Consider the following 230,686-nt stretch of genomic DNA (forward strand, 5'->3'; position numbering starts at 1 on the left):
GTGCCTCAGGGTGACGGTAGACAACTTGACAACCCGACAACAATGACAACGCGAAGCAGACAACAATTAAAACAACTACAACCATTACAACCAAAAAATCCCCCTCCCCGCCAATGCATTCCAAAGTGTACCTAAAGAAAGGAGGAAATAAATCGCTGCAAAAATATTCACTCTCCTGACATTGTCCCTTGCAAAATACCAGGCAAAAAGAGGAACTGCCTGCAACGCATGTAGCCCCAAAAAGTGAAATATCCGGAGATCACCATAGGTTTTTGCCCAATTGAAAAAGAAAATCCCTTCCTGCCCATCAGGTGCTCCGACCGTATGACTCAAGTTTGCGGCCATCAAGTACCCCTCCAAACTAGCCACCACGAAAATCAACATGCCCAACTGAATGCCTCTTTTATAGCCTGTAAATAGGGATTCTACAACTGAAAATAATCGATACGCCCAAAAAACCATGATCGTATTGATCAGAATGGCAATGCCCATGATTTGGAATAAGACAGCATTGCCTATCGAACTGACATTAAAATGTGACATTTCACCCCTCGATGCCTGATAGATGATGATCACCTGCTCGATCAACATAGCCGTGATGATGGTCAGTTTGATCTTTTGGACTTTCCTGATCTGGGGAAGATAAAATAGATACCAAGCCATTGTCCATGAAAAAATCCCGATCGAGACCGCAAACTTCATCGGCTTCATCCAGACATTGACTCCCATCAAAGTCCTGTCATCAAAAAAGGAAATTCCTAACATGATGAAAAATGCAATGAAATTGAGAAGGCCAAACTGCGCCAGCGATTTGCTTCTCTTAAATATTTTTTTAAAAAAAATCATGGGTGATAAGGACTCTGATTGAGTTTTTTGATTTTGAACGCCCTAACCAAAAAGTATAGCAACAACCCGACAGGACCCATCATAAAGGTCAAAATCAGACAGGGCAATACCAACCATCGGCTGATGTCCTTTTCCCAGGCATCCCGGGTAATCCACATTCCGACAAACAAATCAAAAGCGAGGTAATGGATCCATCCTGCCAGAAGTGCTTCGTCAGAATTAAACAATAACCTTACCTCTGACAATGTACTGAATCCCCCTTCCCCTCCACTAAACAAGGCTGGAATGATGTAGAAAGCATAAGTCAGTGCCATCAAAATGAAAACCCCCGAAAAGAGGGTCTGATAGATCCATTTGTGGGGGTAGAAGATAAACAGTGCAATCCATGAGAAAAAGGCCAAGGTGCTGGCCATGCCAAAAACAGCTTCTAGTGTCATGGGAATCGGATGTTTGGTTAATTTAAATTTAGGGAAAATTATCCCGGAAAGGCGCAAAGGCACAAAGAAAAATTTGGAAAATGTAATTATTGACCTCAAAAGGACAAGAAAACAAGAATCGCTGATTCGAAAAAAAACAGGTTAATTCAAATGAATACCATCATTTTCCAACCCTAATTTATTTTCCTCTTGATCTTGGCAATATAAAAACCATCATAACCGCTTTCCTGCGCCAACACTTTTTGGTCTTCTACCAATTCAAAGTTCTTCCCGTTTGGAGAAGCAAGGAATTTTTCTACCTGCATCTGGTTTTCAGTCGGTAGGATACTACAGGTCGCATAGACCAATAATCCGCCCGGTTTTACCATGCCGGCATAGTTTTGAAGGATTTCCTGTTGGATGGATTGTACCTTTTTTATTGACTCTGGAGTCAGTTTCCACTTGGTATCCGGATTGCGTTTCAATACTCCTAATCCCGAGCAGGGCACATCCAACAACACACGGTCAGCAGACTCTTTCAGCCTTTTGATGGTCTTGTTGCCCTCGATTACCTTGGGTTCGATGATGCTGATTCCGTTTCTTCTCGCCCTCAGTTTGGTATTCTTCAGCTTCCATTCTTCCACATCCATGGAGAGGATCCTGCCTTTATTTTGCATGAGTGCGGCAAGATGAAGGGATTTCCCACCCGAACCGGCACAGGCATCGATCACCCGCATGCCAGGTTCCACTTCCAAAGCTGCTGCCACGAGTTGGGACGAGGCATCCTGAATCTCAAAAAGTCCTTCTTTGAAAGCGGGGTTTTTGAAAATATTCTGCCTTTTGGCAAGTACCAAGGCATCTTTGTAGCCTTTAGGCGCATAGGATTCGACGCCATCGTCAGCAAGCCTTTTCATCAGTTGCTCACGGGTGACTTTGAGTGTGTTAACCCTGAGGACGACATCTGCTTCTTGGTTGAGGGTTTCGATTTCTTTCTCCCACTTTTCCCCAAGCTGCTCAGCCCCCATGTCATCCAACCAATCCGGAATCGACTGAAGGATTGCCCTTTCTCTGATCCTATCGTATTTTGCAAGAATGAATTTTGGATCCATGCCTTTGAATTCTCTCCAATCGGGAAGCTCATTTCCCTGAAGCACCCAATAAGTACCAAAAAGGTGGTACAAATCATCCGATGGACTTACCTCATTGAGCAATCTCCACCAGCGCACCATTTCGTAAGCTGACTCAGCGATAAACCCCCTGTCTCTTGCACCCCATTTTGGATTGGATTTCAGAATTCTTTCAATCACCTTGTCAGCATACCTGTTTCGGTTAAAAATTTCATCGATGGCTTCAATGACTGCACTGACGGTATTGGTGAAGAGTTTCATGGCAATTTTTTGTTTGAGGTCACAAAGATAACAGGATTCCGATGCCCGATAGCCAAAGGTTTAAAATCCCAAAACCGATATTTTTGTTAATTTTGCACCCGCTCAACAATTATTGATTTATGCTTGACAAACTCCAAGCGCTGAAAGAAAGATTTATAGAAGTAGGTCAGCTCATCATACAGCCGGACTCCATGTCCGACATGTCCAAATACACCAAACTCAACAAAGAATACAGAGACCTCGAAAAAGTGGTAAACCTGTATGATGAATATAAGTTGGTCAAAGAGAATATCAGCAGTACCAAAGAAATCCTGGAAAAAGAAAAAGATCCGGATTTCCGGGAAATGGCCAAAATAGAATTGGACGAACTGAAACAAAGAGAGGAAGAACTAGAAGAGGCTTTGCGTCAGCAATTGATCCCCAAAGACCCCAATGATTCCAAAGACTGTATCCTGGAAATCCGCGGTGGAACCGGAGGGGATGAGGCGGCGATTTTTGCAGGTGATCTGTTCAGGATGTACCAGCGTTTTTGCGAAAAAAAGGGATGGAAACTGACTGTCCTCGACCTTACTTTTGGCTCCTCAGGAGGATACAAGGAAATCATCAGCACCATCACCGGCGAGGATGTGTATGGGATGATGAAATATGAATCCGGCGTGCACCGCGTGCAGCGGGTACCTGCCACAGAAACTCAAGGCCGTGTCCACACTTCCGCCGCCACCGTGGCAGTCCTACCCGAGATGGATGAAGTCGAAGTCAACATCAACATGAATGAAATCCGAAAGGATACTTATTGCTCCTCGGGCCCGGGTGGACAATCGGTCAACACAACCTATTCTGCAGTACGATTGACGCATATCCCCTCAGGACTTGTGGTGACCTGTCAGGATGAAAAATCCCAGATCAAAAACTTTGAAAAGGCATTGAAAGTATTGCGGTCGAGGTTGTATGAAATTGAGCTTGCCAAGCACAACGATGCCGTCGGTGCCCAGAGAAGGACGATGGTAGGAAGCGGCGACCGCTCTGACAAAATCCGGACTTACAATTATCCCCAAAGCCGTGTCACTGACCACCGGATCAACAAAACAGTCTACAACCTCCCCGATGTGATGGAAGGCAATATTGAGGATTTCATTTCTGCGCTGCGTCTTGCCGAAAACCTTGATAGGATGAATCCTTCAGAAATGGAAGATTAAATGAATAATGGATATACGCTTCTTTGCCAGTAGCCCTTAATTCTTCTTCAGTCGGGACAGAAGACCGAAGTCGGAAGACAGATGCAACGGGCAATTAAGTTTCCAGAAAAGAATTATTATAGATTTCCTAGCTATTGTCATCATTGCCTACATAATAAATAAACTTCCAAAAGTCGACGGTTCATAATCCACAGCAGGTGAAATTGAACTTTCAACCATATTATTAATAGTTTTGGTTTGGGTCGAATCAAATGATCATTCTTTTGAAATGTTTACGATATTTTAAAAGAAAGCTGACGGGAAGGTAAAAAGGGAATGATGATTGTCATGAATAAAAAGTAACCAAGACAAAACCAATTTTATCATTTTGGTTCATCAAAAAAAACACATTCTTTTCAGTAAACTCAAAAAACTCCGTTATCTTAAGGAGCTTTAACCAGCCATAAAATGAAGATTCAAGGAAAGGGAAATGTAAGCTTGGTGACTTGGCATGATGGCCATTATCACAGCTTATATCCTATAGCCAACAACCCAAATATTGCCAGAAACCTAAGAGATAGTTTTCCTTCTCCCTATACCATCCATGATGCCCGGCATTGGATCGAGCATAACCAGAAATTCAATCCCGCTCAGAATTTTGCAATTGAATATGATGGCAAATTGGTGGGTTCTGTCGGCTGTGAAATCGGCAAAGATGAACTCCGTACCAATATGGAAATCGGGTTTTGGGTAGGTGAACCCTTTTGGGGAAAAGGAATCGCCACAGAAGCTGTGCAGTTGTTTACAGAATATGCCTTGGAAAAATTCCCTGCCATCAAGCGGATTTATGCCCAAGTCTTTGATTTCAATGTGCCTTCCATGAAAATTCTGGAAAATTCAGGTTACGAACCGGAAGCTATTTTGAGACATGCCTATATCAAAAATGGCAAAGTCGGCGACTTGTTTCAGTACGTCATCATCCGCGAAGAGGTGGAAAAATTTATGGATTAAGGTTTTAAAAAACATTCCTTACTTTTGGGGCTGATGAAAACAGCCCCTTTTTTATTTTTTATATTTTCCATGTCTTTTTCCTTTGCTTCCGCTCAGGAAGCAAACGATACGGTTCCCAAATCCGGCGTAATAGACAGGGTTTTTGATTTTGGAGATCAGGTTATCGATCTCATTTCCGGTGAAAAGTGGGCCTTCATTCCTGCAGTGACTTATTCCCCTGAAACCAAATTGGGACTTGGCGTCCGGGCGATTCGGGTTTTCAAATACAAAGGAGATACGAATCCCAACCTTCGCCCTTCCTCCATTCCGATCACGATTCTATATACACTCAACAACCAGACGATATTTACCACGGAGCTTGATTTTTGGGCAAATGAAAACAAGGAATACCTCAATGCCCGACTCGAGCTTTCAAATTTTCCTTTCAAATTTTATGGAATCGGCAATGACCCTGTCACAGACGAAGGTGAATCCTACACGACCCGATTTGCCTATTTTCACCTGAATTACCAGCGACAGATTATCCCGGGAATCTTCTTTGGTCCAAGGTATGAATTCAGGGTAGATGACATCTATAGGCGTGTTCCGGGAGGAATATTGGAAACCAGCCAAGTTGCGGGATACGATGGGCAAAGACTTTCCGGTTTGGGATTAAATCTTAATCAAGACACGAGAGACAACATCTTTCAGCCCACCAAAGGATGGAACAACAGATTCAGTTGGATGGGATTTGCTTCTTTTTTGGGGAGCAACTTCAGCTTCAACCAATACACAGCGGATTTTAGAAAATACATCAAAACTACAGATACCCACGTCCTCGCTCTGCAGTCTTGGTGGAGTTTCACCACCGGCAATCCTCCCTTCCAACATATTTCATTGATTGGAGGAAGCGACCGAATGCGGGGGTTTTTTGAAGGGAGATTTCGGGATAACCATGCCATGGTCCATCAGGCAGAATACCGCTTGCCTGTTTACCGAAATCTTGGAATGGTTCTTTTTGGGCATGCGGGACAAGTAGCACCGAAGGTGGGTGATTTTGGATGGAAAAGATTCCGATATGGGGCAGGTTTTGGATTCAGGTACAAACTCAATGAGGAAGGTCTCAATATCCGTTTGGACATTGCATTTGGAGATCAAAGCGCATTCTACTTCGGTTTGAATGAAGTGATTTGAGTGCAATAATTTATCAAACTATTTTTTTATCTTTTCGTTAATTTCTTAAGTTTATAAGAACCTTTTTGCACCAATGAAAAAAAGCCTTTCCCTGTTTCTCTGCTTTGGTCTGATTAACTTTTTGAACTTCAGTCTTTCTGCCCAATCATCTATAGAAAAACTGACCGCATCCTTCAAAGAATATAACAATACTTTCCCTTGGGAAAAAGTCTACCTCCACACAGATAAGCCTCATTATGTCCTTAATGACACCATTTGGATCAAAGCCTACGGCATGATTGAAAACGGCGGTGAGGCTCCGGAAGCGACCAAATCCGTTCCTCTCTATGTGGACCTGTTCGATGCCAAATTTGAAAGGTACATTGACCGCATCATCATCAAGCTGGAGGATGGCAAAGGTCAGGGAGACATCGTACTGCCCAAAGACTTAGAGCCGGGAGCGTATTCTTTAAGGGCATACACCCAATGGATGAGGAACTTTGGTGATGCAGCTTTTTTTCATAAAGACATTTGGGTAGGGGAACTGGGTGAAGGTTGGGAATATGCAGGGTCAGATTCCAAACTGAATCTCGGCTTTTTCCCCGAAGGAGGCGATCTAGTAGAAGGCCTAAAAAGTAAAATCGGCTTCAAAGCCACCGATGCCTACGGACGCAGTACGGATGTTATTGGTTATATCTTGAATACCAGATCAGATACCATCCTTCGCTTCCAATCAGAGCATCTTGGTATGGGAAGCTTCGGATTCACCCCAAAAGAGAATGAATTTTATGAGGTTCATGCCAAATCTCCAGAGCAGGACTGGTCAAAATTTGCATTGAGCCGAATCCAAAAACAAGGTTATGTCCTCGATTTTGATCCGCTCTATTCGGAAGAAGAAATCAAAGTAGAGATCAGACATAATCTTGCGACAGCCAATGATGGCAAGAAACTCTTCCTTGTCGGACTGTCCAAAGGTCAAAAAGTATATGAAAAGGAATTTGACGGAAAACAGGCAATCAATACGACATTAATTTCCAAAGAAGGTTTTTATCCGGGCTTGGTCACATTCACGCTGATGGATGAGGAAACGACACTTTTGGCAGAAAGACTGGTCTATCTTTTTCCTTTTTCCAAAGGAAACGCAACCTTCAAAACAGCAAAAGCCGAATACATTTCCAAGGAGCGTGTTCAGATGGAAATCAACATAATGGACGAATTCCAAAGGGCTGTAGAAGGAAACTTCTCGGTATCAGTGACGGATGCCTATCAGGTCTTGCAGCCTGAAAATGCAGAAAACATCCATTCCTTTTTTCAGCTCAGTTCGGAGGTCAAAGGGGAAATAGAGCAGCCTGATTATTACTTCAATCCTGAAAACCCAAATGCTGAAAAATACCTGGACAACCTCCTTTTGACCCAAGGCTGGAGAAGATTCTCTTGGGAACATTTGGCAAAATTAAGCAGCCCGCCGACATACGGTTTTGAGGAAGGGCTGACCTTGACGGGAAAAGTATATAAAGTGAATGAAAAACCGATTGAAGAACCACATGCATTGCGGATGATGGTAACCCACAGATTTGGAATGCCTATCCTCTATGAAGGCGAAACCAATGAAATTGGTGAGTTCTCATTTCTCGGAATGGATTACCAGGATTCAGTAGGAATTTACATGCAGGCATACATCGAAAAGGAAAAAAATAGCGGAAAAACCACAGAGGTCAAAAGAAATGAGGTAGTGATGTCAATTCCAAAGGCTCCCAAATTCCAGGAGAGAAACAAAGCCCTGCTTCCCTCGGGAGACAAGTTTCAGGATTTTGATGACTATCTCGTCTCTGTAAAGGAGGCGAAAAACTTGATGGAACAATTCAGACTGAGTCAGGAAATCGAATTGGGAGAAGTTACGGTGACAGGGAAAAGAAGCTTAAAACCTGATAACCGGGCCATCCAGTACAACAATACGCCCGACAGGGGCATGTTTGTGACCAAAGAATTTTATTATTTTCAAAATGTTTTCCAGGTGCTTAGGGGAAGATTCCCGGGTGTCAATGTGATAGGAGATGTATTCAGCCTTTACCCAACTCCGGTTGTTATCATCAGAGGCGGCGGAGGCTCTATCATGAATTCCGGAGGTGCCACTTTTCTTATTGATGGCATGAGGGTGATGCCATCAATGGTGGGTATGTTGCCCGTCGCTGAAATAGAAAGAATAGACATACTGATGGGCCTGAGCAAAGGAGCTGTTTACGGTGCTGACGGGGCAGGAGGAGTCATCAATGTATTGACCAAAGCCGGAAACCCTAACTACAAATGGGAGGATGAACCTGTTATTGGTAATACAACCATCAAAGCCAAAGGGTATGTACCCATCCGGGAATTCTACTCGCCTTCTGGATTGTATGATATAAATGCCCCGATTGCAATAGACTACCGGTCTACAATCTATTGGAATCCCAATGTGGACACAGACAATACGGGAAAGGCGCAGATTGAATTTCTCCTGACCGAAAGCAAGCCTGAGGTCTTTGTCAATCTCCAGGGTATTTCCAAATCCGGAGAACCCATCCACGCCACCTACAGATTCAAAGTGAAATAATTTCAAATCTTGAAAATTATTCTCAGCACTTCCTTTTGGACATAGGATTGAGATTTTGGTATATGCTTATTGACCAAATAATCGACATCCCCATAACCATTGCAACCAAAGACAAGATCTCTTTTATTTCAGCTCAAATGCAGTGATTGAATGCAATAATTTATCAAACTATTTTTTTATCCTTTCGTTAATTTCTTAAGTTTAAAAACGGTTTTGAAGCTTATGAAAACATCCCCCTCCCAATTTCTCTGCTTAGGTTTTATAACCATTTTCAGCACCAATCTTTTTGCCCAATCATCCATAGAAAAACTGACCGCCTCCTTCAAAGAATATAACAATACTTTTCCTTGGGAAAAAGTCTACCTACATACCGATAAGCCTCATTATGTCCTGAATGACACCATTTGGATCAAAGCCTACGGCATGATTGAAAACGGCGCTGAGACTCCGGAAGCGACCAAATCTGTTCCGCTCTATGTGGACCTGTACGACGCCAAATTCGAAAGGTACATTGACCGCATCATCATCAAGCTGGAGGATGGCAAGGGTCAGGGGGATATTGTCCTGCCCAAAGACTTAGAGCCAGGAGCGTACTCCCTTCGGGCTTATACCCAATGGATGAGGAACTTTGGTGATGCAGCTTATTTCCATAAAGACATTTGGGTAGGTGAACTGGGAGAAGGATGGGAATATACAGGGTCAGATTCCAAATTGACTCTTGGCTTTTTCCCCGAAGGAGGCGATCTAGTAGAAGGGATAAAAAGTAAAATCGGCTTCAAAGCCACCGATGCCTACGGACGCAGTACGGATGTCATCGGCTATATTTTGAACAGCAAGTCGGATACAATCATGCGCTTCCAATCCGAGCATCTTGGCATGGGAAGCTTCGGATTTACCCCAAAAGAAAATGAATCTTATGAAGTCTACACCAAATCTCCAGAGCAGGACTGGATAAAATTCGGCTTCAGCAACATTCAAAAACAGGGTTATGTCCTGGATTTTGATCCGCTCTATTCGGAAGAAGAAATCAAAGTAGAAATCAGACACAATCTCGCTACAGCCAATGAGGGCAAGAAACTTTTCCTTGTCGGACTGTCCAAAGGTCAAAAAGTATATGAAAAGGAATTTGACGGAAAACGGGCAATGAATACGACATTGATAGCCAAAGAAGATTTTTATCCGGGCTTGGTCACCTTCACGCTGATGGATGAAGAAACGACACTTTTGGCAGAAAGGCTGGTCTATCTTTTTCCTTTTTCCAAAGGAAACGCAACCTTTAAAACAGCAAAAGCCGAATACATTTCCAAGGAACGTGTTCAGATGGAAATCAAAGTGTTGGATGAATTCAAAAGTGCGGTAGAAGGAAACTTCTCGGTATCGGTGACGGATGCCTATCAGGTCTTGCATCCTGAAAATGCAGAAAACATCCATTCCTACTTTCTGCTGAGCTCAGAGGTCAAAGGAGAAATAGAGCAACCGGATTATTATTTCAATCCTGAAAACCCAAATGCTGAAAAATACCTGGACAACCTCCTTTTGACCCAAGGTTGGAGAAGATTCTCTTGGGAACATTTGGCAAAATTAAGCAGCCCCCCGACGTACGATTTTGAGGAAGGGCTGACCTTGACGGGAAAAGTTTCTACGCTTTACGACAAGCCAATCAAAGAACCACATGCATTGCGCATGCTGGTAAACCACCGCTTTGGAATGCCGATCCTATATGAAGGCGAGACCAACGAAACCGGAGATTTCACATTCCTTGGTATGGATTATCAGGATTCAGTAGGGATTTATCTGCAGGCATTTATTGAAAGGGAAAAAGACAACGGAAAAACATCCGAGGTGAAAAGAAATGAAGTAGCCCTGTCCATTCCTGAAATTCCCAAATTCCAAGAGAGAAACATGGCATTGCTTCCTTCAGGAGATAAATTTCAGGATTTTGATGACTATCTCGTCTCTGTCAAAGAAGCCAAGAACATGCTTGAACAATTCAGACTCAGCCAGGAAATCGAATTGGGAGAAGTTACGGTAACAGGGAAAAGAAGCTTAAAACCTGATAACCGGGCCATTCAGTACAACAATTCACCTGATAATGGCTTGTTGGTAACCAAAGAATTTTATTATTTCCAGAATATATTCCAATTGCTTAGGGGAAGGTTTGCAGGAGTCAATGTAGTAGGAGATGTATTCAGCCTCAATCCACTACCAAGTGTAATTATCCGGGGAGGTGGAGGCTCAATCATGAATCAGGGTGGAGCAACCTTTTTAATTGATGGGGTTTTGGCATTACCCGGAACAGTAGCCGTTTTGCCGGTGGCCCAGATAGAAAGGATTGATATTCTCAGGGGCCTTAGCAAGGGTGTCGTTTATGGTAATGACGGTGCCGGGGGAGTTATTAATGTACTCACCAAATCAGGTAACCCAAATTGGAACCCCGCTGATGAACCCATTACCGGAAATGCGACTATCAAAGCCAAAGGATATGCGCCTGTCAGGGAGTTTTATTCCCCAACGGGAGTCTATGACATCAGTGCGCCGATTGCGATAGACTTCAGGTCCACGATCTATTGGAATCCCAATGTGGACACAGATGCTTCGGGCAAAGCGCAGATTGAATTTCTCCTGACCGAAAGCAAGCCTGAGGTCTTTGTCAATCTCCAAGGCATATCCAAATCCGGTGAACCCATCCACGCCACCTACAGATTCAAAGTGAAATAAAAATCAGATGTTGAAAGTCAATCCCAATACCCTAATAAGGATTTCTCTGACTCTTTTGTTGTCTTTTTGGCTGTTTGGCCTGAATGCTTTTGGACAATACAGTCTCAAAGGAAGGGTATTGGATGCGGAGACTTTGGAGCCTTTGCTTTTCGCCACGGTTTTTATTAGCAATTCCAGCATCGGAACTTCCACCAATAAGAAAGGGGAATTTGATTTGTCCATCCCTGAAGGCAACCATGAACTGGTTATCAGCTATATTGGGTTTCAACCTTTCAGCTATACCATTTCGACCAAGGTTTTGAGAAGTTTTTATGAATTCAGGATTTTGCCTGAAACCATAGAATTGGAAGGAAGTGAAGTGAAAGAAAAAAGAGACAAAACCTGGTACGACAATCTTGAAGTTTTCAAGAAATATTTTTTGGGCAGCAGTGCCAATGCCGCAAATTGCAACATCCTCAATCCTGAAGTACTGATCCTCGATGGGGAAACAGAACCAAACTCACTGAAAGTGCGTGCCAAGGATATTCTCGAAATCGAAAACCCCAATCTCGGTTACCAAATCAAATACGTCCTTACCGGCTTTGAATACAACAAAGCCAAAAATGAGGTGGTCTATGCAGGCTATCCATACTTTGTGGAAGAAAAACTGCCAAAAAGAAGGGTCAAAAAAGTGACCGAAAGCCGGGAAAAAGCCTATTTGGGAAGTATGATGCATTTTATGCGGAGTTTGTATACAGGAAACGCGGAAAATTCAGGGTACAGGGTTTTCGCTACACAAAGAGTCCCCAAAATAACGCCCGTCGTCAATCTGGACATTAATCCGAATGAAGATACAAGGGAAAATGCAAAATTGGATATGGGTGAAAAAAAACCGGAAATGTCCTCCATCGATTCCATTGACGTCCCATATAATGAACCGATTGCAGCGGCAACTCTGACACAGTCTACCCAAGACGGGAAGGTATTTATCATCTACAATAAGCCTGTCTATATCCTGTACCTGCATGAGGAGGAAGAGTCTGGGTTTTTTCTTTATAGTCTTCGCAATATTAATTTTTCAATCAAAAACCTCGGATTGGCTGAAAGCAAAGAATCAGGCGTCAAACTGGCACAGCTCAGCAAAATGGAGATGCGTTCCAAGGCCGTTCAGGTTTTTGATAATGGCAGTTACTTTCATCCTTTTGACATTTTTGTACAGGGATACATGGGCTGGGAAAAAATCGGTGACCTGATGCCGCTGGATTATGGTATGGAAGTGAAATGATATTTTAAGTATCAAATCAAAGGAAGCCCCATAAATCAAACCAAAATTAGACCTTCATTTTTTTGCCAATTTCTGCGAAAGTTTGCTTCAAAATTGCCTTTTGCTATGCGCTTAGGATAATTATTGGTTATTTTTAGTTCATCTTCCATAAATCCCATCCCAATGAAAAAGGCTACCAAAATCCTCTCCTTATTTTTTATGCTTCAGGTATTTTTATACCCCTTTTCGCAAGCCCAAAATCTGGAATCCCTGGTATCGAAAACCAAACAATACCAAGTGGCCTATCCATTTGAAAAAGTCTTTCTTCATACTGATAAGCCACATTATTTTTTTAATGATACCATTTGGATCAAAGCTTATGGCACCTTGCAAAAGGATGATCAGTTCATCTACAATACACCCACTGTACCTGTTTATGTAGAATTGATCGACAACCTTAGCAAAAAAAAAGTCAGCAAGCTCATTCTCAAAATGGAAAAAGGAATCGGAAGAGGTGATATCACCTTGCCTTCCGGTCTTTCTGCAGGCATGTATACGCTTAGGGCTTATTCCACTTGGATGAGGAATTTTGAGCCCGAGGTGTTTTTTCACCAGGCTATTTATATCGGCGAATTGGGGAAAGTCAGCTCCGTAGCCACACCACCCCAAAATGACTTTGAATTGAGGCTGTTTCCGGAAGGTGGGGATTTGGTGGATGGGATTTCGACCTCAATAGGCTTTAAGGCAATCGGCCAAAACGGGAAAGGAATCCAAGTCAGGGGACATATTATTGATTCAAACCAAGACACTTTGGGCAATTTTTCTTCCTCCCATCTTGGAATTGGGAGTTTTACTTTTATCCCCCGAAAAAGTGAGAAGTATGAGGTCGTTGCCACTGCCGGTGGAAATCAAAAAAGAATTGGGTTTCCGGAAATCAAAGAAAAAGGCTATGTCCTCAATGTCAATTCATCCTTTACTGCCGAGCAACTTGAAATCTACATCAAAAGCAACATTACTGAAAAGGAAACACTTCACCTGATGGCTCTTTCCAAAGGGGCAATTTTATTTACCCAAACCTTTGAAGGAGGTGCTGCGATGAAAAAATTCACCCTCAACAAAGCGGATTTCAAATCGGGTATCATCCAGTTTTCTTTGTTGGACGGTTCGGGAAATCCATTGGCTGAGCGGTTGGTTTTCCTAAAGCCCGAAGAGAAATCCCTTGCCAAATTCGTTTCTTCCAAAACCAGCTACGCTCCCAATGAAACCGTAAGGATGGAAATCCAGGTCAAAGATGCCTTTGGCAAACCTGTTCAGGGCAATTTTTCCCTTTCGGCTACTGATGGAATTCAGGTACATTATCCTTCCCATGCCCAAAACATCAGCACGTATATGGACTTGTCTTCCGAACTGAAGGGAGAAATTGAACAACCGGCTTTTTACTTTGACGCTACCAATCCAACTGCTGCCAAAGACCTTGACAATCTCTTATTGACCCAAGGCTGGAGGAGATTCGATTGGTCGCATCTTGACAAACTGGAAAAAGAAAGGGAACATTTCTTTGACTTTGGTATCAACTTGGCAGGTCGGGTCTTGCCGGAAGGACGAAGGGGAATCACCGAACCAAAATTCCTGACTTTGATTGTGAACCAAGAAGACCATCCTTTGGTATATGACGGTCAGACCGACGAAAAAGGATATTTTTCATTCCAAGGATTGGATTTTGAAGATTCTACATCGATTTACATCCAGGTATTTACGGTCAACAAAAACAGGAAAAACAATCCCATCCAGGCCAAGCCCAACGAAGTGGAATTTTTTGAAAAAAACAGACCGGATATTACCTTGAAAAACTCTGATCTGTTGACAGTCGATGGCTCAGAATACGAATTCAAGGAGTATTGGATGGAGGTCAAACAGGCAGACCTGATGATGCAGCAATTTCTCAAAAACCAAATGGTAGAATTGGAAGAGGTTACCGTCCAAAGCAGTCAGATCCAGCGCAAGTCCGATATCCGTGCCATCCAATATGCCGACAATCCTGATTTTACTCTAATTGTCACTCCCCAGGAATGGGTTTTCCAAAATGTCTTCCAGCTGATACGGGGGCGATTCCCGGGAGTCACCGTGAGCGGAGATGTTTTCAGCATCAATCCTCCACCCACTGTCACGATCCGGGGCGGTGCTCCGGGAGGATCCCAAAACAGGGGCGCTTTGTTTCTCTTGGACGGAATGCCGGTGCAGACTTCCATGGCGGCTGTGATCATGGTTCCTGATATTGAGCGGATCGACCTTTTGCGAAGCATGTCCAAGGCCATGATCTTTGGACCCGACGGTGCCGGCGGTGTGATCAATATCTTTACAAAGAGAGGAAATCCACAAGTGGACCAACTTTCCAAAACCCCAACAATGGACAGCAATGCCACCTTGAACAAAACAGGATTTGCACCCGTGCGGCAGTTTTATACTCCTCCCAAATACATTGAAAATGTTGGCCCAAGGATACCGGATTATCGCTCCACGATCTATTGGAATCCTGAAATCACCACTGACAAAAATGGAAAAGCAGTGGTGGAGTTCCCGCTGACTGATGGCAAAACCCAAGTGGAAATCAGGCTTGAAGGGCTTTCTACAGAGGGAAAACCTGTTTCAGGAACTTATTCATTCAAGGTACAATAAGTACCCAAAACCAAAATCCCTGTCCATTCGAACAGGGATTTTGGTTTTAAACAAACCTAACTTTTTTGAAGAACAATCCGCTTTTTAAGCGCCCATTTCATGAGTGGCCCACTAGTCATGCTGGTAACCAAAGCCATCACCACCAAAGCCACAAAGAGTTTTTCATTGATCAAACCTACATCCAAAGCAATCAATCCAAGGATGATTTCCATCGCGCCACGGGCATTCATCCCAAATCCTATGGCCATAGATTCCCATTTATCCAAGCCGCCTCGAAGTGCCCCAAATCCGCAGCCGATTACTTTGCCCGCATAGGCCACCAAAATAACCACAAGGACCAGTAAAGGGTCAAAATTGGTAAAGAAATTGACTTTGAGTCCAATCGAAACAAAAAAGACTGGTGCAAATATGTTGTTGACAAATTGATGGATAATTTCTTTTGCCTTTTCGGACATATGTTCTGAATCACCCAAAGCCACACCAAGCAAAAACGCACCAAAAATCGCATGGATTCCAATAAATTCAGTGAACGCTGCAGACAGAAAGCAGGCAGCCAATGACAAAGACAACAATCCTCCCGGCCATGATAACCGCTTGTTGATCCAAGGTAGGACTTGATTGATCAATCGCTTTCCAACAGTGATCATAAAAGCGGCAAAACCAATGGTAAGAAAAATGGTATATCCAAGACCCATAGTACTGGCTTCTTTGCCCATAAAACTCAAAATGATCGAAAATATCATCCAACCGATAAGGTCATCAACCATGGCTGCAGACACGATCATCATCCCCATCCGACTTTTGAACAAATCAAGATCCATGAGTGTCCGCACGATCACAGGCAAGGCACTGATTGCCATGGCTGTCCCCATAAAAAGTGAAAACAAAAGTTTGCTCCCATCTTCAAAACCGAAAAACTCAGCAAAGAAAAATGGCGCTGTAAATCCAAATGCAAAAGGAATGGCCAAACCAAAAAAACTGATGTTTAAGGCTTTTTTCCCCTGAGAAATAACCAGATTCAGTTCCACTTCCAAACCAGCAATAAACAGCAAAAGGATGACGGAAATCTGAATGTATCCATCCAAGGCGATATTGCTCATCGGATTTGCTTTGAACAAAAATTCAAAAACCTCAGGGAAAATCCCTCCCATTATCGTCGGACCAAGGAGAATCCCCGCAAGTATTTCACCCACCACTGCCGGCTGTTTGAATTTCCTGGCAATTTCTGCAAAAATCCTAGCCAAAATAAGCATCGTGGCCAGTTGCAAAAGAAGATTAATAACCTCACTATGTGTCAGTTTTTCCATCCGGTCAGGTTATTTTTTTAGTATCAATAAGTTGCAAGGAAGGTTGTTTAGGATTTCTTCCAGATCATGGGGAAAAAGCCGGTCCAAAAACCCGAGTTTGCCTTCATCACCCACTATTAGAAGGTCAGCTTTGACATCTTCGGAAAACTTTGCAAGCTCTATCGCCCATCTGCCACAGGTGACTTTGACATTGACTTTGAGGTCTCCTTTGTCAAGGTCCTTCAAAATATCATTGACATAAGCGACTTCATCTGCGACAAGCTTTCTCCGTATAGAGGCTATTTCCTCTTCGTTTCCTTCCCCTGCAGTTGCCATTTTCAGGCCATACATCTTAATCTCATTGACCACAAAGACCTGCCTTGCGCCATCCAATTTGCACCATTCGAGTCCTTTTTGAATCACTAAGGGTGTCTGATCCTGCTCCGTGCCGTTGATTACCACCTTGTCAAAAGGTGTCGGTTTGACCAGAGGTTCTATCAAAGTCAGCACCGAACACTTGGAATTCCGGATGATCTTTCTGGCTATCGAGCCAATATAATAATTCAGGAAACTTTCACTCTTGAGTGCCCCGGCTACCAAAAGATCAACATTTTCGGCCTCACAGGTTTGAAGGATTCTTTTGGCAGGCTTGCCTTCCGCCCAAATGGTCTTTACTCCGCTATCCAAAAGACCGTGTTTGAGAAGCACCTCATGGAGCTTTTCTTCAAGGACTACTGTTTTTTCGCCCACATGGATGAGCAGCAGTTCTGCATGAAAGAGGTCTTTCAATCTTTTTGATTCAGCAATCAGGGCCTCCATTCTTGGAGAGAAGGCAATGGCAAGGGCAATTTTACTAAACATACCTAGGGAATAGTGTTTGTCGAAAAATACCATTTTTTTCGCCCAGGAAATAACTTTTTATGCTTTGTTTTTTAAGTGGACTAAAATTAGATTCCGCTTATCCAAACTTGAAACCTTTCAAAACCATGCAAACCAATAGGACGAATCGGCTTTTATTTAACGGTTTTAATTTTGTAACATAGCGCGGGAAAAGACACTTTGAGTGTCTTTTTTCATTAAAGAACTAAACCTGATATACTTTATGAAGAAAATGTATCTATCGTTGGTTTTAGGAGCGGGATTCCTTTTTTCCGTTCACTCGACCACGCTGGCGCAAGGGGATTATCCCACTCTTGGCCAGATTACCCAAAGGCTGCAAGCCATATCCGGCAGCGGAAGTGCAGCCAAACTCAGTTCGCTTACCAAAACCGAAGGCGGGAAAGACATCTGGGTATTGAAAATCGGAACCGGTGACATGGACAACAAGCCAGCCATTGCAGTCGTGGGCGGGGCAGAAGGCTTTCATGTCCTCAGTGTCGAATTGGCTCTGCAGTTTGCCGAAAGATTGGTCAAAAACCATGCATCGGCCCTAGAAAAAAACACTTTCTACATTTTCCCAAACATGTCTCCTGATGCTTATGAGCAGTACCATGCTTCCCTGAAGTATGAAAGAAGAGGCAATGCAGCCAAAGTCGATCACGACCGTGACGGACAGGTTTCAGAGGATGTCTATGAGGACCTCAACAAAGATGGACTTATCACAATGATGCGCGTCGAAAGCCCCATGGGCGAGTACATGGCCAATGAAAAGGACAGCAGGTTGATGGCAAAAGCAGACAGGTCCAAAGGCCAAAAAGGCAACTACCTGATGATGCCTGAGAGTATGGACAAGGATAAAGACGGAAGCTTTGGAGAGGATTTGGCAGAAGGCATTGCCTTTAACAAAAACCAGACTTACAAATTCCCGATCTTCCAGCCGTTAGCAGGGGATTTTGCGGTATCGCAGGTCGAAAGCCGCGCCTTGTTGGATTACCTTTTCAATCAATGGAACATCTTTGCTTTTGTGACTTTCAGTCCTGCAAACAACCTCTCCGCTCCCCTAAAATACAATGCGGGTGATGCCAAGAAAAGGATAATCGCTTCCATGCTGGAAAAAGATGTAGCCATCAACGGCATGGTTTCAGGAATTTACAATGAAACCATTACCCAAAAAGCATTCAACCAAACCAATCAGGGTACTGACGGGGACTTTTTCCAATGGGCTTATTTCCACTTTGGAAGACTCAGCTTCAGCACACCGGGATGGTGGATTCCTGAGGTCAAAGGAGAAGACGGCAAATCCAACAGCAATGCCGAGGCAAACTTCATGGCCTGGGCCGCAAAAGAAAATCTCAGCAATGTACACGTGCCTTGGGCGCCGGTGACGCATCAGGATTTCCCAGGTCAGAAAGTAGAAGTGGGTGGCATCAGACCTTTTGTGATGCACAATCCTCCTTTTGCCAAAGTGGATTCTATAGCCATGGAGCATACCGCATTCATCCTGAAGCTGGCAGCAATGAGTCCCAAGCTGGAGTTTCACAATGTGAAATCAGAAAAACTTGGCAACGGACTGACAAGAATCACCGCAGACCTTTTCAACAATTCTTCTTTGCCGACACATTCTGAAATGGGTGAAAAATCCCGTTGGTTGAGGAATATCAGGGTAGACATCAGCAAAGATGCCGCTGACTTAGTTTCCGGTGAAAAAATCAAGCTGATCAATAAGCTTGATGCTTATGGCAAAATTACGCTGTCATGGGTCGTCAAAGGAACCGGCTCAGTGGATATCAAAGCCGGTGCAGCACATACCGGTATCGCCACACTCAATGTGAAACTCTAAAGCGACAAAAAAATGAAATTCAAAAACTGGATATATACAACTGCCTTAGGACTGGCAATCGGTTTTGCAGGCATTCAGGAGACCAACGCACAGGAAAAATATTTCCGCGCCATCGGTACTCCGCACAATCCCAAAGTTCCCGTTTCCTGGAACAGGTATCATACTAACCTTGCTTTGGAGGAAATCATGAAGGACATGGCCAAAAAGCATCCCGATCTGGTGAAGCTCGAAAGCATCGGCAAGTCTTTCCAAGGAAATGACATTTGGGTGCTGATCGTCACCGACTTCAAAGCCGGCAAAGCTGAGGACAAGCCGGGCATGTGGATCGATGGCAACATCCACTCCAACGAGATACAGGGAACTGAATTTACCCTTTACACCGCTTGGTACCTTTCTGAAATGTACGGCGAACTGGAATTCATCACCCAATTGCTCAAAGACAAAACATTCTACATCGCGCCTACCATCAATCCGGATGCGCACGATAACTTTATCAAGGAACCAAACACGCTGAATTCTCCGCGATCAGGCATGATGAATATGGATGATGACGGCGACGGGGTGATCGGTGAGGATCCTTTTGACGACATCAACAAAGACGGTCATATCACGATGATGATCAGAAAATCACCTACCGGACGATTTGTAAAAGATCAAATGGATCCGAGAAAACTCATCATGGTCGCTCCTGATCAAAAAGGAGAATATGAAATGTTGGGTTTTGAAGGCATAGACAATGATGGTGACGGTGAAATCAACGACGATGCCATCGGGTATTATGACCCTAACCGTGATTGGGGATGGAACTGGCAGCCTGATTATGTACAGCGAGGTGCATGGAAATACCCGTTCAGCGTGCCTGAAAACAAAGCCGTGATGGAATATGTGATGAAGCATCCCAACATTGCAGCAGCGCAAAGCTACCACAACTATGGTGGCATGATCCTCAGAGGTCCGGGTGCGGAAGAAGACTTGGGAACATACAACCAAACTGACATTCGCATCTATGATGCTATTGCCAAAAAAGGAGAGGAATTCATGCCGGGTTACAAATACCTGGTGGTGTACAAAGACCTTTACTCCGTATTTGGCGGTCAGTTGGACTGGTTCTATGGCGGAAGGGGAATTTTCACCTATTCCAATGAATTGATGACATCTTATCTCTATGTGCACAAAAATGCAGGAAGAGGCAATCAAGATGAGCAAATGATGGTAGACACTTACCTGACATTCGGGGATGCATTTGTCAACTGGGCAGAATATGACCACCCTCAATATGGCAAAATCGAAGTCGGTGGATTCAAGAAAAACTTTGGCCGTCTGCACCCGGGATTCCTGTTGGAGCAGGATGCCCATAGAAATGCCGCCTTCACCATCCTCCACGGCTACCACACTCCAAAACTCAGCGTGATGGATGTCAAAGAAGAAGACCTTGGAGGAGGATTAAAAGCAGTTACAGCGACGATTTACAACGAAAGGTTGATCCCAACCCACTCCAGCCAAGATCTGAAATACAAAATCGAAAGGCCTGATTATGTGAGCATCACCGGCGCCAAAGTAGTGGCGGGATTTGTGGTGGACAATGAGGACTTCAACAGACTTTCCGAGCAAAAGACAAATCCTGAAAAAATCTCTGTCGACAATATTCCGGGAATGGGTGCGGTAAAAGTGAGATGGATCGTCTCCGGCAACAGCAGCTACAGCATCAACGTGGACTCTGCAAAAGGCGGAAAAGCAAGCTGGAAGAAGTGATAATTGTCCACAGTCCATAGTCGACAGTCCACTGTGGATAGTCATAAAATTGAAATAGCTACCTGAGAGATCGGGTAGCTATTTTTTTTATAAAATCTCTTGGGAATATTGATTTAGATAGAAATTGAATAGGTGGGAAACTTTTATAACTCAAAAACCAGCCTTTTATGAGTTATAAATCTGATTTTTATAACTCATGGGAAATCATTGATCCAAAACAAGTACCTGAAAATACATTTTGGAAGATTGAAATCAGATCCGAAGCATCCCGCGGAATGCCCGTACACCATAATAAGATTGGGCTCCATTATGATAGGTAAAGACATGGTTGTAGCGACGGTCGCAAAAAAGAGCTCCCCCAAGTTTCCGGATGGCATCGGGTGTTTGGATCCAACTTGAGGTTTTGGTATCGAATTCTCCCAATTGTTGCAATTCCCGGTATTCGGATTCAGTCAGGATGTCAATACCCATTTCAGCAGCCATGTCGACGGCATTGTTTGCAGGGGGGAAATCTTTCCTTGACTCAAGGCCTTCCCGGTCAAAGCAAATACTTCTGCGGCCTTTTGGGCTTTCTGCCGAACAGTCATAAAAAATAAATTCTCCGGTGTTGTCATCGAAGCCGACCACATCAGGTTCTCCGCCTGTGATTTCCATTTGGTACAGTGACCAAAGCTTTTCTAGGCTTCCTTTGCCATTGAGATGGAATTCCAATTTGGCCTGGACCGAAGCCCATTCCAAGCCTTGGTGACGGTTTTTGTTTTTCTCAAACCTGGATTTCAACGTTCTGAAAAGTACTTCGCACTGATCGCTTGACAATTCCATTTTAGTATCCATGGCTCTTCCTACTAAACTATTGGAGTAAAAATATCAATCCTTTTTCCCAGATCTCTAGCTAAATGGTGAATTGTCAGGATATCTATCCTTGATTCATCAACAATTCTATAAATTATTAAATAATTTCCTTCAACAAGCTGTCTAATTTCTTTCTTGCCGAAGAATTCTAAAATCTGACCAGAATATGAGTTTGTCTTAAGGATTTGCGTTCTATTCTTAATTCTTTGGATTTGAAGCGAGGCATACTTTTTTGAGTCTTTGCTTATATATTCCGCAATTTCCTTCAAATCAATAACCGCTTGTGCGGTCCAATTTATTCGAACCATTTGTCGATTTCCTTTTCGAGTTCTTCTTCAGAAATAAATCTTCCCTCATTGGAGTCCAACAAGCCTTTTTCAACTTTTTGGATCAAAATCAATTGTCCTACCAATTCATCCAAAGAAAACTCTTCAGGCAGTTTTTCCAATTGCTTTTTAACTATAGTTTTTGTCAACATACCTCTTCGATTTAATCAAATATAAAAAAAATGTGTTTTCAATAACAGAATACCTCGAATCGAACTCTTCATTTTTCACATTTCACAAAATCAATTTTAAAAAGTCATTAAGACGATCCGCATCTTTCCATATTAATTATCTCCAAAACTTCGATCCTCCTGCCTTTCACCTCAAACCTTCAACTTCTTACCCAATTCCCAACTTTGAAACTTTTTCAACATTGAAACCTTCAAACCAAATCAATCCTCCTTCCCCGACCCTTTGAAGTAATCCTCCTTATCGGCAAAGAGTACATTGAAAGTGGTCAGTGAACCGTAGGCGCGCGTAATGTATTGCTGCAGGGCAATTCTGTCCTGATCGTCGAGCTTCTCGTGGTTATTGATATTTTGCTCAAGGACGCGGAGTCGCTCCCTGACCATGACGATCTTGTGAAAAAATGTCGCAATCGGAACTTCCTTGTTGCTCAGTTCGGGATTGTAGGGATTGAGAATCATGTTGCCTTTGAGCCACTTTTGGGCCATGCTGACTTTTGGCAAAGTTTCCACAGGCGGGATTTTTTTGATGGCGTTTTCTACTGCCCTTTCGATATCCGCAAGGCTAAACGCGATCGGTTCTGCTTCTTTCTTTTCGATGAGTTCAAAATGCTGAAAGTCCCTTGCGATGGTTTTGACCTCCGCGATAAAGTTAAAATAAATCTTGTAATAGGAGGCGTCTGCCTCCACGACCACGCCTTTTCCAAATTTTGGATGTCTGACTTGACTCCCGATTCCCAATTCCATTGCTGACATAAAATAATTGGTTTTGCTACCTAATGTTTCGGTCAATATAAAAGCTATTTTTATATTTTCACAAAAACTTTCCACCAAGCCTATGAATTCTTTGGACCGCCTCCGATTGCTTTTTGAAGAACAGATCAATGTCATGCCCATTGCAGAAAACCTGCTGGTTTTTGACCAAAACAGTTACAGGGAAGAAATGGAAAAACGGAATTTCCAATCGGCCGTGGTGGATGTCGGTGGGATATTGATGAAATTCGATATCGGTGATGCATCTCCGGTTCCAATCCCTGAGGAAGACATCATGCCATCTGAAACTCCGCTGTTGATTGCCTTCAGAATGCTGATCGACAAAAGGCGGTATTTCATTGAAGAAGATGGAAGGATCGCGCACATCGTCACCCGGACTGACCTCGACAAGATTCCGCTCAGGATCGGGTTTTTTGGAATGATCAGCCTGTTGGAAACCCACCTGAAAGAACTGATCCGCAAATACCTGCCGCATTGGGAGCAAAGCATTTCCGAAAACCGGCTCAATAGCGCCCGATCACTCTATGATTGGAAAAAAGGACGGAAAGAAGAAATTGATTTGGTGCAATGTCTGCAGTTTGGTGACTTGGGTTCTATCTTTTCCAAAAATCAGCGCTTCAAAAAATTTGATCCGGAGTATAGCAGAGACCGCTTTGTCAAGATGATGAATGACATCGGTCAGTTGCGCGATGCACTTGCCCACTCACAGGGAAATCTTGGTTTTTCATGGGAGGAATTAGACACTATCATCCGGTTTATCAGGATTATTATCGATGCAGAAGATCAGGTTTTTGAGGCGTAGATTAAGTGGTTATCCGATTCTTATCTCTTTTTTCGAAAGATATAGTGGGGCGTAGCCCCCAAATCTTCGTAGCAAATTGAAATGGCATAAGGACGAAAGGGGCGTAGCCTGATATCTATCATTCATACCATTCAAACAAATATTTATGGTCAAAATCTATTTCAAATTTCTTTAGAAGCAACAGGTACTCTTCTCGGAAAGATTGCTTTTTATGGCGTTCGGGTTGGTTCAAAACATATTTCACAACGTTATCGATATGCGATTTGGAATACGTAAAAGCCCCAAAACCATCTTGCCATGAAAATTTGGATGGTACATATTTCTTTTCATTTAGCCATTTGGATGAACCCGATTTGACTTCCTCCATCAACTTAGAGGGTGAAACTGTCGGATGCATCCCGACAAAAATATGTGTATGGTCAGGATTGGCATAAATAGCATAAGCTTTGCATTTGTGATTGGTAACAATCCCACACATCACTTTTTCTAATTCATCTCTGAAATGTTCTTTGATGAAGTTATGGCGACCCTGAACTGAAAAAACGAATTGAATATATAATTGGGTGTATGTATTTGCCATAGGTTTTTCAGATTTCAGGGCTACGCCCCTGTTGGGTAAGCTGTTGGTGTTGGTTATTACGAAGATTAGAGGGCTACGCCCCCTTTGTCAATCTTAAATGATCTGATTTAAAATTCATTGGGATATTAATCAAATGGGAAGATCGAAGCGCAGTTATCCCGATTCTTTTAAAGGGGCGTAGCCCCCAAATCTTCGTAGCTAATTGATATGATATGTGAACGAAAGGGGCGTAGCCCTGAGATCTATCATTCATTCGTATTTGCTTTAGGCTTTAAGATTTCAGGGCTACGCCCCTCTTGGGTCCTTTATTGATATTGTTTATTACGAAGATTAGAGGGCTACGCCCTCTTTGTCAATCAGAATTGTTTTTGATTTGAAATCCATAGGGATATCCATCAAATGGGAAAATTGAAGAGCAATATCTCAGTTGTTTTCAAGGGCGTAGCCCCCAAATCTTCGTAAACATCCCTTTCTCCCTTTAGTCTTAATCTCACGCCACCCGCAGCTGGCATAAGAAAAATATTGGCAGCTGATTTTTATTCGCGAATCTTCAAATGATTCACTCTCAAATAATGAAAGAGTCGCTCAAACTCAGTCAAGTCGTCTTTGTCTGATAAGTTAATTTATCACTGTCTCTAGTCTTTAAAATCAATTTTCTGTTCACTTGTCCGTGGAAATAGAAGTTGTTTTCAGTCCAACTCTGTAGCTGTCCTAAGTTCAATTTTCTCTCGGGTCTTAACATTTGTCGAATAATTAAATTGTCTCCCGTTAGTTTAAAGTCTTTATGTTTCCTAATGATTTCAAAAATCATCACTATTCCAAAGAGTCCTGTTAACGCGTAGATGAGTCCGAGTTCTTGATTTGCCCCATGGTAAAATTTAATTGATAGGAATATGTTTATCCCTGCAAAAAGAATCCAAAATGGAAGTAATTTCTTGTTCATCCTTTTTCCCAAAAAACTTTCTACCAACAATTGTATATCAACAAGACTTATTAATATCTACCCAAATCGGGCTGGTCTCAACAATATTGTTGTTATTTTTTTAATACCTAAACTTAAACTCTTTTAGTTAATGATCCAATCCACACATAGGCTTGAGCTCAAAACCTATCCACCTTAAACCCTGCCAATTCCATACTTGGGGATTTTTGGGCATGGAGTTCTGCGAGGATTTTTCCTGTCGCGGGTGCCAAGCTGATTCCCATCATGGAATGACCGCTGCCGACAAGGACATTCTTCCAATTTGGCGCAAAACCGATATAAGGCAAACCATCTGGTGAACAGGGTCTCAAGCCCTTCCAGATCTCATCGGTTTCGGGAAATTTGGATTGGAAATCCGGATAATACCGGTTGATGGATTCGAAGATTCCCTTGACCCGGTTGATGTTGATGGATTCGTCTGTGCCGGCGATTTCCATCGTGCCACCAAATCGGATCTGTTTGCCATAGGGGCTGACGGCAACTTTCATCTCTGTCAAAATGCTCGCCTGTTTGATTTCAGGCTTGTTGTCCTGGATAAAACTGTATCCTTTTCCGCCCATCATGGGAAGTGAAAAAGCCAACATCTTAGCCAATTCGGAAGACCAAGCGCCTCCGCAAAGCACAAACTTATCCCCTTCGATTTTTCCCTCCGAAGTCAATACGCCGATGACTTTGTCGGATTTTGTTTCAAATCCGGTGACTGTCACTTGGTTTTTGAACTGCACACCATTTTCTTCCAAATGTTTTTTCAAAAAACCATACAAAGCAGCAGGAGAAAGGTGGGCATCACCGGGAAATAAAACTGCCCCGCGGGCTTTTACCTCAAGGTTGGGTTCGATATTACGGATATCCTTGGGGCTGAGGATTTCTGCCGCCAAACCATGTTTCTGCGCCAAATGGGCAAATTCAATCTCTTCCTTTTCTACCTCGGCAGTTTGATAAAGCATCATCAAACCCTTTTCTACCAAGCCCAAGTTTGACTCGATGTGCTCAGCCTTGAACTGTTGGTACAGCGCTTTGCTCATCAGACTGAGATTTTTCAGGTAGGGGATACTTTTCTCAACATGGGATTTGTTGGCGGATTGGTAAAACAACCAAGACCATTGCAAGAGCTTCCGGTCAAATCTAGGATGGATATAGAAAGGACTTTTGGATGAAAACATCCAGGAAATCCCCTTGCTGATCATGCCCGGAGCGGCTAACGGAATGATGTGGCTCGGCACGATCATCCCGGCATTGCCGGTGGAGCAGTTGACCTGCATGTCACCTTTGTCGATGATGATGACTTCTGTACCTGATTTTTGAAGGAAATACGCAGTAAACAGTCCGACGATCCCGCCGCCGATGATGATGGTTGGTTTCATTTTTTAAGACGTGAGAGGGGAGACTTGAGACATGAGACTGAATTCTGGTTGGGTATGGGAGAATTGGAAAATTGAAAGATTGGAAAATTTCAAAATTGTAAAGATGGGCTTTTATGTTCTTAATACTTTGTTCTTGGTACTTGATACTTTGTACTCTCTCTCGCTTCCCCTAAATTACCTGAAATCCATGCACGTAAGGGTCTTCGTCGTCCAGGAAAATGGTATTATAGCCTGTCACCACTGCCCAACCTTCGATGCTGGGAACGATGGCCGGAAAGTCCCCGACGGAAGTCTCCTCTTCTATCCTGCCTGTAAATTTGGAACCGATAAAACTCTCATGGATAAATTCATCCCCTTTTTTCAACAAACCTTTGGCATGCCACTGTGCCATCCTAGCCGAAGTGCCTGTCCCGCAGGGTGAGCGGTCGATGGCTTTGTCGCCGTAGAAAACGGCATTTCTGGCAGTGGATGTCGGATCTATAGGTTCGCCCGTCCAAAGCAAATGCGAAAGCCCACGGATAGATGGATGCTCAGGGTGTACAAATTGGTGGGAAGCGTTGATCTTTTTGCGGATTTCCCGGCTCCACATGATGAGTTGCTCGGCACGGTAATTTTGGATTCCTGAGAAATTTTCCTGTGGATCGACAATGGCGTAGAAATTCCCCCCATAAGCCACATCTACTTTGAGCGTACCCAAGTCATCACAATTCACCTCAATGTCTGTGGCGGCAAGGTAAGAAGCAATGTTGGTCAGTTTGACAGATTTGACTTTTTTGCCTTCCTTCACATAGCTCACCCTTACCAATCCTGCAGGCGCTTCGATTCTCAGTTGGCCGGGAATTTTCGGCGTGATCAATCCTTCTTCTATCGCAATGGTCACAGTTCCGATGGTGCCGTGACCGCACATGGGCAGGCAACCGCTTGTTTCGATAAATAAAACCGCGACGTCATTGGCAGGATCATGGGGTGGAAAAAGCATCGAGCCCGACATCATATCATGTCCCCTCGGCTCAAACATCAGCCCTTTGCGGATCCAATCAAGATGGTCAAGAAAATACTGCCGCTTTTCGACCATGTTTTTCCCTTCCAAAAAAGGTACTCCGCCGGAAACAAGTCTGACAGGATTGCCACAGGTATGGGCGTCGATGCAGGAGAAGGTACTTCTAGAGGACATAAGAAATTGAAAGATTGGAAGATTGGGAAAATTGGAAAATTAAGGGTTGAAATGTTGAAAGGTTTTGAAAGTTAGAAAGTTATAAAACCACCTTATTTCTAAATATATGCCTATCTGTGGACTATGGACTGTTGACTGTTGACAAAAACAATTTTCTGCCTACTTTATAAATTCTCCGTCTATTGTTCTCCAAATCCCCAATGGATTGCTTTCTCTCAGTGCATCAGGCAATAAAATATCCGGCATGTCTTGGAAAGCTATCGGTCTTGCAAATCTCTTGATCGCGTAGACACCGACGGAAGTACTCCTGCTGTCAGAGGTGGACGGATAAGGACCTCCATGTTGCATGGCATATCCCACTTCCACTCCGGTCGGAACGCCTTTGTACAGCATTCTGCCGCATTTCTCCTCAAGAAGATTGATCAGAAAAAGTTTATCGCTGAGTTCTTCTTCTTCAGCCCAAATGGTGATGGTCAACTGTCCGTGGAGTTTTTCGGCTATGGCAAGCAAATCATCCTCTCCTTCATACACCACCATCAACGCAAATGCCCCGAAAACTTCCTGCTGGAATTTGTCATCACTCAACCAATCCTTGGCTTTGATTTTTGCCAAGGCAGGATGGCCTTTGATCAAGTCTTTGGCTGCAGCTACTTTCACCCATTCCAATTCTTCCCTGCCCTGCAGGTATTGCAGTGCATTGTAATAAGCATCCGCAATGCCTTCATGCAGCATGGGTGCTGCGGCTATGTCCTCGATTTCGGATTTTATTGCTGCCGCAAATTCCTTTTGCAGACTTTTTGGGACAAAGATCAAACCCGGATTGGTACAGAACTGCCCCACTCCAAGGGTCAAAGAGGAGATAAATGCTTTGGCACTTCCTGCGATGTCTTTGGAAAGTTTTTGCTCGAAGGTAAAAATCGGATTCACAGAACCCATTTCGGCATAAACAGGAATCGGTTCGTTCCTTTGGCTTGCTGTCTTGAACAATGCCATGCCACCATAATGTGAACCGGTAAATGCGATGGCTTTTGCAATCGGATGGACTGCCAAGGCTTGTCCTTCTTTGGCGCCACCTTCCACATGCTGAAATATTCCATCTGGCAAAGCCGAATCTATAACCGCTCTATGAATGACCTGGGCTACAAGCTTGGAAGTCTCAGGATGGGCGGGGTGTGCTTTGTATATCACCGGACAACCCGCCGCCAAGGCAGAAACGGTATCCCCTCCTGCTGTAGAAAATGCCAAGGGAAAATTACTTGCTCCAAATACGACGACCGGACCTAGTGGTGTCAAAAACCTTCGAATATCCGGTTTTGGTGCCGGAGTGCGGTTTGGATCTGCGTGGTCGATGGTTGCTTCCACCCAACTTCCTTCCTCCACCAACTTTGCAAACAAGCGGATCTGACCTGTGGTCCTTCCAAGTTCACCGGTAATCCTTCCTTCGGGAAGGTTTGATTCTTTGGATGCCAAAGGGATAATGGTGGCTTTTTCACCCTCCAATCCATCTGCGATTTTTCGGAGAAAAGCCGCTTTCTCTTTTCCTGGAAGGTTTTTAAAAAACAAAAATGCTTCCTGTGCTTTGGCAAAAATCTGGTCGTAGGTCATGGAGTTTGGTTAATGGTTAATTGGTTAATTGGTTGTAATTGTTGTAATGGTTCTAATTGTTGTTGGGTCATCAGGTTGTCTTGTTGTCCTATTTCCAAAGTCTTGTTCATTTCAAAAAGAAAGTCAAGAAACCAAATAAACTTCACCTTGTCACTTCGAACGTAGAGAGGGGTCTTTTCAAAGTTGAATTTCATAAATGTAGCTCTCATTGGTCAATGTGTCTATGAAATATCTTGATCCTTGGTCAAATTTATCTCCGCTACCATAGATGATCATACCTTTAGACGGTTTAAACCAATTAGGTGCATTAATCGGTTTAGTCCAACTTTCATCCTTAATTTTTAATTTATTTTGATATGTAAATTCATCCCACCATTTTTCAGTTGGTCTAAATTTCAAATAAACTATATATTCTTTTGTCCAGTGAGCGGATTGCCAATATTGACCCTTTAATAATTCAAGCTCTTTTAGGTTTTTTGAACCTGACCAATATTTGTAAACCTCGGCTGGGTCGTTTGTCTGAATTTCAGAGCAACTTGAAAGAAAAAAGAACGTCAAAAGTACTGCTGTTAGTATTCTCATACTTATTCCCGATTTACCACATCTTTTTGATCTAAATCACCTAGATTCTTAAATTTCTAGCCGTGTTTTAGTATGTCATAAGAATACTTATTTTAACCCCATTTACTTCGTACTTGGTACATCGTACTTCGTACCCAGATCACAACTTCGGTCTGTGTTCCAAACCCCTCTTGATGATGTTCTCGATTTTTACCCTTTCTTCCCCGATCAAAGTCAGTCTTGGAGCGCGAACCCATTCTGTCCCGATACCGGCCATCTGCTCAGCGAGCTTGATGTACTGCACCAACTTCGGATGGATATCGAGTTCTAATAAAGGTAAGAACCAACGGTAGATTTTTAAAGCCTCTTCTGTCTTTCCGGCCTTCACGAGGTTATAAACGGCAACAGTCTCCTTTGGAAAAGCACATACCAACCCGGCAACCCATCCATCAGCACTCATCAGCAATTCTTCCATTGCCAAAGTATCAACTCCGCAGAGGATTTTGAACCTGTCACCAAATAGGTTTCTCATCCTTGTCACATTGGAGATATCTCTTGTAGATTCTTTGACGGCTTGGATATTTGGGCAATCGGTCAATTCCTCAAACATGGCCAAGGTCACCAAAGTCTTGTAATCCACGGGATTGTTATAAATCATAATCGGCAAATCTGTACTGTTGGCCACCGCCTTGAAGTACGCGACGGTCTCTCTTGCGTCAGAACCATACCGCATCGGAGGCAAAAGCATCAAACCTGAAGCTCCCATTTCCTTTGCCTTGTGTGCCCAAAATATAGCATCTCGCGTGGCTCCTTCTGCGATATTTAGGATCACAGGAACTTTGCCATTGACATACTTTACCGTTTCGGTTGTCAACTGGATTTTTTCCTCCAAGCTAAGTACAGAGGATTCACCCAACGTGCCTCCGAGGATGATACCGTGTACGCCGGCTTCGAGCTGCGCATCGAGGTTTTTGAAAAACATGTCCATGTCCAAGCTTCCATCCTGATGGAATTTGGTCGTCACTGCCGGAAATACACCTTGCCAATTCATATTCTTTTCTTTTTTTAACCAAAGGTAAAGCGATTAATGGCTTGATACTTACACTTGATTAGTCAATAGTAATACCATATTGATTTTGAATTAGATATTTTGGTAAAAATAAATTAATATCATATTGAAAATTAATTAGTCCATAGTCCAAGGTCGACAGTCGATACTTGTCCGCCGTGGCGGAGCCACTATAATCGATTTTCAATCCTGGGTTTATATGGTTTTGTGGAAAAAAAGCATCCATATTGGAAAGTCCATGATTTTACAATTCCCTTGCAATCTAGGCAGAGAAAAAAATCAGCTTCAAATTGTCACTTCGAACGTAGAGAGAAGTCTTTCTTATAAATGGGAATATGGATTTCTCAGTTCCCGAAGAATTCGGGACAGGCTGTTCCTCCTTCGAAAAGACAAGGAAAGGTTGGTGAAGAATTCAAATGTAAATTCATAAAAAAGAAAGCTGACAAAGAATAAGCTAACAGGGTATGTCCAAAGTTATCCCCTTCAAAATCCCCAAATCACAAAAGGAATTTGTCCGCTTCCAAGTGGATGAAGGGAGCCACTTTTATGACAAACTCCACCAACACCCGGAGTGGCAACTTACCCTCATCCTGGAGGGAAAAGGCCAACTTATGGTTGGGGATTACCTTGGGAGGTTTGAACCGGGGGATATCTACCTGCTTGGTTCAAATGTGCCGCATGTCTTCCGATCTGATGAGGAGTACTTCCAAAAAACCAATTCCATCAAATCCGTTAGCAACACGATCTTCTTTGATTTTGAGGCGCTCGGTAAAGGAATCTGGGAAGTAGAAGAATTTCTGGAACTCAGACAATGGGTCAACGCCATCAAAGGTTGCTACGTGGTCAGGTGCGAAAATCAGGAATTCCTTAAAAACAGCATCCGGACATTTGCCTTAAAAACAGGGATGGAAAAAGTCCTGGCAGCCTTGGAAATGATCCGGTACTTGCAGCAACCCCATGCAATGCTACCACTTAACCGACTGCTCCCTATCAGGGATTATTCTGAACTTGAAGGCAAGCGCATGGGCAATGTCATGGCTTTTATCCTTGCTGAGAACCACCGCAACATCAGCCTCAAAGAAGTAGCAGAAACCGCAAACATGAGCAAGGAAGCATTTTGCCGGTTTTTCAAAGAGCGGACAGGTAAGACCTATACCGAATTCCTGAATGAACTCCGCATCCACAAATCCTGTCACCTCCTTCAAGAAACCGACCTGTCAATTTCCCAGATAGCCTATCAAACCGGATTCCAAAATCTTTCTTACTTTAATAGGGCTTTTAAAAAATATATACTGACCACCCCGAAATCATTCCGCAAACAAATCCATTTTCAAAACCTATGAAAAAACTGCTCCTTATTTCAATCATATTCCTGATGTTCTGGAAGGTATCCGCCTCCGAACTCTACCCCGCCATCATGAGCTATCAGGCTGACCGGACTGCCCTCAACAGAAAATATAACAATCCACTTTCGGATGAATATTTTGAAAGGATCGGCCGCCTGTATCTTGATTGGCTGAAAGCCCTCGAGAATATGCCTTATGATTCTTATTCGGCAGATGGCAAACTGGACTACCAGATTTTCAAAAATTACCTTGAAAAGGAAAGCTACTTTCATTCTGCTGCCTTCGAAGAATTTAAAGCCGTAAAAAATGTGGTGGATTTTGCGGCCCCACTGGAAAAATTCTACCAGGCAAGAAGGATGGCCATCAAACCCAATGCACAGGAATTGGCGGCTACTTTTACCCAAGTCGAAATGGCAATGAAAAACAAATGGGAGCAAAGCAAAAAAAGCAAGCCTTACGACAGTTGGCAAAAAGCGGAACTTGCCTCCCAAGTGGTAGAGGCGATGAGAAAGAGTACAGAAGAAGGTTACAAGTTTTACTTTGATTATGACCCGGAATTCACATGGTGGATGAAAGAACCCATGGCTAGTATGGACAAAAGCTTAAAAGCCTATGGCGAATTTTTGAAAAACCATTTTGAAAATACCGTGGTAAAGGATGACGGATCAGGAATCATCGGCAAAGTGGTGGGAAAAATAGCCATTGAAAAGGAACTGGCTTACAACATGATCCCCTATACAGCAGAAGAACTTTTGGCAGAAGGTGAAAAGCAATATGCCTGGTGTGAGCGCGAAATGTTAAAAGCCTCGCAGGAATTGGGATTTGGAAATGACTGGAAAGCCGCTTTGGAGAAAGTCAAAAATACCTACGTTCCTGCCGGAGAATGGCCGCAGATGGTCACCGAAATGGCAGAGGAAGCGATCACTTTTCTAGAAGAAAGAGACCTGATGACCATTCCGGAGATGGCCAAAGAAACCTGGAGGACATCTATGATGTCGGCAGAAAGGCAAAAAGTCAGTCCCTTCTTTTTGGGTGGGGAAACGATTATCATCTCCTATCCCACCTCCGAAATGTCGCATGCCGACAAAATGATGAGCATGCGGGGAAACAATCCCCATTTCTCCAGGGCAACAGTACAGCATGAACTGATCCCCGGACACCACATGCAGCAATACATGAATCAGCGTCATTTCCCGCACCGAAGGATGTTCAATACGCCATTTTGGGTAGAGGGATGGACTTTGTATTGGGAGTTTAACCTTTGGGACAAAAATTTCCCAAGAAATGCCGAAGACAAAGTGGGCATGTTGTTTTGGAGAATGCACCGGGCGGCAAGGATCGTCTTTTCGCTCAATTACCACCTTGGCAAATGGACACCACAGCAATGTATCGACTTCCTAGTAGACAAGGTCGGTCATGAGCGGGCCAATGCCGAAGCAGAAGTCAGGAGGTCATTTGAAGGAAGTTATGGACCGCTGTACCAGTTGGCGTATATGATCGGGGGATTGCAGGTGTATGCTTTGAAAAACGAGATGTTGGCATCGGGAAAAATGACCGAAAAGCAATTCCATGATTTCTTTATCAGCCAAAACTACATGCCGATCGAACTGCTGCGTGCAAGGATGAAGGAAGAAAATCTGCCAAGGAATTTCAAAAGTAATTGGAGGTTTCTTAACCCTTGAGGTGGGGAAATCAACCCTCCAAGGGTTTCGAACCCTTGGAGGGATAACCCTACTCCTCCAGTTTCTATTTTTTCAGAGTAATAATGATTGCTCCGTTTTTGGCTTTTTCCCCAAATCTTATGGTTGCTGATTCACCCTTCAGGACTTCAATGCTTTGAATATCATCGGGTTTGATTTTATCAAAATCAAAAAATTCTTCTAATCCATTATTTGTTTTAAGGTAGAAAATCGGGTTATCCCCTTTAGATTTTGGATCCATTTGGAGATAAATCTTAGACTTTGGATCTGAGTTGATAACCCATGAATCTGAGGCGTCAGGTGTGACAGTTACACCTTTGACCTGACCTTGGATAGAGGAACCTGGTGTTGGTCCTGTACCAACTCTAATCTGCGGACTTGTATTTTGAAATGTAGACGGGATCTTTGCTGGAGAAGCATATAACATCCAATTTTTGGATCCATTCAAAGAAGCTTGTTGGTTTTCTGTCAGCTCATTTTTTATGGCAACCAATGTACTGAGCTGCTTTTTCTTCAAGCGATTTTCTATGTCCAAAACAACATCCATCTGCTTGGAAACAGCTACCGCATCAGGTTTGGATTCTGCCAGAAGTTTTTTCAGCTTTTCAGTGGCCGCATCCAGATCCCATTTGAGCGTACTGAAGTCCGCGGCGTTGGTACTGTGGATTTTTTTGATTTTCTCAGCTTGGGCATCAGAAAGGGAGATTTTATCTCTGTTTTTCATGACGACATCGGCAGAGTAAAGGTATTCCTGAAACATGTCTTGGGCATTGCCCAAGCTTGCGGTGAGGAATAGGAGGATGAAAAGGGAATTCTTTAGCATGGTCAGAAAGATTTATTGTTGGTTTAGTATTCGGTCAAAAGGGAGGAAGTGGGAGATTCCCATGTTTCTAGGTATGTCTTTTCTTCGATCAGGATTTGTTGGTTGTCATTTTCATCTTTTTCAAGCGTGATAATGATTACCTCGGCCGGAGGATTGAAATCCTGTTTTTGCTGGGGCCAAAGGAAATACCCCAAAGCCAAAGAAGCAGCTATCCCAAACGGAATCCACCAATTGATGCCACTTGGTTTTGTTGGTTCTGGGAAAACTGGAATATCTATCTTCAGGTCCTTCTCCTTTAATTGATCAAAGAAGCTTTGAATTTCTCTATCGGATTCGTTTCTCATCACTTTTCGATTCTTGTTTTTTCAATCCACTCTTTCAATTTTTTCTTTCCCCTGTCATAATGGGTCCGCACCGTGCCGATATGCAACTGCATCACCTCGGCACATTGCTCCAAAGTCATGTTGTGGTAGAATACCATCAGCAACACTTCCTTTTGCCGTTCCGGAAGCGCCTGAAGCAAAGCCTCATGGGAATCATTTTCCGGATGATCATCCTCATAAGCCATGTCGGCTAGGTGGTCCAATGAGGTGTTTTTACCTTCCTTTCTCAATTCCTCGTAGGCCGTAAACCTGATCACTGAAAACAGCCAGGTTTTGACTTGGGACTTTTCCTTATAGACAGCTTTGCCTTCCAATATTTTCAGATACACAAGCTGCAGGACATCCTTGGCCCGATCATCATCAAATGAGCAACACTGCCGCGACCAATGGTAAGCTTCGGAATGAAGTTCTTTGAGTATGGTTTCGAGCCAGTGTTTTTTCATTTGTACTCCTTTGTTTCAAAAAGTTAAGATTATATGACAAGCCGCTCAGGTTATTTTTGAAAGTTGAGAAAAAAAGATGGATATGCGCTTCTTTGCCCGCGGCCCCATATTCTTCTTCAATCGGGACGGAAGACGGAAGTAGGAAGACGGATGTACAGGGCATTTAAGCCGGCAGACACTAATTAAAATGGATATTCAATCTACAGGTATCATTGCGTACATGGATAAAAAAAGGAAATAGGAAGCATAAATCCTATCAAGAAAGAATAATGTTATTTCTCAAATTTTTCAAACCAATAAAACCCTGTTTACCTTTGGCCCACTATGAAAAACCTGATCAACAAAGTCCACCATATTGCCATCATCTGTTCGGATTACAGGAAATCAAAAGCGTTTTATACAGAAGTTTTGGGCTTTGAAATCACCCGCGAAGTTTACCGTGAGGAGCGTGATTCTTACAAGCTAGACCTTTCTTTGAATGGGCAATATATTATCGAATTGTTTTCATTTCCGGATCCGCCGAAGCGGATTTCGAGACCGGAAGCTACGGGATTGAGACACTTGGCCTTTGAAGTGGGGGATTTGGAGGCGGTTTTGAAAAAGTTGAATGACTCAGGAATTTACTTTGAACCTGCCAGAACAGATGAATTTACAGGCAAAAGATTCACCTTCATTACCGATCCGGATGGATTGCCGATAGAGTTTTATGAAAAGTAAAAGTGCCCAATAAATGATTGGTTCTATGGGTATAGGGTTTCATGCATTTCCAAAAAAATTAGGTATTTTTCAGCCACCTTTATAAGCCCACCTCATGAAACCTAATCCCAAAACCAAGGAATTGGCCTCCAAAAGAAATAAAATCATCCTGTTTTTTGCCCTGATTATAGTTCTGACTTCCGCATTTGCCGTCAAGAAATTATTTTTCACAGATTCTGCTTTTGACAAACAGTTGGCGTTGCTCTCCACAGAAATCAACAAAACCACACCCATTTTGGTGGATCAAAATACCCGTCTTGACCGGACAGAAACCAAACGTGGCGAAGTATTTCTTTACCATTACACCCTTGTCAACATGGAAAAAGGGAATTTTGAGGAAGACGAGCTAAAAGAATTTCTCCGGGCACAGATCTTGGACAATATCAAAAACAATCCCGATCTGCAGTATTTCAGGGCACATGGCGCTGCCATGACTTATACCTACAAAGACAAAAATAACGCCCACCTTTTTGACCTCACCTTCACCTCCGATGATTATCGATAAATCGGTAACATTCCCTGAATTTGAAAAACATATGCTTTAAGCAAGATTTTGTTACCTGCTTTTTTCTTAAATTTTGGGTAAAATTAACCCCAATTCTATGAAGCTATTTTTCACGATGGCATTTATCATTGCCGCATGCTCCAACAATCCTTCAGAAACTGTGGAGAGCATGCCGGTGGAGTTCAATGAAATCATAGAAGCGCCTCCCACTGGACAAGCTGACGCATCGTCAGAAAAGCTACTTCTTTCACAGGATATCAGCCAAAAATTGGTCCGGTCAGGAGGAATTAATTTCCAATCCGAGGATATAGAAAAGGATTATGCCAAGATCAAAAGCATGCTTGGGGGATTCAATGCCTACCTGGAAAATGAAAATCAAAACAACGACAACTACCGAAAAAGCTATAATCTCAGCATCCGCGTTCCTTCTGAAAGGTATGACAGTTTGTTGAATTCCATTTCCGGAATTGCTTTTAAAGTAGAAAGCAAATATTCGAATGTCGATGATGTCACCGAAAGGTACTATGACCTCCAAAACCGCATCCAAAACAAAAAGGAACTTGAAATCAGGTACAGGGAAATATTGTCCAAAGCCAATCAGGTCAAAGACATCCTCGAAATCGAGCGAAACCTCAACGAAGTCCGGACCGATATCGAGATGATGGAAGGGCAGTTCAATTTCCTCAGCAAGCAGATCCAATTCAGTTCATTGCAGGTGCAGTTTTACGAGGAATTGCCTTATGAACTCAATTCTCCCAAAAAGAAGGGATTTTGGGTGAGGGTATTTAATGCTTTGGACAATGGATGGCAGGTATTCCTGACCGTTTTGGTTGGATTGGTGACCCTTTGGCCATTCTACTTTGCCGGAGCGCTGATCTTTGTTTTGGTAGTATATCTCAAAAGAAGAAATAAAAAACATCCATGAACCTTGTCAGATTTTTTATAATCCCGGTAGCTGTTTTCTTATTTGTTTCCTGCGCGAGTATTCAGGATTCGAACATCAACCTGCGTTTGGATAAAAGCAACTGTTTTCAGGAATTCTATTACGATTATGAGGAAGATCAGATCCCTCTTCCTTTGCATACGATAGCTATTCCTGAAAATATTTCGGCAAATTTTTCCCGAACAGGGATCAACATCGCCAATGCTATGGGAATATTAGAACTTTTGGAAAGATATGTTCAAAGCCTGGAAAACCTTAATTCCAATCCCAATACTGAAACTAGACTTAAGCACCTGGAATTATATCAAAAACTTTCGCATAGGATAGCGTTTGCGGAATTGGAAATTTCCTCTGAGTCAGCTGAACTCGAATGTGAAGAAGACCGCGCGGATCAGATCGCCAAATACCTCAAAGCAAAAGAAGGCGACACTGACACCAAGTTGACTGTGGCCTCGATTGTCATCGGAGCAGTAGGAGCCATATTGACTACGGTATTTTTTGACAGTGGCAAAACACCGGAATACATCGCTCTGAGTGCCGGGATTTTGGGAGCAACTTTGGGTGCGATGATTTTGGTAAATAAAAAGAAAGTCACTTTCCAACATGAAAGGAACCATTTACAGGAAATTTGGGAAGGACCTGCAACCTCCAAATATTTTCCTGCCTCAGTGTGGTATTATCTCAATTATGTCTATCCTGAAAAAGAAGAGCAGGTCTCCAAAAGAGAAGAAATCATTGAAAAATGGATGGGATTGGGCATATTCGAAGATCTCAAGCCAAAAGACAAGGAAGTACTGACTCAGAAATTTTTTGGAAAAGGCGGTGTGTATTTATCTGATGAAATGTCCGAAAGGGCCAGCATGTACGACCAACTCGGTTCACAGATCAATCTCATGATGCAGGACTTAAAAAGTCTTTCGCGCGAATTGGAAGTATTGCAAGCGAAGAAATTTCCAGAATTCAGACAAAACTGATTGCCTCAATTCCGGATTTCAAATTTTCCCTTCTTATTATTGATTTTATCCTTTGGATATCCTTTCCAAACCATCCAATAACTTATCCAGATCTGAGATTTTGGTATAGACATGGGGCGAAACCCTCACGCAATTGATATCTCCGTATGAAATCGGAGAGGTTTGGATTTTGTGCATTTTCATAAGCTTATCGTAGAGGTCCGACGGACTGACTCCCTCTATGGAAACACATGCCAAGGCGCAGCTATACTCCATTTTCAAGGAAGTATGTAGCCTGACTTTTGGAATTTCAACCGCCTTTGTTGCCCAATAATCCTTCAGGTACCGGATCCTTTCCTCTTTTCTTTTTGTGCCAATGGCATTATGAAAGTTGAGTGCTTAACCAATTCCCTGCTCAATCGGGAAACTCCTTGTACCTAGGCTTTCAAATTTCCGGATATCATCACTCTTCGGATCTCCTGCGCATACCAATGGCCACACCTTGGAAATTTTATCTTTTTTGATCCAAAGCATGCCACTCCCGATAGGGGCAGAGAGGTATTTGTGCAGGCTGGTGCCAAAATAATCGCCCTCTAGGTCAGGAATGTTGAATTCCAAAAGCCCATAGGAATGCGCCCCATCAATGATAACTTCTATTCCCCTGTCATGTGCCATCCGGGCAATCTTTTGGACGGGCATGATCTGTCCTGTCCAATTGACAACGTGCGTGAGGTGGAGAATTTTGGTTTTTGGCGTGATCGCATTCCGGTAAGCAGCCACAATTTCGTCATCATTTTCAATGGGGAATTTAAAGCTCAGTTGCTTGTACACGATCCCTTCCCTCATCTCGCGCTGTTTCCAGGCCATCATCATGTTTGGATAATCCTGATGGCTTCCGATCACTTCATCGCCCCTGTTCAGGTCAAGACCATAAATGACGGTCACCAATGCTTCGGTCGCATTTCTGTTGACCGCGATTTCCTCCGGGGAGCAGCCACCCAATTTTGCAAGGCTTTCCCGTAAGTTTTCCCTGCCCTGATCCAAAATCCGCCACATGTAATACGAAGGTCCCTGATTAGACATGAGGTTAAATTTTTCCACTGCCTGCTGGACTACTATCGGACTTGGCGAAACTCCCCCGTTATTCAACATGATAATTGGATCAGAACTTGCGCTATAGCCCTTTTGGATCACAGACCAATAATCTTCATTGCCGGCCATTTCCAAAGGAGAGATATTCTTATAATCTTCTGCTAGATTGCCCCATTCAGCAGCATGGAGGTGGTTAAAGAGGCTGTTAGCCGAAAATGCTCCCGCTAGGACTCCGGCTTTTTTGAGAAATGTTCTTCGGTCAAACATTGAAAAAGGTTTCATGCTGCAGAAGCTAAAAATAATTTTGCTTTTAAGCAAAACTGCCAGAAAAAATGATTCCTGGCAGCCTTTCACAAACGAAATTTACAATAGGTTGAAGAGTAATGATCACAGTAAAAACTTATGTTTTTTCCCCATTTAAAGAGTTTTTACAATAGATCAAGCTTTTGCACTACCTCTTATTTTCATATATAGTTTTTCCAAATCTTCTCTAAATAAAATCTGAGGAACAGGATATAGAGGGTTGGCTTCCGCCAATGCCCTGCTGATCATTTCAGGCAAATCGCTTTGTTTGATTTCCTCAATGTTACTTTTTATACTCATTTTTTTGTTCATGTCTTTGAGGTATTGGACAAAAGCATTTGCTTTTTGGGTAGTGCCTTGGTTTCCTTTTGCAATCCCCAAATGGTCTGCAAGTTCGGCCAACCTACCGCTTGCAGCAGTTCCATAGAATTCCAACACATGGGGCATGATGATGGCATTGGCTAATCCATGGGGATAGCCATAAAAGCCACCTATTGTATGCGCTATGGCATGTACATAACCCACATAAGCGCGGGTAAATGCTACTCCTGCCAGATATGACCCTTTAAGCATGGCAGCCCTGGCATTTAGATCCCCCGGGGAATTGTATGCTTGAAGCAAGTTTTGGTGAATGAGTGTAATTGCTTCCAAGGCCGCTTTTCTTGTTTCTCCGGTGTTGCTTCTGCCAATGTAGGATTCTACCGCATGGGTCATGGCATCCATGCCGGTCGCCGCTGTGATATGAGGCGGAAGCTTCAAGGTAAGTTCAGGGTCTAGTACCGCGTAGTGGGGAATAAGGCAGAAATCGTTGATGGGATATTTTTCGTGTGTTTCACTGTTGCTGATTACCGCAGCCAAAGTAACTTCACTGCCTGTACCCGCAGTAGTAGGTATAGCAATAAGGGTCGGTATCTTGAAAATCACTTTCAAAACACCCTTCATTTTAGAAACCGGCTTATTGGGACGGCTGACTCTCGCACCGACTGCCTTGGCACAATCCATCGGAGACCCACCGCCAAATGCAATGATGGCTTTACAATCATACTGATGATAAAGTTTCAACGCCTCTTCGACATTTTCAATAGTTGGATCCGGCACGGTTTTATCAAAAACAGCATATTTACAGCCATTGACACCAAGTTCTCTGATCAGACCTTCCAATAATCCCAACTTCATCAAAGTACTGTCTGTCACGATCAGAACGTTTTTGATTTTTAATTCTTCAAGCAAACCTGGCACTTTCTTTACACTTCCCGGCCCTTCCAACAGCGTAGGTTTTCGCCAGGGAAGCAATGGCATTGCCAGTTTAAAAACTGTTTGGTACACCCTGTAATAGGAGCTTAGGATTAAATTTTTCATTTCAGTATTTAAGGATTTAAAATGCGGAAAATCAATCAAAACAAAGATTGCATTGATCGTAAAGGGGGAAATCAAAAGAGGAAACCTCTAAAAACCTCTTTAGAGGAGCACATGCAGATTCCCAATCAAAACCATTTCAAGAGGCCATCAATTAACATTTCCTTTGTTTTGTTATAGGGAGGGAACAAAGGTGTAACGGCGGTGAAGCCGACCCTTTGCTTGAGAACTGACTTTTGGTTGGTAAATTCCAAGAACCCAAAATGGCCATGTGACTTACCTATCCCTGAATTATTCACACCCCCGAAAGGAAGCTCAGGATGGATAAAATGCAGGACACAGTCATTGGCGACAGCGCCACCTGAACTGGTCTTCCTGAAAATGTATCCCAACTTCTTATCACTCTTGGAAAATGCATAAAGGGCCAAAGGCTTGGGCATTTTGTTGATAAAATTCAGGGCATCATCTATGTTTTCATAGTCCATGATGGGCAATATGGGGCCGAATATTTCATCCTCCATTACCATCATATTTTCTTTGACCATCGTAAGGATTGTTGGTTCTATGAAATTTTCTTCCGGTATATTTTTACCACCTTTGGCAAGTGTTGCGCCGTTTTTACAGGCTTCCTCCACGAGTTGATTGAGTCGGTTGAAATGCCTTTCATTGACTATCCTGCCATAATCGGCACTTTTTTCTACACCTTGTCCGTCGCTGGAATACAGTGTATCAATGGCTTCATTTAAATTTTGGACAAATTCATCCCGTAAGGATCTTGGCACCAAAACAAAATCAGGTGCTACACAGGTCTGTCCACAATTGATAAATTTGGTGGAGGCAATTTTTCGGGCTGCGTCCTTCAGATCGGCATCAGGCGCAATGACAACAGGTGATTTACCACCCAACTCCAAAGTCACAGAACCAAGGTGGTCGGAAGCTGATCTCATGACAATCTTCCCAACCATAGGACTTCCTGTAAAAAAGATATGGTCAAAGGGCTTGGCAAGAAGCAGCTGACTGGCTTCAAGCCCACCTTCTATCACGCTGACCAGGTTTTCATTGAAAAGTTCGCTGATCATTTGTTTGATCAGGGCAGAGGTGTGCGGTGTCATTTCCGAAGGTTTGATCATCACTGTACATCCCGCACTCAAAGCGGATACCAACGGGCATATTGCCAGATTGAAGGGATAGTTCCATGGAGCAATGATGAGACTTGATCCTTTCGGTTCAAATTGGATGTGTGCCTTTGTGCCCAAAAAAGTGACCGGAGTAGGAACCCGTTTGGTTTTCATCCAGTTCTTCAGGCATTTGATGGTATGCTTGGCTTCGGAAAGCACCGGATAGATTTCGGTGATATCAGTCTCGGTATAAGGTTTCCGATAATCGGCATACATGGCTTTTTTGATATCCTCCCTATGTTCCAAAACCCAGTCATGGAGACTGCGTAAGAGTCCAATTCTTTCTTCAGCAGTACTGGATCTCATATTCAAAGAATGAGTTTTTTGCAAATCGAAAACCTTATCTATTTCGGTTTTCATCAATTCAACTTCCATTTTTTTCTACATTTTGATAAGGAAACAATTTTCATCCTTAATATTTAGAAACCAACCTTTTTGAAATCGCTTGTGGCCTTTTTTCAAATAAAGATTCAATCATTCATCGAAATTTGGCAAGATTATCCAAAGATTCTTTTCTGGAAACAATAAGTTTGATGGATAAACAAAATTTCTCAAAAAATTGAAAAAACAGAAGTTTCTAATCTAAAAAGCAAAACCTAGCTTTTTAATATTCGGTAAAAATGCCATTCATTATATCTGTGCTTTTCTTGAAACTTTTGGGATTCCGTGCATGCATCAGGTGGTAAAAAGATTCCAAATAAGTATATTTTAATAAATCTCAATTAAATATTCACGTATGAAAATTCGATTAATACAACTGTCACTTATGTCTGGCCTTGCGGTATTTTTGGCATGTGAACCCAAGCAGACCGAGACCTCAACGGTTGCCAGTCCGGATGGCATAGACCGAACAGTGCTTCCCATCAAACACCCGGAAAGGGTTAGGTACAGCGAACTCGATGTGCGCAACACCACGCCTCCGCCAAAATTTGAAGTTAAGGCTCCAAAAGACGCCCCAAACGTAGTTATTATTTTGATGGATGATATGGGATTTGCTGTTCCCGAGACGTTTGGCGGTCCGGCATATATGCCGACACTCGACCGTCTTGCCAAAAACGGCTTGACGTATAACCGGTTTCATACCACTGCACTTTGCACCCCAACAAGGGCAGCCCTACTTACGGGATACAATCCACACTCCGTAAACCTTGGTATAATTACTGAATTGGCATCTTCTTACCCAGGGTACTCTTCTATCCGCCCCCAATCAATTACCCCAATGGCAGAGGTACTCAGACAAAATGGGTATAGTACTGCCCAATTTGGAAAAAGCCACGAAACTCCTACCTGGGAAAAATCAAGTAACGGACCACAAGACAGGTGGCCCACCCATTCAGGTTTTGAGAAATTTTATGGTTTCCTAGGAGGAATAACCAACAACTGGGCACCAGTCATTTATGATGGGGTAACCATGATAGAAACTCCCAGCTATCCCGGCTACCATTTCACCAACGACATGACCAATCAGGCTGTTTCTTGGGTAAACAAGCAACAAGCTTTGCAGCCCGACAAACCATTCTTCATCTACTATGCACCGGGTGCAACACGAGCACCGCATCATGCCCCTAAAGAGTATTCTGCCAAATATAAAGGCAAATTCGACAAAGGATGGGATGTATTGCGTGAAGAAACGCTGGAGCGTCAGAAAAAATTGGGCATTGTCCCTGCCAATACAATCCTTCCTCCAAAACCGGAGCAGATTCAGGATTGGGCCGATTTGTCTCCTGTTGAACAAAAATTATTTGCCCGACAAATGGAGGTTTTTGCAGGGTTTGCCGAGCACACCGACCATGAAATCGGCCGCTTGATCGATGCGATCGAAGAAATGGGTGAATTAGACAATACCATCATCTTCTTTATTGCCGGTGACAATGGCTCAAGCGCCGAAGGTCAGCAAACAGGCATGTTCAATGAATGGACCTACTTCAACAGGGTAAAAGAAAATGTTGAGGATATGATGAAGCTCTATGACGAATGGGGTACCGAAAGCACCATTCCACACATGGCTTCAGGATGGGCAGTAGCTACCAATAGCCCGTTTACATGGACAAAGCAAATGGCTTCAGATTTTGGAGGGACCCGCAACGGGATGGTGGTCCATTGGCCTAAAGGCATAAAAGCCAAAGGTGAAATGAGAAATCAATTCGGTTTTGTCAGTGATGTAGCCCCAACGGTTTATGAAATAACCGGGATACCATCTCCCAAAATGGTAAATGGGATTGCACAAGATCCTATCGAAGGTACCAGCCTTGCGTATTCCTTCGACAATGGTGACGCACCGGAACAACATACAGTGCAATATTTTGAAATTGGCGGTAACCGGGCTATTTACCAGGACGGTTGGTATGCCCGAACTATTCACATAGCGCCTTTTTTGCCTGAACCATTTAATACGCTGCAAAATGATGTTTGGCAATTGTACAACACCAAGGAAGACTTCAGCTTATCCAATGACCTTTCGAAAAAAGAGCCTCAAAAACTTAAAGATATGCAGGCACTCTTTATGAAGGAAGCCGAGAAATACCATGTACTCCCCATTGATGATCGGACGGTAGAGCGAATGATCGCAGAGATCGCAGGCAGGCCAACTGTGATGGCACCAGGTAGAACATCAATGACGCTCACCAAGGACATGAAAGGTCTTGGTGTGGATGTGTTTCCTAACTTACAAAATACCTCCTATACTATTACCGCTGAGGTTGAAGTCGGACCCGATGGAAATGGGGTTTTGGTTTGCCAAGGAGGGCGATTTGGTGGATTATCATTCTATGTCAAAAACGGAAAGCCATTCTTTACCTATAATTTCCTAGGATTGAGTTCCACCACCATTTCTTCAACCCAGACTTTAGCACCCGGAAAACACACTTTGGTGTATGATTTCAAATACGATGGCGGCGGACCAGGCCGCGGTGGTGTTGGAACGATTACCGTGGATGGTCAAAAATTTGGAGAAGGCCGCATTGAAAGGACCCAACCTGGAATTTTCTCGGTGGTTGATTTGGCTGATGTGGGTGTTGATTTAGGAACTGTCGTGGCAGATTATGGTGCGTCAAGTAAGTTTAATGGAAACATCAAAAATGTGACAATACAGCGTATTGCCGCAACCGTTCCATCAGAAACCCCGGCCATAATTGATTAATAGGTAAGGCCAGCTTGATGACTTGCTCCAATTGGCTATATGGTCATGGGAGTTTTAAAGGAAGAATTTCAGTGAGCATTTACCTCGGAAATCTCATTGGAATTCTTCTTTATTTTCTGAATTAAGGAGAATATTCTTTCAAAAATTTAAGATAACGATCATGAGTAAATTTGTGTCAAACTTTAAATGGATCATGCTCATTTGCGGGCTTCTTACCTGTAGCATGTTTCTTGGGCTTTTTTCTCCGGAAGCTTCCCTAAATTCAAATTTTGGGGAACCGCTTGTAACGGGACCTGAAAATGTCGTTGTCCGGGGATGGTCAGCCTTAATAGGCCTTACAGGGATTATGCTGATTTATGGCGCATTCAAACCTGCCGTTAGAGCTTACTCTTTGGTAATAGCAGGAATAAGCAAAACCATATTTGTTATTCTGGTTCTTTCTTTTGGAAGTCAATATATGAGTTTCGGCGCGGGAACGGCTGTAATTGTAGATATCATCATGATTCTCTTGTTCGTCCTTTACCTCCTTTTTTCAAAATCAGCAGAGAGTACCCAACCAAAAATTTAAACAGTTCTCATTTTTTTTTCAAATCCAAGAGACTGTCTGGATTACTCATTTTGCTTAATTTTTTATTTTTTGAAGGAGTTCTAGGGCTTCCGGTTTTCCGCTTTTTTCCAACAAAGGTTTTGCAGATTCAAAATTTCCGGCTTTGACCTCTGTCAGTCCCAAATACCAGAATGCCTCTTTATAGAAGATACTTGATTCATTCTGTGTCGTTTTTTCCAGGTAAGATTTGGCTTGGTCAGGGTCACCTACCGCAAGAAATGCAGACCCTAGGAAATAATTTAAGGTATCGTTGTCAGGCTTTTGAGCCAATATTTTTTCCCATCTTGCGATGGCTGCTTGGTAATCTCCCGTCTTGTAATCGACCATTCCCCGGTCAAACTCATAGTTGGTTTGAAGTCCCATGGCGGTCACCATTCCGGGATCGGGCAGGTAATAAGCCACAAATAACTTTTCATTATCGGTAGAGGTTCCCACAAAAACCCAAAATGAAACGGCCAATAAAAGCAGAACAGATGCCGCGATGGCCAAAGGCTTCCAGTTGAATTGTTTTTGGGGCAGCATCGGAACCACCGGTGTAGCTTTCAACTCCGAATGGTATTCGTCCAAGCTTTCTTTAAGGGATACCCGCTCCACTTCCTGCAATAAAACCTTGATGTCTTTGACATTTGCACGGAGTTTTGGATCAAGGTTCCGTTCTTCTTCGAAGGATTTCTTTTCCTCATCAGTCATCAAACCAAGGATGTAGCTTTCTATTCTTTCAAATTCCTGTTGCGAGATATTGTCTGTAGTGTCCAATTTTCAATGTTTTAGAGTATTCACTTTTTCTTTGAGGCGCTGAATGCACCTGTATTTGTTGTTTCGGGCAGTTGCCTCCGTCCACTGGAAAGCCTTGGCGATGGTCTCCATGGTTTGCTTTTGGAAGTAAAACCTTTTCAGAATTTCACGGCAGTTTTCTCCCAATTTCTTGAATTCTGCGGCCATGTGGTTTTGCAGGGATTCTGAATTACTCTCTTCCTCCTCAGACCTGTCATGTGTGGTCTCGAGGTTGGTGGTTTTTTGGTATTTGGATGACCTCAAGTGATCCAACCATTTGTTTTTTGCGATTTGGTACAAATATCCTGGGACTGCAGTACCGTTTTCGGGTATGAATTTATCTGACCTGACATTGTTCCAAACGGTGATGAAAGCTTCCTGAAATATATCCTTGGCCTGATCTTCGTCACCGTTATTGGCTACCACATATTTTTCAATCTTAGGATATTGAGATTGGTAAAGCCATTTGAGCACTTTTGGCTCATTTGACTTGATACCAAGGATTAATTCATCTTGGGAAAAAGGATTAAAAGTAGGTTCCTGCATGATTCAAAACATTACAGAAATATACTATTTATGGGCTTTTTTCCAAACTGAATTCTTTTGTAATGCCTTTCATCTTATAAACTTACATCGAAAGAAACCTCAAATGTCATCAATGAATAAAAAAAATCAGCCAAGAAATCTTGGCTGATTAGGGTTGGTCGTCCCGGCGATAAAAAAATCAATTTCATCTTAAAATTGGTCAATGTCCAGATAGACATTGAGGTTGTTGGTCAGTATATCTACTAATAGTGCATGATGAGCCTGTGTAAATGGGTTGTAGACCGCATTATTGGTGTAATCTGCGTTGCCATTGAAAATCATTGCCACAGCCATGCCGTTGTTTTCTGTCATAAAAGAAGACCGGGTACCCGGAAGGGCACCATAAAATAAAAACCTTGTATTCCATTTAAGTATTCCATTTCCAAAGTTTGGGTTTAGAGGTGCAGGACCAGAACCTTCAATGAATTTTTGGAAAGTAGTGGCATCCAAAATATCCGGGCGGCTTGGATTCCCATCAATAGCCAAGACAAATTTCAATAGGTCAGAGGCGTTGATTACCAATCCTCCGTCACCATCCCTTCTTTCAATATTGAGGTTATATTCATATCCTTTTAATCCTCCCTGCCCGTAATATTTGGTCTCATCGGGATGGAGGTTTGTCATGGCCGATTTTCCATATACTGCTGAATTGATCCCAAGCGGAGTGAGAAAATCATCCTTCATAAATTGGTAAAATGACTTCCCCGAAACCTTTTCGACGATTCTTGCAGCGATGAAGTAGTTGGTGTTGATATACCAATATTGGGAACCAGGATTGTATTTTAAAATCGCATTATCCATCATCCAATTGAAAAATGCGGTATTGTTCATCGCAGGATTCGAATCTATTGCATCACGGTCATTGGCCAAAACCCAACCTCCGGTAGTCATTTGGAGCAGGTGCTTCACGGTCACGCCTTTCACCCGGTCATTGTAGGCTTTGGATCCGTAAGTTGTCCCTAGGATACCATCGGGACCAAAAACCTTGTCATCAAGGCTCAGCTTTCCGGCTTGGACCAATCTCATAATAGCCACTCCGGTAAAAGTCTTGGACACACTCGCTACCCGCATGCGGTGGTTGGTAGTCATGGCGATATTTCCCTCGACGTCAGCTTTTCCATAGGCTTTTTTGTAAACCAATTTCCCGTTTTTAGAAATGGCAAGTGACGCACCTGGGATTTTGTAGGAGGCTAGAAAAGCTTCAATTTTTCCATCAATAACAGGAATGTCTACCTGTGTTACCACAGTGGGAGGAGTGGGATCGGAATCTTCTTTTGGACTGCAAGACCAAATGAAAATGGATACAAAGGCAGAAAACAGTAAGCCTCGATACATGATTTTAGAGAAGGATTGGAATTTCATGGTTGAAAAGGTTTTGATGAGCAATAGATTTTTAATGACATCGGGATTACTCCAAAATGTCATCAATGAATCCCGATTTTATTTTCCTTTTGCAAACCGATACCTTCTCCATCCGAATAGCAGGATGGCTAATACTGCGATCACCATCAGATAAACCCACCATTTGAACGACTTGTCAAAAACCATGGGACTCGGATCTCCCATCAAAATCAACCCTGCCCAAAAATCAGGTGACAATTCTCTTCCTTTGGCGATAGTCAGGTAGTGTAACTTCGCTTTTTGCAGGGCTTCTGCTTTGTCCAATCCCTTGGAAAGGTTTTGGTAAAATTCCTCCACGATGATGCTGCTTGCCTTTTCATCTATCCTCCAGAGTCCGATCAACAAGCTTTCGCTGCCGGCGTAATTAAAAGCATGGGCAAGAGAGACCATTCCTTCTCCCGGATCGAAGGTATTCTTGCCTGTTTCGCAAGCTGTTAAAACGGCTAATTTTGCGCGCAAATCAATGTTGTAAATGTCAAAAGCATACAAGGAGTTATCTTCAGGAAAACTTTCCCCTTTTGATTCTTTGGAAAAAATAAGTTTGGAAAAAGCCGGACTGAGGTTGTTGGATTCGGCGTGGGTGCCGATGTGGATGATCCTGTTCATACCTGCTGATTCCTTGAATCGGGACACGGTGGATTCGTCTTCGACAAAAAGGGAACCGCCAAAGAGAGAGTTTACCTTTTTGACCAAAGCCAAGGTAAAAGGCTGTGGTATCAGGGTAAGATAAGCCCGGTCCATGTAGAGGGAATCCTTCAGACCGGACAAGTAATCGGTTTTCATCCTGTCAAAAAATCCCGGCGCAAACGCTACAAAATTGGATTTGAAGCCGGTTTCAGGTTTGGGTTTTTGGAGAAGCAGGGAGCTATAATGGTAACTGATGCTATGCTTGGCCAATAGGCTTTTCTTAGCCAATTCACTATAAGACTTGATCTTGGTGGGTGTCAAAATCTCAAAACTCAAGTTAAAGAGCTGTGCATCCGGGATGATAATCAGCTTTTGGTTTTGGATCATGGGTTCGAGAGGCCTCCAAAGTGATTGGTACAGTTCATCAAGCAGTTGAAAGACCTCTTCCTCTTTGTTCCAGTTTCGTTGGAGCTCCGCAATGTGGTTCCTGACAGGTGCAAAATCCAAGGAAATGAGCTTTTTTTGGTTTTTGTCCATCACCACAGCGGCAAGGTTTTCGCCTACAAAAATGTACCGGACTACTGTTGTTTGGACAGGAATGTTCACCTGAATGTCATCTATGGAACTTGAAATATTGGCATATCTAAATTGGAAATAGGCGGGAAAAGTAGTCTTTAGCATGCCCAAATAATCATCCCAATCTTTACTGGCAGTTAGGAAAGGGGTGATATCAGGGGATTCCTGATTCAGAGAATTTTGCAGGTTGGTTTTGAGTAAATCTTCCTTTTCCTGTATTTCAGTAGGGATATCGGCAAACCTGATATTATCCACTTTCTGCAATCTGGCGCGGACTTTATTGTATAGTGAAGATTCATGTTTGCTCAAAAAATCATCCAGGTATTTTTCATCTCCTGTAAGTTCATGCAGTTCGAGGTCTATTTTTTTGGAGAAATCGAACAAGTCCCTGTTTTCGGAAAGCAATAAATTCAGGTCCTCATCCGTGCCGAGAGCGGTTTTCCTTCTTTCCAAAATCGAAATGGCTTCATCCATCCTGATCTTTATTTCCAAGAGGAAGCGAACATCCCGTACAGGTTGGAGCTGATAAGATGATTTTGACTGGAGGAGAATGGCGCGGGGTTTTTGGGTCTCGGTCTGGAGGGAATCCAGCCAAGTCATTTCAGTATCGTACCTGCCCTCCATTATCTGGAGTGCATCCTCGCTGAGACGGAGGGACTCTGGATACTCGTGGAGCAAAAAATGGATTTCTGCCAGGTTCAAAGTTTGGTTAAAAGCAAGGAGACTGTTTTTCCCCTGATTTTGGATGACATAGTCCAATCCTTTGTTGGAGGTGGTTTTGGCTTCTTTTCCCAATCCGGATTCTGCATAAAAAAGAGAGGCATTGGTCAAAAAACCGAGGTAGATATTGTCAAATTCTCCTTCAAGAAAGTCCTGGTACACCCTTTCGGCCAACTTGTAAAAATGAAGTGCCTCACTGTCATCTCCTTGGGAATCTTTGATTCTGGCCAAAGCATAATAAGCATCTGCCTGCCAATAAAGATAATCCCCTCCCAGCCTGTCGATCAGGGAAAGTCCTTCCAGCAGGTAATTTTCGGCCAATTCATTTTCCCGAATGTCAAAATAAAGTTGGCCAAGGAGAATCTGTGACTTGAATACTTCGGGACTTTCGGGACCAAAGCTTGATTTCTTTTGCTCAAAGGCATACTCCAACAAGTCCTTTGCACGGGAATAATTGCCCAATCCCTTGTGCATCCCGGCGAGGTTGTCAATGGCCTGGTATTGGAATTCCTTTCCTTTTGCGATTTCCTGCACATCCGACATTGCCGCAATGTAGTCTGACAGGTGGTCGATGGTCAGTTCCATGGATTTGATGCCCGCTGAGGTTTTGCCCAAAGCGGATTGAACTCCTGCCAGGTTGTTTAGAACCATCGCAGGTCGGTAGTGCTTGTTTCGGGGAGTGTCGTTCATGTCCCCAAACTGCTTCAAAGCTTCCAAAAAGTAGTATTCCGCCGAATCCATCCTAGCCCCAAACCAATGCATATTTCCAAGCGAATTATAGCTCAAGTAAAGAGATTCGGCATCTACCTTTGGTTCTTTGCGGTAGAGTGAAATTGCTTGATGAACATGTACTTTGGCTTGGGCTCTGTTTCCAAGATAGAGGGAAAGGGTTCCCATATTATTCTGGATTTTTCCCAATTCTTTGGAGGAAGTTTCAGGGTCTTTTTGTCCCCAATCAAAAGCAGATTGGTTGGCTTGGTAAGCAAGTTCCAATTCCCCGATGTATTCAAAAAAGCCTGCAGCTTCCCGGTGGATTTGTTTGTTGAGTTTTGGGGAATGTTTTTGGGAAAGGAAATCAGAGATAAATTTTTGGACCTTGGCGATCCCGTTTTTTTGGCCGGATTTTTCTGTTTCGACCCTTCCGATATAGGAAGTGTAAAGCGGCAAAGAATCTACCAAACCGTTTTGCTGGATAGAATTTAACTGTGCTTTCAAAGCTGAGTCAGCCTGGAGGTAATTTTTTTCTTCCAAGGCCCGGTCAATCCACTCCAATCCTTTTTGTCCGACCTGGGCAAAACTTTCCTTCATGCCTGAGGCAAAAAGTATCAGAAAAAAAACGGTTTGGCGGAGGTTCATTTTTTGGAAATAGATTGGAGGAAAATTTTGGTCAAATCTTTAAAGAAATCCGAAACGAAATAAGTCTTTGAAAATTTGGCCAAAATGAAATTAGTGAAATTTTAAGAAAGTATATCAGAACCTAATCTTCAATTTCAATCACGATATTGGCCCTGCCTCCATAGGTTTTATAAAATGCATGCCATTCTCCTATTTTAGACCCGCAGCCCGGAGGGTTTCCTGCGCACCAAGTCCTGCCGATAGTGAAATAATAATCTCCACCCACTATTTCATTGGGGCCAGCACCCGGAAACCCATATACACTCGGAGGAGTCTTACCAGGTAGCCAACTGGAGACTTTATTTTCCCAGCTTGAGTCTTTTTTGAATCCATATGTTTTGACTGTATACCGTTTGGCTTTTGGATGAACAGGTACTTTTGCTATCATATTAACTCCTGCTGAATAACCTCCAGTAGTACCCCGATTGTCCAAAATCCAATCTTCAGTATCCAATGCGATATCCAATACAATTTTATTGGGATCGTTGTTGATTAAAATCTCTCCTTTGACCTCCTCCCTCAAAGTCCAATCTGTGTCTGTTTTTGCTTTGAAATATACCCTGGCAGAAATTGATTCTTTGGCTTCTTTTACGTCCTTATCCAAGACTTCATAGTTCAAGGCATTGCCCATTGTGGTGGCGCTTCTTAGTGTTCCGTTGAATTTCCCATAGGCTCCAGCGGTCTCCCATTCTACTTTATAATCCAATGAAGCATTGGAAACAATATCGTTGACCCCATCAGTCCGCTCAAGGTATAGCCTTACACTTTGCCCCCCTTTGAGTGTTATTTTGTCCGGCTTCATGACGAGCTTGATCTTTTTGACATTGATGGTCGCTTTGGCGTCACCGATTCTAGTGAGTGTGGTTCCTTTTTTGGTAAAGACTTCCACTTTGATGACATCAAAGTTGTTTTCATCAGAAAGGTCGGCTGCTTTGGTGTCACTTCTGTAAGTCATGGTTGGAGTACTGGTTTCTACCTCTGTACTCTTTTTACTTTGGTGCCATAGGTAGATAAATTTGCCCGGGGTTGACCATTTATATACAAAAGATTCTCCATCTGCTAGGGTCGTCTTGGTCTCCACTTTGACATTGTGATAAGAAGAGGTCACGATAGTTTCCTCTTTTGGAGTCATGACAAGATCGTCCGCTTTGACTTTGGCAGTAAACTCTGCATTGTAATCCGATAGGACGATATGGTCCATTAGCCTATTGTAATCCACGACCTTAATGATGATGTCAGCGTATTTCATCACATTAAGAAGAGTTTTCGCTTTTTTGCTAATTTCCTCGGCAGATTCAGTCACAGTCCCTGGTTTCGCGGCTTGGATCATTCCTAGGCCGAGTAAAGCAACTCGATTTACCATTGCATCAAATGCAGCATTTCCACCTTCGTTGAGTCCCAAAAAAAATGTCTCATTTAATGCAGCCCCATAGTCCCCATTCTCCAGTAGTTTTTGGACGATGGGTGTTGTCTTGACAAAATTGTCAATGGCCGTGATCAGTGTGGTAAAGTTGGATTTGGGAATCGAAAGCACATCTTTCATGCCTATGACATCAAAAATAAGGGGGAGGAAAAAATCCAGTGCAAAGGTTTCTAAAACTAATCGGTTGAGTTTATCCCTTTCAGCACTTGTCAGGCTCAATCCTCCGAGATTGCCCGTTCCAGGGCCAACAATTCGCACTTTATAAGTTGCCTCGGATTCAGATTCTTTGATAGGAAGGTTTACAGGACCATTTTCAGTCATGGCAAATTCTGCACCTTTTCCGGCCGCCCAATCCCTGAGCGTACCTGTAAAGGAAGTGATTGCACCTGTTGGGCTGACCGGAATATCTTTTTCGGAAGTATCTGTTCCGCCGATTCTTTCTTTGATCACCGTTTCCACTCCATCTTTGTTTTTATAAGCTGTTTTATAAGCAAAGGCATGGGCTCTTCTTCGGTATTGGTTTCTGATTTGGACATTTTGGTGGTCCAATTCATATACCTGAATACCACTTCTAAATCCATTGGGATCGACCTGGATTTGCTTGGCACGGATATCGATGGTATCAGCCGGAGCAAAAGTGGTAAGGTAATCAGTAAGTGAATTGATGAATCCCCCATTTCTGATCATTTCAGGATTTTTTGAAAATTCCTCGGACACGGATTGTGTGAATTCCGACATTCCCTCCATGCCGGAATATCCTTCCAAATATTTCTTTTTGATTTCAATAGGTTGAAGAGAAACCCCCAATCCAAAGTAAACCAAAACAGAAGCCGTGGTTTCAATGGATATTTCCTTCTTGGCATCGGTGATGAATCCCATCATCAGGGAATTGCCTGTTTCGTCAACCAAAAAAGCCAATTTTGTTGTCCCGGAAGCAAAGCGGACTTTTGATTTTCCTGCATTGTCCACGGGAAATTCAGCAAAACCCGAAAGGAGTTTTGTCTTGGAAAGATCAATGGACGTTCCGGCGGGTAATATCACATTGACATCAGTTGTTGGAAAAACCGTTGCTACAGGATCTGTCCCAAGAATTGGATCAATTTCTTCCTCATTGCACGAACTGACAATTGATATGAAAATGAAAAGGGCTAGTAAAAATTTGAGGTTCTTCATAGGAAATATTGTTTATTAAGACCTCATCGTATCAATCAAAAAATGTCATCAACCATTTTGAATTTTTTTTCAATTTAAATGTCAACTCAACTGATTTTGTTTGAAAGTGAAGTCAATAAATTAGGCTAGACCTGATAAACAAAAAGAAAATATTGAATGGATAAAAAATCTCTTGTGAAAACTGAATTGCTATTTTCACAAGAGAATGACTAGATCTTCGATTTCATTAGATTAATAAACCTTAATTAAAGATTTATTAATCTTCGATTTCAATCACAATATTGGCACGTCCTCCAAGCGGCTTGTACACTGCTATATAATGGTCAAGCTTCGAAAGGCAATCGTCCCGTTTTGGGCCATCGCTCCATGATCTACTGATCGTGAAATAGTACTGATTATTTAAGATCTGATTGGGTCCGGCACCGGGATACCCATATTCCACAGGAGGTGTTTGTCCAGGTTTCCAAGAGGATGTTCTATTGTCCCAACGGAACGGTTTCTTGAAGCCGTAGAAAGTCACTGTGTACTTAACGGCTTTGGGATGTACTGGAACGACGGCCATAAAATTTCCTCCCACGTTGCACCTTGTAGCAGTGCTGATGTCCCATGTCCGTACTTCTAGGGCAACATCCAATACTATTTTATTGGGATCATTGCTAATATTGATTACCCCTTTTACCAATTCTCTCAAAGTCCATTCTGTGTCTGTCTTGGCTTTGAAATAGACTCTGGCGGTGATGTTTTCTTTTGCCTCTTTTACTTCCTTGTCCAATACTTCATAGTTCAGGGCATTGCCCATAGTGGTTGCGCTCCTGAGTGTTCCGTTGAATTTCCCATAAGCTCCAGGTGTTTCCCATTCCACTTTATAATCCAATGCAGCATTGGAAACAATATCATTCACACCATCTGTCCGCTCAAGGTATAGCCTTACACTTTGCCCTCCTTTGAGTGTTATTTTGTCCGGCTTCATGATGAGCTTAATTTTTTTGACATTGATGGTGGCTATGGCTTCCCCGATTCTGGTCAGGGTGGTTCCTTTTTTGGTAAAGACCTCTACTTTGATGACATCAAAATTGTTTTCATCAGAGAGGTCAGCTGCCTTGGTATCACTTCTGTAGGTCATGCTGGCCGTACTCGTCTCGGCTTCCGTGACTTTCTTATTTTGGTGCCACAGGTAAATGAATTTGCCAGGTGTTGACCACTTGTAGACAAAAGACTCACCTTCGGCCAAGGTGGTCTTGGTTTCCACTTTGACATTGTGATAAGAAGAGGTCACTATAGTTTCCTCTCTTGGAGTCATGACAAGATCGTCCGCTTTAACTTTGGCAGTAAACTCTGCATTGTAATCCGACATGGCAATATGGTTCATTAGCCTATTGTAATCCACCACCTTGATGATGATGTCAGCGTATTTCATCGCATTAAGAAGAGTTTTCGCTTTTTTGCTAATTTCCTCGGCAGATTCAGTCACTGTCCCTGGTTTCGCGGCTTGGATCATTCCTAGGCCGAGCAAAGCAACTCGATTTACCATTGCATCAAATGCAGCATTTCCACCTTCGTTGAGTCCCAAAAAAAATGTCTCATTTAATGCAGCCCCATAGTCCCCATTCTCCAGTAATTTTTGGACGATTGGTGTTGTCTTGACAAAATTGTCAATGGCCGTGATCAGTGTGGTAAAGTTGGATTTGGGAATCGAAAGCACATCTTTCATGCCTATGACATCAAAAATAAGGGGAAGGAAAAAATCCAGTGCAAAGGTTTCTAAAACTAATCGGTTGAGTTTATCCCTTTCAGCACTTGTCAGGCTCAATCCTCCGAGATTGCCCGCTCCAGGGCCAACAATTCGTACTTTATAAGTTGCCTCGGATTCAGATTCTTTGATAGGAAGGTTTACAGGACCATTTTCAGTCATGGCAAATTCTGCACCTTTTCCAGCCGCCCAATCCCTGAGCGTACCTGTAAAGGAAGTGATTGCACCTGTTGGGCTGACCGGAATATCTTTTTCGGAAGTATCTGTTCCGCCGATTCTTTCTTTGATCACCGTTTCCACTCCATCTTTGTTTTTATAAGCTGTTTTATAAGCAAAGGCATAGGCCCTTCTTCGGTATTGGTTTCTGATCTGGACATTTTGATGGTCCAATTCATAAACCTGAATGCCGCTTTTAAAACCATTGGGATCTACTTGGATTTGCTTGGCACGGATATCGATGGTATCAGCCGGAGCAAAAGTGGTAAGGTAATCATTAAGTGAATTGATAAATCCCCCATTTCTGATCATTTCAGGATTTTTTGAAAATTCCTCTTTGATGGACTGCATAAATTCCGACATGCCCTCCATGCCGGAATATCCTTCCAAATATTTCTTTTTGATTTCATTGGGTTGAAGAGAAACTCCTAATCCAAAGTAAACCAATACAGAGGCTGTGGTTTCAATGGATATTTCCTTCTTGTTATCTGTGATGAATCCCATCATGAGAGAATTCCCTGTTTCATCTACCAAAAAGGCCAATTTGGTTGTCCCGGAAGCAAACCGGATTTTGGATTTTCCGGCGTTATCCACAGGAAATTCAGCAAAACCCGAAAGGAGTTTTGTCTTTGATAGGTCTATGGATGTCCCTTCAGGTAATATCACATTGACATCAGTTGTTGGAAAAACCGATTGAACCGGACCTGTACCGGGATTGAGATTAGGATCAATTTCTTCCTCATTGCAGGAACTTACAAGAGATATGAAAATGAAAAGGGCTAGTAAAAATTTGAGGTTCTTCATATTTAATAGTGTTTGATAAGACCTCATCGTGTTGATCAAAAAATGTCATCTACCATTTTGCAAAATTTTTATTAATATTCATGTCCGATAAGATTTCTATGAAAAAATACCTCCTCCCACTTTTGATTCTTTTGGCATGTGAAGGCAAAGAAGTAAGTCCTCCCGCTCCCGTTGAACCCATTCCCTCCCCAAGACAACTTGCCTGGCATGAGCTGGAATACTACGGTTTTGTGCATTTCAACATGAATACTTTTTCGGATATGGAATGGGGAATGGGAGACGAACTTCCTTCAGAATTCAACCCCACTGCATTGGATACCAGGCAATGGGCAAAAGTAGCCAAAGAGGCAGGAATGAAAGGAATCATCATCACTGCCAAGCACCACGATGGATTTTGCCTTTGGCCTTCCGCTTTTACAGAGCATTCGGTTAAAAATTCTCCTTGGAAAGAAGGCAAGGGTGATCTGATCCGTGAACTGTCGGATGCCTGTAAGGAATACGGTCTGAAATTCGGCATTTACTATTCCCCTTGGGACCGCAACCATGCCGATTATGGCAAACCGGAATACATCACATATATGCGTAATCAACTTACTGAGTTGTTGACCAATTATGGGGATATTTTTGAAGTTTGGTTTGACGGGGCCAATGGTGGAGATGGGTATTATGGCGGGGCCAATGAAGTCCGGACTGTGGATAAGCTGACTTACTATGATTGGGAAAATACCTATAAACTTGTCCGCGAATTACAGCCTGGAGCCGTGATGTTCAGCGATGGTGGACCGGATGTGAGATGGGTGGGCAATGAACATGGATTTGCCTACGAGACGACTTGGGGCAATCTGATGAGGGATTCTGTTTACGCCGGGATGCCCGACTATCCGGAGAGATTTGCTTCGGGCCAAGAAAATGGGACGCATTGGGTTCCGGCGGAGTCAGATGTCTCGATCAGGCCGGGATGGTATTACCATGAATATGAAGACCATAAAGTCCGGACTTTGCCGCAGCTATTGGAGATTTATTACAAAAGCATCGGTCAAAACAGTTCTCTGCTCATCAACTTTCCTGTCGACAGACGGGGTTTGATCCATGAAAAAGACGTGGAGCAGGTTATGAAACTGGCGGATAAAATCAGGGAAGATTTTGCTGTCGATCTGGCCAAAACTGCAAAAGTATCCGCTAGTAATGAACGGGGAAAAGGATTTGAGGCAGTAAATGTGGCCGATGAGGATAAGGAAAGCTATTGGGCTTCGGAAGATGGGGTGATTGAAAGTAGCATTGTTCTGACTTTGACAGAACCGACTTTGATCAACAGGTTTGTGGCACAGGAATATATCCCTCTCGGGCAGCGTATCAAATCCTTTACTTTAGAAGTGGAAACTGAAACCGGTTGGGAGCAAATATATCAAGGAACAACGGTGGGAATCAAAAGGATTTTGAGGTTTGATGATGTGTTGGCGAAACAGGTCCGATTTACCATCACCGATGCAAAAGCCAGTCCTACGATTTCCAATATCGGAATATTCTATGCACCAAAGCTCGTCACTGAACCGGAGTTGATCCGATCCAAATCAGGAGAGGTGACACTCCAAGTTCCCGAAAAAGGAGTGGAAATTTTCTATACTATGGATGGTTCAGAACCCAATGAAAACAGTACCAAATATGAAAATCCGATAAGCATTCCAGAGCCAACCACCATCAAAGCAATGGCCTTTGACAGCCAAAGTGGAAAGAAAAGTGAGGTTTTGGTCCGTAACCTGGATATCCCCAAAGCCAAATGGAAAGTTGTCAACCAAAACGAAAACGCAACAAAAGTAATTGACGAAGATTCACAGACCTTTTGGCAAAGTGAGAAAAATGAAGTGGTCATTGATTTGGGCGAATCCGTCGTCATGAATGGCTTTACCTATTGGCCTCCACAAAATAGGTATATGAGTGGGGTCATTTCGAAATATGGCCTTGAAGGAAGTACGGATGGGAAATCCTGGAAGGCTTTGGCCACAGGAGAGTTTTCAAATATTAAGAACAATCCCATCGAGCAAGTGGTGAGGTTTGCGCCATCCCAGGTCCGCTTTATCAAACTCAAATCCCTTTCAACCACCGATAACCAGCCCGCTTCTTTTGCCGAAGTCGGTGTGCTGAGGAAGTGAGGGTTTAGGAGTTTTGCAGAGCATACTGAATTAAAACTCCCGCAGATAACGCAGATTGGCGCAGACGATTTCTTTTTGATAATTATGAAAAGATATTGCTTCGAATAATATTGATATCCTTGTAACCTTTGCTAAAGCAAAGAAATCTGCGGAGATCAGCGAAATCTGCGGGAGAAAGATTTTATCCAAATAATCTTCTGGAGACGATGCATTTTAGAATTCACTTTACATAAATGGGTTATGAAATTTCACTAAATCGTTTTACCTTATTCCCCGATTCATTTTACAACGCAAATGACCTTACCATGAAAAGAAGAGACGCCCTCCGGAGCCTTGCCTTGATTACTGGTGGTTTGGTGTTGGTGCCATCCTGTGATTTCTCGAAAGAAGACATCCTTGCTGCCTACCAAAATCTCCAAATCACCCCCTCCCTCCAACAGTTATTGAAAGATATTGCCGGAACAATTATCCCGACAGGAAGCATCAAAAGTGCTGCAGACATAGAAGTGCAGGATTTTATCCTTGTCATGGTCAATGATTGCATTGATGCAGAAGGTCAGAAATCCTTTATGCAGGGATTCCAGGTATTTGAAGATTTCAGCAAAAACAGCGGCGGAAGTGCCTTTTCAAAATTGGATCAAGCGGGCCGTGAAGCTGTGGTGAAAGCTGCTTTGGCAATAGAGTTGCCCGAAAATACCAAACCTGAAGATCCTCAGAAAGCTACCAAAGAGTTTATCGGAATGGCCAAGCGCTTTACTATACAGGGGTTTATGATGTCAGAATACATCCAAACCCAAGTGAAACCCTATTCCCTGATTCCCGGGGATTATCAGGGAGCAGTATTAATCTCAGACCTCAAACCCGAAAGAATCAATGGCTAATCTCAATATAGACGCAGTAAAAGAAAGAACTTTCCAGGCCATTGTCATTGGCTCTGGCTTATCGGGGAGTTGGGCAGCAAAGGAACTTACCGAGCACGGTGTCAAAACTCTGGTGATCGAAAGAGGCCGCGATGTCAAACACCTCAAAGATTATCCCACCACAAGCATGCTTCCCTACGAGTTTGAACACCGGGGACAGCTCACCCAAGAAATCCAAAAAGAAAACCCGATCGTCAGCCGCTGTTATGCTTTCAGGGAAGATGCAGCTCATTTTTTTGTCAAAGACAACGAGCATCCGTATGTGCAAGAGAAGCCTTTTGACTGGATCCGTGGATATCAGGTAGGAGGCAAGTCTCTGCTTTGGGCAAGACAGGTACAAAGATGGTCGGACTTTGATTTCGAAGGTCCGGCAAGAGACGGTTTTGCTGTAGATTGGCCGATCAGGTACAAAGACATCGCACCTTGGTACAGCCATGTTGAAAAATTTGCCGGAGTTTCGGGCAACAAAGACGGGTTGGCAAGTTTACCCGATGGTGAATTTTTGCCGGGTTTTCCGCTGAACGTTGTGGAGGAATATTTTCAAGGCAAACTCAAGGAGCATTATGGAGATGAGCGCCACATGATTTTGGCACGCTGTGCCCACATCACCGGTAATTTTGATTACTACGCCCAACAAGGAAGGGCCAAATGTCAAAGCAGAAATCTCTGTCAGAGAGGCTGTCCTTTCGGAGGCTATTTCTCGGCCAATTCATCTACCATCCCTTGGGCTGAAAAGACCGGAAACATGACTTTGCGGACTGATGCGGTAGTACATTCCATCATATATGATGAAGAAAAAGGCAAAGCAACAGGTGTCAGGGTCATCGATGCCCATACCAAAGAAATGGAGGAATATTTTGCCGATGTCATTTTTGTCAATGCGGCGGCATTGAATACCAACCTGATTCTTCTGAATTCTACTTCGACCCGTTTTCCAAACGGACTTGGCAACGACAGTGGTCTGTTGGGTAAATATGTCGCTTTCCATAATTATCGCGCAGGAATCTCCGCCCAATATGAAGGTCACTTGGAATATACAACCCAAGGCGGAAGACCAACTTCAGGGTATTTTCCACGATTCAGAAATCTCAAAACACAAGAGACCGATTTCTTGCGTGGATATGCAGCAGGATTCGGAGCCAACAGGGGATCTTATGCTGACCAAAACAGTATCGGCATGGAATTGAAAGAAAACTTGCTCAATCCAGATAAATATGGCCCTTGGAATATCGGGTCACACATGATGGGGGAGACCATTCCCAAGGAAAGCAATTATGTAGCTTTGGATCCGAATCAGAAAGATCCTTTTGGCATGCCTCAGTTGAAAATCAATGTTGATTACGATGACAACGATGAGAAAATGATCAAGGATTACTTGGAGCAGATGACAGAGATGTTTGAAAAAGCAGGTTTCACCAATATCAAAACCCGTGACGACAAGCGTGCCCCCGGATTGGATATCCACGAAATGGGAGGCGTAAGGATGGGAAAAGATCCAAAGACTTCCTTGCTCAATGGCAACCATCAGCTCCACTCTGTGCCCAATGTCTACGTGACCGACGGCGCATCGATGACCTCCACGTCTACGCAAAATCCATCTTTGACTTACATGGCTTTTGCGGCGCGGGCTGCCCATCATGCGATGAAGAACTTTAGTTGAACAACCTTTCTTCAGAAAAACAAAAATCCCGGTCAGGAATACCTGACCGGGATTTTTTTATGGAATCAAATTAGAATTTCAAATTTAAGCCATTACCTCAATTTCTTCCGAAACGACTTCTTTTTCGGAAACCCTTCCGGCAGCTTTTAAGAAATCATAGTGAGATTTGAGCGCAGAGCCAAAGGTGGCATTTTCATTATATGGTAAGCCAAATTCCTCTGCGGTTTCTTTGACGATTTCTGATATTTCTACATAATGGATGTGGCAGATTTTTGGGAAAAGGTGGTGTTCCACCTGCAGATTCAATCCGCCACAAAGAAAATTGACTACAGGATTTTTACGTGCAAAATTGGCGGTTGTCCTCATTTGGTGGGCTGCCCAGGTCTCCTCGATGTTTTCATCACCTTGGGGATTTGGCATTTCGGTGTCTTCCACCAAGTGCGCCAATTGGAATACCAAGCCCAATACAAGTCCTTCAGCAAAATTCATGACCAAGAACCCGATCATAAACTGCCACCAAGTGATGTCCATTACGACCAAAGGGAGGATGATAAACAAAGTGTAATAAACCAATTTGTAAAAGAACAGGTTGAAATATTCGATTTTAGGATGCTTGTTGACGTGTGAGCCAATATTCTTCTGAAAAAACTTCACATAGTCTTTTCTGAAAAACCAAGACAAAGAAGCCAAAGAGTACAAAGCAAAGGCATAAATGTGCTGGTATTTGTGGATCGGTTTGAGAGGTTCTTCAGGAGAAACCCTGACCAAACCCGGCGCGACATCCAAGTCCCCGTCATGACCGATGATGTTGGTATAGGTATGGTGGACTTTGTTATGGGTAATGTTCCAGACATACACATTGGCACCGATTATATTGAATATGAAGCCAAGGGATTTATTGACAAAGGCATTTTTGGAATAGGATCCGTGAAGGGCATCATGGCAGACATTGAATCCGATAAAAGCCATGTTCATGCCGAGCGCAATCGCAAGAAACAGTGAGACAATTATTGGGAAAACCTCAAACAAAATCAAGAAATATAACCCTACAAATGAAGTAAGATAAATGATGGTTTTGAGAACCATTGCCGTATTGGCGTATTTGGAAATGTTGTTTGCTTTGAAATATTCGTCTACGCGTTTTTTGATGGTAACAAAGAACAGGGAGTTTCCTGAATCAAGAAACTTTAAGGATGTATTCATACTTAATGGGAAATTCGGTTGTTTATTTTTGAAATTTTAGGAGCAATTCTACTGGCTGGGGGTGACGAAAATTAGATTCAACAGCAGAATGCAGAATAAATAAAATTTTAATCTGTTCCAAGTACGCCAAATTTGGCCGCATTTCCGAATATTTAACAGAATGTTTTAGGAAATTAAGGAGAATTAACTTTTTATGCCCAAAAACCTAGCCAATAATTCCTTTTAGATCTGCGGGGGAATAATTGATTGATTTCAGGGTTTTTCTGTCTTCCTTCCTGTAGACTAGGAAAAGTTCCCCTTCTTTTTCAAAGTGACAATCCACACCTTGACTTTGATAGTGGGTTACGGTTTGCTCAGCCTCAGTTATTGTTTTGCAGGCTTTGCTCATGTTGGACCGCTGGACTTCATCAAACAAATCCTTGAATTTATCCGCCAATCCAAATTCCAAAATAGCCCCTGACAGCACATATTGGATGTCACAAAGTGCATCTGCTATTTCTACGATGTCCCGGTTTTTGATGCCTTCTTCAAGTTCTTTCAATTCCTCGGCAATAAGAGAAACCCGCAACTGACAGCGCTTGGCGTCGGGAATATGTGGCTCAGGCAAAATCGGGTGTTTGAATGTCTGGTGGAAAGCTGCGACAGAAGTGAGGCTTTTGGGATCTTGCATGGTGGTGTTTTTGATTTGATTTGAGGGCTGCAAAATAAAAAAACGGGGCCGTAAAACCCCGTTTCCTGTATAAAATGTGGATATATTCTTAAGCTCCTTTCACGATCGTGTTGTAACGGTCACCGACAGCTTTCCAGTCAATCACATTCCAAAATGCAGTCAAGTAGTCAGGCCTTCTGTTTTGATAATTGAGGTAATAAGCATGCTCCCATACATCCACTCCTACCAAAGGAATTCCCTGAAACTCTGATACGTCCATGAGTGGATTGTCCTGATTTGGCGTACTTCCGATCTGAAGCAGGTTGTTTTTGTCCAAGACAAGCCATGCCCAACCTGAACCGAATCTGCTCTTACCTGCATCTTCAAATTTGGTTTTGAAATCTGCAAAACTTCCGAAAGCACCGTTGATGGCCTCAGACAAATCGCCACCTGGTTCTCCTCCACCTGTCGGAGACATGAGTTTCCAATAAAGCTCGTGGTTATAATGCCCGCCACCGTTGTTTCTCATTTTTGTTGAATATTTAGAAATATTCATCATTACTTCCTCAAGGGGTTTGCTAACATCCACGCTTTCCTCTGAAGCGGCTTCACCAAGGTTTTTGGCATAAGCAGCGGCATGTTTGGTGTAGTGGATTTCCATGGTCATGGCATCGATATGTGGTTCAAGTGCAGCATAGTCATATCCTAATGGAGTTTGTTCAAAACCCGTGCTGAGCAGGACAGATGCCTCTTCTTTTTCTTCACCTTCTCCGCCGCATGCGGTCAAAAATGCAGAGCCAATCAATGTGCTCCCGATTCCCAGGGCAAAAGTGGCTTTGGAGCTATGGCTTATAAAAGTTCTTCTTGAAACATTGTAAGTCATCTTTTTCATAGAGATTTATTTCCTTTTAAATGGATTTTCAAATTTGAATCGACCAACAAGTTAACCAATTCAACCACATTATGAAACCTAAAAGCAGACAATAAGTCTGATTTTGTGACAAGATGGTTATGTTTGTAAAACCAAAATATCTTGGTTTGGTTTTTGAAAACAACCAAAAACTTCCAAAGAAGGGTAATGGCTATGAAAATTACATTTTATAAATATCAGGGAACAGGCAACGATTTTGTGATGATCGATGACCGGGCTGACATTTTTCCTGACAGGGATCTTTCTTTGATCCAAAGACTCTGCGACCGCAAATTCGGGATTGGGGCTGACGGATTGATCCTCATCAGGGATGTCGAAGATCATGATTTCGAAATGGTGTATTTCAATGCTGACGGCTCTCAAAGTATGTGCGGAAACGGCGGGAGGTGTGCAGTGGCATTTGCAAAGTTATTGGGAATCGTTGACCAAAAAACCAATTTTCTCGCCATCGACGGGGACCATCAGGCGTTAGTCGCGGGGGACTGGATTGAATTGGAAATGCGTCCTGTTCTGAGCCTAGCCAATGCCGGTCAGGATTATTTTGTCAACACAGGCTCACCCCACCATGTGAGATTTGTGGAAAATGTCTCCGATTATCCGGTTTTTGAAGAAGGAAAAGAAATACGCTATAGCAGTGTATATGCGCCAAAGGGCACCAATGTGAATTTTGTCACCCCTATTGGTAAGGACGAAATCCATGTCAGGACTTATGAAAGAGGGGTGGAAAACGAGACCCTTTCATGCGGAACAGGCGTTACAGCTTGTGCATTGGTATATGGTTACCAGCATCAGCTCCATGAAGTCAAGATCCAAACACCGGGAGGGAATCTCAAGGTCAGGTTTACCGAAAGTGCAGATGGCAGTTTTCAGGATATTTGGCTGATAGGTCCGGCTGAACAGGTGTTTGAAGGAAGGATTGAAATTTAGATTAGGAAGGGTTTAGGGAATTTATGGATGAAAGAAATTTTAAAGCAAAGTCATCTATCTCCCAATCTCAGGTCTCATATCTTACTGTTGATTACTATAATTAAGAAAAACGAAGTAATTTTACCCCCTATTAGATACAAAATACCATATGTTAGATTTTATAGCCAAAGGACTGGCAAAAGTTTTCGGGACGAAGTCAGATAGAGATGTAAAGGAATTGAGTCCTAAAGTTCCCCAGATCAATGAGGCTTTTAAGAAGCTTCAAAATCTCAGTGATGAGGCCCTAAGGGCAAAGACTGGAGAAATCAAAGCCATCATCAATGCGGACTTGAAGCCTTTTGATGTTAAAATAGCCGCTTTCAGAGAGCAGATCAATGGCATGGCACCGGATAAGGTGCATGAGAAAGATGCTCTTTTTACCGAAATAGAAAAAACCGAAAAATCCAGGGATGAAGCTTTGGAAGTGGTTTTGGAAAAGGTCTTGGTAGACGCTTTTGCGGTAGTCAAAGAGACAGCAAGAAGATTCAAAGAAAACGGAAAGCTTGTCGTAAAAGCAACACTGAAAGACCAAGAGCTTGCAGCCAAAAAAGCCAATATTGAAATCCAGGGAGAAAACGCCGTCTGGCACAACAAATGGATGGCTGCCGGAACTGAAGTCGTTTGGGACATGGTCCATTATGACGTGCAGCTGATCGGCGGGATGGTTTTGCACAAAGGAAAAATAGCAGAAATGGCTACAGGTGAAGGAAAAACCTTGGTTTCTACTCTTCCTGCTTACCTCAATGCACTTTCCGGAAGGGGAGTTCACATCGTTACTGTCAATGATTACTTGGCAAAAAGGGACTCCGAATGGAATGCCCCGCTTTTTGAATTCCACGGTCTTTCTGTGGATTGTATAGATAAATACCAGCCAAACTCAGAAGGTAGAAAAAAGGCCTATGCCTCTGACATTGTCTATGGGACAAACAACGAGTTTGGCTTTGATTACCTGAGAGACAACATGGCACGGGAAGCCGGAGACCTTGTTCAGGGCAAGCACCATTATGCCATGATTGACGAAGTGGATTCGGTTTTGATCGATGATGCAAGGACACCTTTGATCATCTCAGGACCTGTTCCCCGTGGAGACCAGCATGAGTTTATGGAAATGAAGCCAAGGGTCGCCACTCTGGTAGACGAGCAGCGCAAACTTGTGCAGGGTTTTCTCAATCAGGCCAAAAAATTAATTCAGGAAGGAAACGAAAAAGAGGCGGGCTTACCGCTTTTCAGGGCGTATAGAGGTATGCCAAAATACAAGCCTTTGATCAAGTTCCTATCTGAGCCGGGCATTAGGGTTATCCTCCAAAAAACTGAGAATTATTACCTCCAGGACAACAAAAGAATGATGCCTGAGGCCGATCAACCTCTTTTGTTTACTATCGAAGAAAAGACCAACGGCATAGAGCTTACCGACAACGGCATCGAGGTCATTACCCAAAAGAATGAAAATCCAACATTCTTTATCCTCCCCGATATCGGTATGGAAATCGCCGAAATGGAGAAAAATCCTGATATCGACGACAAAGAAAAGCTCATCAGAAAAGAAGAGCTGATCAAAGATTATGGTGTCAAAGCCCAAAGAATCCATACAGTAAACCAACTGCTCAAGGCATATTGCATGTTTGAGAAGGATACCGAATATATCTTGGTGGATGGTAAAGTGAAGATTGTCGATGAGCAGACTGGCCGTGTGATGGAAGGAAGGAGATACTCCGACGGTCTCCATCAGGCGATCGAAGCAAAAGAGAACGTGAAAGTGGAAGACGCTACACAGACTTATGCGACGATTACACTTCAAAACTACTTCAGGATGTACCACAAGCTTGCGGGTATGACCGGTACAGCGGAAACTGAAGCCGGTGAATTCTGGACAATCTACAAACTGGATGTAGTGGTCATCCCTACTAACAGAAACATTATCAGGGAAGACCGAGAGGATAAAGTTTACAAAACTGTCAGAGAGAAATTCAATGCAGTGGCAGACGAAATCGTGGAACTGACCAAAGCAGGAAGACCTGTATTGGTGGGTACGACCTCTGTGGAGATTTCTGAAGTATTGAGTAGAATGCTCACTATCCGAAAAATCCAACACCAGGTATTGAACGCCAAGCAACATGCCAAAGAAGCGGACATCGTCGCCGAAGCCGGAAAACCAGGAACTGTGACCATCGCTACCAACATGGCAGGTCGAGGTACAGATATCAAATTGACTCCGGAATCGAGGAAAGCCGGAGGTTTGGCTATCGTCGGTACAGAGAGACATGAATCAAGACGTGTTGACCGTCAGCTCCGAGGACGTTCAGGACGTCAGGGAGATGTGGGTTCTTCCCAGTTCTTCGTCTCATTGGAAGACAACCTGATGCGGATGTTTGGTTCGGACAGGATTGCAAAACTTATGGACCGAATGGGCTTGGAAGAGGGAGAAGTCATCCAACATTCGATGATTACCAAATCCATTGAAAGAGCCCAAAGGAAAGTAGAGGAAAATAACTTTGGGGTTAGAAAGAGACTTTTGGAATATGACGATGTCATGAATTCCCAAAGGGAAGTGGTTTATAAAAGAAGGAGAAATGCCCTCAAAGGTGAGCGTCTTGAATTGGACATCCTCAATGTCATGTATGATGTTTGTTTTGACATCATACAGATGGGTAAGTCCACCGAAGATGCGGATAACCTGAGGATGAATATATTCAGTTCATTGGGAATAGACCATCCATTCAGCGTTGAGGATCTGAAATCCAAAGAAACCGGAATTTTGACGCAGCAGCTCTTCGATGCCGCATACCAACATTATGTGGGCAAAAACGAAAGCATTACCAACAAAGCCCTTCCAGTTTTAAGAGATGTGTACACCAACAGAGGCGCCACTGTGAAAGAAATCATGGTTCCGATTTCGGATGGCTTCAAGCAGATCGGGGTGCTGGTCAACCTTGAATCTGTTGTGAAAAACGAAGGAAGGGATTTGATCAGAAACATCGAAAAGAACGTCACTTTGGCGATCATTGACCAAAACTGGAAAGAGCATCTCCGTGACATGGATGACCTGAAGCAATCTGTACAGAATGCAGTTTACGAACAAAAAGATCCTTTGTTGATTTATAAATTTGAGGCATTTGAGATGTTCAAACGCTTTGTCGGTAAACTCAATGAAGATACTATTTCATTCATTGCGAAAGCAGATCTCCCTGCCCAAGACCCGAATCAGGTCAGGGCAGCCCAAGCCCCACGGAAAGAAGAAGCTCAGGTAAAAGCATCCAAAGAGGAGGTAGGCAGCAGCTTAAATCCTGGAGGTGGCAGACAGGCCTCGGCGGCGGTTGCCAACAGGACAGCTCCTCCGCAGATCGTCGCCCCTAGAAAATCAGATAAGGTTTATGGTAGAAATGACAAAGTCTCCGTCCAATACCCTGATGGAAAAGTCGTTAAGGACGTCAAGTTCAAAAGTGTGGAGCAGGATGTTATTTCAGGCAAATGTGTGGTCATAGAACATTAACAAAAGCATCATGAAAAGGGTACTCCTGATTTTGATATTTCCCTTAATTTTGATGAGTTCTTGCTCATTGATTAAGAAAACATCAGCACCAACCAATGAATTTGAAAATTATCAGGAAGATCTGAGCGGGTCTAGGATAACTTTCCCTGATTTGGAGGAGCAGGCGGCAAAAGAAGAAACTGCCCCAAAGGGCGGTGAAAAAGTTTTGTCTGCAGATGAGGACCTTGAAATCGCACTTAATAATCTCAAAGAAGCCAATAAAGCAGAAATGTATTGGAGTGGATATACTGTTTTGGTATACAGCGGGGTGGACAGGGATTTGGCTTTCAAGACAAGAAATGACCTTTTCACTTATTTTCCGGATTTCAAAACTGACATGCAATACCAACAGCCCCGGTACCTTGTCAAGGTGGGAAAGTTTGTCAACCGCATTGAAGCCCTTACTTATTACCACCAATTGAAAGAAAATTTTCCTTCTTCGAGAATCATTCAAGACAGGTTTTTGAGAGAAGGTTACGTCAATCCTGAACCGGTTACGGATGGTCAACAACAAAATTAAGGAGTTAGCAGCTGCTTATAAATCAGAGTTTATTGCCAACAGGAGGCATTTACATGCCCATCCTGAGCTTTCTTTTCAAGAATACAATACAGCTGCATTTGTCAAGCAACAGCTTCTTGGTTTGGGTATAACCCAAGTAGAGGAAAAAGCGGGCACCGGCCTCCTTGCCATTATCGAGGGAAAAAACCCATCCAAAAAAGTCATTGCCCTACGGGGAGATATGGACGCTTTGCCCATTTTGGAGCAAAACGATGTCTCCTACAAATCCACCAATCCCGGCGTGATGCATGCATGTGGACATGATGTACACACGGCTTCTCTTTTGGGCGCAGCCAAAATCCTGAATGAAATCAAGGACCAGTTTGAAGGAACCGTCAAACTAATTTTTCAGCCCGGTGAAGAACTTATTCCCGGAGGAGCTTCCCTGATGATCAAAGACAAAGTACTCGAAAATCCAAGACCTTCGGGTATCATTGGACAGCATGTGATGCCACTGATTCCTGTCGGGAAAGTGGGTTTCCGAAAAGGAATGTACATGGCAAGTGCCGACGAACTCTACATCACCGTCAAAGGAAAAGGAGGACACGGCGCTATGCCGGAAACTTTGGTCGATCCGGTATTGATTGCCTCACACATGATTGTCGCCTTACAGCAAGTAGTCAGTAGAAATGCTTCCCCAAAAATCCCATCTGTACTTTCATTTGGTAGAGTGGAGGCTTTGGGTGCTACCAATATCATTCCCAATGAAGTGAAAATACAAGGCACCTTCCGTACCCTCAATGAAGAATGGCGGTCCAAAGCCCATCACCATATGGTAAGTATAGCCAAAGGGATCGTGGAAGGAATGGGCGGAGAACTTGATTTTGAGGTACGGAGGGGATATCCCTTTCTCAAAAATGCCGAGGCACTTACCGCCAGAGCGCAGGAAGCTGCCGTGCAATATCTTGGTAAAGAAAATGTCATAGACCTTGATGTTTGGATGGCCGCAGAAGATTTCTCCTATTACACGCAAGAGATTGACGGTTGCTTTTACAGGTTGGGAACCAGAAACGAAGCCAAAGGAATTGTTTCCGGTGTCCATACCCCCACTTTTGACATTGATGAAGATGCCATGGAAATCGGCGCAGGCCTGATGGCTTGGATTGCCATCAATGAGTTGGGATCTTGATTATTATATAGATATAAAGTAGAAATACGCTTCACGAAAAAATTAGAAATAATATATCCACTAAGGATTTTAATTATTATATAGAAATAAAATTGAAATATGCTGCGCGAAATACAAGAGATATATGCTTCGCGATATAGTAGTCCACAATCACAGCTACTTTGGAAATTAATATCCATCAATATCCAATATCCACAAATTTCCACTGTATATCTATAGTATTTCAACCTTATATCGATTGTATTTCCACTGTATATCTAAAGTATTTCAACCTTATATCAGAATAAAAATGAAAAGTACCAGATCAATAATCCTGACTTTGCTGATTTCCCTGACCTTGACTACCCAATCATTTGCTTGGGGACCCATCGGCCATTATGTTATCGGAAAGCTTGCGGAATGGCAGATGAAGCCAAAGACCATCAAAAAGGTGGAGGCGATTCTTCAGCAGCAGTCCATCTCCGGTGTCGGAGTCTGGATGGACAATATCCGTTCCGACAAAAAATACGATTATACCAACACCTGGCATTGGGTGACCACAGCCGATGGGGAATACGATCCGGCCTTACAAGAGAAAAACGGAGACGCTTATGAAGCATTTTTGAGGATCAAAGAAAATCTGAAAAAAGGCGGACTTTCCCCCGAAGAAGAGAGGGACCAATTGAGGATGTTGATCCACATCACCGGTGATTTGCATCAGCCCTTTCATGTGGGAAAGCCCGGCGACCGAGGAGGAAATGATGTCAAAGTCAGTTTTTTCAATAAAGAGACCAACATCCACGCTATTTGGGATTCCGACCTGATCGAAGGAAAAAAAATGAGCTACACAGAAATAGCCACTGAATTGCAGAAAAGGATCAATCCTGTTTTGATCCAAAAGTATACAGCTGCGACACCTGCCGATTGGCTGAGAGAAGCGGCGGCAATGAGACCGGACCTGTATGATATTCCGGAAAACGGACGCATTGGTTATGAATACATCTACAAACATTACCACCATGTAGAGGAAAGACTGACCGCTGCGGGAATCCGTTTGGCACAGGCTTTGGAAGAAATTTACGGGAAGTAGGTTTAATTATAGATTCATATTTGGACCGGTGCTGAAAAGTGCCGGTTTTTAAGTTTTGACAATAAGCTTATATTCAATTGCCTATTCGATATTTTGTTTTTGAGTTTTGTAATTTGGGAGCAAATGGTATTTAAAATAACATTTGATTTTTTCCTGATCAATCAAATTTGTAATTTAAAAAATGGAAATTCTCATCATTATTGCGCTTGTCTTGTTGAATGGAGTTTTTGCCATGTCTGAACTTTCCTTGGTTTCTTCAAGAAAATTCAAATTGGAAGCTGCTAAGAAAAAAGGGAGTTCAGGTGCCAAAACTGCCTTGGAACTCTCCGAAAACCCCGGCAAATTCCTATCCACAGTTCAGATTGGAATCACACTCATCGGGATATTGCTTGGGGTGTATAGCGGTGAAAACCTCACTACGGAAGTAACAGATTTTTTGCTTCAGTTTGATTTCCTTAGACCATACGCCAAAAGCATGGCTGTCGGCATCATCGTTGTTTTTATCACTTATTTGTCAATTGTACTAGGCGAATTATTCCCAAAACGACTCGGAATGACTTTCCCTGAGCCGATCGCCATGTTTATGGCAAAGCCCATGAAAATTCTATCTATGATCACCTCGCCTTTTGTGTGGGTATTGACAAGTTCCAATGACTTGTTGCTTGCTATTTTTGGCGTCAAAAAATCAACAGATAGCAAAGTGTCTGAAGAGGAAATCAAAGCCATCATCAAAGAAAGTGCTGAGGGTGGAGAAATTCAGGATATTGAGCAGGACATCGTGGAACGGGTATTTGAACTTGGGGACAGGAATGTCAATTCCCTCTATACCCATAGCAGCGAGATCATTTACATCGATGCCACGGATTCTTGGGATGTGATCAAATCAAAAATTAACAAAGAAAAGCATTCGGCTTACCCTGTGGTCAAAGACAACGACCTTGACAATATTCTTGGGGTCGTTTTGCTGAAAGACTTATTTTACCCCACCACTGATGAGGCTTTTGATATTACATCTTACATTAAAAAGCCAGTTTATCTTAATGAGGACACTTCGGCCTTTAGGGTTTTGGAATTATTCAAGGTTGAAAAAATCCACTACGGGATAGTAATTGATGAGTATGGTACGACCATAGGGATCGTGACAATGGATGATGTCCTCGATGCTTTGATCGGAGATGCAACCGAAATTGACCAAGATGAATACCAAATCCTGCAGCGAAATGAAAACAGCTGGCTTGTCGATGGCCAATATCCAATAGTTCCTTTTTTGAGGTATTTTGACTTAAATGTAGACGAATTTTATCAGGGAAAATTTTCTACTGTTGCAGGATTGGTGATGAACCGTAGTATCAGAATTCCTGAAATTGGCGATAAAATCATCATTGGAGACCTGGAGCTCGAGGTGATTGACAAAGACGGTCAGCGGATTGACAAAATCATGGTTTCAAGAATGTTAAAGAGAGATTGATATTTTTTGACAGCGATCTTCCCCAAATTTCCTAGTTAAGAATTGAATCTTAGTGGAACATCTTGACAATGTGGAATTTGTTATTGAATTTGCAAAAAATTTTAGAAAAGTATCCCTTGCGTATTGATGGGTCTTTTCTTGGTAATTGTTGTCACCCTGTCTCTTTTTAAAACTTATTTAAAATGAAAAATCACTATAGGCAAGTCTTGGCTTTCTTGGTATTTTTCAATGTAATTTTTGCTTTTTCAGACAGCTTCGCCCAAGGCAAACCCAAAGGCATGGTCAAAATCCAAGGAACTCCCCCTGAAGAATTTCCTGTTTTTTATGAGCGCTTTCACTCAGACTCGGCTTTCCAAATGTCGAGAATCATATTTCCGCTGCAAGGATTGAGGCAATTTGGAAAGGAGGAAATTCCCTGGACTGCGGACAATTGGGAACTGATGCGGACAAGGATTTATCAGGTCGACACCACGCAGTTTAAGACCAAAATAAAGCATAAGAAAAAATACTTTGAACAGACGCTTTGGATCGAAGGCACAAAATTTTCATCCAAACGCAGGTTTGAACTGCGAGGCAACAGGTGGTTTTTGGTCTATGCCTATGAGGGGAGTCTTTAGATAAAAACAAATCATGGTGGGATAATCACCCCACCATCATTCATTTTTGTTTCACTTTCTTTTTGCCTTAAATGTCCCATTGGGCTGGACAAGCAATACCTCGGCAATATTGCCTGACTCTCCTTCTACAAATTCCAGTCTGAAGCCATCCAGGATTTTTAGGGCAAATTTGTGCTTTTCCAATGGAAGGAGCTCGTATTCAGGTTGGCCGGGAACAAGAAAGTACAGGGTGTTTTCACCTTTGATATAGGTTTTGGCTACGATTCCCGGCAGTTCGTAATCGCCGACATATTTTTCTAATTCAGCTTTATCCATGATGACCCCTTTTGGAGTCCTTTTGAATTCGAGGTGGTCTACCGCAGGTTCAAACTTGGATACAAAAGAGGAAATCTCCCCGCTGTCATTGGTCCTGAAATTGAACTGAAGCCCAAATCCACCGACAGTATCCACTTTGCCTTCCACCACTGGATAAGGAGAAAAAATGTCATAATGGTGGTGCTTCAACCACATATTATTTTTCCCCGCCTTGGCAAAAAGTGAATCGTTTTTGAAAATAATCTCCAAGGTACCATATCCCGGATTTGAGTAATCTCCGGTATATTCTACCAAAAGATGCGAAGGTTTGGTTCCTGTTTTTTGAGAGGAGGTTTTTGTAGCCAATGCTTCTTTTTCAGCTGCTTTGGCTTTGTCGGAGCGTTCCTTGTAGGTCTTGTTCCAATCGGTCTTCGTTACTTTCAGCACCCTGTCGCTGATGATATTGCGTGCCAGACTCGGGATGACCGAGCCGTTTTGATTGGCTAGAACTATGATGCCTATACTGTCTGTCGGGAAGAAACTGACATTGGCAGAGAAGCCATCGATATTGCCGCCATGCTCGACCCGGTAATGACCTTTGTAGGAAGAGGTAAACCAGCCATAGCCGTAATTGGAGATATGTTGGTCAGGAAATTCCTTGTCAGGAATACCACCATTGATGACCATTTGGGAGCTCATGGCTTCTTTGATATAAGTCTCAGGAAGGATTTGTTTGCCTTTGAATTTTCCACCGTTGATCCATGTCATTACCCAATTTGACATTTCGGTGACGTTGCTGTTGATGCTTCCTGCCGGACCCATGGCCGCTATGTCGTAATAATCCATCTTTTTGATGACAGAATCATTTTTGACTTGGTAGCCAAAAGAGGCTTCTTTTCCGTTTTTGAGCCCATCGATTACTGTGGTCGAGGTTTTCATTTCCAAGGGTTGGAAGAAATGCTGGTCTATATTTTCCTCCCAGCTTTTTCCGGTAACGCGCTCGGCGATTACTCCTTGGGTCAGGAACATGAAGTTATTGTAATACCATCTTTCACGCACTTTGGCAAAAGGCTCCTGATAAACTATCCTTTGAATGAGACTGTCCCTTGAATTGCTCGGAAACAGGTACCAACTGATATCATGCCTCGGCAATCCTGTACGGTGGGTCATAATGTCGCGGATGGTGATGAGTTCGTTCATTTCAGCATTTTTGAATCTCAATTCAGGGATATGTTTGATGGGACTGTCTTCAAAAGTGAGTTTGCCCTCTTCCTTCAAAATGCCAAGAAGACCGGATGTAAATGCCTTACTGCTTGACCCAATGGCAAAATTAGTGTTGGCAGTGACGGGAGTTTTGTTTTCATAATCCCGATAGCCAAAGCCTTTGGAGTAGACTATTTTGTCTTTCTCAACTACCGCTACCGCAAAACCTGCAGCATGCCAGGTTTCCAAAAGCTTATTGAGTTCTATATCCAAACCGGCAAATCTATCTGTAGAGGATTTTTTTTGTCCAAAAGCTGTAGAGATTGAAAAAGTCAGGAGGAGAAAAAGGAAGAGATTTTTCATAGAGGGTTGTGGTTTAAAGGGATTAATTTAGGGAATTTTACTGAATGAAGAATATTGTAACGGAAATTAGGAATAGAATTTTACTTCACTAAAATCAAATGATAGAAAAACGAATCGTTATATTTATCCTATGGAAACTATTCAAATATCTATACTTAACCCCAAGGCAAAAAAATTGCTACAGGACCTTGCTGATCTTGAGTTAATTTCAATCCTAAAGCCTGAGGAAGACAATTTTGAAAATATCCTGAAAAGATTACGGGAAAAAGCGGCTTCTAATCCGCCCTCTTTGGAAGAGATTACTGAGGAAGTTGAAATAGTCAGATCTCAAAGATATGAGTCAAAAAAAAGATAGGATAATCATTGACACCAATCTTTGGATCAGTTTTTTACTTTCAAAAGAATTTGAGCGATTAGATAAAATTTTTAAAGATGATAGCATAATACTTCTATTTAGTGAGGAGCTTTTGGAGGAATTTTTAAATGTTGCCTCACGGCCAAAATTCAACAAATATTTTTCCCAAGAGGATTTGTCCGTATTGTTAAGGGAAATCGAACGGAAAGCAGATTTTATTAAGGTCACTTCAATTGTTGAAATTTGCAGGGATCCTAAAGATAATTTTTTGTTTTCTTTGGCTCTTGATGGGAATGCCACGCATTTGATATCCGGCGATAAGGACATTTTAAGTCTAACAAAACTTGGACAAACCGCAATTATTACCATGGCAGATTATTTAAAAATAATTACTTAGCAAATCCCCTCCTTCCTCTTTAATTTGGGCCTATAACCATTATCAGTCCTTTGTCCTCCTTTTTTGATACCAAGATAGATTACCTCCGTGGAGTAGGTCCCCAAAAAGCAGTCCTTTTCAATAAGGAGCTGTCCATATTCACCTATGGAGAACTGATCCAACATTATCCTTTTCGCTATGAGGACAGGACGCAGTTTTTTAAGATAAAAGACATCAACGAGGACCTGGAGCATGTGCAGGTCGTAGCCAAAATCCGGTCAATTGAGACGATCGGGGAAGGAAACAGAAAAAGACTTGTTGCCAATATTTTTGATGAGACAGGGGAAATGGAACTCACTTGGTTCAAAGGAATCCAATGGGTCATCAAAAAACTTATCATTGGTGTTCCTTTTGTCTTCTTTGGCAAGCCAAATAAGTACGGAAGGAAATACAGCATTGCCCATCCTGAGATGGAACCGGTGACAGCCGTGCAGGAGGAAAAGAGTTTTTTCCAACCGGTCTATCCGACGACTGAAAAACTCAGGGCTAAATTTCTTGACTCCAAAGGGATTTCCAAAATAATGGAAGGGTTGGTTCAGGTGGCCTATCCTCAAATCCAAGAAACCATGCCAGAGGATATCCTGCAGCGGTTCAACCTGATTTCCAAAAAAGAAGCAGTGAAACAAATCCACTTTCCTGACAATCCGGAAATCCTCAAAAAAGCAAGATTCAGGCTGAAGTTTGAAGAGTTTTTCTTTGTGCAGCTTAGGTTGCTGAAGTTGAAACTTACCAGAACCGAAAAGTCAAAGGGTCAGGTTCTGAACCAGACTGACCTTTTGACCAAATTCTATAAAGAACACCTGCCGTTCCAACTGACCGAGGCGCAAAAGCGTGTCGTCAGGGAAGCATTTGCTGATATGAAATCCGGAAAGCAGATGAACCGCTTGATCCAAGGAGATGTAGGAAGTGGCAAAACGATGGTAGCCTTCATCTGCATTCTCATTGCCATAAGCTCAGGGGCGCAGGCTTGCCTGATGGCGCCAACAGAAATTTTGGCAAACCAACACCATGAAGGCTTGAAAGAATATGCTGACCTGATGGGATTGAAAATTGCTTTGCTGACAGGTTCCACCAAAAAGTCGGCCCGTAAAGTCATCCATGAAACATTGCTTTCAGGGGAACTACATATCATTATCGGAACACATGCGCTCTTGGAGGATGTAGTACAGTTCAAAAACCTCGGTCTGGCGATTGTGGACGAGCAACATCGGTTTGGAGTGGCTCAACGGGCCAAGCTTTGGGCCAAAAACGAGCAATTTATCCCTCATGTCTTGGTAATGACCGCTACCCCGATACCGAGGACTTTGGCCATGACTCTTTATGGGGATCTTGACATTTCGGTGATTGATGAAATGCCTGCCGGAAGAAAACCCATTCAGACTGTGCATCGCTATGACAAGGACCGCTTGAAGGTTTTTGGATTTATGCGGAAGCAAATCCAATTGGGAAGGCAGATTTATGTGGTGTATCCCTTGATTGAAGAATCCGAAACCTTGGATCTCAAAAACCTGATGGACGGATTTGAAAGCATCAGCAGGGCATTTCCCGAATATCCTGTCAGCATAGTAAATGGTAATATGAAACCTGCCGACAAAGACTTCGAAATGCAGCGATTTGTGAAGGGGGAAACCAAAATCATGGTCGCAACCACAGTCATCGAAGTCGGGGTCAATGTGCCCAATGCATCCGTGATGGTGGTAGAGAATGCGGAGCGCTTCGGATTGTCCCAACTCCATCAGCTAAGAGGCCGGGTTGGTCGGGGTGCTGACCAATCCTATTGCATTTTGATGACCAAATATGAATTGTCAAAAGACAGCAGGGTCAGGTTGGAGACGATGGTCAGGACCAACAATGGATTTGAGATAGCAGATGTGGACTTGAAGCTCCGTGGACCGGGAGACCTGATGGGAACACAGCAGAGCGGCTTGGCGGATTTGCTGATCGCTGATTTGAGCAAAGATGCCCCGATTCTGACGATGGCAAGGGATGCGGCACAATTACTGTTGCAGGATGATCCTGACCTGAGTTTACCCAATCATGCCATGGTCCTCCGTCAAATCAAAAACCAAAAGAAGCATGCCATCAATTGGAGCAGGATATCTTAAACATTTTCCTCAAAACAATTTAAGGGGTATTTGCCAATCAATTTCCTGGAAGAATTTCAATTACAGCTAAAGTCAAAAAAAAATGTTTCCCGCAGATGACGCAGATCTTCGCAGATTGATTCTGCGACAAATTGGGGCATCCGCGGGGAAAATAAATCAAATCATCACTTTTTTCCCAGTTTTGGCGGATTCGAGGATGGCATTGACGATGCGGATATCTCTCAATCCTTCTTCTCCCGGAACAGGCATTGGCTTGCCTCCCATGATGGCTAAGGAATCCATGTCCATTTGGTTGGCTTGTTGCCACGGAACATCATAAGGAAAGTTGATCTCTCCCAATGGGCTTTTTCCTTTATTGCCTGAATAAGCTGAAAACGGCGCCATTTCGATCAATCCTTTTTCACATTTGATGTTGAGGAAGTTGGTGTTTTCAGCAAAGGAAGTTTTGATATTGCCGATCACGCCACCGGGAAATTCCAGTTGGGCCTCCACGATTTCACCCAATCCATCCTTGTAGATTTCAGGCCTTTCGGTCCATACTTTCGCGGCGTTGACGGCAATGGGTTCCATGCCGCTGCCCAATCTTGCGCCCTGAATGGCATATACTCCCATGTCATAGATCACACCGCCACCCATTTCACGTTTTTGCTTCCAATGGTCTGTTCTTCCCTCTCTATACCCTGCTGCACAATCAACCTGTAATACTTTACCAAGCTGGCGTTCCTTGACTATTTTTTGGTAAGCAAGGGTGTTTGGTTCGTGCTGACAACGGTAGCCGATCGAAAGACTCACTTTGTTTTTCTTGCAGGCATCGATCATAGTCTGACATTCCTGTACGGTCATGGCCATGGGTTTTTCACACCACACATGTTTGCCGGTGGCGGCAGCTTTGACCACATATTCCATGTGCATCGAAGGTGGAAGGACAATATAGATCACATCGATATCAGGATTATTGGCAATGCCCGACATATTTTCATAGTTGTATATGTTCTTGTCCGGGATGTTGTATTTGGCTTTCCAGGTTTCTGCTTTTGCGGGAGTCCCTGTAACGATTCCGGCTAGGCGGCAGTGCTTGGTAATCTGGAGCCCGGGCGCAAGTAAGTCGGTGCTGTAATAACCCAATCCCACCAAGGCGACCCCAAGTTTATCTTTTCTCAAGGGATTGCTTGAGGCTATCAGACTAAATGGGGAAAAAAGACTTGCTCCGGTGATTAGGGTGAGGGTTTTGAGGGTATCCCTCCTGTTGAAGTTTTTCATATTTAATAGGTTTAAGGTTTATTGTTGTCAAAAATCTTAACATCCTGAATTTAGCCATTTTTGGACTATCGTTCAAAAAAATCCTTAAATTAGAAGGGTATCCAATTTTTCACATAATCCAAAACCCTATGAAAATGCTCTTAATGACCGTTTTACTCCTCCTTCCTGTATTCGCTTTTGCCCAAGGAACACATAAACCAGTACTTACCCTAGAAGAAGCAAAGCGGATGGCTGACGCAGCAGAGGCCAAAGCAAAGCAGGAAAACTGGAATGTGGTGATTGCTATTCTGGATGAAGGAGGACATTTGATACTACTCAGGAAAATGGACGGGGTCCAGCTTGGAAGTATAGAAATCGCCCAAAACAAAGCCAAAACAGCCGTTTATTACCGCCGTGCTACCAAGGTTTTTGAGGATCAGGTCAATCAGGGGAACACAAGACCGCTGACCATGCCCAATGTTTTTGCCAGTGAAGGCGGTGTACCAATCTTAAAAGACGGGATTGTAGTCGGTGCAATAGGCGTATCCGGAGTGACTTCTGCCCAAGATGGTATCGTGGCAGCTGCGGGGTTGGGAGTGCTTTGATTTTTTTTAACCAGTTTAAATTCTTTCAAAAATCATTCCTGGAAGGTTTTATATAATCATTCAAAAAATCATAGTGGGCGCAAAAAAATCCCCTTCTGAAATTATCAGAAGGGGCTATGGTTTAATAGGGAGCGAAGTTATTTGTTGTTCTTAAAGAACCTGTCATGGAACCGGTACCTTGCATCATTGGCGGCCTTGACAGTTTTGGATTCTGTATTGATCACCATCACAGGAGGATTGTCATCTTTAGGCAATGCCTTAGGCCATTCGGGTAGACCTTCACCATTGGGATTTCCTGTTTTCACAAAGTTAGTGAAGAATTCCAGCATGGTTTCTGAAGTTTTGTAATCATCCTCAGTCCATGCAAATTCTTTGATGCGCGGAAGGTTTCCCATGGCATATTCGATTTCGGCGGCATGTGGAGCGCCGAGGTCTTTTGGTCTTTGAGGCGCATTGTTTGCTCTTTTGGAAGTCCCTCCTGCTAGGCCTGTTTCCAAAGTCTGATCCACCAAAGGCGGTCTCAGTTTGGCATACAGGTATCGGTAAACCGCTTGATCGGAGTTGCTGCGGTGAAGGTCAAACCACTTCCAGGTGCTGTAAGAAATAAACCTGTCACCTGCCAAATCCATGGCAGAGTAAGCCACCTGCTCTTCTGTTTCATGTGGATACAGTTTCAGCACTTCCTCAAAATCATTGGGATAAGCCTGCTTTACTTTGGTGATGAAATTTTCTTTGGTATTAGGTAAACCCTGCATAAATGCTGCGGCAGGATTTTCCTGTGTATTCCAACCCAAAAGCAAAGGAACCTGTGCCTGCTCTCTGGCATTGAATATTTCCACCAGACTTTTTGGAAGTACATGTCCATCAAGGACAACAGGGAATCCAAACCTGCCTGATTCATTGTACATCTCATAAATATCGCGGGCAGGCATTTTTCTCATTTCGGCAATGCTTTTGACACCGAATTTCTGCAGAAATTCTACTCCGATTTTTTCAGCTTCTGCCAAAGTGGTCGGGGCCAAAGCAGAAACACCTGATCCACTTTCTCCTATGGCACCCGCAATCAGGTTTCGGGACAATGGGGAGGCCATTTGGTAACTGACAGCAATTGAGCCCGCAGATTCACCTGCAATTGTAACCCTTTTTGGATCTCCTCCGAATGCGGCAATATTTTCATTGACCCATTTCAGGGCCATTGCTTGGTCCAACAAGGCGTAGTTTCCCGAAGCTTTGTAAGGGGCTTCAGCACTCAGTTCAGGATGCGCAAGGAAGCCAAAGATGTTGAGTCGGTAGTTGACTGTCACGACGACGACGCCTTTTTTGGCCATGCTTTCACCGTCATACCGCGGCTCGGCACCGTCACCTGCCACAAATCCCCCTCCGAAGAAATAGACCAAAACCGGCAAATCTTTGCTCGTCCTGGTGGTGGGAGTCCAAATATTCAGGTAAAGACAATCTTCACTCACGCCGTTGGAGCGGGAATTCATATCGCCCCAAATAAGTTTCTGCATGGGTCGGGGTCCAAATTCTTTGGTGACCTTCACTCCGCTCCAATTATCCAATGATTGTGGCGCTTTCCATCTCAATTCTCCTACCGGAGGTTTGGCAAATGGAACTCCGAAGTAAGTCTGGATTCCGGTTTTGGTATTGTAATCACCTTCGATGGTACCGTTTTTGATCGTTGTTTGTACAGGAAACGCGTCTTTTCCCTGAGCAAGCAATGCATATGAACCCATAAGAAAAAAAACTAGAGTGAACAGGGCGTATTTCATTTTGAGAATGAGTTTAGTTCTATTGTTACATATTGAGACAATAATAATTGTTTGTTAACATTTTTCCTATTTACTTGAAGGATTATTCATTCGAACCCAAGTATGACAGTCCTTGAAACGCAGGGTTTTTTACCCCATATCGCATTTGATTCGGTTATTTTTGGTTTCTCAAAAGGAAAGTTGAAAATCCTGCTCATGGAATACCACGATACAGGCTGGCTGGCTTTGCCCGGAGGTTTTGTAGGAAAAAACGAAGACCTCGATGAGGCAGCAAAACGTGGACTGAAAGAAAGAACAGGTCTGGACAATATTTACCTGGAGCAGTTTTATACTTTTGGAAATCTCTCGAGGTTCAAGCCTGAAGTGATGCAGACCATAATTGCTGCCAATGGGTTCAATTTAAATCCCGACCATTGGATGTTGGACAGGTTTATTTCAGTTTCTTATTTTGCCTTGATAGATTTTGAAAAGGTAATCCTGACTCCGGATGAATTGTCCGATTCGATAGCTTGGTATGAAATTGAAAATTTGCCTGACCTGATATTGGACCACAGTGCCATCGTGGCAAAAGCGTTGCAGACCTTGAGGGAAAATCTGGAAAGGAAGCTTATTGGAGGAAATTTACTACCGGAGCGGTTTACGATGAATGAATTGCAGCAAGTCTATGAAGCCATTTTTGGCCAAAAACTCCGAAGGACTACCTTTCAGAGAAAAATGCTCGGATTGGATATTCTTGAAAGGCATGAAAAACTATACACCGGCAAAAGCCATAAAGCCCCATATCTTTATAGTTTTAGAAAGGTCTAGAATCTCAAATATTCTGAGATTCAATCTCTGCATTATATTTTCTAAATTTTTTTCACCAAATTCAAAAACACCAATCAACCATACAGTAGAATGAAAAAACTAATATTATTTGGCATGATACTGTTCATGTCATTTCCTTCATTTTCCCAAAGAGGGAAAAACACTCCTCCGCCCCCTCCGGCATTCGATGCAGAATTGTATCAAGGACTCAAATGGAGAAACATTGGACCATTTAGGGGAGGCAGGTCTAATGCCGTTTCCGGAGTGCCTAACAATGACCAGGTATTTTTTGTAGGCTACACTGGTGGCGGACTTTGGAAAACAGAAAATGCTGGCATCTCCTGGCATAATGTATCCGATGGTTTTTTCAAAACAGGGACTGTGGGAGATATTGCCGTAAGTGAATCCGACCCAAATGTCATCTATGTCGGAATGGGCGAACATGCGATCCGAGGGGTCATGACCTCTTATGGGGATGGCATTTATAAATCCACAGATGGCGGTAAAACATGGAAAAACATGGGCCTGGAAAAGACTAGGCACATTTCAGATATCAGCATCCATCCCAATAATCCTGATGTTGTTTTTGTAGCGGCACAGGGTGCTGCACACGGGCCAAGTGAGGAAAGAGGTATTTATAAAAGTACTGATGGAGGGATTACATGGGCCAAGGTATTGTATGTGGATCCAAATACGGGAGCTTCCTCCTTAAGTATGGATTTCAACAATCCCAGGATTTTATATGCCGCTACATGGGAATACCGCAGATTGCCTTGGCAGGTACAAAGTGGCGGGGCAGGTTGTGGTATTTGGAAATCTATAGATGGTGGAGATACTTGGGCAAAAATCAACAATGGTCTTCCAGCAGAAATGGGGAAAATCGGTGTAAGTGTCTCAAGGGCGAATTCAGAAAGGGTTTTTGCCATTGTCGAAGCTGAAAAATCGGTAGCCGGTGTCTATCGCTCGGATAATGGAGGCGAAACTTGGGCACACATGACAAACAATCAATTGCTGACCTCAAGGTCTTGGTATTATATGGAAGTGGAGGCTGACCCAGTCAATGCCGATGTGGTCTATGTCCTCAATTCACCCTTGACCAAATCGATAGATGGTGGAAAAAATTTCACAGTAGTACCTGTCAGACATATCGATACGCATGACCTTTGGATCAATCCCAAAAATCCCACAAACCTGATTTTGGGAGATGATGGCGGTGCTGAAATCACCTATGACGGTGGCAAAAGCTGGTCTACCCAAGACAATCAGCCATCCGCCCAATTTTACAGGGTCAATGTGGATGCAGGTTTTCCCTATAAACTCTATGCAGGACAGCAGGACAATACTTCACTGGTCATCGCCAGCAGAAACAATTACATCGGATTGACAGATAAGGATTGGTTTATCGGTCCGGGTTGCGAATCGGCTTTTATTGCTTTTGATCCAAACAATCCTGTCTTGCTTTATGGGGGATGTTATCAGGGATTGATAGATGTCCTCAATACCCAAAATGGACACAGCAAAGATATCCGGCAATATCCTTCCAATATTTTGGCCTATGATGCCAAGGATATGAGGTATCGATTCAATTGGAATGCGCCGGTTATTGCTTCTCCGCATGATTACAACACCATTTACCATGGTGGCAATATCCTTTTCAAAACTACTGATGGAGGCTTATCATGGGAAGAAATCAGCCCTGACCTCACCCGAAATGAGGAATCAAAACAAGGACCGGGTGGAGCACCGATCACCAATGAAGGTGCGGGCGGAGAAAATTACAACACCTTAAGTTATGTCATAGAATCTATCCATGAAAAAGGAGTGATTTATACCGGAAGTGATTGTGGTCTGGTCCATATCACCAAGGACGGTGGAAAAACCTGGGAAAATATTACTCCTGCTGGCTTACCCGAAAGCCTTATCCAGTCTATTGAAGTCTCCCCTCATGAAAAAGGAACTGCTTATGTTGCCGCGACGCGCTACAAGTTCAACGAATTTTCCAATATGTCATTCAAGACTATTGACTACGGAAAAACCTGGACAAAAATAGATGCAGGAGTTGACAAAGATGATTTTATAAAGGTGATCAGAGAGGACCGAAAAGTGAAAGGCCTTTTATATGGAGGAGCAGAGAGAGGTTTTTATATTTCTTTCAATGGTGGATCGAACTGGCAAAAACTGCAGTTGAATCTTCCGGTAGTTCCGGTTACAGACATTGCTTTTGCGGACAATGACATGGTTGTTTCCACGGCCGGAAGGGCATTTTGGATTTTGGATGACCTTAGTGCCCTTCAGCAGTCTAAAGGGAATTTCTCAGGCCTGAAAATTTATTCCCCAAAGCCAACTTACAAGTATGAAGGATACACTCCTTCTTGGATGGATCTTCCGCCTGGAATCGGTCAAAATCCTGAGACAGGGGTGATATTGGATTACTATTTGCCGGAAAAAGTAGACTCATTGGAAGTGACACTTGAAATCCTCGACGGGTCAGGCAAAGTCATCAGGTCTTATTCTTCGATGAAGGATGACAATTTCAAACCCTTTTCCGGCGGGCCTTCTCCCGAACAGGTGATTCCTTCCAAAAAAGGATTGAACAGGTTTGCATGGAATTTTAGAGGAGAAACGCTACTGGATATCCCCAATGCTTTTGTCTATGGGGATTATAGCGGCCACCGCGTAGCACCGGGAAAATACAAGGCGAGGTTGAGTTACAATGGGGCTGTTTCAGAAACTGAAATAGAGGTAGTACAGGATCCCAATCTCAAAAACATCAGCTCCCAACATTGGAAGGATCAGCAGGAATTGCTTGAAAAAGCAGCCTTATCCATTACCGATATCCACCAATCCGTGAATGACATGAGGAAAGTCAAAAGTCAGATAGAGCACCACAATTCATTGTTGAAGGATAAAGAAGATGCCAAAGCGCTCTATCAGGCCGGACAGGATTTGATCCAAAAATTGGTTGATTGGGAAGCCAAACTTGTCGAAACCCGGCAGGCTAATTTCCAGGATGTGATCAATTTTCCGAGTCAGTTAAATGCCCAATACTTTGACTTAAGGAGTACTGTAGATGTACATGACCCAAGATTGACGGCCGGTTCCAAGCAGCGCTTGCTGGATCTGGACGAAGAATGGGCAGGATACAAATCCGATTTGAAGCTCCTAATAAAAAATGATATCTGGGAGTACAATGAAAAATTCAAGGCACAGAATCTTCCCGCGGTAATAATTAATTGATTTTAAAAATAAAAAATAAACTTAATTAAACTTTTTGATTTCAAATGAGTCTAAAAGAGAGGTTATAAAAACCTCTCTTTTACATTTACTCCAAACCAAAACAATTACACATTATGAAAATTATTGCCTCATTAATTATCCTATTGACTTCAGTACTTACTTTTGTGGACAGCCCTATGCCGGCTGCAGTAAACATTTCTGAAAGTACGCTTACCTGGAAAGCAAAGAAAGTAACCGGAGAGCACTTTGGTAAAGTGCCTTTGGCGGATGCCAAACTTGATTATGCCAAAGGAAGAATCACCGGTGGCTCTTTTGAAATGGACATGACAGCACTGACAGTGGAAGACATCACCGATGCCGGTTCCAACAAAAGGTTGACAGACCATTTGAAGTCTGATGACTTCTTCTCAGTTGCCAAATTCAATAAATCAACATTTGTGATCAAGCAGGCAAAAACATCAAACGGCAAAGACTATGAGATTACCGGCGACCTTACTATCAAAGGCATCACTGCACCAGTGACTTTTCCTGCAAAAGTTGAAGTAGCAGGCAAAAAAATCACAGCGACAGGTACCATTACCTTTGACAGGACAAAATATGATATCAAATACCGTTCAGGAAGTTATTTTGAAGACTTGGCTGACAAACTGATCTACGATGATGTCACTTTGGATGTCAAATTGGTAGCAATGAATTAATGATAAATTTTATTTATGAAGCCCAATTCCGAATTCGGAATTGGGCTTTTTGTTTTTAAGGGCAATCAAGTGTTAATTTTCCTAAATAATTGAATGAGGCGAAGGTAATAAAGGCAAACACTTTAGTAATTTAGCCAAATGGAGTATAAATGGATAATCAGGGAAAAAGCAGATCCTAAAGCCGTGGAATCTCTGGGGAAAGAAATCAATCTCAACCAGACCTTGGCAAATATGCTTGTCAACAGAGGGGTGGATACTTTTCAGAAAGCCAAAGATTTTTTTAGACCGGATCCGGATAAGTTACATGATCCTTATTTGATGAAGGACATGGACAAGGCTGTGGAAAGATTGGCATTGGCTATCCATAAAGAGGAAAAAATACTGGTTTACGGAGATTATGACGTAGATGGTACCACCTCCGTGGCCATGTTTTATGGGTTTTTGAAGCAATTTTATTCCCATGTCAGTTTTTATATTCCAGACAGGTACAAAGAGGGATATGGCATTTCCGAGAAAGGTGTACGGTTTGCGGCTGAGAACAATTTCAGTTTGGTAGTTTCTCTCGATTGCGGGATCAAAGCCATCGAAAAGGTAGCTTTGGCAAAAGAGCTCGGAGTCGATTTTATCATTTGCGACCACCACACTCCCGGAGATATTTTGCCCCCTGCGGTGGCCATTTTGGATCCAAAGAGAAATGACTGCGAATACCCTTATAAAGAATTGAGCGGTTGTGGAGTCGGTTTTAAATTGGTTCAGGCATTTTCTGCTTACAGAAATGACGATCCTGCCAAAGTAATGGCCTATCTGGATTTACTCGCCGTAAGTATCGCCGCAGATATTGTCCCGATTACAGGAGAAAACAGAATTCTGACTTATTATGGAATTGAGAAGATCAACAACAACCCAAGACCCGGGCTGAAAGCATTGATCCTAAGGAGCAAAATAGAAAAGGAAATAGAAATTTCAGATATTGTATTCAAAATCGGACCGAGAATCAATGCTTCAGGGAGGTTGGAACATGCCAAAGCTTCTGTAGAATTATTGATCTCTGATGATCTGGAGGACGCCCTTGCGAGAGCCGAAATCGTGGACACCGTAAATGCTGCCCGCAAAAACTTTGATGAAAACATCACCAAAGAGGCACTTAGCATGATTCAGGGGATGGAGGAAATCAGTCACAGGAAGACCACGGTGCTATTCAAAGAAGATTGGCACAAAGGTGTAATCGGAATTGTTGCGTCAAGGTGTATAGAGAAATATTACCGTCCTACTATCATCCTCACCGAGTCCAACAACAAAGCCACCGGAAGTGCGCGATCGGTTTTTGACTTTGACATATACGAAGCCATAAGCGAATGCAGCGACCTCTTGGAGCAGTTTGGAGGGCACAAGTACGCTGCGGGACTGACCCTTTCAGTGGGCAATGTTCCTGCTTTTCAGGATAAATTTGAAGCTGTAGTCAGTGCAAGGATCAATGAAATCCATATGAAACCTGTTCTTGAGGTGGATGATGAGATCCTGTTGGATCAGATCAATTACAGGTTTTTCAATATTTTGAAACAAATGGCACCATTTGGACCAGGCAATCCTGAACCGATATTTTGTGTAAACCAAGTATATGCGGAAGATGTGCGTGTATTGAAAGACAAACACCTGAGGTTCAATGTGGTGCAGGATGGTCAGGAGACCAAACCAGTTTGTATTGCTTTTGGAATGGCTGACAAAACCATTTATCCGGATGAGATCATTTACAAGATGCTGAACCGAAAAATGCGTTTTGATTTGGCTTTTGAAATCCGGGAGAATACTTTTAGGAACAACAGCAGCTTGCAACTGTACGTGAAAGACATAAAATTTGATTGATGATGAAGCTGAGGGCAGACAACCTTGTTAAAATCTACAAAGGCCGAAGGGTGGTGAACAACATTTCGGTGGAGGTTCAGCAGGGAGAAATCGTGGGATTGCTTGGACCTAACGGTGCGGGAAAAACGACTTCTTTTTACATGATCGTGGGCCTAATCCAACCAAATGAAGGGGAGATTTATTTGGAAGACCAAAATATCACCAAACTGCCCATGTACAAAAGGGCCAAATTGGGAATCGGTTACCTCGCTCAGGAGGCTTCCGTTTTTAGAAAACTTTCCGTGGAGGAAAACATCATGGCTGTATTGGAGATGACCAACAAATCCAAAGCCGAACGAAAGGAAAAAGTGGAAACACTATTGGAGGAATTCAGTCTGACACATGTACGAAAAAACTTGGGCATGGTACTTTCCGGAGGCGAAAGAAGGCGGACGGAGATTGCCCGTGCTCTTGCTGTGGATCCAAAATTTGTTTTGTTGGATGAGCCATTTGCAGGCGTGGATCCTATAGCTGTAGAGGAAATCCAAGGCATCGTCGCCAAGCTGAAGACCAAAAATATCGGAATTCTGATCACGGACCATAATGTCAACGAGACGCTTTCCATCACAGACAGGGCTTACCTGATGTTTGAAGGAAAACTGCTCAAGGCCGGAACTGCTGAAGAATTGGCAGCTGATGAGCAGGTCAGAAGGGTGTATTTAGGACAACAATTTGTACTCAAACGCAAAGTTTTTCACTGATGGAAGTCGTCAATACTTTTATGACCTGGATTTTTAAGAACAGGATAGGTCAGATCGAAAATTTTAAAACAAACCCGATTGAAGTTCAGGAAAAGCTTTTGAAAGAACTTGTCGAAAAAGCAGAAGACACAGAATTTGGAAAAAAGTATAACTTTTCAAAAATCTTGTCCTATGATGATTTTGCAAAACAAGTTCCGATCCATAGCTACGAACAGATAACGCCCTATATCGAGAAGACGATGAAAGGAACCCAAAATGTCCTTTGGCCTTCCGATATCATCTGGTTTTCAAAATCCTCAGGTACTACATCGAGCAGGAGCAAGTATATTCCTGTTTCAGAAGAATCACTGGAAGACTGTCATTTCAAAGGGGGAAAAGACATGCTCTCTCTGTATGTAAACAACTACCAGGACAGCAAGCTATTTACGGGCAAAAGCCTGAGTATCGGGGGCAGTCTTTCCAAAAATCCATTCAATGGAGAAAGTGAAAGCCAGGTTGGGGACATTTCTGCGGTCATCATGCACAATCTTCCCCTTTGGGTTCAGTTTGCAAGAACCCCGAGTCTGGATGTGGCACTGATGGGTGAATGGGAATCCAAAATCGAGCGAATGGCAAATGAGGTGATGGATGAAAACGTAGTCAGCATCGCCGGGGTACCGACTTGGACCATCGTCCTGATCCAGAAAATCCTTGAACTCAAAAACGCCAAAAATATCCTTGATGTCTGGCCCAATCTTGAAGTGTTTTTTCACGGGGCAGTTGCATTTGGTCCTTACCGCAAACTATTCCGGGAGTTGATCCCGTCTTCCAAAATGCGGTATTTGGAAATTTACAATGCTTCGGAGGGCTTTTTTGGAATTCAGGATCAAAAGGAGTCTGAAGAACTTTTGTTGATGTTGGATTATGGGATTTTTTATGAATTTATTCCAATGGAAGAAATGTCCAAAGAATCGCCAAATGTTTTGCCACTTTCAGCAGTAGAAGTAGGTAAAAACTATGCGATGGTAATCACTACCAATGGCGGTCTCTGGAGATACGCCATCGGGGATACGGTCAAGTTTACCAATACCTCGCCATACCGCATCAAAATCTCCGGCAGGACCAAGCACTTTATCAATGCATTTGGTGAGGAAGTGATCGTAGAAAATGCCGATAAGGCCATTCAAGCAGCAGCAGAAGCGACCAATGCTACTATTACCAATTACACTGCAGCTCCGATTTATTTTGGAGATTCCAAAAGCAAAGCCGCACACGAATGGATCATAGAATTCAGGCAGTTCCCTTCAGATGAGCAAAAATTTCTTGAAACCTTGGATGCCACGCTACGGGAAGTCAATTCTGATTATGATGCCAAGCGGTACAAGGACTTGGCGCTGATTGCGCCAAAAATCCATTTTGTCCATGAGGGCGTTTTCGAAAAATGGCTGAAATCTAAAGGAAAATTGGGAGGCCAAAACAAAGTTCCAAGGCTTTCTAACAGCAGGGAATATATAGAGGAAGTGCTTAAGTTGATGTGATACCATCTTCCTAAAGTCAGGAAAGTGATTACCTATTCTAATTTTTTCAAACTTTTGTTTCCTACCAATGAATTCATTTGTGTAATAGCGATTTTGTTTAATTGTACCAATCTATCTGATTGTGGTAATCCCTGATGGATCAATACTGCATTGATACTTTCAAGATTGCTCAGGACTACAAGTTGCTCCAAAGATGCAAGGTCTCTGATATTTCCAACTGTATTTGGATTGGCATCGCGCCATTGCCTAGCTGTTATCCCGAACATTGCCACATTCAACAAATCAGCCTCATTGGCATATATATGGCTAATTTGGGTTTTACTCAACTCTTTGGGGATTAAATTTTCTTTGATCGCATCTGTATGAATGTGATAGTTGACTTTTGCTAAGGTCCGCTGCAGGTTCCATTCTAATTTTAGCCTGTTGTTTTCATCGGCCTTAAGCCTTTGAAATTCTGTAATCAAATACAGCTTAAACTCTGCACTAATCCAAGATGCAAATTCAAAAGCTATATCCCGGTGAGCAAATGTCCCCCCATACCTACCTGATTTAGAAATAATTCCAACAGCATTAGTGGATTCGATCCATTTCTGAGGTGTTAGAGAAAAACCGTTTGCCCCGGATTCATTTTTAAACGCATCGAATTCGATGCGTTTAAAATTAGGATTGTTTAACTGTTCCCACAATCCGCAAAACTCAATTGCACTTCTTGTTCGCAACCAGTTTTGAATAATGTAATTTGTTCTCTCAGCATCTCTATATCTAGCCATGTCAGTTAAAGAGATATAATCTGAATCATTTTGGGAAACCAAAACGATATCTAGCTTTTCAACCTTGAGTATTCTGTTTTTTGCCATATCAAATAAGATTTATTTCGGGTGATCAAATCAAGCTATTTTGAAATTCTACAATTAGACTCAGCTTAAATAAAAATAACAACTTAGTCCTTTATTTCCTAAAGGAACTCAGTTTTCAAAAATTCAAAACAAAAATCGATTTCTCAACTCCCAAACCCTATTGGCGCAAGGTTATTCATCTGCCGCAAAATCCAGGATTGCCTGCCCCGGATATAGCCGGTTGGTTTTGCCGGTGACCAACGGATGGGATTGGGCAATACAGCCGCAATCATAGCCGCCTGCTGACGGGTGAGTTTGGATGCCGGCCTGTTATAAAAAGTCTGTGAAGCCGCTTCGATGCCATAAATCCCCGGACCCATTTCGATGACATTGAGATATACTTCCATGATCCGTTCTTTGGTCCAGATAGTTTCTATCAAAAATGTAAAATACGCTTCCAATCCTTTTCTTATGAGGTTTCTAGATGGCCAAAGGAAGACGTTTTTGGCCGTTTGCTGACTGATGGTGCTGGCACCTTTGATCCGCTTTCCTTTTTTGTTTTTCTCCCAGGCTTCTTCCATTGCCTTCCAGTCAAAGCCGTTGTGTTCCAAGAATTTTTGGTCTTCAGCAGCATAGACCGCTTGGGGCATGTTTTTGGAAATATTGTCAATAGATACCCAATCTTTGTATAACCTGACATCTTTCTTTTCGTCCCAAGCCTGTTCCCAAAGTCGGATCACCATCAATGGTGTCACCGGAACAGGGATAAATCTATAAATAAGGGTTAGGCCTATAGAAATGATGAAAAACCAAAGGGCAATTTTAAAAATGAATCGGAAGATTTTCTTGATGAATTTCATGTGGTTTATACAAAAGCGGTGGCTTGGATAAATCTATAATAAAAAACTGAATTTGGCATATTCTGAAGTTCTTCCATGGCGGAAAGCATTTCTTCTATTTGCTTCTCAGTGATCAATCCCTCTGATAACAAGGCGGGAGCGCCACTGTTCATCAGGTTTTTCCAATAAGAAAAAACCGTACTTTTTTCTTCGGGGTGACGGCTGTCAAGGTGAAATCCCCCACTCCTGAGGCTGATGTCACGGTATCCTGATTCGGACAACAAATCACCAAGTTTTGCCCCTACCTGTGGATCGCCTCCAATGTGGACTTGGTACTCATTGTATATTTTCCAATAATCCATAATGGCAGGCATTATCGGATAAGTGTAGAAAGTTGCGTTGAAAACCTCCGTGATAGAAACCATTGCTCCGGGCTTCAGAAACGGTTTCATGCTGACAAGCACTTCGATAGGATTGGGAATGTGCTCTAAAACCCAACAGATAAAAGCCCCATCGTATTGTCTGTGGAGTTTTAGGTTTTTGGCATCCTGATGGATGAATCTTACCTGATCTTCCCCAAAACCAGCCTTGGCCATGTTTTCCTTGGCTTTGGCTATCTGACGGGATTCATATTCCACTCCCGTGATAGAAAGATGGGGAAATCTCTTCATGAGGATTTCGGTCTGTGCACCCACGCCACTGCCGATTTCGAGCAGTTCCTTTACCTCCGAAAAATCAATAAAATCATAAATGGGCCTTTCGATCACCAAAGCCTGTTCCCTAAGCCTTTCCTGCTCTTCTTCCTGATAGCCGTGGATGTATTTGGGAGTGGATGTGCCGCTCATGAGTCTTGGATTATTTCGCAAAGAAAGAAGAATTCCCGCTCATTTTAAAACACCATGAGGCTATCAGGGATTTGCTGTTTTTTTGAGGACCACAGGCTCTTTGAGTTTGGTGGTAAGGATCTCCATAAAGTATTTGAGATCAGGATAGACCGAGGGTGAGATAAGTGGGTATTTTAAGCTTATGGAAGCCGTTACCTTGATTTGACCCTCCCATTGGGTAACTTGATAAGTGAATAGCGCAGTGCCACCGGGAATTGAAATGTTGGCATCTTGGGGATAGTCATCTACAGTATAGCCTTTCGGGATTTCTATGATTGAAGTATAATTGTCCGTAAATGTATAGAGGAAGTCTACTGGAAATGTTCTGACCTCGGATTGGAATGGGTTTTCACTCCAACGTGTGTAAGCAAAGGGAGAGATAAAAGTCGTTTCGGGATCAAAATCAGCGAAGGAATGTTTGAATTTTGCCTCAAGTTGCTTTCTAGGGTCTGTCTTTTCGGTCACCGCAAAATCTAAAAGGTTCTCAGGGGTAGGTCCTAGTATGTATTTTTTCAAAGTATCCACCTCATCAATTGAACTGCCATTCATCTTGCTCAATGCATCATAATCTGTATACCTAACCGTAGATTCTGAAACCAAATGGTTGTTTTCATCCAATTTAGTATTGACCATCTGAACGATTCCGGACCTGTGTGGAAGTTGGACAGGAATCAAACCGCTGTCTTTTTCCTTCATGATATAGCCATAGCTCACATGGTGGGACAATGGCAGGTAACCAAAGGGTCTTTCACTGTTAGTGGCATCCAAAAAGTACTCTTTGTCATCTATTTTGGCGTAGATTATCAATTGGTTGAATTGGTCCAAGAAGGGTGTATCGACCAAGCGTGAACGTCCATTTCCCTTGCTGCTGATCAGCAATGGATAAGCTGTCAGTCCATTTTGGCGAAGATATGCCAATAAGGTCAGGTTAATATCTGCACGCTGTCCAGTTCGGGATTCGAGCATCGCTCTTAGATTTTTGGAAGGAAATGGGCTGTATTCCCCATTATAGCTATATTTCTCTGTGACAAAATTATAAACGTCTTTGGCCTTTTGTATCTCTGTCTCACCTTTTGGGACAAAGGTTAAAATCTGGCTTTTTTCTCCTGCATTAGGATTAAGGTAATGGACAAAAAGGTCAAACTCACTGATGCTTTCTGTCAATTCCTGCCATGTGGTATAGGTTTCTTTGAATCCTGAACCTCCGCCTCCATAAGTTGCCGAATTGGAAAAGGCATAACCCGCGAGTTGGAAGTCTATCTTTTCTATGAAATCCTGGTAATTGGACATCATCGGTTCATTCTTGATGGCACTCAAATTGGATACTGTCCAACTGTATGTTCCTGGATAATTTGTCTGGTATTTGCAGCTTTGGGTTTTTTCGCCCTGGGCTAGAAAGTTATAATTCAAAAAAGAAGGCACTTCTATAGTGTAAGTGGACTTCATGGTCGGTATTGGATTGTGGAATACCCAAGAATCAAGAAAAGTGATGCTTTTGTCAGTTTTCAGGTAAGAGTACTCTATAATGGAGCCCACTTTGACATCTTTAAATGTAAACCTGACTTCTTTATAATTGTCGTCTAGATCTACTTCGAAAAAATCATCTTTACTGAGTTTCGTTATTTTTTCAATTCCGTTTTCAATGTTTATCGTCTGTGCATTTAGCTTGGTGACATTTTGGATACCGTCGCCGGCATAGAATGTAATACTTACATTTCCTACATCCTTTCCGCTTTCTTTTAGGATTTTTATCCTGCGATGGATAGTGGAATGCTGAATAGTGCCCATGAAATGGTTGTTGGAAATTTCCTCCAAGACTACTGAAGCTGCCTCCGGTTCAAAGTCCACTTTGGTCAGTTCCAATTCTGATTGGGAATATTTTCCAAACTTAATATCCTGGGCCAAGAGGGATAAATTTAAAGAAAAGGCCAGGAAAAAAAAGATTACGTTCGATCGTCTCATGTCATTCAGATTTTTTGAGGATGATGTTTCTTGCCAATTGGGTGTTGATTCGGGCGATAGTTTTTGATTTGTCTTCTTCACTGATTTCTTTGGGCAGAGTGATTTCAAGTCTGTTACTGATGGTGATGGTACCATCAGGGCTGATTTGACTGTCTACGAAGTAGGAAAAGTGATCTTCTTTTAATTCAAAATTTGAAACTCCTGTTTCTATTTCTGTTTTTCTGTCAGACCTGATGGTGATTTCTTCCTGTAAATTTAGAAGACCATTGCCCAACATGTCCATATCGATCTTTTTGATATGGGTCGGAAAAATGATCCGCTTGGTGGTCTGCTGTCCAAACCGCTGGATATTGCCATCAAAAGCAACGGATGCTACGGGAACCTCTCTTTGATTGTTTGTTTCAATCTGATATTCCTTGATAATTATTCCGCTTCCTCCAATATTTTTATTGAGGTAATTTTTCCTTTGATTGTCATCCAAAAATTGATTCAAAGCAAAAAAATCTATAGCCGGAAATCCCTGAAAAGAACTGTTTCCGGTAAAAGTACCGTCTCCGTTTTCCTGTATTTGGATATTGTATTGGTTTTGGACCGTATTGAATCTGAATTCCCTGTAATCGGGTGTCCTTTCCAAAAATCCCCCGTTTTCGGTAACTACCAAAACATCCCTGTCTTTTGTAAAATTTCCCGAAAAACCCGCTGGAAGATAATTATTCGTACACTCCAGCCAAAGAAGCTCCTCTCCCAATGGCACCCGTAAAAAAGCGTGATTGAAGCTATTAATTGGAAAATCAGATTCCAAAGGTACTTTTTCATCACCTGCGTAGACCAAAGAATATTGTGAATCGATCCCGACTTCCTTTAACATGGCTTTCATGAGTATGGTCAAAGCTTTGCATTCTCCATATTTCGTTTGGATTACATCGGAAGCATTTCTGGGTTCCCATCCATCTATCCCTAAGAAAATGACCACATAGCGGTAGTTCTTTTGGAGATATTTATAGATGACTGAGATTTTTTCATAATCATCCTCCAAACCTGCAGTCATCTGATGGACTTCTGATTTGAAGTCTTCCGGAAGCTCATCTTTCTTGTCAATCAGCAAACTGATAAAGCGACCAAAACCATCCCAATTTTCCATATCAGAAACATAACCTTCGAGGGCGAATTTTTTTGGAGCAAGGTCCAACGATGGTAAGGAATCAGAATTCTTCGTCTCGTCAAAGGCATTGAGGTTTTCCAAATTCCAATTCAACTTTACTTTATTTCCTTCCTGAGATGTAGAAGATGTGGAATCCAGATGGTTTAGCCTGAATCTCAATCCAAGTTCTTTTGGATAAACTACCTCTAAGCTGGCAGACTTTATTTTTTGGTTAGAGTAATATTGGGGATTCCAAGAACCCAAAAAAAAGTTTGTAGTCCTTAAGCGTTCTTCTACAATGTCGACTTTTACAGGTAAGGTAACGCCCTCCAATTCAAAGACTTTGTATTTGGTATCCACAAAAATACTCCCATCATCTATGTATGACACTTCTTTGAGATCTTTCAGCTTGACCCTTTTTACCACTTTGGAAGTTGACAAATTGGTTACTGTGACTTCAAAATTTGTCACTTGGTTCAGCTTGTCTACAGGAAGGACTCTCTTGGCATGGCTCAATCCTCTGGAATCCCAAATATTTAGCGTGAGGAGAGATTTGAAAGTGACAGTATAATCTGGATTTAAGGTGATGTAATCCTTTTTTTCCAAAATGGAGTAATGGGGAACTACTTCCTGTGAATAACAAATCCCTGAAATAAAAAGAAAAGCTGCGGCAGTTAGGGTTTGAAAATTTTTGATACTCATAAATAGGGATTCAAGCATTACAAATTTATTGGTATAGTTGAATAATGAAAGTGTTGAGAAAAATTTAATTTTATATGATGCATAGCCCGTTTGAAATTGACCTGTTTTTGTCATTTCTCCTGTTTTTTTCAACCGGCTTCCATCGCCAGATAAATTTTTTTACCTTTAAATTTTAAAAAACATCAGCTTATATGAGCAAAATCACGATTGGGAGCTTTGAAGATTTCGAAAAGTATATAGGTCAGGATCTTGGAGTCTCTGACTATCATCAAATTACCCAAGAACAGATCAATCAGTTTGCTGTCGCCACCATTGACCATCAGTGGATCCATACTGATCCCGAACGTGCAAAAAAAGAAGGTGCTTTTGGCGATACCATTGCCCATGGCTACCTGACGCTGTCTTTGGTGCCCTACCTTTGGGATCAGGTCATCCATGTCAACAACCTCAAGATGATGGTCAATTACGGGATCGAAAGCTTGAGATTTGCCCAGGCAGTATTGGTCAATAATGAAGTCAGACTCAATGCCAATCTGAAAAATGTAGTCAACCTCCGCGGAACCGTCAAAGCAGAAGTCAATGTGAAGTTGGAAATCAAAGACCAAAAAAAACCTGCTTTCACAGGCGTATTGGTGTTTTTATACCATTTCCAATCCTAAGTCAGACAAAATTACTAGCCTAGCTTTTCAATAGATCATTGATCACTACAGATGCCGTGACGCAGCCAAAGGTTGCCGGCAAAAAAGACATGGTTCCATAAGCCGATTTTTTGAAATTGCTGCCATCTGTCATCATCAGGCTTTCTTTGATATAGAGTTCAGTGGAAAATACTGCCTTAAACCCTCCACCGATATTTTTGGCTTTTAACCGTTTTCGGACCATTTGGGCAAGTTTACAGCTGTGGGTCTCGGAGATATCCGCGATTTTTACTTGGGTAGGATCTATTTTGCCCCCTGCACCCATCGAACTTACCAAGGGAAATCCTTTTTTCATCGCACCTTCTATCAGGTGAAGTTTTGGCAACAGGCTGTCAATACAATCCACCACAAAGTCAAATTTGTTTGCTTCCAAAAGTTGAGTCATCGCTGCAGGTCTCAAAAACTCCTTGACGACATGTACTTTCAGGTTGGGGTTGATGCTAAGCAGTCTTTCTTCCATCCATTCTGCTTTGGACTGGCCAAGATTCTTTTGGGTAGCGGGAAGTTGTCTATTGCAGTTGCTGATGTCCACCACGTCCCCATCGATAATGGTCATCTCGCCGATTCCGCCACGGCAAATCAGTTCTGCAGCAAAGGAACCGACTCCCCCCAGACCCACCACCAAAACGTGTTTCTTCGAAAGTTTTTCCAGGCCTTCTATTCCTGTTATCAGTTCCGTCCTAGACAGCCAAGCAAATTCACTCATGTCATTTTCCTATTTGAAATCCTGTTCCAATTCTCCATGACCTGATCTGCAAGTTGCATGGTGGAGAGGCCCAAAAGTAAAGAAGCTTGTTGATAAATCTCAGAAATTGGAATGTCCGAATTGTCCGTTTCAAAAAAAATCTTTTCCAGGGGACACTTCTCTATCCATTGTTGGGCATTGGAATTCTGTTTCAATATGGCTTTGCCAAAAGAAAAGTAGATCGGAAAAAACAATAATTTTTCTGCGATTTGAGGATTTTGGTTGAATCCATGCCAAATGATTGTTGGTGGTTCGGGATGGTTTTTTAAGTATTCCTGAAGCAAATGTGTTCCTTTGACACAATGGAGGATGAGTGGAATTCCAATCTTTTTAGCCAATTGTGCCTGCGCCTCAAAGGCCTTCATCTGTACTTTTGGTCCAGATCCTTTGATCAGGTCAAAGCCGCATTCACCGATTGCAAGCAACTGAGGATTTGAGGATGAAGCGGCTATTTTTTCCAATTCCTTCTCCCAATTCTCATTCAGATACCAAGGATGGATTCCCCATGAAAAACACTGATTCGGAATGCCATCGTCAGGAAGGACATTGAAAATGCTGAAGACATTACCTTTTTGATGGGTATGGAAATCGGGAAAGTGAACCAAATCGGATTGGATATTTTGGTTAATCATGGAGCGTCTTGGCAATTTCTGCAAACATGCTGACACCTGTCTCTATCAACTCATCGGGAAAATCAAAATTGGGTTCATGGAGTTGTGGATGATCCAATCCTGACCCTAGACCAAACAACAATGTTTTGGTATGGGAAGAAAAAAGGCCAAAATCTTCTGACCACCTGAACGGTTTTTCGACATGGCGGATATCCAAATTCAATTTTTTGGCGGCATCCAAACCAATTTGCCATGCCTCCGGATTATTGTGTGTCGCAGCGAAACTTTCTACATAACCAAAAGAAACTCCCAATCCATATTCTTCGGCAATTTGTGTAGCCAATTGTTCGGCATAAGAAACCAAGAGGTCCCGGGTTTCATTTTCAAATGCCCGTAAGGTCGCCCTGACCACGGCGGTACCGGGAGTGGTCCCAAAGGCAATACTTCCCAACTCCGCATGGATGACGGTAACAAGGGAAAACTTTTCGATTCCTTGAGGAAGTTTTTCCAATGCCACAATGGTTTTGGCCATGGCCTCGGCCGGGCTATTTCCCGCTTCGGGATGGGCAGAATGCGAGTTTCTACCTTTGAAATGAATACTCATCCCCACAGATGCCGCGGCAAAAGGGCCTTGCTTGATCAAAATCTGATGAAGAGGATATCCGGGAAGATTATGAAGGGCAAAAGCAAAATCCGGTTGGATTTCAGCGAATTTGGGGTCTTTGATAACTGCTTCTGCCCCTTCTCCTGTTTCTTCGGCAGGCTGGAAAAGTAAGATTATCCGTCCTTTTTGGGGTTTATTGGTAGAAAAGTAAGAACCCAAGCCACTGACAATAGCCATGTGTCCGTCATGCCCACAGACATGGGAGGTGTTTGGGATTGTACTGAGATGGGAAATACTGTTTTCCTCTTTGATCGGTAACCCATCCAATTCACAGCGGAATAAAGTGGTCGGCCCTGGATCTTTTCCCTGAAAAACAAAAGCCAAACCTGTTCCTCCGAGTCCTGTGATGGTTTTGTCGGGATTCAATCTGGAGAAAAAGTCTTGGACTCTTTTTGCCGTTTCTTTTTCCTGACCGGAAAGTTCGGGAAATTGGTGAAGGGTTTTTCTGTATTCAGTGAGTTTTTGGATCGTGGGATTGTCGAGCATTTTGTGGGATATTTTCAGAAATTTAAAGTTTTGAAAACCCAATGGCAACAAATTTTACTTGGGATTCAATTTTGTACAGGAAGAAAAATTTTTGCAAAGGCTTCCATGCACTTACAAAAAATAAAGAACTTTTTTATATTGGATGCTGTAACCACTTAAATCCATTTGAAAATGACAACTGAACAAAAATCTGCCATCGAACAGGAAATCGACAACCTGAAAGGCACCTTGACCGGCAACATGTTCCAAGACATGGAAGCCCGTGACCAAATCCACAACCTCGAAATGCAACTCAAAGGCGTGAAGCCTATGGACAGCCATTTTGACTGCATCGGTTGCGGAAGCTGATATTATTCCAGATTTAGATTGATAGGGTTTTGTCTGTTGTCCCAAAAAAGCATCAGATAAACCCTTTTTTTATCCTCATCTATTTTATAAAACAGCGTCGTGTTTTTGTGTAAAAAACCATGTCTGACATTTGGACGAGGTTGAAATTTTTTGAAAATATTAGGAGATTTTTGAATTACTTCTATAAAAATTTCTGTCCTGACAATAAAGACTTCCAATGCTTTTTCGCCAAAAAAATTATATATATAATCGCAAATTTCTCCAAAAGTCAATTTTGCTTTGTTTGTCCAGATAATCTCATAATCCATATTTTTCCCGGATCTGATCCATTACCAAATTATGCGATGAGGTTTTCCCTTCCAAAATTTCTTTTTCAGCGATATCTAGTATTTGGTTGATATAAGTCAATTCACCATCATCAGGGTTTTTTTCGAAGTCATAATCCTTGCTTTCTAAAAAATCTGTAAGGATTTTTTCTTCCTCTGAGGTTTTGATTTTTACCAAGATGGATTTCATAATTGTAATTTAAACTGAAATGGATTTCAATAATACCTGTAATTTGCCAAATAATTTTATGCCAAACAACAGATACTTCGTCGTTTATAAGCCATTTGGGATCCTTAGCCAATTCAGCGGTGAGGAGGATACCTTGAAGAAAGTGGCCAATTTTCCGCCGGACATATATCCTGTCGGTCGCTTGGACAAAGACAGTGAAGGACTCCTCTTAATTACAGATGACAAACTGCTAAACCACTACTTGCTTGATCCGAAATTCGGTCATCTGAGGTCCTATCTGGCACAGGTGGAGGGAATACCGACTGAAGAGGCGATCCTTCAACTCCAGTCCGGGACTGAAATCAATGTCGACGGAAAGATGTATAAAACCAAAAAAGCTTTTGCCAAAATCCTCCCTGAAATTCCACCGCTTCCGGATCGAAATCCGCCGATCAGGTATAGAAAATCTGTACCTGATTCTTGGATCCAATTGACACTTACCGAAGGAAAAAACAGGCAGGTTCGGAAAATGACAGCAGCGGTTGGTTATCCCACGTTGCGGCTGGTCAGGTGGTCTATGGAGAATTTGACCATTGCCGGTTTTGCTTCGGGGGAGGTCAGGGAGTTTGAAAAAGAAGAAATATACAGGTTGCTCAAAATCAAAACAGCCAGGTTTGAAAAGGGAGGTGATTGGGAATCAGGCAAAACTTTTTCCCACCCTTTCGTAAAAAGGAAGAAGTAAGCAAAATTGACAATTCAATTAATGGATATACGCTTCTAAGCCAGTTACCTATATTCTTCTTCAATGGGGACGGATCCCGATAGCTATCGGGACGAAGTCGGAAGACCCCCGCCTGTCGTCGGGCAGGGATGTGCCGTGTAATTCAGTCCCCAGACGAGAAATAAAATAGATATCTTCTCTATTGACATCATTGCGTACAAACAGAATACCTTTTATCAATAAGTCAAAAGCATTAATTGGGATAAAGGGTATTTTGTTATAATTTAGCCCGATTATTAGACACAAGACACGAGATTCAAGACTGATTTATCTTAGGTTTAGGATTTGTCGAAAAATCGGGTTGATCGTAAGTTTTATTTCAATTTATATCTAATTTATTTCCACCGTATTTCTATTTGAAGAAATAGACGATTAACCAATATCAAATAACCAATAACAATTTTCCAAAACATGCATCAGCAGAAGATTCAGCAAGTTATAGATGAAGTAAAAAAAGTGGTCGTGGGACAGGACCGTATGGTCAACAGGCTTTTGATCGGGCTTTTTACCAACGGCCATATTTTGTTGGAGGGTGTACCAGGATTGGCCAAGACCCTGACAGTAAATACGCTGGCAAAGGTATTGCACTTAGATTTCAAAAGAATTCAATTTACACCGGATTTATTGCCCTCTGATTTGGTTGGAACGATGATTTATAACCAGCAGGAGGCAAGTTTTCAGGTAAAAAAAGGACCGATTTTTTCCAATATCATTTTGGCTGATGAGGTCAACCGTTCTCCAGCAAAGGTGCAATCTGCCTTGTTGGAAGCCATGCAGGAAAAACAGGTGACGATCGGAGAGACCACTTATCAGTTGGACAGACCTTTTTTGGTGCTTGCCACACAAAACCCGGTAGACCAAGAAGGTACTTACCCGCTACCCGAAGCACAGGTAGATAGGTTTATGATGAAAGTCCACATCGATTATCCTTCTAAAGCGGATGAAATGGAAGTGATGCGTCGCATGGCCAACATGCACTTCGTTTCGGAAGTGAATGCCATACTTTCCAAAGAAGACATTTTTGCCATCCGTGCCCAGATCAATGATGTGAAAATCGCAGAGCCTTTAGAGAACTACATCATCGAATTGGTATTTGCTACCAGATTCCCTGAAAAGTACGGCTTGAAGGACGAAGCCAAATACATTCAGTTCGGTGTTTCCCCAAGGGCTAGCATCAACCTCAACCTTGCATCAAGAGCGATGGCCTTTATGGAAGGTCGGGATTATGTACTTCCTGAGGACATCAAGGCCATAGCCGAAGATGTGCTAAACCACAGGATAATCCTCAATTATGAGGCGGAAGCTGACAATGTAAGCACCCGTGACCTGGTTAAAATTTTCTTGGAAAAGATTCCTATTAACAAATCCGTAACATTGAAATAGCTCCTATTGTCAATAGAGCCGAATCCCTGAGGAATCAGGGATTTTTTTTGTTTCCAAGGTTAATGGAATATTAAATCCAGTTTCATTTTTTAAAAAAAGGGTAACTGCAAAAATTGCCCCAGCTACTTTTTTTGAGTCAGTTTTGCATCATCAAAAACTGAAACCTTTAACTAAATAATAATTGACATGAAAAAAATTACTTCACTTCTCTTGATGCTGATTACTGCTGCGGTGGTTTTCACAAGTTGCGAAGATGACCCAGCTCCAAACAATCCGGTGACTATCACCGGGATACCACCTACTGCAACGATCGCAGCAGGAGGTACTGTAGGTCCGGTTACTGCCACAATAACAGCGAAAGATGGTTTGGCCACTTTTGTAGTCAAAAAAGACGGAACAACATTAGCAACAGTCCCTTTTACAGGTGAGACCACTGCTACCCAAGAATTTTCTTACACTGCTACTGCAGCAGATGCTGGCAAAAACATTGTATTTGAGTTTACAGCTACAGATAAAGACGGTTCTTCAGCTACAGTTCAGCATGTGTTGACAGTAGGCGCCGAGGCCACCACTATAAGGGTTACATCCAATATCACAGGAAAAGTAACCTGGACTGCAAACAAAACCTACATCCTTGGAGGTAGAATATTTGTCACCAACGGTGGTGAACTTACCATCGAAGCCGGTACCGTGATCAAAGGTGAGGCTGGTTCAGGTGCCAACGCTACTGCTTTGGTAATCGCTAGAGGAGGCAAGATCTTTGCAAACGGAACAGCCGCGAAGCCAATCATCTTCACTTCGGTAGCTGACGAAATCACATCAGGTCAAGTAGCAAGCCCCAATTTGGAACCAAATATCAATGGTCTTTGGGGAGGTCTTCTGGTACTAGGAAGAGCTCCGGGTTCATTCGCTGGTGATGTATCAGAGGTTCAGATTGAAGGTATTCCAGCTTCTGATACCAACGGTCTTTATGGTGGCAATCTTCCTGCTGACAATTCAGGTGTGATCAAATATATTTCAATTAGACACGGCGGTGCCAATATCGGTGAAGGAAACGAAATCAACGGTTTGACCCTTGGTGCGGTAGGTTCTGCAACTGTTATCGAAAATGTAGAAGTTGTAGGAAATCAGGATGACGGAATTGAGTGGTTTGGCGGAACAGTAAGTGTTAAAAATGCAGTTGTTTGGAATGCGGGTGATGATGCCATTGATACAGATCAAGCTTGGTCAGGTACTTTGGATAACTTTATTGTGCTTTGTGGTGCTGAAACTGACCATGCTCTTGAAATCGACGGACCTGAAGGATCTTTCAATGCTGCACACACAGTTAAGAATGGTACTGCAAGAGGAAGTGCTTCCGCAGAACTTGGTGATTTCCGTGCAGGTGCAAGAGGAACATTTGAAAACATATATTTCTTCGGTTTCCCTGATCCTGCCACAGGCGGATTGGGAAGAGGAGACCTCTCTTTAAGTGGTGACGTTACCATTGCAAACTTTGCAGCCGGAATTTTGAAATTCAACAAACTTGAATCCACCTCTCCTGCAGGTGTTCCTTTGACTACTGTATTCAGAAATGGTACCCATGTACATGCTTCAGAGGTTGCTCTTCATGCAAACACTGTCGGAACAACTAAAACAGCGTTTACAGGCTGGTCTTGGTCTGCTGTATCCGGAAACCTTGATGCTTTGAAATAATCATAAAAATATTACCACAGAAAGAGGCTGTAATGCAACAGCCTCTTTCTTGTTTTTTTGACTCAAAAGAGTAATTGAAAATAGAAACGCTGTACAAAAAATGACTATTATGAAAAAATTGATCTTGTTGCTAGTAACGATGATCATCACCTTATCACCCTTGTTTTCGTATGCCCAAAAAGGAACAATACGAGGAACCATATTCGATGAGGGTACCGGAGAACCACTGTTTGGAGTCTCTGTTTTGGTAGAAGGTCTTCAAATCGGTGCTGTTACCGACTTTGATGGGGATTTTGAAATCCTAGTAGATCCCGGGACTTACAGTCTCAAATTATCCTTTATTTCTTACAACACCCTCCAAATCGGGAATGTCGTTGTCACCGAAGGTCAGGTGACTTTATTGGAAAATATTAAAATGGCTGAATTCACTTCGGACTTAGAAACCGTAACCGTTTCAGCCGAAGCCATCCGAACCACAGAGGCCGCTTTGATGTCAGTCAAAAGAAATGCAGCCAACCTGATGGATGGAATTTCAAGAGCATCTTTCAGACAAATCGGCGATGGAGATGCCGCTGCAGCCATCAAACGAGTGACAGGAGTTTCTGTTGAAGGAGGTAAATATGTGTACATCCGTGGCTTGGGTGACAGGTATACCAAAACCATATTGAATGGCGTACAGGTTCCCGGTTTGGATCCTGACAGAAATACCATCCAAATGGATATTTTCCCTACCAATGTGATTGACAATATCATTGTCTCCAAATCATTTACTGCCGAACTTCCTGCCGATTTTACAGGTGGAATAGTAGATATTGAGACAGTGGATTTTCCTGAAGAAAAAACCATGGTTTTGAGCGTAACCGGCGGTTACAATCCAACTATGCACTTTAATAAAAATTACCTTGCGATTGAAGGAGGAAGTAAAGATTGGTTGGGTTTTGATGACGGTACCAGGACTATTCCTACCCAAGGAATTGATGACATTCCCCAATTCGCAGAAGTTGTAGGCAACCCCAATTCCCCAAGAGGTTTGCAATTTCAGGAGATCTTGAGAAACTTCAACCCGGTTCTTGGCGGTACACGCCAAAACAGCCCGATGGATATTGGAATGGGCTACTCAATAGGAGACCAATTCAAAATCAAAGACAAACGATTCGGTTACAATATGGCTTTCACTTATAGGAATGAAACCCAATATTTCACAGATGCGCAATACAACCTTTTTGGAAAACCGAGTGATGCCAACAACTTCGAAATGGAAGCGTTGGAAAGGTCAACCGGTGACTTTGGAGTCAACAGCGTCCTTCTCGGCGGTGTCGCAGGATTAGCATACAAAACAGATAATTCAAAAATCAAACTGAATCTATTAAGACTTCAGAGCGGTGAATCCAAAGTGGGTCAATTTTTCTTTGTCAATACCAACCTTGGTGCGGAGTTTGAAGCCAACCAATACAATATTGAATACAGCCAACGGGCAATGACCAATATCCTCCTGAACGGAGAGCACTTTTTGAATAGAGGAAAATGGAATCTGGAATGGAAAATTTCTCCAACAAAATCTTCTATCGAAGATCCTGATGTAAGAATCATCCGTTTCAGGGTTCCCAACAATACCATAGGAACAGAAGTTGGACTTCCTAACAGGATCTGGAGGTCATTGGATGAGGAGAGCTTGTTTGGAAGCTTGGATTTGAGCAATAATTACAATTTCAAAGGTTCCTCTGCAAAATTGAGATTCGGTGGTGCTTATGTGTACAAGGACAGAGATTTCTTGATTGAGAGTTTCCAATTCCCTGCTGGAAGCGCCACATTTACCGGAGATCCAAACAGGGTGATGGATGAGGAAAACCTTTTCTCTTCTACAAATAGAAACGGATTAAGGTACGACCCGACATTTATCCCTATCAACCCGAACGCCTATAACTCCAACCTCAACAGCTATCAGGCTTATGTTTCCAATGAGTTTACACCGTTAAACAACCTGAAGGCTATCATCGGTGTCAGGATGGAGACTTTCAACCAATTTTATACAGGAACCAACCAAACAGGAACCATCGTATTTGACAATGAGAAAGTATTGGATGATGTAGATTTCTTCCCGACCATCAATTTGATCCAATCATTGAAGTCCAATCAGAATTTCAGGGCAGCTTATTCAAGGACAATCGCAAGGCCTTCATTCAAGGAATTGTCTTTTGCTGAAATCCTTGACCCGATTTCAGGGAGAACATTCATCGGAGGACTTTTCCCGGAGACAACAAACGGCGGTACTGAAATCCTTTGGGATGGAAACCTTCAGTCTACAAGGATCAACAACTTTGACCTGAGATGGGAGAAATTCATGGAAAGAAGCGAATTGCTTTCAGCCAGTGTTTTCTACAAATCTTTTGACAATCCTATAGAAATGGTTCAGTTCCTTTCAGATCCGGGAGCTTTCCAACCACGAAACGTAGGAGACGGACAATTGATCGGAGTGGAATTGGAACTGAGAAAATCTTTGGGTTTTGTTTCCAATAAGATTGAAAAATTCTTCTTCAATACCAACCTGACTTACGTCAAATCCCAGATCGAAATGTCTGAGTCAGAATTCAGGTCAAGACAACTGTCCTCAAGAGAGGGGGAGGTTGTTTCCAGAACAAGAGATATGGCAGGTCAGGCACCCTATATCATCAACGCAGGTTTTTCTTACAATGACCCGATCATCGGATTGGAAGCAGGTGTATTCTACAACGTGCAGGGACCTACTTTGACTTTTATCGGATTCGGTAACAGAACAGATACCTACACTGTGCCTTTCAATTCCCTTAACATCAACATCAACAAAACCTGGGGCAAAGACGAAAGGATACAGACCACTTTCAATGTAGACAACCTTTTGGGAGACAAAAGAGAGGAAGTCTTCAGAATGTACAATGCTGAAGATCAGATATTCTCCAGCATCAACCCAGGCAGAAGAATAGCCTTGAGGTTCAGATACACTATTTGGTAAAAATTTTCATTTCATATCTAAGGCCTCCACTAAAAAAGTGGGGGCTTTTTTTGTTTTATGTTATTCAAATGTTAACTTGGCTTAACAATTTGGTAACATTAGAAAATGAAACGATTCCTGCTCTTGTTTTTGGCCCTTTCAATCACCTTCTCGGGGATTGCTTTGTCCAATAATGCAAAGAAAGAATCCCTGATTTCTTCCAATGAGTTTATCACTTATTGGGATTCAACTAGTACAAAATTCCAAAAACTGAATTTCAAACTTCAGAAAGACTATGACAGGTATGGTAACAGCGAAAAGTTTTTAAAAATGCTTTTCTTCAGAAGCCAACAATACCTGATGGATGACTACAACCAATATGCGAGCGTGGAGGAACTGATCGAGACAGGAGCGTTTGATTGCGTCAGCGGGTCTTTCTTGATGGCTGTGTTTTTGGATCAGTATGGATTTGATTACGCTATCATGGAGACTTCCTTTCATGTGTTTCTCACGGTCAATGTGGAAGGCCAAAAAGTCGTATTGGAATCCACAGATGGTTTTACCGGATTTATCAGTGACAAAGATGAAGTCAAAGCCTATTTGAAAGACTTTGAAAGGGAATCCAAAAAGAATCCGCTCTATCTCAATCCTGACCAAAAACTCCTTAAGGACCTCTTGCAGCCTTCCATCTATAGGGCTATCAATCTTCAGCAGTTAAAAGGATTGGAGTTATTTAACCGCGCTATTTTCTACAACAACCAGATGGCGTATGACATTGCCTTCCAAAAAATCAAAGAAGCAGAGATTTTGTATCCTTCAGAAAGGATAACTGCCTTGAGCAAATTGCTGCAAAGCCAGCTAATTATTGCCTCCAACGATTAAAAAATACCCTGTTTACGGTATTTTTTGGTATTATCCCTCTATCTAAATTTGTATCAAAGAGAATAGTATTTTTCCACGGTTTTTTTGATATGAATTGAGGGGATAATAAAAATTCATTTTTTATCCCCTTGTTTTTTTTCTAATACCTCAAACCAATTTTAATTCCCCCATAATAATTGATACCTGGCGCGGGTTGGAAATACCTGTTCGCAAATGCATTCAGGTCATTTCCAAGACTGTATTGTTCATCCAATAAATTGTCTACCCCGCCGTAGGCTTCGACATCCCAACGGCTGCCAAGGGTGGTTCTCCAACCTACTCTTCCGCCGATCAGGTTATACGATTCCTGAAAAACCGTATTGGCATCATTCAGCGGAATGGCGTCCACATATTGGTGGGTGAAATTAAGATAGAACCCTGGCTTGGTGCGGATATCGAGGATATTGACCAGGGTATTTGGTGCGACTCCTGTAAGTTGATTTCCAGAGAAATCATTGCCTCCGCTTTCATATTCACCAAAACTGAAATAGTGTCCGGTGAAGGCATGGTTCAACTTGATTTCCTGAAAGAAAGCATTTTGGTTTCGGACCAAAACATAATCTAGGCTTGCCTCTATTCCTTTCTGATCGGTTTGGCCGGCGTTTCTGAAAAGCACAACACCCTGTTCATTGGTGTAGGAAGTAATGGTCTGATCAAGCTGGAAATAGAATGCCGTCACATCTACATTGAATATTCCGAATTTTCCCCGGTAACCGGCTTCGTAATTGATCCCCCTTTCTGCTTCCAAGTCTAAATTGATACTTCCCTCGTTGGTGCGTACTTCGGCAATGGTAGGGGGAGAAAAGCCTGAACTGATACTACCATGGATTCCGGACCATTGATTGACTTTGTAGACCAAGGCGATTCTCGGGATGACTATAGGATCAAAATTTTTGGTATTGTTGCTTGGATCATTTGGTCCTGCGTCGATGGACCTGTTGATGTCATACCTTCCAAAGTTTTCGCTAAAACCCAAAGTCATGAGTACTTTGGAAGTCCATTCAATTTCAAATTGCTGGAAAACAAAAGCCTGCGTGCTGATCAGGTCATCAGAAAACCTGATCGTATCAGCCTTTCCCTGTCTGTTGCCAAAGTTCTGGGCCAGGGTTTTTCCGTATTGGTATTCAGCTCCTGCAATGATTTTTACCGGGAAGGATCCCCATTTGTCATCAAAGGTGAATTTCGTCCGACCTCCGTAACTGAAGGCCGTTTCTCTTTTGTAATCAAGGATAAACGGGTTTTCAAACTCCGTATTGTTCATATACAACGCAGTGGAATTGTCCCATTTCTGCCCCAATTCGATCTGATGGGAAAGTGTACCGTATAATGTCTTTTGGGTAATTGAACTGTTTTGCTCCACCGAACCTGGCCTTGCTTGGGTTCTGTCAGCTTCCACCTGTGCCGGATTCAAGGCTCCGGGAATCTGGTAATTCAGGTCTGAATAGAGTATCTGTGCAGAAAGTGTCTGCGTATCAGAAGGCTTGGTATGCATGGCCAATTGGAAAACCTGCCTGTCAGTAGCACTGTGTTGACGGTAGCCGTCGGATTTTTGGGAAACATAGGAAGCGCTGATACCGCCATTTCCTACTTTCTGATCGATGCCAATCCTATAACGGAGCAAACCAAAATCCCCAATGCCAAAGTCTGCGGAAAGGTAATTTTCAGTTACAGTTTTGCGGCTTGACATGCTGATCACACCGCCGTTTCCCGCACCATAGATGCTTCCTGCGGGACCTTTGATGATTTCGGCATTCTGAATATTGGACAGGTCGAGGAGGTTCAGTGCAGTCGTTCCATCCGGAGAGGTAAAGGGAATGTCATTCCAATATACCTTGACATTGCGGACCCCAAACGGTGAACGGAGAGAACTTCCCCTTATAGATATCCTGTAACTTGCCGGCGCCCTTTGCTCCACCCTAATGCCGGGTTTGGTATTGAAGGCACTCAAGATCGAGTTCTCATTAAAACGGTAAAGCTCATTTTCCAAAACCTTGCTGATCGCTCCTGCCTGATGGACGAGTGGTCTTTCCGATTCAAATCCCGTCACAATCACCTCCGAAAGTGACGTGGTAACCGGAATCAATTCTAGCGTTAGGGATTCATTTGGTGCAGCTGAGACAGACAGCGGTTCATAGCTGATATGCAAAAAAGTCAGGATTCCGGGATTATTCAGGTCAATTTCCACCTGTCCCTTTTCATCGGTCACCTGATTGGCTTGTCCCTGGATTTTCACCAAAACCCCTGAAACAGGTCTTTTGCTATTTTTATCCAAGGCGGTGATTTTGGTTTGGGCAGAGAGAAAAAGCGGGAAAAGGCAAAGGAGAACAGAAATCCAGAGTTTCATTTGATCGGAAAGTTATTGCCGAATTTAATCACAAATGATAAGGAATTGTTTACAGGATTTGATAAGTGGGGAAAATAGAAGGAAGCAGAGTTAATTTGAGCAAGTTGTAATTACTATAATTGTTGTCGGCTAGGCGTTGTCTTGTTTTCGTGTTTTTCAGTTGTCTAGATTAAATAATTACATTTTTTAGTAAAAGAGAGCATAATCTCCATCAATCGACCCTTTCTACAATAATCTTGCTGAGGCCTTTGATATGCCTGCGACCGGTTTTGAAGTCTGTCGGTGTCAGAGTCAAAATCCTTTCTTCCATGTCTTTCAGCATTTTGCCGTCTCTTGAAGTGATCAGGTAGAGATTGTCTCCTGTCGGAGAATTGAATATTTCATTCCATGAATAAACTACCTTGTAATTGTCTGCGGCAACAAAAACCAGATAGAATTCACTGAACAATTTTGGGCTTTGTTCTTGGAGTTCCAGGTCCTTCAATATGTCTTTGACCAAAATCCCGGTCAGCTTGGTGGCTGTTCCGCGAGGTTCACCCATGTGATTGGTGATGGTCACATCGGAAATGGAGTTGGAAGTATATTTTTCAATATCTGCCAAAGAAAAAACCAATTCCTTTTTCACCAAACCTGTTACTATAAATGAATCGCTTGTCACGTCGGATTTCTGTGCCAAAACAGTTACCGAAAAAAACACAAGAATAAGGGTGTAGAGTCTTTTCATTATTTCTTTTCTTTAATGTAGTCTAAGTAATTCAGTTAGATAAAACGCAACATAAATTTTTCAATGGGAACTTTCTAAAGCTCATGGGAACTTGAATTATGTTGATCGTTTAATTTTAGGGGGATTCTGACGCGTGTCAAAAACATCTGCAATTTTGATAAACTTGTTTTCTAAATCAACGGAGTAAATCAACTTATAACTCTTGTAGACCAAATATCGATATTGAATTTTTCTACCTCGAAGCATATCTTCTTCTTGGCCAATGAATGGTGTATTTACCAACTTATTGGGTTCGTTGATTATTTCATTCACAAACTTGTTGGCGAAGTCGGGACTTACTTCCTTTTCGTAAAAATGATAAATTTCATCAAGTTGGGATTCTGCGAATTCCGACCAAATAATCTTCAACTCCATTATTTGTATTTGGATAAAAGTTCGGAGCTACTTTTAAATCGACCCTTATCGAAATCAGATTCTGATTGGTCAATCCGGCTGTTTAGTTCCTCTTTACTCATTGGTTCAGACTTATAATCAATAGAAGATATTCCTTCGCTTTTCAATAACTTTTCGAGTTTGGAAATGACCTCTTCGTTTTGCAGTTTCAAAAACTCTTGAACAAATTCAAGTTTTCTGGTTTCTAAATTCATGTTTTCCTGCTTTTTATCAAATATACAAAATTATCAGGAGCGGTCTTTTTCTCTTAGCTATTGATTTTCCCATCATGCTCCTGCTTCAATCTGCGATCGAAATTCATTCTAGACGTGCCTATAACTTTGATTTTTGAAATGTCAGGATGATTTGGGTTTATCAAATAATTATATTCTTGGGGAACAATGCTGCTTGGGACTTTCAATATTGCCGCTTCTTTCAGATTAACAAAATCATCGCCAATGATCTGAGTCATTGATATCGGAGGTTTGGAATCCCAACCTTCCGGCAAATCTTCCAATTTCACCTCTTGAATCAATACTTCATCAGGAATTTCAATTTCCACATAATAACGGTCATTTGGCAGATCTTCACTTAAATCCAAATGAACAGACACTTCAAGTGTGGCCAAAGCCCTGCTTTCTGCAGTGTAAACGATCAAGGTGTTTAGGCTGTTCCAACGAAAACCGTCCGACTTAGAGGCTCCGATTCCCTGTAAGGTAGTCGTCAAATACTTCTCCCTTTCAATCCTATAGACGATCATCAGGCTAAATTTCCAAACTCCAGGCGATTCAAACTATATCTCACCTCATTGATTCCGGTTACGGTATCGAGCATACTTTCAGGGGAATTTCCTCCAAGTGAAATGTTGGGCTTCTTTAACCAGCGTTGAAATTTTTCATCCTCGCTATTGAAAACTTCCAGACCAAAGTCTATTAATTCCTGAATCAACATGATCAATTCACTTTCCCTACTCTCAAGTAGGAGGTGTTCACTTTTTTTCTTGTTGTAGGTAGTTTGGGGTATACCCAATATCTGCAAAACTGATTTAATCGGATTATTCAGTCTTTTGCTGATTTCCTCAATGGAACCATAAGGAATCCCTGCCCTGATGGTTTCCACTTTTTCCATACCGGTACTCCATTGGTATTCTTTGCCTCCAAAATGAATTATTGATTTCTTGGATCCACTTGCTTTATCAGCATTTTGGATGCTTCTTTTGGTATCGAAGGGCTTTGTTTTTTGTGGGATCTTTTCCATGGCGCAACAGATTTGCTATAAATATATAACAAAATGGTTGGAGTATAGTGGTGATCTACATAAAAAATGTTTTAACTCGATAGGGCTGAATTCCCCCGAATTGAACAAATAGCTACTACCAAATCAATTGAGTCTGCTTATTTTTTTATCACCAAAATGTCTCGTCTTGAACAAATTGATGGTATAGTCAAGCAAGCTGCTGTCGCCGTGATTTCCGTGTCCCGGAACAACAATTTCTACATCAGGGAATCTTTTTTTGATATCCTCCACGGTACTTGACCAATTCTCCACATTTGCATCCCCTAGAAATCCTTTGCTTGCGTTCATTTCTTTGATCAAACACCCTCCAAACAATACGTTTTCACTTGGAAAATATCCTACAATATTGTCTTTGGTATGGCCTTCTCCAAAAAACCGGGCCATGATAATTTCATCCCCTACCTTTAAGACAAGTGAATCCCTGAAACCATTTTGGGGGATGACAAAATTATTTTCTTTGGCAAGTGCTATTGTTTTCACATGTGCGTAGGAAGGGATGTTGTGGTCATTAAATGCCTGAAGCCCGGCAAGACAATCATTATGGAAATGGGTTGGAATGATGGCGTTTATCTTACAATTCAGCTCCTGATTGACCCATCTGATCAATTCTTCGGAGCTTTCATTATTAGTGGGTGTGTCAAAAATGATGGTTTCATTGCTATTTCTGACAATCAGCCCGTTGCAGGGAACGTTTCCAAAATCATTTGTCTGCAAAAATGAGGTATGCACAAAAGAATTCGGTGCAACTTGGGTGATAATCAAATCTTTGGATTTGTATACTTCTTTAGGACTGAAGGCATCTTGTTGTTGCGCAAAACAATTTACCGCCGTCAGAGAAATTACAAATATAAAAAGGCTCTTTATGATGGCTTTCATTGGATCAATATTGGTTTTTCCTTGGTTAATCTTGTGTGCTTATCCTTGTATTCCTTTCCCGAAAAATACCGATAGAGTAAATTCCATAGTACTTTTCCCCATTTCAAATAAAAACCGCCAATCCATACATCCTCTTGCTTCGGCTTCCTTTGGTGATAGGGTTACTTTACGGTTAATTTATAGATTTTAGAATTTTTGTCAGGAAAAACATAGCCATTGGGTAAGTTTTGTTTGTCGGATTGGACAAACCCGTTTCGCTCGTAAAATTGATGTGAGGCAGTTGCCACAGCAGGCGTATCAAGCCAAATGGTTTGAAAGCCTTTCATTTTTGCATCTTCAAATAAAGTGTCGAATAGTCTTTGGGCAATACTTAATTCTCTCCCCCTCAACTCTTTCTTAACAAACATTTTTCTCAGTACTGCATTGTGGGCATCTATTTTTTGAAGTCCTATCGTTCCTACAATTTCGCTTTTGCTTTTAGCTGTCCAAAAACCACCGTCACGATAGAAATGTGCAATATCTATAAGGTCCGGTTGATCCATTTCAGAAAAACCTAAAAGGAATTCGTTATTCTGAATGTTCAGAACAAAATCTTTAACCTCTTTTTGGTCATTCAATTGAAACCGGTCTATGGTGATCATTTGGTTCTTATAGCACACGGCCGTCTACTCGATTAGCGGTAGTTTTTCTTTCTGTTAAGTTACACATACGCTTACTACAATTGTTTTTTTGTCGTCAAGAAAGCCGATAAACGAATAATGGTCTGCCTGTCCAGCGATACTACGTGTAAAGCTGTAAATAATTTGTTCTGTCTTGAAATTCCCCATTACTTTATACAATTCACTTGAACCAATAATTTCTCCTGGTTTATTTTTTGTCATTCGTTTGTCATTGGCCAATTCGTTAAGCAAGAATGAATAGTCGTCATTAGAAACCGAAATTAGCGATGCTGAACAATAGTCACCGTGGAAGTCGGGATATGAAGCGTCTTTATTTTTAACTTTCGCCGATTTTGGAGCTTCTCTTAAAGTTACTTCTTTAAATTCAGAGAAGTAAAAACTGTCTGTCGGATAAACCGCTATGTAAGCTGAGTAGCCCATGTAGATTGTAAAAGCAACAATTAAAGTTAGACCAACTACTCTGTATCCTTTTTTTGTCAACCACTTGTGTAATAAATAAAGGAGAACATAAGGTATAGCCAAGATTGACAAGCCGATTACTCCTGCTATAAGAAGAAATATTAATGCTCCAATGTCTAGGTTTAGTAGGGTCGTCATAAAATTACCACTAACTTAGTTTAATATATTTATAAATAAAAAGTATACATACACCGCTGAAATAGAAGGGTTAAAATACTTCCTGGATCACCCCTTTTATCTTAACCAATTTGCAATTGGCCTATTCAACCAAAAACCCAAACGAAAGGTAATTCTTGCTAAAATGAATTACAAATTCTACTAAATAAAAAGGTGTAGATACAATCTACACCTAGCGGGGGCAATACTTAATTCTCTCCCCCTCAACTCTTTCTTAACAAACATTTTTCTAAGGACTGCATTGTGGGCATCTATTTTTTGAAGTCCTATCGTTCCCACAATTTCGTTTTGGCTTTTAGCAGTCCAAAAACCACCGTCACGATAGAAATGTGCAATATCAATAAGGTCCGGTTGATCAATTTCAGAAAAACCTAAAAGGAATTCGTTATTCTGAATGTTCAGAACAAAATCTTTAACCTCATTTTGGTCATTCAATTGAAACCTCTCTATGGTGATCATTAGGATATTTTTCAGTTATTTTTTCAACTCTTATATAAAATCCAGTGAACCGCCATATACTAGACCAGTACGGTGGTGGGAGAGGCGCACCTCGCTAACCTAACTGTTGGCGAGGCCGTATACTCGATTACCACCTGTTTTTCTCCACTGTTGATTTCAATTTCTTTTTCGCTCGAGTGTTATTTATTATTTCTTCAATGTTTTCTTTAAACTTCGAAATATTGTTTAAATCAAATTTAAGAAGCTCTACTTTTTCTTTAAGTTCTTTTTGCCAATCATATTCAAATTCATTTTTTAAAACCCGAGTAAAATATTCATCAGAATTTTTCGGTTCATTATTTAGTCCGCAAATAATTGCTCGATGATAATTTCCCCAAAGGTTGTCGCTTGTAAATTTTTGATTTATGATATTGTTTTCAGCGGTTTTCAAATCCACCATTTTCTTACGGAATTCGAGAGTCCGTTTGAGTGCTTTTTCTACCAATAATTCTATTTCGGTTTGAAACTGTTTTCCGTTTTTAAATTCAATAAAGTCCGATTCACGATTTCCGATATCAAATGAAAAATATTCCTTTTCGTACCAATGAAAATTTATTCCAACATTCAAACAGGTTCCTTGTCTGTCTTTAATCGGCTGAAATTCGATTATTGTTGTAAACCAATAATGGTCATCCAACCAGGTTCGAGATTGTCCTTTGCGATCAATTCCGTACTCTTTGAAAATTTCGCGAGCAACTTTGTTTATTATTCTCGAATGTTCAGGTAATGCCATCGGTTTTTTTCAAATGAGTTGTAACTTCTTTATACCCCTGATTCAGTCAGGTTTTACCCCCATTTTCTGAGGAATAACCCTGATAAATGGGTTGATTTATCAGGATTTCATTATACTGATTATTTATTTAAAGATCACCAAATGGGGATTTGATTTCCAGGCTATTCTACTTCTGGAATTTCTTCATTTATTTCCCCCACCTTAGCGTAGTTTAGCGATCGATAGTGGACTGGGTGGGATTTTTAATTCCACCCTTTTATCTTAACCATCCACGACAGCTGTCGGGATGAAATTGGACTATTCAACCAAACTCCCAAACGGAAGGTAATTCTTGCTAATTTGAATTGCAAATTCTACTAAATAAAAAGGTGTAGATACAATCTACACCTAGCGGAGAATTCGGAGCCGTACCCTTCATACTTTCTCCTAACTTATTAAAGATACTGATTTCATATTTACTCGGTACCGCCCGCTGTATCCAAGGTGATGTTGGCGTGTCGTGGTTTTCTCTTCCTAGTAATGTGCCCAAATCAGTCTTATTTCAATTTTTAAAATATCTCCCAGGTTGCGTATTAGTTCATTCTTTTGATTATCATCATAATCAGGATCAATGATTTTAAGTTGGTACTTTGAAAATCCCGCTGGCATTTCATAATTCAAGTCGTTTAGATTTGATGATTTATGACAACAAGGAGTTTGAATAGTTAAGTCAGAAAATGAATGTTGATAGGAATTATCCATAGCTTCTTGCCAAAATTCAACTTCTATCGTTTGTCCGCAATGATTGCAAAATACCGAATCAAAATTTTCTCCTTGGTCTATGAATTCAACTTGGCTGGTTAAAATTGATCTTATCTCACTGTTCTTGTACTTAGCAACCAAATAATTTATCGCAGCCTTCTGTTGCTCCTTTGTCGGTTCAAAATATGGATCAACAGGAATAATTTTTAATTGCTGTCCAGAGTGGGTTGCAGCTTCGGGTTGATAAATAATTTCAAATTTGTCTCCAGTCTGAATTTCTTTCATTTCGGTCAAATTATTTCTTTGTCCGCAACATACGAGAAGCGCAATAATTGTCAATATATATAATGTCCTTGTCATTCTTTCCATGCACGCCAACTTACTTATATATATACCAAAAGCTTACATATCCCGCCAAAATGGAAGGGTTGATATACCTCTTGCTGTTCAATTAAAGATCTTTCAATCGGGACTTTACTAGGTTTCCTCAAATAAAATCCACCAATCCTTCCAACTTCATGCCTCTGCTTCCTTTGATCAGGATCAGGTAATCTTCGAGCTTGGAGTCCTGCAGCCAGTTTCTGAAAGAAAAAGGATCGGGGAAGTACAGGGCAGAGATCGGAGCCTTTGGTAGCGCCGCCTGCACATGCTTGCCGGTAAAGCAGATCTTGTCAAACTTGTATTGGCTAACCCATTCCCCGAGTTTTTGGTGTTCCGGTTCGGTATGTTCCCCCAACTCATACATATCGCCGAGGATGATCATTTTATGCTTTTTACCGCTCATTTCCCCAAAAGTCTTGATCGCCACTTCCATGCTGGAAGGGTTGGCGTTGTAGGCATCGAGGATGATGAGGTTGCTTCTTTTTTCGATCAGTTGGGAGCGCATATTGGAAGGTTGGTATGAAACGATGCCTGCCACAGCTTGATCCATCGGCACGCCAAAGTACTTTCCAAGAGTCAGGGCAGTCGCGATATTTCCAAAATTATACGCTCCGATCAGTGCGGAAAGGTGGATTTTATCCTCTCCTTCCACCCGGAATCTTACAAAAGGATCGGCCCCTTCGAATGTCACTTCACAAAAATCTCCTTTGGCCGGATAAAGAATCGGATTCTCAAACCGCTTGGCCATGTTGGAAAGGATCGGGTCTTGGCTGTTGATGAAAACGGTTCCTTTGTTTTCTCTCAGGTGCTGGAAAAGCTCGGTTTTGGTTTTGAGCACGCCTTCCGGACCGCCCATTCCCTCGAGATGCGCTTTGCCGATATTGGTGATAAATCCATGGGTCGGTTCGGCGATATCGCAAAGTTCCTTGATGTCGCCCTGCTTGTTGGCGCCCATTTCTATAATCGCGATTTCGGTATCGGGGGTGATGGCGAGCAAAGTCAGGGGCACACCGATGTGGTTATTGAGGTTGCCGACGGTGGCGGAGGTTTTGAATTTTTGCTTCAGGACGGCATGCAGGAGTTCTTTGGAAGTAGTCTTTCCATTGCTTCCGGTCAGTCCGATGATCGGAATCTGGAGTTGATGCCGGTGGTAGTTGGCCAGTTTTTGCAAAGCCAATAAAACATCGTCTACCAAAAAGTACCTCGGATCTCCATCCGGAATTACCCTTTGCTCATCGACTACCACCAAGCTTGCGCCGGATTCCAAAGCCTTTGGAGCAAAGTCGTTGGCATTGAAGTTTGGACCTTTCAGTGCAAAAAAGATATTGCCTTGGCCGATCTTTCTTGTGTCTGTGCTTACACCTGTGGATTGTAGAAAATGGGTATAAAGGGATTCGATGCTCATAAATATTTTTGTATGGCTAAAATTATATGATTATCCGGTATGTTGCCAGTAAAGTCGTTTTAAGTTAAAAAGTCCATAGACCATAGACCATAGTAGCATCTTTGGGGTATTCGTCATCCTCAGTCTCAAACATTTTCAAAAAACATTCAGAAAAGGAATGGCATTGAAACTATTTTATCTCGGCCTCGACAAGCTCGGCCACCGATGTTGTTCTTGGGAGAAGGGGAGGAGGAAAAAGCGGCTGCGCCGCTTTTTCCTCCTCCCCCTCCAAACGCCGAATCTCCGGTCCCTGAGCTTGTCGAAGGGTAAATTACTATTATGTCATTGGTAGTTGTTAAAATTGGCATTTACAGAAAAGAGAATGAAGGAGGAATAACCGTCATCCTGAACCGTAGCTTGCGGAGGTGAAGGATATCAAAATTCAATATAAGAGATCTTTCTCCCGTACAGCTGTCGGGATCGTACCTCGGATTCAAGATGACGAGACACCAATCGGCAATCCATTCCTATCACGTTTAATCTCGCAATATCAAATTAAAGGAATCCCAAACATCTTATATCAAATTCATTCGTTTAATTTTAGGGCTTATACGTTTCCGTTTTGATGAGATATTTAATTCTGATTTTGTTTTTTTCGACCTTCACCTTGGCAGTGGGGCAACAGACTTTTTCTTTTGACCAAAGCAAAAAAATAAGTCAAAATGGGATTGAAATCCTGCTTCCTTTTGCAGTAGGGATCAATGCTTCCCAATACCAGAGAATGGATGCCAACGCAGACGGAGAGGAAGAATGGGTCGTTTGGGATATCAATGCAAGAAGGGTTTTGGTTTTTGAAGAAACCGGCAGGGAGTTCAAATACCTTCCCGAAATGAGCTATTTTTTCCCCAATGACATCAACGGGTTTTTGATTTTGGAAGATTTCAATCTGGATGGTAAAAAGGATTTGTTTACAAGTTCGCCATTTGGCATCAAGGCTTATAAAAATATCAGTAACTCGGGAGATTCATTTCCAAAGTGGGAAGTCGCCCAAAACTTCCTCCGATTGGAAAACGGCTCCAACCTCACCGCCAATAACCTAGACATTCCCATGGTCCTGGACATTGACGGCGACGGGGATCTGGATATAGCCTCCTTCAATTTGGGAGACTATGTAGACTTTTACCTCAATACAAGTGTGGAAAGAAAAGGAACTGCAGACATCGACGCTTTTGCTTTTCCCGAACCTTGGTGGGGCAGGTTTGAATTTTGCGGTTGTGGGACTTTCAGTTTTGGAATAACTTGTGAAGGACTTCCCATGGGAAGGTTGGCAGATGCCGGACCCGAAAACCGGATCCTGCATACCGGCGGACATTCTGTTTTGTATTCAGACTTTGATAATGATGGGGTGAGGGATTTGCTTTTGGGAAGGGATGAATGCAATACGCTTTATTTTTTGCCAAACAAAGGAACAGACCGGCAGCCATTGTTTGATGCTTTTTCTCAGGATGTTCCGGGGTTTGGGACTTTGCCGGAATTTCCTATCTACCATGCTGCTTACCTTTGGCAAAATAGCCTGATTGTGAGTAGCAATTCCTCAGCTTCATCGGGAGTATTCAAATCCGATTTTACTGAGAATGTATTTGAAATATCTAAAGGAAGCTCCGGATTGCCTACCAAAAGACCTTTTTTGCAGTCGGACATGTTGGATTTGGGAGAAAACTCCAGGCCTTTTTTCAAAGGGCTGACCACCTCGGGGGAATTGGTAGTCACGGCCAATTCACTTTCAGATGGCAAAGTATTGGGCATGGCGTACCGCTATGCCATCAACGGTGAAGAATGGGAATTGGTGGAAAGTGATTACTTGGATCTTTTTGCATTGGACTTTACCGACCTTCAATATTTTGAATATCTCAATTTCGGCAACCAACAAACCTTTTGGATCAGCGGGGTGGATACGGTCAACAATGCTTTGCAGCGCAGGATATTTTTTGGGACAAATCAGGATTTTACTCAGATGCAGGAGGTTTTGATTCCCGGAACTGTTTTTCGTCCTTTGGACCATATCGAGATTTTTGCGTATGAAAAAAAGGATTACCTGCTCTTGGCCCGGCAAACAGGAGAGTTGCTGCTTTATTCTGTTGATTTCACCGCTTCAGCGGTTCTTACTCTTGTTGAGGGTAATTTTTTGGGTTTTTCTGATAATCCCGGTTCCAGAAATCTCAGTGTCCATGCGATACCTGGACAAAAACCCTCCCTGTATGCCGTGGACCAAAGGGGAATTTTATTTTACATCTCCGATTTTATGAACCAAAGCGAAAGGGAAACTGTCCAGGTAATGCTGCCTGAAAACCAGACCTCACAAACCAAATTTGGAAGAAACACTTGGATCACCTCAATGGCAAAACCATTTTCGGAAGAAAGGGATTTATTGTTGGGCAATACAGCAGGAGGATTGGAGTATCTGGAATTTCGGGGTGAAGGCACCTTGCCGGGAGATGGAGAATTTTTGGCTAAAATCTACCCAAATCCCAACAATGGATTTTTTAAGGTTTTGGTATCCCAATCCGGTACCGGAAGAATTGTCAACAGTTTGGGACAAATCATGGCAGAGGATATCTCGATTCCCGCAAATGTTGAACTTGAAATCCAATTGCCTTCTGCCGCGCCAGGTTTGTACATTTTCCAATTTACCAATTCCGAAGGCCTGAGCATCAGCAGGAAAATTGTGGTGATATGATACTAAGGAAGTTCTTTTTCTTCCAAAATCATTTCAGGAAAAATCGGTAACGGCAAAGAAAGTATAAAAGTGCTGCCCTGACGGTCCGGAAGTGTGTCAAGCTCCCATACTGCATTGATACGCTGCAATCGGGATTGGATATTTCTCCAACCGTTTCCTTTTCCGTCATCCAAGATGGACGCGTCAAAACCCATTCCGTCATCTTCGATGACAATGCTTACCTCATCTTCATGCCTGACCATTTGGATAATAATGGAGGTCGCCTCAGCATATTTGACCACATTATTGACCCATTCCTGGATTACCCGATACAGGGAAATTTCCTGGGTTTCAGTAAGTCTTTGTTCCATCCCATGTGAATCGACAGAAATCTGGATAAAACCACTTGCATTGATCCTTCCCGAAAACTCCATTACCGCCTCTTTCAATCCGGATTGAATCAGGGTCGCAGGCATCAGGTTAAAGGAAATATTCCGGATCTCGGTGTGCATTTCCTTCAATATTGTTTCTGTCCGTTCCTCAGGATTTATTTTTCCGTTTGGTTCTTTTTCCATCTTGAGTTGCTGGATATTGAGCTGAAGGGCGGAGATCAATTGGCCAAACCCGTCATGAAGGTCTTGGGCAAAGCGTTTTCTCTCCGTTTCTTGGGATTCCAGGGCAGCGTTTAAATAAGCTTCTTTGACGCTGATTTCCTTTTCTTTTTCAAGGATTTCCTGTTTTTTCTGAAACCTGTTTTTATTGAGAAAATGTACCGCCACCAATAAACCAATGATGATCAAAAGCAAAATGACGAAAATGAAAACCCGCTGAAGGCGCTGTTCTTTTTCTTTTAATTCAAGTTCACTTTCTTTGATTTGTTGGTCTTTGAGCGCGGTTTGGAATTTGGTCTCAAGGTCTTTGGCGACTTTGGCCCGATCTGCCGCAAACAAGGAATCTTTGATGGTGATCAGATTTTCCATGCTTTTTAAGGCTTCCGCATAATTCCCGGTTGCTTTATGGATTTTGGCCTGCTCATCGTAAATCCAGGTGTAGAGTTCGGCATATTGGGATTTTTCGGTGTAGCGTATTCCCGAATCCAACAATGCCAATGCTTCCCCGTAATTTTTGGCAACATTTTCCGTCATCCCTGAATTGATAAAGATAACGGCTTTTGCATAGTCATTGTCAGTTTTCTCATACAGTTTCATCCCTGCCCTGTTGTATATTCTGGACTTTTCGATATCGCCTTTCAGCAAATAGCCATAACCTATATTGACAATGGTGGGAGAAACATCCATCGAATCCAAAGGAGGGACAAACTCCATGACCCTGTTGTAATAAAAAAGGGTACTGTCAGGAAGGTTCATTTCACTGAAAGCTGCCCCAATGATATTTAGCGCTCCTGTTTTAAAGGCAGGAAAAGTATCTATTTCATTCTCGACGGCTTCAAAAGCTTTCTTTCCATAGAATACTGCTTTGTCATAATCATGAAACAGACGGTGGACTTGGGACAATGCCCTATAAGTGTCGCTGATCAGTTCAGCACGCTTGGTGGGTAAGATCACTTCAAGTTCCTGAAGGTAATATTGGATCGCTTGGTCATACAGTCCGGAAGTCTCATAGTAGTAGCCTATTCTATCGAACACTTCAGATTTTCTCACTTTATCAGAAGAAGAGTCTAAAAGTGGGATCAATTCCTTCTCTACCAAAAGCATGGAATCACGTGCCTTCAAGTCACTGTAATACTGGTGAAGTGCAAAAAGATAAAGCACATTGTCATTAGGGGTTTTGACCTTTTCTTTTGCTTTCAAAAAATACCTTTGGTTGTTACCCTTTGAATTTACCCCACTATCCAAAAGCGCCGCAAGTTCTTGGGCATTTGCTGACAAAGAAAAGAGAAGAAAAATGACCGGTAAATATTTCATGGGTGATCTGACTGAGAGCAATATACAGATGGAAAATAGAATAAATTATTCTATTTGAATGGATTATATCCATAAAAATGTAAAAAATTAGCTCCAAGACTTCTTCAGCCTTGATTGAAAAAATCATCTATCTGATCAATAGCTTTCCTCCTTGGTAGGAAAATCTCTTGATTTTACGTCACTGATATAATCTTGTACAGCCTTGGTCATGATAGACTGCAAATTGGCGTATTGTCTCAGAAATCTTGGTTTGAATTCCTGATTGATGCCAAGCATGTCATGGACTACCAAAACCTGTCCATCCACATCCGGTCCTGCACCGATTCCAATGACGGGAATGCTGACCGTTTCGGCAACTATTTTGGCCAAAGACGCGGGGATTTTTTCTAAAACAATCGCAAAGCAGCCACAGGCTTCCAGCAATTTGGCATCTTCAATCAACTTATTTGCTTCCTCTTCTTCCTTGGCCCTGACGGTGTATGTCCCAAATTTGTATATCGACTGCGGAGTCAGTCCCAAATGTCCCATGACGGGAACTCCGGCACTGAGAATCCTGACAACAGATTCTTTGATTTCGGCCCCGCCCTCCACTTTGATGGCATGTGCCCCGGATTCCTTCATGATCCTGATGGCGGATCTCAAGGCTTCCGAGCTGTTGCCCTGATAAGATCCAAAAGGGATATCCACTACGACAAATGCACGGGAAACTGCCCTTACCACAGAAGTCGCATGATAGATCATCTGATCCAAAGTAATCGGAAGGGTAGTCTCATGCCCGGCCATGACATTGGATGCGGAGTCACCGACCAAGATGATGTCTATCCCTGCGCCGTCCACGATGCCTGCCATCGAAAAATCATAGGCCGTCAACATGGATATTTTTTCTCCACGGGCCTTCATTTCCTGAAGGATATGGGTGGTGATTCTTTTGATATTGGAGGAGTTGTGGACAGACATGGAGGATCAATGTAGGTGGACAGTGTGGTTTTGAGAAGATAAATCGACGGTAATATGCTCGCTGAGTGTGGTCGCCAATTCCAATCCCGTGTAATCCGGAGATACCGGAAACAGTTTGTGGCTTCTGTTGACTAGGACAGCGACTTCTATTTTTTTGATCGAAGATTTGAGAAACGGCAACAAGGCGTAGACTAATGTTTTACCGGTGTTGAGGACATCATCCACGACCACCACACATTTATTTGACAGGTCTATTTTTTCAGACAGCAATACATCTCCCCTGTTTACATCCGATTTGTCCAGGATGATTTCAAGCACAGTCACCTGCAAAGGAGATATTTCTTTCAGTGCTCCGGCAAGGGATTCAGCCAACTGATGGCCCATTCCTGTAATCCCGGCAAAAACAATACTGGATTCGGAAGCATTGCGCTCATAGATTTCATAAGCCATGCGGGTGATTTTCTGACTGATCTGACGGTGGTTCAGTACCAAAGTCTTGGTCTTGTTCATGGGGTTGTCATTGAAAAACGAAAATTAAAGCAATTGGCGGTGGTTTCAAAGGTTTTTACTTAAGTCCTGCATTTTTGAGGATCTCATGAATCTGATCTTTCGTGAGGTTATCGAGTTCTCCCTTATCATAAATGTAAACCAAATAGACCTCTTTTTCCTCTGTAATTAAAAAAGTTATGATTCTTACACCGCCAGATTTTCCTTTTCCCTTTGAGGAAACCGCCATCCTGATTTTATATATTTGGTTACCTAATGGTGTTCCTATAAATGGATTTTCCTCAAGTATGGAACAGATTTCCTCAAGTTCACTTACAATTGAAGGATACTTTTTCTTGAGTTTCTTAGAAAGTTTTAAAAAACTTTGGGTAGGGTAGACCTCATATTTCATCTATAAGGTCTTTAAATCTCTTCTTCTCAATTTTCCCGTCTTTCATGGCCTTGACTTCTTTCAGGCTATTTTCTAATCCGATTAAAGCCTCATGATCAACCTCTTGTATTTTGACATAATCCAGCGTTTGGATAAAATCCACAAAGGTTTTGAATTTATTATCCGGGATATTTAGAGTGATTTGTTTCATGAGAGACCTTTTTCAAATATAAAAACTTAGAATTGACTAAAAAAATTCTTTTTGGTCATGGTTTTTGATGTTTCAAAGTTTCCAACATCCATCTATCGGTGGTCATCCTCCTCATTCAGAATATTGACATAGCTGTCATAGCGGTAAGGATGGATAAATCCCTCCTCAAGTTTTTGAAGGACCACACATCCCGGTTCGTTGAGGTGCTGACAGTTATTGTACCGGCACTGACCGAGGTATTTCCTAAACTCCGGAAAATAGTGGGACAGTTCAAATTCATCAATGTCCAAAATCCCAAATTCCTTGATGCCAGGAGTATCTATCAGGTAGCCTCCACCTTCGATTTCAAACATCTCGGCAAAGGTGGTTGTGTGTACTCCTTTGGCACTGAATTTTGAAATCTCTTTGGTAGCCTGTACTGCTTCAGGGACGATTTTATTAAGCAAAGTAGATTTACCCACACCGGAGTGGCCAGATAGCAAGGTCGTTTTTCCCATCAATAATGGAAGAAACTGTTCCTGCAATACGGTACTGTTCAAGGCCGAAATCTCATACACCGGATAACCCAAGGGCACATAAATGTCCTTGATGTCCTGCAGGTATTCCATGTCTTTGTCCTTGTAAGTGATGTCCATTTTATTGACCAAAATGGAAGTAGGGATCCTGAAGCTCTCTGTACTGACCAAAAACCGGTCAATAAAACCAAGCGATGTTCTTGGGTTTTTTAAGGTGATAATCAAAAAAGCCTGATCAATATTGGAAGCGATGATATGTGAAAAATGGTTTTTTCGGGTGGATTTACGGATAATGTAATTTTCTCGGGGAAGGATGTCTGTGATGACAGAGGAAGGTTGGTCGGCTTCCTGCTCAAGGAGAACATAATCACCGACTGAAATCGGATTGGTCAACTTGAGGTCATCCTGCTTGAATTTGCCACGGAGACGAGCATTGAGGAGCCCTTTTTCAGTTTTGACCGTATACCAGCTTCCCGTGGATTTGAGGACCCTTCCTTTCATGCTTGGTTGATTTTGGTGATGACGGTATCCATGATTTTATTGGCGCTGCCAACATTGTCTGTGACAAGTTTTTCAGCGGCTTGGCAAGCTTGAAGGTAATGGCTTTGGTCTGACAAATACAGGATTGTCTTCTCCAATTGTTTTGTGTTTGATACCGAAAACCCACAACCGTATTCCTGACTGATTCCCGCTTCGGGAAATTTTCCTTCCTTTTTGAGTTCGCCAAAAATAACCGGAATCCTGTAAGCAATGGCTTCCAGGATATTGTGCAGCCCTTTCCCAAAAGCTCCGCCGACATAGGCGAGATTTGCAAACTGGTACAAAGAAGACAACATCCCGATATTGTCTATAAACAACACCTCAGCATTTTTCTGACCTGAAATTTCAGAGTATTTAAGCGATGGCCTATCTATTTTGGATTTCCAGTCTGCCAAAGTTTCAAGGTTGATATCATGGGGTGCGACAATGAAAAAATACTCCGGATGGGCATTGATGAAAGGAATCAGGACTTTCATGTCCTCCTCCCAAGCTGAACCAACCACCATTGTTTTCCTCCCATTGACAAGGGGAAGTATTTCCGGAAAAGACTTGGGTGCCTCCGCTATCGATTTTACCCTATCATATCTGGTATCCCCGGCGACACTCACCTGATGGAAGTCCAATCCTTCGATCAGGATTTTGGTTTGGGTATTTTGGGTAAAAATATGGTCAAATGAGGTCAGTATTTTTTTAAAGAATGTCCCATAACCTTTGAAGTAAATCTGGTCTTCCCGCATCGATGCCGAGAAAAGAAACAGCGGGATGTGTCTTTCTTTTGCTTCCAAGATATGGTTTGCCCAAAGGTCGTATTTGACGAAGAAGCCGATTTTTGGATCCAAAATTCCCAAGAAATTCTTGGCATTCGTGGCCGTATCAAAAGGAAGGTAAGTGATGAAGTCCACATTTTCCTGTGCTTTTCTATTGGCTATTTCATAACCCGAAGGACTAAAAAAACTGACTACGATACCATATTCAGGCTTTCGGTGCTTCAATTCGGCAATGACAGGTTTTGCCTGTTCGTACTCTCCGAGCGAAGCTACATGAAACCAAGCAATGGGTTTAGAAAATCCCGACTTGAATGCTGTCAATCTTTCGAAAAGGTCCTTTCTGCCATCCACCAGTTTTTCAAGCTTGGCATTGCTACCTTTAGAGATTCCCGCCAGTTTTGAAAATGTCCTTATCGAAAAATCATACAGTGGTTTCATGCCCCAAAAATAGGGATAAAGATTCAAATCCCCCTCAAAAGGAATTTCACCTTTGGAGAGGGATTTGGAGTAAAATTTGAAGCTGTTCCGGTAATCTTTCTGTAATCGTGTGTTAAGTACGTTTTTTTTAAAGATGACAGATGACGGATGACCGATGCCGCATGCTTTCCTCATTCAGCGCGAGGGTTTATATAGTTTGGTGATGCAACGGTGGTTTCCAAAAACCAAACATCTCTTTACTGATTCGGGTTTTCTTCTGATTTTCCTAGGCTCATTTTGTTCCAATCTATGTTCCTGGTGATGTACATCGTGGCCGCTAGGATGATAAACAAACCGATGCTTCCCATCAGAAGCGCATAATCCTCCATCTGTAGCGTCACAAACAAGAACCCAAAGGAACCTAGAAGCACAGTCGCCAAAATGAGGGTGTATTTTTTTACCCTGAACAAGGATAGAGAATAAAGACAAATGGTACCAACGACAGCAATGGTGGAAATCAGGTACGCAATGTTGAAACTTACCTGTTCCGAAATGGACACCAAAAGGATATAGAAAAGACAAATCGCAAATCCTACCATCGCATATTGGAAAGGATGGATGTTCTTTTTGCCCAATACTTCTACCAGGAAAAACATAAGAAAAGTCAATCCTATAGTCATGAGGGCATATTTGGCCGATCGGGTGGACTTTTGGTAGTCTTCCATAGGCGAAAGCAAATCCACGCCAAAGGATGCTGATTTCAGATTTTCCGCATAGGCATTGTTGATCCATGATTGGGGATAATTCCTGTTCAATTCCAAAACTTTCCATTCTGCTGTAAAACCTTCCTCAGTCAAATTTCTGCTGTTGGGCAAAAATTTTCCGTCAAATTTTGGAGCAGTCCAGGGAGATTCGATTTTGACATCTGTCGTCTTTCCTGTCGGGATAAATGAAAGGTTTTTGCTCCCTTTGAGCTTGAGGTGAATGGTAAAGGGGATGGATTCGCCGGCCTTGAATTCATGGTTTGCCATCGAAATACTGAATCCTGAAGGAATTACTTTAAAAATTCCAGTGCCGGGATTGACCTGCTTTTTTTCTCCATTGACAATAAACTGTACTTCGTCTTCAATTCCCCTGAGGTCCGTCACACCAAAAGAAACCTTGGCTTCCCCATGGTTGAATCCCACAAAATCCTTCTTGTCAAAATCATCCAACACCATGAAACTTCCTGTGACGGCAAGGTCCGAACGGTAAACTACCCCTTTGAAAATTCCTCTTTTCAGGATTTCAGGAAGTACTTTTCCTTCAATGCGCAGGTCTTGGGGAAGAATATGGTAATCCTCTATAATCCGGGTAATCTTCCCGTCTTTTTCTGTTTCATAGACTATGGGAATAGAAAGGATCGGGCCGACGATTTCTTGGGATTCCGCCCATTTGGAACCGATTTCTTTGATGGCCTCGTCATTGAGAAAGGCTCGTTCTTCGATGACGGATTGGATCATTGCTGTCGGGATCAGGAGTAGCAAACCGAGAAATGCGATTACGACCAACTTGAGCGTGACAGAATACTTGAGAGAGAGCAGGGGTTTAAGTGCTGAGTTTTCCATGGTTGTTTTGAAAGTACTTTGAATTACAAAGTGAGTGGATAAATTTTTTTATTTTAACAGGTTTTCTATTGCTTTGAGGTGTTTGATAAATGCTTCTTTTCCGGACTCTGTGACCATGTATTTGGTATTTGGTTTTCGGTCCACAAATTCTTTTGTAAAGGTGATATACCCTTCTTTTTCCAAAGTTTTGAGGTGGCTCGCAAGGTTGCCGTCGGTGGCATCGAGGATTTCTTTAAGTGCATTGAAATCCAGAAAATCATTGACCAGCAAGGCTGACATGATTCCCAGCCTGAGCTTGTTTTCAAAAGCTTTGTCCAAGTCCTTGAGTATGTCTTTCACGATCCGTAGCGGTAGTGCATGATGATGCCGTACACAATATGCAACAGGCCAAAACCGATTGCCCAAAACAAAAGTCCAAATCCGATAAAATAGGCCGAAAGCAAGCCGAGCGCAATTTCAATAATGCCGAGACTCCTGATTTCTTCGTGGGTATATTTGGAAGCATTGACCAATGCAAGACCGTAGAAAATTAGTGTCAGCGGAGCAATGATCCCAATAAATCCACGTGAAAGGAAAATAAGACTGAGTAAGCCCCCGGTGACCAAAGGGATGGATAAGTTGATCAGCAACCTTTTGGCTTGAGAATTCCAGACTTTTTGGTTGGCCTTTTTTGCTTTCTGGGCAGTGAAAAATAGGCCTGCACCGATCGCCAGGATCAGAATCAGGGCGCCAAGTCCAATTATTGAAGCAATGGATTCAGAGCTGATTGTCACTACCTGGTAACCATAAAAATCACTTTCTGTGTAAATATTCCGGTAAGCATACCAAGCTCCTGCAAGTGCAATGATCCCGGCAGCGACTCCTGACAAACCACTGAGCGAAATAAACTTGGAAGACCTGTCCATGATCTCTTTGATCTGTCGGAGGTCTTGGATGTATTTTTCTTTTTCCATTTAAAAGTACTTTGTGATTCAAAGTAAAATAATTAAAAAATAGAAACCAAGGGTTACGAAATATTTATGGAGAAAAGCTTTCTTGCCATTACCAAAAACTTTGTTCCAAACAGGACGGAAGACCGAAGACGGAAGGTTTGTCGGCTATTTCTTAAACCCATCCTTGATCTTTAAAGCAATTTTCTCTTCCACATTACCCCATTTATTTGAAAAAATTGATTTGATTCAAGAGGCGCTACACCATGTGGTTTTTCTCCGTTCGAAAAATTGATTAAAAAAAATTTAAATTTTTATCGAAACTTTGTTTGGTGGGTTTTGTAGTTAAACCAAAAAACTTCATATAAATAAGGGAAATGTTTAATTTTTTAAGAAGTTATGGATCCGAAAATAAACTAAATCCAAATTTTATTCTGATCATGCATTTTACTTTTTCCATTGTCTTTTTTTTGATACAAAGACATCCACAAAAATTTTATAACTTGTATTCCCTTTCACCTCGAAATTGTATAAGCCCTCTAGTATGGTCAAAGTCTTGTTCATTTGTTTAGGAAATATCTGTAGATCTCCCCTAGCGGAAGGTATTTTTAACCATAAAGTCAAACAACTTGGACTTGAAGGTAAATTCACAAGCGACAGCTGCGGAACTTCGGATTACCATATCGGTGAATTGCCAGATGAAAGAACCCTCGCCTGCGCCCAAAATCACGAAATTCCGATTTCCCACCGTGCCAGACAGCTTAACCGTGTAGACATCCGCGAGTTTGATTACCTCGTAGCCATGGACATGTCCAATAAAAGGAATGTCCAAAATGTGATGACGAGACACAATATCAAGCATGACCAGTTATTCCTGTTGCGGGAATTCCATCCCAACCCAGACCATATTGAAGTACCGGATCCATATTATGGCGGTGAGGAGGGTTTTGAGCAGGTTTACCAAATAATTGACGAATCGCTCGACCATTTTTTGGAACGCCTTAAGGTTGACCATAACTTATATGTTTGAGTCCAAAGAGGTCTTTGAAAGGCTTCTTTTTCTAAGCTTTGGACCTTCGGTGAAATTGAAACAGGCAAGACTTATCGCGGCCGGCAATATTAACCAAGGCGTATTTTTGGAGACCTCCGATGGCCAGTTTTTTTTGAAAACCAATTTTGAGGAATCTGAAGATATTTTCGAAAAAGAAGCTGATGGCCTGGATACAATGTGGGCCCATTGTCCATTAAAAATCCCAGAGGTTTATAATTTTGGTCGGGAAGAATCTTACAATTTCATTTTGATGGAATGGATCGATGCTGAAAAGGCAACCTCCACTTATTGGCAGGAACTAGGTCTCGGTTTGGCACAGATGCATATGGCCACCCAAAATGATTTCGGATACAAATCCTCCAATTATATTGCTTCCATCCCGCAACAGAACCAACCCAACCATTCTTGGTCTGATTTTTTTGTACAATCCAGATTGGACCCGCTTATCGGAAGGGCATACTATGAAAGCTTGGTTGACTTGGATTTTTTGAAAAAATTCCAAAAGATTTATCCTTTGTTGGAAGATTTCTTCCCGAAAGAAAAACCTTCTCTGCTACACGGTGACCTTTGGTCGGGGAATATCATGCGCGGAAAAAGCGGCATTCCGGTCCTGATAGATCCGGCGGTATACTTCGGTCACAGGGAAATGGACCTCGCTTTTTCAAGGATGTTTGGACCTTTTGAAGAGGAATTTTATGAAGCCTACGACACTTTCTTTCCTTTGGAACCGGGATTTAAAGACCGTGTCCCTGTGTACAACCTGTACCCGCTTTTGGTACACCTCCTTCTTTTTGGCAAAAGCTATTTGCCCGGCATAGAAAAAACCGTCAGCAAATTACTCAGCTAGTGGTTTGACGACAATCTGAAAGGTCGTCCGCGTAACCTGTTCCAATAGCACCTCTTTTTCAGACATCAATTCCTCCATAATTTTCCGGTTGTGGTTTTTGACGGTGATGAGTTGCAGGGATTCATTGTATCTGATATCAAAATCCTTTGCCAAAGCAGCGATCAGTTTCTCCATTTTGAAAAGCTGTTTGTCAATCACAATAGAAATACTGATGGCCGAAGTTTGCAAAAGATTGACCCTCAGTTTGAGTTTTTCGATTTCAGTATAGACCTGATGGATGTGGGATTCATTGATAAAAGTGAAGTCCGTCACCCTGAAACTGACCAAAACCTGTTCATCTTTCACTACGATGCAGGGAACGGTATTCGGCTTGTCCACATGGTGGATTTGCGTTCCGCTTCCATCAGGATTCAAAAATGACTTGACAAAAAGCGGAATGGAAAGGTTGGCCAAGGGCTTGATGGTCTTGGGATGGATAACCGACGCCCCATAATAAGTCAACTCGGCTGCTTCTCTATAATCCAACTCCTCAAATTTCACTGTATCGGGAAATCGCTTCGGGTCGGCATTGAGTACACCTTCCACATCTTTCCAAATGGTGACTGACTGTGAACGAAGGCTATGTGCCAAAATAGCTGCGGTAAAATCAGAACCTTCCCTTCCAAGAGTGGTGGTTTTCCCTTTATCGTCTGAACCTATAAATCCCTGTGTAATGACAGGAAACCGTTCCAACTTTGCCATCAGGTGTTTTTGGCATTGGGCGGCGGTTTTTTCCCATTTGACTTTGGCAAACCGATAATCACTGTCCGTAGAGATAATCTCCCTCGCATCTTGCCAAAGGCAAAAAATCCCTTCTGCACAAAGGTATTCCTGCACAATCCTTGAGGAAATCAGTTCCCCGAATGAAACTACCTGATCGTAATATTCATCATAGTTTTCTTTGCTCAGGGGTTTTTCCAAGATCCTGTCCAGTTGGGAGAAAAAGTTTTCGATGGCTGGAAAGATCAGGTTTTCTGGTAGGAAAAGTTCCCTGCAGATTTCAAGATGGTAGTTTTTTATTTTTGCACTTTTCTCATAAAGAGGCTTGTCTTCCAGTTTGAGATTCAATAATTCTTCCAAGGCGTTTGTGGTTTTTCCCATGGCGGAAACAACAATTACGGTATGATTCCGCAATCGATTGAATAAAATTTCACGTAAGTTTTTGATAGATTTGGCATCTTTCACAGAAGCCCCGCCAAATTTGAATACAAATGTTTTTGACATAAAAATTAATTTGTAATTTTAAGTATATAAACCCAATAATTGTATTTTTCCTATACTATGAAAATCAAACATTACAGCCCCTCTGATTCCTCTTTGGCGTATTCTGTCGGCACCACTTTGGACCGTTTTATCAAAATGAAACAAGAGGAATTTCCCTTTGCCTCCGGGGAATTGTCCCAACTGCTGAGAGATATTGCCCTTGCTGCCAAGATTGTAAACCGCGAAACCAACCGTGCCGGTCTGGCAAATATCGGTGGTGCATTTGGACAAACCAATGTGCAGGGCGAAGAACAGCAAAAACTCGATGTCATCGCCAATATCCGCTTCACCAGGGCCTTGACAAAAGGCGGAGAAGTCTGCGCTGTCGTCTCTGAAGAAGACGATGAAGTCATCGACTTGCAAAACGGCTCCGGCAAATATGTAGTCGCCATTGACCCTTTGGATGGCTCATCCAATATCGATGTGAATATTTCGATCGGGACGATTTTTTCCATCTACAGAAGAGTGACGCCGATCGGCAGTCCTATCCAACCTGAGGATATCATGCAGCCCGGCAACCAACAGGTGGCGGCAGGATATGTACTCTATGGTTCTTCGACGATGTTGGTTTATACAACCGGACATGGCGTCAATGGCTTTACTTATGAACCTTCTTTGGGGGAATTTTTCCTTTCGCATCCGAATATGTCTGCCCCAAATAATGGGAATATATACAGCGTGAATGAGGGAAGTTACAACCTTTTTGAACCGGGACTAAAAGCTTATATAGAAAAATGTAAATCCCAAGAATACAGTGCCAGGTATATCGGAAGCTTGGTGGCGGACTTTCACCGCAACCTGCTCAAAGGCGGCATCTACATGTATCCTGCAACAGCAAAATCCCCAAAAGGAAAACTCAGACTGCTCTATGAAGCCAATGCTTTGTCTTTTATCGCCGAACAGGCGGGAGGTATGGCAACTGACGGGCATGGCCGGATTTTGGACATCCAACCGACTTCACTGCATCAGCGGACGCCTTTGTATATCGGTTCCAAAAAAATGGTGGAGGAAGTAGGGGAGTTTTTGAAAGTTGGGAAAGAAAGTGCTGTAAAGGTTTAAAAGTATTTCAACCTTCCGAATACTTCCTTCTGATTTCGGCTTTCAGGATTTGTCTTGCGACCAAGGCACGGGCAAGGTCGGAAGCCAAAGTTTCTGGATTGGATGTATGGAGGATGGTTTTAAGCTTTTCTTCCCCCAAATCCACCCGATAGCAGATCTGAAGGAGTTTTTCGAAATCCCGGTCGAGCATGGTTTTGATCAATGGAGTCAGCAGGGAAACCAAATCCTCCTCGGAAAATGCTTCAGCTATTGCCGGGAGTGCAAAATCCTTTTGGAGGGAATGTGCTGCTTCTGTGATCAAAGGAAGATTCATGCTAAATCATATTTGGTTTATAAACAAAGAAAGTGGGGAAAGACCCCCACTTTTATTCTAAGATTTGAACCTCAATATTTTGATTGAAATCAAGCTTCCGGTTCTGTTTCTTTGCTTTCTTCAGTGTTCTCAACTTGATCTTCCAAAACTTCGGGAGCATGTTCGCGGATGATTTTGTACCAAGCGACGAGTTTCTTGATGTCGGATGGATATACTTTTTCCTCGTCAAAATCAGGAAGCACGTGCTTCAAGAAAGCTTTGAGTTCGTCGGCATCTGCATCCGCATCCAATCCCACATCGCCTTTAAATTCCTTTTCGATGCTCTTGAGGATATTTTCCAAAGGAGTGGCACCTTCTTCGGTCATGGTGTACATGGAGATTTCGGCAAGGACAGACACCCTGTGGTTGGCACCTGCGATAAGTTTGCCTTTTTTCTCGTCCATGGATTCGAGGATGACACCTCCACGTGAAGGCTTCAGGATTTTATAGAGACCCGGTTTGCCGGAGATGGTAGCGATTTCGTTGAATTTCATTTTCTGCTTTGATTTAAAGGCTGCAAATATAGGAAGATATTTTTATGGGAATAATTAGCTAATCACTATCCTTTGGATATTGATTGATACTGGATACTAATTGATATTATTTCCGATTCAGAATTGGGCTTTGGAATTTGAAGCGCAACTTTCTTCATTTCCTTTTAAGAGAATTTAGGAAGATGGGATACCGTCACTAATTTTTTACCATATTTAATCTGTAAGTGATTGAAATTGGGAACAATATCCCAATATCCAATATCAACAAATATCCATTTTCAAAAACCAATAACCTTTAACCAAATAACCATTATCACTTTTTCGATTCCAAATATTCCCTGACTTCCACTTCTATGAATGCACTCAGTTCCTCGCGGCCTTCTTTCTTTTCGGCGGAAGTGATAAAATATTGGGGTTCTTCACCAAAGATTTCGATGGCTTTGTCCAGAAAAACACGGGCGTTGGCAGTGGACTTTTCGATTCCTTTTTTATCTGCTTTGGTAAAAACAAGTACAAAAGGAATCCCGTTTTCGCCACACCAAGTGATGAATTCCAGATCTATTTTCTGCGGTTCAAGCCTACTGTCTATGAGGACAAAGATCGCCGCAAGGTTTTCCCTTTTAGTCAGGTAATTCCGGATCATCTTCTCCCAGGTCGCTTTCATGGCTTTGCTCGCTACGGCAAATCCATATCCCGGCAAATCAACAATATACCATTTGTCGTCTATATGGAAGTGGTTGATCAGCTGGGTTTTTCCGGGTTTTTGGGAGGTTTTCGCCAAGCCTTTGTGGTTGGTGAGCATGTTGATCAAAGAGCTCTTGCCAACATTTGATCGTCCGATAAAGGCAAACTCAGGTTTATCCGGCGGTGGGCATTTGGTGTAGTCAGAGTTGCTGGTAAGAAAGACCGCTTTTTTGATCATGGCGAAATTGTTTGCCACAAAGGTAAGCCATTTGGGTTAAAAATAGTCAAGACACCCCCTCAACAGCGAAGATTGGGGAGATTTTCAAATTCCAAAAGGAGATATATAAATACACTTCTAATCTAGAATCAAATCCAAAGGAGAAATTGAAAAGGCATTAATTTCCAACAATTTTCGATTGCTCGGGTTTCCTTAGTAATATTGCAGCACATTTTGAAACACGTACATGTCAGTAGTTCCATATAAAGACAAGCAGGAAGGCAAAAAAGAACAGGTTGCCGAAATGTTCAACAACATCAGCAAAAAATATGATTTTTTGAATCACCTGCTGAGCTTGGGTATAGATATCACCTGGAGAAAAAAAGCCATTAAATTATTGCAGAAGGACCAACCAAAACTGATTTTGGACATTGCCACCGGCACGGGAGACTTTGCCATTGAGGCCTTGGCGCTTAACCCTGATAAAGTGATCGGTGTGGACATTTCTGCCGGGATGCTGGAGGAAGGCAAGAAGAAAATGAAGAAAAGAAAGCTCGATCATATCATCGACCTGCAGATGGGAGATTCGGAGAAGTTGCTTTTTGAAGATAATAAGTTTGATGCTGTCATCGTTTCATTTGGAGTCAGGAACTTTGAAAACCTGGAAAAAGGGCTTTCTGATATGTACAGGGTTTTGAAGCCGGGAGGCAAAACAGTGATCGTAGAATTTTCGAAACCCAAAAAATTTCCCATGAAGCAAGGATATAACTTTTATTTCAAATATATTTTGCCTCAGATCGGTAAATTGGTGTCCAAAGACAATGCTGCTTACACCTATTTGCCGGAATCAGTCCAAGCCTTTCCTGACGGAGAGAATTTCCTTTCAGTATTGAAAAAAGTCGGATTTAAACAAACTCAATGCAAACCGCTCACTTTCGGAATCAGCTCAATTTATATCGGAGAAAAATAGCCGTCTCCATTTTTGGCGTACTTATTCTGATAGCGGAAGCCAGTGCTCAATCCCGGTTTAACGAAATCAGCAAAGCAGGTCAGGATGAAAACTTCATTTCTTACGGATTCTTTCTTGCGGGACATTCCAATACTTGGAGAATGAAATATTCCGAGGCCTTTCTCGACCCTACCAATACTGACCTGAAAAATATCCAAAGCATTGTTCCGGTATTTTCCGGGGGCTTTTCTTTGGGATTTTTGGTGACTTTCAGGCTTCATGACCAGCTCAATCTGCTATTTACTCCCAAAGTCGGGTTTTACGAGTTTAGGACTGATGTCAATTATTTCACCGCCGTGCCGGGAAATGGAAATGCAGGGAACGAATTTGTTTACCAAAGAGACACCTATATCAACGAGGCCACGATGGTGGAATTTCCCCTGATCTTCAAGTACAAAGCCCAGAGGTTTAACAATACAAGAATGTTTTTTACAGGAGGAGGATCGGCCATGTTCCGTACCAAAGACCAGGAAGAGGCAAACATTGAAGATTTTGTGACCACAGGAAAGGACTTTACGGTAGATGTGGGAATGGGCTTTGACCTGTATTTCAAATATTTCAAATTTTCCCCTGAGGTCCGTTTTTCCCATGGTTTGTTGGATGTCTACAAACCGGAAGAGTCCAATCCTGCATTCAGGGATGCCATTTCACAAATCAGAAGAAAATCCATTACCCTCTATCTGAATTTCCAATAATGGTAAAAAGTCAGATAGTCCATGGTCGATAGTCCATACCCATTACAATGGATTTTGCCCACTGAAATGCTGTATACTGAATACTGCCTTCTCACAACGCCTCTCACTTTTCACCAATTACGATTTACCCTCAAAACCTCTGACCACTGCGAACTGAAAAACTGAAAACTGTTTACTAAACCCTACCCAATCCTTTTTTTTCCTTTCATAGATTCCCTGTTTCATTCCATGTCAATAATTTTTAGATTCAGGCTATGGAAAGGAAAATTGCGTGTATTACCGGTGCTACTTCAGGAATAGGAAAAGCCACAGCCATTGCCTTGGCTGGACTTGGCTATGCCATCATCGCGACAGGTAGGCGCAAAGAACGTTTGGAACATCTTGCAAAAGAACTTCCGGCAGGAACTGATTTATTGACACTTTGCTTTGATGTCAGAGAAAAAGAAGCTGTCCAAAAGGCTTTGGGAAACCTTCCCAAAGAATGGCAGGATGTTGATATTTTGGTAAACAATGCCGGAAATGCCCATGGACTTGACCCAATCCAAAACGGAAACACTGACGATTGGGATGCCATGATGGACATCAATGTGAAAGGATTGTTGTACGTTTCGAAAGAAATCATGCCGGTTATGATTGCCAGAAAATCAGGAACAATCGTCAATATCGGATCCATCGCCGGAAAGGAAGTCTATCCCAACGGCAATGTCTACTGCGCTTCCAAGCATGCTGTGGATGCGATTACACAAGGCATGAGGATGGACCTGAATCCATTTGGGATCAGGGTGATCGGAGTACATCCGGGTTTGGTGGAAACAGAATTTTCCATGGTCAGATTCAAAGGAGATGCCGAGCGCTCCAAAAAAGTATACCAGGGATTTCAGCCGCTGACTCCTGAAGATATCGCAGAGACCATCGCTTTTGCTGTCAGCAGACCGGGACATGTGGTTTTGGCGGATATTGTGATGCTACCTACAGCCCAGGCTTCAGCCACTGTCATCACCAAAAAACTTTAACTACTTCTCCCTTGAAAAATCTATCCTACATAATCATCCTTCTAATCTTTCTCTCCTGCGAGTCCAAGATCAATGAACAGACTTCCAACGGGGTGGAAATCGATGATCTTGTAGCAATCGGAGACGAACAGTTTAAGATTAAATACCAAGTCAGCGAACTGGAACAGAAAATCATCGATGCGGGGTTGGTGGATGTGGAAGTAGTGATTCCGGGGATTTTTGTGGATTTAAAATATTCTACCACTGATAATTTCTTTGGCAAAGATGTATATGGAGACCTGACAAGGTGCTATGTGCAACCCGAAGTCGCGGAGATGCTCAAAAAAGCCCACGAAAAACTGAAAGAAGAATATCCTGACTTGACCTTTTTGGTATATGATGGAGTTCGTCCCCAAAGCGTACAGCAGATCCTTTGGGATGGGTTGGATAAACCTGACAGCGTCAAACCGCTGTATGTAGCCGATCCAAAAGTAGGAGGTTTGCACAATTTTGGTGTGGCTGTGGACCTGACATTGGCCAAGCAGGTTACCGGTGAAGCCTTGGACATGGGAACGCCTTTTGATTTCTTTGGCTATCCGGCCTATCCCGAAAAGGAGGCCCAGATGCTGTTGGAAGGAAATATCACCAAAGAACATATCCTCAACCGGGAAATCCTCAGGAAGGTCATGGCACATGGTGGATTCACCGGCATCGGCTCCGAATGGTGGCATTTCAATGCATTCTCCAGAAAAGAAGCAGGGGAAAAATTTGAGATGGTGAAGTAGGGATTGGAAGATTACAAAATTTTAAAATTGAAAGATTGGAAAATTTCACAAAGTCTCGCTTCTGGTTTCTCGGCTCTCGGCTCTAATCTCTCGCTTCTAAATACTTGATACTAACATCTTGATACTTGATACTAAAAATTAACATGAACCTAAAAACCTACCTATCCTCCCTACTGCTCGTCTGCATCATGATGCTGGGCTTGAGCTTGGAAACATTTGCGCAAAGCAATCCTCAATTCCGTGTGTTGGTTTTCAGCCGGACCAAAGGATTCCGCCACCAGTCTATTCCTGACGGGGTTGTCGCACTAAAAAAACTCGCCAGAGACCAGATATTTGATATTTACACTACCGAAGATGAAAACTTCATTACTGACAAAAACCTGGAGCGATTTGATGTCATCGTCATGATGAGCACCACCGGGACGATTTTCAATGACGAGCAAAAAGCCGTGATCCAGCGTTTTGTTCAAGCCGGAAATGGAATCGTCGGCATCCACAGCGCCACCGATACCGAATACGAATGGCCGTGGTACACCAAATTGATAGGGGCGCAGTTTATGAACCACCCGCATCAGCAGACTTTGAAACTGAATGTCGTCAACCGTGAGCATCCCGCAACCTATCACCTTCCTGAAAAGTGGGTTTGGTCCGACGAGATTTATGCTTTCAAAAATTTCAATCCTGATGTAAAAGTCCTGATCACGGCGGATGAAAGAACCTATGATCCCAAAAACGGTATGGGAGAATTTCACCCTATGTCCTGGACCAATGAATATGACGGCGGGAGGATATTCTACACCGCGATGGGCCATACCGATTGGGCATTTTTGGATGATGACTTCCTCAAGCATATCTATGGGGGAATCTGGTGGGCTGCCAAAGGATTTCCGATAGATTAAAACCCTGAATTATCTCCTTTCAAACGAAGCAGGTCTAACAAACCTGCTTTGTTTTTTTATTCTTCCCTAAAACAAAAAAACTGTTTTTTACCGGCTTGAATGGCGATCATAAACTTTAAAAATAAATATGTTTATCCGGATGAATGCACTTACCAAAATTAACTTTAAAGATGTTCTTAGGGCTTAAGGAAATCGATCTCTAATTTTTAAAGCTACTTTTTTTCTTGGCAAAAAAAGTAGCCAAAAAAGTCAAGACGGCAGAATCCTATCCGCACACAAGGCCAGTGCCGGCCCGGTCCGCCGTCATTCCTCCCCACCTCGAACAAATGAGGTTCAGTTTAAGATAGGAAATTTTGGAATTACCCGGGTACGTGCAACAATGCGGATACACATAAAAATTAAAGTCAAGATATGCTTAAAAATAATTGGTGCGGGGTTTTTGATGGGAAACCTGATCCATTTCAAATTACCGGATCAAGAAAATACCTTATTTTTTCATCCGTTGTTATCATACTTTTTCAAAGGAATTAGACAGCAAATATTGGTTTGTTTCTTGTAGCAAATTATTGCCCTTCCACATATTTCCGCCAGTTGTGTTCTTCTTTAAAACCCAGAACTTCGCGGATTTTACGGTTAGAAAATAAAGCCTCATGTTCGCCCAATTCACGGGTAAGGGGAACGCCTGGAAAAAACCTTTCTGCCAATTCTTTGCTGGGGATAATCGCTCCGTTATGGTCATTTCCGGCATTGAAAACCTGAAATCCCAAGTCATCTTTTTGCAGACACAGGTCCACAATCTGTCCCAAATCCCGCGCATCAATATAGCAAAAGGCATTTCTGCGTCGGACTTCGGGGTTTTTGAAATAGTGGGGAAAAAGTTCTGCGTATTCGTGGGGCTCAATCACATTTCCGATGCGAAGGGCATATATGTCAAACCCTGACCTGCGCTGAAAACTGCGTGCCGTATGTTCATTCACCACCTTTGACAAGCCATAGCTGTCCATGGGATCGACATCATAGTCTTCCTCTAAGGGCAGTGATTTGGGATCGGTCGGCCCATCCGAAAAACAGATTCCATAGGTCGTCTCCGAGGAAGCAATGATAATCTTCTTGATACCCAACTTGACAGCCGCTTCGATCACATTGTAGGTGCCGATGGTATTGACCCTGAAAGTCTCATTGTCAGGCTTGATCAAAATCCTGGGTACCGCAGCAAAATGCACGACTGCATCAAACTTTGGGATGCCATTCCCCGGTTCCAACTCATCCAACGCGGCATAGGAACTCATGGCATTGAACATCTGTCCGGAGTCAGTGATGTCCGCTGTCAGGTTATCCACCCCGGGATATTTCAAAGGCGTCAAGTCCACATTCATGACCCGATATCCTTGCTCGAGTAAGTAAGGGATGACATGCTTTCCAGCCTTTCCTGATCCACCGGTAAAGAATATTCGTTTTTTGGTCATGGGTTTTTTAGGTTTGATGGTCAATGATTGTTTTAACTGCAGTTTTTTTGGAGACTTGGAGGGTTTCTTGAAGGAAAGGTAACGGTTTGGCGCTTGGCAAAGAAGCGGATTTCGAAGTACTAAACTGTCTGCCAGCACTGAACTTGATACGAAGCACAAATTTTCATTTAACCACTGTCCCCGTTTTTTGCCAAACGCCTGTTATGGGGAGTGGTTCTATTTTTTGTCATAGGTCAAGTTTACAACTCCCGTTTCAAATCTTTCAACATTTGCTAAAGTCCAGGTTGTTTCTTTTGGAATTTCTGGAAACAAAGGAATACCTTCTCCAATTGTAGTTGGAATCAGCGTTAAAATCATTGTATCCAATAGGTCGTTGTCAAGGAATGATGCAATAAGTTGTCCACCGCCAATGAGCCAAATATCTTTTTCATTTTTTTTCTTCAAGTCATTTACAAAGTTTGCTAAGTTGGTCGCAACAATAAATGTGTCAGGCGTGGTTGATTTGAATTCTTTGTCAGTTGTCACCACGTAAGAGTTCATGCCTAGGTATGGCCAATCCACTCCAAAACCTAAAATTTCATTATATGTATTCTTCCCCATAATCGTTGTTCCTATACTTTTCAAAAAGTCAGCATATCCGTGGTCAATTTGGTTCGGATTTGCAAGTGCAAAAAGCCAATCTAAACCCCCGTCTTTCCTTGCAATTTTACCGTCAAGTGTTGTCGCTATGTAAAGGGTTATCTTGCTCATTTTTTGTTTTATAAATTTCTATTCCTTTCAAACTGTCTGTCTTTTCATTATTGCCCTTACCGTGTCAGCTGCAGGCAATCTATCTGTTTTCATCAATCCATTTATATGCTCTCGAAAGAATTTCGGTGTTATCTGACTCATAAATGTAAGGTTGAACAGGTTTACCATTTCCTTTCATATTTCTATTTTTAAAAACAGAGGAAGTAACACAAATCATAGTACTGTCAGGCATAAAGAAACCAGCAATACCAGTTGGAACGCCATTGGTAGGTGTGCCTAGTAGTATTGTGTTGGGGTTGTCTAAAAAACAAAGTGTTAGTAGCTCACCAGCACTGCCTGTCTCATTTCCAATCAGAACAACAATAGAGGGCTTTTCATTAAAAATAACTACAGAATCAATTAGCTCTATTTGCTTTGTCAGAATACTTTTCTGATTTAGTTTAGCATACGAATATTCATTCTCTATTTTCCCGTCTCTATTAACTTCATAAGCCAAAATCCCTTCCCCTAACAATGGTCCAAGTCCAGCTATCATTGGATATTCCCAACCGCCTGTGTTATTTCTCAAGTCAACTATCCAGCCAATTGGTTTTTTATTATGCAAATGCAATAATAAGCGCTGTAAGCTATCCGCATAATTATCTGAAGATGTTGAATCAACTCCTTTAAAACCATCAAGAGTCAGCAGTGCGTATTTCCCATCAATCATTTCCCCTTGAAATGGGTATTTGTGAGGTTGAGCTTTCCCAGTTTCCAAATTTTTATATTGGTCTTTAGTCAGGATGTAACTGTGGATATCAACTTCATCAATGGCATAATTCAATAGTTCAATCACCACCTCTCTTTTAGTAGAGTCATTAATTTGCGTCAGAATGTTGCTTTTTAATGAGTCAAAATTGTAAGTGTTTTTATGAATAGAGTAAAACTCAATACTATCTAAAGCAATTTCAACATATTCTGCATTCGAAATATCTCTTTGTTTGTTAGGTCTACAAGCAAACATTAAGGTTAATAAACTTGTCAAAAAGATAATGTTCTTCATTTTCAAAATGTTGCTACAGAGGTTCTCTTATGCTTACAGCTTACGGTTTTCTTCACGCAATCATTGCGCTATGTATGCTATATGGAACACAAAGCGCAACTGTTGCGGATATATTTCAATTACCTAAAATAAAACTAACATCCTAAATATCCAATTTCGGGTTTTAGCTTTTATAGTGACTGATCTGACTTTCCTTTATCCCAAAATATACCATCCTCCCACCTCTCATTAAGGATACTCCGTGTCTGAGGTATAGATACTCCGTGTTCTAGCGACAGATACTCCGCCTCTAAGCTATTCCATACCTATATTCGGGATATCATATAGGGATGCCTTTGGCACAGGATCCTTATTGGCTTTGTATCGCCTCTCGGCTCTCGCTTCTTGTTTCCATACCTTACCCCAAAATCTCCCCCACATTCCCTTTGATATTCTCGGCGATCTTGGACATTGGCAGGTCGTTGCTGTCTATACCAAATGGGTCTTCAATTTCCTCAGCGATGAGCTCGAGACTTGCCAAGACATAGAACATGAAAGTGGTCACCGGAATGGTGAAGTATCCCATCGACAGCGCCAAGCCAAAGGGCAGCGTCGCCACATAGATAAAGATAAATTTCTTGATAAAAGCGCTGTAGCTAAATGGAATCGGGGTATTCTTGATCCGCTCACAGGCACCGCAGATGTCGGTAAAGGAACTGATTTCTCCATTGAGGACAATAAGTTGGTCCCCGCTGATCACTTTATTCCTATATAAGTTGTGGATTTTGAAAATCATGCTTTCGGCCACTTTATTGGGTACATGTACTTTGTGACCAAAGTCGGGCAGCTCGGGATGGGGATTTTCATCAAGTTGGAGCATGGTACTGTCTTTTTGGAGATGCCTGCGAAGTGCCAAAGCATACAGCGGAATCACTTGCTTAAAAAATGTCCTGGAGCCATGGTCTTCTACCGGCAAAAAAACCTGGAGTTTGATGGCGAGATTCCGGCTGTTGTTCACGAGACTTCCCCAAAGTTTCCGTCCTTCCCACCACCTGTCGTACGCTGTGTTGGTCCTGAAGACTAGCAGCATCGATATCGCAAAACCCAAAAGGGTATGCATAATGGTGATGTTTCGGGCATCGCTGTTTTCGGACAACTTCAGGTAATTGACCTCTAAGTAAAAGATCCCCCAAGAGTACAAGGCGATAAAAATCAAAGTCGGGATAAGCGGCCGTAAAGTGTCGGCTTTGGGTATCTTGAAAATGGCAAGCAGCCAGTCTTTGGAATTGTAGTAAAACATGTTGCAGAGAAAAAAGGAATCCTGCGAATATAATGGAAAAGGTACAGAAAGGATGAAGGTTGAGGGATGAAGGTTGAGGGATGAAGGTTGAGGGATGAAGGTTGAGGGATGAAGGTTGAGTTAAAAAGTGAAAGGTGAATGGTGAGAGATGGGGAAGTTGGAAGTTTGAAATCGGAGATCATTAGGAGATCAAGTAGCTGACTTTCCAGAAACTGGGGCTTTGCGGCTTTGCGAGATAAAAAGTATTTTTCCTTTGCGCTTTAGCGGCTTTGCGAGATATTAATAAAGCTTCTGAAAAAGCAGGGTAGCAAAAACAAAAAAGCCCCCATTGCTGGAGGCCTTCTTTGCGTTTTAGCGACCTTTGCGTGAGATTAAAAGTATTTTTCCTTTGCGCATTAGCGTCTTTGCGTGGGATAATAAGTTAATCTGCTTCTGCAGAAGCGGAATAGCAACAAAAAAGCCCCCATTTCTGGAGGCTTTCTTTGCGTCATTGCGTCTTTGCGTGAGATTATACCTCCGTGACTTAGTGCCTTTGTGGGCCTCTAAATTTTTAAGAAAAAGGATATTTCCCCTTCTCAATCATATAATCCGCAACCTGCCTTCTCAACTCTTTGGTATTGACGAGGTCGGCTTTGGTATACCGCTTCAATCCCATCAACATCACTTTCTGCTCGTCACCTTTGGTAAATGCCGCAATAGCTTCTTTGGCTGCTGTCTGGATTTTTTCCACAGCCTCAAAAAGATATACCTGCGTCATCGCAATCTGCGGCTGACAGGCTTCTTCACCTCTCATGCCCACGAGTTTTTCTGTTCTCAGGATGACAGACTCCGCAGCATAGATTTCAATCATCAGGTCAGCAAGGTTCATCATGACTTCCTGCTCGGACTCCATTTTGTCTGCCAAAGCCATGGCTGCTTTTCCGCCGACCATCAGAAATACTTTTTTGAGTTTCTTGATGGTTTCTTTTTCTGCAGCAAAAAGCTCTGAAGTATCTACCGTCTCGAAGCTCGGCACAGAAGTCAATTCCGCCGAAACAGCCATTGCCGGTTCGAAGAGGTTGATTTCACCTTTCATCGCCCTCTTGAGCAACATGCCCACCATCAGCATTCGGTTGATTTCGTTGGTTCCTTCGTAAATCCTGGAGATACGGGCATCCCTATAAGCACGCTCCATCGGTGCATCTGCGGAATATCCCATGCCACCATAGACCTGCACACCCTGATCGACAACATAGTCGAGTACTTCCGAACCGTGAACTTTCGCTATTGCCGCTTCAATGGCAAATTCCTCCAAGGCTTTCAATTTAGCCTGTGCATCCGGCATGCCTTCGGCAGCAAGGGCATCCATCCTGTCTTCAATATCCTGACCGGCACGGTAGCAAAGTGACTCGCAGGCATAAGTTCTGACGGCCATTTCTGCCAATTTTTGCTTGATAGCACCAAAGGAATTGATCGAAACTCCAAACTGCTTGCGCTCTCCGGCATACTTCACCGACATCGAAGCCACAGATCTACAGCCACCCAAAACGCCTGCACCGAGTTTGATCCTTCCAATATTAAGGATGTTCACTGCGATTTTGAAACCGTTCTGTCTGTCGGAAAGCATGTTTTCCACAGGTACTTTGCAGTCGTTGAAGAATACCTGACGGGTGGAAGAACCTTTGATACCCATCTTCTTCTCTTCTTCATTCATGGTAATGCCACCAAATCCTTTTTCCACAATAAATGCGGTTAGGTTTTTATCGTTTTCGATTTTGGCAAAGACGATGAACAGGTCTGCAAATCCCGCATTGGAGATCCACATTTTTTGTCCGTTGATGAGGTAGTGTTTGCCATCTTCGGTCAAAGTAGCTTTGGTCTTTCCGCTGTTGGCATCCGAACCGGCATCCGGCTCTGTGAGACAATAGCAAGCTGCCCATTCACCAGTGGCCAACTTGGGTAGGTATTTGGATTTTTGATCCTCAGTACCATAATACAAAATCGGAAGTGTACCGATGCCTGTATGTGCGCCGTAAGTGGTGGAAAAAGATCCAGCTCCACCGATGATGTCAGCGATGAGCATAGAAGAGTTAAAACTCATGCCCATGCCGCCAAATTCCTCGGGGACAGCGATCCCCAAGAGACCGAGGTCTCCGGCTTTTTTGAAGATGGAGGGAACGAGTTCAGGATGCTTCATGCTGTCGATTTCCTCACTGCGTGGATGGATTTCGGTATCGATAAAATCCTGACAGGCCTGAGCCATCATTTTTTGTTCTTCAGTAAATTCTTCAAAAATGAAGATGTCCTTCGCTTCGGTTTCCTTGACAAGGAATTCACCGCCGTTGATTGAGGTTTTTGTTATTGTGCTCATAATTGTAGACATAAGACACAAGACGCTAGACATAAGATAAACTAGACTACCGCTTATGTTTGGTTATTTATTTTTCAAATTTTATGATGAGTGAATAAAGCATTTTTTGAATTTCTGTCACTTCTAAAGAGATTTCTTCTAATTGGTCTGCGCCAATATATTCCAATTCGAAACCTATGTAGAGTTGGGTTTCCAATTCGCAAATAGAACCATGGGATATTCCGAGAAAATTGACAAACTCACCGTTTGTTCTTCTTCCTGCTCCTTCAGCAATATTGGATGGAACTGATACAGCGCATCTTCTGATCTGTGATGTCAATCCAAACCTTTCATCAGAAGGAAATTTTTGAGACAATTTATAGACTTTGACAGCTAGATTGATTGATCTTTTCCAGACATTCAATTCTTTATAATTATGCATATCGTTAAGATTTAAGTTTTTAAAATCTTGTGTCTTGAGTCTTATGTCTTTTGTCTTTCTTACACTTGACTTCAAACATTACCGCAATAACTCAAACACCCCCGCAACTCCCTGACCGCCGCCGACGCAGGCTGTGACAAGCCCGTACTTTTTGTTTTGTCTGCGGAGTTCGTGAAAAAGCTGCACGGAAAGTTTGGCTCCGGTACATCCTAGCGGGTGGCCGAGTGCGACTGCACCTCCATTGACATTGACTTTGCTGATGTCCATATCAAGCGATTTGATCACTGCCAAACCCTGTGCAGCAAAAGCCTCATTCAATTCGATCAGGTCAATTTTATCCAGGGTCAATCCGGCTTGTTTCAGGGCTTTTGGCACAGCTTCTTTTGGACCGATGCCCATGATCCTAGGATCCACGCCTGCTACAGCGTAAGACATCATCCTTGCGATCGGTTCTAGGTTAAGTTCCTTAACCATACGCTCAGACATCACGACCACGAATGCGGCCCCGTCAGAGGTTTGGGAGGAATTTCCTGCTGTCACCTGTCCGTTCATTTTGAAGGCCGGCTTGAGGTTAGCAAGGACTTCAGAAGTCGTTCCTGCCCTTGGCCCTTCGTCTGTGTCAACGATGGTTTTTCTGATTTTCCTTTTCCCTTTTTCATCGAGATAAGTTTCTTCCACTTCTACCGGGACGATCTGCTCTTTGAATTTGCCGGCGGCGATGGCTGCCAAAGCTTTGGTATGGGAATTTGCAGAAAATTCATCTGCCTGTTCACGGGTGATTTCATAATCCTTGGCGAGTTCTTCAGCTGTCAAACCCATGCTCAGGTAATATTCCGGAGTCTGGGAGGCGATTTTCCAGTTGAGGACAGTCTTATATCCCATCATCGGGAGCATGGACATGGACTCTGTGCCACCTGCAATAATGCAATCGGCCATTCCTGCTTTGATTTTTCCTACTGCAAGCGCGATGGCCTCCAATCCCGAACCGCAGTATCTGTTGATGATAAAACCCGGGTTGTCGATACCGAGTGCCAAAAGGGAAATCATCCTTCCCATCTGCATGCCCTGTTCGGCTTCCGGGATGGCATTGCCCACAATCAGGTCATCGACCATTTTGTTTTCCAATCCGGGCGTGTTGGCCACAAGGTGCTTGATGACATCTGAGGCCAAATCGTCAGGCCGGTAGAATCTGAAGCCGCCTTTTTTGGCTTTTCCTACCGCCGATCTGTATCCGTTTACTATATATGCTTCCATGTTTCTTTCTAGATTGAGGTTTATTATTAATTTGATGTTTGTTCAGGTATTTAAGTTAAGATGCGAGAACCGAGATGCGAGAGATTAGACTCCGGGCAAATGATGATTGGAGGTCTTTAATAAGGATTTGATTCTACTGTAGATTTGAAACCAATAATCATTTTTTGAATCTCATCGATATCGGAATCTAAATCTTTGAAAGCATCATTATTTAAAATCCCAACTCTGTTGGCGATAATCGCTTGCGTCTCCAGTTCGAAACTTTCACCAAGGCTAATATCTAAAGAATTTGAAAAGGACTTAGAGGTGTTTTTTGCTGTACCCTCTGCAATATTTGAAGGGACAGAAACACTCGATCTTCTCATTTGTGAAGTGATTCCGAACTTTTCTTCAGAAGGAAATGATTGGCTTATTTCATAAACCTTAACTGCCAAATCCACTGATTTTTGCCAAACTTTCAGATTTTTAAAATTGTGCTTCAACTTCATCTTTTCTTAAATTAGGTTTTTGATTTTTATCTCGCCTCTCGTTTCTCGCTTCTCGTCTCTCAGTTTCTCAGCGGTTTACCTTTAAACAAGATGCTGTGTATCCTTTCCAGGGTTTTTTTCTCCCCTGTCAAGCTCAAGAATGCTTCGCGCTCAAGATCGAGTAAGTACTGTTCGCTGACTTCGGTCGCGGATGACAGATCGCCTCCTGACATGACCCAACCCAATTTCCTTGCGATTTTGGCATCATGTTGGGAAATGTAATTGCCGTAGACCATACCGGTGATACCCGCTTCGAAAAGTGCCAGGGAGGTTTTTCCCAGGACCTTGATATTGGTTTGCTGCACAGGTTGGATGTATCCGGCTTCATATAAAGCCAAAACTTTAGCCTTGGCATCGGCGAGCTGACGCTTGCGGTTGATGGTGATCGCATCCTTCACCTGCAGGTATCCCAATCCTCTTGCCTCAGCAGCCGAAGTGGATACTTTGGCAGTGGCGATATTCATGAAATATTCCTGTAGCCTGTTGAGCTCCACATCACCTGCTTTGGATTCATTGGAAAAACGCAAAGTCATCTCTTTGGTACCTCCGCCCGCAGGAATCAATCCCACTCCAAATTCCACCAAACCCATATACAATTCTGCATGGGCTTGTACGGCATCTGCATGAAGCGAAAGTTCACAACCTCCTCCAAGGGCCATATTATGGGGTGCAACAACTACCGGAACGGAAGAATACCGTGCACGCATCATGGTGTTTTGAAATCCGGCAATCATCAAGTTGATTTCGTCAAACTCCTGATCTCCGGCAAACATGAACAACATGGCAAGGTTAGCTCCTGCGGAGAAGTTACCTCCTTCATTTCCGATGACAAGGCCTTTATATGATTTTTCGGCCATATTGATTGCGGTATTGATTCCCTCGATCACTTCCTGACCGATAGAGTTCATCTTGGTATGAAATTCCAAACCGATGACATCATCCCCCAAATCATAGACGGTCGTACCGGCATTGCCCCAAAGTTTTTTGTTGGCTGCCTTGAGTGTGTCAAGGATGATAAAATCTTCCACGCCAGGTATTGGCAAATAGGATTTAGAAGGAATGTCGTAGTATCTACGCTGTCCGCCTTCCACTTTATAGAAAGATGCATGTCCTGCAGCAAGCATTTCATGAACCCAAGCAGCGGCTTTTTCTCCTGCAGCTTCCATCTTCTCTACCGTATCTTTGACGCCAAGGATGTCCCATGTCTCGAAAGGACCCAATTCCCAACCAAATCCTGCTGAAACAGCTTGGTCAATTCTGTATAGTTCGTCGGAGATTTCAGGGATCCGGTGGGAGCAATATTTGAAGAGATCATAAAAAGATGCCCTATAAAATTCACCCGCCCGGTCATCGAAGTTCACCAAGAATTTGATTCTCTTCTTCAGGTCATCGATTTCCTTTGAAGCCTCCAAGGCTTTGAATTTTGGTTTTTCAGTGTCTTTGTATTCAAAAGTCTTCAGATCAAGTTCTTTCAGTTCTTTGGTCCCGTCCTTGTGGCGGATCATTTTGAAATATCCCTGACCGGTTTTGTCTCCCAACCATTTGTTGTCATAAAGTACTTTGACAATATTTGGGAGAAGAAATTTGTCTCTTGATTCATCGTGGGTCAATGTCTTGTAAAGGTTATTGGAGACATTGACAGTGGTATCCAAACCGACCACATCCATGGTCCTGAAGGTCGCTGATTTTGCCCGACCGATGATTGGTCCTGTAAGTTTGTCTACCTCAGATACACTAAGACCCATTTTCTCAATAGCATGCATCCCTGAAATGATGGCATAAACCCCGATCCTGTTGGCGATGAATGCGGGAGTGTCTTTACAAAAAACAGTTTCTTTGCCTAAAAACCTATCCCCAAAATCCATGAGGAAGTCGATGACTTCGGGATTTGTCTTTGGACCGGGAATAATTTCGAGTAACCTGAGGTATCTTGGTGGGTTGAAAAAGTGGGTTCCGGCAAAGTTGACCTGAAAGTCTTCTGACCTGCCTTCACTCATCAAGTGCATCGGAATACCCGAAGTATTGGAAGTGATCAAAGTTCCAGGTTTCCTGTGTTTCTCTACTTTCTCAAAAAGTGATTGCTTGATGTCCAACCTTTCGACGACGACTTCCATTACCCAATCGTAATCTTTGATTTTTGGCAAATCATCATCAAAATTTCCTGTGGTAATCCTCGCGATCGAAGTAGCGTCATACAATGATGCAGGCTTTGCCTTTAAGGTATTGTCAAGCGCTGTATTCACAATCCGGTTCCTGACGGATTTATCACTAACGGTCAGGCCCTTTTTCTTTTCATCCTCATTAGGCTCGTTGGGGACAATATCAAGAAGCAAAACCTGCACGCCAATATTGGCAAAATGGCAGGCAATCCTTGACCCCATCACTCCTGAACCTAAAATGGCTACTTTCTTAATGGTTCTTTTCATAAAATGTGTTGGTTTTAAATTTCATACAACTGACTGTTGTACTCATTGGGGTTTATAGTTTCTGTTTGTAAATTATCTATCACATGGTTGATCTTTTGGAAAACGGCAAAAAAGGTCTCCAATTCTTCGCTACTGACCACTTCTCTTACCTGCTCGTTGAATTCCATGATCGTCTGTACGGAGATTTCCTTTTTCCTCTTTCCTTCCGGGGTCAGAAAAATCCTCACCGATCTCTTGTCAATGGGATCGGGTTTTTTGTAAATCAGCCCTTTCTCTTCCATACTCTTTAGCATGCGGGTAAGGCTTCGGGCCTCCAACCCCATTAGCGGGGCGATTTTGGTAGCAGGTGTTCCTTCCTTTGAGTTGATATTGATCAATACAAATCCGATGGCGGTCGTGAAATCTTCCTGAGCTGCTTTTTGATTGTACATCCTGGAAATCGCATGCCAGGCACTCTTGATATGATAGTCAACTGTCTCTTCGCGCTTCATAGGTGTATTTTAGTACGCCTAATGTAATAAAAATATTGTATGCATGCATACTAAATTGAAAAAAAGTTATGCATGCATAAGAAATTAAGTTTAGGGTTTGGGTAAATAAAAAAAACTATATTCTGAATATTTACAGAATATAGTTTTTAATTATGGTTTGGACGGTAAAATTGAGATTATCCCAAAATAAGATTCTTATTTGAATTTATTGTTAAGCGTATAGGGATTCGATTTCTTTGGCAAATTTTTGGTGGATAATTTTCCTTTTCAGTTTCATTGTCGGAGTTAATTCACCTGATTCCACTGTCCACTGTTGGGTCAGAATCTTGAATCTTTTGACCTGCTCCCATTTGCCAAAGTACTTGTTGAGATTATCAATTTCCTTTTGGAACTTATCAAGTATCTCGGGCTTTTGGAGCATTTCGGCATCTGTGGTATAAGGAATGTCTTTATGTCGGCACCAATCCTGTAACCCCATGATACTTGGTACGATCAAAGCCGCCGGGTAATTTTTATTTTCTCCAACTACCAAAACCTGTTCGATCAAAGAAGATTCTTTGAACTTGTTTTCCATAGGCTGTGGTGCTATGTATTTGCCACCAGAAGTCTTGAACATCTCTTTTTTACGGTCAGTAATTTTGAGATAATGACCTTCATGAAGCTCTCCAATATCTCCTGTGTGGAACCATCCGTCAGGTTCCAATACCTCAGCTGTCAAGTCAGGCTGTTTATAATAGCCTTGCATCACATTGGGGCCTTTTACCAAAATTTCTCCATCAGCAGCAATTTTGACTTCAACGTCCCGGACTATCTTCCCTACCATGCCAATCCGAATATCCTGAAGGTTACAAATTGAAGCAGAAACGACCGGGGAAGTTTCGGTAAGTCCATATCCTTCGTTGACAGGAATACCGGCACTCCAAAACACCCTTGCCAATCTTGGTTGCAGGGCAGATGCACCGGAATTGATTTGCATCACATTGCCTCCCAAAGCTTCACGCCATTTACTGAATATGATCTTATTCGCAAGTTTTAATTGGAAATTATACCATGAACCTTGGTTTTTATTAGGTTCATATTTTAGCCCAAGATTCAAAGCCCAAAAGAAAAGAGATTTCTTTACGCCTGTAAGTTCATAACCTTTGGAAACGATTTTGTCATAGACTTTTTCCAGAAGCCTTGGAACAGTGTTGAAAATATGCGGCTGTACTTCTTTGAGGTTTTCACCGATTGCTTCCATGCTTTCTGCATAGTAAATGGATACTCCCATAAACATAAAGCAAAATGAACCTGTGCGTTCATAAATATGGCAAAGCGGGAGAAAGCTTAATGCTTTGGCTTCTCCTCTGGGGATAATCATCCGATCTTCAATGGCATAAAGGTTACTGATGACATTGGAGTGTGTCAGCATGACTCCTTTTGGTCTTCCGGTTGTGCCGGATGTATAAATAATTGTAAAAAGGTCGCTATACTTCACTGCTTCCTTCATGGCATCAAGATCCGCCAGGTTTCCACCTTCGCCTCTTGCCATAAAATCTTCCCAATTTTCGCAACCCTTAATTTTATCAAAAGACACAATTTGGATATCCATATCTTTGGATCCTTCGACTGCTTTTTCAAAGATTTCCTGACTGCCTACAAAAACCTTCTTGACATCCGCATGATGAAAAATGTAATTGTAATCATCAGCAGATATGGTCGGGTACATGGGAACAGAAACAGCACCGATTTGCTGTAATGCTAGATCGATAAAATTCCACTCTGGTCTATTGTCAGAAATAATGGCGACTTTGTCGTCTTTCGCAATTCCAGTCTTCAGAAACGCCAGACTGAGGTTATCTACAATTTTTTTTAAATCCCTGCTTGAATAAGTTTTCCAAGAACCATTGACTTTTTGCGCTAAGGCAACCGGCTTGTCATATGTTGCAATTTGGAAATTGATCAGGTCGAAGAGTCTGTTGATTTGCATGATTATATTGGGTTAGGAAGGTTGTTGAAATTAGATAAAACCTTTCAGTAAACCAAAAAACAGATGTTTATCTATTTTCCACAGCTTTATATATTTAATATATTATTTAATTAAATAAAACTACTGTTGTTATTAAGGTGTGGATTTGTGGATAATCTTTCTGCTTTAAGTAATCAACATATTGAATTCTAGTTGTCATATTGTTCTCCACTTTTAATCCACACAGATTTATTTATTAAATGCTTGGATTTCAGTGATATTTTTTAAAAAGTATGTTTAATGTGGGAAAATGAAAAAACATAAATGTGGGTTGGTTGCTGTGTTCGTATTTGTGAATAACTGTGGATGGTTCAGTACTTATCCTTTTACTTCTTTTTATTTCTGGCTGAAGGTATCTTGCCTATGGATAAGTGTAATGTTATACTCATGTTATGAGAAGTTATGCACAGATAATAATCCTGTTATCTACATTTATTGAGGCAATTTTTCTTGTTTTTTCGTTGGTGTAGGCTGTTTATTTGCTTCTATCGTGACTTCTAAAGACCAACCTCCGCGTATTATAGTGTCTCTAGGGTTTTCATTTTCACTGTTTTCTAGGTAATATATTGGTTCGGCTTGTCTGTTTTGGACCATATTAGAAGTGTCCCATGACCCGTTTTGATTGATGTCTAAGATTGCTCTTATGGTATAGGTACCTGGTTCTATGTTTTGAAAAACCGCAGTATTTGATTTGGTAAGGTATTGTTCAGCGATGATTTCCTCTTTTTTGTCTTGGATCTGGACTATAATCGGAAGAATGTCTGTGTTGACTATAACTTTTATTTCTTCTGCTAATGTTTCTTTATCCAGTCTTTTGAATGAAGTTTCAATTTTCTTTTCGTTGTATTCGCCTTCAATGTCTTTAAATGTAGAATCCATCGCCTGAAAATTATATATTTCCTTCTTCAGGGAATCCGGTACCGTTATGTTTAAGCTCAATAAAGTTCTGTCTGCACTGTCTTTGAATGAGAGCATTTCCGGTTTTATAAAAATGAATGATGCACTATCATATTCGATAAACAATGAATCGTAATTAACTTCAGACAAAGGTTTGTTGAATTTGATCTCTGCCTGAATAGTGGAAATAAAGTTTTTTCGACCGTTCAGTGTTGGTTCAAGTTTCTCATTTTTTCTTTCTGAGTTTTCAAATTTGCTATATATTAAAGTATCTAATTTGAATCCTACAGAGTCTGTTAAGGCTATTTTTACGGGGATGCTGTCATTTCTTAAGGTAGTGTGGTATAGTCTGATGGTCTTTTCATTTTGTCTGTAAAAAAGGGTCTTATTCAAGTCCTCGTGTTCTACCTTTACTTTTACAGGAAATTTACTGATGACGATGTCATAGCTTGTGCCTGATACTCCTGTTCTGTTTATCTTGAATTCTGAAAGATCGGCTTTAGAAAGGAAAAATTGAGCATCTGTGATGTTTCCGGAGATTTCGATGGAATCAGATAAAAAACCATATGCCTCCTGTTTTTCTTCTGCTTTGAGCGAATTGTTTTGGTCATGCCAGGCGTAAGCTTTGTAAGTACCTGCTTTGATGTTGTTGAGCTTGAAGTTCCCTGTTGAATCTGTTTGACCGATGTAATAGGGTGATCCGGTCAAGACATCTGTTGTGTCTTCTGTGGTATATAATCCCACGAGAACATCTGTTATATTTTTATCCCGTTGTGGTAGTATAAAAGAAACTTTTCCTGAAACTGTCAAACTATCTATTTTTGGGCCTGTTGAAAACACCAGTTGGAGGTTTTCAGGTATATTGTTTTCAGTGATGTCCTTGATTGATTTTTGGAAGTTGAAGACATAGGTTGTGCTGTCCTCCAGGTCTTGGTTTAGTTTGATGGTAACCCGGTTTTTGTTTGTAGTTACCTCCATTTCATCTTTATTGATCCTTGGAGTAATGATAATTTGTTTGTTGGGTGTTTCGGTTTTGATGTATTCATCAAACTCCAACTCAATTGTTGTAGGCTTTACATTAAGTGATTCATTGGAAGGATTAATGGATAATAGTTTTGGTGGTTCTTCATCTTTTGGTCCACCTAACGGCGAGCTTTGTTTTGCACACGATATAAGTAGGATAATTATAATGAGTCCAAATATTTGATTAATATATTTCATTTCTTCTTTAAAATAAACAATATACTTGAATAGTTATTATGGTTTTTCTTTGCCCATGTATTTGATTTATAGCCATTTATGAAAGCCCGTATCATTTTTATAATTCTATTTGATTTTGGATTTAAATAATTTTCGGACAAAAGAGAGACATAATAGCTGTCATATTTCATTGGTTGGATTCCGATAATTTTGAGATCAAATTCTTCAGCAAATGACTGTATAGTTTCTTGGTTGAAGTGATAAAGATGCCTCGGGACATCAAATGCTGCCCAATGTGTCCCATAGATTTTTGCATCATAAGAGTTGTTGTTGGGAACAGCAATGAATATTGTTCCATTATCCTGTAAAAGTTCAACAATTTTTTTGCCTGTTTTCCTCAGATTGTGGACGTGTTCCAGGACATGATATAGACTTATTGCATCAAATTTTTTATTCTTTTTGAAGTCACCAATGTTTTCTGATATTTTCAATTTTTTTGTTGAAGCGATTTTCCTTGCGGTCTCATTTGGTTCGATTCCATATGTTTTCCAACCGTTTTGTTTGGCTGCTGAAAGAAAATATCCTGTACCACATCCAATATCAAGCAATGATCCCTTTTTTTCTGTGTATTGGTTCAACCAAGAAACCTTTGATTTTATAGTCAGATTTCTAACCCATTTGTATAGGATATTGATAATGTTTGTGGACTTATTTTGATGGGAAATGTAATCTTCCGATTGGTAGTACTTTCCGATGTGTTTATCATCCGGCCTTGGATTGGTAAAGATCAGATTGCATGAAGTGCATTTGCACAAAAGGAATTTTTCTTGGCTTACTGAGAAGTCTGTAACTTCTTGGTGATTAAGAAAAAGCCCGCTGTTACATAGCGGGCATTTGTTTAATCTTTCTTGTGACATTATCTTCCCAAATAAACGGTGAGGATGGATAAATCTGCAGGGGTGACTCCACTTATTCGGGAGGCTTGACCCATAGTTTCAGGCTTTATCTTGTTTAGTTTCTGCTTTCCTTCTGCAGAAAGTGCAGTAATGGCCAAATAATCAAAATGCACAGGAATCCTGTAATTTTCCATGTTATTCATTTTTTCAACCATCTGTTGTTCTTTGTCAATATAGCTGTCGTATTTGATTTGGATTTCTGCTTGTTCGAGGACCACTTTGCTATATTTGGACAGGTATAGTTTGATATCAGCGTCCAGATTCATTACCTCAGCCAAGCCAATCTGTGGTCTTTTCAAAAGTTTTTCTACTGTTATCTTTTCTTTGATGGTAGCGGTGTCAAAGCCTTCAAGGCCTTCGTTTACCAAGTCTGGAGACAATTTCTTCTGTTTTAAATCATTGATCAATTTTGCTGTATCAGATTTCTTGTCCAACATCTTTTCCAGTCTTCTGTCATCAGCTAATCCCATTTCATGACCCATTTGTGTAAGTCTAAGGTCAGCGTTGTCTTGTCTTAGCAATAGCCTAAATTCCGCCCTTGATGTGAACATCCTGTATGGTTCTTCGGTCCCTTTGTTGATCAAATCATCTATCAAAACGCCAATATAGGCGTCGGATCTTTTTAAGAGAAACGGATCTTGTTCCTGAACTTTTCTTGAAGCATTAATTCCCGCCATTAAACCTTGGGATGCTGCTTCTTCATAACCTGTAGTCCCGTTGATTTGTCCGGCAAAGAATAGGTTTTCAATCAAATGAGTTTCTAAACTTAATTTTAATTGTGTAGGTGGAAAGAAATCGTATTCTATGGCATAACCAGGTCTAAACATTTTGGCGTTTTCGAAACCGGGTATTTTTCTCATCGCTTCATATTGGACATCCTCCGGTAGGGATGTAGAAAAGCCATTGATGTACATTTCGACTGTTTTCCAACCTTCCGGTTCTACGAAGATTTGGTGCCTGTCACGTTCAGAAAAGCGGTTGATTTTATCTTCTATGGAAGGACAATATCTAGGCCCCAATCCTTGAATTCTGCCATTGAACATGGGTGACCGGTCAAATCCTTTCTCTAAGGAGTTGTGCACTTCTTTATTTGTGTAGGTAATCCAACAGTTCCTTTGTTCTTTTAATGTTGTGGTTTCGTCGGAATAGGAGAATTTTTCAGGATTTTCATCTCCATGTTGGACTTCCATTTTGGTATAATCCAAAGACCTGCCATCCACCCTTGGTGGGGTACCGGTTTTCATTCTTCCGGCTTCGAAACCCAACTTGACAAGTTGTTCTGTGATTCCTTTTGCTGCAGATTCACCTGTTCTCCCGCCACCGAATTGTTTTTCCCCTATATGGATGATTCCGTTTAGAAATGTTCCGTTGGTGAGAACAACTGATTTTGATTGAATTTCTACACCTATTCCTGTTTTTACGCCAACAGCCCTATTGTCTTTTATCAGTAATCCGCTGATCATTTCTTGCCAAAAATCCACATTGGGAGTCTGTTCTAGCGCTAGTCTCCACTCTTCTGCAAATTTCATCCTGTCATTTTGTGACCTTGGAGACCACATAGCCGGACCTTTTGACCTGTTCAACATTCTGAATTGGATCATAGATTTGTCGGATATTATTCCGGACATACCTCCTAAGGCGTCGATTTCTCTAACTATCTGTCCCTTGGCTACGCCGCCCATAGCCGGGTTGCACGACATTTGTGCAATGGTATTCATGTTCATCGTACAGAGGAGTACTTTTGAACCCATTTTTGCTGCTGCATGTGCGGCTTCACAGCCGGCATGTCCCGCCCCTACTACAATTACATCATATACTGGAAACATATCTCATAATTTTAAATTGTTTCACGTGAAACAATTTTATTGATTCAAACTGAACCGGGACTTTTTGTTTCACGTGGAACATGAAGTACATCAAATAAGGCTATGGCTTTGTTTTCCATTTCTCTCATTTTGATTCTATCATCTTCTTTTTTGTCTTTATAACCCATGAGGTGCAAAAGCCCGTGGCTCATGACCCTTTTAAGTTCTTTTTCAAATGTTACATTTTCTTTGACCGCATTGTCTCTTACCCTGTCAATACTTACAAAGATATCTCCCTCGATGGTTTTCTCTTTTTCAGAATTATCAAAGGTAATTATATCCGTTAAGGTTTTGTGGTCTAGATATTCTACATTGATTTGGTATAGGTATTCGTCAGAACAAAAAATATAACTCAGTTCTCCTATTTTGAATTGCTCAAGATTTGCTATTTCTTTCAGCCACTTTTTGGTTTTGTTTTTTTCTGGTAAGCAAAATTTGATGTCCTCTTCAAAAAAAATAATTGCCATATCACATGTAAAATGTTAGTATCGTCTTCCTTCCATTGTCTTCAAACTTAATCCCGTCTGAAAGATGTTTCATTATGAAAATGCCTCGGCCTCCTGTTTTTTCTAAGTTTTCCGGAGCAGTAGGGTCAACCAAATGATCAAAATCAAAACCTTTTCCTTCATCCATGATGACAAATTCAACCTGATTTTCATCAAGGTGAAGTTCAAGGTCCACTTTTTTATTCACATCCAAATTATTACCGTGAACGATGGCATTTGTTACACACTCAGTTACAGAAATCATAATGTTCCCATAAATGTCTTCATTAATCGGATATTTTTCCCTTGCATTATCTATAAAGCTTTCTACAATCTTTATATTCTCTATTAAGGAAGGAATTGAAATTTTAATGGAATTCATGGAAAATGTATTGATATTTGTTGTTTGTTTAATATTTTTCTATTTCTATCATTATCGGACAGTGATCTGAATGATAAGCTTCGGGAAGGATAATAGACCTTTTTATTTTCTCTCTCATTCCTTCTGTTGACATATGGTAATCTATCCTCCAACCGAGATTTTTAGACCTTGAACCTCCCCGGTAACTCCACCAAGTGTAATGATGCGGATTCGGATTGAAAAGCCTGAAAGTGTCTATAAAGCCTGATGCTGTGAATTTGTCCATCCAAGCCCTTTCTTCAGGTAGAAAACCTGAGGAATTTTTATTCGATATCGGGTTATGTATGTCTATCGGCTTATGACAGATATTGTAATCTCCACTCAAAATAAGATTTGGGTGTGCTTTAATCAAGTCCTGTGAATACCCATAAATGTCATCCAAGAACTTATATTTGAAATCTTGCCTCACGTCACCGGTGGTTCCTGAGGGAAAATACGCAGAAACAAAAGAAAACCCATCAAAATCTGCTCTAATTATCCTCCCCTCGTCATCATAAAAAGGCATAGCAACTCCGTACTCTACATGGTTGGGTTTTATCTTGCTCAAAATGGCAACCCCGCTATATCCTTTTTTTGCTGCTGGATACCAATAAATATTGTATCCCATATCCTCAAATATTGCCCTATCAATTTGGCCTTCTTCTGCTTTGATCTCTTGTAATCCTATGATGTCAGGGTCTGTGGCCTTTAGCCATTCTGCAAATCCTTTGGTAAGTGCAGCACGGATACCATTGACATTATAGGATACGATTTTCATGATTCTTGGATTACTCTTTGATGATAAGTTTTTTATTTGATCTCTATCTGAAATTCACTTTCAAAATATTCGAGAACCTGTATTTTTAATAACTTCTCTTGTTCTAACACGTCAAAATGGGGAAGTTTGTTTACCAGCTTCCAATGTGGCCAACCGTCTTGATCAATGTAATCCAATTCATAAAAGCCGGCTTGACTCAATACCCTGCATATCCCTATATGCATCAAGTCCTGCTTCTGTTCTTTGGAAAAGTTCCTGTTTCCCTGCCCCAATTCCTGCACTCCGATCAAAAACAACACCCCATTCAGGTCATTGGGCTTCTTTCCGATGAGCTCTTCCATCCCCTTCAGCAGTTTGCTCCAGCGTTTTTCCAGATCAAGATCTTTTTTAAACATCACTTTTCCCTTCTTGTTCCAATAATTCCCAATATTCTACAGCCCTTCTCAAATGTGGAATTACAATAGAACCTCCTATAATAGTGGCGATTGAAAAAACCTCAAATATTTGTTCTTTATTCAATCCGGCTTCATATGACTTTCCCAGGTGGTACTTGATACAATCATCACAGCGCAGGACCATTGAACATGCCAAACCGATCATTTCTTTGGTTTTGACATCCAATGCACCTTCTGCATAGGTATTGGTGTCAAGATTGAAAAAACGCTTGATGACCTTGTTATCCGAAGCCATGATTTTTTCATTCATTTCGCTTCTGTAGGCATTGAATTCTTCTATTAAATTCATTAAATTTTAAGGAGTTTTTAGTCAATTGCAAATATAACAGGTATTTACAGTCATTCAGTTCGAACAGCCCATTTTGAAAATGTATTCTAGGATTTTTGAAGATTTTTTGGCTTTGGTTTTCCCAAAAACCTGTTGCCTCTGCAAAAGGCGTCTTTTTGACTTTGAAGACCAGCTGTGCAAAGTGTGTATTGCCGCCCTTCCCATTACCAATTATCACCTCCGGCCCCAAAACAATGAGTTGGTCACTAAAATCATGGGGCTTACCAAACCTAACTTGGTTATGTCTTTTTTGAGGTTTTCAAAAAAAGGAGCTAGCCAAAGTCTTTTGCATCAATTGAAGTACAAGAATAAACCTGAGATAGGTGTGGAAATCGGAAGACTCTATGGCAATATTCTCCACGAAAACGGATTTACAAACAATTGGGATCAAATCACACCTGTCCCCCTTCATCCTGTAAAGCAAAAGAAAAGAGGCTACAACCAAAGTGAACAGTTTGCAAAAGGGCTCTCTGAGTCTATGGGAATTCCTGTTGTGTTGTCTTTGATCAGGGTTCAGTATACAGAAACCCAAACCAAAAAGTCAAGAATGGAGCGGATTGAAAATGTGGCTGAAGTTTTTGATATCGATCCCAACAATGAAGTTCATGGAAAAAGATTGCTCCTAGTTGACGATGTCATGACCACAGGAGCGACTTTGATTACTTGTGCCAACGTTTTACTTGAAAAAGGAAGTGAGGTGGTTGATTTGGCGGTAATTGCTGCCGGAAAGAACCAATAAATGGTGAGCTTTTGAATTTTTATAATACAGATAGGCTCATTTTGAATGAATTTCTTTTGAAGCTGTGCTTGAGGATAAAATGAATGGAGGACAGATTTGGACCTAAATAGTAAAGGAAGATTTTGAGCCTTAACAACAAGGAATAGGACTTTGAGGTCGTCAAATCAGAAAGCCTACCAACTTCCGCCTGCACCTCCGCCACCGAATGACCCGCCACCAAATCCACCGAAGCCGCCACCGCCGCCACCAAATCCACCGCGACCTGAGGAAAAATCACCAAATTTGCCCTTACCGCCACCTTTGAGCATATTGGCAAGCATGATGGTGGTAAAGAGGTCTATTCCTCCTCCCTTACCTCCCATGTGGTTGTCATTGTCCTTCCTGTTTTTGATCATTGGGAGAATCACGAAAATAAAAATGAAAATCAAAAAGAAAATTATCGCTCCTCCATGCTCACCGGTTGAAGTTACTTTTTCAGCTTCATATTCACCGGAAGCCAGTTTGAATATCATGTCTGTCGCTTTGTCCAATCCCTCATAGTATGCCTCCATCTTAAAATTTGGCACAATCAACTGATCCACAATCCTTTTGGCCAAAATATCCGGCAATACCCCTTCCATTCCATAGCCTGTTGCGATGAAGACCTTTCTGTCTTCCATTGCTGCCAAAATCAAAACTCCATTGTCCAGCTTTGCCTGACCTATTCCCCATTTTTCACCCAACTGAAAAGTATAATCACTGATATCATAAGGACCTACCGACCGGATCATCACTATGGTGACTTGCGTGGAAGAGCTGTCGTTATAAGCAACGAGTTTACTTTCCAGACTTGCCACCTCACTCGCTGATAGGGTGTTCGTAAAGTCATTGACCAACTTTGGTGGATTGGGGACTGCAGGAAAATCACCTTGGGCAGAAAGTGTTCCGACAAGGAATAAGGTAAATAGAATTGAAAACAGGTATTTATAGATCATGATGCTGTTATCCAAAGGAAATTTCATCCGGTAGTTCGTTGATATCTCCTTTATTATTGTAGGGAAAGTGTGCTTTAAGCTGCTGACCACAGGCTTCAATGGCATTTGACAGGCCTTCGGTAAATGCATGTTGTTTAAATGATTTTCCCATTTCTTCTTTGATTTTCTCCCAAAAATTTTCCGGAACGACTTTATTGATGCCCGAATCACCAAGAATGGCAAACTTATGGTCTGCTACCGCCAAATAGAACAGAACGGCATTCCTTTCTTTGGTCTTGTGCATTTTGAGAGTTTCAAAAACCTCTGCCGCCCTGTCCAAAACGTCAAGGCGGCAGTGGTTTTCTATATGTACCTGAATTTCCCCTGAAGTGGCCATTTCGGCAGCTGCAATGGCAGACATGATCCTGGTTTTGTCCTCCTGAGAAAAGAGATTTTCTGCCATATCAATTAAAATTGTACTGTGGGTGCATTTTCTGAACCTGCAGCAGCTTCAAAATAACCTTTGGTTTCAAATCCATACCAACCTGCAAATAGGTTGTTCGGGAATTTTCTCAGGTCTGAGTTATAAGATTGTACTGACTGGTTAAAGTTCCTTCTCGCCACGGCAATCCTGTTTTCAGTTCCTTCCAACTGGGCCTGCAATTCCAGGAAATTTTGGTTGGCTTTCAGATCAGGATATTTTTCTACCGTCACCAATAGTCTGCTCAAAGCTCCGCTCAACTGATCCTGTGCTTCCTGAAACTGTGCTATTTTATCAGGGCTGAGGTCATTTGCATTGATATTGATAGAGGTGGCTTTTGCCCGGGCTTCAATCACTCCGGTCAAAGTTTCCTGCTCAAATTCAGCATACCCTTTTACAGTGTTTACAAGGTTGGGAATCAGGTCTGCCCTTCTTTGGTATTGTGTTTGGACTTCTGCCCATTGGCCATTGATTGTTTCTTCATTTTGGACAAACATATTATAAACCCCAACTGCTTTGGTGTACATGAATATGCCTATCACAGCAATGATCAAAATAGGGATGAGTGCTTTTTTCATTTTTCTGGATTTGTTTAAGGATACACAAAATTAAAATTTTGATGGGAATATCTTTTGAGTTTGATTTTAAGATAGGTTTATTTTTCCTCCGGGAAATTTGCCTTCATGTTCTTGAGATAAATATAGAATGTTGTGCCTACTCCCACGGTACTTTCTACGCGAAGGTTGCCGTCATGGGCCCTGATTTGTTCACGGATCAGGTACAGTCCCAATCCTTTGCCATCTACATGGGAATGGAATCTCTGGTATAAGCCAAACAACCGGTCCTTGTACCTATCCAAATCCAATCCGATGCCGTTGTCCCGGAATTCAATGACTGTAAACCCTTCCTCGAGATACGATTTGATCTCAATAACGGGGTTTCTCTCGGCATGTTTATATTTGATGGAATTTGTAGTCAGGTTGATGATGAAATTTTCTAGGTGGGAATAGATGTAATTGATATACGGGGCTTCGCTATAGTCACTTACGATCACAGCACCTGATTCCTGGAATTGCTTGGAAAGGCTCCGCTCAATGTTCTTAAGCAACTTTCTGAAACTTACCCTTTCGATTTTTGGCAGTTTGTTCTTTTTGATCGAAACCACTTCTATCAGGTCCTCCAGCGTACTGTTTAGGATCTTGGTAGAGATTTTGAGGTTTTCTATGATTTCAATATTCTCTATATCCGCAGGATTTTGGTAGTTATACAAGTCAAGGAGTGACGTGATATTTACAATTGGTGCCCGGAGGTTGTGGGAAATGATATAGGCAAACCGCTGTAGTTCCTCATTTTGGGATTTAAGGTCTTTGATGAGCCTTTCACGCTCTGATTCTGCAATTTTTGACTCAGTAATGTTTTGGGTCACCAGTAGAATCCGGTCTATTTGATTGGAACTGTTGGTCAGCGGAACACCATTTTTCAGGTAATATTGGTTGTCCACCATGACTTCAAAAATGGCGGATTCGCCTGCCATGACTTTTTCTAAGAATCCTTTTACTTTGTTGGATGTCAGTTCATCATAAATCGCAAGGTGCGGAGTCCCGATCAGCTTCTTTTGGTCGATTTGTAAAGATTGGTAGCCTTTTCCGTCGGTGAATACGTAATTGTAATTTTTATCCAGGATTTCTATCGTACCATTTGGGAAGTTTTCTGCAATACTTCTAAAGAGCAATTCTGAGGAAATCAGCTTTTTTTCGAAATGTAGCCTGTTCAGTTCCGCTCCGATCCTATCAGACAATACCGTCAGCAACCCGGAAAGACCCAAACTGTAAGGATGGTCATTTTCGTCCATCAACACTAGGATTCCCAACCGGTTTTTGTCAATATCCACAATCGGAATTCCCATATAGGTGGATATTCCCATGCTGACCAAGACTTTATCCTGAGGATATTTGGCAGCAGCACCGTTTTGGATTATAAATGGATCATTGGAATTCAAATAATCAGAAAAAGGAGCGTCAATCAAGGAATACTGGAAATTTTCAGCACGCTTCCCGTTTTTATGGTAAGAGAGAATGTTGGCTGTTTGATTATTTTCATCCACTTCGGCAATGAAGCAGTTGGATACGGTCAGTTTTTCGGAAAGGAAAGAAGTCAACGCATCAAAAAACTCCTGCCCAGAGTACCTGGAAGTCCTCTCGGTCAATTCTGACAGGATATTGGACACATATTGCTGTTCGCTGATATCCTCCAAAATAGCCTGAAAGACCTTTCCCTCCTCGACAGTTTTCGCATTGACCCTGACATGAAACAACTTTTTATTAAAATGGCTGACATAAGGACCTTCATAAAATCCCTGGCCTTTTTCTATGCTGTCACGATACGCATTTTCGATGGGGTGTCCTTTGGTCAACGCAAACATGTTTTTGCCAATCATTTCTGCAGGATCGACCACCTCCACTTTGTCCATAAACCGCTTGTTCACATCAAGGATAGTTCCTTGGCTGTCATATTGGAATATGGGAAGTGGGTTTTCATCAAATAGGATTTTGTACCTATTGAGCAACAAATTTGACTCTGTTTCTTTTTGTTTGGTATAAGTAATATCAATGAAAAAGCCTGCCCAAATCGATTCCTTGGGGAATTGTTTGAGCCTGTTGGAGGCACCATATACCCACTTGGTCTTGCCGGAGGGCGTGATAATCCTGAATGTACTTTCAAATTTCAGGTTTTTTTGGAAGGCTATTTTATCTGCCAGTTCCACCTGCTCAAGATCCTCACGGTGGATGAGTTGGCGTATACTGGAATCATTGTCCATGATGGTCAACGGATCAAGTTCCCAGAGATTTTTACTTCCTTCACTGACGAAAATAAACTTCCTGGTTCCATCCGGAAAAGCCTTGATCATATACACCATGCCCGGTACCACCCCTGTAAGCTGATCCAGTATGGTTTTATGTTCCAAAAGATCTTTCTCGATTTCTTTGAGTGCAGTGATATCGGTGATGATTCCCAGTGAGACCCCCGAGCTATTGGGATCATCCAACAGCTTGTTGACTTCATCTTGGACATACACATAGTTTCCGTCGGCGTGATTGACCCGGTAGATCAATTTGGAATCGTGATCAAATCCCGAATGGAAGTATTGCCGGTCAAGTGGATGTACCAGATTGATCCAATCTTTGGAAGTATAATTATCAAAAAAGCCCGGTGCATGGCCCAAAATTCCCTCCAGATTTCCTGAAAAATTGATGTGGTCTGTTTTTAAATCATATTCGTAATAGATGGGTGCCTGTTTTAGGCCAAGCTGAGAATCCGTGGCTATCGGTTCTGATTTTTGGAGAGTTGGGTTGGGCCCATATTCCAATTGGATCAAATCATGGTCCTTGGTCAGGATCTTCTTTGACAGGTAAATATGACCTGGAAAAACAGTCAGCAAATCTATCTTTTCGTTTTCCAGAAAATCTTTGAATCGGGTTTCTGAGAGAAAATCAAATTTGGAGTTGAAAAATTTTTTCCATTCTGAAAATGTTTCCAATGCTTTACCGGTTCCGGTTCCGGTAAAAACCCTCTTATGGGGTTTATCAAAGAGCCAGGAAAACTTAATATGGCTTCTAAATGGAATCTGAGAAATAAGGACATTGACCAAATACGATTGATCGTCCTGTGCGATGACATATCCTTCAATCTGAACAAATCTGAAATATTTCCCTTTCCAGGTAATCGGACAGATCAGCTTATCTCCATTGCCGAGAATCTGAAAAAGGTATTCAAAAATGGGTTTTGGAAGCGTAGGAAACGCATTTTCAAAAAAGGATTCTTCATAAAACTTTTCCCCTTCCAACAAGATTATCCTGATCTCTGAAGAGATATACAACAACTTAAACTTGTTGTTGTCATACTTCTTGAATGTTAACAGGATATTTTGGAAAGAAACTTTTGCGCCTTCTGACATACATTAATCAAAGAATTCATTTGGACCGCCTCCTACATGGCATCCCAACTTAAAATACATTCCACCAAATATACAACTCTTCGGATAACAACATCAATAATGAGGCTTTTGAAGGTGGGAACATGGCTCTAAATTTGCCTTTTCAACCTAAATCTAAACTCCTTTAACTCAAAATTTTCAGGTTCCTCTCCAAGATACCGTTTCATCGTTACTTTTACTTCCCTGCCTTCCTCGGAGCGAAACAATTTGACCAAATCGGGAAGCTCCCAAAAGGCAATGGGTATATTATTGATGTCAAGGAATTCATCCTTCATCCGGATACCGGCTTCATAAGCAGGAGAACCTTCCCTGACTTGGGTCACATAGATGATTTTTTCATCCGAAGGCAACAACCTTGGCGTGATGCCACTCATGTCAAATTCAAAAGGCACCAGAAATGTATCGCCTCTTTTGATATACATTTTCTCTCTGTTGTAGTCCAAAATCACCGTCATCCTACCCAAAATCTCTGAACCGATACTTCCCTGTCTGCCGCTTTCCCGGATGACATAGCTGAATTCGGTCTCCTCCGGAAATGAAGTGATCACATCTTTAAATTTGATCCCATTGATATCCAAAAGAAACGTGCGTCCTACAAAACCAAACAAGTCACCGCCCAACGACCTGCCCAAATCACTTTTTATGTTGTTCTTTGGCAATAGTATTTGGTCGGTTGTTTCCCTATTCAAGAGTAACCCGTGATTTGCTCCGATATCGATCAACAGCTTGCCTTCCAATTCTGTATTTGATGTTTGCTTGACTTTTCCGGTGATGTAGGGTTTGCTGTTATCTAGCTTGATATTTACTTTCTTGTAACCAACAGGCTTCTTTTTCATCATGTCGTTGGCATAGAAAGTGATCTTTTGTCTGTCATAATCAATTTTGACAGGATTGTATTTGAAAAATTCATATCCGATTACGCCATACACCGGAATCCCGATTACCTGTTCGAGTTCCATGAAATCTTCATCCAATACCAAAAGTGTCTGAAAAATACCCTCCAACGGACCCATATCAATGTAATTGTTTGGGGAAACCGAAGCTGTCAATATCGTCTGCCCATCCGCACCGACCAAATCAAGTTTTCGGGTGTAATTGAGCCCTATATAATTTCCAAAGGTCTTGCTAAACAAAATATTGGTTTTGACACCGGTGTCTAACAGGAAGTTGACAGGCGGCCCACTGTTGATGGATAAGGGAATGATGACGAGGTTGTTGGAAACAATGATGGGAAGTTCCACTTTTTTATCTTCTTCCCTCATATAAAATCCAGGAACCTGAGCTGTGGCGGCAAAAATACAGCAGGATAGAATCAGCGTAAGGATACAGAATGGACGCACGGTGTTTCTAGATTTTTTGGGTATATAGTTGGTTTAATATAAACATAATAAACATAAATAATTTTCAACTGAGAATTGTTTATTTCTAAATTATTCCAGGAACTACTTTTGCAACAATTTTATCAGGATTGATCCCAAATTAGCCGGAGTCAAAATAATGAAGCGTTGGTATTTTTGATAAAATCTAAAAAATACCGCATCTTTATTTTTTGGTACTATTCATTATGGCAGAATTATCAGTTGTAGAAAAAGCAAAGAAAATTTTTGAGAACTTCCTTTTGAGACAGGGAAGCAGAAAAACTCCCGAAAGATATTCTGTGTTGGACGAGCTTTATGCACTTCCCCAAGACGAACATATTGATGTGGAAGGGCTTTTCCTTCTGATGAGAAACAAAGGCTACACCATCAGCCGGGCCACTATTTACAATACCTTGGACCTTTTGGTGGAGTGTGGATTGGCTGTCAAGCATCAATTCAAGGACAAAGTAGCGCTTTATGAACAGGCACTGACTTACAAGCACCATGACCACCATGTCTGCAACCAATGCCGCAAAATCAGGGAATTCTCTGATGAAAGGATCAACTCCATCAAAGAAGCCATGGGAAAGGAATTTCAGTCGGCCATCACCAGCCATTCTTTGGTACTCTATGGAGATTGTCAGATTGAGAATTGCGACAACCTCTCATTGGCCTAAGCCTTGGCCTTGAAGCATTTTTTGTAAATGGGATTTCTGTATAAAAACTGAAGGTACATCGCCGGATAGAGAAATATTCCCAACAATCCCGGTTTTGCCTTAAAAGTGATTTCGTCCCTGATCACCGATCCATTTCCGCTTTTGATAATCCGGTGTTTATGCCGCCATTCTTGGAGAAAAAAAGGCAGTGCCGTGCCCTGATCTACAAAGAAAAATTCCTTCTCATCTGTATGGTCCTCGGTGATCAAACTTGTCCATTTTTGCTTGAAAAAGATGAAATTCAACTCCAAGGTGACCACATCCCCTTTTTTTGAGCCATCAAAACGCAACAGCTTGACAGGAGGAAAGGGAGGGCTGAGCTTGGTAAAAAGGCTTTCATTGAAGCCTTCCTTGACCTGAAGGTAATCCTGTTCGACGGCAGTTTCAATATTGATTTTCATGGAGTTGCTTCTTTGGGTTAGTTCTTTGGGCAAACATTAATGTCTATTTGTTTTAAAAAATCAAGACAAATACCAAAAATAATATCAACCAAATCAGGTCCATAAAATGCCAATAGGTGGTAAAAAGCCGGATCCGCATTTTCTCAAAAGGATTGGTCAGCATCAGAAGTTTATGTATTTCACTTTTGCTGTTTTGGGTATATTGTACCAACATGATCCCCGAAAATACCAACACGCCTAAGAGGTGAAAAATATGGATTCCGCTCAGGACATATAGAAAACTCCCGCTCGGCAAACCCCTGAAATCGACACCCATCATGCTAAGTTCCCGCCATCCAAAAAACTGTAAGACGGTAAATACAACTCCGAGTATGGCTGTCAGGATAAGGGTAGACCTGAGTTTTTCCAGATTTTCTTCATTGAAATAAACCAACAGATTGGAAACCGTGTAGCCACTGTAAAGGATGACAAAAGTGCTCAGAATAAAAGCTTTTGGAATCTTATGGCCGTATTGCTCAAAATACCCTGTGCCTGAAGCCAAAAATGCCACAGTCAAAAAAAGGAAAATCAAACCGCTGCCAAACATGCCCAAATACATCATGGTCTGATAAGGATGCATTTTTTCTATCCTTTGGATCCAGCTTTCTTTGGTTTTTTCCATGTGAGGTCAATTATATTCAGTAAACATTATTGTAAGCCATAGGTTCAGCCAATTAGAATACAATTTCATAAATCGGGGAAGGAACAGGTTTATAAATCAATTTCCTACCTTTGTCCATCATTTGTCAAAACCACACAATTGGAAAAAAGCGCGTTTGTTTCTCTTTACGAAAAGGATCCTTTTGTACAGACCATTGCCCAAAACATACTCAAAGACAAATCCGGCAACCATCAGATCAAAGGTCTGTCAGGGAGTTTGGACAGTTTGGTTTTTTCTGTGCTTTTCAAATCTCTAAGCGGCTGTCACCTCATCATTGCGCACGACAAGGAAGAAGCCGCTTATATCAACAACGACCTTCAGGAGCTTTTGGGAGAAGAATCAATATTCTTTTTTCCTTCAAGCTATAAAAGACCCTACCAGTTTGATGAGGTAGAAAATGCCAATGTCCTCCAAAGGGCCGAAATTCTGAACAAACTCCTGACCCAAGAGCAAAAAGACCCCATCATCGTCACCTACGCTGAGGCCCTATACGAGAAGGTGATCAACAAAAGATCCCTCACAGAAAATACATTCAAAGCAGCCGTAGGCGAAAAGGTGGACCTTGCCTTTATTTCGGAACTGCTAAGTACCTATGATTTTGAAAAAACAGACTTTGTTTTTGAACCCGGTCAATTTGCCATCCGCGGGGGAATCTTGGATGTGTTTTCGTATGCCCATGACCTACCTTACCGCCTTGAGTTATTTGGCAAAGAAATAGAAAGCATCAGGACCTTTGATCCGGAAACCCAGCTTTCCCTAGATACCATTGACCATATCAGCCTGATTCCAAATGTGCAGACCAAATTGCTGCAGGAACAGAGACAGTCTTTTCTGGATTTTTTGCCTCAAGGGACCTTGCTTTGGTTCAAGGATTTTCAGTATACCCTTGACATCATAGAAGACAACTTCCACAAAGCCAAAAACCAGTTTGACCAGATTGTAAGCCGCACTTCCAACCAAAAACTGCTGTTGAAGCCCGAGGACTTGTTTGATGGGGAAATAGCATTTGTCCAAAATGTTTCCCGATTTGGGAAAGTAGAATTTGGAAACAAGTTCTCTTTGAAAAATGCTGCCGCTACTAAGTTTGACTCCCAACCTCAGCCTTCATTCAACAAGAACTTTGACCTGTTGGTACGAAACTTTGTTGAAAATGAAAAGACCGGAATGCTCAACATTGTCTGTTCTGAGAGTGACAAGCAGATCCAGAGATTGGAGAATATTTTCCATGAGCTTGACCCCACCTTAAAAGTCCAATATTTGAAAATTGGTTTGCGGGAAGGTTTTGTGGACAAATCGCTTTCTATCGCATGCTATACAGACCATCAGATTTTTGAGCGTTTTCACCGATACAAGACAAAAGCCAAATCCAGTAAATCCAAAGCCCTTACACTAAGGGAATTGAAAACCTTGCATCCGGGGGATTTTATTGTCCATATCGATTATGGTGTGGGCCGCTTTGCAGGATTGGAAAAAGTCGATGTCCACGGCAAAGCACAGGAAGCAGTCCGTTTGGTTTTCAGGGATGACGACCTGCTTTTTGTCAACATCCATTCGCTCCACAAGATCTCCAAATACTCAGGTCAGGAGGGAACCATGCCTGCCATGTCCAAACTCGGGAGTCCTGAGTGGGAAAACAAAAAGCGAAAGGTCAAAGGCAAAGTCAAAGACATCGCCAAGGATTTGATTGCCTTGTATGCCAAACGCAAGGGGGCCAACGGTTTCAGGTTTTCTCCCGATTCGGTCATGCAGGTCGAACTCGAAAGTTCCTTCGTATTTGAAGATACTCCCGACCAGGCATCGGCGACCATCGATGTCAAATCCGATATGGAAAAACCTTATCCGATGGACAGACTTGTCTGCGGGGATGTGGGATTTGGCAAAACAGAAGTGGCTATCCGTGCAGCATTCAAAGCGTTGAATGACAGAAAGCAGGTAGCGGTGCTCGTTCCCACTACCATTTTGGCCATGCAACATTTCCACACTTTCAAAGAAAGATTGGCCAATTTTCCTGTCAAAGTGGAGTACATCAACCGGTTCAGGTCTGCCAAAGAGATCAAAGACATCATCTCACAAGTTGCCACAGGTGAAATAGACATCCTAATCGGCACCCACCGGATTGTCAACAAAGACATCAAATTTAAGAATCTTGGATTGTTGGTCATTGACGAGGAGCAAAAGTTTGGTGTCAAAACCAAAGACCAACTCAAAGAAATGAAAGTCAATGTGGATGTGCTGACCCTGACCGCCACCCCGATACCGAGGACACTCCATTTCTCTTTGATGGGGGCCAGGGATTTGTCCGTCATTGCAACGCCGCCACCAAATCGACAACCTGTCACCACTGAAATCCACACTTTCAGAGAAGAAGTCATCCGCGATGCCATAGCATTTGAATTGAAAAGAGGCGGGCAGGTGTTTTTTGTCCACAACCGTGTCGGCGAAATTGAATCCATTGCCAACCTGATATTGAGGTTGGTGCCGGATGCACGGGTGGCTGCGGCACATGGTCAGATGGACGGCAAAAAGCTTGAGAACATCATGGTGAAATTTATCGAGGGTGAATATGATGTGCTCGTTTCGACCAACATCATTGAATCCGGATTGGATATCCCCAATGCCAACACCATCATCATCAACCGCGCCCACATGTTTGGCTTGAGCGACCTCCATCAGATGCGCGGCCGTGTGGGGAGAAGCAATAAAAAAGCGTTTTGTTATTTATTGACCACGCCAACTTCAGGTTTGACGGCAGAGGCAAGGAAGAGATTGCAGACCTTGGAGGAATTCTCCGATTTGGGAGACGGTTTCAAAGTCGCGATGCGTGACCTCGATATCCGAGGCGCAGGCAATTTGCTCGGTGCCGAACAAAGCGGATTCATTACCGACTTGGGATTTGAGATGTACCACAAAATTCTCGATGAGGCGGTACAGGAATTGAAGGAAAATGAATTTGCATACCTCTTTGAAGTCGACTTAAAAGAAAAAGTCGAAATCCTCGTTCAGGATTGTGTAATTGAAACCGATTTGGAGTTGTTGATTCCGGAATCTTATGTCAGCAATATTTCAGAAAGGCTAAGCCTTTATGCCAAGCTTGACAATATCAAAAAGGAGGAAGAGCTTCAGACCTTTATCCAATCCATCCGAGACAGGTTTGGTCCCGTACCTCCAACGGTCGAGGATTTGTTTGAAACAGTGCGTTTGAGGTGGATTGCGGAGACTTTGGGATTTGAAAAACTGATGCTCAAAGGCGGAATCATGAAATGTTATTTCCTTCCTTCGGAAAGGGAAAAGTATTTCAAATCAGAAACATTTGGTAAGATCCTTGCTTATATCCAAAAACACGGCAAACATTGCAAAATCAAAGAGGCCAAAAACAGGCTAATTCTTATCATCGAAGAGGTAAAAAGTATTGAAAAAGCTAAAAAATGGCTTGAGGAGATGAAAAATGCATAAAATGTGAAAATTTTTAACAAGATCATTTTTGCTTTTCCTGAAAAACTATTTGCATTATTTCTAACAATCTTGCATAAAAACCATTTAAGGCATTGGCTCTTGTGAAAAAAATTGTTGTGATAAAGATATTATTGATTATATATTAGCGTTCTATTTGAGGGTTAAAAACAGTTAAATATTATGGTTTTTGCGAAAAATAAAGCAGGTTTAATTTTAGCTTCAGCGTTGCTTGTAGCGGGAGCGCTGCTATCATCTTGTAACAAATCCCCGGGATACGGAAGAAGAACTGCCGCCAAACCGGGAAAAGCCAGCCCTACTACGGGTGCGGAATATAGCTTTGATGCCAATGACAGTTCCAATTTTGTGGTCACGAGACTTGCAAAGCAGGAAATCGGTCCTAACTTAAAATTCATCCAAGGTGGTCGTGCGGTTCTTGGTTCACAGGAACAAGACGTCATGGCCTTCAGGGATAACGCCGAAAGGACTGTCACCATCGCTTCCTTTTTTATGGACGAAACGGAAATCTCCAACAACGATTACAGGGAATTCCTTTTTGACATGAAAAAGAAAGTCTCTACCGATTCCATCAAAAAGTTGGAACCTGCAGAAGGTGTTTGGGGTGGCGTATTGTCCTACAATGACGTATACGATACCTACTATTTCAGATTCCCGGGATTTAACTTTTATCCGGTAGCAGGGGTATCTTGGGTTCAGGCTACTACCTATGCCAAGTGGAGAACAGAATTTGTATCCAATTTGGTGAGAGAAAGAAATGAATTGGACAGTTCCTTGACAAAGAATCAACTGATTGAAAGAGGGGTTGCTTTTGCAGAATACCGACTTCCAAGTGAAGCAGAATGGGAATATGCAGCCAAAGCCATGATCGGTGTTCAGTACATGGACGAAAATCAGGAATTTGGTAGAATCTATCCTTGGGATGGCAGAGGTGTCAGAAACCCATACAATGTCAAAAGACAAGGCAAGCAAGGTGACTTCCTAGCCAACTTCAAGCGTGGAAGAGGTGATTATGCAGGTATTGCAGGTAGCCGAACCAACGACGGAGAAATCATCCCAACCAACGTGTATGATTTCCCACCAAATGATTTTGGATTGTACAACATGGCAGGAAATGTCAATGAGTGGGTTCAGGACGTTTACAGACCGCTTTCTTACCAGGATTTTGATGACCTCAACCCGTTGAGAAAAGATGGCATCTTCGACGAGTCTGAGACTTACGGTACCACTTTGATCGATGACAACTATAGGGTCTACAAAGGCGGTTCATGGAGAGACATGGCTTATTGGCTTGCTCCGGGTACCAGAAGATTTATCCACCAGGATTCTGCGACCAACCATATCGGATTTAGATGTGCCATGATTTCTATCGGTGCAGAAGGAAAATAATTTATCGTTTGTGTTTCATAAAGCAAAAGAGGTGTCCACAAAGACACCTTTTTTTTATGTCCTTTTTTTTCCTATAATTTCCTTTTTTCAAAGAAACCTATTCTTTTTTAAAATGTATGTAAGCAATTATGCCAGTAGATTGGATATCTATTTGAATTCTTGTCTGCGGACTGAAATACACGGTATATCCCTGCCCGACAGCAGGCGGGGGTCTTCCGACTTCCGTCCCGATGGCTATCAAGATCCGTCCCCATTGTAGAAGAATATGGGTTTACTGGCAAAGACGCGTATAACCATGATTCTGAATTCTCAATTCATTTCCCCATTCACCCCAATTTCAAACCAATAAGCCCAAAAACTGTTTTCGATACAGCGATTTGCAGTATTTTCAAACCAAAATCTACTTTGATACTATGAAAGAAATATACCGATTCATCTTGGTTTTGACCCTCTGTGGTTTTGGAGAGGTCATTTCCTCCCAAGCACAGAATGCACTCACTTATCAGACTCCGCCCAAGGCCATAGCAGACTTGGTCAATGCACCGATTACGCCTCAGGCGAGTTTTAGCAGGTCGGGAGAATTTATATTGCTGCTCGAGCGGGCCGGAAATCCATCCATCGAAGAACTTGCACAACCCGAGCTCAGGATTGCAGGTATCCGTATCAATCCCGCTACCAACGGCCCAAGCCGTGGTGGATCTGTAGAAAATGTAAAATTAAAAAATACCCGAAGCGGTAAGGAACAGGATATCAAAGGCCTTCCTGCCAATCCAAAGTTGGGTAATTTCTCCCTTTCCAAGGATGAGAAATTTGTGGCCATGACCCATACCTCCAACACCGGCATCAGCCTTTGGGTAGTGGATCTGACCACTTTGGAAGCAAAAAAACTCACAGATGAAATCGTCAACGGCACTTATGGAAACGCCATCACGTGGACGCCGGATAACAAAATTCTCCTCAAAGCCGTCAATCCAAGCCGAGGAACCATGCCCAAAGCACCACTTGCCCCTGCCGGCCCGATTGTTCAGGAGACTTCCGGTAATGCCGCACCATCCCGGACCTATCAGGATCTCTTGACCAATTCTTATGACGAAGCTTTGTTTGCCTATTTTATGGATTCACAACTCATGTTGGTAGACCTGAGTGGCAGCAAGCAGGCAGTCGGTCCTGCAGGATTGATTTCTTCCGTGGACCTTTCTCCCGATGGGAGCTTTATCTTGGTAGAGGTAATCAAAAAACCCTTTTCTTACCTCGTTCCTGCTTCCCGTTTTCCCTATGATGTAGAGATTTGGGACAGCAAAGGAAATAAAGTCAAAACCCTGGCCCAAATCCCTTTGGATGAAGTCAGGCCAACAGGCTTTGATGCCACAGTCACCGGACCAAGATCCATCAGTTGGAGAGCAGACAAAGGCGCTTCACTCTATTGGGCCGAGGCACAGGACGGCGGTGACCCGAAAGTCAAAATGGAAGAAAGGGAAATCATCTATATTTTGGAAGCTCCCTTTACCGCCACACCAACCAAGTTGGCCGGTATTGGATACAGATTTGGAGGCATTTCTTGGTCAGATGACAATTTTGCCCTTTTGAACGAAAGATGGTTTGCGACAAGACAGGAAAGGGTTTCTGTCATCAATCCTTCCAAGCCGGGTGAAAAAGGCGCTGTCATCATCGAGCGCAACTCCGATGATATCTACAACGATCCGGGAAATCCTGTTTTGACGACCAATGCTTTCGGCAAAAATGTGATCCTGAGAAAAGGAGACGATGTATTTATGACCTCCGAAGGTGGAAGTCCTGAAGGCAGCATGCCATACCTGTCCGCATTCAATTTCAAAACCAAAGCTGAAAAAATCCTTTGGAGGAGCCAAGCCCCCTATTACGAAAGGGTAGCCAAAGTCCTCAATGCTGACGCCACAGAATTTATCACCATCAAAGAAAGCACCGATATCCAACCCAATTATTGGTTGGTCAATACAAGGAAACGCATCGCTCCGATGCAGATTACCAACTTTGCCCATCCTTATGAATCCATCAAAGGCATCAACAAGCAACTCGTCACCTACAAAAGAAACGATGGACTTAACTTATCTGCCGTGGTCTATACCCCTGAAGGCTACGACCCTGCCAAAGACGGAAGATTACCGGTATTGATGTGGGCTTATCCTAGGGAATACAAAACTGCAGCCACCGCCGCGCAGGTACGTGGTTCCAAATACCAGTTTACCCGATTGTCTTGGGGATCACCGATTTATTGGGTGACGCAGGGATATGCGATCATGGACCAAACCGAAATGCCGATTGTCGGAGAAGGTGACGCCGAACCCAATGACACTTTTGTAGAGCAACTTGTTGCCAATGCGGAAGCTGCGATAGATTATATCGTTGGTCAGGGAATTGGTGACAGGAAAAAAATCGCCGTGGGGGGACATTCTTATGGGGCTTTTATGACGGCCAATTTGCTTTCTTACTCTGACTTATTTGCAGCAGGAATTGCCCGAAGCGGTGCCTACAACCGCACCTTGACGCCTTTTGGTTTTCAGGGTGAGCAAAGGTCCTATTGGGAGGCACCTGCTGTATACAATGCCATGTCGCCATTTATGAATGCGGACAAGGTAAATACCCCAATCTTATTGATCCACGGTGAGGCAGACAACAATTCCGGTACTTTCCCAATCCAGTCCGAGCGGTACTACAATGCCCTCAAAGGACACGGTGCGACAACCAGATTGGTTTTCCTACCTCACGAAAGCCATGGTTATGCCGCCAAAGAATCCATTTTGCATACCCTTTGGGAAATGAACACTTGGCTCGAAAAGTATGTCAAATAACCTTTGAGGTCTCTTTTTGACCTCGAAGGTTTTACTCTTATTTAGATACAAGAGACGAGAAACGAGAACCGAGAATATTGAAAAATTAGAAATTAGCCTCCGAAAGGGGGCTTTTTTTTGTGTTGTTATTTGGACAAAAAAATAGGTTAAAGCAACTTGTCCTCTTTTAGTTTAACTAGAATTCCTTTGGCTAATTTTCCTGCAAAAACATTAGAGAATCCATAAGAAACCCAAATAGGTTCTTCCTTGCCCAATTCAAAAAGGTAAACCTGATATTTGATGATATCGGATAGTTCCTCATTATGCACGTAACTTTTTTGTGTAACAAGCAATATGAACTCGACTTCTTTATCTTGTAATCGGTTGTTGAATTCCGAAAAATCATATGCACGGAAATCCTCGAAAATTTCCCGATAATCAGTTCCACTTCCTAATTCTAAAAACTTATTTACCAAATTGTCACGGAAACCTTTATCTTCTAAATTGTTGAATTTTCCATTGAGATAGGTATTATAATTTTGTTCTCCCAAGTCCAATAAATCATCATGAAGAACAGAATACAGGATTAGAAAATTGCCAATCGGCTTGGAAGGTTCACTAACTTTTTTAGAGTAGCTTGCTCTAGGCGTAAAACAGGAAACAAATAATAAAGAAACTATTAAGAACAATAAAATCTGAGAGATTCTTTTCATGGCTTTAAACAGATCACTTAAAGACGTCTTTTTTCGGTCGAAGGTTTAGGTCTATCTTTATTAAGTAGATGGTCTAGTGCTTGAGCCTTTAAATTTTCATGACCTTTTAAGTCACCTCAAACATTTTTCTTTGCGCCTTTGCAGGACATTTTTTACCGCAATGATCTCAAAGGTTTCGCTAAGAGCGCAATGTATCTTTCTCTGTGCCCTCCGTGTCTTCTGAGGTGAAATTTTTTTCTTTGTGTCTTCGCGCCTTAGCGGGCCACCTTCTCTTTTTTTCTGCGTCAATCTGCGATATCTGCGGGAAAACATCCCTACCACAGATGAACACAGATTTTCACAGATGGTTTTCTATAAACGTCATTCTGAACCGGAGCTTGCGGAGGTGAAGAATCTCATTTATTATTGGTATTTTTCTCTGCGTCTTCGCGCCTTCGCGGGACATTTTTTACCGCAATGATCGCAAAGGTTTCGTTAAGAGCGCAACGATCCTTTCTTAAGCCCTTTACTTTTTCTTTGTGTTTTTGTGCCTTTGTGGGACACATCAATATTATTTTTCTCCGTGTCCTCTGAGGTGAAATTTTTCTTTCCGCCTTCGCGCCTTTGCGGGCCACCTTCTCTTTTTTTCTGCGTCAATCTGCGATATCTGCGGGAAAAACTCCTTATCACGGATGCACACAGATTTTCACAGATGGTTTTCTAAATACGTCATTCTGAACCGGAGCTTGCGGAGGTGAAGAATCTCATTTATTATTGGTATTTTTCTTTGCGTTTTCGCGCCTTCGCGGGACATTTTTTACCGCAATGATCGCAATGTATCTTTCTCCGTGCCCTCCGCATCCTCTGAGGTAAAATTTTTCTTTGCGTTTTCGCACCTTCGCGGGACACATTCTCTTTTTTTTGCGCCAATCTGAGATATCTGCGGGAAAACACCCTTACCACAGATAGACACAGATTTTCACTGATGGTTTTCTATAAACGTCATTCTGAACCGGAGCTTGCGGAGGTGAAGAATCTCATTTATTATTGGTATTTTTCTTTGTGTCTTCGCGCCTTCGCGGGATATTTTTTACCGCAATGTGCCCAATGGTTTCGCTAAGAACGCAAGGACCCTTTCTTAAGGCTTTTACTTTTTCTTTGTGTCTTTGCGCCTTTGTGGGACACATCAATATTATTTTTCTCCGAGCCCTCCGTGTCCTCTGAGGTAAAATTTTTTCTTTGCGTCTTCGCGCCTTCGCGGGACATTTTTTACCGCAATGATCGCAAAGGTCTCGCTAAGAACGCAACGACCCTTTCTTAATGCTTTTACTTTTTCTTTGTGTTTTTGTGCCTTTGTGGGACACATTTTTAAAAACCGATTAGTGCTCTTTTTTTTGCGCCCCTGCGTCTTTGCGTGAAAATAAATCCCTCCGTGCCTTAGTGTCTTTGTGGGAAATGAATCACTTCAACCCCATCTTCAACACATAGTAATCCGCCGTGATATACAATGTCTTTTCATCCGTCGAAAAAGCACAATTAGAAGTCCTTTCCCCGGTATAGATGCGGGCCACAACCTTTCCATCCGGATTGAATACCCAAATTCCTCCCGGTCCTGTCGCAAACAAATACCCCGAACTATGCATTTTCATCCCGTCAGGAAGTCCCCGCTGCCCTTCCTTTCCGACCAAATCTGTGCTGTCAAAGAAGAGTTGCCTGTTTTCCACCACACCCGGAGAAACAATGTCATATTGGTACCACACGGCATGTTCAGGATCGGAATTGGCGACGATCAGCTTGCTTTGGTCAGGTGAAAAAGTGATGCCATTGGGACGGGAGAGGGAGTCCACCAGTAGCAGTTCGCCATCGGTCTTGAGGCAATAAATACCCTGAAATGAAAGTTCCTTCGCCGGGTCATCCACATTGAATTCCAAGCCATAAGGCGGGTCGGTGAAATACAAATTTCCTGCTTTGTCATAGATGGCATCGTTGGGGCTGTTGAGGCGCTTTCCCTGATAGTTATCCACAATGCTGACAAAATCTGCTTTGGGCTGACCCAAAGGCGCATTCATTCTAGCCATCCTTCGGTCTCCGTGTTGGCAGAGTACCAAATTCCCCTGTGGATCCAAAATCAGGGCATTGGAACCTGTCTCCCCGCCACGGGCAGCATCACCGGTATAGCCCGAAGGCTTGAGGTAAAGGCTTGTTTCACCCTTTGCATCAATCTGAAAAACCGAGTTGTTTGGAATATCCGAAAACAACAGCTTCTGTTCCTTTTCGAGCCAAAGCGGCCCTTCTGTCCACTCAAAACCCTCGGCAATTACCTCCAACTTTGCCTCAGGGTCTATCAGACCCAATGCTGCTTCATCCAGGATTTCTATCGAACTGTTTGGTTTCATGGTGTTTTTGGGTTGGGTGCAGGAAATGGCTAAAAGGAGTAAAAACGAAAATACGATGGAATCTTTCATGGTCTTTTGGGTTAGATAGAGTGCAAATATGTATGTACGCAATGATGCAAGTAGGTATGCAATCTTTTCAAATTCTTGGCTTCGGACTTAAATGCCCGGTACATCGGTCTTCCGACTTCGGTCTTCCGTCCCGACTGAAGAAGAATATAGGGTTACTGGCAAAGAAACGTATATCCATGAATGCAAACATCAATTTCGGATTTTTCCCTTGGAATCTGACTATCAAAGCCTCAATTTTTGATTTGGATGAATAAGAAAATGGTTTTTGGAAAGAAGTTGTTTTACGCATCAAATCATTAGCTGAGATTTTAGAACCTCAATTCGGATCAGGGTTTTATTACAGACAGTTAATTTGTTTTCGACAATTTATATCACTTTTCCAATTGTGTCCGCACTGCGGACGCAATTGAGTTGGACTCATTACAAACTCTTGTTGAGTTTAGAAAATCATGACAAAAGGGAATTTTACATAAACAATAGCAATTAAGGATTTCATGAAAGTGAATTTCCTAGAAAAACTTTTCTGTTAAACCTTTCCCTTTTTTTTTGTTACTTTATATCCAAATTGAAATTAATATTTTAAAGATATAGTTTAAGTCTTTATGAGTGAAATATTAGAATATTTTCCAAAAACAACTTTTTCCGGTCACGACTCTTTTCCCTGTAGGAATTTTTGGCTCAAAAAAGGATACGATTATGTGCTCTCTGGCAAATCATTTAATGATGATGATGCGGTAGTAATATTAGGTGTTGGGAAAAATATGGTTGGTGCTATAAGGTATTGGATGAAAGCTTTTAGCATGATCCATAACCATGATGAATTATCAGAATTAGCACATTATATTTTTGATGATGAAAAGGGTGTCGATCCATATTTGGAAGATGATGCCACTTTATGGCTTTTGCACTATCATTTAGTAAAAACCGGACTAGCCTCAACCTTCTCAATTATATTTAATTTTTTGAGAAAAGAACGGATAGAGTTTTCTAAACAAAATTTCATCCAATTCATCACTAGGGACTTTAAAAGTCAAAATGAAAACACATTGAATACTGATTTTAACGTGTTCTCTAGGATGTATATTAGGAACGAAGAAAGGTCAAAAGATAGAGAGGATAATCTTTCTGAACTTTTAAACGAATTAAATTTGGTTGACTCATTTCGGTCTGATAAAACGGAATTTTATATTATTGAGAATAGAGATAGAGATGAAATTCCTGAGGAAATAATTCTTTATGCGATTTTGGAAAACATTGAATTTGATTTGTCTGTAAATTTTAGAACACTTGAATCAGGTTTCAATAGTATCGGAAATGTTTTTGCATTGAATAAACACGGTATTTATTCTAAAATCCAGGCATTGTTTGAAAAATTTGATTATCTGATATTTAATGATCAAGCTGGAATCAAAGAATTGCAATTTAAAAGAAAACCTCATCCTCTTGAAGTGTTAAACCAATATTATGGCAAATAAATTTTCTCCTTCTACCAATATTCTTAGGGACTCAAACAGAGTCTTAAATTATATTCCAACTCCAAATGCCAAAAGGGTTGTAAAACAATTGGAAGAAAACTTTTCAAATGGACTCCACACGTTCAACTTAATTGGGTCATATGGTACAGGAAAATCAACCTTTCTATGGGCATTAGAACAAAGTTTGCTCAAGCAAAAAGAGGTTTTTAAAACCTGTTTCTTTCAAAATCAAAAGGTTGAGGTTTTTAAACTGGTCGGAAAGTATGGGTCTTTTGCAACCACTCTAGCCAACCGGCTAAATGTAGATTCTGAGAAATCCGAAGACATACTTTCGGAATTCTATAATCACTATTACAAGCTTCAAAAGGAAAATATAGCCTTAGTGGTGTTTATAGATGAGTTTGGTAAATTCTTGGAATATGCAGCAAAATACAATCCTGAAAATGAGCTTTATTTTCTCCAAGAGCTAGCTGAATTCATTAATGATCCTGTCAACAATACCATTTTAATTACAGCTGTACATCAAAATATTGATGCTTATGCTTTCGGTCTTACAAGTGCTCAAAGACAAGAGTGGACAAAAGTTAAAGGCAGATTTAAGGAAATTACTTTCAATGAGCCTGTTGAGCAATTGCTTTATTTAGCAGCGGAATCTTTACAAGGAGATAAAATTATCTCTAATGAAGAAAAAAAGAAAATCAAAAAGGCCTTCGTCCTTCTTGAAGAGTCCAAGGCATTCAATATTAATCCAATTTATGCCAATGAAATAGCTCAAAAGCTTTTTCCACTTGACTTGATTTCTGCCAATGTATTGACCCTCACACTACAAAAATATGGTCAAAATGAAAGATCATTATTTACATTTCTTGAAACCGAAGCAAAGTTAAAAAACGATTCTTCTTCCCAATTCTTTCATCTAGGAGAGGTCTATGATTATTTAATTAATAACTTTTATTCTTTTTTGAACTCTAGGTATAATCCAGATTTTGCTGCCTGGGTCTCTTTGAAAAATGCCATAGAAGCAGTAGAACTTCAATTGCTGGGAAATCATTCTGATGCTACAAAGATAATTAAGGTAATAGGCTTGCTAAATCTGACTGCAAATTATGGTTCTGTATTGGACAAGTCATTTCTAACAACTTATGCGAGTGCGTTTCAGGGGATAAAAAAACCTGAGGATGTAATTACAGAACTGGAGAAGAAGAAAATCATCATTTTCAGGGCATATAATTCAAAGTTTTCCTTGTTTGAAGGGACTGACTTAGATATTACAGAAGCATTGACATTAGCAGAAAATAAAATCAGTGATGTAGTTGACGTTGTAGGTCTTTTGCAGAAGGAGTACAATTTCAGTCCTCTTCTGGCAAAATCGTACTCCTATAAAACCGGAACACCGAGACTTTTTGAATTTTTGATTTCGGAATATCCGTCTAAAAATATCCCTGAAGGAGAAACTGATGGGTTTATCAATTTGATTTTCAATAACTCATTGATAGAAAAAGATATTTTTGAACATTCAAACAATCAATCTGAAGCAATTCTATATGGATATTTTAAAAATTATGATTCCATAAAAAATCAACTTTTTGAAATAGAAAAGACGAGAAAAGTTATTGAAGAAAATATTGGTGATAAAGTTGCAATTAAAGAGCTGAGTAATATTCTTGACCATCAAAAAAGATTATTGAATCACTATGTTATAAATAATCTTTACAATGCCAACCCAGACATAAGTTGGGTGTTTAATGGTAAGAAGCATCAAGTTGTCAACAAAAAAGAGTTTAATAAACTCTTGTCGACAATTTCCTTTGAGGTTTACTCCAAAACACCTCAGTTTAAGAACGAATTGGTAAACAGACATAAGATATCTTCAACAATCCACACCGCTAAAAAGAATTTTTTTAAAGCATTATATTACAATTGGGAACAACCGGATCTTGGATTTGAAGAATCAAGATTTCCACCCGAGAAAACCATTTACTTGACACTTTTGAAAGAAAATGGACTGGAACCATACACAGAAGATATTTTTGCAAGAAAAGAAAAATTAAAGAACTCAACCTTCACTCATGTTTGGATTGCGTCTTTGGAATTTCTAGAATCTACGAGAAAAAACAAAAGACCTATTTCTGAACTCAGCCAGATTTTGTCAAAAAGACCTTTCAAATTAAAACAAGGCGTGACAGATTTCTGGATGGCATCTTTTTTATACCTAAACAGAAATGATTTTGCGCTATTCGGAGAATCGGGTTATATCCCATATTTGACGGATGAAATACTTGAACTGGTAATTAAGTATCCCTCCGAATACCAAATGAAAGCATTTGATTTGGAGGGTGTTAAACTTGACCTTTTCAACAGTTACAGGGTATTTCTAAACCAAGCTGTTTCTGAAAAGCCATCAAATGACACGTTTATTGAAACAGTGAAACCTTTCTTGGTTTTCTACAGGGATTTGAAACCTTTTGCCAAGGAAACAAAACGCTTAAGCAAACCAGCATTAGCGATAAGATTAGCAATTGCCAGTTCAAAAGAGCCGGAAAAAACTTTCTTTGAAGATTTTCCAATGGCTTTGGGGTATTCCATATCGGGTTTACAAGACTCACAGGCAAGTTTTAATGCCTACATAGAAAAACTTCAATCAGCTATCATAGAGATTAGAAAGAGTCTTGAAAATCTTTATGATAGGCTGGAGGAATTTATTCAGGATGAGATTTTAGGAGAAAAATTAGAATTTGAGGAATACAAAGCCAAACTTCAACTAAGGTATGGTAAAGTCAAGAGGCACTTGTGTCTACCTTATCAAAAAACTTTTTTGATGCGAATAGACTCCCCCTTAGACGAAAGGAATCTATGGTTGAGTTCAATTGCCCAATCATTAATAGGAGCGCCGTTGGAGAATATCAATGATAATCAGGAAATAAGGCTTTACGAGAAGTTCAAAGAAGTAATTCTGGAATTAGATAGTTTAAATAGAATTGGTGTTTCAGGCTTTGACGAAGAGAAAGAAGATGTAATAGAAATAGAAATGTCTTCTTTTGGGAATGAAAAAAGTAAAAATTTGATTAGATTACCTAAAAGTAAAATTAAAGAAGTAGAGGGTATCCATGGAGAGTTGGAAAAGTCCCTGTCTGGGGATAAAAGAACTGATATTTATGCTTTGGCAAGCCTTCTCAAAAAACTAATGGATCAATGAAAAAAGTAAGACATCTTTTGGGAATTTCAGGAGGGAAGGATAGTGCAGCACTTGCAATTTACATGAAGAACCATTATCCAAATTTGGAAATTGAATATTACACATGTGATACAGGGAAGGAACTTGATGAGACATACCAATTAATCAGGAATTTAGAGGGCCTACTTGGAAAAGAAATTATTAAGTTAACAGGTACAGAAAATAGTAATGAAGACCCCTTTGATCACTTTCTCAAAATGTACGGTGGGTTTTTGCCCTCATCTAATGCAAGATGGTGTACAAAAAAGCTCAAGCTTGACCCGTTTGAAAAGTTTGTGGGGGATGATCCTGTAATATCTTATGTAGGAATAAGGGGTGATGAAGAGAGGGAGGGTTATATTTCTAAGAAGTCCAATATTCAAAGCATCTTTCCTTTCAGAAAAAACATATGGAGCGAGGATGTGGTAAAGAAGTTTCTAGCGAATCCAAATATGGATTCAGTAGTACAAAATTATCTTTCGAAGTACCAAGAGCCAAACCAACGCTTTTTAGAATTGCTGGATCAAACCATATCACCAAGTTTTACGCAACCTCAAAAGCTTAATCTTTTATTAGATACGGATATCAAAGCTTTTAATGACTTGGTATTTGATTTTATGAAAAGCACGGATTATCCTCTAGCCAAAGAAGAGCAATTTGCCTTAATTAATAATACGGATATCCTTGTTAGGGAAGATATCTTTAAACTTTTAGAGGATAGTGGGGTTGGTGTACCTGCATACTACAAGGAGAAAGAATTTGAAGTAAATGAACAAAAAGGCACTTATGCCCGAAGTCGATCCGGTTGTTTCTTTTGTTTTTTCCAACAAAAGATCGAGTGGGTTTGGCTTTATGAGCAGCATCCTGAGCGCTTTGCAAAAGCCATGGAATACGAAAAGGATGGATACACATGGATGCAAGGGGAGACTCTTCAGGAGCTTATTCAACCCGAGAGAATCCAACAAATCAAAGAAGAATATCTCAAGCGAACTGAAAGAATCGCAAAAAATAAAAAATCTCCCTATCTCGTGGATATTTTAGATGAGGCTGAAGGGGAAGGTTGTGCTAGTTGTTTTATTTAATATTTGATCGAATGAAGGTTGAAAACAAAGATTTTTCCATTGAGGAAGTTTGTAATTTGAAAAGTAAAATTGATCCTAAGCCTCAATACCAAAGAACCCAAGTTTGGAAAATAGACCGAAAAAGACTCTTAATTGATTCAATTATGCGTGGGTATGACTTACCTAAATTTTATTTAAACAAGATTCCGTTTAATTCTTTTTTTGATTTTGAAGTCTGTGATGGTCAACAGAGATTAAGAACGATTTGGGAATTCTATGAGGATAAATTTTCAATTGGGAAAGACCTAAAATTCGAAGATGAAAATCTTGATGGATTGAAATTTTCAGAGCTACCTGAAAAAGTACAAATCTTTTTTTTAAGTTATAAATTAACTATAACAACTATAATTGAATCTAAATCAAACGAAATTCGTGATCTCTTTGCTCGATTACAAAAGGGAATGGGTTTAAATCAAGCAGAATTACGAAGGGCGCTTTCCACTCAAATCGGCTCGTATGTGGAATCTATTGTAGATAATCATAGATTTTTTAAAGAATGTGGTTTTCCTAACTTGAGAAACAAACATCAAGATTATATTGACCATGTTATTTCTTACTTTGTCAATGGTTTCAACCTTGATATGAAGGGGATAGTTTTACAGGATGTTTATATTAAAATATCCCCTTATCAAGCAACTCAATATGTAAAAGAATTATCACTGATTTTGGATGCAATGGAGAAGATTAATAGTTATTCAAAAGGTATTTTTAAAAATAAGTGGGCTTTTGTTGATTCATTTATTTTACTTTTTCAAAATAAACATCGAAAAGTAGATTTTGAGAGATTTAAAAACAGATTCTTATACTTGGAAAATAAAAGAAAAGAATATCGTGGAAATCCAAAGAGTTTAATTGAAAAAGAAATTTCGACTGATTTCGATAAAAGACTTTATGACTATATTTTAGCATTTTCTAAAGACGGGAATTTGAAGGCAAATTTAAAAAAGAGAAATACGGTTTTTGATGAGGAGTTCAAGCATGTTTTTTTTGATAAATAAATACAAATATGTCATTAGACGTTGAAAGAATTCCAAAGGATCTAATTGATTCTTTTTCTTCGAAAAAAGCAGGACTTTTCGTAGGAGCAGGTTTGTCTCAAGCTGCCGGGTTACCTGGTTGGGAAGGTTTATTAAATGATCTAATTCAACTTAGTAAAGAAGTGAGTTTTAAGACAGATGAACTTTTCATAAAGAGTTGTGAACAACTTCTAAAGGATCCTAGTAAATATTTATTGTTAGCTCAGGAACTTAAGGATTTTTTACAAGATTCCTTTAGAAAATATATTATTGAAAATTATTCTGACAATTGCCCACCACCGACCTCGACACATTTGGCAATAATGGCACTTCCGTATCAATTTATCGTTACAACAAACTATGATACTTTGCTAGAAAATGCATACGTTAAAATCCACGGTAAGCAGGCCAAGGTTCATACATTCAATGATAGTCCGGATATTTCGTATGATTTATGGAATAATCGTCCATTTATCCTAAAAGCTCATGGTGACGCCAATAAAGCTCAGCAGGGGATAATTTTAACTGAGAAAGATTATCGACAAATCCTGTTTCAGGCTAGAGGATATCAAAGTATTTTGCAAACATTATTTACTACTAAAACAGTTTTGTTTTTAGGAACCTCTTTGAATGATCCTGAATTAAAATTATTGTTAAGTTATATTCATAGCTCCTTTCACGGAGGAGGACCATTACATTATGCCCTCATTGCAGATGATCAAATTAATAAAATAGAGGCAGAGAGTTGGAGAAAGAACTTCAATATTCAGATCATTCCATATAATTCTTCAGACAAACATAAAGAAGTAGATGATTTCGTCAATTTTTTAATTTCAAAGGTCCAATCATAAATCCAACATATCTAAAAAACAATTCTCATTATCCACAAAGAACCTAGGATCCTCCTCCTTTTTAGCTCGGATCAAATCAAAGCCTCCATTAGCATATTCTTCAAGAAGTGAGCGAAGCTCAGTTATTTTGGATTCCACTTCGCTTTCTTCCATTTCCTCAAGTTCATTTAAATCGATGCTTGATTTTGCTAAGATTCCCATAATAATATACTCTGTTATTTCCTGAGGTTGCCAAGATCGAATTTCAATGAACTTCTGTTTTTCCGTTCCCTTGGCAATTGGAAGTCTGTAATCCTTTTTCAGTCCCAAGAGTGCTGCATACATATACATTTCATATCTGGTTGAAAAGTACTTACCCTGTTTCCACCTCTCTTCCTCTGTACTTGTTCCCATAGTTCCACCTTGTTCAATGGTGAATTCTAAGATCATTTCGTAGTACTTCTTATCGTATTCTGGAGATCGATCTTTTATTCTTTTCAAAAATTCCATCTCAGTTCAAGGCTTTAATGTTGGTGGCTAGGCTTTTCCTATTGGTTCTGTCTGTCTCAGGTATGGTTGGAGTGATCATATATACTTTACCCAAACGTATTTCCTCATTTTCCAAAAGTTCTCTTCGAAGAGTTTCATTTCGATAAAACTCTTTGCTCATGATTATACTCTGCTTGTAAACTTGGCTTACTGTCTTACAGAAACCGAGGGTATAATCATCACCAAATACAGACATTGGCGCATCCGTTATCAAAGTGTATAGGTCAGTATCTCTAGATGCTTTTCTAGCCGAAATGATAGCCATAATTGTGGCTAACTTTATCAAGATGATATTGCCTGTATTTAGCTGATGCAAGACATTTCCATTTTCATCCACCAATTCTGGCATGTAATTCTTGCCATTAGTTAATTCTTTGAGTTTAATAATTCCTCTTGCGGACAGATTCCGCTGTATCATATTTTGATAATGCTTATTCGCTTCTTCCTCCAACATTTTCACCAGTTTTTGAAATACTCGTTTTCTTGTGGAGTGGGCAACTTGGTAAAATTCATTAAGTACTGTTCTTTTTTCTTCTAGGTATTTCGGGATTTCTCCAACTACTAAAGAGGAAAGGTCTTTGTTAATCTGATCAAGCTCCTTCTTTTTGTTATTGATAAGGTGTGTTTGATTTGCAATTTGGGTTGCAAATCTCTTAACCTGTTCATTTAGGACAGTGTACCCATTTAAAATATCAAATGCTTCCGTTGAGGTCATAGCAGATTGAGCCGTAAGAGACCTAAGTTCTTTTTCAATTTTTTCGAATTCCTCAAGTATGGTTCTTCTTTTTGATTCAATTTCCTCTTTTCTCAAAAAGGTATTCTGAATATCGTTATCGATGTTTTTGATGATATGTCCAAGCCCAAGCCCATTTTGATAAAGCTTCTTAAATTCACTTTCAAAATCAAAGTTGGTTTTTACCTCTTCTTCAATCTTCGAGTTGTCATCCTCCGTTGTATAAAGCAATTCTTTGATTTTTAACCAAGCCTCTGATCCCTTGGGAGCTTCACGATCGCAGACCAAGCATTTTTCCTCCTCAAGCATCCTATTGATGTGAATTGGCTCAGGAACGTCAAGTGGAAGCCTTGTTTGAAGTTTTTTCCTTAGTTCATTTGTTGCTTCAAACTTTGCGTTTGCAAGGGCTTTTTTTTGAAGTTTGCTTGAAATGTATTTTTCATACTTTTGATTGTATTCACCGAAAAGCGCTTCGGTTCCCTTCAATACCCATCTATTAGTAAAAAGTTTTTTATGGAGATTGATTTGTTCTTTATCAAATTCAGCTTGTACTTCGCCTAACCTTTTTTCTAAGTCCTTCCTCCTTTGATCAAGTCTTCTAATAGTTTGGGCTTCTTCCAATTTATTTAATTTGGAATCAGCTTTTTCTTCTGCGGTAGATGATGAATCTCTTAATTGCATCTCTTCCTTTTCCAATTCTTTTATTTTCTTTTCAAGTTTTTCCTTGTCAATAGATAGCTGCTCACTTTTATTTGTATCCTTACTTAGATCTCTTCGTTTCTTGTCGTACTCTTTTTCTGAGGAAGCTTCTAGTTCATCAGCTATTTTAATGATATTGTCAAATTTCGAAATGTTGGAAAGGACATTGATAGCATCTGTTAGAGTTTCCGACTTGTTGAAATCGATGATTGATTCAACTTGTTCGCCTTGAAACCACATATAAGGTTTTACATTGTCCGGGAGGATGTATCTTTTTATTCTTTCAATTTCATAAGGATCTTTTTCAATCCTTGCATTCATGAATTCTAAATCCTTTTTGCTAACTATTTCTTCGCTCTTTTCATCTTCAATTATCTTGTCTCCATCTTTTTTTATACTATATCTTCTTTCGAGAATAACCACATCACGCTTTTCAGGATTGTGAAAAGTTAGGATAACTGAGGCGGTGATTTTTCCCTCTTCTATGTCAAATATAGCTTTGTCGGAAATGATAGCTTTTTTTAGTTTACTAGTATAGCTAAATGTTTTTATTGAAGTATCAAAACATTTATCGTACATCACCCAATAAAATCCATCGTATAGTTTTGACTTTCCATATCCATTGTCTCCAATTATCACATTGATACCTTCTGTAAAATCAAAACGGTTATCCATGCCTGAATAGCACATGAAATTATTCAGTTCAATACTTGTCAGTAGCATCTATTGCTGGTTTAAAAGTTTGTTGATTTTCTTTTCAGTCACGTTTGGACTTTCTGAGGATGTTTCTCCCTCAATAGCCATTTTGATCACTTCGATTAGCTTGTTGTTGGAATGGGAGAACCATTTATAATTTTCCGCTTCTTCTTTTTTCAAATGTCCTTTCTCAATGATCAAATCATCGGTGAGAAATGCTCTTAAAATTTCCTCGCTATTCATTGTGTCTGAAGATTATTGTGAATGGTGTAGATGTTCAAATCGTAATTTTCGCATATCTCCTCGAAAACAGCTTCTGTTTCGTGGGGATTGATGGAAAGAGAAGCAAAATACATGACCCTTTCAAGTTCCTTAGCGACTAGGGATTTTTCAAGATTAAATGTTTCCGAACTTTTATTGAAAGATTCAATCGGAGGGATTACAACCAAGTCATGGATTGTGGCCACTGTTTTATCCGGGTGCCTTCGGAGAATTCTTCCTCTTCTTTGGATGAATTGTCTGGGATTACCTGTAGAGGAGCAGAAAATAGCATGTTCAGCTCTGGGAATATCGACACCTTCGTCAAGGCATTTCATAGAGGCAATGACTTGAATCTTGCCTTCTTTGAATTGACCAAGAATACTATCTCGGTCAGGCATTCCGCTTGTGAACTGATTGACAAAGATCGATTTATCTATTTTGCCTATTTCTCTGGTATATTGATTTATGATTTTTATGCTTTCGTCTTCCAATTCCTCCTCCTCTAATTCCTCCTGAGTATAGCCTTCCGGAACATAGATGAAAGTGTAATTCAGATTACCTTCTTTTTCGAACCTTCCTTTTAGAATCGAAATGGTTTTGAACAACTTATTCTCTGCCTTATGAATTATCCTTTTCCTTTTTAATAGGAGCTTTTCAACTATGTCATTTTTTTCCAAGGAGTCAGATCCCTTGTTGAAAAATTTTGCAAGCTTTTTAGAGATTTCAATGTATTCAAATAATTCTTCACTTGTTAATTCTACAATGTGAGGATGATAATAATACTTGCAAAGGATGCCTTCATTGATTGCTCTCTCCATTCCAAAGGTATAGGTATATGGCTCGGAATCATTAAAAAATCGCTCCATGGACATACTGCCTTCTAAATCATAGATCCGTTTTGGAGTGGCAGAAAGTCCAATTCGCTTATTGAAAGGGATTTGTGATAACCTTGCCAAGATGCTTTTTGAACCAATGTTGTGTGCTTCATCAGCAATGAGAATAGTATCATTTGAAAAATTGGCGAGATTTTTAAAAAATTTGTCCTTGACAAAAGAAGCGTAAGTTGTAATTACAATAAATGATTTTGGAATCCTTTTCGCTGTCGATAAAGTGGTCGCAAGTCTGCCCTCCCAATTTTCTTTAGACGATACTTTTATAATTTCTTGGAAATTGAAACTCTTGGCTTCTTCTTCCCACTGATTGACCAAAGTAATGGTCGGGACTAAAATTATGGCATTGTAATTTTTACCTTTGGATTCTTCAAGAAGGCAGTTCAGAGAAGTAATTGTCTTACCAGTCCCGGTAGCCATAGCAAATATTCCTTGATAGTCGTTTTTAACCCAATTGTTATACGCTTCAATCTGGTATTCTCTTGGGCCTGATGGATAGGGAAATCGCGGTTCTCTGGATATCCTATAAATTTGTTCTATTAATTTTTCTAAAGTTCTTTTTACTTGTTTATTGTCGTTTAACCTTTCCTTCTTAGAAAGTAATTCCTTTTCTTTTATCAACAACTCTTGTTCTGTCCTACCACCAAATTCATCATGAATTGCAGTTTCTATGCCCTTAGCATCCAGATAATTGACAGAATCATCGATTTGGTTGAAGAAGTTTTCGAAAACTTTTCCTTGCCTAGATATCATCTTACTTGACCTGCTGTTTTCCCAACTCAAATACGCATCTAGCTCTTCCAAATTTTCCAATAATCCAAATGCTGTAAAATTGCATGATGCTTTGAAGCCTACGGCATCGTCCTTATCATAAAAAGCACCAGATTTAAAATGAGATATTCCTTTGCCTATTTTGGGCTTAATGATTACCAATTGGATTCTTTTTTTGGAAATTAACCAAGCTAGGCATTCAAAAAAATGTTTGTTGTATTCGCTAAGCCCATCCTTGATATCTTTAATATTTGAAAGGTCTAATTTATTGTAGGGAGCTGAGTCATCATTGGCTGTCAAAACAGCATTTTTATCATTTTCAGATAGGAAATTGTTAATAACCATTCTCAAAGTTCCTCCCCGGTGAAGGAAAGTGGCAAAGCCCAGAGCCAAAACATTGATCGCTGCCGAACTAAAATACCCCAAAAGTAAATCCAGTCTGTTGCTATTACTCAATCCATCTAAGTAAAATTGAATGGGTTCGCTCTCTGAATTGGTTCTGTAAGACCTATCTTCTGACCATTTTACTTCCTTAAGCATAATTTAAAAAGCATGGAAAAATTGAACAAAACGATTTGTTGATAGAATTAGACAAGTATAGTTTAAAAAAATTTGAATTCTAATCTATCCAACTGAAAAACATTTTGGAAACGGTATTTATTTCTTGAACGGTATTATACTTACCTAAAGAGACCCGAATAGTTGAAAAAGCATCAGTGTCAGAAAGCCCCATAGCTAATAATACATGTGATGGTTCAATCAGGGCTGAGGTACAAGCTGAGCCATTTGAAAAAGCTATATTTTTTAATTTACTAACGAGGATATTTGCATCAATTCCTTCTATGCAAAAGCTAAGAGTATTAAAAATTCTTTCTTTTGAGTTACCATTTAAAGTTACTCTTTCATTTTTCAGAAAATTCTCTTCAAGGAAATCCCGCATTTCCCTAATCTTCTTTTCATTTTCTGCCATCTCCTTTCCTGCCAATTCGCAAGCTTTTCCTAACCCTACTATTCCTGGAACATTTAGCGTACCGCTTCGGAATCCTCTTTCATGTCCTCCCCCATGAAGCAGTGCAGGAATTTTGACCCGGTTTTGACGCTGTCTGATATAGAGCACGCCAATTCCCTTGGGCCCATAGATTTTATGTCCACTGAAAGTCAAGAGATCAATGCCTAAGTTATCCACATCCACAGGTATCTTGCCTAAGGACTGTGTGGCGTCAGTCATAAATAAGGCACCGGATTGGTGGGCTATCTCTGAGATTTCTCGGATTGGTTGGATAACTCCTGTTTCATTGTTCACATGCATGACCGAAACAAGTATGGTTTCCGGCCTCATGGCATTTCTAACAGTTTCTAGGTCAAGAAGGCCGTCTTTTTTGACAGGCAGGTAAGTGGCCTCAAATCCTTTTGTTTCTAAATATTGGCAGGTATCCAAGACAGCACTATGCTCTGTGGATACAGTGATGATATGATTTCCTTTTTGCGAATATGCTTCTGCTACTCCTTTGATTGCAAGGTTGATCGCTTCAGTGGCGCCGCTGGTAAAAATGATTTCATTGGTTTCTGCACCAATTAGGCCAGCTACCTGTTTCCTTGCTTCTTTTACTGCTTCATAAGCTCCTAATCCAAATTGATGTGTGGAGGCAGCATTGGCAAAATTATTTGTGAAATAAGGCATCATTGCCTCAAGGACTCTTGGATCTAAAGGGGTAGTGGCGTTATTGTCTAAATAGATGATTTCATTACTCATACATTTTCAAACAAAAACGTCTTTGAATAATTCGTTTTTGTCTCCGCTATATTCTACATTTTTTATTTCTCTTCCATCAATATTTTCGATTAATTCAACCGTGACATATTCTTCATAAACATTTAGGTTTTCTGTTTCCCCATTCTTGGTTTGCCAATATCTGTCCTTGGATTTGGAAATAGAGCTTATGTGGATAAAAGCGTTGCTTAAAGAGATTTCAATCGAATCTCCAGCAACCATATAGGAATAATCAAGGACTAATTTTCCCTTGCTCGGTATTATATAATAGCCATATTTAGTTTGTATTGAATAGTTGTCAGGCACTTGATAGAGCTTTAGAGACCATTCTCCCTCGAATTCTAAGTTTTTAAAAATCGCAGGAAGTTTCATTTTAACTTCCTCGTAGTTTTGAAAGGTTTCGGTTGCAACATTGACACGACCATCTATATCGTTTCCAATCAAGATGAACTTTGAAAATCTGTTAAACCTTGAGAATTTCTTTTTCGAATGATTAAGGTGATAGCTGATCATTGGATTTTTTAATTGATGCATAATGCGTTTGATGCAGATTTTTTCATTCCTAGGATTTCAAAGTCCTTTTCACTAACAAAGTCCCCGTTATCATAAACACCCAAAGAAGGCGAGTACAGTAAAGGCGAGAAAGAATTTCCTTCCTCGTCTGTCGAGGCAACTACAAGCATATCTAAGGCCTGAGGGTTTTCTTTGGTTATGGAATTAAGGCGGTCAAGCAATTCTTTTAATTTCATATTCTTAAGGATTATTCGATGAATAAAAATGTCAATCAGCTTGACAATCATTATGTTATAATTTAAAAATTTAGATTAAAAAGGCAAGTGTTCTTAGTAATCAATTTAAAAAATATTTGAAATCCTGACTTTAAATGGAATCAACCCTACTCGAAAGCCAATCTCTGAAACCTCCCTCCAAACCCCTAGCAAAGACCTACCAAAGTAGTAGCAAAGTAATACCAAAGTAGTACCAAAGTAAGGGATACTGCGAGCTTACCCCCCTCGTCAACAGAAATATAATGCACGATGAACATTTTGTAATTTACATTCGGTAAATCAACAGCTAGAAATGATGAATCCAATTAGTCCTTTTCCGACTACAGGCTATTATGATCCCAAATGAAAAAAGATCTTTAACTTTTCTACCGGACAAGAAGAAGAACAAGCCGTATTTCCAACCCATTTCCCAAAATAAAACAATTCACCCCAACTTAAAATAAATCAATTCTAAAAGAAATAATACAATATAATTTCCAAAAATCGGCATTTTCCCCCCACTTTCCCCTATACTTCTCCTAACCCTCTCCTGGGGACCCGTTATACCCTCCCCCACCATTCGTTAACTTTTGACCAATTTCCAAGAAACCATATAATTATTCCGATAATTTAATTGCTTGTACTTTTTCAAGACAATCAGCGCTAGTCTTTTTACCCCTTAGGCATTCAATCCCTTCCTTGTTTTGGCGGAAAGCCATGTTCAACTTTGGTCATCAAATTAGCCAAAACCGCACCTGACTTCCCGGTTGATCCTGATCTATAAATATGTCACCCCTTCGGGGTTTTGCCTACCCTACGATCAAATCCATTTTTCTATAATCCTACCACCCCTTCGGGGTTTTCCACATTCCGACAACCCGACAACGCGCAGCAGACAACAATTTCAGTATGCAGTCTCAGTTTTCAGTTTGCAGAGCTGACAACGCGCAGCAGGCAACCACTACAATAATTACAACCCGATAACGCGAAGCAGACAACTTGAAAACCCGCCAACGCGAAGCAGGCAACAACTACAACAACTACAACAATTACAACCACTACAACCATTCCAACCCGATAACCTGACAACGCGACGCTGACAACTTGAAAACCCAACAATGCTAAGCAGGCAACAATTACAACCAATACAACAATTACAACCACTACAACCCGACAACGCGCAGCAGACAACCACTACATCAATTACAACCACTACAACCCTCCAATGAATTTTTTCATTATTTTTAATCCATGTTCCAACGATTCTTTCAAATCCTCAAATCACCCATAGTTTTTGTGTTGCGGAAGCCCACCATTTGGTTTTCCAAAAAGATTTCCTCCTCACCGGAAAGGGAGTTTGTCTTCAGGAGATTGACGGAAATTTATAAGGACATCACCCAAAACCCCGAACCGGAAGAAGGTGCACTCTACAACCTTGACCTGCGTGGCAACAGCTTCATTATCCTCAGCGATGTGCACAAGGGGAATAGAAAAGGCCGGGACGAATTCCGTCATGCGGAGAACAATTACCTTACTGCTTTGGAACATTACAATGAAAAGGGAGCGTATTATATCAATTTGGGCGACAGTGAGGAGTTTTGGAAGTTCAACATCTTCTCCATAATGCAGCACAACAAAAAGACATTTGAGGCAGAAAGGAAGTTTGTGAAGCGGAATGCTTTTTTTAAAATCTACGGCAACCATGACCTTTTTTGGAAGATAGATCCATTTTCGAAGATGTACCTTCGGGAGATTTATGACAAAGCCATCAATATCTACGGGGGCATTGTGGTGCGGGTCAATTACAAAGATGGGAGACATATTGATGTCTTTTGTACCCACGGACATCAGGGGGACAGAAGGAGCGACGGCAATAAGTTTTCGATTTGGTTTGTGGCCTATATTTGGGGGCCTTTGCAGTCATTTTTGGATATCAACATCAACACCCCTGCCCTCAGCCAAAAGGAAAAAACCCTCCACAACAAACTCATGTACGAATGGAGTCAGCAACAGGAAAATGTGGTCTTGGTAACCGGACATACCCATCAGCCCATCTTTCACTCTTACAGCCACATCCAACAGCTTCGGGCACAGTTGGAGGAGGCAAAGAAAACAGAGAATGTGGATAAGTCTGCCGAATTGGAAGAAAAGATCAAAAGGCATCCAAGCCAATGTACCTTAGGAGTGGCTGATTTGCCGAAGTACAAGCCCACTTACTTCAATGCCGGCTGCTGTTGCTACAGTGACAACAGTATTTCAGGGATTGAGATCGCTGACGGATTTGTCAGGCTTGTCCGGTGGGCTGAGGAAGAGGGAATCTCCAAAAGGGTGGTCTTGGAGGAATTGCCCTTGGGTGAAATGAAGGATATGTTCATGGATAGGTAAGAAAATAAATTCCCACAAAGCCTCAAAGCCACAAAGAAGAATAGAAAGGAAGTTTCCCACAAAGCCTCAAAGACACGAAGGAAAAGGAATTCAAGTAAGAAATTGAGTTTCACGCGAAGGCGCAAAGATGCAAAGAAAAAGCAAATAAGAGAGATTTTTCACCTTCTCAGGAGGCGGTTCAGAATGATTGTAGAACAACTGTTATTAGTTTCTATGTTCTCTTTGTTTCTATAATTGTGGTAATAAATTAGCTCCACCTCGGAGAAAAGCCATTGCGATCCTTTGCTTAACCATAGCGTCCATTGCGGTAAAAAATGTTTCCCACAAAGCAGCAAAGACACAAAGAAAAGCCCATTGCGCTCTTAGGGAAACCTTAGCGACCATGGCGGTAAAAAAACAAAGTTATCTGTGCTCTCAGTGTCCTTTGTGGTAAAATAAAATAACACATACTTCAAATAGCGCCCCACAGCGAAACCCTTGCGTCCATTGCGGTAAAAACTTTCTCATCTCCACATTCAATCCTTTTGTGCCTTTTGTGGTAAAAAATGAAACAAGTCCATTCTTTCTAATTCGTCCATAATTGGTTAAATTTCAATCAAGTCAACTTCTTAAGCCATGGACAATTCAAAAGTTATCCACAATTTTTACAGTGCTTTTGCAAAAGGAAAAGCAGATGAAATGGTTTCTTATTACCATCCCGATGTTGTTTTTGAAGATCCTGTGTTCGGAGTGCTTAAGGGTGAAGAAGCCAAAGCGATGTGGAAAATGCTTCTCAACCGGAGTAAAGGAAACCTCAAGGTTACCTTTTCTGATGTCAAAGTAGTACGTAATTCAGGAGAAGCGAAGTGGGAAGCAGTTTACCCATTTGGTCCCGATAAAAGAATGGTTCACAACAAAATCAAAGCTGAATTTGAATTCAAAGACGGGAAAATCATCCGGCATACTGATAAATTTGACCTGTGGAAATGGTCGAGGATGGCCTTGGGTATCAAAGGCACGTTGTTGGGTTGGTCACCTTTGGTACAAAATAAAATCAAAAGCCAATCCAAAGCGCTGCTGACCAAATTTTTGGAAAGGTAGGAGAGTACTCGACCGTCTAAAATTTTAGCAGGGAAAAAAAAAATAGTCAAAATTTTTTTTATGCCTAAACCAATTTTTATAAATGATTTTTCTTCTTCAACAAAAGCTTAAATCGTTAAGAAACAACCACTATAAAAGTGTCTGAAAAACCCCTAACAAAAGAATTATAGAATTTTATTGATATTTTATTGAATAACCTATTCTGTGTATTTTTTACCTTCTCCGGAGCTATTATGTTGTTGATCTACTTTAAACTGTATTATATTTTATTGAGCATTTTGAAAATTACAAAAGATTGTTCTAATTTACCTGTCTTGCTGACCACAACGTACCACCAAGTGAAGAATCTCACAACGAATGGATAAAATTGATACCCGGTTTTATCTGAATTTTTTTGGGATTTTTCACTTCTTTTTTTTCAATTGAGAAGCCTTCTTCTATAAAACCTTTACCCTAACTTCGATATTTCCTTTTACAGCCTTGGAATACATGCATTCTGAATGTGCAGCAGCCACCAATTTCTCTGCTTCTTCCAAAGAGGGTGCTTTTGGAATGCTGACTGCAATGTCCACGGCCAAGGCATATCCTCCCTTGTCAGATACTCCCGTATGAACCTGTACAGTGATTTCTGAACCATTCAGGCTGACTCCCTTTGCAATAGCAGCCAAAGTTCCTCCAAAGCAGGTGGCATATCCTGCGGCAAACAGCTGTTCGGGATTGGTCTTGCCCCCCGGTCCGCCAATTTCCTTTGGCATCGCCACGTCAAAATCCAACATGCCGTCATCTGTCCTGACATGTCCCCGTCTTCCGCCGGTGTTGACGGCCGTCGCTGTATAGCTGATGTTAATTTTTTCCATTGTTTATCTTTTTAAAAGTATTTGAAAAGTATCGGTACTGTTGATAACTTTTCTTTCAACCCAACTGTTTTGATATAGCGCTTAATTTCTTATGCCCAATTAACCCATTAACCAAATAACCCGCAGAACAAAGAAACCATCCTAACCATTTCGGTATAGAAGAATTTTTTATTTATAAGATTCGTGACCGAAATTGAGAATGGTACCCAATTTAAACCATGGGCTGCGGTGCATTAAGATAAAAGGAAGTATAAAAATCGGTTTAGCATCTAACCCATGGCTTCTATATTTCGCCCACTTCGGGGCTGTGATCTTTATGGTCAATTGATAGAAATCCGGAATTCTCAATATTAGTTAAATTCTCCTATGATAACCGCGGTGAGATTGCGAAATTCAGTTCTGTTGTCGGGACCTGGCCGCCATAAGTATGTATGGAAAAGTATTATCGAGCTAGTCCCAAATAGACCATTAACCAATTAACCAATTAACCAATTAACCAAATAACCAATAACCAAATAACCAAATAACCAATAACCAAATAACCAATAACCAAATAACCAATAACCAAATAACCAATAACCAAATAACCAATAACCAATAACCAATAACCAATAACCAAATCAATAATACCTCCCAATCATAGGATGATCGACAATAGCCCTTTTCAGTTCCAAGGCATTGATTTCTCCCATTCTTGTATAAGCCATTTTTCCTCCAGGTTCGATCAAAAGGGTGATAGGGAGACTTCCGTCCCAACCGTTTTTGACTACATCGATGACAGCATATTTGTCTTCTGTATCGATCAGGTAATTTGGAACAGCAGAGTATTTGCTTTGCAGAAACTTTAGGACCTTATCTTCCTGATTAGGGTTGTCCATACTCAGAGAGACAAACTGAAAATCCCTGCCCATGTACATTCTTTGAATCTCAATAAACTCCGGATATTCTATCACACAAGGCCCACACCACGTCGCCCAAAAGTTGATCAGCAATAATTTGTCAGTATCATTTTTGAGCAGATCAGCCAATTCGGTTGTGGATATCTTTTGGACTTCCACCGGTTTTTTCTTCCATTCCTCATTGGTTTTGATGGTGTATTCATTTTTCCAAGCCCATTTGGTAGAGCATCCAAAAGCCGGCGTTATAGACTTATCCACAGGCAGGGGTTCTCCGGCCAAAGTTTTTTCGATAGCGTTTCGGAGGTCTTCCGCATTGGCAGTTCCGGGTTTTTCGGAAGCGTCTATCCTGCCGGAGTAGCTGAGTTTTCTTTCTTTATCAAATACAAAAACCTGAGGAGTGGCTGTTGGACCGTAAGCCAAGGAATATTGATGGGTGTCTCCGTCATAGAGGTATGGGAAATTATACTTTTTATCCACATACCGGATCTGCATACTTTTGTAATCGTCACTCAGGTCGGTATAGCCCAATTCTTCCGGTAAAATACCAATAGGACTGTTTGGGGAAATAGCTACGAAAGCAACGCTTTTTCCTTTGTATTCATTGACCATGTTGATAAACCTGTCCTCATAGGCCTGTGCTGTCGGGCAATGGTTGCAGGTGAAGTTGATGACCAAGACATCTGCATCTTTGAAGTCATCGATCGAGACCATTTTACCTTCTACATCAGGCAGATTGAAAAAGGGGGCCTGATCTCCGATTGCCAATTTTCCAACAGGCTGTTCGGTCATCTCCTGTGGATTGGGAGTAAATACCGTGGTGGAATCCTGTGATGTCTCTTTTTCTTCTGAGGATTCCTGTTTGCCGCATGCTCCTAAAAAAGCCATGCTAAGAAGAATCAGAAATGTGGATAAGTGATGTTTTTTCATAGATTCGGGATTTAAAAAAAAGCCTACCCAATCGAAGAATGGGCAGGCCTTTTGACTCGCTTATTTTACATATGCCGCCTTGTTGAGGTATTCAAAGCTTTTTTGGACACTGTCGATAGGTTCATAATTGTATTTTTCAACCTCCACATAGAAATCCTTCATTCCTTGGGCATAGGCAGCCTCAAAGATTGGTTTGAAATCCATGGTTCCGCTTGCCCCGATTTCCTCTTCGTCTTTGATATGGAGTAGAGGGAATCTTCCGGGGTATTTTTTCAAGTAATCCACAGCCGGATAGCCACCTTTTTGTGACCAATACACATCAAGTTCAAAGCAGACAAGCTTTGGATCGGTATTTTTGATCATGTGGTCCATCATGATGGTTCCTTCGATTTTTTCAAATTCGCGGGAGTGGTTATGAAAGCCAAACATCATCCCCGATCTTTTGGCCACGTCCCCTATGGCGTTGTAATAGTCACACCATACATCCAATTCTGCCAAAGTCTTCGGGATAGGCATGGAAGGTTTGATGAGGTATTTGGCGCCCATCTTTTTATGGTCATCGGCTGCTTTTTTCCACCAATCCAAAGCCTCTTCCTTCTTGGCAGGATCATATTGCGGTCCGCCAACATGGGCACTTTGTAGTTTCATACCCAAATCCTCGATATATTTTCTGTAAAACAGGGGCTCCATCTCATATACCATTCCATCTTTGTAGCTCGCATTCTCAAGGTGTCTGTATCCAATAGAAGATACAATTCGTAAAGTGCCCTGAGGATCATCTGTCATGGCCTTTCGTACAGAATATAACTGCAATCCTATTGGCTTTTTGGCAAATGGAGCCGCAAATAAATCCTTGGGGGCGAGGATACTTCCCAATGCCAACGCGCCTGATATTTTCAAGAAATCTCTTCTTTTATTCATGATATGATGGGTTTAAAGTTTGTATCCGTTTTCGTAATCATAATGCATTTTGTCGTTGGCTTCAGGATCGTGTGGAAAAGTCTGACTTTTTGGATCCCAATCCAAAGGACGTCCCAATTCGGCAGCAATGTTGCCGATCGTGCAGACGACACAGGTGCTGTGGCCGACTTCCACAGGGACAATCGGATCTTTTCTCTTAATGACTGAATCTATGAAATCCCAATAATGCGGTGGATAACCTAGTTTGGGCAACTCTATTGTGGGCTTGAGACTTTTGTCAGAGGAATCAAAATTTCCTCTCGAAACCTTGATCCAACCTTCCTCGCCAATAAACTGAACAGCTTGCCTGTTTCCGTCAAAAGGCCCTACGACCATTTCTACTCCGTTGGCATAATGGTAAGTCAATGGTTTTCCGTCTTTGGCCGGAACGACTTTGACAGGACCGCTTCTGTCCATACCCAATCCCCATTGGGCAATGTCAAACATATGCGCGCCCCAATCGGTCATATACCCTCCGCCGGTTTCTTTGTAAGATCGCCACGCGCCCCAGAGCTTTTCATTTTGTTCCGGTTCGAGAGAAATGGGCGGATTGAGCTTTTCATTGTAGTGTAATGCCGGTAAAGGACCTAACCATGTTTTCCAGTCCAAACCTGCAGGTATTTCTTGTTTTTCAAGGTCATAGGGAACCGGATGTTCCGGTTGTCCGACATGGACGAGCACCTGTTTCACTTTTCCGATTCTTCCTTTCAATACCATACGGGCAGCATGTTGGAAGTTGACATCCGAACGCTGCTGACTGCCGACGGCGAGAATAGTACCATGGGACCTAACTGCTTTGACCAATTCCTGACCTTCCCGGATTGTAAGAGTAAGCGGTTTTTCGAGGTAAATATCTTTTCCTGCTTTGCAGGCATCTATCGCCATGAGGGCATGCCAATGGTCCGGTGAAGCAATCACCACAGCATCGATATCCTGTCGGGCAAGCAATTCCCTGTAATCGGTGTAGAGGTCTACTTTTGGAGCTGTTTTTTCTAACTCAGCGCTGATTTTGTTAACCCTGAGTCTGAACCTTTCTCTTTTGATTTCATAGACATCCGCACAGGCCATTATTTCCACTCCCGGAATCCGCATCATGCCATTCAGTATTCCCATAGACTGCCGCCCGACGCCAATAAATCCCAACCTGACCTGATGGATGTCGCCGGATTGGATTTGATTAGAGGCAATGCTGATTCCTGGCAAAAAAGAAAGGCCTGCAGCACTCAGAAGTGAGGTTCCTAAAAATTTCCTCCTGGAAATTTGGGGAAAATTTTTTTTCATTTTCATTTGGGTTTATTGTTAATAAATACCCCTTCAAGGTAAATTTGGATTATCTCAGGGTAAATTGCTATTTTTAGATAAGCACAATATAATATTACTTTAAATCGGGCTTTCATAAAAGTTTAAACTACTAAAATTCAGTCTTGGAATAGGTTAGTTTGATGAAAGCCATGTTTTCTTATTTGTAAGGTGATGGACAAAAAAAAACCCAAAATACTCGTCATCGGATCAGCCAATATGGACATGGTGATCCGAACCGATCATTTTCCTGTTCCCGGTGAAACTATAATGGGAGGAGAATTTTCATTGATTCCCGGTGGAAAAGGTGCCAATCAGGCAGTGGCTGCTGCCAGATTGGGAGGTGATGTCTGCTTCATTACCCAATTGGGAAAAGATCTTTTTGGAGACCAGAATCTAGAGAACTTCAAAAGAGAGGGAATAGATACCTCGCTCATTACACAAAATCCCGATCAACCTTCCGGTGTGGCATTGATTACTGTGGATAACTCAGGCGAAAACACCATTATCGTCGCTCCAGGCGCAAATCATACTCTTTCGGAAGCCGAAATTTCAAGTGCGTCCAAAGCTTTTCAGCAGGCGGATATCATTCTTGTCCAGCTTGAAGTCAAATTACCTGTTGTGGTGGAAGCCTGCCAAAAAGCCTATGGCTTAGGAAAAAGGGTAATCCTCAATCCCGCACCTGCCATGGATTTGCCGGAAAGTATATTTCCTCTTCTTCACCTCATTACTCCAAATGAAACCGAAGCCGAGTTTTTGACAGGAGTCAAGGTCATCGGGGAGGCTTCTGCCTATCAGGCAGCTTCTAGATTGAGAAACAAAGGAGTCCAAAGAATCATCATCACGATGGGAGGCGTCGGGGCTTTTTTGTTTACGGATACCTTTCAGGGAATCATTCCAACAACGAAAGTGGAGGTAAAAGATACAACTGCCGCCGGCGATACCTTTTGCGGGGCTTTGGCAGTGGCCTTGGGAAACGGGAAGAATATCCAAGAAGCAGTCTCCTTTGCCTTAAAAGCCGCCACGCTGTCCGTGCAGAGATTTGGTGCGCAGACGTCGATACCATATCTGAAAGAACTTTGAGAGAATATAGTACCAAGTACCAAGAATAGTCCTAGTTTATAATTTAAGCTGATCTTTTACCCTGAACGACTCTCTAACTTGAAAACCTGACAACGCGAAGCAGATAACCCGACAACCATTACAACAACTACAACCATTATACCCATTACAACCCCATAACCTGACAACCCTTCCAACCCCCCTAAGCATATGAAAAATAAATTGTGGATAACTTTTGCCCCTGTCCTTTTTGGATTGGTCTTTTTTTCTTGTCAAAAAGAAACTGTAACCGAAGTGGAAGCTCCTGCTACTTATGAAGAAGGCGCTGCTATTGCCATCAGTAAAGAAAAACTTCAGGATAAAATCAAAGGAGGATGGGCAGGTCAGGTGATCGGCTGCACCTACGGCGGACCGACAGAATTCCGCTTCAACGGCACCATGATTGGCGACGAGGTTCCCATTCCTTGGGATGAAAACCAGATGCTTTGGTGGTATGAAAATATTCCAGGCCTGTATGACGACGTCTACATGGACCTGACTTTTGTGGATATCTTCGAAAAACACGGTTTGGATGCTGCAGATTCTTTACACGCCTTTGCCTTTGCCAATGCTGAATACCAGCTTTGGCATGCCAATCAGGCTGCCCGCTACAATATCCTCAACGGCATGATGCCTCCGGCTTCCGGGTATTGGAAAAACAACCCACATTCCGATGACATCGATTTTCAGATAGAAGCAGATTTCGCCGGATTGATGGCGCCGGGAATGGTCAATGCTGCCGCAAACGTCGGTGACCGGATCGGTCATATCATGAATTATGGGGACGGTGTCTATGGCGGGATTTATGTAGCTGCGATGTATGCGCTTGCCTTTGTCCACGATGACATGGAATTTGTCGTGGAGGAAGCCCTGAAGACCATCCCTGCCGAAAGTGAGTTTCACCAATGTATCGCAGATGTGATCAAGTGGCATAAGCAATATCCTGATGATTGGAAACAGACTTGGTTTGAAGCCCAAAAGAAATGGACCAAAGAAAAAGGCTGTCCGGATGGGGTTTTCAAAGCTTTTAACATTGATGCCAAAATCAATGCCGCCTACATTGTCATCGGGCTTTTATATGGCGATGGTGATTATGGCAAAACCATTGACATCAGTACCCGCTGTGGGTATGATTCAGACTGTAACCCGGCCAATGCAGGAGGGATTTTGGGAACCATGATCGGATACAGCAATATTCCCGATTATTGGAAGCAGGGAATCGACAAAGTGGAAAACATGAATTTCAAGTATACGACCATGTCCCTCAACAAAGTCTATGAGGTCGGTATGGACCATGCGGTCCAAATGGTCAAAAGAAACGGAGGCGAAGAAACCGCCGACGGCATTACCATCAAATACCAAAAACCCGTTACCAAGCCTTTGGAGATTGGTTTTGAAGGAATTTATCCAACCAAAAGGGCTTCCATCTTCAAGCCTTTGGACAAACAAAATGGGAGTGTTGAATTTGCCACAGCAGGAAATGGATTTGTACTCACAGGAGAGGCTGTCAAAGATGCCTCGCTTCCTGACGCAGTCCTGGAGTTGGAGGTCTTTGTGGATAACGTGCTGATGGAAAAGGTCAAAATGTCCACAAGCTTCCAAAGCAGGAAGCATGAGATTTTTTGGAATTATGACCTGAAGGAAGGAGATCATGCTGTCAGACTTGTAGCCGTCAACATCCCAACCGGATACCGTGTCAATGTCAACGAGGCCATCCATTATTCATCAGTTGATCCGGGGAATAAAAACTATTAAAACCAAGTCCCAATCCTATGAAAAAGACCCATCCGATTTTTCTTTCTTTATTGGTTCTGCTCTTTTCCTGTACCGGAAAAGTAGAAAATACAACCGAAGAGGAATTGATACCTGTAGAAAACAAAGTGCGCCTTATTTATGACACGGATGCAAACAATGAGTTGGATGACCAGTTTGCCCTGATTTACCTGTTGCTCAACGGGGAGACTTTTGATCTTGAGGGCGTCACTGTCAATGCGACCAAAAGCGGCGGGGATATCAACGGACATTATGAAGAAGCAAAACGGATCATGCAACTTGGTCTCAGTTATGAAAAGATTCCTTTACTCAAAGGGGCCAATGGATCTTTTGCCGAGATCCAGGGTACCGTCGCAAACGGGAATTTTGATGGTCAGGAGGCCGTGGATTTCATCATCGAACAGGCAAATGCAGACAATCCGGAAGAACTCATTCTGCTTGCTGTTGGGAAGTTGACCAATGTCGCTTTGGCTTTGGAAAAAGACCCATCGATTGCTTCCAAAATGCGGGTGGTTTGGTTGGGATCCAATTATCCACAACCCGGAGAATACAATCAGGACAACGATACCGTGTCTATGAATTATGTGTTGAATACGCAGGTTCCCTTTGAAATGGTCACTGTCCGTTATGGCGAACCTTCAGGAACAGATGCCGTCAAGGTCACCCAAGCTGAAATCAACAGCCGAATGCCTGGTTTGGGACCACAGATAGAAACTCCGATTGTTGGCAGGCATGGCGGTGAGTTTCACAATTTTGGGGACTATGCCGTCAATTTGTTTGAGCATATCGATTACCATGGCGATCCACCTTCGCGTGCTTTGTTTGACATGGTAGCAGCGGCGATTTTGAAAAATCCTGTTTGGGGAGAAAAAAGAGAAGTTCCATGCCCGATCCTGATTGAAAACCAATGGGTAGAAAGGCCCGAAAATTCTAGGAAAATAGTCCTTTGGGAGAATTTTGACCGTGATGCCGTCATGGATGATTTTTACCAATCCTTTATCGATTACCAAATCGTCAATCCAAAATAATCCTTCCCATGTACATCATAGAATCTTATTCCCTAGCGGTTGTCTTTTGTATCATCACCATGTTTTGTTGGGGTTCTTGGGCCAATACCCAAAAATTGGCCGGTTCTTCATGGAGGTTTGAATTGTTTTATTGGGATTATGTCATCGGGATTGTTATCCTCTCTTTGGTTTTTGGCTATACCTTGGGAAGTAGCGGGGAGGCAGGAAGGGGATTTACGGAAGATTTGTTTCAGGCTAGCAGCAGGAGTTATTCGCTTGCCTTTATCGGCGGGGTGATATTCAATCTAGCCAACATCCTCATCGTGGCCGCAATTGCCTATGCCGGTATGTCGGTGGCATTTCCTGTCGGTATCGGACTCGCCTTGGTTTTGGGCGTAATTGTCAATTATGTTTCCAATCAGCAGGGAGATCCTGTCATGCTCTTTTCAGGGGTGGCTTTGGTGGTAGTAGCCATAGTATTGGATGCGATGGCCTACCGGAAGCTCGCCTCGACCAACCAAAAAAATCCAAAAGTAGGATTGGTTTTGGCTTTGGTAGGTGGATTTTTGATGTCTTTCTTTTACTTCTTTGTGGCACAATCCATGTCGCTTGACTTCTCCAATCCTGAAGGCGGGAAATTTACCCCTTATGGTGCAGTATTTGTCTTTTCGATCGGGATCCTGCTGAGCAATTTTGTGTTCAACACTTTCCTGATGAAAAAACCCATCGAAGGACCGCCACTGAAAGCACCGGATTATTTTGCCGGCAAGCTTCCCGTGCACCTTTTTGGAATCTTGGGTGGGATAATTTGGTGTGTGGGAATGTCTTTTAGCATCATCGCTGCAGAAAAAGCAGGTCCTGCCATTTCCTATGGTTTGGGTCAGGGGGCGACAATGGTCGCCGCTTTTTGGGGAGTATTTATTTGGAAGGAATTCAAAAAAGCACCCAAAGGTACGGGCAACCTGATTGCAGGAATGTTTTTGTTGTTTGTGATTGGGTTGGGGCTGATTGTCTATGCGGGAGTTTAAAAAGCTTCCTCTACATCATATTTCCACAAATAGAAAAAAGCCTGCTCCATTCCTTCAAAGCTTCTGCCGGGATTGGTCCGGATGATTACCTGCTTTCCTTCTTCATCTTCGAGTTTGACCATCTGATGACTTCCAAAATAAGATGACTTGACGATTTTTCCGCTCAGTTGCTGATTGGGTCTTTGGACCACTTCGGCATGCTCGGGCCTGAATAGGAGCCTGACGGGGTGCTTGTATTTTTTTGCTTCGGGATCGGTAATAAACCCAAATGAGGTATAGAATCCTTCCTCTGAGGGAGTGGCGATGATCTCATTTCTTTTACCAAAAAAATTGGCAACATAAGGATTTACCGGATTTTCATAGAGTTCCTTGGGGACATCGATCTGCTGCAGGTATCCTTTGTGCAGGATGGCAATGCGATCTGCCGTAGACAAGGCGTCTTTGGTATCGTGGGTAACAAAAATCGCCGTAATCCCTGTTTTTTTGATGATTTGTCGGATTTCTTCCCTCACCTGATCTTTGAGCAAAGCGTCTAAATTGCTGAAGGGCTCATCCATCAGGAGGATTTTGGGATTGGGTGCAATTGCCCTCGCCAAAGCAACCCGCTGCTGCTGACCGCCCGATAGTTGGTGCGGATATTTGGTTACGTCTTCTTTAAGTCCTACGAGGGCCAAAGTATTTTTGGCAATCTGAGTCGGATCGCCCATGGATTTTTTGATGCCAAATTTCACGTTATCCAAAATGGTCAGGTGTGGAAAAAGAGCATAATCCTGAAAAACCATCCCAACCTGCCTTTCATGGGCAGGGACAGATTTTTTGCCTTCAACAATCACCTGACCCGAGAGGGAGATGGAGCCGGAATCCGGATGTTCCAAGCCGGCAATGAGGCGCAAAAGGGTGGTTTTGCCCGAACCACTTTCTCCCACCAATGCCAAAATCTCACCTTCTTTGACATCAAAAGAAACATCATTCACTGCAAAATCTTTTGCCTGACTGTACTTTTTGCTGATTTTTTGGAGAGATAAAATTGTCATCCGGAGATTTTCGGTTTTTGCTCTTTTCCTCGATTCATGATCATCCTGTTGAGCAAAATGATAGGGATGATTCCAGTCAAAATGATAATCAGGGCGGCATTGGAAGATTCAGTGATCATTTCATTGGTGGCCATGTCAAAAGTTTTGGTGGCCAAGGTCTGATAGTTGAAAGGGCGCAAAATCAAAGTTAAAGGTAATTCTTTTAATACGTCCACAAATACAAGCAATACCCCCGAAACCAGACTTGTTTTGATCAGGGGAAGGTCGATTTTCCAAAGTGTCTTTGTACTTCGGACACCGAGCAACCTGCTTGCCTCGTTGACATGGATGCCGATTTTTTGAAATCCTGCCTCGACAGGATTGTAGCCTACCGCCATAAACCTCACGATATAGGCAAAAACCAGGGTGAAAAGCGTACCAGAAAATAGCAGACCTGCTGTGGAGGAAAACAAGGTTCCATAGATCCATATGTCAAGTGCAAGAAACGGAATCATCACCCCCACGGCAATCACCGCACCGGGAATGGCATAACCCAAAGTGGAAATTTTGGTAATGTTTTTTACCCATCTGTAAGGACTCAGTCTCAATGCATACAGCAAAACCACAGCAAGGAAGACAATGACCAAGCCACTGATGGCCGCCAATCCAAAACTCCGGTAGATCAGCATAAAGAAATCCGGATTCACCACTTTGTGATAGGTCATTCCGACCCATTGCAGAAGCTGGAAGAAGGGAAAGAGAAAGCTGATCAAGAAAATAATGCCACAGACGGCAGTGTAAAGTACTTTTTTGCCTGGACTTGGAATAAGCCTGACAGTCGGTTTGTGGAGGCCGTTGACTGAGGCAAATTGCCTGTTTCCCCTTTGGCGGGATTCCAGGTAGAGGATCAGAAATACAAAAACCATCAATATAGCCGCGAGATATATCGCTGTTGGTGCATCTCCCATGGAAAACCATGCCCGGAAAATCCCTGTTGTAAAGGTATTGACGCCAAAGTATTTGACTGTACCGTAATCATTTAGGACTTCCATGGATGCCAAAGCAATGCCTGCCACAATCGCCGGTCTCGCCATAGGCAATGCGACTTTGAAGAATGTCTTCAACCTATTTGCTCCCAAGAGAAATGAGGCCTCCTGCATGGTTTTGGATTGCTGCAAAAAGGAAGCCCGCGAAATCAAAAATACATAAGGATACAAAGTAATGGAAAGGATGAAAACTGCCCCGGGAAGATTCATCAGGTCTATCACACTTCCCTGGAAATTGATACCAAAAGTATTTCTCAAAAATACCTGCACGGGCCCAGTGTAATCCAAAATTCCCACATAAGTGTAAGCCATGATATAGCCCGGAAAACCCAAAGGCAGGATCAACAGCCACTCAAAGTATTTTCTTCCGGGAAATTCATAATTGGAAACCAACCAAGCCGTACTGACTCCAATCAAAAAAGTAAAGAATGCTACCCCTAAGAGTAAAGAAACAGTGTTTTGAAAATAACCAAAAAGGAGGTTGTTGGCGATATGCCGCCAACTCCCTCCCGGGTTATCAAAGAGTTTGATAAAGATGGTAAACAAAGGTGTGGTTACTAGAAGCAATATCAGCAACGAGTAACCGGTCCACTTATTCCACCAATAATAATTGCGTTTGAGGATATCCAATACTTCAGATTATTTCCAACCTACTTTGTCAAATATGACGACTGCATCGCTGTTATTGTCACCCAAAACAGAAAGATTCACCTCATCTGCTTTGAAAGTTCCCCATTGTTTTAGCAAGTCAGAGAATTCGACATTTGGGTTGACAGGATACTCAAAATTGATATTGGCCAACATTCCCTGCGCTTCTGCAGCAGAAAGAAATTCGATCAACTTGATGGCATTGTCTTTATTGGGTGCATGTTTTGTTACGCCTGCACCGGAGATATTGATATGCGTGCCACGGTCATTTTGGTTGGGGAAGAAAATGGCGATTTTCTCTGCTGCTTTTCTCTCCTCTTCATTTTCGTCATTGAGCATGATGCCGATGTAGTAGGTATTGACAATGGCCACATCACCCTCACCTGCCGCAACAGCCTTCACCTGATCTCTGTCACTTCCTTTTGGTTCCCGTGCCATGTTGGCTAAAAGCCCTGCTGCCCATTGTTCAGCACCTTCTCTTCCATGCTGCGCTATCACAGAGGCCATCAAGGATTGGTTGTAGATATTTTCTGAAGATCGGGTCAATATTCTTCCTTTCCACTGTGGTTCTGTCAGGGCCTCATACGTGCTCAACTCCTCAGGTTTTACCCTTTCGGTGCTGTAAGCAAATATTCTCGCCCTGTAAGTCAGTCCAAACCAAAACCCTTCAGGGTCTCTGAATTTTGCAGGAATGTTTGAATTCAATGTTTCAGAACTGACAGATTGAAACAATCCTTTGCTTTCAGCCCTGTGAAGTCGGCCTGCATCTACGGTGATTAATACGTCCGCAGGGGAGTTTGCACCTTCTAATTCCAATTTTTGGATAAGCTCATCGGCTGAGGCGGAGACCACGTTTACTTTGATGCCGGTCTGCTCTGTAAACTTGTCAAAAAGCTGCTGATCTGCTTCGTAATGTCTGTGGGTGTAGACATTGACCACTTCTTCTTTTTGTTCTGTAGTACCACCACAGGAGAATAAAATTGCCCCAAAAGAGGCTATTAAAGTCGATTTGATGATGTTTTTTAACATGATTTTTTAAATTAATGCGCCAAAAATAATCATTATTTAAATCAAATCTAAATAAAAAGAAAAAGAATTTTATCTTTGTGCTGAACAAGAAATTCATTTTTTAGCTTCAATAAATACCTCAATATCACAGCGCTTATGACGATCCAACAACTTGAATATATCATCGCAGTGGACAAGCACAGGCATTTTGGACATGCTGCAGAGTCCTGCTTTGTGACCCAACCGACGCTGAGTGCTCAAGTAAGCAAATTGGAAAAGGAATTAGAGGTGATCTTGTTTGACCGATCCAAAATGCCGGTGATTCCCACCGAAATCGGAACCCGGATCATCGAACAGGCAAAGCGTGTGGTATCAGAGAGTAAAGGAATATTTGAGCTTGTTTCCCAACTCAAAGGCGACATCAGTGGGGTAATCAAATTGGGGATAATTCCCACTTTGGCCCCTTACCTTTTACACAGATTTATCAGGTCATTTCTCGAAAAATATCCCCATGTAAAGCTTCAGGTAGAAGAAACGATAACGGAAGAAATCATCAGAAAATTGAAAAATGATGAACTCGATCTCGGGATTGTGGCCACTCCTTTGGATGAAAGCGGGATTGTTGAAAAGCCGATGTTTTATGAAAAGTTTTTTGCCTATCTGTCAAAGGGCCATCCTTTGCTGTCCAAAGAAAAACTATTGATCAAGGACCTCGAAACCGATGACATGTGGATGCTGCAGCAGGGCCATTGTTTCAGGGATCAGGTGCTGAACCTATGCAGTCAGACCAAATTTGAGAGGATGAATTTCCATTATGAAAGTGGTTCCCTCGAGGGGCTGAAAAATATGGTCAACCAATACACAGGAATCACGCTACTGCCTGAATTGGCCACCGCTTCCCTAAACGACGAGGAAAAATCCCGGCTGAGGTCTTTCAGTGACGAGACTCCGGTCAGGGAAGTGAGCATTGTGCTGACTCGAAGTTTTCTGAAAAAGAAATTGGTAGAATTGCTATACCATGAAATCTCTGCTGCTATCCCCCAAGAAATGACTTCCAAAGCCCATGGAAAAGTAGTGAGGTTTAAATAGAATTAGGCTGGCGTGACTTCTTCTTCGCCAACCAAAATCTGTACCGGTAGACCTAAAAATTTGCTTAGTTTTCTAATCATTTCCACATTCAATGATCTCTTTCCTTGGAGGATTTTTGATACGTTTCCTTTATCTCCGAGAATTGGTATGAGGTCTTTGTTTTTTAATCCCAAATCTTCCAACCTGATTTTTATTGCGGTAATTGGATCTACTTTTGGAATAGTGAAATTTTCGGTTTCATAAAGTTTGACCAAAGCCAAAAGAAGTTCAAGCTCGTCTCCTTCGGGTGTTCCTTTTTGGGAATCGAATAAAAAGTCAATCCTTTCCAAATAGGTTTGGTATTGGTCTTCGTTTGCTATGAGGGTTAATTTCATTTTTTTGGTGCTTGGATGTTCAGGACATCGATTTTATCATATTCTTTGTGTGGTCCAAACCATTTAATTTGAATGGATTTGTACACGAAACTGAACCTAACAATCAGACGATAATTATTACCATTTACATTGAAAACCATCCTGTTATCTCCAACTTGATCTGCCGATGGATAGGATTTCTTCACTTGATTGAAATTTTCCCAATCAGCACTTTCTGCGGTTTCATACCATGTGATCAACCAATCTTTCGCTTTTGGATATTTTTGAATATAGGACAAAAGAGTTCCTTTGGTGATCACGTTCATAAACGAAGCTAACATAAACAAAGGTTGTCAATATGACAACTTTTCAAATCGAAATCTTTAAACTCATATGAGAATTTTTATGTGAAGCGCTTTTTGATCTGAAGATCGTCTTCAAAGCCCATGGAAAAGTAATCCGGTTTAAATGATTGGTTTTGTTGACAAATATTAATGGACAATAATTTTGTAATTTTAAAATCTTCCAATCTTTCAATCCTCCAACCTTCCAATCTTCCAATCCCTTATGTCCTCCCACCATTTTGTGAAAGAACAACAAGAACCGGCTTTGCTGATTTTGAATACTTCCGGAATCAGTTTTGAGCAGGTTGCTCCTTTGTTGGAATGGGTTCCCACGCTTTTGGTAGCACAGGAGGCGGTTCCTGTTGTAATCTCTTGGGGTATCAAGATAGACTTGATTTTGGCAGAAATGGAATTTCAAAAAAGCCATTATCACTTGCTCGAAGAGCAGTATCCAGTAAAGTTTTTGGGGGTTCAGGAAGGGAATTTCCTTGACGAGGGGCTTCAGTACCTGATTGCTTCCAAACATGGTGCGGTCAATATCGTTGGGTTTGACCATTTGAAGGTATTTGACCTTGAACCGATGTTGGAGTTTTTGGATATCGTGGTTTGGGATGGTCCGATCCGCTATTTTCCAATCAAAAATGGACAGTTCAAAAAATGGTTCCCTGACATTTCCATACAGCTCCACGCTCCCGAAGGGTCAGTATTGGAAGTGCAAACCAATGAGGGAAATGAAATCGTTCAGGTCAAACATGCTACTTTTATCGAAGTAGAAGAAGGGACGACCATCATCAAAGGAAAAGGGATTTTTTGGATCGGAGAATTTATGAATGCCTGATACCCCTGATCATTCTTTCCTTTCCATTTAGGTCTTCAAAAATTTTGACCTTCCCAAATCCCAGATTTTCCATCAGTTCTTTCGTCTCCTTTCCAAAAGCCTCATTGATTTCAAAATAGAGCTTTCCTCCCTTTTTGAGGGCTTTTTTCGCTTTTTGGCTGATTACTCTATAGAAAAGCAAAGGATCATCGTCATAGACAAACAAAGCCAAGTGGGGTTCGTGTGACAAAACATTGGTATGCATCAGTTCCTTTTCTGAATACCGGACATAGGGAGGATTGCTGACGATGATGTCCAGGTCTTCAAAGGGAAGTTCTTCCTGGAGAATATCCAAGCGACTGAATTTAACTTTGGAATGGAGAAGAAAAGCATTTCGGGAAGCGATTTTCAAGGCTTCCTCACTGATGTCAAGCCCAAATACAGCAGGATTATTTAATTCAAGATCCAAGGTAATCGGGATACATCCCGATCCGGTTCCGATATCCATGATTCTTAATTCCGGCTTTGGATTTTCTTTGAGTATCAGGTGGACAAGTTCCTCTGTCTCATTTCTCGGAATCAACACCGCAGGAGAAACTTCAAATTCCCTCCCGTAAAATGGAGCTTTGCCAAGAATATACTGAATAGGCATTCCCACCATCAGGTTTTTCATGGCAAGGCTCAATCCGGATGGCAATGACTCTAGATTTTCATTCTTTAAGATATCCATTCTTTTCTTGCCCAGATAGGCTTCAAAAAGCCAATGAACGAGGCTCTCGGCTTCCTGTTTGGAATAGAGCTCTTGGAGTTTGTGGGAATAATCCTGAAAAAGCGCCTGTAATGTTGTCATAACTTCTCGTGGCTTACATTTATAAAACTAAAAAAAATCAGGGCACCTATACCATAGCATACCACATCCAAGATATCAGACGTATAATTTTCTGACCATTTAGGAAGGGCAAATTCAAACAAAAATGAGAAATAAAGTAAACCTACCACCACTTGGAATTTTGTAAATATAATGTCGTTTTTCATGGGGTGAATCCATCTGAATATCTGAAGCGTGATCCCAAGAACTACAGGCATGGCCATCAGGTCATCGAGGTAGGCATGGACAAAGGGAATGAAAAAGCCAAGTGATTTTTCGAGATACTGGTTGATCCAAAAAATGACACAAGGAATGAAAAAGAAAGGGTTTTTGAATACAGTTGTCATCCAGGCATCATGGCTATCAGCCAAACAATAAAAGTGATGATGGCCATGTAAATTGTATAAAAAAAGTTTCCTACGATTTTGGCATTTTTGACTAATGCCCCATCTGATTCTTTGATGAAAAAGATCCATTTCTCATCGCTAGCTTTCTTGTCTTTTTCACGGTTAATGTGATAATCCAAGTCTCTTCCTCCGAGTGGCTTGCCACAGGATCCGCAGGCTTCATTCATATTTCCTGACCAAGATGACCAATTCCCACAATGGGGACATTTTTTCTCTCCCATAGGTCAAAAATAAAAAAACTAATCCCAAAGAGCGCTACTTCTTTGGGGTTAGTTGAGAATAGAGGCATTATTCAGTTGCTACTTGTAGGCAAGACTATATTCTGTTTTGGAAAGGATGATTTCGTAAGGAACCGTTTTTTTCCTCAATACAAAATTGCCGATCACCAACGCATCAAGTCCTGTGGAATAAAAACACCTGATGGCATCTTTTGGCGATTCCACTACCGGTTCACCTTGGATATTGAAGCTTGTATTCAGGACTACAGGGACGCCGGTTTTCTCCCCGAGTTTTTTGATGACATCATAATACCTTGGGTGAAGCTCTCTTCTGACGGTTTGCAATCGGGCACTGCCATCGACGTGGGTGACGGATGGAATGAAACTCTGTTTGTCTTTGAGGACATTACAAACTTTGAGCATAAAAGGTGCTTCAACATCCAGGTCAAAAAACATGTCCTTCGCTTCCACGATCGCCGAAGGAGCAAAAGGTCTGTAAGCTTCTCTGAATTTGATTTCAGAATTGATTTTGGCTTTCATGTCTGGAAATGCCGGATTGGCAAGGATACTTCTGCTTCCCAATGCACGTGGACCGATTTCCATAGGACCCTGAAACCAGCCTATGATTTTTCCGCTTTCGAGCAAGTTTGCCGCCACCTCACAGATATCATCATGTTCGGTAAAGTTCAGCTTGCAGCCTCTAAGGATTTTCTCAATGTCATCATTGGAATAGCTTGTTCCGACATAAGGGTTGAGGTGAACAAAATTCCTTGGGTTTTTAAGGATGCCATTGTAGAGGTAATAGGCAGCACCTATGGCCGTTCCATTATCTCCTGCTGCCGGCATGACATAGACATCTTTGAATTTGGATTCCCTGACGATTCTGCCGTTCATGACGCTGTTCAAAGAAACACCTCCGGAGATTACCAAGTATTTGGCATTTGTTTTTTGGTGGAGGATGTCACAAATTTCGAGAACCTTGTCCTCCAAAACCCTTTGAAAGGCGGCAGCCACATCCATATGGTGCTTCTTAAACTCCTCTCCGGGTTTTCTAGGAGTTCCAAATACCTCTGAAAATTTGGGAGATAAATGGGAAAATTTCAGCGGGTTATATTGCATGTTTTGGAAGTTGAAATAGCTCAAATCCAATTTTACCCTGCCCTCATTGTCAATCGAAACAATCTTTTCAACCTCTTTTTTGAAGACTTCTGGATCACCCATAGGTGCGAGTCCCATGGTTTTGCCTTCATCATAATTTGTCTTGAAACCACAAAACTGTGTCACAGCCTCATAAAATGACCCCAATGAATGCGGAAAGAAACTCTCTCCAAAAGCTTCTACTTTGTTGCCCTCGCCTTTGCCCAGCCAGGTAGTGGCCCACTCTCCCGATCCGTCAATACCCAAAAGTGCGGCTGATTCATAAGGAGAAACAAAGAAAGAACCCGGAGCATGGCTGAAATGATGGGGAATGAAATGGACCCGAGGTCCCATGTTTTTAGAACCAAAGATGCCTGCATACCACTTCCAAAATCCTTTTTGTCTTCGGTAGGTATGCACAAATTCATGACTGATAAAATGCCGGATTGTCCTGAGATGGGTAGCCCCATAAAGTAACTTTTTGCCTAGGTTATGGCTAGGTTTGATCGACACAGCAATGTGGTCAATGTCTTTGTACTTAAGTTTGGCGATTTCCAAACAGCGGGCAATCGCCAGCTCAGGAAAAAGTTTGGTGTGTTTGTCTCTGTTGAGCCGCTCCTCTTCTATAGCGGCTACAAGCTTTCCATCTACCACTATGCACGCGGTAGAATCGTGGAAAAAATAATTCAGTCCTAGAATAACCATAAAGAATCTGTTTCGGTATATTGGGTGATATACGGTGATTGCGAGATATTTGGGTTTGGAAATTAGAAATAAAAATCAAATAAAATCTAATTTTAATCCTAAAATTTTCCAGAAAAAAACCAAAGATAGTTTTCTAATTATGTGTCGCGTTTTCATGAGTAGGAACGTCATGTAAATATTCCAATCAACATACTATGAAAAAGAATTTTCCTTTAATCATCACATTTTCAGCCATCATGCTTTTCTCGTTTCAATGTGAGGAAGAGAATCCTGCAGAGAGAATCGTAGAGGGGTGTATTGATCCATCCAAGATAAAAACCGATGCTGCCTGTATTCTTTTATATGATCCGGTATGTGGCTGCGATAAAAAAACGTATGGCAATAGTTGCGAAGCGAACAATGCCGGAGTTCTCACCTTTACTCAAGGTGCCTGCAACTGAAGTTCCTTTTTTTTTCCTTCCGGGTTCTTGACGGCCAACACAATAAGTTAAGGTACACCGGAAGGTTTTTTTGCTTAGTTTCTCAGATTTCGCTGACTTTCGCAAAGGGAAATTTACAGATTCAGAGTATTCAATAATTTTTCTGCGTCAATCTTCGCAATCTGCGGTTACATTTATATTCAAAACATAGGTTTGAATTGCTTCCTTTTGAAATTCGAAAGCATTTTTGTAAAAATTCATATGGCTTGTAGCATTTGCTTGCATAGAAACGTCATAAGATTATTCCAATCAATTTGTTATGAAAAATATATTTCAATTAATCCTCACATTTTCAGTCTTATTCCTATTCTCTTTTCAGTGCGAGGATCAAAATCCGGTAGACGAAGTATTGACAGATTGTATCGACCCGGATTTAATCCGAAAAGATATGGCTTGCCTCACGATCTATGACCCGGTTTGTGGCTGCGATGGAAAGACTTACGGAAATTCCTGTCATGCAGGAATAAGCGGTGTAAAATCATTTTCTAAGGGCGAGTGTAAATGATTTTTTCCTTCCGGGTCCTTTACTTCGTATGCAAATGAAAAAGTTCTCCGGAAGGTTTTTTTGTTTTTTCCCGATGATACAGCAAATATTCTAAGAAGGGAAGGAACGACCTATGATTTTGGATTATTTTGGGAAATATATCATCGCAATTCGCGACGCCTGTAGCCCATGGCAGTGTCTTCACTGCCATTATGAAAACCTTTCTCGAATAAACAAGTCAATAAGGACCCTGACTTAGGCGAAGTATGTTCTCCCACAGATATCGCTGACCTTCGCAGAAGAGAAGGAAAAAGCATTTGATTTTTCGACCTTCGCCCATGGCAGTGTCTTCATTGCCATTCAAAATCGAAAAACATTTATTGATGGAAAGTCAGTGAGGACACTGATTTTGGCAGCTCAAAATAAAAAAAAGCCAACATTAAGTTGGCTTGGAAAATGATTTTCTAATGGTTTACCTATTTATTCTCAGAAATGAAAATATCCAGGTCTTTGAGGGTAATCAGGCCTTCATAAAATGCCCTTCCAAAAACAACCGCTGTCACACCCAAATCTTTTAATCTTTTGAAGTCATCAATATTTCTCACTCCGCCACTAGCTGCAAGGTGGATTTTTGGATATTTCTCCACAATTTTTTCATAAAGTGCAAAATTTGGTCCCTCCAAAACTCCGTCCCTTGTCACATCAGATACTTTGAGGTACTTCAGGCCACGTTCATAGAAATACTCGATATGGTCAAAAAGGTCAATCTCAGTTTTCTTCAACCATCCTCTTGTTTTGATTTTCATATGTTCAGGATTGGTATCGGCTGCCAAAATGATTTTTTCCCTGCCATATGTTACCATCCACTGGGCAAATCTTTCCGGGTAAGATGCGGCCACGGATGCCGCTGTAATGGTTTTTGCGCCATATTCAAAGCACTTCAACAAATCTCCATCTGTAGAAATCCCACCCGTAAAATCTACAATCAGGTTGGTATAGCCTGCAATGGCCTCCAGGATATGGTAGTTTTTTGGTTCTCCCCTGCGCGCACCATCCAGGTCCACCAGGTGCAGCCACTTGATACCATGATCTTCAAAGGCTTGGGCAATCTCCAATGGGTTATTGGAAATCACTTCCTCTGTAGCAAAATCCCCTCTTTTGAGGCGGACGCATTTGCCATTGATGATCCAAATTGATGGGATGATATCAAAATCAGTCATAGCTTCAATAGGTTGGAGTTGGGAAATTGATAAAATTCCTGCAAGGCAAAGTTAAAAACCTAAGTCTTCATCAGGATTTTAAAGATAATACAAGATAGCAGAATTTGACAACAGGCCCCCTAAAGTTTGCCTATTTTTCGACTAAAGAGCATAATTGGATCAGAAGTCTGTTAATAAATGAGCCTTGCAATGACACCATTTGCACCGGAAGCCCAAATCGAGGTCGTGGTATGGTCCACTTTCACAGCATGGAATCCATCCTCTGAAAACCTTTCCCAATCATCTCCCCTGTTGGTGGAAAAATCCGACCCATTTGGTCCGACTGTAATCAGCCAACCGAATCTGGAGAAAAATTCAACCCCTGACCTGTAGCCACTGGGCCGGTTTCCCGGAGTAAGTTTCCATGTTTTTCCTTTATCTATTGAAACAATGCTGTTGTTTGTACTTGAATCTGCTTGGGTAAAATCCCCTCCCACAGCTACAATGCCATCCACGTCAATTCTCACCATCGAAAAAATCCCTTGTGAATCCTCCTCCTGCAAAATAGGTGTACTGTACTTTTCCCAATGAAATCCATTGTCAGCCGAATGGTATATTTTGCTGTCCTTACCTGCACTTGCAAACCAGATATTGTCTTCGTCTGCCAAAATCCCCGAGCCGCTCGCGGCAAAAGATCCGCCGCCGACAGGACCATCGGGACTCAATTCCATTTCAAGCCATGTTTCCCCAAGATCTTTGGTTTCCAAAACCATCCACTTTTCATTTACGACATCCCCAATGGCATATCCTGTATTTTTATAAAATGCCATGCCGTCAAGAAATGCTTCTTTGGGTCCCTGATACTTCTTTACCCAGGTTTTGCCCCCATCGATAGTTTTGTAAATCACTGCAGGCTGACCTGAGGCCATGGCTACGGCAGTATTGGCATCAATACCCTCAATGTCCCTAAAATCCGCCGAATCCAGCCCGTCAATAATTCCCGTTTCCCATGTTTTACCACCGTCAAGGGTTCTCAGCCATGTTCCTCCCGAACCACTTGCCCAAACAATCTGCTCTGTAATCGGAGACAGACCGCGCAAAGATGCTTTTGTCGGGGTTTCCATCTTTTTCCAGCCTATAGGTTTCTCGGGAATGACCGCTTTTTTGGATTTGCTACAGCTACCAAGCACTATCAGGAGCATAAAAAGGGAAGCGTACTTTTTCATAGTTGTGGATATATATTGGCCAAAAAGGCCAAAATTGAAAATTTTCATAGATAATTGGTACAACAGAATTTCTCTGCTTTTGATTTCATTCTGTTATTCCAATTCCTTTTGCCATCAAGCCGGCGAGAATAGGAATGACAAATAAAAGCAACAACTCCAAGCGCACCATCCAAAAAATGATATTCGGTACCTTTATGTTTTCCTCTTGGTCACCATTTTTGTTTTTGATAAAGAAAACCGTCGGGTAGATCGAGAGGATTCCGATGACGATAAACAAGGTAAGCTTGGTATGAAAAAGCGGATTACTGCTGTAAAATTCAGTTGGTTTGCCATAAGCTCCGAGCCAAAGCGTCAGTCCCACAGCCAACAAAACCAAAACCGCCAAGCCATAAACCCCGTCAATTTTTGCAAGCCTTCCGACTTCGGAGCGGGAGAGTGATTTTTTCAGCAATAAATGCTCAGAAACAAGAGCGCCCACTATCGTGAAAATACTGATAAAATGGACGTAACGTAGGAGGATTTCAATCGTCATAAATGGAAATATATTTTAGCTTAAGGCTTTTCTTAATTCCCCAAACAACTCGGGGACTTTGGTCATGGCATTATATGGCACATTTGGATCGGGATCGGGAAGGGTCTCGATGGGAACATATCCCCGAAAATTTGAATCCCTAATGATGGCCACCAATTTGTTCATGTCAATCTTGCCTCCTTTTCGGTCTCCAAGCAATTCCTTCACTTGCCAATTGACCGCATAAGGAATCACACGTGCGATATCTGCATAAGGGTCAGGAGTCAGAAAAAACCCGGTGTCCACGATTGTGCCTAACCAATCCGAGTTGACCATCTCCAGGACTTTGATGACTTCATCAGCGCTTTTGAGCATGTCGCCATGGTTTTGGACGCCAACCATCACGCCAAACTGCTTGCCATGTTCGGCACATTCGGCCAAAGCCTCCGCCATCCAAACGGCCGTTTCGTCCCAGGTTTGATCCTTGGGTTGCACACCGGCAAAAACCCTTAACACAGGCGCTCCCATCTCTGCGGCAACCTCAATCCAATCTTTGGCCAAGGCAACATCCGCATTCCTCTTGGCTTTATCCGCAGTCGCAAAATCATTGCGGATCCCTGTTCCGCTGATTCCAAGACCGAGTTGGAAAGCCCTTTGCTTGAATTCGTTGATAAACTTCCGCTCCGGTCTTGCGGGATATCCGGGAAAAAAATATCCTGTGGGATCGACAGCATCAAAATCCAGACGGGCACATTCTTCCAGCATATCAAACAGACTCATCCCACCGGCCTCGCCTTTTTGGAATTTGTAGAGTTGCACATAGTAGGACCAGGCATTCAGTCCGACCTTGATTTTGGATGAGGTAACTGCGTTTATTTTTGGTTTTGGGGCACCAAGTACCTCGTGCATCGGCAATACACCCAATCCTAAACCCAGAGGGAGAGCAGATTTGAGAAAATTGCGACGGTCGGTCATAGGGAATGGTCGGATGATTCTTTTAAAGACAAAACTTAAATTACAAAAAATATCCGTCAAACCCTTTTTCCCATCAATTACTTTTCAGCAGAAAATCCTTTTGGTTTTTTGATGGTAAAAACCCTTGAAATTGTAAATCCTGGTCTAATATCGCCTTTAAAGAAATTACCGGTAGTTTCTGAAATAAAACTTCTTTCTGTCATTCCATCCGAATTGGTAATATTGATTTGAAAAACATGTCCTCCGGTCTCAATATCCAATCCGAATGCAATGGAGTTTGTAGTATCGGGTAGCCGATGATTGGGTAATTGATAATAATATTCAGCATTAAAACTCATGCGGTGGCTGAGCTTGATCCTACCACCAAATCCAATAGAAAACACATCATTGGGATCATTTGCACCTCTGACCAAATTGTAATGGATCATTGTCGGCATGACCTGTAGAGAAAGTCCCTCACTGAATTTTCTTCCGAGGAGCAACTGCCCGGAATAAAATAAATTTGAAGTCTGGTAATTGTCAATTCCCGGGTTTTCAAACTTTAAGGACTTATACATGATTGATCCAACCGCGCTCAAGGTAACAGGACTTCCATTGGTGGCCTGCCTGAGGATTTTATATTTGGTAAACCCGTCAAACTGTTTTTGAAAGGTACTTCGCCCGATTCCTATCATCCATCTTTTTGTCAGACCATAATCCAAACCCAGCCTCATGGTAGCTTGGTCTAGACCAAATAATTCATAAGCACCGCTATTGAGGTAGCCGAACCTATGTGAAATTCTGAAGTCAAGTACGCCAGGGGCTACATTTTCAACCGAATGGCCTTGGATGATCCTCGTGGTCTTGAAAGTTGCAATGGTGAAGTCAGGCTTTTTATCGTCTTTCATTTCTTCCTCAAGCAAACTCATTAAATCCTCCTGTGCCAACGAAGGCAGACAGGTGAAAAAAATCAATATAAGAATTTTTAAAGTTTTCATCAGGATTTGGGTTTATATGCGCAATTCACCTTTATAGAAATCTCTTTTGCAATTTTGTCTGCTACCAAGGATGGGATTTCTATTTCAAAATCTTCAAGTTGGATATCAAAAGACGAGAGAACTGAAATCCCCTCTTTTTTGACAGTAAGGGTACCCATTGCTGTAACAGCCTTTTTTACACCGTGGATAGTGAGGTCTCCTTCGACCGATACCGGATAGTTTCCCTCTTTTTTAAAATCAACTTTAGAGAGGTCTTTGATCTTTCCCTGAAATGTTGATTTGGGGATCTTCCCAGATTCCATATAATTCTCATTGAAATGCTCCTCCATCAGCGCTTTTTCAAAGTGGAATCCCTTGACCAAAATAGCAAAGACAATTTCTCCGGTATCAGCATTGATCATACTCGTGACTTCATTGTTGATTCCTTCTATATTTTCTATAGGGGTTTCAGAATAAAATGATACCTGGCCGGTCCTTGTTATATATATTCCTTGGGCCATTATGCCAAAGCTGATCAAACTGAAAGCAAGAAGACAAATTACCTTTTTCATATGTTAATCCTTTTTGTTGTTAATTATATCAGTTGTTTAGTTTTCCGGAATTGATCCAATTTTGCAATTTGTCAATCTCACATTGGCTCATCTTTCCAGTATTTTTTGGCATGGGTGAAAATCCTGCCAAATGATTGATGCTTCCCATTAGACTTCCATTGTTCACGTATTTCAAAACCTCGGTATGTGTGTCTAGCTTGATACCTGCAGATGGCGAAGATCCTCCATGGCAATTGTTACATTTTCTGTTTAAAATTGGTAGTACATCTGCTGAAAATAAGGGATTTGCCGCAGGGGTACAGTTGTTCAGTTCGGGATACAGAATCTCTTCCTTGTCGTAATAGCAGCCCAAAAGAACAAACAGCATGGACAGAATTAAGCCATTTGCCATTAAAGTTGGAATTTTGCTTTTCATAGGATCAGTTGTTTGGAGCTCCGGCACTCACCCAATTTTTGACTTGAGAAATCTCACAATCCGAAAGTTTTCCTCCCTGTGGCATCGCCACAAAACCTTGCGCATGAGTGATGCTTCCCACCAATTTCCCGTTGGCAGCTTGGGCCTTGACAGCTTTGTGGGTAGATAAATCAATATTTCCGCCCAAAGAGCCCGGTTTGTGGCATCCCACACAGTTGGTAGCCATAATGGGCTGGATAATGGCAGCATAGGTGAAAATGGCGGGATCGCAGGAACAGTTACAGTCTGTGGTGTTTTTGGCGCCTTGGTTGATCCATAGTTTGATTGCTTCCTTTTGGGAATTGGAAAGAGGCCCATCCGGAGGCATCTGATCGCTGCCGGTCGCAAATAATACCTTATAAAGTTTGCTGTTATTGGCGTTTCCGGGTGAAATGCCCTTCTTCAGAATATTGGTGTAGCTATCTAAGGCATAGCCATCCTTTTTAGTCTTGGTATCATGACAGCCGCTGCGTGCACATGAAGAAAGAAAAATGGGCAGAATACTGCTTTCAAAGCAAACTGTTCCATCGTCCAAACAACCATCAGGTTTCGGATTTCCCTCATTGACATCGATCGGATTTAGAAATGGCTCATGGACACATGATCCCAAAAGTATCAAAACCGTCAAGGCTGACAGTATGATCCAATTTCCGGTTTTTTGTAATTTTTCCATCCCTTTTGATTTAATCGTCATCTTATTTGATTATCAGGGCCCTGTTTACAATCACATCAGACAGGTACCCTACGCAGATTCCTTTTATCGATACAATCATTCCAATTTCGATGTCTTTGGGTTCCTCGTCCATGGTACAGTTCACCCCAAAAATGGGATTATCCGTGGCCAAAATGACCACAGTTTTTCCTTCCTGATTGGTAATAATTTCGGCGACTTCCCCCCTGACCAAAATGGTCTTGTCGAGAAATTCAGTATTTGAGCCCTCTTCATTAGTCTCAAATCGACTAAACAAATCAGAAGCAGCCACCTCTATGGCAGTTTCCTCCTTCACTGAACGATGAGGTTTGTTTACCAAGCTATACCCCAAAACAGAAACAATGACAAGGAATAAAATACCGCCTATGACCAAATACTTTTTCATATTCTTTAACTTAATGGTTGACCTAGTTCTAAGAAAAATAAAGAAGAGCCTTACGGATCTTGGATGGTAAGAAATAGGGGAGATCTTGTTTTCTTATTAGTCGAAAGCGATCCGGGTATTGTAATCGCCTGACTTGAAATATTTTTTTCTACTTGGAAAAAGATATTCAAGGATGGCAATACCTGCAATTTGATTTATTCTGCCAATCCAAAATTTTACAAAAAAGCCTTCCAAGTAAAATCCTGACTGCTGACTCCCGCTTTTCCTTATAAATACCTATATTTTACCCTTCAAAATAAACCTATTGTAATGGCCAACTTTAATATCGATGCAAAAAAGGAGATGACCTACGATACGATTGTCATCGGTTCGGGAATCAGCGGGGGATGGGCTGCCAA

201 protein-coding genes and 1 pseudogene (1 of these 202 only partly in view) are annotated in these 230,686 nt (G+C 41.7%); 75 read left to right on the forward strand and 127 right to left on the reverse strand.

Annotated features, from left to right (window positions below; all coding sequences use genetic code 11):
• Nucleotides 1–84: 84 nt before the first annotated feature.
• From DQW11_RS06945 to DQW11_RS06955, 3 genes are all read right to left on the reverse strand, one after another.
• Nucleotides 85–846: a hypothetical protein gene (locus tag DQW11_RS06945; protein ID WP_113923340.1), complete on the reverse strand. Its 762-nt coding sequence runs from the start codon at nt 844–846 to the stop codon at nt 85–87.
• Nucleotides 843–1,283: an ABA4-like family protein gene (locus DQW11_RS06950; RefSeq protein ID WP_113923341.1), complete on the reverse strand. Its 441-nt coding sequence runs from the start codon at nt 1,281–1,283 to the stop codon at nt 843–845. Before DQW11_RS06950 ends, DQW11_RS06945 begins: the two co-directional genes overlap by 4 nt.
• 173 nt (nt 1,284–1,456) lie before the next feature.
• Entirely contained in the window at nt 1,457–2,650 is a 1,194-nt protein-coding gene (locus DQW11_RS06955; RefSeq protein ID WP_113923342.1) for an RsmB/NOP family class I SAM-dependent RNA methyltransferase, read from the reverse strand.
• Between the two features lie 119 nt (nt 2,651–2,769).
• Here DQW11_RS06955 and prfA point away from each other — a divergent pair, with 119 nt between their 5' ends.
• From prfA to DQW11_RS06990, 7 genes are all read left to right on the forward strand, one after another.
• Nucleotides 2,770–3,846, forward strand: coding sequence for a peptide chain release factor 1 (prfA, locus tag DQW11_RS06960; RefSeq protein WP_113923343.1), 1,077 nt, complete (start codon nt 2,770–2,772; stop codon nt 3,844–3,846).
• Between the two features lie 447 nt (nt 3,847–4,293).
• A complete protein-coding gene (locus DQW11_RS06965) occupies nt 4,294–4,836 on the forward strand; it encodes a GNAT family N-acetyltransferase (RefSeq protein WP_113923344.1) in 543 nt (180 codons plus the stop codon).
• 33 nt (nt 4,837–4,869) lie between these two features.
• Entirely contained in the window at nt 4,870–6,009 is a 1,140-nt protein-coding gene (locus DQW11_RS06970) for a BamA/TamA family outer membrane protein (RefSeq protein ID WP_113923345.1), read from the forward strand.
• Nucleotides 6,010–6,082: 73 nt separating this feature from the next.
• On the forward strand, nt 6,083–8,578 hold the full coding sequence (locus tag DQW11_RS06975; RefSeq protein WP_113923346.1) for a TonB-dependent receptor: 2,496 nt from the start codon (nt 6,083–6,085) through the stop codon (nt 8,576–8,578).
• Nucleotides 8,579–8,800: 222 nt separating this feature from the next.
• Entirely contained in the window at nt 8,801–11,296 is a 2,496-nt protein-coding gene (locus tag DQW11_RS06980) for a TonB-dependent receptor (protein WP_113923347.1), read from the forward strand.
• 7 nt (nt 11,297–11,303) lie between these two features.
• Nucleotides 11,304–12,560, forward strand: a complete 1,257-nt coding sequence (locus tag DQW11_RS06985; protein ID WP_113923348.1) for a carboxypeptidase-like regulatory domain-containing protein — start codon at nt 11,304–11,306, stop codon at nt 12,558–12,560.
• A gap of 162 nt (nt 12,561–12,722) precedes the next feature.
• On the forward strand, nt 12,723–15,215 hold the full coding sequence (locus DQW11_RS06990; RefSeq protein ID WP_113923349.1) for a TonB-dependent receptor plug domain-containing protein: 2,493 nt from the start codon (nt 12,723–12,725) through the stop codon (nt 15,213–15,215).
• Nucleotides 15,216–15,271: 56 nt separating this feature from the next.
• Here DQW11_RS06990 and DQW11_RS06995 read toward each other — a convergent pair whose 3' ends face one another.
• Entirely contained in the window at nt 15,272–16,522 is a 1,251-nt protein-coding gene (locus tag DQW11_RS06995) for a cation:proton antiporter (RefSeq protein ID WP_113923350.1), read from the reverse strand.
• Between the two features lie 9 nt (nt 16,523–16,531).
• Nucleotides 16,532–17,362 carry a universal stress protein gene (locus DQW11_RS07000; RefSeq protein WP_113923699.1) on the reverse strand — a complete coding sequence of 277 codons (831 nt, stop codon included), beginning with the start codon at nt 17,360–17,362 and terminating at the stop codon, nt 16,532–16,534.
• Between the two features lie 241 nt (nt 17,363–17,603).
• On the opposite strand from DQW11_RS07000, the gene DQW11_RS07005 reads away from it, so the two are divergent.
• Together DQW11_RS07005 and DQW11_RS07010 are read left to right on the forward strand one after the other, a co-directional pair.
• Nucleotides 17,604–19,220, forward strand: coding sequence for a M14 family metallopeptidase (locus DQW11_RS07005; protein WP_113923351.1), 1,617 nt, complete (start codon nt 17,604–17,606; stop codon nt 19,218–19,220).
• Between the two features lie 12 nt (nt 19,221–19,232).
• Nucleotides 19,233–20,972, forward strand: coding sequence for a M14 family metallopeptidase (locus tag DQW11_RS07010; protein ID WP_113923352.1), 1,740 nt, complete (start codon nt 19,233–19,235; stop codon nt 20,970–20,972).
• 252 nt (nt 20,973–21,224) lie between these two features.
• Here the strand turns inward: DQW11_RS07010 and DQW11_RS07015 are convergent, their stop codons facing one another.
• From DQW11_RS07015 to DQW11_RS07030, 4 genes are all read right to left on the reverse strand, one after another.
• Complete coding sequence (locus DQW11_RS07015; RefSeq protein WP_113923353.1) at nt 21,225–21,806, reverse strand: DUF4256 domain-containing protein; 582 nt, start codon at nt 21,804–21,806, stop codon at nt 21,225–21,227.
• 11 nt (nt 21,807–21,817) lie between these two features.
• The gene (locus DQW11_RS07020) at nt 21,818–22,093 is read right to left on the reverse strand and encodes a type II toxin-antitoxin system RelE/ParE family toxin (RefSeq protein ID WP_198669860.1); all 276 of its coding nucleotides are present in this window, start codon (nt 22,091–22,093) and stop codon (nt 21,818–21,820) included.
• Nucleotides 22,094–22,119: 26 nt separating this feature from the next.
• Complete coding sequence (locus DQW11_RS07025) at nt 22,120–22,302, reverse strand: hypothetical protein (RefSeq protein WP_113923355.1); 183 nt, start codon at nt 22,300–22,302, stop codon at nt 22,120–22,122.
• A gap of 240 nt (nt 22,303–22,542) precedes the next feature.
• Entirely contained in the window at nt 22,543–23,091 is a 549-nt protein-coding gene (locus DQW11_RS07030; RefSeq protein ID WP_113923700.1) for a hypothetical protein, read from the reverse strand.
• Nucleotides 23,092–23,173: 82 nt separating this feature from the next.
• Here DQW11_RS07030 and DQW11_RS07035 point away from each other — a divergent pair, with 82 nt between their 5' ends.
• Entirely contained in the window at nt 23,174–23,911 is a 738-nt protein-coding gene (locus DQW11_RS07035) for a CBS domain-containing protein (RefSeq protein WP_113923356.1), read from the forward strand.
• Nucleotides 23,912–24,029: 118 nt separating this feature from the next.
• On the opposite strand, the gene tnpA is transcribed toward DQW11_RS07035, so the two are convergent.
• From tnpA to DQW11_RS07075, 6 genes are all read right to left on the reverse strand, one after another.
• Nucleotides 24,030–24,491, reverse strand: a complete 462-nt coding sequence (gene tnpA / locus DQW11_RS07040) for an IS200/IS605 family transposase (protein WP_113923357.1) — start codon at nt 24,489–24,491, stop codon at nt 24,030–24,032.
• A 1,101-nt stretch (nt 24,492–25,592) separates the two neighbouring features.
• Nucleotides 25,593–26,837 (reverse strand): NAD(P)/FAD-dependent oxidoreductase, encoded by a 1,245-nt coding sequence (locus DQW11_RS07050; protein WP_113923359.1) that lies wholly within the window; start codon nt 26,835–26,837, stop codon nt 25,593–25,595.
• 169 nt (nt 26,838–27,006) lie between these two features.
• Nucleotides 27,007–28,011 carry a 4-hydroxyproline epimerase gene (locus DQW11_RS07055; RefSeq protein ID WP_113923360.1) on the reverse strand — a complete coding sequence of 335 codons (1,005 nt, stop codon included), beginning with the start codon at nt 28,009–28,011 and terminating at the stop codon, nt 27,007–27,009.
• 159 nt (nt 28,012–28,170) lie between these two features.
• Nucleotides 28,171–29,616 carry an aldehyde dehydrogenase (NADP(+)) gene (locus DQW11_RS07060; protein WP_113923361.1) on the reverse strand — a complete coding sequence of 482 codons (1,446 nt, stop codon included), beginning with the start codon at nt 29,614–29,616 and terminating at the stop codon, nt 28,171–28,173.
• A 177-nt stretch (nt 29,617–29,793) separates the two neighbouring features.
• The gene (locus DQW11_RS07070) at nt 29,794–30,198 is read right to left on the reverse strand and encodes a hypothetical protein (protein WP_113923363.1); all 405 of its coding nucleotides are present in this window, start codon (nt 30,196–30,198) and stop codon (nt 29,794–29,796) included.
• A 139-nt stretch (nt 30,199–30,337) separates the two neighbouring features.
• Nucleotides 30,338–31,228, reverse strand: a complete 891-nt coding sequence (locus DQW11_RS07075; RefSeq protein ID WP_113923364.1) for a dihydrodipicolinate synthase family protein — start codon at nt 31,226–31,228, stop codon at nt 30,338–30,340.
• Between the two features lie 482 nt (nt 31,229–31,710).
• Here DQW11_RS07075 and DQW11_RS07085 point away from each other — a divergent pair, with 482 nt between their 5' ends.
• Both DQW11_RS07085 and DQW11_RS07090 read left to right on the forward strand, forming a co-directional pair.
• Nucleotides 31,711–32,589: an AraC family transcriptional regulator gene (locus tag DQW11_RS07085; protein WP_113923366.1), complete on the forward strand. Its 879-nt coding sequence runs from the start codon at nt 31,711–31,713 to the stop codon at nt 32,587–32,589.
• On the forward strand, nt 32,586–34,274 hold the full coding sequence (locus DQW11_RS07090; protein WP_113923367.1) for a DUF885 family protein: 1,689 nt from the start codon (nt 32,586–32,588) through the stop codon (nt 34,272–34,274). The genes DQW11_RS07085 and DQW11_RS07090 overlap by 4 nt, the downstream gene beginning before the upstream one ends.
• Before the next feature lie 64 nt (nt 34,275–34,338).
• Here DQW11_RS07090 and DQW11_RS07095 read toward each other — a convergent pair whose 3' ends face one another.
• From DQW11_RS07095 to DQW11_RS07105, 3 genes are read right to left on the reverse strand one after another with little or no spacing between them, the layout of a single operon-like run.
• Complete coding sequence (locus DQW11_RS07095) at nt 34,339–35,115, reverse strand: Spy/CpxP family protein refolding chaperone (RefSeq protein WP_113923368.1); 777 nt, start codon at nt 35,113–35,115, stop codon at nt 34,339–34,341.
• 23 nt (nt 35,116–35,138) lie between these two features.
• The gene (locus DQW11_RS07100; protein ID WP_113923369.1) at nt 35,139–35,459 is read right to left on the reverse strand and encodes a hypothetical protein; all 321 of its coding nucleotides are present in this window, start codon (nt 35,457–35,459) and stop codon (nt 35,139–35,141) included.
• Nucleotides 35,459–35,941: an RNA polymerase sigma factor gene (locus DQW11_RS07105; RefSeq protein WP_113923370.1), complete on the reverse strand. Its 483-nt coding sequence runs from the start codon at nt 35,939–35,941 to the stop codon at nt 35,459–35,461. Before DQW11_RS07105 ends, DQW11_RS07100 begins: the two co-directional genes overlap by 1 nt.
• 324 nt (nt 35,942–36,265) lie before the next feature.
• On the opposite strand from DQW11_RS07105, the gene gloA2 reads away from it, so the two are divergent.
• From gloA2 to DQW11_RS07125, 4 genes are all read left to right on the forward strand, one after another.
• A complete protein-coding gene (gene gloA2, locus DQW11_RS07110; protein ID WP_113923371.1) occupies nt 36,266–36,658 on the forward strand; it encodes an SMU1112c/YaeR family gloxylase I-like metalloprotein in 393 nt (130 codons plus the stop codon).
• 94 nt (nt 36,659–36,752) lie between these two features.
• Nucleotides 36,753–37,202 (forward strand): hypothetical protein, encoded by a 450-nt coding sequence (locus DQW11_RS07115; RefSeq protein ID WP_113923372.1) that lies wholly within the window; start codon nt 36,753–36,755, stop codon nt 37,200–37,202.
• A 97-nt stretch (nt 37,203–37,299) separates the two neighbouring features.
• A complete protein-coding gene (locus DQW11_RS07120; RefSeq protein ID WP_113923373.1) occupies nt 37,300–38,127 on the forward strand; it encodes a DUF4349 domain-containing protein in 828 nt (275 codons plus the stop codon).
• Nucleotides 38,124–39,119 (forward strand): hypothetical protein, encoded by a 996-nt coding sequence (locus tag DQW11_RS07125; RefSeq protein ID WP_113923374.1) that lies wholly within the window; start codon nt 38,124–38,126, stop codon nt 39,117–39,119. The genes DQW11_RS07120 and DQW11_RS07125 overlap by 4 nt, the downstream gene beginning before the upstream one ends.
• A 45-nt stretch (nt 39,120–39,164) precedes the next feature.
• On the opposite strand, the pseudogene DQW11_RS07130 reads toward DQW11_RS07125, so the two are convergent.
• The 3 genes and pseudogenes from DQW11_RS07130 to DQW11_RS07140 all read right to left on the reverse strand — a co-directional run bounded on the left by DQW11_RS07130 (nt 39,165) and on the right by DQW11_RS07140 (nt 43,402).
• Nucleotides 39,165–40,457 (reverse strand): annotated as a pseudogene (locus DQW11_RS07130) (aminotransferase class V-fold PLP-dependent enzyme).
• A 171-nt stretch (nt 40,458–40,628) separates the two neighbouring features.
• Nucleotides 40,629–41,852: an iron-containing alcohol dehydrogenase gene (locus tag DQW11_RS07135; RefSeq protein ID WP_198669861.1), complete on the reverse strand. Its 1,224-nt coding sequence runs from the start codon at nt 41,850–41,852 to the stop codon at nt 40,629–40,631.
• A 125-nt stretch (nt 41,853–41,977) separates the two neighbouring features.
• Entirely contained in the window at nt 41,978–43,402 is a 1,425-nt protein-coding gene (locus tag DQW11_RS07140) for an aldehyde dehydrogenase family protein (RefSeq protein WP_113923375.1), read from the reverse strand.
• 391 nt (nt 43,403–43,793) lie between these two features.
• Between DQW11_RS07140 and DQW11_RS07145 the strand changes: the two genes are divergently transcribed.
• Together DQW11_RS07145 and DQW11_RS07150 are read left to right on the forward strand one after the other, a co-directional pair.
• On the forward strand, nt 43,794–46,166 hold the full coding sequence (locus DQW11_RS07145) for an arylsulfatase (RefSeq protein WP_198669862.1): 2,373 nt from the start codon (nt 43,794–43,796) through the stop codon (nt 46,164–46,166).
• Between the two features lie 160 nt (nt 46,167–46,326).
• Nucleotides 46,327–46,734 (forward strand): hypothetical protein, encoded by a 408-nt coding sequence (locus DQW11_RS07150; RefSeq protein WP_113923377.1) that lies wholly within the window; start codon nt 46,327–46,329, stop codon nt 46,732–46,734.
• Between the two features lie 54 nt (nt 46,735–46,788).
• Here the strand turns inward: DQW11_RS07150 and DQW11_RS07155 are convergent, their stop codons facing one another.
• From DQW11_RS07155 to DQW11_RS07180, 6 genes are all read right to left on the reverse strand, one after another.
• The gene (locus tag DQW11_RS07155; protein ID WP_113923378.1) at nt 46,789–47,529 is read right to left on the reverse strand and encodes a tetratricopeptide repeat protein; all 741 of its coding nucleotides are present in this window, start codon (nt 47,527–47,529) and stop codon (nt 46,789–46,791) included.
• 3 nt (nt 47,530–47,532) lie between these two features.
• Entirely contained in the window at nt 47,533–48,093 is a 561-nt protein-coding gene (locus tag DQW11_RS07160) for an RNA polymerase sigma factor (protein WP_113923379.1), read from the reverse strand.
• Nucleotides 48,094–48,282: 189 nt separating this feature from the next.
• A complete protein-coding gene (locus DQW11_RS07165) occupies nt 48,283–49,494 on the reverse strand; it encodes a serine hydrolase domain-containing protein (RefSeq protein ID WP_113923702.1) in 1,212 nt (403 codons plus the stop codon).
• Nucleotides 49,495–49,572: 78 nt separating this feature from the next.
• The gene (locus tag DQW11_RS07170; RefSeq protein ID WP_113923380.1) at nt 49,573–52,812 is read right to left on the reverse strand and encodes a CHAT domain-containing protein; all 3,240 of its coding nucleotides are present in this window, start codon (nt 52,810–52,812) and stop codon (nt 49,573–49,575) included.
• 121 nt (nt 52,813–52,933) lie between these two features.
• Nucleotides 52,934–55,447 carry a hypothetical protein gene (locus DQW11_RS07175; RefSeq protein WP_113923381.1) on the reverse strand — a complete coding sequence of 838 codons (2,514 nt, stop codon included), beginning with the start codon at nt 55,445–55,447 and terminating at the stop codon, nt 52,934–52,936.
• A 256-nt stretch (nt 55,448–55,703) separates the two neighbouring features.
• Nucleotides 55,704–58,217 (reverse strand): hypothetical protein, encoded by a 2,514-nt coding sequence (locus DQW11_RS07180; protein WP_113923382.1) that lies wholly within the window; start codon nt 58,215–58,217, stop codon nt 55,704–55,706.
• Between the two features lie 98 nt (nt 58,218–58,315).
• On the opposite strand from DQW11_RS07180, the gene DQW11_RS07185 reads away from it, so the two are divergent.
• From DQW11_RS07185 to DQW11_RS07195, 3 genes are all read left to right on the forward strand, one after another.
• Nucleotides 58,316–60,367, forward strand: coding sequence for an alpha-L-fucosidase (locus tag DQW11_RS07185; protein ID WP_113923703.1), 2,052 nt, complete (start codon nt 58,316–58,318; stop codon nt 60,365–60,367).
• Nucleotides 60,368–60,672: 305 nt separating this feature from the next.
• Entirely contained in the window at nt 60,673–61,248 is a 576-nt protein-coding gene (locus tag DQW11_RS07190) for a gluconate 2-dehydrogenase subunit 3 family protein (protein WP_113923704.1), read from the forward strand.
• Nucleotides 61,241–62,947 (forward strand): GMC oxidoreductase, encoded by a 1,707-nt coding sequence (locus DQW11_RS07195; protein WP_113923383.1) that lies wholly within the window; start codon nt 61,241–61,243, stop codon nt 62,945–62,947. Before DQW11_RS07190 ends, DQW11_RS07195 begins: the two co-directional genes overlap by 8 nt.
• 84 nt (nt 62,948–63,031) lie before the next feature.
• Here DQW11_RS07195 and DQW11_RS07200 read toward each other — a convergent pair whose 3' ends face one another.
• The 3 genes from DQW11_RS07200 to DQW11_RS07210 all read right to left on the reverse strand — a co-directional run bounded on the left by DQW11_RS07200 (nt 63,032) and on the right by DQW11_RS07210 (nt 65,691).
• Nucleotides 63,032–64,150, reverse strand: coding sequence for a fatty acid desaturase family protein (locus tag DQW11_RS07200; RefSeq protein ID WP_113923384.1), 1,119 nt, complete (start codon nt 64,148–64,150; stop codon nt 63,032–63,034).
• A 205-nt stretch (nt 64,151–64,355) separates the two neighbouring features.
• Nucleotides 64,356–64,820: a pyrophosphohydrolase domain-containing protein gene (locus tag DQW11_RS07205; protein ID WP_113923385.1), complete on the reverse strand. Its 465-nt coding sequence runs from the start codon at nt 64,818–64,820 to the stop codon at nt 64,356–64,358.
• An 88-nt stretch (nt 64,821–64,908) separates the two neighbouring features.
• The gene (locus DQW11_RS07210) at nt 64,909–65,691 is read right to left on the reverse strand and encodes a superoxide dismutase (protein WP_113923386.1); all 783 of its coding nucleotides are present in this window, start codon (nt 65,689–65,691) and stop codon (nt 64,909–64,911) included.
• A 192-nt stretch (nt 65,692–65,883) separates the two neighbouring features.
• Between DQW11_RS07210 and dapF the strand changes: the two genes are divergently transcribed.
• From dapF to DQW11_RS07245, 7 genes are all read left to right on the forward strand, one after another.
• Nucleotides 65,884–66,657: a diaminopimelate epimerase gene (gene dapF / locus DQW11_RS07215; protein ID WP_113923705.1), complete on the forward strand. Its 774-nt coding sequence runs from the start codon at nt 65,884–65,886 to the stop codon at nt 66,655–66,657.
• A 148-nt stretch (nt 66,658–66,805) separates the two neighbouring features.
• Nucleotides 66,806–70,186 (forward strand): preprotein translocase subunit SecA, encoded by a 3,381-nt coding sequence (secA, locus tag DQW11_RS07220; protein WP_113923387.1) that lies wholly within the window; start codon nt 66,806–66,808, stop codon nt 70,184–70,186.
• Nucleotides 70,187–70,196: 10 nt separating this feature from the next.
• Nucleotides 70,197–70,745 carry a hypothetical protein gene (locus DQW11_RS07225; RefSeq protein WP_113923388.1) on the forward strand — a complete coding sequence of 183 codons (549 nt, stop codon included), beginning with the start codon at nt 70,197–70,199 and terminating at the stop codon, nt 70,743–70,745.
• Complete coding sequence (locus DQW11_RS07230; protein ID WP_113923389.1) at nt 70,726–71,913, forward strand: M20 metallopeptidase family protein; 1,188 nt, start codon at nt 70,726–70,728, stop codon at nt 71,911–71,913. Before DQW11_RS07225 ends, DQW11_RS07230 begins: the two co-directional genes overlap by 20 nt.
• 289 nt (nt 71,914–72,202) lie before the next feature.
• Nucleotides 72,203–72,982, forward strand: coding sequence for a S1/P1 nuclease (locus DQW11_RS07235; protein WP_113923390.1), 780 nt, complete (start codon nt 72,203–72,205; stop codon nt 72,980–72,982).
• A 181-nt stretch (nt 72,983–73,163) separates the two neighbouring features.
• Nucleotides 73,164–74,450 (forward strand): hemolysin family protein, encoded by a 1,287-nt coding sequence (locus DQW11_RS07240; RefSeq protein ID WP_113923391.1) that lies wholly within the window; start codon nt 73,164–73,166, stop codon nt 74,448–74,450.
• A gap of 182 nt (nt 74,451–74,632) precedes the next feature.
• On the forward strand, nt 74,633–75,067 hold the full coding sequence (locus tag DQW11_RS07245) for a hypothetical protein (RefSeq protein ID WP_113923392.1): 435 nt from the start codon (nt 74,633–74,635) through the stop codon (nt 75,065–75,067).
• A gap of 51 nt (nt 75,068–75,118) precedes the next feature.
• Here DQW11_RS07245 and DQW11_RS07250 read toward each other — a convergent pair whose 3' ends face one another.
• Complete coding sequence (locus tag DQW11_RS07250; RefSeq protein ID WP_113923393.1) at nt 75,119–76,927, reverse strand: serine hydrolase; 1,809 nt, start codon at nt 76,925–76,927, stop codon at nt 75,119–75,121.
• A gap of 335 nt (nt 76,928–77,262) precedes the next feature.
• On the opposite strand from DQW11_RS07250, the gene DQW11_RS07260 reads away from it, so the two are divergent.
• Together DQW11_RS07260 and recG are read left to right on the forward strand one after the other, a co-directional pair.
• Nucleotides 77,263–77,679 carry a putative toxin-antitoxin system toxin component, PIN family gene (locus DQW11_RS07260; RefSeq protein WP_113923395.1) on the forward strand — a complete coding sequence of 139 codons (417 nt, stop codon included), beginning with the start codon at nt 77,263–77,265 and terminating at the stop codon, nt 77,677–77,679.
• A gap of 50 nt (nt 77,680–77,729) precedes the next feature.
• Nucleotides 77,730–79,823, forward strand: a complete 2,094-nt coding sequence (gene recG / locus DQW11_RS07265; protein WP_113923396.1) for an ATP-dependent DNA helicase RecG — start codon at nt 77,730–77,732, stop codon at nt 79,821–79,823.
• Between the two features lie 156 nt (nt 79,824–79,979).
• Here the strand turns inward: recG and DQW11_RS07270 are convergent, their stop codons facing one another.
• Nucleotides 79,980–81,083 carry a Gfo/Idh/MocA family protein gene (locus tag DQW11_RS07270; protein ID WP_113923397.1) on the reverse strand — a complete coding sequence of 368 codons (1,104 nt, stop codon included), beginning with the start codon at nt 81,081–81,083 and terminating at the stop codon, nt 79,980–79,982.
• 128 nt (nt 81,084–81,211) lie between these two features.
• Between DQW11_RS07270 and DQW11_RS07275 the strand changes: the two genes are divergently transcribed.
• Nucleotides 81,212–81,667: a GlcG/HbpS family heme-binding protein gene (locus tag DQW11_RS07275; RefSeq protein WP_113923398.1), complete on the forward strand. Its 456-nt coding sequence runs from the start codon at nt 81,212–81,214 to the stop codon at nt 81,665–81,667.
• Nucleotides 81,668–81,804: 137 nt separating this feature from the next.
• Here the strand turns inward: DQW11_RS07275 and DQW11_RS07280 are convergent, their stop codons facing one another.
• Nucleotides 81,805–83,439 carry a carboxylesterase/lipase family protein gene (locus tag DQW11_RS07280; protein WP_113923399.1) on the reverse strand — a complete coding sequence of 545 codons (1,635 nt, stop codon included), beginning with the start codon at nt 83,437–83,439 and terminating at the stop codon, nt 81,805–81,807.
• Nucleotides 83,440–83,541: 102 nt separating this feature from the next.
• Between DQW11_RS07280 and DQW11_RS07285 the strand changes: the two genes are divergently transcribed.
• The 6 genes from DQW11_RS07285 to DQW11_RS07310 all read left to right on the forward strand — a co-directional run bounded on the left by DQW11_RS07285 (nt 83,542) and on the right by DQW11_RS07310 (nt 92,301).
• Nucleotides 83,542–84,246 (forward strand): NUDIX hydrolase, encoded by a 705-nt coding sequence (locus DQW11_RS07285; protein WP_113923400.1) that lies wholly within the window; start codon nt 83,542–83,544, stop codon nt 84,244–84,246.
• Between the two features lie 90 nt (nt 84,247–84,336).
• Nucleotides 84,337–87,483, forward strand: a complete 3,147-nt coding sequence (locus DQW11_RS07290) for a VPS10 domain-containing protein (RefSeq protein WP_113923401.1) — start codon at nt 84,337–84,339, stop codon at nt 87,481–87,483.
• Between the two features lie 113 nt (nt 87,484–87,596).
• Complete coding sequence (locus DQW11_RS07295) at nt 87,597–88,181, forward strand: YceI family protein (RefSeq protein ID WP_113923402.1); 585 nt, start codon at nt 87,597–87,599, stop codon at nt 88,179–88,181.
• A 138-nt stretch (nt 88,182–88,319) separates the two neighbouring features.
• Nucleotides 88,320–90,044, forward strand: a complete 1,725-nt coding sequence (gene recJ / locus DQW11_RS07300; RefSeq protein WP_198669863.1) for a single-stranded-DNA-specific exonuclease RecJ — start codon at nt 88,320–88,322, stop codon at nt 90,042–90,044.
• A 2-nt stretch (nt 90,045–90,046) separates the two neighbouring features.
• Complete coding sequence (gene lptB, locus DQW11_RS07305; RefSeq protein WP_113923707.1) at nt 90,047–90,784, forward strand: LPS export ABC transporter ATP-binding protein; 738 nt, start codon at nt 90,047–90,049, stop codon at nt 90,782–90,784.
• The gene (locus DQW11_RS07310) at nt 90,784–92,301 is read left to right on the forward strand and encodes a GH3 auxin-responsive promoter family protein (protein WP_113923403.1); all 1,518 of its coding nucleotides are present in this window, start codon (nt 90,784–90,786) and stop codon (nt 92,299–92,301) included. The genes lptB and DQW11_RS07310 overlap by 1 nt, the downstream gene beginning before the upstream one ends.
• Before the next feature lie 32 nt (nt 92,302–92,333).
• On the opposite strand, the gene DQW11_RS07315 is transcribed toward DQW11_RS07310, so the two are convergent.
• From DQW11_RS07315 to DQW11_RS07335, 5 genes are all read right to left on the reverse strand, one after another.
• A complete protein-coding gene (locus tag DQW11_RS07315) occupies nt 92,334–93,158 on the reverse strand; it encodes a KilA-N domain-containing protein (protein ID WP_113923404.1) in 825 nt (274 codons plus the stop codon).
• 143 nt (nt 93,159–93,301) lie between these two features.
• Nucleotides 93,302–93,997, reverse strand: coding sequence for a monofunctional biosynthetic peptidoglycan transglycosylase (gene mtgA / locus DQW11_RS07320; RefSeq protein WP_113923405.1), 696 nt, complete (start codon nt 93,995–93,997; stop codon nt 93,302–93,304).
• 5 nt (nt 93,998–94,002) lie between these two features.
• The gene (locus DQW11_RS07325) at nt 94,003–94,821 is read right to left on the reverse strand and encodes a class I SAM-dependent methyltransferase (RefSeq protein WP_113923406.1); all 819 of its coding nucleotides are present in this window, start codon (nt 94,819–94,821) and stop codon (nt 94,003–94,005) included.
• A 63-nt stretch (nt 94,822–94,884) separates the two neighbouring features.
• On the reverse strand, nt 94,885–96,765 hold the full coding sequence (locus tag DQW11_RS07330; RefSeq protein ID WP_232826703.1) for a DUF3857 domain-containing protein: 1,881 nt from the start codon (nt 96,763–96,765) through the stop codon (nt 94,885–94,887).
• Nucleotides 96,766–96,823: 58 nt separating this feature from the next.
• A complete protein-coding gene (locus tag DQW11_RS07335) occupies nt 96,824–98,683 on the reverse strand; it encodes a DUF3857 domain-containing protein (protein ID WP_198669864.1) in 1,860 nt (619 codons plus the stop codon).
• Between the two features lie 173 nt (nt 98,684–98,856).
• On the opposite strand from DQW11_RS07335, the gene DQW11_RS07340 reads away from it, so the two are divergent.
• Nucleotides 98,857–99,324, forward strand: coding sequence for a MaoC family dehydratase (locus DQW11_RS07340; RefSeq protein WP_113923409.1), 468 nt, complete (start codon nt 98,857–98,859; stop codon nt 99,322–99,324).
• 19 nt (nt 99,325–99,343) lie between these two features.
• Here the strand turns inward: DQW11_RS07340 and DQW11_RS07345 are convergent, their stop codons facing one another.
• Genes DQW11_RS07345 through DQW11_RS07355 form a run of 3 tightly spaced genes read right to left on the reverse strand, consistent with a single transcriptional unit; the run spans nt 99,344 to nt 101,869 of the window.
• Nucleotides 99,344–100,069, reverse strand: coding sequence for a tRNA threonylcarbamoyladenosine dehydratase (locus DQW11_RS07345; protein ID WP_113923410.1), 726 nt, complete (start codon nt 100,067–100,069; stop codon nt 99,344–99,346).
• Nucleotides 100,066–100,740, reverse strand: coding sequence for a TatD family hydrolase (locus DQW11_RS07350; protein WP_113923411.1), 675 nt, complete (start codon nt 100,738–100,740; stop codon nt 100,066–100,068). Before DQW11_RS07350 ends, DQW11_RS07345 begins: the two co-directional genes overlap by 4 nt.
• Nucleotides 100,733–101,869, reverse strand: coding sequence for an amidohydrolase (locus DQW11_RS07355; protein ID WP_113923708.1), 1,137 nt, complete (start codon nt 101,867–101,869; stop codon nt 100,733–100,735). Before DQW11_RS07355 ends, DQW11_RS07350 begins: the two co-directional genes overlap by 8 nt.
• Before the next feature lie 171 nt (nt 101,870–102,040).
• Between DQW11_RS07355 and DQW11_RS22370 the strand changes: the two genes are divergently transcribed.
• Entirely contained in the window at nt 102,041–102,217 is a 177-nt protein-coding gene (locus tag DQW11_RS22370; protein ID WP_198669865.1) for a hypothetical protein, read from the forward strand.
• A gap of 2 nt (nt 102,218–102,219) precedes the next feature.
• On the opposite strand, the gene DQW11_RS07360 is transcribed toward DQW11_RS22370, so the two are convergent.
• The gene (locus DQW11_RS07360; RefSeq protein WP_113923412.1) at nt 102,220–102,525 is read right to left on the reverse strand and encodes a type II toxin-antitoxin system RelE/ParE family toxin; all 306 of its coding nucleotides are present in this window, start codon (nt 102,523–102,525) and stop codon (nt 102,220–102,222) included.
• Nucleotides 102,515–102,733, reverse strand: coding sequence for a hypothetical protein (locus DQW11_RS07365; protein ID WP_113923413.1), 219 nt, complete (start codon nt 102,731–102,733; stop codon nt 102,515–102,517). Before DQW11_RS07365 ends, DQW11_RS07360 begins: the two co-directional genes overlap by 11 nt.
• Nucleotides 102,734–102,791: 58 nt before the next feature.
• Here DQW11_RS07365 and DQW11_RS07370 point away from each other — a divergent pair, with 58 nt between their 5' ends.
• The 5 genes from DQW11_RS07370 (at nt 102,792) to DQW11_RS07390 (ending at nt 110,421) form a co-directional block, all read left to right on the forward strand.
• Nucleotides 102,792–103,454, forward strand: a complete 663-nt coding sequence (locus tag DQW11_RS07370) for a pseudouridine synthase (RefSeq protein ID WP_113923709.1) — start codon at nt 102,792–102,794, stop codon at nt 103,452–103,454.
• A gap of 450 nt (nt 103,455–103,904) precedes the next feature.
• Entirely contained in the window at nt 103,905–104,876 is a 972-nt protein-coding gene (locus DQW11_RS07375) for an AAA family ATPase (protein WP_113923414.1), read from the forward strand.
• 186 nt (nt 104,877–105,062) lie between these two features.
• A complete protein-coding gene (locus DQW11_RS07380; protein ID WP_113923415.1) occupies nt 105,063–106,571 on the forward strand; it encodes a hypothetical protein in 1,509 nt (502 codons plus the stop codon).
• A 109-nt stretch (nt 106,572–106,680) separates the two neighbouring features.
• Entirely contained in the window at nt 106,681–109,560 is a 2,880-nt protein-coding gene (locus DQW11_RS07385) for a TonB-dependent receptor (RefSeq protein ID WP_113923416.1), read from the forward strand.
• Between the two features lie 105 nt (nt 109,561–109,665).
• Complete coding sequence (locus tag DQW11_RS07390; RefSeq protein ID WP_113923417.1) at nt 109,666–110,421, forward strand: hypothetical protein; 756 nt, start codon at nt 109,666–109,668, stop codon at nt 110,419–110,421.
• A 139-nt stretch (nt 110,422–110,560) separates the two neighbouring features.
• On the opposite strand, the gene DQW11_RS07395 is transcribed toward DQW11_RS07390, so the two are convergent.
• The 13 genes from DQW11_RS07395 to DQW11_RS07455 all read right to left on the reverse strand — a co-directional run bounded on the left by DQW11_RS07395 (nt 110,561) and on the right by DQW11_RS07455 (nt 121,206).
• Nucleotides 110,561–112,804 carry a TonB-dependent receptor family protein gene (locus DQW11_RS07395; protein ID WP_113923418.1) on the reverse strand — a complete coding sequence of 748 codons (2,244 nt, stop codon included), beginning with the start codon at nt 112,802–112,804 and terminating at the stop codon, nt 110,561–110,563.
• Nucleotides 112,805–113,015: 211 nt separating this feature from the next.
• Entirely contained in the window at nt 113,016–113,528 is a 513-nt protein-coding gene (locus tag DQW11_RS07400; RefSeq protein WP_113923419.1) for a molybdopterin-binding protein, read from the reverse strand.
• A gap of 96 nt (nt 113,529–113,624) precedes the next feature.
• The gene (locus tag DQW11_RS07405; protein WP_113923420.1) at nt 113,625–113,942 is read right to left on the reverse strand and encodes a type II toxin-antitoxin system RelE/ParE family toxin; all 318 of its coding nucleotides are present in this window, start codon (nt 113,940–113,942) and stop codon (nt 113,625–113,627) included.
• Entirely contained in the window at nt 113,942–114,175 is a 234-nt protein-coding gene (locus DQW11_RS07410) for a hypothetical protein (RefSeq protein ID WP_113923421.1), read from the reverse strand. The genes DQW11_RS07405 and DQW11_RS07410 overlap by 1 nt, the downstream gene beginning before the upstream one ends.
• Nucleotides 114,176–114,228: 53 nt before the next feature.
• Nucleotides 114,229–114,720: an RES family NAD+ phosphorylase gene (locus DQW11_RS07415; protein ID WP_113923422.1), complete on the reverse strand. Its 492-nt coding sequence runs from the start codon at nt 114,718–114,720 to the stop codon at nt 114,229–114,231.
• Nucleotides 114,720–115,217 (reverse strand): type II RES/Xre toxin-antitoxin system antitoxin, encoded by a 498-nt coding sequence (gene parS, locus DQW11_RS07420; protein WP_113923423.1) that lies wholly within the window; start codon nt 115,215–115,217, stop codon nt 114,720–114,722. Before parS ends, DQW11_RS07415 begins: the two co-directional genes overlap by 1 nt.
• Before the next feature lie 123 nt (nt 115,218–115,340).
• On the reverse strand, nt 115,341–116,132 hold the full coding sequence (gene bla, locus DQW11_RS07425; RefSeq protein WP_113923424.1) for a subclass B1 metallo-beta-lactamase: 792 nt from the start codon (nt 116,130–116,132) through the stop codon (nt 115,341–115,343).
• Between the two features lie 161 nt (nt 116,133–116,293).
• Entirely contained in the window at nt 116,294–116,749 is a 456-nt protein-coding gene (locus tag DQW11_RS07430; RefSeq protein ID WP_157966066.1) for a GNAT family N-acetyltransferase, read from the reverse strand.
• 78 nt (nt 116,750–116,827) lie between these two features.
• The gene (locus DQW11_RS07435; protein WP_113923426.1) at nt 116,828–117,409 is read right to left on the reverse strand and encodes a hypothetical protein; all 582 of its coding nucleotides are present in this window, start codon (nt 117,407–117,409) and stop codon (nt 116,828–116,830) included.
• Between the two features lie 180 nt (nt 117,410–117,589).
• Complete coding sequence (locus DQW11_RS22635) at nt 117,590–117,907, reverse strand: GNAT family N-acetyltransferase (protein WP_113923427.1); 318 nt, start codon at nt 117,905–117,907, stop codon at nt 117,590–117,592.
• Nucleotides 117,908–118,034: 127 nt separating this feature from the next.
• Nucleotides 118,035–118,679, reverse strand: a complete 645-nt coding sequence (locus DQW11_RS07445) for a hypothetical protein (protein ID WP_113923428.1) — start codon at nt 118,677–118,679, stop codon at nt 118,035–118,037.
• 513 nt (nt 118,680–119,192) lie between these two features.
• Nucleotides 119,193–119,705 carry a hypothetical protein gene (locus DQW11_RS07450; protein ID WP_157966067.1) on the reverse strand — a complete coding sequence of 171 codons (513 nt, stop codon included), beginning with the start codon at nt 119,703–119,705 and terminating at the stop codon, nt 119,193–119,195.
• A 202-nt stretch (nt 119,706–119,907) separates the two neighbouring features.
• Nucleotides 119,908–121,206 (reverse strand): UDP-N-acetylmuramoyl-tripeptide--D-alanyl-D-alanine ligase, encoded by a 1,299-nt coding sequence (locus tag DQW11_RS07455; RefSeq protein WP_113923430.1) that lies wholly within the window; start codon nt 121,204–121,206, stop codon nt 119,908–119,910.
• A 604-nt stretch (nt 121,207–121,810) separates the two neighbouring features.
• Between DQW11_RS07455 and DQW11_RS07460 the strand changes: the two genes are divergently transcribed.
• The gene (locus tag DQW11_RS07460) at nt 121,811–123,922 is read left to right on the forward strand and encodes a T9SS type A sorting domain-containing protein (protein WP_113923431.1); all 2,112 of its coding nucleotides are present in this window, start codon (nt 121,811–121,813) and stop codon (nt 123,920–123,922) included.
• Between the two features lie 2 nt (nt 123,923–123,924).
• Here the strand turns inward: DQW11_RS07460 and DQW11_RS07465 are convergent, their stop codons facing one another.
• The 10 genes from DQW11_RS07465 to DQW11_RS07510 all read right to left on the reverse strand — a co-directional run bounded on the left by DQW11_RS07465 (nt 123,925) and on the right by DQW11_RS07510 (nt 132,670).
• A complete protein-coding gene (locus DQW11_RS07465) occupies nt 123,925–125,826 on the reverse strand; it encodes a tetratricopeptide repeat-containing sensor histidine kinase (protein WP_113923432.1) in 1,902 nt (633 codons plus the stop codon).
• A gap of 135 nt (nt 125,827–125,961) precedes the next feature.
• Nucleotides 125,962–126,783, reverse strand: a complete 822-nt coding sequence (gene panB, locus DQW11_RS07470; RefSeq protein WP_113923433.1) for a 3-methyl-2-oxobutanoate hydroxymethyltransferase — start codon at nt 126,781–126,783, stop codon at nt 125,962–125,964.
• A 6-nt stretch (nt 126,784–126,789) separates the two neighbouring features.
• A complete protein-coding gene (locus DQW11_RS07475) occupies nt 126,790–127,293 on the reverse strand; it encodes a phosphoribosyltransferase family protein (RefSeq protein WP_113923434.1) in 504 nt (167 codons plus the stop codon).
• A gap of 55 nt (nt 127,294–127,348) precedes the next feature.
• The gene (locus DQW11_RS07480; RefSeq protein ID WP_113923435.1) at nt 127,349–127,681 is read right to left on the reverse strand and encodes a type II toxin-antitoxin system RelE/ParE family toxin; all 333 of its coding nucleotides are present in this window, start codon (nt 127,679–127,681) and stop codon (nt 127,349–127,351) included.
• Complete coding sequence (locus DQW11_RS07485) at nt 127,671–127,871, reverse strand: hypothetical protein (RefSeq protein WP_113923436.1); 201 nt, start codon at nt 127,869–127,871, stop codon at nt 127,671–127,673. Before DQW11_RS07485 ends, DQW11_RS07480 begins: the two co-directional genes overlap by 11 nt.
• A gap of 92 nt (nt 127,872–127,963) precedes the next feature.
• Complete coding sequence (rsgA, locus tag DQW11_RS07490; RefSeq protein WP_113923437.1) at nt 127,964–128,887, reverse strand: ribosome small subunit-dependent GTPase A; 924 nt, start codon at nt 128,885–128,887, stop codon at nt 127,964–127,966.
• Entirely contained in the window at nt 128,884–130,305 is a 1,422-nt protein-coding gene (locus DQW11_RS07495; protein ID WP_232826704.1) for a 3-deoxy-D-manno-octulosonic acid transferase, read from the reverse strand. Before DQW11_RS07495 ends, rsgA begins: the two co-directional genes overlap by 4 nt.
• A gap of 62 nt (nt 130,306–130,367) precedes the next feature.
• A complete protein-coding gene (creD, locus tag DQW11_RS07500; RefSeq protein ID WP_113923438.1) occupies nt 130,368–131,717 on the reverse strand; it encodes a cell envelope integrity protein CreD in 1,350 nt (449 codons plus the stop codon).
• A 48-nt stretch (nt 131,718–131,765) separates the two neighbouring features.
• Entirely contained in the window at nt 131,766–132,056 is a 291-nt protein-coding gene (locus tag DQW11_RS07505; RefSeq protein WP_113923439.1) for a winged helix-turn-helix domain-containing protein, read from the reverse strand.
• Entirely contained in the window at nt 132,053–132,670 is a 618-nt protein-coding gene (locus tag DQW11_RS07510; RefSeq protein WP_113923440.1) for a hypothetical protein, read from the reverse strand. The genes DQW11_RS07505 and DQW11_RS07510 overlap by 4 nt, the downstream gene beginning before the upstream one ends.
• A gap of 520 nt (nt 132,671–133,190) precedes the next feature.
• Here DQW11_RS07510 and DQW11_RS07515 point away from each other — a divergent pair.
• Entirely contained in the window at nt 133,191–133,676 is a 486-nt protein-coding gene (locus tag DQW11_RS07515; RefSeq protein ID WP_113923441.1) for a low molecular weight protein-tyrosine-phosphatase, read from the forward strand.
• Complete coding sequence (locus DQW11_RS07520) at nt 133,669–134,544, forward strand: fructosamine kinase family protein (RefSeq protein ID WP_113923442.1); 876 nt, start codon at nt 133,669–133,671, stop codon at nt 134,542–134,544. The genes DQW11_RS07515 and DQW11_RS07520 overlap by 8 nt, the downstream gene beginning before the upstream one ends.
• On the opposite strand, the gene DQW11_RS07525 is transcribed toward DQW11_RS07520, so the two are convergent.
• A complete protein-coding gene (locus DQW11_RS07525; RefSeq protein WP_113923443.1) occupies nt 134,533–135,807 on the reverse strand; it encodes an aspartate kinase in 1,275 nt (424 codons plus the stop codon). The genes DQW11_RS07520 and DQW11_RS07525 overlap by 12 nt on opposite strands.
• A gap of 57 nt (nt 135,808–135,864) precedes the next feature.
• Between DQW11_RS07525 and fbp the strand changes: the two genes are divergently transcribed.
• Nucleotides 135,865–136,905 carry a class 1 fructose-bisphosphatase gene (fbp, locus tag DQW11_RS07530; protein ID WP_113923444.1) on the forward strand — a complete coding sequence of 347 codons (1,041 nt, stop codon included), beginning with the start codon at nt 135,865–135,867 and terminating at the stop codon, nt 136,903–136,905.
• A 7-nt stretch (nt 136,906–136,912) separates the two neighbouring features.
• On the opposite strand, the gene DQW11_RS07535 is transcribed toward fbp, so the two are convergent.
• The 3 genes from DQW11_RS07535 to yihA all read right to left on the reverse strand — a co-directional run bounded on the left by DQW11_RS07535 (nt 136,913) and on the right by yihA (nt 138,673).
• Nucleotides 136,913–137,218: a hypothetical protein gene (locus tag DQW11_RS07535; RefSeq protein ID WP_113923445.1), complete on the reverse strand. Its 306-nt coding sequence runs from the start codon at nt 137,216–137,218 to the stop codon at nt 136,913–136,915.
• 89 nt (nt 137,219–137,307) lie between these two features.
• Nucleotides 137,308–137,751 (reverse strand): DUF5606 family protein, encoded by a 444-nt coding sequence (locus tag DQW11_RS07540; RefSeq protein WP_113923446.1) that lies wholly within the window; start codon nt 137,749–137,751, stop codon nt 137,308–137,310.
• Between the two features lie 313 nt (nt 137,752–138,064).
• Nucleotides 138,065–138,673: a ribosome biogenesis GTP-binding protein YihA/YsxC gene (gene yihA, locus DQW11_RS07545; protein WP_113923711.1), complete on the reverse strand. Its 609-nt coding sequence runs from the start codon at nt 138,671–138,673 to the stop codon at nt 138,065–138,067.
• A gap of 226 nt (nt 138,674–138,899) precedes the next feature.
• Here yihA and ubiE point away from each other — a divergent pair, with 226 nt between their 5' ends.
• From ubiE to DQW11_RS07570, 5 genes are all read left to right on the forward strand, one after another.
• Nucleotides 138,900–139,622, forward strand: coding sequence for a bifunctional demethylmenaquinone methyltransferase/2-methoxy-6-polyprenyl-1,4-benzoquinol methylase UbiE (ubiE, locus tag DQW11_RS07550; RefSeq protein WP_113923447.1), 723 nt, complete (start codon nt 138,900–138,902; stop codon nt 139,620–139,622).
• Complete coding sequence (gene porT, locus DQW11_RS07555) at nt 139,571–140,356, forward strand: type IX secretion/gliding motility protein PorT/SprT (protein ID WP_113923448.1); 786 nt, start codon at nt 139,571–139,573, stop codon at nt 140,354–140,356. Before ubiE ends, porT begins: the two co-directional genes overlap by 52 nt.
• Nucleotides 140,357–140,610: 254 nt before the next feature.
• Entirely contained in the window at nt 140,611–141,369 is a 759-nt protein-coding gene (locus DQW11_RS07560) for an SDR family NAD(P)-dependent oxidoreductase (RefSeq protein ID WP_113923449.1), read from the forward strand.
• Nucleotides 141,370–141,380: 11 nt separating this feature from the next.
• Entirely contained in the window at nt 141,381–142,133 is a 753-nt protein-coding gene (locus tag DQW11_RS07565; RefSeq protein WP_113923450.1) for a M15 family metallopeptidase, read from the forward strand.
• 143 nt (nt 142,134–142,276) lie between these two features.
• Nucleotides 142,277–143,032, forward strand: coding sequence for a ThuA domain-containing protein (locus tag DQW11_RS07570; RefSeq protein WP_113923451.1), 756 nt, complete (start codon nt 142,277–142,279; stop codon nt 143,030–143,032).
• Between the two features lie 563 nt (nt 143,033–143,595).
• On the opposite strand, the gene DQW11_RS07575 is transcribed toward DQW11_RS07570, so the two are convergent.
• From DQW11_RS07575 to DQW11_RS07670, 19 genes are all read right to left on the reverse strand, one after another.
• A complete protein-coding gene (locus tag DQW11_RS07575; RefSeq protein WP_113923712.1) occupies nt 143,596–144,498 on the reverse strand; it encodes an NAD-dependent epimerase/dehydratase family protein in 903 nt (300 codons plus the stop codon).
• 216 nt (nt 144,499–144,714) lie between these two features.
• Nucleotides 144,715–145,248 (reverse strand): dihydrofolate reductase family protein, encoded by a 534-nt coding sequence (locus DQW11_RS07580; RefSeq protein ID WP_113923452.1) that lies wholly within the window; start codon nt 145,246–145,248, stop codon nt 144,715–144,717.
• 79 nt (nt 145,249–145,327) lie between these two features.
• A complete protein-coding gene (locus DQW11_RS07585) occupies nt 145,328–146,290 on the reverse strand; it encodes a S41 family peptidase (RefSeq protein ID WP_113923453.1) in 963 nt (320 codons plus the stop codon).
• Between the two features lie 397 nt (nt 146,291–146,687).
• A complete protein-coding gene (locus DQW11_RS07590; protein ID WP_113923454.1) occupies nt 146,688–147,569 on the reverse strand; it encodes a bestrophin family protein in 882 nt (293 codons plus the stop codon).
• A 550-nt stretch (nt 147,570–148,119) separates the two neighbouring features.
• The gene (locus DQW11_RS07600) at nt 148,120–149,919 is read right to left on the reverse strand and encodes an acyl-CoA dehydrogenase family protein (protein WP_113923456.1); all 1,800 of its coding nucleotides are present in this window, start codon (nt 149,917–149,919) and stop codon (nt 148,120–148,122) included.
• 67 nt (nt 149,920–149,986) lie between these two features.
• Nucleotides 149,987–150,340, reverse strand: a complete 354-nt coding sequence (locus DQW11_RS07605; protein WP_113923457.1) for a four helix bundle protein — start codon at nt 150,338–150,340, stop codon at nt 149,987–149,989.
• 78 nt (nt 150,341–150,418) lie between these two features.
• Complete coding sequence (locus tag DQW11_RS07610) at nt 150,419–151,594, reverse strand: thiolase family protein (protein WP_113923458.1); 1,176 nt, start codon at nt 151,592–151,594, stop codon at nt 150,419–150,421.
• A 116-nt stretch (nt 151,595–151,710) separates the two neighbouring features.
• Nucleotides 151,711–152,082 (reverse strand): four helix bundle protein, encoded by a 372-nt coding sequence (locus DQW11_RS07615; RefSeq protein WP_113923459.1) that lies wholly within the window; start codon nt 152,080–152,082, stop codon nt 151,711–151,713.
• A gap of 59 nt (nt 152,083–152,141) precedes the next feature.
• Nucleotides 152,142–154,547 carry a 3-hydroxyacyl-CoA dehydrogenase/enoyl-CoA hydratase family protein gene (locus DQW11_RS07620; RefSeq protein WP_113923460.1) on the reverse strand — a complete coding sequence of 802 codons (2,406 nt, stop codon included), beginning with the start codon at nt 154,545–154,547 and terminating at the stop codon, nt 152,142–152,144.
• Nucleotides 154,548–154,561: 14 nt separating this feature from the next.
• Nucleotides 154,562–155,038: a MarR family winged helix-turn-helix transcriptional regulator gene (locus DQW11_RS07625; RefSeq protein ID WP_113923461.1), complete on the reverse strand. Its 477-nt coding sequence runs from the start codon at nt 155,036–155,038 to the stop codon at nt 154,562–154,564.
• 211 nt (nt 155,039–155,249) lie between these two features.
• Nucleotides 155,250–157,007 carry an AMP-dependent synthetase/ligase gene (locus DQW11_RS07630; RefSeq protein ID WP_113923462.1) on the reverse strand — a complete coding sequence of 586 codons (1,758 nt, stop codon included), beginning with the start codon at nt 157,005–157,007 and terminating at the stop codon, nt 155,250–155,252.
• 471 nt (nt 157,008–157,478) lie between these two features.
• Nucleotides 157,479–159,164, reverse strand: coding sequence for an Ig-like domain-containing protein (locus tag DQW11_RS07635; protein WP_113923463.1), 1,686 nt, complete (start codon nt 159,162–159,164; stop codon nt 157,479–157,481).
• Nucleotides 159,161–160,060 (reverse strand): class I SAM-dependent methyltransferase, encoded by a 900-nt coding sequence (locus DQW11_RS07640; protein ID WP_113923464.1) that lies wholly within the window; start codon nt 160,058–160,060, stop codon nt 159,161–159,163. Before DQW11_RS07640 ends, DQW11_RS07635 begins: the two co-directional genes overlap by 4 nt.
• The gene (gene mnmG / locus DQW11_RS07645) at nt 160,060–161,925 is read right to left on the reverse strand and encodes a tRNA uridine-5-carboxymethylaminomethyl(34) synthesis enzyme MnmG (protein ID WP_113923465.1); all 1,866 of its coding nucleotides are present in this window, start codon (nt 161,923–161,925) and stop codon (nt 160,060–160,062) included. Before mnmG ends, DQW11_RS07640 begins: the two co-directional genes overlap by 1 nt.
• Before the next feature lie 44 nt (nt 161,926–161,969).
• Nucleotides 161,970–162,431 (reverse strand): rRNA maturation RNase YbeY, encoded by a 462-nt coding sequence (gene ybeY, locus DQW11_RS07650; protein WP_113923466.1) that lies wholly within the window; start codon nt 162,429–162,431, stop codon nt 161,970–161,972.
• A gap of 1 nt (nt 162,432) precedes the next feature.
• Nucleotides 162,433–162,831 (reverse strand): ATP-binding protein, encoded by a 399-nt coding sequence (locus DQW11_RS07655; RefSeq protein WP_113923467.1) that lies wholly within the window; start codon nt 162,829–162,831, stop codon nt 162,433–162,435.
• Between the two features lie 28 nt (nt 162,832–162,859).
• Nucleotides 162,860–163,627 (reverse strand): exodeoxyribonuclease III, encoded by a 768-nt coding sequence (locus DQW11_RS07660; protein ID WP_113923468.1) that lies wholly within the window; start codon nt 163,625–163,627, stop codon nt 162,860–162,862.
• A gap of 32 nt (nt 163,628–163,659) precedes the next feature.
• Nucleotides 163,660–164,022 carry a hypothetical protein gene (locus DQW11_RS07665; protein ID WP_113923469.1) on the reverse strand — a complete coding sequence of 121 codons (363 nt, stop codon included), beginning with the start codon at nt 164,020–164,022 and terminating at the stop codon, nt 163,660–163,662.
• Nucleotides 164,015–164,371 (reverse strand): carboxymuconolactone decarboxylase family protein, encoded by a 357-nt coding sequence (locus DQW11_RS07670; protein WP_113923470.1) that lies wholly within the window; start codon nt 164,369–164,371, stop codon nt 164,015–164,017. The genes DQW11_RS07665 and DQW11_RS07670 overlap by 8 nt, the downstream gene beginning before the upstream one ends.
• A gap of 79 nt (nt 164,372–164,450) precedes the next feature.
• On the opposite strand from DQW11_RS07670, the gene DQW11_RS07675 reads away from it, so the two are divergent.
• A complete protein-coding gene (locus tag DQW11_RS07675) occupies nt 164,451–165,149 on the forward strand; it encodes a ComF family protein (protein ID WP_113923471.1) in 699 nt (232 codons plus the stop codon).
• A 173-nt stretch (nt 165,150–165,322) separates the two neighbouring features.
• On the opposite strand, the gene DQW11_RS07680 is transcribed toward DQW11_RS07675, so the two are convergent.
• From DQW11_RS07680 to DQW11_RS07700, 5 genes are all read right to left on the reverse strand, one after another.
• Complete coding sequence (locus DQW11_RS07680; protein ID WP_394337140.1) at nt 165,323–166,150, reverse strand: TPM domain-containing protein; 828 nt, start codon at nt 166,148–166,150, stop codon at nt 165,323–165,325.
• Nucleotides 166,131–166,565: a TPM domain-containing protein gene (locus tag DQW11_RS07685; protein ID WP_113923472.1), complete on the reverse strand. Its 435-nt coding sequence runs from the start codon at nt 166,563–166,565 to the stop codon at nt 166,131–166,133. Before DQW11_RS07685 ends, DQW11_RS07680 begins: the two co-directional genes overlap by 20 nt.
• A gap of 5 nt (nt 166,566–166,570) precedes the next feature.
• Nucleotides 166,571–167,161 (reverse strand): LemA family protein, encoded by a 591-nt coding sequence (locus DQW11_RS07690; protein ID WP_113923473.1) that lies wholly within the window; start codon nt 167,159–167,161, stop codon nt 166,571–166,573.
• 77 nt (nt 167,162–167,238) lie between these two features.
• On the reverse strand, nt 167,239–170,538 hold the full coding sequence (locus DQW11_RS07695) for an ATP-binding protein (RefSeq protein ID WP_113923474.1): 3,300 nt from the start codon (nt 170,536–170,538) through the stop codon (nt 167,239–167,241).
• A gap of 128 nt (nt 170,539–170,666) precedes the next feature.
• Entirely contained in the window at nt 170,667–171,917 is a 1,251-nt protein-coding gene (locus DQW11_RS07700) for a PDZ domain-containing protein (RefSeq protein ID WP_232826705.1), read from the reverse strand.
• A gap of 224 nt (nt 171,918–172,141) precedes the next feature.
• On the opposite strand from DQW11_RS07700, the gene DQW11_RS07705 reads away from it, so the two are divergent.
• Complete coding sequence (locus DQW11_RS07705) at nt 172,142–172,612, forward strand: Fur family transcriptional regulator (protein WP_113923476.1); 471 nt, start codon at nt 172,142–172,144, stop codon at nt 172,610–172,612.
• Here DQW11_RS07705 and DQW11_RS07710 read toward each other — a convergent pair.
• The gene (locus DQW11_RS07710) at nt 172,609–173,052 is read right to left on the reverse strand and encodes an SRPBCC family protein (protein WP_113923477.1); all 444 of its coding nucleotides are present in this window, start codon (nt 173,050–173,052) and stop codon (nt 172,609–172,611) included. The two genes, DQW11_RS07705 and DQW11_RS07710, sit on opposite strands and share 4 nt — an antisense overlap.
• 52 nt (nt 173,053–173,104) lie before the next feature.
• Complete coding sequence (locus tag DQW11_RS07715) at nt 173,105–173,713, reverse strand: cytochrome c oxidase subunit 3 (RefSeq protein ID WP_113923478.1); 609 nt, start codon at nt 173,711–173,713, stop codon at nt 173,105–173,107.
• Between the two features lie 138 nt (nt 173,714–173,851).
• Here DQW11_RS07715 and mfd point away from each other — a divergent pair, with 138 nt between their 5' ends.
• From mfd to DQW11_RS07735, 3 genes are all read left to right on the forward strand, one after another.
• Entirely contained in the window at nt 173,852–177,205 is a 3,354-nt protein-coding gene (mfd, locus tag DQW11_RS07720; protein WP_113923479.1) for a transcription-repair coupling factor, read from the forward strand.
• A gap of 180 nt (nt 177,206–177,385) precedes the next feature.
• The gene (gene gldJ / locus DQW11_RS07725; protein ID WP_113923480.1) at nt 177,386–178,609 is read left to right on the forward strand and encodes a gliding motility lipoprotein GldJ; all 1,224 of its coding nucleotides are present in this window, start codon (nt 177,386–177,388) and stop codon (nt 178,607–178,609) included.
• A gap of 413 nt (nt 178,610–179,022) precedes the next feature.
• Nucleotides 179,023–181,437 (forward strand): S9 family peptidase, encoded by a 2,415-nt coding sequence (locus DQW11_RS07735; protein ID WP_113923482.1) that lies wholly within the window; start codon nt 179,023–179,025, stop codon nt 181,435–181,437.
• 146 nt (nt 181,438–181,583) lie between these two features.
• On the opposite strand, the gene DQW11_RS07740 is transcribed toward DQW11_RS07735, so the two are convergent.
• Nucleotides 181,584–182,129 carry a hypothetical protein gene (locus DQW11_RS07740; protein ID WP_113923483.1) on the reverse strand — a complete coding sequence of 182 codons (546 nt, stop codon included), beginning with the start codon at nt 182,127–182,129 and terminating at the stop codon, nt 181,584–181,586.
• A 1,439-nt stretch (nt 182,130–183,568) separates the two neighbouring features.
• The gene (locus tag DQW11_RS07745; RefSeq protein ID WP_113923484.1) at nt 183,569–184,573 is read right to left on the reverse strand and encodes an SMP-30/gluconolactonase/LRE family protein; all 1,005 of its coding nucleotides are present in this window, start codon (nt 184,571–184,573) and stop codon (nt 183,569–183,571) included.
• A gap of 385 nt (nt 184,574–184,958) precedes the next feature.
• On the opposite strand from DQW11_RS07745, the gene DQW11_RS22640 reads away from it, so the two are divergent.
• From DQW11_RS22640 to DQW11_RS07780, 6 genes are all read left to right on the forward strand, one after another.
• Nucleotides 184,959–185,060 (forward strand): DUF1016 N-terminal domain-containing protein, encoded by a 102-nt coding sequence (locus tag DQW11_RS22640; RefSeq protein ID WP_394337141.1) that lies wholly within the window; start codon nt 184,959–184,961, stop codon nt 185,058–185,060.
• Nucleotides 185,061–185,175: 115 nt separating this feature from the next.
• A complete protein-coding gene (locus tag DQW11_RS07760; RefSeq protein ID WP_113923486.1) occupies nt 185,176–186,048 on the forward strand; it encodes a DUF4007 family protein in 873 nt (290 codons plus the stop codon).
• Nucleotides 186,038–189,244 (forward strand): hypothetical protein, encoded by a 3,207-nt coding sequence (locus tag DQW11_RS07765; RefSeq protein ID WP_113923487.1) that lies wholly within the window; start codon nt 186,038–186,040, stop codon nt 189,242–189,244. The genes DQW11_RS07760 and DQW11_RS07765 overlap by 11 nt, the downstream gene beginning before the upstream one ends.
• Nucleotides 189,241–190,344, forward strand: coding sequence for a phosphoadenosine phosphosulfate reductase family protein (locus DQW11_RS07770; RefSeq protein ID WP_113923488.1), 1,104 nt, complete (start codon nt 189,241–189,243; stop codon nt 190,342–190,344). The genes DQW11_RS07765 and DQW11_RS07770 overlap by 4 nt, the downstream gene beginning before the upstream one ends.
• A gap of 11 nt (nt 190,345–190,355) precedes the next feature.
• Nucleotides 190,356–191,381, forward strand: a complete 1,026-nt coding sequence (locus tag DQW11_RS07775; RefSeq protein WP_113923489.1) for a DUF262 domain-containing protein — start codon at nt 190,356–190,358, stop codon at nt 191,379–191,381.
• A gap of 8 nt (nt 191,382–191,389) precedes the next feature.
• On the forward strand, nt 191,390–192,250 hold the full coding sequence (locus tag DQW11_RS07780) for an SIR2 family protein (RefSeq protein WP_113923490.1): 861 nt from the start codon (nt 191,390–191,392) through the stop codon (nt 192,248–192,250).
• Here DQW11_RS07780 and DQW11_RS07785 read toward each other — a convergent pair.
• The 7 genes from DQW11_RS07785 to DQW11_RS07815 form a co-directional block, all read right to left on the reverse strand.
• A complete protein-coding gene (locus DQW11_RS07785; protein WP_113923491.1) occupies nt 192,245–192,739 on the reverse strand; it encodes a hypothetical protein in 495 nt (164 codons plus the stop codon). The two genes, DQW11_RS07780 and DQW11_RS07785, sit on opposite strands and share 6 nt — an antisense overlap.
• Nucleotide 192,740: 1 nt before the next feature.
• A complete protein-coding gene (locus DQW11_RS07790) occupies nt 192,741–194,933 on the reverse strand; it encodes an AAA family ATPase (RefSeq protein WP_113923492.1) in 2,193 nt (730 codons plus the stop codon).
• Nucleotides 194,934–195,149 (reverse strand): hypothetical protein, encoded by a 216-nt coding sequence (locus DQW11_RS07795; RefSeq protein WP_113923493.1) that lies wholly within the window; start codon nt 195,147–195,149, stop codon nt 194,934–194,936.
• Nucleotides 195,146–197,368 (reverse strand): DEAD/DEAH box helicase family protein, encoded by a 2,223-nt coding sequence (locus tag DQW11_RS07800; protein ID WP_113923494.1) that lies wholly within the window; start codon nt 197,366–197,368, stop codon nt 195,146–195,148. Before DQW11_RS07800 ends, DQW11_RS07795 begins: the two co-directional genes overlap by 4 nt.
• Before the next feature lie 79 nt (nt 197,369–197,447).
• Nucleotides 197,448–198,581: a cysteine desulfurase family protein gene (locus DQW11_RS07805; RefSeq protein WP_113923495.1), complete on the reverse strand. Its 1,134-nt coding sequence runs from the start codon at nt 198,579–198,581 to the stop codon at nt 197,448–197,450.
• 6 nt (nt 198,582–198,587) lie between these two features.
• Entirely contained in the window at nt 198,588–199,133 is a 546-nt protein-coding gene (locus DQW11_RS07810) for a hypothetical protein (protein ID WP_113923496.1), read from the reverse strand.
• Nucleotides 199,121–199,348 carry a hypothetical protein gene (locus tag DQW11_RS07815; RefSeq protein ID WP_157966068.1) on the reverse strand — a complete coding sequence of 76 codons (228 nt, stop codon included), beginning with the start codon at nt 199,346–199,348 and terminating at the stop codon, nt 199,121–199,123. Before DQW11_RS07815 ends, DQW11_RS07810 begins: the two co-directional genes overlap by 13 nt.
• Before the next feature lie 1,269 nt (nt 199,349–200,617).
• Here DQW11_RS07815 and DQW11_RS07825 point away from each other — a divergent pair.
• Together DQW11_RS07825 and DQW11_RS07830 are read left to right on the forward strand one after the other, a co-directional pair.
• Nucleotides 200,618–201,751: a metallophosphoesterase gene (locus DQW11_RS07825; protein WP_113923498.1), complete on the forward strand. Its 1,134-nt coding sequence runs from the start codon at nt 200,618–200,620 to the stop codon at nt 201,749–201,751.
• 615 nt (nt 201,752–202,366) lie between these two features.
• The gene (locus DQW11_RS07830; protein ID WP_113923499.1) at nt 202,367–202,831 is read left to right on the forward strand and encodes a nuclear transport factor 2 family protein; all 465 of its coding nucleotides are present in this window, start codon (nt 202,367–202,369) and stop codon (nt 202,829–202,831) included.
• A gap of 437 nt (nt 202,832–203,268) precedes the next feature.
• On the opposite strand, the gene DQW11_RS07835 is transcribed toward DQW11_RS07830, so the two are convergent.
• From DQW11_RS07835 to DQW11_RS07850, 4 genes are all read right to left on the reverse strand, one after another.
• Entirely contained in the window at nt 203,269–203,688 is a 420-nt protein-coding gene (locus DQW11_RS07835) for an Ohr family peroxiredoxin (RefSeq protein ID WP_198669867.1), read from the reverse strand.
• Between the two features lie 620 nt (nt 203,689–204,308).
• Complete coding sequence (locus DQW11_RS07840; protein ID WP_113923500.1) at nt 204,309–205,514, reverse strand: redoxin domain-containing protein; 1,206 nt, start codon at nt 205,512–205,514, stop codon at nt 204,309–204,311.
• A gap of 60 nt (nt 205,515–205,574) precedes the next feature.
• A complete protein-coding gene (locus DQW11_RS07845; RefSeq protein WP_113923501.1) occupies nt 205,575–206,435 on the reverse strand; it encodes a sugar phosphate isomerase/epimerase family protein in 861 nt (286 codons plus the stop codon).
• A 12-nt stretch (nt 206,436–206,447) separates the two neighbouring features.
• The gene (locus DQW11_RS07850) at nt 206,448–207,755 is read right to left on the reverse strand and encodes a Gfo/Idh/MocA family protein (protein ID WP_113923715.1); all 1,308 of its coding nucleotides are present in this window, start codon (nt 207,753–207,755) and stop codon (nt 206,448–206,450) included.
• A 192-nt stretch (nt 207,756–207,947) separates the two neighbouring features.
• On the opposite strand from DQW11_RS07850, the gene rbsK reads away from it, so the two are divergent.
• The 4 genes from rbsK (at nt 207,948) to DQW11_RS07870 (ending at nt 212,682) form a co-directional block, all read left to right on the forward strand.
• The gene (gene rbsK / locus DQW11_RS07855; RefSeq protein ID WP_113923502.1) at nt 207,948–208,856 is read left to right on the forward strand and encodes a ribokinase; all 909 of its coding nucleotides are present in this window, start codon (nt 207,948–207,950) and stop codon (nt 208,854–208,856) included.
• 189 nt (nt 208,857–209,045) lie between these two features.
• Nucleotides 209,046–210,629, forward strand: coding sequence for an ADP-ribosylglycohydrolase family protein (locus DQW11_RS07860; protein WP_113923503.1), 1,584 nt, complete (start codon nt 209,046–209,048; stop codon nt 210,627–210,629).
• Between the two features lie 17 nt (nt 210,630–210,646).
• Complete coding sequence (locus DQW11_RS07865; RefSeq protein WP_113923504.1) at nt 210,647–211,675, forward strand: nucleoside hydrolase; 1,029 nt, start codon at nt 210,647–210,649, stop codon at nt 211,673–211,675.
• A gap of 8 nt (nt 211,676–211,683) precedes the next feature.
• Nucleotides 211,684–212,682, forward strand: a complete 999-nt coding sequence (locus tag DQW11_RS07870) for a GRP family sugar transporter (protein ID WP_113923505.1) — start codon at nt 211,684–211,686, stop codon at nt 212,680–212,682.
• On the opposite strand, the gene DQW11_RS07875 is transcribed toward DQW11_RS07870, so the two are convergent.
• Genes DQW11_RS07875 through DQW11_RS07885 form a run of 3 tightly spaced genes read right to left on the reverse strand, consistent with a single transcriptional unit; the run spans nt 212,679 to nt 216,418 of the window.
• Nucleotides 212,679–213,716, reverse strand: a complete 1,038-nt coding sequence (locus DQW11_RS07875) for an ABC transporter ATP-binding protein (protein ID WP_113923506.1) — start codon at nt 213,714–213,716, stop codon at nt 212,679–212,681. The two genes, DQW11_RS07870 and DQW11_RS07875, sit on opposite strands and share 4 nt — an antisense overlap.
• Nucleotides 213,713–215,371 carry an ABC transporter permease gene (locus DQW11_RS07880; protein ID WP_113923507.1) on the reverse strand — a complete coding sequence of 553 codons (1,659 nt, stop codon included), beginning with the start codon at nt 215,369–215,371 and terminating at the stop codon, nt 213,713–213,715. The genes DQW11_RS07875 and DQW11_RS07880 overlap by 4 nt, the downstream gene beginning before the upstream one ends.
• Nucleotides 215,372–215,380: 9 nt before the next feature.
• Nucleotides 215,381–216,418: a Fe(3+) ABC transporter substrate-binding protein gene (locus tag DQW11_RS07885; RefSeq protein WP_113923508.1), complete on the reverse strand. Its 1,038-nt coding sequence runs from the start codon at nt 216,416–216,418 to the stop codon at nt 215,381–215,383.
• 135 nt (nt 216,419–216,553) lie between these two features.
• On the opposite strand from DQW11_RS07885, the gene DQW11_RS07890 reads away from it, so the two are divergent.
• Nucleotides 216,554–217,486, forward strand: coding sequence for a hydrogen peroxide-inducible genes activator (locus DQW11_RS07890; protein ID WP_113923509.1), 933 nt, complete (start codon nt 216,554–216,556; stop codon nt 217,484–217,486).
• Between the two features lie 2 nt (nt 217,487–217,488).
• On the opposite strand, the gene DQW11_RS07895 is transcribed toward DQW11_RS07890, so the two are convergent.
• Entirely contained in the window at nt 217,489–217,860 is a 372-nt protein-coding gene (locus tag DQW11_RS07895) for a helix-turn-helix domain-containing protein (RefSeq protein WP_113923510.1), read from the reverse strand.
• Nucleotides 217,857–218,180 carry a type II toxin-antitoxin system HigB family toxin gene (locus DQW11_RS07900; RefSeq protein WP_232826706.1) on the reverse strand — a complete coding sequence of 108 codons (324 nt, stop codon included), beginning with the start codon at nt 218,178–218,180 and terminating at the stop codon, nt 217,857–217,859. Before DQW11_RS07900 ends, DQW11_RS07895 begins: the two co-directional genes overlap by 4 nt.
• Before the next feature lie 226 nt (nt 218,181–218,406).
• Between DQW11_RS07900 and DQW11_RS07905 the strand changes: the two genes are divergently transcribed.
• The gene (locus tag DQW11_RS07905) at nt 218,407–219,021 is read left to right on the forward strand and encodes a thiamine pyrophosphokinase (protein WP_113923512.1); all 615 of its coding nucleotides are present in this window, start codon (nt 218,407–218,409) and stop codon (nt 219,019–219,021) included.
• Here the strand turns inward: DQW11_RS07905 and prmC are convergent.
• The 4 genes from prmC to DQW11_RS07925 form a co-directional block, all read right to left on the reverse strand.
• The gene (gene prmC, locus DQW11_RS07910) at nt 219,008–219,850 is read right to left on the reverse strand and encodes a peptide chain release factor N(5)-glutamine methyltransferase (RefSeq protein ID WP_113923513.1); all 843 of its coding nucleotides are present in this window, start codon (nt 219,848–219,850) and stop codon (nt 219,008–219,010) included. The two genes, DQW11_RS07905 and prmC, sit on opposite strands and share 14 nt — an antisense overlap.
• The gene (locus tag DQW11_RS07915; RefSeq protein ID WP_232826707.1) at nt 219,847–220,239 is read right to left on the reverse strand and encodes a magnesium citrate secondary transporter; all 393 of its coding nucleotides are present in this window, start codon (nt 220,237–220,239) and stop codon (nt 219,847–219,849) included. The genes prmC and DQW11_RS07915 overlap by 4 nt, the downstream gene beginning before the upstream one ends.
• Nucleotides 220,212–220,496: a hypothetical protein gene (locus tag DQW11_RS07920; RefSeq protein WP_113923515.1), complete on the reverse strand. Its 285-nt coding sequence runs from the start codon at nt 220,494–220,496 to the stop codon at nt 220,212–220,214. Before DQW11_RS07920 ends, DQW11_RS07915 begins: the two co-directional genes overlap by 28 nt.
• A gap of 78 nt (nt 220,497–220,574) precedes the next feature.
• Complete coding sequence (locus DQW11_RS07925) at nt 220,575–222,335, reverse strand: carbamoyltransferase family protein (RefSeq protein ID WP_113923516.1); 1,761 nt, start codon at nt 222,333–222,335, stop codon at nt 220,575–220,577.
• A gap of 194 nt (nt 222,336–222,529) precedes the next feature.
• Between DQW11_RS07925 and DQW11_RS07930 the strand changes: the two genes are divergently transcribed.
• Together DQW11_RS07930 and DQW11_RS07935 are read left to right on the forward strand one after the other, a co-directional pair.
• Complete coding sequence (locus DQW11_RS07930) at nt 222,530–222,775, forward strand: Kazal-type serine protease inhibitor family protein (protein ID WP_113923517.1); 246 nt, start codon at nt 222,530–222,532, stop codon at nt 222,773–222,775.
• Between the two features lie 298 nt (nt 222,776–223,073).
• Nucleotides 223,074–223,319 carry a Kazal-type serine protease inhibitor family protein gene (locus DQW11_RS07935; protein ID WP_113923518.1) on the forward strand — a complete coding sequence of 82 codons (246 nt, stop codon included), beginning with the start codon at nt 223,074–223,076 and terminating at the stop codon, nt 223,317–223,319.
• Between the two features lie 455 nt (nt 223,320–223,774).
• On the opposite strand, the gene DQW11_RS07940 is transcribed toward DQW11_RS07935, so the two are convergent.
• From DQW11_RS07940 to DQW11_RS07980, 9 genes are all read right to left on the reverse strand, one after another.
• On the reverse strand, nt 223,775–224,518 hold the full coding sequence (locus tag DQW11_RS07940; protein WP_113923519.1) for a 1-(5-phosphoribosyl)-5-[(5-phosphoribosylamino)methylideneamino]imidazole-4-carboxamide isomerase: 744 nt from the start codon (nt 224,516–224,518) through the stop codon (nt 223,775–223,777).
• 170 nt (nt 224,519–224,688) lie between these two features.
• The gene (locus tag DQW11_RS07945; RefSeq protein WP_113923520.1) at nt 224,689–225,723 is read right to left on the reverse strand and encodes a YCF48-related protein; all 1,035 of its coding nucleotides are present in this window, start codon (nt 225,721–225,723) and stop codon (nt 224,689–224,691) included.
• Between the two features lie 85 nt (nt 225,724–225,808).
• Complete coding sequence (locus DQW11_RS07950) at nt 225,809–226,255, reverse strand: DUF2214 family protein (RefSeq protein WP_113923521.1); 447 nt, start codon at nt 226,253–226,255, stop codon at nt 225,809–225,811.
• A gap of 15 nt (nt 226,256–226,270) precedes the next feature.
• Entirely contained in the window at nt 226,271–227,209 is a 939-nt protein-coding gene (locus DQW11_RS07955; RefSeq protein ID WP_113923522.1) for a sugar phosphate isomerase/epimerase family protein, read from the reverse strand.
• Nucleotides 227,210–227,286: 77 nt separating this feature from the next.
• Entirely contained in the window at nt 227,287–228,186 is a 900-nt protein-coding gene (locus tag DQW11_RS07960) for a DUF5777 family beta-barrel protein (RefSeq protein WP_113923523.1), read from the reverse strand.
• A complete protein-coding gene (locus DQW11_RS07965) occupies nt 228,186–228,737 on the reverse strand; it encodes a YceI family protein (RefSeq protein ID WP_113923524.1) in 552 nt (183 codons plus the stop codon). Before DQW11_RS07965 ends, DQW11_RS07960 begins: the two co-directional genes overlap by 1 nt.
• 28 nt (nt 228,738–228,765) lie before the next feature.
• Complete coding sequence (locus DQW11_RS07970; protein WP_113923525.1) at nt 228,766–229,152, reverse strand: hypothetical protein; 387 nt, start codon at nt 229,150–229,152, stop codon at nt 228,766–228,768.
• Nucleotides 229,153–229,156: 4 nt separating this feature from the next.
• A complete protein-coding gene (locus tag DQW11_RS07975) occupies nt 229,157–229,864 on the reverse strand; it encodes a c-type cytochrome (RefSeq protein ID WP_198669868.1) in 708 nt (235 codons plus the stop codon).
• A 22-nt stretch (nt 229,865–229,886) separates the two neighbouring features.
• The gene (locus DQW11_RS07980) at nt 229,887–230,288 is read right to left on the reverse strand and encodes an OB-fold protein (RefSeq protein WP_113923527.1); all 402 of its coding nucleotides are present in this window, start codon (nt 230,286–230,288) and stop codon (nt 229,887–229,889) included.
• A 309-nt stretch (nt 230,289–230,597) separates the two neighbouring features.
• Here DQW11_RS07980 and DQW11_RS07985 point away from each other — a divergent pair, with 309 nt between their 5' ends.
• Nucleotides 230,598–230,686: the start of a GMC oxidoreductase gene (locus tag DQW11_RS07985; RefSeq protein WP_113923528.1), read on the forward strand. 1,618 nt of this gene lie beyond the right edge of the window; the window shows 89 of its 1,707 coding nt (coding positions 1–89); the start codon lies at nt 230,598–230,600; the stop codon falls past the right edge of the window.

The organism is Cognataquiflexum aquatile (assembly GCF_003316845.1).
In the GTDB taxonomy this organism is placed as follows: domain Bacteria; phylum Bacteroidota; class Bacteroidia; order Cytophagales; family Cyclobacteriaceae; genus Cognataquiflexum; species Cognataquiflexum aquatile.

Excerpts from the sequence above, each read along its gene's own strand:
- DQW11_RS06945 (WP_113923340.1), bottom strand. The coding sequence starts at position 846 with ATGATTTTTTTTAAAAAAATATTTAAGAGAAGCAAATCGCTGGCGCAG.
- DQW11_RS06950 (WP_113923341.1), bottom strand. The coding sequence starts at position 1,283 with ATGACACTAGAAGCTGTTTTTGGCATGGCCAGCACCTTGGCCTTTTTC.
- DQW11_RS06955 (WP_113923342.1), bottom strand. The coding sequence starts at position 2,650 with ATGAAACTCTTCACCAATACCGTCAGTGCAGTCATTGAAGCCATCGAT.
- prfA (WP_113923343.1), top strand. The coding sequence starts at position 2,770 with ATGCTTGACAAACTCCAAGCGCTGAAAGAAAGATTTATAGAAGTAGGT.
- DQW11_RS06965 (WP_113923344.1), top strand. The coding sequence starts at position 4,294 with ATGAAGATTCAAGGAAAGGGAAATGTAAGCTTGGTGACTTGGCATGAT.
- DQW11_RS06970 (WP_113923345.1), top strand. The coding sequence starts at position 4,870 with ATGAAAACAGCCCCTTTTTTATTTTTTATATTTTCCATGTCTTTTTCC.
- DQW11_RS06975 (WP_113923346.1), top strand. The coding sequence starts at position 6,083 with ATGAAAAAAAGCCTTTCCCTGTTTCTCTGCTTTGGTCTGATTAACTTT.
- DQW11_RS06980 (WP_113923347.1), top strand. The coding sequence starts at position 8,801 with ATGAAAACATCCCCCTCCCAATTTCTCTGCTTAGGTTTTATAACCATT.
- DQW11_RS06985 (WP_113923348.1), top strand. The coding sequence starts at position 11,304 with ATGTTGAAAGTCAATCCCAATACCCTAATAAGGATTTCTCTGACTCTT.
- DQW11_RS06990 (WP_113923349.1), top strand. The coding sequence starts at position 12,723 with ATGAAAAAGGCTACCAAAATCCTCTCCTTATTTTTTATGCTTCAGGTA.
- DQW11_RS06995 (WP_113923350.1), bottom strand. The coding sequence starts at position 16,522 with ATGGAAAAACTGACACATAGTGAGGTTATTAATCTTCTTTTGCAACTG.
- DQW11_RS07000 (WP_113923699.1), bottom strand. The coding sequence starts at position 17,362 with ATGTTTAGTAAAATTGCCCTTGCCATTGCCTTCTCTCCAAGAATGGAG.
- DQW11_RS07005 (WP_113923351.1), top strand. The coding sequence starts at position 17,604 with ATGAAGAAAATGTATCTATCGTTGGTTTTAGGAGCGGGATTCCTTTTT.
- DQW11_RS07010 (WP_113923352.1), top strand. The coding sequence starts at position 19,233 with ATGAAATTCAAAAACTGGATATATACAACTGCCTTAGGACTGGCAATC.
- DQW11_RS07015 (WP_113923353.1), bottom strand. The coding sequence starts at position 21,806 with ATGGATACTAAAATGGAATTGTCAAGCGATCAGTGCGAAGTACTTTTC.
- DQW11_RS07025 (WP_113923355.1), bottom strand. The coding sequence starts at position 22,302 with ATGTTGACAAAAACTATAGTTAAAAAGCAATTGGAAAAACTGCCTGAA.
- DQW11_RS07030 (WP_113923700.1), bottom strand. The coding sequence starts at position 23,091 with ATGTCAGCAATGGAATTGGGAATCGGGAGTCAAGTCAGACATCCAAAA.
- DQW11_RS07035 (WP_113923356.1), top strand. The coding sequence starts at position 23,174 with ATGAATTCTTTGGACCGCCTCCGATTGCTTTTTGAAGAACAGATCAAT.
- tnpA (WP_113923357.1), bottom strand. The coding sequence starts at position 24,491 with ATGGCAAATACATACACCCAATTATATATTCAATTCGTTTTTTCAGTT.
- DQW11_RS07050 (WP_113923359.1), bottom strand. The coding sequence starts at position 26,837 with ATGAAACCAACCATCATCATCGGCGGCGGGATCGTCGGACTGTTTACT.
- DQW11_RS07055 (WP_113923360.1), bottom strand. The coding sequence starts at position 28,011 with ATGTCCTCTAGAAGTACCTTCTCCTGCATCGACGCCCATACCTGTGGC.
- DQW11_RS07060 (WP_113923361.1), bottom strand. The coding sequence starts at position 29,616 with ATGACCTACGACCAGATTTTTGCCAAAGCACAGGAAGCATTTTTGTTT.
- DQW11_RS07070 (WP_113923363.1), bottom strand. The coding sequence starts at position 30,198 with ATGAGAATACTAACAGCAGTACTTTTGACGTTCTTTTTTCTTTCAAGT.
- DQW11_RS07075 (WP_113923364.1), bottom strand. The coding sequence starts at position 31,228 with ATGAATTGGCAAGGTGTATTTCCGGCAGTGACGACCAAATTCCATCAG.
- DQW11_RS07085 (WP_113923366.1), top strand. The coding sequence starts at position 31,711 with ATGTCCAAAGTTATCCCCTTCAAAATCCCCAAATCACAAAAGGAATTT.
- DQW11_RS07090 (WP_113923367.1), top strand. The coding sequence starts at position 32,586 with ATGAAAAAACTGCTCCTTATTTCAATCATATTCCTGATGTTCTGGAAG.
- DQW11_RS07095 (WP_113923368.1), bottom strand. The coding sequence starts at position 35,115 with ATGCTAAAGAATTCCCTTTTCATCCTCCTATTCCTCACCGCAAGCTTG.
- DQW11_RS07100 (WP_113923369.1), bottom strand. The coding sequence starts at position 35,459 with ATGAGAAACGAATCCGATAGAGAAATTCAAAGCTTCTTTGATCAATTA.
- DQW11_RS07105 (WP_113923370.1), bottom strand. The coding sequence starts at position 35,941 with ATGAAAAAACACTGGCTCGAAACCATACTCAAAGAACTTCATTCCGAA.
- gloA2 (WP_113923371.1), top strand. The coding sequence starts at position 36,266 with ATGAAAAACCTGATCAACAAAGTCCACCATATTGCCATCATCTGTTCG.
- DQW11_RS07115 (WP_113923372.1), top strand. The coding sequence starts at position 36,753 with ATGAAACCTAATCCCAAAACCAAGGAATTGGCCTCCAAAAGAAATAAA.
- DQW11_RS07120 (WP_113923373.1), top strand. The coding sequence starts at position 37,300 with ATGAAGCTATTTTTCACGATGGCATTTATCATTGCCGCATGCTCCAAC.
- DQW11_RS07125 (WP_113923374.1), top strand. The coding sequence starts at position 38,124 with ATGAACCTTGTCAGATTTTTTATAATCCCGGTAGCTGTTTTCTTATTT.
- DQW11_RS07135 (WP_198669861.1), bottom strand. The coding sequence starts at position 41,852 with ATGAAAAATTTAATCCTAAGCTCCTATTACAGGGTGTACCAAACAGTT.
- DQW11_RS07140 (WP_113923375.1), bottom strand. The coding sequence starts at position 43,402 with ATGGAAGTTGAATTGATGAAAACCGAAATAGATAAGGTTTTCGATTTG.
- DQW11_RS07145 (WP_198669862.1), top strand. The coding sequence starts at position 43,794 with ATGTCTGGCCTTGCGGTATTTTTGGCATGTGAACCCAAGCAGACCGAG.
- DQW11_RS07150 (WP_113923377.1), top strand. The coding sequence starts at position 46,327 with ATGAGTAAATTTGTGTCAAACTTTAAATGGATCATGCTCATTTGCGGG.
- DQW11_RS07160 (WP_113923379.1), bottom strand. The coding sequence starts at position 48,093 with ATGCAGGAACCTACTTTTAATCCTTTTTCCCAAGATGAATTAATCCTT.
- DQW11_RS07165 (WP_113923702.1), bottom strand. The coding sequence starts at position 49,494 with ATGAAATTCCAATCCTTCTCTAAAATCATGTATCGAGGCTTACTGTTT.
- DQW11_RS07170 (WP_113923380.1), bottom strand. The coding sequence starts at position 52,812 with ATGAACCTCCGCCAAACCGTTTTTTTTCTGATACTTTTTGCCTCAGGC.
- DQW11_RS07175 (WP_113923381.1), bottom strand. The coding sequence starts at position 55,447 with ATGAAGAACCTCAAATTTTTACTAGCCCTTTTCATTTTCATATCAATT.
- DQW11_RS07180 (WP_113923382.1), bottom strand. The coding sequence starts at position 58,217 with ATGAAGAACCTCAAATTTTTACTAGCCCTTTTCATTTTCATATCTCTT.
- DQW11_RS07185 (WP_113923703.1), top strand. The coding sequence starts at position 58,316 with ATGAAAAAATACCTCCTCCCACTTTTGATTCTTTTGGCATGTGAAGGC.
- DQW11_RS07190 (WP_113923704.1), top strand. The coding sequence starts at position 60,673 with ATGAAAAGAAGAGACGCCCTCCGGAGCCTTGCCTTGATTACTGGTGGT.
- DQW11_RS07195 (WP_113923383.1), top strand. The coding sequence starts at position 61,241 with ATGGCTAATCTCAATATAGACGCAGTAAAAGAAAGAACTTTCCAGGCC.
- DQW11_RS07200 (WP_113923384.1), bottom strand. The coding sequence starts at position 64,150 with ATGAATACATCCTTAAAGTTTCTTGATTCAGGAAACTCCCTGTTCTTT.
- DQW11_RS07205 (WP_113923385.1), bottom strand. The coding sequence starts at position 64,820 with ATGCAAGATCCCAAAAGCCTCACTTCTGTCGCAGCTTTCCACCAGACA.
- DQW11_RS07210 (WP_113923386.1), bottom strand. The coding sequence starts at position 65,691 with ATGAAAAAGATGACTTACAATGTTTCAAGAAGAACTTTTATAAGCCAT.
- dapF (WP_113923705.1), top strand. The coding sequence starts at position 65,884 with ATGAAAATTACATTTTATAAATATCAGGGAACAGGCAACGATTTTGTG.
- secA (WP_113923387.1), top strand. The coding sequence starts at position 66,806 with ATGTTAGATTTTATAGCCAAAGGACTGGCAAAAGTTTTCGGGACGAAG.
- DQW11_RS07225 (WP_113923388.1), top strand. The coding sequence starts at position 70,197 with ATGAAAAGGGTACTCCTGATTTTGATATTTCCCTTAATTTTGATGAGT.
- DQW11_RS07230 (WP_113923389.1), top strand. The coding sequence starts at position 70,726 with ATGGTCAACAACAAAATTAAGGAGTTAGCAGCTGCTTATAAATCAGAG.
- DQW11_RS07235 (WP_113923390.1), top strand. The coding sequence starts at position 72,203 with ATGAAAAGTACCAGATCAATAATCCTGACTTTGCTGATTTCCCTGACC.
- DQW11_RS07240 (WP_113923391.1), top strand. The coding sequence starts at position 73,164 with ATGGAAATTCTCATCATTATTGCGCTTGTCTTGTTGAATGGAGTTTTT.
- DQW11_RS07245 (WP_113923392.1), top strand. The coding sequence starts at position 74,633 with ATGAAAAATCACTATAGGCAAGTCTTGGCTTTCTTGGTATTTTTCAAT.
- DQW11_RS07250 (WP_113923393.1), bottom strand. The coding sequence starts at position 76,927 with ATGAAAAATCTCTTCCTTTTTCTCCTCCTGACTTTTTCAATCTCTACA.
- DQW11_RS07260 (WP_113923395.1), top strand. The coding sequence starts at position 77,263 with ATGAGTCAAAAAAAAGATAGGATAATCATTGACACCAATCTTTGGATC.
- DQW11_RS07270 (WP_113923397.1), bottom strand. The coding sequence starts at position 81,083 with ATGAAAAACTTCAACAGGAGGGATACCCTCAAAACCCTCACCCTAATC.
- DQW11_RS07275 (WP_113923398.1), top strand. The coding sequence starts at position 81,212 with ATGAAAATGCTCTTAATGACCGTTTTACTCCTCCTTCCTGTATTCGCT.
- DQW11_RS07280 (WP_113923399.1), bottom strand. The coding sequence starts at position 83,439 with ATGAAATACGCCCTGTTCACTCTAGTTTTTTTTCTTATGGGTTCATAT.
- DQW11_RS07285 (WP_113923400.1), top strand. The coding sequence starts at position 83,542 with ATGACAGTCCTTGAAACGCAGGGTTTTTTACCCCATATCGCATTTGAT.
- DQW11_RS07290 (WP_113923401.1), top strand. The coding sequence starts at position 84,337 with ATGAAAAAACTAATATTATTTGGCATGATACTGTTCATGTCATTTCCT.
- DQW11_RS07295 (WP_113923402.1), top strand. The coding sequence starts at position 87,597 with ATGAAAATTATTGCCTCATTAATTATCCTATTGACTTCAGTACTTACT.
- recJ (WP_198669863.1), top strand. The coding sequence starts at position 88,320 with ATGGAGTATAAATGGATAATCAGGGAAAAAGCAGATCCTAAAGCCGTG.
- lptB (WP_113923707.1), top strand. The coding sequence starts at position 90,047 with ATGAAGCTGAGGGCAGACAACCTTGTTAAAATCTACAAAGGCCGAAGG.
- DQW11_RS07310 (WP_113923403.1), top strand. The coding sequence starts at position 90,784 with ATGGAAGTCGTCAATACTTTTATGACCTGGATTTTTAAGAACAGGATA.
- DQW11_RS07315 (WP_113923404.1), bottom strand. The coding sequence starts at position 93,158 with ATGGCAAAAAACAGAATACTCAAGGTTGAAAAGCTAGATATCGTTTTG.
- mtgA (WP_113923405.1), bottom strand. The coding sequence starts at position 93,997 with ATGAAATTCATCAAGAAAATCTTCCGATTCATTTTTAAAATTGCCCTT.
- DQW11_RS07325 (WP_113923406.1), bottom strand. The coding sequence starts at position 94,821 with ATGAGCGGCACATCCACTCCCAAATACATCCACGGCTATCAGGAAGAA.
- DQW11_RS07335 (WP_198669864.1), bottom strand. The coding sequence starts at position 98,683 with ATGCTTGAATCCCTATTTATGAGTATCAAAAATTTTCAAACCCTAACT.
- DQW11_RS07340 (WP_113923409.1), top strand. The coding sequence starts at position 98,857 with ATGAGCAAAATCACGATTGGGAGCTTTGAAGATTTCGAAAAGTATATA.
- DQW11_RS07345 (WP_113923410.1), bottom strand. The coding sequence starts at position 100,069 with ATGAGTGAATTTGCTTGGCTGTCTAGGACGGAACTGATAACAGGAATA.
- DQW11_RS07350 (WP_113923411.1), bottom strand. The coding sequence starts at position 100,740 with ATGATTAACCAAAATATCCAATCCGATTTGGTTCACTTTCCCGATTTC.
- DQW11_RS07355 (WP_113923708.1), bottom strand. The coding sequence starts at position 101,869 with ATGCTCGACAATCCCACGATCCAAAAACTCACTGAATACAGAAAAACC.
- DQW11_RS22370 (WP_198669865.1), top strand. The coding sequence starts at position 102,041 with ATGACAACTGAACAAAAATCTGCCATCGAACAGGAAATCGACAACCTG.
- DQW11_RS07360 (WP_113923412.1), bottom strand. The coding sequence starts at position 102,525 with ATGGATTATGAGATTATCTGGACAAACAAAGCAAAATTGACTTTTGGA.
- DQW11_RS07365 (WP_113923413.1), bottom strand. The coding sequence starts at position 102,733 with ATGAAATCCATCTTGGTAAAAATCAAAACCTCAGAGGAAGAAAAAATC.
- DQW11_RS07370 (WP_113923709.1), top strand. The coding sequence starts at position 102,792 with ATGCCAAACAACAGATACTTCGTCGTTTATAAGCCATTTGGGATCCTT.
- DQW11_RS07375 (WP_113923414.1), top strand. The coding sequence starts at position 103,905 with ATGCATCAGCAGAAGATTCAGCAAGTTATAGATGAAGTAAAAAAAGTG.
- DQW11_RS07380 (WP_113923415.1), top strand. The coding sequence starts at position 105,063 with ATGAAAAAAATTACTTCACTTCTCTTGATGCTGATTACTGCTGCGGTG.
- DQW11_RS07385 (WP_113923416.1), top strand. The coding sequence starts at position 106,681 with ATGAAAAAATTGATCTTGTTGCTAGTAACGATGATCATCACCTTATCA.
- DQW11_RS07390 (WP_113923417.1), top strand. The coding sequence starts at position 109,666 with ATGAAACGATTCCTGCTCTTGTTTTTGGCCCTTTCAATCACCTTCTCG.
- DQW11_RS07395 (WP_113923418.1), bottom strand. The coding sequence starts at position 112,804 with ATGAAACTCTGGATTTCTGTTCTCCTTTGCCTTTTCCCGCTTTTTCTC.
- DQW11_RS07400 (WP_113923419.1), bottom strand. The coding sequence starts at position 113,528 with ATGAAAAGACTCTACACCCTTATTCTTGTGTTTTTTTCGGTAACTGTT.
- DQW11_RS07405 (WP_113923420.1), bottom strand. The coding sequence starts at position 113,942 with ATGGAGTTGAAGATTATTTGGTCGGAATTCGCAGAATCCCAACTTGAT.
- DQW11_RS07410 (WP_113923421.1), bottom strand. The coding sequence starts at position 114,175 with ATGAATTTAGAAACCAGAAAACTTGAATTTGTTCAAGAGTTTTTGAAA.
- DQW11_RS07415 (WP_113923422.1), bottom strand. The coding sequence starts at position 114,720 with ATGATCGTCTATAGGATTGAAAGGGAGAAGTATTTGACGACTACCTTA.
- parS (WP_113923423.1), bottom strand. The coding sequence starts at position 115,217 with ATGGAAAAGATCCCACAAAAAACAAAGCCCTTCGATACCAAAAGAAGC.
- bla (WP_113923424.1), bottom strand. The coding sequence starts at position 116,132 with ATGAAAGCCATCATAAAGAGCCTTTTTATATTTGTAATTTCTCTGACG.
- DQW11_RS07435 (WP_113923426.1), bottom strand. The coding sequence starts at position 117,409 with ATGACGACCCTACTAAACCTAGACATTGGAGCATTAATATTTCTTCTT.
- DQW11_RS22635 (WP_113923427.1), bottom strand. The coding sequence starts at position 117,907 with ATGATCACCATAGAGAGGTTTCAATTGAATGACCAAAATGAGGTTAAA.
- DQW11_RS07445 (WP_113923428.1), bottom strand. The coding sequence starts at position 118,679 with ATGGCATTACCTGAACATTCGAGAATAATAAACAAAGTTGCTCGCGAA.
- DQW11_RS07450 (WP_157966067.1), bottom strand. The coding sequence starts at position 119,705 with ATGAAAGAAATTCAGACTGGAGACAAATTTGAAATTATTTATCAACCC.
- DQW11_RS07455 (WP_113923430.1), bottom strand. The coding sequence starts at position 121,206 with ATGAGCATCGAATCCCTTTATACCCATTTTCTACAATCCACAGGTGTA.
- DQW11_RS07460 (WP_113923431.1), top strand. The coding sequence starts at position 121,811 with ATGAGATATTTAATTCTGATTTTGTTTTTTTCGACCTTCACCTTGGCA.
- DQW11_RS07465 (WP_113923432.1), bottom strand. The coding sequence starts at position 125,826 with ATGAAATATTTACCGGTCATTTTTCTTCTCTTTTCTTTGTCAGCAAAT.
- panB (WP_113923433.1), bottom strand. The coding sequence starts at position 126,783 with ATGTCTGTCCACAACTCCTCCAATATCAAAAGAATCACCACCCATATC.
- DQW11_RS07475 (WP_113923434.1), bottom strand. The coding sequence starts at position 127,293 with ATGAACAAGACCAAGACTTTGGTACTGAACCACCGTCAGATCAGTCAG.
- DQW11_RS07480 (WP_113923435.1), bottom strand. The coding sequence starts at position 127,681 with ATGAAATATGAGGTCTACCCTACCCAAAGTTTTTTAAAACTTTCTAAG.
- DQW11_RS07485 (WP_113923436.1), bottom strand. The coding sequence starts at position 127,871 with ATGAAACAAATCACTCTAAATATCCCGGATAATAAATTCAAAACCTTT.
- rsgA (WP_113923437.1), bottom strand. The coding sequence starts at position 128,887 with ATGAAAGGAAGGGTCCTCAAATCCACGGGAAGCTGGTATACGGTCAAA.
- DQW11_RS07495 (WP_232826704.1), bottom strand. The coding sequence starts at position 130,305 with ATGAGGAAAGCATGCGGCATCGGTCATCCGTCATCTGTCATCTTTAAA.
- creD (WP_113923438.1), bottom strand. The coding sequence starts at position 131,717 with ATGGAAAACTCAGCACTTAAACCCCTGCTCTCTCTCAAGTATTCTGTC.
- DQW11_RS07510 (WP_113923440.1), bottom strand. The coding sequence starts at position 132,670 with ATGGAAAAAGAAAAATACATCCAAGACCTCCGACAGATCAAAGAGATC.
- DQW11_RS07515 (WP_113923441.1), top strand. The coding sequence starts at position 133,191 with ATGGTCAAAGTCTTGTTCATTTGTTTAGGAAATATCTGTAGATCTCCC.
- DQW11_RS07520 (WP_113923442.1), top strand. The coding sequence starts at position 133,669 with ATGTTTGAGTCCAAAGAGGTCTTTGAAAGGCTTCTTTTTCTAAGCTTT.
- DQW11_RS07525 (WP_113923443.1), bottom strand. The coding sequence starts at position 135,807 with ATGTCAAAAACATTTGTATTCAAATTTGGCGGGGCTTCTGTGAAAGAT.
- fbp (WP_113923444.1), top strand. The coding sequence starts at position 135,865 with ATGAAAATCAAACATTACAGCCCCTCTGATTCCTCTTTGGCGTATTCT.
- DQW11_RS07535 (WP_113923445.1), bottom strand. The coding sequence starts at position 137,218 with ATGAATCTTCCTTTGATCACAGAAGCAGCACATTCCCTCCAAAAGGAT.
- DQW11_RS07540 (WP_113923446.1), bottom strand. The coding sequence starts at position 137,751 with ATGAAATTCAACGAAATCGCTACCATCTCCGGCAAACCGGGTCTCTAT.
- yihA (WP_113923711.1), bottom strand. The coding sequence starts at position 138,673 with ATGATCAAAAAAGCGGTCTTTCTTACCAGCAACTCTGACTACACCAAA.
- ubiE (WP_113923447.1), top strand. The coding sequence starts at position 138,900 with ATGTCAGTAGTTCCATATAAAGACAAGCAGGAAGGCAAAAAAGAACAG.
- porT (WP_113923448.1), top strand. The coding sequence starts at position 139,571 with ATGCAAACCGCTCACTTTCGGAATCAGCTCAATTTATATCGGAGAAAA.
- DQW11_RS07560 (WP_113923449.1), top strand. The coding sequence starts at position 140,611 with ATGGAAAGGAAAATTGCGTGTATTACCGGTGCTACTTCAGGAATAGGA.
- DQW11_RS07570 (WP_113923451.1), top strand. The coding sequence starts at position 142,277 with ATGAACCTAAAAACCTACCTATCCTCCCTACTGCTCGTCTGCATCATG.
- DQW11_RS07575 (WP_113923712.1), bottom strand. The coding sequence starts at position 144,498 with ATGACCAAAAAACGAATATTCTTTACCGGTGGATCAGGAAAGGCTGGA.
- DQW11_RS07580 (WP_113923452.1), bottom strand. The coding sequence starts at position 145,248 with ATGAGCAAGATAACCCTTTACATAGCGACAACACTTGACGGTAAAATT.
- DQW11_RS07585 (WP_113923453.1), bottom strand. The coding sequence starts at position 146,290 with ATGAAGAACATTATCTTTTTGACAAGTTTATTAACCTTAATGTTTGCT.
- DQW11_RS07590 (WP_113923454.1), bottom strand. The coding sequence starts at position 147,569 with ATGTTTTACTACAATTCCAAAGACTGGCTGCTTGCCATTTTCAAGATA.
- DQW11_RS07600 (WP_113923456.1), bottom strand. The coding sequence starts at position 149,919 with ATGAGCACAATAACAAAAACCTCAATCAACGGCGGTGAATTCCTTGTC.
- DQW11_RS07605 (WP_113923457.1), bottom strand. The coding sequence starts at position 150,340 with ATGCATAATTATAAAGAATTGAATGTCTGGAAAAGATCAATCAATCTA.
- DQW11_RS07610 (WP_113923458.1), bottom strand. The coding sequence starts at position 151,594 with ATGGAAGCATATATAGTAAACGGATACAGATCGGCGGTAGGAAAAGCC.
- DQW11_RS07615 (WP_113923459.1), bottom strand. The coding sequence starts at position 152,082 with ATGAAGTTGAAGCACAATTTTAAAAATCTGAAAGTTTGGCAAAAATCA.
- DQW11_RS07620 (WP_113923460.1), bottom strand. The coding sequence starts at position 154,547 with ATGAAAAGAACCATTAAGAAAGTAGCCATTTTAGGTTCAGGAGTGATG.
- DQW11_RS07625 (WP_113923461.1), bottom strand. The coding sequence starts at position 155,038 with ATGAAGCGCGAAGAGACAGTTGACTATCATATCAAGAGTGCCTGGCAT.
- DQW11_RS07630 (WP_113923462.1), bottom strand. The coding sequence starts at position 157,007 with ATGCAAATCAACAGACTCTTCGACCTGATCAATTTCCAAATTGCAACA.
- DQW11_RS07635 (WP_113923463.1), bottom strand. The coding sequence starts at position 159,164 with ATGAAATATATTAATCAAATATTTGGACTCATTATAATTATCCTACTT.
- DQW11_RS07640 (WP_113923464.1), bottom strand. The coding sequence starts at position 160,060 with ATGTCACAAGAAAGATTAAACAAATGCCCGCTATGTAACAGCGGGCTT.
- mnmG (WP_113923465.1), bottom strand. The coding sequence starts at position 161,925 with ATGTTTCCAGTATATGATGTAATTGTAGTAGGGGCGGGACATGCCGGC.
- ybeY (WP_113923466.1), bottom strand. The coding sequence starts at position 162,431 with ATGGCAATTATTTTTTTTGAAGAGGACATCAAATTTTGCTTACCAGAA.
- DQW11_RS07655 (WP_113923467.1), bottom strand. The coding sequence starts at position 162,831 with ATGAATTCCATTAAAATTTCAATTCCTTCCTTAATAGAGAATATAAAG.
- DQW11_RS07660 (WP_113923468.1), bottom strand. The coding sequence starts at position 163,627 with ATGAAAATCGTATCCTATAATGTCAATGGTATCCGTGCTGCACTTACC.
- DQW11_RS07665 (WP_113923469.1), bottom strand. The coding sequence starts at position 164,022 with ATGTTTAAAAAAGATCTTGATCTGGAAAAACGCTGGAGCAAACTGCTG.
- DQW11_RS07670 (WP_113923470.1), bottom strand. The coding sequence starts at position 164,371 with ATGAATTTAATAGAAGAATTCAATGCCTACAGAAGCGAAATGAATGAA.
- DQW11_RS07675 (WP_113923471.1), top strand. The coding sequence starts at position 164,451 with ATGTATTCTAGGATTTTTGAAGATTTTTTGGCTTTGGTTTTCCCAAAA.
- DQW11_RS07680 (WP_394337140.1), bottom strand. The coding sequence starts at position 166,150 with ATGAAATTTCCTTTGGATAACAGCATCATGATCTATAAATACCTGTTT.
- DQW11_RS07685 (WP_113923472.1), bottom strand. The coding sequence starts at position 166,565 with ATGGCAGAAAATCTCTTTTCTCAGGAGGACAAAACCAGGATCATGTCT.
- DQW11_RS07690 (WP_113923473.1), bottom strand. The coding sequence starts at position 167,161 with ATGAAAAAAGCACTCATCCCTATTTTGATCATTGCTGTGATAGGCATA.
- DQW11_RS07695 (WP_113923474.1), bottom strand. The coding sequence starts at position 170,538 with ATGTCAGAAGGCGCAAAAGTTTCTTTCCAAAATATCCTGTTAACATTC.
- DQW11_RS07705 (WP_113923476.1), top strand. The coding sequence starts at position 172,142 with ATGGCAGAATTATCAGTTGTAGAAAAAGCAAAGAAAATTTTTGAGAAC.
- DQW11_RS07710 (WP_113923477.1), bottom strand. The coding sequence starts at position 173,052 with ATGAAAATCAATATTGAAACTGCCGTCGAACAGGATTACCTTCAGGTC.
- DQW11_RS07715 (WP_113923478.1), bottom strand. The coding sequence starts at position 173,713 with ATGGAAAAAACCAAAGAAAGCTGGATCCAAAGGATAGAAAAAATGCAT.
- gldJ (WP_113923480.1), top strand. The coding sequence starts at position 177,386 with ATGGTTTTTGCGAAAAATAAAGCAGGTTTAATTTTAGCTTCAGCGTTG.
- DQW11_RS07735 (WP_113923482.1), top strand. The coding sequence starts at position 179,023 with ATGAAAGAAATATACCGATTCATCTTGGTTTTGACCCTCTGTGGTTTT.
- DQW11_RS07740 (WP_113923483.1), bottom strand. The coding sequence starts at position 182,129 with ATGAAAAGAATCTCTCAGATTTTATTGTTCTTAATAGTTTCTTTATTA.
- DQW11_RS07745 (WP_113923484.1), bottom strand. The coding sequence starts at position 184,573 with ATGAAAGATTCCATCGTATTTTCGTTTTTACTCCTTTTAGCCATTTCC.
- DQW11_RS07760 (WP_113923486.1), top strand. The coding sequence starts at position 185,176 with ATGAGTGAAATATTAGAATATTTTCCAAAAACAACTTTTTCCGGTCAC.
- DQW11_RS07765 (WP_113923487.1), top strand. The coding sequence starts at position 186,038 with ATGGCAAATAAATTTTCTCCTTCTACCAATATTCTTAGGGACTCAAAC.
- DQW11_RS07770 (WP_113923488.1), top strand. The coding sequence starts at position 189,241 with ATGAAAAAAGTAAGACATCTTTTGGGAATTTCAGGAGGGAAGGATAGT.
- DQW11_RS07775 (WP_113923489.1), top strand. The coding sequence starts at position 190,356 with ATGAAGGTTGAAAACAAAGATTTTTCCATTGAGGAAGTTTGTAATTTG.
- DQW11_RS07780 (WP_113923490.1), top strand. The coding sequence starts at position 191,390 with ATGTCATTAGACGTTGAAAGAATTCCAAAGGATCTAATTGATTCTTTT.
- DQW11_RS07785 (WP_113923491.1), bottom strand. The coding sequence starts at position 192,739 with ATGGAATTTTTGAAAAGAATAAAAGATCGATCTCCAGAATACGATAAG.
- DQW11_RS07790 (WP_113923492.1), bottom strand. The coding sequence starts at position 194,933 with ATGCTACTGACAAGTATTGAACTGAATAATTTCATGTGCTATTCAGGC.
- DQW11_RS07795 (WP_113923493.1), bottom strand. The coding sequence starts at position 195,149 with ATGAATAGCGAGGAAATTTTAAGAGCATTTCTCACCGATGATTTGATC.
- DQW11_RS07800 (WP_113923494.1), bottom strand. The coding sequence starts at position 197,368 with ATGCTTAAGGAAGTAAAATGGTCAGAAGATAGGTCTTACAGAACCAAT.
- DQW11_RS07805 (WP_113923495.1), bottom strand. The coding sequence starts at position 198,581 with ATGAGTAATGAAATCATCTATTTAGACAATAACGCCACTACCCCTTTA.
- DQW11_RS07810 (WP_113923496.1), bottom strand. The coding sequence starts at position 199,133 with ATGCATCAATTAAAAAATCCAATGATCAGCTATCACCTTAATCATTCG.
- DQW11_RS07815 (WP_157966068.1), bottom strand. The coding sequence starts at position 199,348 with ATGAAATTAAAAGAATTGCTTGACCGCCTTAATTCCATAACCAAAGAA.
- DQW11_RS07825 (WP_113923498.1), top strand. The coding sequence starts at position 200,618 with ATGTTCCAACGATTCTTTCAAATCCTCAAATCACCCATAGTTTTTGTG.
- DQW11_RS07830 (WP_113923499.1), top strand. The coding sequence starts at position 202,367 with ATGGACAATTCAAAAGTTATCCACAATTTTTACAGTGCTTTTGCAAAA.
- DQW11_RS07835 (WP_198669867.1), bottom strand. The coding sequence starts at position 203,688 with ATGGAAAAAATTAACATCAGCTATACAGCGACGGCCGTCAACACCGGC.
- DQW11_RS07840 (WP_113923500.1), bottom strand. The coding sequence starts at position 205,514 with ATGAAAAAACATCACTTATCCACATTTCTGATTCTTCTTAGCATGGCT.
- DQW11_RS07845 (WP_113923501.1), bottom strand. The coding sequence starts at position 206,435 with ATGAATAAAAGAAGAGATTTCTTGAAAATATCAGGCGCGTTGGCATTG.
- DQW11_RS07850 (WP_113923715.1), bottom strand. The coding sequence starts at position 207,755 with ATGAAAAAAAATTTTCCCCAAATTTCCAGGAGGAAATTTTTAGGAACC.
- rbsK (WP_113923502.1), top strand. The coding sequence starts at position 207,948 with ATGGACAAAAAAAAACCCAAAATACTCGTCATCGGATCAGCCAATATG.
- DQW11_RS07860 (WP_113923503.1), top strand. The coding sequence starts at position 209,046 with ATGAAAAATAAATTGTGGATAACTTTTGCCCCTGTCCTTTTTGGATTG.
- DQW11_RS07865 (WP_113923504.1), top strand. The coding sequence starts at position 210,647 with ATGAAAAAGACCCATCCGATTTTTCTTTCTTTATTGGTTCTGCTCTTT.
- DQW11_RS07870 (WP_113923505.1), top strand. The coding sequence starts at position 211,684 with ATGTACATCATAGAATCTTATTCCCTAGCGGTTGTCTTTTGTATCATC.
- DQW11_RS07875 (WP_113923506.1), bottom strand. The coding sequence starts at position 213,716 with ATGACAATTTTATCTCTCCAAAAAATCAGCAAAAAGTACAGTCAGGCA.
- DQW11_RS07885 (WP_113923508.1), bottom strand. The coding sequence starts at position 216,418 with ATGTTAAAAAACATCATCAAATCGACTTTAATAGCCTCTTTTGGGGCA.
- DQW11_RS07890 (WP_113923509.1), top strand. The coding sequence starts at position 216,554 with ATGACGATCCAACAACTTGAATATATCATCGCAGTGGACAAGCACAGG.
- DQW11_RS07895 (WP_113923510.1), bottom strand. The coding sequence starts at position 217,860 with ATGAAATTAACCCTCATAGCAAACGAAGACCAATACCAAACCTATTTG.
- DQW11_RS07900 (WP_232826706.1), bottom strand. The coding sequence starts at position 218,180 with ATGTTAGCTTCGTTTATGAACGTGATCACCAAAGGAACTCTTTTGTCC.
- DQW11_RS07905 (WP_113923512.1), top strand. The coding sequence starts at position 218,407 with ATGTCCTCCCACCATTTTGTGAAAGAACAACAAGAACCGGCTTTGCTG.
- prmC (WP_113923513.1), bottom strand. The coding sequence starts at position 219,850 with ATGACAACATTACAGGCGCTTTTTCAGGATTATTCCCACAAACTCCAA.
- DQW11_RS07920 (WP_113923515.1), bottom strand. The coding sequence starts at position 220,496 with ATGGGAGAGAAAAAATGTCCCCATTGTGGGAATTGGTCATCTTGGTCA.
- DQW11_RS07925 (WP_113923516.1), bottom strand. The coding sequence starts at position 222,335 with ATGGTTATTCTAGGACTGAATTATTTTTTCCACGATTCTACCGCGTGC.
- DQW11_RS07930 (WP_113923517.1), top strand. The coding sequence starts at position 222,530 with ATGAAAAAGAATTTTCCTTTAATCATCACATTTTCAGCCATCATGCTT.
- DQW11_RS07935 (WP_113923518.1), top strand. The coding sequence starts at position 223,074 with ATGAAAAATATATTTCAATTAATCCTCACATTTTCAGTCTTATTCCTA.
- DQW11_RS07940 (WP_113923519.1), bottom strand. The coding sequence starts at position 224,518 with ATGACTGATTTTGATATCATCCCATCAATTTGGATCATCAATGGCAAA.
- DQW11_RS07945 (WP_113923520.1), bottom strand. The coding sequence starts at position 225,723 with ATGAAAAAGTACGCTTCCCTTTTTATGCTCCTGATAGTGCTTGGTAGC.
- DQW11_RS07950 (WP_113923521.1), bottom strand. The coding sequence starts at position 226,255 with ATGACGATTGAAATCCTCCTACGTTACGTCCATTTTATCAGTATTTTC.
- DQW11_RS07955 (WP_113923522.1), bottom strand. The coding sequence starts at position 227,209 with ATGACCGACCGTCGCAATTTTCTCAAATCTGCTCTCCCTCTGGGTTTA.
- DQW11_RS07960 (WP_113923523.1), bottom strand. The coding sequence starts at position 228,186 with ATGAAAACTTTAAAAATTCTTATATTGATTTTTTTCACCTGTCTGCCT.
- DQW11_RS07965 (WP_113923524.1), bottom strand. The coding sequence starts at position 228,737 with ATGAAAAAGGTAATTTGTCTTCTTGCTTTCAGTTTGATCAGCTTTGGC.
- DQW11_RS07970 (WP_113923525.1), bottom strand. The coding sequence starts at position 229,152 with ATGAAAAGCAAAATTCCAACTTTAATGGCAAATGGCTTAATTCTGTCC.
- DQW11_RS07975 (WP_198669868.1), bottom strand. The coding sequence starts at position 229,864 with ATGGAAAAATTACAAAAAACCGGAAATTGGATCATACTGTCAGCCTTG.
- DQW11_RS07980 (WP_113923527.1), bottom strand. The coding sequence starts at position 230,288 with ATGAAAAAGTATTTGGTCATAGGCGGTATTTTATTCCTTGTCATTGTT.